The organism is Prauserella sp. PE36 (genome assembly GCF_003311655.1).
In the GTDB taxonomy this organism is placed as follows: Bacteria; Actinomycetota; Actinomycetes; order Mycobacteriales; family Pseudonocardiaceae; genus Prauserella_A; species Prauserella_A endophytica.
Map to the genome: position 1 here is coordinate 1 of NZ_QEQT01000105.1, position 174,704 is coordinate 174,704.

The window sequence follows — 174,704 nt, forward strand, 5'->3', positions numbered from 1 at the left end:
ACTACAACTTCATCGCCCACTACGGCCTGCCGATCAAGAAGCGCGAGTTCGCGCTCGTGTGCACCGTGCCGATGGGTGCACCGGGCATGAAGCTCATCTGCCGGCACTCCTACGCCAACACCGCCGACGTGATGTCGAGTCCTTTCGACTACCCGCTCTCGTCACGGTTCGACGAGAACGACACGATCTTCATCCTGGACAAGGTGAAGATCCCGTGGGAGGACGTCTTCATCTACGGCGATCCCGAGAAGGCGAGCACGTTCTTCCCCGGCTCCGGCTTCCTGCACCGCTTCACCTTCCACGGCGTCACCCGCCTGGCCGTCAAGCTCGACTTCATCGCCGGACTGCTGATAAAGGGCGTGGAAGCCACCGGCACCAAGGACTTCCGCGGCATCCAGACCCGCGTCGGCGAGGTCATCGGCTGGCGCAACATGTTCTGGGCCATCTCCGACGCGATGGCCGCCAACCCGGACCAGTGGGTCGACGGCGCGGTGCTGCCGCATCTGGACTACGGCCTGGCCTACCGCTGGTTCATGACCGTCGGCTACCCGCGCGTGCGCGAGATCATCATGCAGGACCTCGGCAGCGGGCTGATCTACCTGCCCTCGCACGCGGACGACTTCAAGTCACCCGAGACGCGGCCGTATCTCGACAAATACGTGCGCGGCTCCAACGGCATCGACGCGATCGAGCGCGTGAAGCTGATGAAGCTGATCTGGGACTCGATCGGCAGTGAGTTCGGCGGCCGCCACGAGCTCTACGAGCGCAACTACTCCGGCAACCACGAGGGCGTGCGCGCCGAACTGCTCTTCGCCGCCCAGCAGTCCGGCGCGGCCGACGCCATGAAGGGCTTCGCCGAGCGGTGCATGGCCGAGTACGACCTCGACGGCTGGACCGTCCCCGATCTCATGAGCACCAAACGCTGAGCCAGGAGCAGACCATGACCAGCACCGACCAGTCCCCCACCGCGCGCGGCTCGGGCACGTCAGCGACGCAGGCGTTCCGGGCGAGCAGACAAGAGCACACCACCGGCGCGGTGTCCGCCGAGCGCGTCAGCTCGGTGGTCGGCCGCATCCTCTCCGGCGTGCACGACGCGATCCGCGCCGAGAAGGTGACCTACGACGAGTTCCAGGCCGCCAAGCAGTGGCTGATCGACCTCGGCGAGGGCGGCGAGTGGCCGCTGTTCCTGGACGTGTTCGTCGAGCACGTCGTGGAGGACGTCGCAGCGGAGACCCAGCAGGGCACCAAGGGCAGCATCCTGGGCCCGTACTACCTGCCGGGTCAGCAGCAGCTCCCGTCCGTCGCGAGCCTGCCCGCCCGGCCCGACGAGAAGGGCACGCCGCTGGTGTTCGCGGGCCAGGTCCGCGACACCGACGGCAACCCGGTCGCGGGAGCCGAGCTCGACATCTGGCACGCCGACTCGGAGGGCTACTACTCGGGCTTCGCGCCGCACCTGCCCGACGGGAACCTGCGCGGCGTCGTCGTGACCGATGGGCAGGGCCGGTTCGAGATCAGCACGGTGCAGCCCGCGCCGTACCAGATCCCGACCGACGGCCCCACCGGCCAGCTGATCGAGGCCGCGGGCTGGCACCCGTGGCGGCCCGCGCACCTGCACCTCATCGTGCGCGCGCCCGGCCACCGGCCGATCACCACCCAGCTGTACTTCGAGGGTGGCGAGTGGCTCGACAGCGACATCGCTCAGGCGACCAAGCCCGAGCTGGTCCTGACTCCGGTGGAGCAGGGCGACGGCAGGTTGCGTTCCGAGTACGACTTCGTGCTCGAACGCGGGTGACCTCCACCGTCCTATCCGGACGGCCCTGGTCCCGGTGGCGAGGACGGTCCCGCCGGGACCAGGGCGACCACGAGGAGCTGGCCATGACGGCACCGGCCACGGGCAGGCGGTCCCGGCTGTGGCGGGGGCTCACGGAGCTGCCGCCGGACCTGGGCCCGCAGGTGGTGACGATCGGCGTCTTCGACGGCGTGCACCGGGGTCACACGCGTCTCATCGGCCGCACGCTGGAGGTCGGGCGCGAGCATCGCCTGCCGACGATGCTCGTGACGTTCGATCCGCATCCGGCGCGGGTGGTCGGGGCGCCGAGGGACACCACCGCGCTCAGCACGGTGGACCGGAGGGCCGAGCTGGCCTGGCGGCACGGCGTCGACGGCGTGTGCGTGCTGTCGTTCACGGAGGAGCTGGCACGGCTGAGCCCCGAGGCGTTCGTGGAGCGGATCGTGGTCGGCGACCTGCGGGCGGCGGCCGTCGTGGTCGGCGCCAACTTCACGTTCGGCCACCAGGCCCGCGGTGACCTCGCGATGCTGCGGCGGCTCGGCGCCCGGCACGACGTCGCCGTGCACGGCGTCGACCTGCTGCCCGCCACCGACGGCCACACGCCGTGCTCGTCGACGTTCATCCGGAGGTGCCTCGCGCGCGGCGACGTCGAAGGCGCCGCGCGCGCACTCGGCAGGCCGCACCGCGTCGACGGCCTCGCGCGGATGGCGGGCTGGCGTACCGGGGCGCTGACCGTCGAGGACGGGACGGCGCTGCCCGCGCCCGGCTCCTACCGAGCGCGGCTGTCGAAAGGCGGCATCACGTTCGTCCAGGTCACCGCGCGCGGGCAGCTGCTGATCCGCACCGCGGCTTTGCCGCCGGGCCCGGCTGGACTCGATTTCCTTTCTCGCGCTTGACCTCCAGCGCGCTGGAGGTGTGAAGCTGGTCGGCATGAACACGACGACGAAGCCGGCCACCACCCCCGACGTCTGGAACATCGCCGAGCTCGACCTGGACGCCTACCTGGCGCGTGTCGGGCAGCGGCGCGAGGCACCCTCGGCCGCGGCGCTGACCGCGCTGCACGAGGCCCACGTGCGCACGATCCCGTTCGAGAACATCGATCCGCTGCTGGGCCGATCGCCGTCACTGGAGCTGGCCGACATCACCGCCAAGCTCGTGCACCGGCGCCGGGGCGGCTACTGCTACGAGCACAACCTGTTGTTCGCGGCCGTGCTGGAGCGCCTCGGGTACGACGTGAACCGACAGGCGGCGCGCGTGCAGCCGGACCACCCCGGCCCCAACACCCACATGAACCTGCGGGTACGGGTGGACGGCGCCGACTACCTCGCCGACGTCGGCTTCGGCGCCAGCATCATGCGGCCGATGCCGTTGCTCGACGGCAGCGAGCTCGACCAGGCGGGCTGGCCGCACAGGCTCACTGCCGACGAGCGGGGCTGGCGCCTGCACATGCTGCGCGACGGCGAGTGGCAGACGCAGTACTCGTTCGACGAGGTGCCGCAGCACCCGATCGACTACGAGGTCTTCAACCACTACGTCGCCACGCATCCGCGCTCACCGTTCACCGGCAGGCTCGTGGTGATGCGCCTGTCCGACGGCGTGTGCCGCAAGCTCATCGGCGAGCAACTCGTCACCGAGTACGCGGACGGCACCGAGGAGAAGAGCACGGTCGCGCCCGCCGACCTCGGCGCGACGCTGCGCTCGCTGGACCTGGACCTCGACCCCGCCGACCTCGAGCTGGCGCGCGAGCGCTACGCCGGGGAGAAGTGACCGCTCACCTCTTCGTGTAGGTCAGGTACAGCACGCCGCTGTCGAAGCGGCGCACGTCGGCGAGGTCGAACCGCTGGGGGCCGAACTCGCCGGAGAACAGGGGGATCCCTGCGCCCGCGACCACGGGGTGGAGCTTCACCACCAGCTCGTCGATCTCCGGGCGCAGGGCGCCGGCGAGCGTGGCGCCGCCGACGAGCCAGATGCCGAGGCCGTCGCGCCGCTTCAGCTCGCGCACCTTCTCCACCGGGTCGCCGGACACGAGACGCACGGCCGGGTCCGGCGCCTCGGTCATGGTGCGGGAGAAGACGTAATGCTCCAGGTGCGGGTAGGCGTCGGTGATCCCGGCGTCGAGCCCGACCTGGTAGGAGGCGCGGCCTTCCAGCACGGTGTCGAAGTGCTTGGGGGGCACGTCGATGCCGAGCGCGGCGCGGGCGGGACCGGGCAGGATGTCCGGCCAGTCGGTGAACAGGTCCTGGAGGTGATCGCCCTCCATGACGAAGAAGCCGTCCGGGCCGGAGGGGTCGCCGCCCCCTGGGCCCGCGATGACGCCGTCGATGGTCGAGGCGACGAAGTAGGTCAGCTTGCGCATGCGGCGCTCCTCGGGGACTCGCGATGCCGGAACATCCGGCAACCACTCTATTTGTAGTACTATGCCCGAAGTGGTTGCAAGTGGTTTCCGCACGGAGGTCCGGGTGGCATGGTCCGTAACGAGGCGAGAAGGACGGCTCTGGCCGACGCGGCCATCGAGGTGCTGGCCCGCGACGGCGCGCGCGGGCTGACGTTCCGGGCCGTCGACACCGAGGCGGGGGTGCCCGCCGGCACCGCGTCCAACTACTTCGCCAACCGCGACGACCTGCTGCGCCAGGCGGGCCTGCACATCCACGTGCGGCTCGCCCCTGACCCGGCCGCGCTCGAGAGGGTCATGGCGGCGCCGCGCACGCGCGAGCTGGTCTTCCGGCTCATGCACGACCTGCGCGCGCGCATGCTCGCCGACCGTGCCGGGTACCTGGCGTTGCTGGAGTTGCGGCTGGAGGCGACGCGACGGCCCGCGCTGCGAACGGCGCTCACCGAGACGCTGCGGCAGAACCTCGCCTTCAACATCGATTTCCACACCGACGCTGGACTGCCGGGCGGGGCGGACACCGTGCTGCTGCTGTACTTCGCGATGACCGGGCTGCTCGTGGAGCACCTGACGACCCCGGACGTGCTGACCGGCCACGACATCCACCGCCTCGTGGACATGGTCGTCGCGAGCGCTCTGCCGGACTGAGCTCAACGGCCGACGTCGCGGGTGAGCAGGTCCTCCTCGGTTCCGGGCGCACGAGCACCAGCGCCCGCCCGTCCCGGCGCGGGCGACGGCGAACTCACCGGCCGGACGGCCAGAGCGCGAGCCCCTCCCCGCGCGCCCAGCGGACGACCGCGCGTCGGCAGCGCCTTGCCCGCGCAGCAGATGTGGACGTCCGGCTGTGCCGCGCGGTGGCGACCGCCTCGAGCACGTGGCGCCCTCGGACCAGAGGCGATCGCACACAGCCGCTTACCGCACCAGCCCGCCGACGCTGGGCACCAGCTCCGGCAACGTCGCCAAGGCGAGGCCGGGCCACGGCGGGTGGGCCGAGACGCCTTCCACCCGGCACGGCCGAGATCTCTCGCGTTTCGCTGGCGGGCCGTGTCGAGAACCGCGCGGCGGTTCCGTCCACCTGTCGAGAGCGCCGTCATGGGCGCTACCCGCACGGGAGGAGACGGTCATGAGGCGGGACGAGGTCTTCGAGGTGATGGACAAGCCGATCTCGCGGGAGCTGCTGGGGTCGTCGATCCCCGCGCGGTTCTCCTACGTGGGGCTCGACGGCGGCCCGCGCGTGGTCCCGATCGGGTTCCACTGGACCGGCGCGGAGCTGGTGATGTCCACAGTGCCCACATCGGCGAAGGTGAAGGCGCTGCGGGCCAATCCCAGGGTGGCGATCACGATCGACACCGACAGCTTCCCGCCGCGGGTGCTGCTGGTCCGCGGCAGCGCGCACGTCGAGGACGTCGAAGGCGTTCCCGACGAGTACATCACGGCGGCGCGCAAGGTGGTGCCCGACGACGAGTTCGCGGGCTGGGAGGCCGGCGTGCGCGCGCTGTACCAGCGGATGACCCGCATCATCGTGACGCCCGGCTGGGCGAAGCTGCTGGACTTCGAGACCACCCTCCCCAAGTCGGTCGAGGACCTGATGCGTGCGCGGCAGGGTTGAGGGCGGGGCTGCTCAGGAGGTGCAAAAGATCCCGGGGATGCCCTTGAGCTCGCCGAGCAGCACCGAACTGACCCGCACGGGATAGTCGTCGAAGTGCGCTGGTCGAATCGGGTACGCGACCCCGGCTGGGTCGGCTGGTGGAACCACCGCCGACCGCGCAGCTCGATCGGCCAGATCCTGTCCGGCCGAACACGAGCAGGCCCACCACGCTGCCTCACCCGAGAGCCGCACCCGTATGGAAGCGGCAGGAACCCGTGACGGCTCACTACGACGTCGACACCCACACCGGCATCCTCAGCGTCACCACACCCGAGGGCCTGCACTACCGCAGCACGCCGGTTCCTGTGTCAGGGTGAACGGTATGGCGGTCAACCATCCGATTTTCGCGCGGTTCTACTCCCGGCTGAGCCGCGCCATGGAACGCGGCGGCATGGCCGAACACCGGGAGGCGTTGCTGGCGGGGCTGAGCGGCACCGTACTCGAGGTCGGCGCGGGCAACGGGCTGAACTTCGCGCACTATCCCGGCACGGTCGACAGGGTCATCGCGGTGGAGCCGGAGCCGCACCTGAGGCAGCTGGCGGAGGGCGAGGCGCGGAAGACCGCGGTGCCCGTGGAGGTGGTCGACGGGACGGCCGAGCAGCTGCCGGCCGGGGAAGGCAGCGTCGACGCCGTGGTGGTGTCGCTCGTGCTGTGCTCGGTGCCCGACCAGGCGTCGGCGCTGCGGGAGATGCGCAGGGTGCTGGTGCCGGGCGGGAAGCTTCGCTTCCTCGAACACGTGCGGGCCGACTCGCCGGGGATGGTGCGGGTGCAGCGGCTGCTCGACGCCACGTTCTGGCCGCGACTGGCGGGCGGTTGTCACGCGGGGCGGGACACGGCGGCCGCGATCGAGCACGCCGGGTTCCAGATCGAAAGACTGGACCGCTACCGCTTTCCGGACGCTCGGACGCCGTTCTCGTCGCACATCAGTGGGATCGCGGCGCGCTCCTGACGTCGGTCGTTTACCGAGCGCAGCGACGGGGCACCCCGGGCGGGACATCGCGTGTCGCGTGTCAAGGAGGTGCACGATGCCCCAGCAGGCTTGGAGCAACAAGCGCGAGCGTCAGTACGAGCACATCAAGTCCTCGCAGAAGAAGCGCGGCGCCGGTGAGGACAGGGCCGAAGAGATCGCCGCGCGCACGGTGAACAAGAACCGCGCGCAGTCCGGCGAGTCGAAGCGGGCGAGCAAGACGTCCACGAAGGACATGTCTCCGCAGCGGCGCGGCGGCAAGCGGTCCGGCAACCGGCAGGGCCCTGGTGGACCGACGCGCGACCAGCTCTACAACGAGGCGAAGCAGCGCAACATCCAGGGCCGCTCCAAGATGACGAAGAAGGAGCTGGAGAAGGCCCTCGGCCGTTAGGTTGTGCCTGACGCGGCGGACCGGGCCCGTCGTAGCCGTTCCCCGGCCACGTCACCGGCCCGCCGCAGAGTGCTTCCGCGCGCGGCGCCGAGACCGAACGACGGCATGTTGCCGTAGACGGTCTAGTACTCGCCCGCCTTCACGAGATAGGTCTCGTGCCAGATGCCGGCACCGTGGCCGTGGCGGCTCACCCGCTGCCAGTAGGTCCTGGCTGCGGCGGGGTGAGCCGCGGCGGTGTCGGCGGCGAACGCCTCAAGCTGGTCGAAGCTGCGCCAGTACTGCACGATCACCGGCATCCCCATGACGTAGCCGAGCAGGCCACTGTCGGGATCCGCCATGAGCTGGTCGAGCATGTGCCGCATCCCCCGGCGGCCGCCGAGGTCGCGGAACCACGCGAGGGGATGGCGCGGGCTCACGCGGGCGCCGATGAGGAACACCACGAAGTCCCCTTCGATCTCGGCGGCCCACTTGCCCCGGTGTATCGCAGCCATGACCACTCCCGGACGAACCCGACTCCGCCCATAGTCGCGCGCAGGGGCGAAGCCGTTACGAGCCGGTCGAGCCGGGTTTCTCAGTCACCGCGCAGCACGGCGCGCAGGCGCGTGTCGAAAGCGCCGGGGTCCTCGGCGAAGCCGACGTGGTCGCCGGGGAACCGGGTCGGCGCGATGCCGAGACCGTCGGCGAGCGCGAGGGAGGTGCGCTCGCAGAGCTGGCCGCCGGACTCCTCGCCGATGCCCACGACGATCCTCGGCGAGCCCGAGCGCAGGCGATCGAAGTCCGGCACCCAGCGGGTGGTGGGGCGAAGCATGTGCGCGTACTGGAAGTGGGCGTCGGCAGCGTCCTGCGGGCCCTGCTCGCCGCCGAACATGTGCTCGACGACCTCGTCGGGAAGGTGGATGTTGGCGACGGCGAGGAACTTCCGTCCCGCGCCGAGCGCGTCACCGGCGAGGTAGGTGGCGATGATGTCCTCGGTGCGCTCTCGCAGCTCCTCGCGGTCCGCGAGCAGCTCGTCCAGTGGCGGCTCGTGGGCGATGACGGTGTGCACCTGCTCGGGGTGGGCCTGTGCGAGGGCCAGCACGCTGACGGCTCCGCCGCTGGAACCGAGCACAGCGGCCGGCCCGGCGCCGAGGTGGGTGAGCAGGCGGGACAGGTCGTCGGCGCGCTGCTCGGGGGTGGAATCGCGGCCGGGATCATCGACCTTGCTGCGGTTGATGCCCCTCGGGTCTGTGGTGAGCACGGTGTGGTCGGCGGCGAGCAGGTCGGCCAGCGGCTCGAACGAGCGCGCGTCCATCGGCGCGCCGACGAGCACGACGACGGGACCGCTGCCCCGCACCTCGTAGTACAGCGTGGCGTCGGGAACCCGCAGCGTGCCGGTGGTGACTGAAGCGGTGGTCTGGTTCATCAGTGGTCCTCCCCGTGGAGCGGGAAAATGCGTTGTCGACGTACGTGACTGCCGCGATGGGGCAGAATCATCGCTCGTGACCCAGATTTCCGAGTCGGATCTCGCCAGCGCGCGCGAGGGGGACGACGCGGCCTTCACGCGGCTGGTGGAGCCGTTGCGTCCCGAGCTGCACGCGCACTGCTACCGCATGCTCGGCTCGGTGCACGACGCCGACGACGCGTTGCAGGACGCGCTGCTGCGGGCGTGGAAGGGCCTCGCCCGGTTCGAGGGACGCAGCTCGCTGCGGTCGTGGCTCTACACGGTGGCCACCCGCACCTGCCTGGACACGGTGGCGAGCCGCGGCAGGCGCGCGCTGCCGGTGGACCTCGGCCCGGCCAGCGAACAGGCCGTGACCGGCGACGCTCCCCGCACCGACGTCGCATGGCTCGGCCCCTACCCCGACACGGCACTCGCCGAGGGCACGCTCGGCCCGCAGTCGGCCTACGAGCAGCGGGAGGCCGTGGAGCTCGCGTTCGTGGCCGCGTGCCAGCACCTGCCCGGCAACCAGCGGGCCGCGCTGCTGCTGTTCGAGGTGCTCGGCTTCTCGGCCGCGGAGATCGCCGAGGTGATGCGGACGAGCACCGCGTCGGTCAACAGCGCGCTGCAGCGGGCGAGGAAGATCGTCGCCGAGAAGGTGCCGGACGTGACGCAGCAGCGGACGCTGCGCTCGCTCGGCGACGCCAGGGTGCGGGAGATCGTCACCGGCTACACGACCGCGCTCGAACGGGGCGACGCCGACGCGCTGCTCGCGCTGCTCACCGAGGACGTCACGTGGTCGATGCCGCCGCTGCCGCACTGGTACCGCGGCCTGGGCCCGGTGACGGACTTCGCGACGCGGGTGCCGCTGGGCAGCTGCGGCAGCTGGCGGCACCTGCCCACGAGCGCGAACGGCCAGCCCGCCGTTGGGGCCTACCTCTGGGACGACGCGCTGGGCAGGCACGCGGGCTGGTCGATCACGGTGCTGGCCCTGCGCGGTGAGCGGATCACCGAGCTGACGACGTTCATCGGCGCGGAGCACCTCGCCGCCTTCGGGCTGCCCGCGTCGCTGGACTGACCGGTCAGAGGATCCCGACCGCCCACATCAGGCCGATGAGGATGAGCCAGATCGTCAGCCCCACGAGCACGCGCAGCCACAGTTGTTTCAGCACCGGTCACAGCCCGAGGTTGTCGATGACGAGCAGCACGGACAGGAAGCCGAAGAACACGAAGGACACCGCCAGGACGGCCATCCGCACCCATCCCGTGCGGATCGGCTTCGGCAGCGCCTTGCGGTTCAACAGCATCAGCAGGCCCGAGTAGATGAACATCTGCACGCCCGCGATCGACGACGAGATCACGACGAGCAGGAACGGCTGGTCCACCCCCGACATCAGGATCACGGAGCCGACCACGATCATCAGCCACACGAACGCGGCGTAGATCTTGCTCTCCGACCAGAACGTGCTGTCCTTCAAAGCGTTGATCTTGAGCTGGTCGGCGATCAGCCGGCAGGTGTAGTCGATGATGCCGAGGTTCGTGGAGAACAGGGCGAACACCGCGGCGCACCAGAACGCGGTGCCGAACCACGGCGCGACGGTGTCCTGCAGGGTCTCGCCCTCGAGGAGCAGGAAGGCCAGGTCCTCCTCGTCGACCGTGCCGACCGGCAGGGTCGAGTAGGCCAGCACCGAGAGCACCACGAGGCTCACGACTCCGATGAGGAAGAACGTGATGAACTGCTCCCAGTTGGCGACCTTCCACCAGCCGCGCCAGCGGCGCATGTTCTCGGTGTCGGTCGGGAAGACGTAGCCCAGCGAGGGGCGGGCCTCCTCGTGGCCGGTGAGCGGCGAGACGATCCGCGGCATGTGCTGGCCCATGCCCATACCCTTGTCGCGGATGTAGTTGCTCTGCACGAGGTTGTTGGCACCGCCCGCGCCGGCGAAGGCGAGAGCGCCGAGCAGCAACGCGACGCTGAGGCCCTCGTGCCCGATCGGGAAACCGATGTCGCCGATGCCCTCGGTGACGAGCGATCCCCACGCGTCGGTCGTCGTGGCGGCCGGAACCGCGACGATCACGAACAGCATGATCAGGCCCACCAGGACGCCCTGGATCTTCTCCACCCACTGGTAGACGACCGGTGACAGGGTGAGCGTGATGCCGATGGCGGCCAGTGCCGCGATCGTGATCGGCACAATCGGCGCGTCCTCGCCGAGGTCGAACACGAACGACGCCGCCGTGGCGGCGCCGGTCGCCCAGCCCGGCCAGAAGTTCTGGAACAGCGCGAACAGGATGAACAGCCACCACCACGGTTTCCAGAGCCGCGCGAAGCCGGTGATGGCCGACTCCCCTGTGGCCAGGGTGTAGCGCTCGATCTCCATGTTCAGGAAGAACTGGATGCCGAAGCCCACCACCGCGGCCCACATGAACGTGAAGCCGACCTGGGAGGTGATGTAGGGCCAGAGGATCATTTCCCCCGACCCGATGGCCGTGGCGAGGATGATCACGCTGGCACCGGTGATCTTGCGCAGGCGTACCGGTTCCGGCAGGTCCCTGAGCTCGACCGGCGGCAGGTACTTGCTCGGCAGGGTCGGCTGATCTCGCTTCGGGCCACCGGTTTGCGTCATACGGCCGCCTCATCTCACCGCAGGTGGTAAATCCCAACCAGTCCGCTCAGCGCCCAGACAGAGTGACGCAGCTCACCCGATCGTGTCAATAGCGTGATCGTCGCGGTCCCCGCCGTTACCGACTCCACAGTGGACCGCGCCGACACCGGCAACGGGTCGTGGGAGGCTGACGGCATGACCGCACCGGACGCGAAAGCACACCTCCACCGCTACCTCCAGATCGCCCGCGACGCGCTGCTCTGGAAGCTCGACGGGCTCACCGAGTACGACGTCCGCCGTCCGCTCACCCCCACCGGAACGAACCTGCTCGGACTGGTCAAGCACCTGTCCGGCTGCGAGCTGGGGTACTTCGCGGACACCTTCGGGCGGCCGTTCGGTGAGACGCTGCCCTGGCTCACCGACGACGCGGAGCCCAACGTGGACATGTGGGCGACGGCCGACGAGTCGCGAGCCGACCTCGTCGCGCTCTACCGGCGGGTGTGCGCACACGCGGACACCACGATCGAGACGCTGGAACTGGACTCGCCCGGCCGGGTGCCGCACTGGCCCGGGGACCGCGGCGACGTGACGCTGCACCAGGTCCTGGTGCACATGATCGCCGAGACCCACCGCCACGCGGGGCACGCCGACATCGTCCGCGAGCTCATCGACGGCGCCGCGGGGCTGCGGGCCGACGTGGACAACCTGGCCCCCGGCGACCAGAGCTGGTGGGCGGAGTACCGGCAGCGCGTGGAGCGCGCGGCCCGGGAGGCGGCGAACCGCTGAGCGGTGCAACCCTTCGCGCACCCGGCGCCGTCTGCAGCGGTGTGGGCGCCGAGGCCGGAGGGAGCCCTCGATGATCCGCCGTACGGGACGTACCGTCCTGCTCGTCCTCGCCGTGCTGGCGCTGGTGCCCGTCGCCCTGGTGCTGCCGGCACCGCCGGCGCACGCCTGCTCCTGCGCCGAAAGCACCGACGCCGAACGGTTCGCCCGCGCTGACGCGGTGTTCACGGGCACGGTGACCGGCCGGGAGCAGGGCACGCCGGAGAACATCCACGTCGACACGGCGATCTTCGAGGTCACGCGGGTCTACAAGGGACGGGTCCGGGCCCGGCAGGAGGTCGAGAGCCCCGGAAGCACCAGCAGTTGTCACCTGTCGCCGGGCGGCACGCTGCTGGTGTTCGCCCATCGGACTCGGGAGCCCGGGGCCCGGCTGTCCACGGCCCTGTGCGACGGCACGCGCCCGATCGGGCCGGCGGAGAGCCTTCCCTTCGGGGAGGGCCGCACGCCCCTGCCCGGAGTGGACGTGCGGCTCGGCGAGCCGGGCGCCGCGGCTCCCCTGCTGTGGGGCGGGGTGGCGCTGGCCGCCGCGGTGCTGGGCGGCGCGGGCTGGTTCGTGGCGCGCCGCCGTCACTCCTCCTGAGGCCGCGCCACTCCGGGCTCCGCTCACTCCGGTTCCGGCGGCCCCGTCTCGGTCAGCTCGCCCCCGGTGAGCCGCAGCCGGCGACTCACCCCGAGCTCGGAGAGGAACCGGTGGTCGTGGCTGACGACCACGAACGCGCCGCGGTAGGACTTCAGTGCCCCGGTCAGCTGCCGCACGCTGGGCAGGTCGAGGTTGTTGGTGGGCTCGTCGAGCAGCAGCAGTTGCGGCGCCGGCTCGGCGCACAGCACGCACAGCAGGGTCGCGCGCAGCCGCTCTCCACCGGAGAGCGCGCCCACCGGCAGGTCCGCCCGCTCCGCACGGAACAGGAAGCGGGCCAGCAGGTGCATGGTCTCCGTGGCGGCCTTGCCCGGCGCGAACGCGCGCAGGTTCTCCGCCGTGCTGCGTTCCAGGTCCAGCAGGTCGAGCCGCTGCGAAAGGTAGGCGACACGCCCGTGCGCCCGGCTCATCACCCCGCTGTCGGGCTCGGTCAGGCCCGCCACGACCCGCAGCAGCGTCGACTTGCCCGCCCCGTTGCCGCCGGTGAGCGCGATCCGCTCGGGGCCGCGGATCGCGAGGTCCAGACCGTCGCCCGCGAACAGCGCGCGGCCGTCGTGGCGGACCTGGATCCGCTCGCCGTGGAACACCGTCCGCCCAGCAGGGACGAGCGTGTCCGGGAGGGAAAGCGACATCGTCTCGTCCTCGCGCAGCGCGCGGTCGGCTTCGTCCACTTTGGCCTTTGCGCCCTCGACGCGCTGGGAGTGCACGCCGTCCGCCTTGGCCGCGGACTCCTGGGCGCGCCGCTGCAACATGCCCCGCACGATCCTCGGGATGTCGGCGTTGTTGCGCGCGCCCGCGCTCGCGCGGCGGGCGGCCCGCTCACGGGCCTGTTGCAGCTCGCGCTTCTCGCGCTTGAGCTCCTGCTCGGCGGCGCGCAGGTTCTTCTCCGCGACCTCGCGCTCGGCCTGCTTCGCCGCCTCGTACTCGGTGAAGTTCCCGCCGTGGACGCGAAGCCGGCCAGGCTCGAGCTCGGCGATCCGGTCCATCCGGTCGAGCAGCTCCCGGTCGTGGCTCACGAGCAGCAGGCAGCCCTTCCAGTCGCCGAGCACCGCGTGCAGGCGGGTCCGCGCCGCGCGGTCGAGGTTGTTGGTGGGCTCGTCGAGCACGAGAACGTCGGGCCGCTTCAGCAGCTGTGCGGCGAGGCCGAGGGAGACGACCTGGCCGCCGCTGAGCGTGCCGAGCCTCCGGTCCAGCTCGACATCGCCGAGCCCGAGCCGATCGAGCTCCGCGCGGGCCCGGTCCTCGATGTCCCAGTCGGAGCCGATCGTGGCGAAATGCTCCTCGCTCGCGTCACCCGCCTCGATGGCGGCCAGCGCACCGACGACCGGGGCGATCTCCAGCACCTCGACCACGGTCGGCTCGCCGTCGAGCGGAAGCGTCTGCGGCAGGTACCCGAGCACACCGTCGACGGTGACGGAACCCGCCGAGGGAACGTACTCCCCCGCGATCAGCTTGAGCAACGTGCTCTTGCCCGCTCCGTTGGGCGCGACGAGGCCGGTGCGGCCCGCCCCGACGGTGAAGCCGAGGTTCTCGAACACCGGGGTGCCGTCGGGCCAGGAGAACGACAGGCCGGAACACACGATGAAAGTCTTGGACACGAAGGAAAGTCCTCACGCGCGACGCGGGCGGCGGCGAGCCACCCGGATATGGAACAGGGAAAGGGAACGAGGACACGACCGGTCGCGGTGCCGCCTGCTGGCGAGCACCGCCGGCCGGGCCGGGTATCACCCGGAGATGTCGTCCTCGGCCACCATGGGCGCACTCCCTGAAATCTCGCGCGACGCGATCACCGGTCTCGACCGTAGCCGACGGACCGGGCGGACAGCCAACGGGATCGCGATCCAGCACGCGAAGGACCGGTACGTCACCACGGCCACCGGAGCCGGCGCCGGAAACGCCACGGCCGCGATGGCAGGCCCGCGATCAGGCTCAGTGCGGCGCGGTTGAACGCGCAGAAACCCGGACCACACCACCACGGCGCCGGCGAACTGCTGCCGCTGCGCCGCCGACACCGGCTCAGTCCGGCGAGCTTCCCACGGGGGTCTGCTCGTGGAACGTGAGGCGCCACCGTGCGTTCTCCTGTGCGTAGACGCTCACGCAGTCCGCGCGGTAGGGCTCGGCACGGCCCTGCTCCCGCGCGACGACGCGGTAGGACACCGCGGCGACCACGTCGGCGAGCGGCATGACCTTCGGCCGCAGCAGCCGGTACTCGGCCCATCTCGGCATCGTCAGCCAGTATTCGAGCGCGCGCGTGCGGTCCAGCCATTCGCCGGGCAGGAACAGCACCGCGTCGGCGGTGAGCAGCCGGTCGTAGAAGCCCTTGGCGTGCCTCGACCCCGCGAGCGCCCAGCCCTGACGCTCCAGCCCGAGTATCGCCGCCTCGTCCACGCGGTGCCCACGCCTCAGGTTCCGCCGGAGAGCATCGGCGAGCCACCACGACACTGCCGCATCGCGGAATTCTTGCACAGTGCGACATGAATCGGGCGGGGCACACGAGGGCGGGTGAGGACGCACAACCGTTCAAGACGCGCCGTCCCCGCGCTCGCTAGAACCACCTCACCAGCGGAACGTGAGGAGTGCGATGGGGAAAGACCGGAGTGACGAGGTGCGGCTGGGGTTCGCCGGGCTCGGGGTGATGGGCGCGCCGATGGCGCTCAACCTCGTGCGCGCGGGCACGCCGCTGGTGGTCTGGAATCGCACGGCCGCCGCCTGCGATGCCGTGGTGGCGGCTGGTGCCCGCCGGGCGACCAGCTCCGGTGAGCTGTTCGAGCTCGCCGACGTGGTACTGCTGATGCTCGCCGACGAGACCGCCGTGGACGCCGTGCTGGCCCGGGGCACCGCGGAGTTCGGCCCGCGTGTTCGTGGCCGCACCGTCGTGCACCTGGGCACGGTTCCCGCCGACTACTCGCGGCGGCTCGACGCGGAGATCGCGGCGGAGGGCGGCGCGTACGTCGAAGCCCCCGTGTCGGGCTCGCGCGGGCCGGCCGAGGCGGGCGAGCTCGTCGCGATGCTGGCCGGCGCGGAGGCCGACGTCACTCGCGTCCGCCCGCTGCTCGCACCGCTGTGCGCGGCGGCGTTCGAGTGCGGCCCCGTGCCCGGCGCGCTGCTGTTGAAGTTCGCGGTGAACCTGTTCCTGATCACCATGGTCACCGGGCTGGCCGAGGCGTTCCACTTCGCCGAGGGCCATGGGCTCGACGTCACCGCGCTGGCCCGCGTGCTCGACGCCGGGCCGATGGCCTCGGCCGTGTCGCGGACCAAGGCCGCTAAGCTCGTCGCCGGTGACTTCTCGGTCCAGGCCTCGATCGCGGACGTGCTGAAGAACAACCGGCTCATCGCGGGGGCCGCGCGCGAGGCGGGACTCGCGTCGCCGCTGCTCGACGTGTGCCACGGGCTCTACGCCGACACGGTGGGCCTCGGCCACGGTGGTGCCGACATGGCCGCCGTCGTCAGGGCGATCGAGGCTCGCACCGCGGGAAGGGAGCGCGCGTGAGTATCTCCGGGGTGGCCGTCGTGACCGGTGGCTCGCGGGGCATCGGCCGGTGTGTGGTCGAACGGCTCTGCCACGACGGGTTCGCCGTGGTCTTCACCCACACCAGCTCCCCGGCCGACGCGGGCGAGGTCGAGCGCGTCACGCACGGCCGGGCCGTGGGCATCCGGCTCGACGTCACCTCCGACGACGCCCCACGCCGCCTGTTCGACACGGCGTCGAGCCTCGGCGAGGTGGTCGCCGTGGTGAACAACGCCGGGATCACCGGCCGGATCGGGCCCTTCACCGCACTGTCCGACGAGGACCTGCGCGCGGTGGTGGACGTCAACCTCGTCGCACCGACGCGGCTCTGCCGGGAAGCCGCCCGGCGCTGGGACGGCACGGCGGACCGCGCGATCGTCAACGTGTCGTCGGTGGCCGCGCGCACGGGCTCGCCGGGCGAGTACGTCGCCTACGCGGCGGCGAAGGCGGGTGTGGAGACCCTGACCGTGGGCCTGGCCAAGGAGCTCGGCCCGCAGGGCGTGCGGGTCAACGCCGTCGCGCCGGGAACCACCGACACCACGATCCACGCCCGCGCCGGAGAGCCGGGCCGGGCGCTGCGCGTCGCCGCCGCCGTGCCGCTCGGCCGCCCCGGCAGGCCGGAGGAGATCGCGGAGGCGGTGGCGTGGCTGCTCTCCCCCGCCGCGTCCTATGTCAACGGCGCGGTGCTGGGGGTCGCGGGCGGGCTCTGAGCGACTCAGGCCGTGGCGGACTGCCACGCCGCTGGCGTCAGGCCGTAGGTCCGCTTGAACATGCGGGTCAGGTGGCTCTGGTCGGCGAAGCCGGCGAGCACCGCGACCTCGCTCAGCCGATGTCCCTCCCGCATGAGGCTCCGCGCCAGGTCCAGCCTGCGCATCGTGCGGAACCGGGTCGGGCTGGTGCCGAACGCCGCGCGGAACTGCCGTGCGACCGTCCACCGGTCCAGCCCGGCGACCCGCTCAAGGTCCTCGACCGGATGCCTCGTCGCCGGGTCGTCCAGCAGCAGCGCCCTCACCCGCTTCAGCGCGGCGAGGTCGAGCGCCGCCTTGCCCGTCCGCGAACGGGGCCCGCCCGCGTGACGGGCGAGCAGGTCGGCGATCGCGGAGGTGAGCTCGGCGGCCTCCAGCTCGTCGAGCGGTTCGTCGATGTGGCGCAGGAAGCCGCCGAGCGCTCGATCCGGGCCGTCAGGGCGGAGCACGGGATCGGGGACGAACGGCAGCGGCCGCCCGCCGAGCGCGTCCTGCACGAGCGCCGGGTCGAGGTAGACGATCCGGTAGCCGAAGCCGTCGTCGGTGCCGGGAGCGCCGTCGTGCGGCTCGTCGGGGTGCAGCACGTGCCACTCGCCGGGCAGGCAGTGCCGCTGCTCGCCTCGGTAGCGGAAAGTCTGCACACCGGCGAGCGTCACGCCGATCGCGTAGGTGTCGTGCCGGTGCGGTGCGAACGCCTCGCCCCGCAGCGCGGCCTCGAGCCGCTCGATCCCGGCCGCGCCGCCGCCGAACCGCAGCCGGTGCCCTCCGGACGACGTCGCGGGAAGGCGGTCGCACAACGATTCAAGACTGCCCGTGCCCGGCCGGCCTACGTTCGCTCGCATCCACCGACACTAGAGGACGGACCGGCGATGCGGGACATGCTCGGCGACGCGGCGGGAGCGGGGCCGTACCTGTCACTGGTGGCCACCGCGCTCGTGGTGATGGGCAGTCCCGGCCCGGCGACCGTCGGCGCGACCGCGACGGCCACCGCGTTCGGGCTGCGCCGCTCGATGCCGTACCTGCTCGGCAGCATCGCGGGCACCACGGCCGCGCTCGTCGTCGTGGCCGCCGGGGTCGCGTCGGTGCTGCTGACCCAGCCGCGGCTGGGTCCCGCGCTGCTCGGTCTCTCCGTCGCCTACCTGGCCTGGCTGGCGTACAAGATCGCGACCGCGCCGCCGCCTGCCGCCACGGGACCGCCGACGCGGGCGCCACCCACGTGGCTGCACGGCCTCGTGCTCGGGGTGGCCAACCCGAAGGCCTACGCCGCGCTCGGGACGTTGTTCACCACTCACCGGCTCGGCCTGCCGACGCCCGTGCTGGAGACCGTGGTGAAGACACTCGTGCTCACGGCGCTGATCGTGTTCATCCATCTCTGCTGGGCCGTGGCGGGGGCCTCGCTGGGGACGGCGCTGCGGCGGCCCCGCGTCTCGCGCGTGGTCAACGTCGCGCTCGCGATCGCGCTGCTGGCGTCGACCGCTCCGCTCGTGGCTGAGCTGCTGTCCTGAGCCCCCGGGGCCCGCCGATGGCACGGAACGGCTTGCGGTGCGCGGATCGGCCGCCACCGCGCCGAACCGAGGTGCCCTCCTGGGTGGCCACTGTCCGGTTCCGGGCACGTCGCGCATGCGAGGATCGGCGCATGAGCTACCTCGCCGCGTCTTCGCGCTACGACGGCATGACCTACCGGCGTTCGGGCCGCACCGGGCTGAAGCTGCCGCTGGTGTCGCTCGGGCTGTGGCACAACTTCGGTCACGACCGTCCGTTCGAGACGCAGCGAGCGATCCTTCGCCGCGCCTTCGATCTCGGCATCACGCACTTCGACCTTGCGAACAACTACGGCCCGCCCTACGGCTCCGCCGAGGAGAACTTCGGCCGCGTGCTCGCCACCGACTTCCGGCCGTACCGCGACGAGCTGGTGGTCTCCACCAAGGCCGGGTACGACATGTGGCCCGGTCCGTACGGCGAATGGGGCTCCCGCAAGTACGTGCTCGCAAGCCTCGACGCGAGCCTGCGCCGGATGGGCGTCGACTACGTGGACATCTTCTACTCGCACCGGTTCGACCCGGACACGCCCCTCGAGGAGACGATGGGCGCGCTGGACTCGGCGGTGCGGCAGGGCAAGGCGCTCTACGTCGGCATCTCCTCCTACTCCGCGGAGAAAACCGCCGAGGCGGCGGCGATCCTGCGTGACCTGGGGACGCCGCTGCGCATCCACCAGCCCTCCTACTCGATGCTGAACCGCTGGATCGAGCGCGGCCTGCTCGACGTGCTGGAGCGGGAGGGCGTCGGCTGCATCGGATTCTCCCCGCTCGCGCAGGGAATGCTGACCGACCGTTACCTCGACGGCGTGCCAGAGGGCTCCCGCGCCAGCCGGGACAGCTCGCTGCCGGCGGGCTTCCTCACCGAGGAGAACCTCGGCAAGGTGCGGGCGCTCGCCGGGATCGCCGCGGCGCGGGGACAGACGCTCGCGCAGCTGGCGATCGCGTGGACGCTGCGCGACGAGCGCATGACCTCGACCGTGCTCGGCGCCAGCAGCGTCGCCCAGCTCGAGGACAACGTGGCCGCGCTCGGCAACCTGAGCTTCACCGGCGAGGAACTGGCCGAGATCGACCGGTACGCGACCGAGTCCGGCATCAACCTCTGGGCCCGCTCCAGCGCACACTGAGGTTCCGCCGGGGCCGCACGGGGTAGTTCAGGAACATGGACGACGACTACCTGCGCATCTACCTCAACGACCAGCTCGCGCTGGGCCTGGCGTGGCGCGAGCTGGCCCGGCGGGCCGAAGGCAGCAACGCGGGCGGCGAGCTCGGTGCCGCGCTCTCGCGCGTCGCGCAGGGCATCGCCGAGGACGTCGACACCTTCCGCGCGATCATGAACCGCCTCGGTGTGCGGCCCAACCCGGTCAAGCAGGGCTTCGCACTCGTCGCCGAGCGGCTGGGCCGTCTCAAGCCCAACGGCAGGCTCAGGAGCTACTCGCCGCTGAGCCGGTTCGTGGAGCTGGAGTTCCTGGCGATGGGCATCGACGGCAAGAGGCAGCTCTGGACCACACTGCGCGACCTCGCCGGGCTCGGCTCCCGGCTGCCCGACGTCGACTTCGACGCGCTGATCGACCGCGCGGCACGGCAACGCGCCGAGCTGGAGCCCTTCCGCGTGCGCGCGGGCTCCGAGGCGTTCGCCACCGCGCTTCCCGGCCCGCGCCCGGCCGAGTAGGCGGCCCGGCCGGGGCAGGTCCGCGGGCCGCACGAGTCCGGTGCGAGGCTCACAGCTCGTTCCGCTTCGACACGAACAACTCCGCGACCCGGACGAGCTTCATGTTGAGGTCCTGCGACGCGCGGCGCAGCAGGTCGAACGCCTCCTGCGCGGTGAGGCCGCGCCGCTCCATGAGCATGCCCTTGGCCTGACCGATCACATCCCGGCTGCGCAGCGCCACCTTCAGGTGGGCCTGCTCGAACTCGGCGGCCGTCAGCGCCGTGGTCGCGGCCAGCGCGACCGTGGCGTGGCTCGCGAGCACCACGGCGAGGTCGCGGTCCACCTTGTCGAGGCCGTTGCGCTGGCGGGAGTAGAGGTTCAGCGCGCCGAGCCGGGGCGGGTCGTCGCCGGGGACGAGCCCCACCGCGAACACGCTCCGCACCCCGAGCGCGACCGCCCTGGGCGCCCAGTGGGGCCAGGGCGCCTCGGCGAGGTCGGGGACGTCGACCACGCCCTCGCCGGGCGTGCGGGTGGCCTCCACGCACGGGCCCTCGTCGAACGCGTACTGCTGTTCGTCGAGACGGTCGGCCAGGGGGTCGGTGCGCACGGGGGTGGTGTAGCGGCCCTCCTTCGTGCGCAGCGTGATGCTGACCAGGTCGGCCTCGTGGACCAGCGCCTTCACCGCGTTCACCACGCGCTCCAGCACGCCTGCGGCGGTGGGACTGTCCAGCAGCACCTTGGCCACCTGCGCGAACTCCCTGGCGAGCGGACCGCTCCACGGCTCGCCGGGAGCGTGGTCCTCGTCGCCCGCGGCGAAGAGCGTCCGCTCGGAGACCCAGTCCTGCTCACTGACCATGTCCGCATTCTGCCCGAGAATCGGCGCGGCGGAGCAGGTCCCGGAACATGAGCGAGGACCACACGACGTGCGTGAGCGCGGGCGCCAGCACGCCGCCCGTGGCGCGGCGCTGCGAGCCGAGGAGCAGGCCCATGACCGCGGAGGCGCCGACGAGCGCCGGGTTGCGCGTCGCGGTGGTCACCAGCACGTAGGCGAGCGTCGTGGTGACCACGGGGGCACGCCCGGCGACGGCGTGGAAGCCGCCCCGGAAGAACACCTCTTCGGCGACGCCGTTGACGAGCGTGGTCAGCAGCGTGGGGCCGGGTGCGCCGGCCGTGGCGTAGTCGCGCACCCGTGCGAGCGCGCCGCGCAGGACGGGCACGCGCTCCGCCACGGGCTGGACGGCGCGGAACACCCCGAACGCGGCGAACCCCGTCGCGAGCGGGACGGTCACCTCGGAGGGCCGGATCCGGCGGCGCCTCACCACCCGTCGCGGGCCGCACACCAGTCCACCGGCGAACCAGACGGCGGCCGTCGAAGCGGTGAGCGCGTAGAACCCACGGGACCCTGGCGCGGCCGTGAACGACGCGCCGAGCAGGCCGGCTCCCGCCGCGGCCACCGCCGCGGCCCGGCCTCGCCTGCTCACGAGGCCGTCCCGGACCGTGCCCGCTCCCCCAGCGCCGCAAGCACGGCGTCGTCGTAGCCCATCGGCTCGAACGGCACGACCCGGCGGATGGAGTCGTCCCGCACCACCACCTCGTTGGCCATCGAGTCCACCAGCGCCCGCCCTGTCGGCACGTCGATGTCGGTGACGAGCGACAGCCACAGCGAGGACAGCCGGGGCGTGAGCAGCGGCACCGGCACGATCACCGGGCTGCGGCCCTCGATGCGTGCGAGGCGGCGCAGCATCGCGAGGTAGCTGAGCACGTCCGCGCCGCCGACCTCGAAGATCCGCCCGCCCGCCTCCGGCACGGTCAGCACGCCTGCGAGGTAGCGGACCACGTCGGCGACCGCGATGGGCTGGGTGCGGGTCAGCGCCCAGCGTGGCGTGACCATCGCGGGCAGGCGCTCCACCAGCTGTCTCGTCAACTCCCACGAGATGCCCCCGTGCCCGACGACGATGCCGGCGCGCAGCACCGTCACCGGCACACCCGTCGCGGCGAGCAACCGCTCCACGTGCCGCCTGCTGCGCAGGTGCGGGGAGAGGTCGTCGTGGTCGTCACCGAGCCCGCCGAGGTAGACGATGCGGTGCAGCCCGGCACCGGCCGCCGCCCCGGCGAAGGCGCGGGCCGCCTCGGCGTCGCGCCGCTCGAAGTCGGCCTCGTGCAGGGCGTGCACCAGATAGCAGGCGGCCTCGGCGCCGTCGAGCGCGGCGGCGAGCGAGTCCCGGTCGGCGACGTCGCCGTACACCGGCGTGCCGGCTCCGGCGTACCGCCGCGGACGGCGGGTCATCGCCACCACGTCGTGCCCGTCGGCCACCAGGGCGGGACAGAGCCGCCTGCCGACGAACCCCGAGGACCCGGCGACGACAACCCGCATCGCACAGCCCCTCTCCACCACGGAACGACGCGCTAACGGTGCATCCCCCGACGGTAACCGCTGCCCCCGCGCCACGCTGGCGAAAGGACGCCGGGCACATGACCCTGTGGGATGGTTGCTGTTCATGGACCCCGAGGCAGGCGGCGGCACGGAGGCCGCGCGGCAGCCCGCGCTGTGGACGCCCGGCAGGGTCGCCCGGCTGCGCGGCGTCTCGCCGATCACGCTGAGAAGCTGGGACTCGCGGTACGGCATCGGCCCTTCCTTCCGTCCGGAGGGACGCCAGCGGCGCTACACCGACGCCGACGTCGCCCTGCTGCGGCGCATGCGACGCCTCATCGACGAGGGCGTCCGGACCCGCGACGCCGCCCACGCCGTCCTCGGGCTGCCCGCCGAGGGCCTGATGACCGGCACCGGCGAGGAGGAGCTGGAACAGGCCACCGCCCTGATGCGCCGGGCGACCATGGCGGCGCTGCTCGACGAGTCGCTCGCCGCGAAGGGCGTCGAGGGCACGTGGTGCGACGTGGCCGCGCCCGTGCTCCGCACGCTGGGCCGCCGCTGGGCGCGCGGGCTGGAGTGCTTCGCGGTGGAATGGGCACTGACCACGGAGTTCTCCGCCGCGCTCGACCGCTACGTCCAGCCGTGCGGCTCCATGCGCGGCGGCTCGTGCGTCCTGCTCGCCCCGTGCCCGCACGAGCAGCACACCCTGCCGCTGGAGGTGCTGAGGGCGGCGCTGTGCGAACGGGAGGTCCCGGTGGTGTTCCCCGGCCTGCCCTCGGGCGAGGCCCTGACCCTGGACCTGGTGTCCCGGCTGAACCCGACCGGCGTCGTGCTGTGGTCGATGGCCTCGGCGACCGCGGACACCGCGCTGCTGCGCGCCCTGCGCGGCCGGGACACGACCGCGGTGCCGCCCTCGCCCTGCTCGCCGGAGACGACCGAGGCGCCGGCGATCACTGAGATCACCGGCGCCCCTCTGTGCGAGTTGGTCGGGTAGGGCCCGTTCGGGCCGGAGATCAACTACCCGGCCGGACGGGTCCTACTCGCGGCAGTGGCGCGGATCACGATCCGGCGATGTGGGGCACGTCCCGCGAACCGGTGCCGCGCAGGGTCCGCCTGACGCCGCCGGGCGGGTCCGTATCAGCGGGCACCCGCCGCGCTCGCCGCCGTCTTGTCCGCGCGGATGAGCACGCTCAGCCCAGTCCGGGGAGGCGGAGGTCGAGCCGCAACACCCGGCCCCGTGCGCCTGCCCAGCGAGGAGCGGTCAGCTCGGCGGCGCCGTCGGGCGGCGTCATGCCGCTCCCGGCCAGTGCGAGCGCAGGAGCGCCGCGGCTCGCGGGTAGTCGCGCAGCAGCAGGCCGAGCTCGGTGGCGAGCGCGGTCACCCGCGGCTCCGGGACCCGGCGGGCGGACAGCAGTGCCCGCGCCCACGCCGCCGTGTCGCCGAGCAGCCGCCCGTCACCGGTCAGCAGCGCGCCCTGCACGGCGGACAGCGACTGGTCGGCGCAGTCCCCCACCGCCACGGCGATGCCGGAGTGCTCCGGTGTTCCCTCGGCGAAGGCGTCCTGCGGCCGCCACCGCCGCCGGAGCGTCTCGACGAGCGTGTGGTGGTTCAGCTCCAGCCCCTGCTGTTCGGCCAGCGGCTCGGCGGCCAGCGGCGTTGCCGGCTCCACAACGGCGGGCAGTGTCTTCACCGCGTCGACGGCCTCGCGCAGGCCCGGCGCCCACGCCGTGGCGCCCAGCGCGCGGGCCCTGGTGCCGTCGGGGCCGAGCGCGGTGCCGCCCGCGATGACCGGGATGCCCGCGCTCGCGCAGGCCTCGACGAACTGCCGGGTTCCGGGCAGCGCCCAGGCTGTCGAGCAGCTCACCGCCACGGCTTCCGGGCCAGAGTCGTGCAGGTACGCGGACAGCCTGCCCGCCGGGGTGCAGGCGCCGAGGTAGGCCACGTTCCAGCCCCGCTCACGCAGGCCGGTGGCGATCACCAGCGCGGGCAGGGAGTGCCATTCGCGTTCGGCGCAGCCGACCACGATCCGGCCCCTGGTCACGGGCAGGCGCCGCACCCACCGGGCGATGGCCTCCGTCGCGGCCACCGAGACACCGGTGGCGATGTGCTCCTGCGCGACCGACCACTCGCCCCGCTGCCAGCGCTGGCCGATGCGCCGCTGCGCCTCGCTGATCACGTCGAGCAGCAGGACGGTGGGCTCGACGCCGCGGTCGAGAAGCTCGTCGACGATGCCGACGCCCTGACCGGCGTCACCCGCGGTGAGCGCGCGTTCGAAACGGGGGAGAGCGAGCCCGGCTTCGGTCGTGGTGGACATCGCGGGCGTTCACTCCCCACAGCGGACGGCGAGCAGGGCGATGTCGTCGTGACCGCGGCCGTCGAGGTGTTCCAACACCCGCCGCTCGACGACCTCGCACAGCGTCTCCGGGCTCGCCCCGGCGTAGGGCGGCAGGAGCGCGCGGAGCCGCTCCTGTCCGAACAGGCCGTCGCGGCCCCGCGCCTCGTACACGCCGTCGGTGTAGAGCAGCATCGCGTCGCCCGGCCGCAGCAGCACCGCGGCCTCCTCGTAGCGCAGCTCCGGCAACACGCCGGCCAGCGTGCCGAACAGCACGGGTTCCTCGACGGAGCCGTCGCCACGGAGCACCAGCGGCGCCGGGTGCCCGGCCACGGCGATCGTCGCGAGAGTCCCGGCACCGTCCGGCGCGGGACGCAGCCGCGCGCACGCGACCGTGACGAACCGGTCGGGGCGGTCGGCATAGAGCACGTCGTTGAGCGCGGCCAGGATCGCGGCGGGCGAGCGGTCGAACCGGGCCGCGGTCTTGATGGTCTGCCTTGCCTTGCCGGTGAGCACCGCGGCCTCGACGCCCTTGCCGCAGACGTCACCGACGACGACGGACACGTCGCCGGGTACGCCGTGCACGTCGTAGAAGTCACCGCCGATGTCCAGCCGTTCCTGGGCCGTGCGGTAGCAGGCGGCCACCCGCAGACCGGGCACTGCGGGCAGCTCCGGCGGGCGCAGGCTCGCCTGCAACGTCGCCACCACGTGCCTGCGTTCCTCGTAGAGCCGGGCGGCGTCGAGCGTCACGGCCGCGTGCCGGGCGAACTCCTCGGCGAGCGCGACATCGGCCTGTGTGTACCCCTGTCCGGCGCCCCGCACCGCGATGAGCGCGCCGACCGCGCTGCCCCTGGCGGTGAGGCCGACGCCGAGGACCTCCGCCGGACCGAAGCCCGCCGCGATCGCCAGCAGGTCCGCGTCCGGGATGAGGCCGGCGAGTCCGGCCGCGGAACCCGCCCCTGGCGTGGAGTGCAAGAGCTCGGGCCTGCCGGCCCGGCGGATCCGCCCGAGCGCGGAGTCCTCCGCCAGCCGCGGCACGTGGACCGGGGCCAGCGGAGCGCCGTCGGTGTCGCACGCTGAGAGCGTGACGCCGCAGCCGTCGAAGAGCGCGAGCACGGCCCAGTCGCCGAGCACGGGAACGGCCAGACGCAGGGCCCGCAGCACGGTCCTGCGCACGTTGAGCGATCCCGCCAGCTGGCGCGACACGTCGAGGAGGAACGCGGATTCGCCCGAGGGCCTGGTCGGCCGCGGGACCGGACCCCCGGCGGGGCCGAGCGCCACGTCCATGGCGACTCCTCGGGACGGCTGCGTGCGATCTGCCGACTCTAACGCGCCGGGGCCCCGCCGTGGCGCAGGTCGCCCGCGGTGAAGGCCACCTTCGCTGCGTGGAATCAGACTCAGCGGCGCGGAGCGCCTCCGTCTGGGTGGTGGAGGGAGACGGGCGGGCGCAGGCATGGTGGCCTTCACTGCGGCTGGTCCGTGGCAGCTGAACGCCCCGGCCGCCTGAGCGCTCAGGCGCGAAGCTTCACCAGCTCCCCCAGCGCCTGCCTGGCCCGCGCCGTGCCGTCCGGGTCGGCGAACCGGCCGATGTCGTAGAGCACGACGTGCTCGCAGCCCGCCTCGTGGTAGCGCTCCAGCTCCTCGGCCACGTCCTCGGGCGAGCCGTGCAGCACGGCGCCCCGCACCACGGCGTCGGGGATGCTCTCCAGGAGCGCGTCCGCCCGCTCCGGCGCGATCTCGTGCGGCACGTAGCCGTGCGGCAACGGGTACTCCGCGCCGTGCTCGGCGAAGCCGCCCTTGCCGCGGTAGAGCGCCACCGCCCGCACCGAAGGGTGCTCCAGCAGCGCGAGGCTCTCCGCGCGCGTGGGCGCGAGCGCCGACCACAGGAACACGGTGGGCGTGATCTCCGCCGGGTCCCGCCCGAACGCCTCGGCGTGCTCCCGCAGCGTCGCGAGCTTGTCCGCGTAGGCCGACGGCGGCAGGCTCGTCGGGATCCAGCCGGTGCCGTGCCGGGCGGTCAGCTCCAGCATCTTCGGCCCGTGCGCCGCGACGTGGATGCCGAACGGCGCCGTCGCGGTGATCGCCAGGTCCGGCCCGCCGTCCTCCACCGGTCCACCGGTACGCAACGCGGCGAGCGTCCGCAGCGCGGGCCGCATGTAGTGCAACCGCCCGGTGCGCTCCCTGCCGTGGTCGAGCCCGAACGGCAGCAGCTGCCCCGGGTCGCCGACACCCAGCCCGAGCGCCAGCTCCCGCCCGGCGAGCCAGCCGATCGTGCTCGCCGTGTGGGCGAGGGCCACGGCGCTGCGCCGCACCGGGTCGGTGACGGCGACGCCGAGCCGCACCCGGCGCGTGGTCACGGCGGCCGCGGCGAGCAGGGAGAACGGGTCGAGCACCCGGTGCGGGTCGGCCAGCGCCGTGCGCCTGGTGCCGCGGGGGAACCAGCCCTGCAGGTGGTCGAGCAGCCACACCGCGTCGATCCCCTCCTCGGCGTCGGCCCAGCGCGCGTCGTCGAGCGGGTCGAGATCGGGGTGCACGGAGATGCCCGCGCCGATGGTCAGCACGTTCGAGATCCCTTCGTCGAGGTTGGTCACTTGGTCGATTCCAGGCCGGCCGGGCTCGCGCCGGCGAGAACGTCCTGACCTCGCTCGCGCAGGAACAGCGCGGCGACGAACGACACCACCGCGGTGCCGGTCATGTAGAGGGCGATGGCGGTCCAGCCGCCCGTGCGGTCGAGCAGGAACGTGGCGACGATCGGCGCGAGCCCGCTGCCGAGCACCGTGCCCAGCGTGTAGCCCACCGACATGCCGGTGTAGCGCACACCGACCGGGAAGACGTGGGCGAACAGGGTCGGCATCACGCCGTAGTTCGCCGCGTACGGCAGGAACATCAGCACGAAGCCCAGCAGCATCAGCGGCAGGTCCGCGGTACCCAGCAGCCCGAACCACGCGTACGGCACCACCGCCATGCCCACGATCCCGGCGAGGAAGACGCGCTTGCGGCCCACCCGATCGGAGAGCCAGCCGAAGAACGGGATCGCGATGATCGTGAGGACGTTGACCATGGTGACCAGCCCGAGCAGGACGTCCCGGCTCGCGCCGACGTGCTCCGTGCCGTAGGCGAGGGAGAACACGGTGCCGACGTAGAAGGTCACGCCCGCCGACAGGTACGCGAGGCACATCAGCACCACGCGCAGCGGGTGCCCGCGCAGCACCTCGACCACGGGCACCTTGCGCACGGCGCCCTTGCGCTGCACGGCCTTGAAGTCGGGGCTCTCGTCGAGGCGGAGCCGGATGAACAGGCCGAGTGCCACGAGCACGGCGCTGCACAGGAACGGGATGCGCCAGCCATATGCCGCGAAGTCGTCATCGGGCAGCTGCGAGACGAGCAGGAACATCAGGTTCGCGAGCAGCAGGCCCCACCCGGCGCCGGTGTTCACCACGGCGCCGAAGAAGCCGCGCCGGGCTGGCGCCGCGTGCTCGACACTCATGAGCACGGCCCCGCTGTACTCGCCGCCGAGCGAGAAACCCTGGACGAGCCGGACCAGCACCAGCAGGATCGGCGCGGCCACACCGATCTGGGCGTACGTCGGGAGCAGGCCGATGACGAACGTCGCGCCGCCCATCAGGGTCAGCGTGAGCACCAGCATGGCCTTGCGGCCGATCCGGTCGCCGAAGTGGCCGAACACCACCCCGCCCAGTGGCCGCGCGACGAACGCGATCGCGAACGTCGACAGCGCGAGCAGGGTGCCGACGAGCGGGTCGAACTGCGGGAAGAACTGCTCGTCGAACACCAGCGAGGCCGCGGTGCCGTAGATGAAGAACTCGTACCACTCGACGGTGCTGCCGATCAGGCTGGAGATCAGGACCTTGCGAGCGTGTGCGTCGTGCGTCATGAACCATCGACTCCAACCCGGTGAGGGCCGGGCCGGCCTTGCCTCGCGCAAGCCGGCGCGGACTACGATGTGTGGGCGTTCAACGGTGAGCAACGTGGAGGTTAAGCACTTGTCTGACAACAGTCAACTGACATCGGGCCTGCAGGAGTCGCTCTCGCGCCGCCCGCTGCCCGACGTGATCGCGGAGCGGATCACCGCGACCATCGCCAACGGCACCCTCACGCCGGGCGACCGGCTGCCCTCCGAGCCGGTGCTCGCCAAGCAGCTGCAGGTCGGGCGCACGTCACTGCGCGAGGCCCTGCGCAAGCTCGCCACGCTGGGCGTCATCGAGATCGTGCGGGGCAAGGGCACGTTCGTGTGCGAGCCGCCGCCGGAAGACCCGACGACCCAGTACGTCCAGTGGAGCCTCGACCAGGGCTTCGCGCTCTCCGAGCTCCTGGAGGTGCGGATCGGGCTGGAGACCACCGCGGCAGGGCTCGCCTGCACGCGCGCGACCGACGACGAACTCGGCGAGCTCGACCGGCTGCGCGCCGAGCACGACAAGGCCCACGACAGCGGCCTCGACGCGCTCGTGCGCACCGACGAGGCGCTGCACGAAGGCATCGTCCGCGCCGCGCACAACGTGGTGCTCGCCGGCATGTACCTGCCGCTCGTCCCCCAGATGACCGAGTTCCGCCGTCGCACGCTGAGCCTTCCCCGCGCGCAACAGCGCTCCGACGACCACCGCTACATCACCGACGCCATCGGCAGGCGCGACCCCGAGGCCGCCCGCAGGGCGGTGGCCGAGCACCTGTGGATCTTCTACCAGGAGGTGCGGGCCGTCGCGGCGCCCGGCGAGGTCACGGGCACGGAGGTGCGCAGCGTCGCCACCTTCGTCTGAGCGCCGCGCCCACCCCGCGTCATAAGTCCTCCTTATGGCGATCTTGGCGATTGCCGTCTACCAGGCCCCGGGCCCGTGTGTTTCGATCGCACGGCCCGTATCGCAGGAGCTTCGGGCCTGGCTGGGAAGGACTGGGCACAATGGTCGTGCTGCACACGACGATCGCGATCCTCGCTGTCGTCCTGCTCATTCTCGTGACGCGGGTGGATCCCGTGATCGCACTCGTCATCGGGTCGATCTACCTCGGCCTCACGGCCGGCCTCGGTTTCGACGGCACGATGACGGCCATCGCCGAGGGCTTCGGCGAGATCATGGCCGAGGTCGGGTTGCTCATCGGCTTCGGTGTCCTACTGGGATCACTGCTGTTCTCCGTTGGAGCACTGCAGAAACTCGTCGAGAAGCTGCTGAGGGCGCTCGGCCCTGGGCGGCTGCCCTACGCGCTGGCGGCCGCGCTGAGCGCGATCTTCCCTTCGATCTATGTGGACGTTCAGCTCGTGCTCGCCGCGCCGCTGGCGAGGTCCGCGGCCCCTCGCATGGGCCGCAACGGACTCGCGATGATGGGCGGCGCGCTGACGGCGGGCATCCTGGTGGGTTACGTCTTCGTGGTGCCCGGTCTCGGTACCCTCGCGATCGCCGGGCTGCTCGACGTTCCGCTCGGGACGATGCTCGTCTACGGCTTCGTCATCGGGCCGATCACCGCGCTGCTGACCGTGTTCCTGTGGGGCCGGCTGCTCAAGCGCGGCTTCTGGAACGCGGCGAAGGACGAGACCGGCGGCGCCGAGCTGGAGCCCACGGGCGGGGCCGCGCCGTCACCCCGCGAGCCGGACGGTGCGGGTGGCGTGGTGACCGAGCGCGAGACCGTCCGCACCGCTCCCCCGCTGACGATCTCCCTGCTGCCGATCGTCGTGCCGCTGTTGCTGATCGCGACCGGCGCGATCACCGAGGCCGCCGGTGTGGAGTCCAGCGTGCTGGCGTTCCTCGGCGACCCCGTCTTCGCACTGTTCGTCGGCCTGCTCGGGGCCTACGTGCTCGCCAAGCGGACCCTGGGCCGGGAACAGCTCGGCGAGGCGATGTCCAAGGGCTTCAACTCCACCGGGCAGATCCTCTTGATCACCGGCATCGGCGGGTCGCTGGGCGCCGTGATCGGCGAGACCGGTCTGGACAAGGTGCTTGGCGGGTTCTTCTCGGCCGACGCCGGGGTCCCCGCGCTGGTGACGATCCTGCTGGCGTGGCTGGTCGCGGCTGTGCTGCACCTGGCCATCGGGTCGATCTCCGTCGCCGCGATCGCCGCGGCCGGAATCCTCGCCCCGATCATGGGCAGCCTCGCCATCCCCGCGGAGGTGCTCGCGCTCGCGATCGGCTCAGGCGCCCTGTTCGCGTTGCAAGTGAACAGCAACTTCTTCTGGATGTTCCAGACCCTGCTGGGGGTGACCACCCGGGGCGCGCTCAAGGCGCTGACGTTCGTCACCGCGCTCGCCTCGGTGGTGTCGCTCGTCCTGGTCTCGGTCGTCAGTTTCGTCGTGTAGGGAAAGAGAAAGATGCAGCCCCTTCGTGGAGTCACGGTCGTGTCGCTTGAGCAGGCCATCGCCGCTCCGTACGCCAGCAGGCACCTCGCCGATCTCGGCGCCCGCGTGATCAAGGTGGAACGGCCAGGCGCCGGCGACTTCGCGCGCGCCTACGACTCGCGCGTGAAGGGCCTCAGCTCGCATTTCGTGTGGGTCAACCGGAACAAGGAGTCGCTGACCCTCGACTTCAAGGACCAGCGCGGCAACGAGGTGCTCCGCCGGCTGCTGGCGGAGGCCGACGTGTTCATCCAGAACCTCGCGCCGGGCGCGGCGGCCCGCGCCGGGCTCGGGGCCGACGAGCTGCGGGCCGCCAACCCACGGCTGATCGTGTGCGACATCTCCGGCTACGGCTCGCCGGGACCGTACGAGTCGATGAAGGCCTACGACCTCATGGTGCAGAGCGAGGCCGGCCTGCTGTCGGTGACCGGTTCCGGCGCGGACCTCGCGAAGGTGGGCATCTCCGTGTCCGACATCGCGGCGGGGATGTACGCCTACAGCTCGATCCTCGCGGCGTTGCTGGAGCGGGGCCGCACCGGCGAGGGGTCGCATGTGGACGTCTCGATGCTGGAGGCGACGGTGGAGTGGATGGGTTTCCCGCTCTACTACACCTACGACGGCGCGGAGCCGCCGCCGAGGGCGGGCGCCGCGCACGCGACGATCTACCCCTACGGCCCGTTTCCCGCGGGCGACGGCAAGGTCGTGATGATGGCCATCCAGAACGAGCGTGAGTGGCGCGCGTTCTGCGAGAAGTTCCTGAAGCGGCCCGAGCTGGCCACCGATCCCGCGTACGCCACCAACGCCGACCGCAACGCCAACCGCGAGGCGCTCGGAGCGATCATCACCCAGCGCTTCGGGGAGCTGACGAGCGAGCAGGCCATGGAGCTGCTCGCCGAGATCCCGGTCGCGCACGCCAGGGTCAACACGCTCGCCGAGGTGTGGCGGCACCCGCAGCTCGCCGCGCGCGGGCGCTGGCACGAGGTGGGCACCACCGCGGGCCCGGTGCCCGCGCTGGCCCTGCCGGGCCTGGCCACCGGCGAACCCCGGCTGGATCCCGTGCCCGGTCTCGGCGAGCACACCCGCGCGATCCTCGCCGAGCTGGGGCTGGCGGAGGGCGAGATCGACGCGCTGGTCGCCGAGGGCGTCGCCTGACCCGCCGGTCCGGGTGAGAGGATCGGCCTGCCAGGAGCACGGCAGGAAGGCGGCACGATGGACATCGCCCACCTGCGCGACTTCATCACCGTCCTCGACGCGGGCAGCCTCACCAGGGCGGCCACCGAGCTGCACGTGTCCCAGCCCGCGCTGAGCCAGCGGATGGCCCAGCTGGAGCACCAGCTCGGCGTGCGGCTGCTCGAACGCGGACCGCGCGGCGTGCGGCCCACCCCGGCGGGCCGGTCGCTCTACCGGGACGCCCAGCAGCTGGTGCGCCAGTTCGACCGGCTCTCCGAGGACATCGCCAGCGACCGGGACGGGGTGCACGGCCCGGTGGCGATCGGACTGCCGACCACCGTCGCCACGCACCTGGCGCCCGCGCTGTTCTCGTGGACGAAGGCGCACCACCCCGGCGTCCACCTGCAGCTGTTCGAGTCGATGAGCGGCTACATCCACGAGCTGCTGCTCGGCGGCAGGCTCGACCTGGCGGCCGTCTACCGCGAGGACGACGCGCGAAGGCCCGGCGAGGTGCCCCTGTACTCGGAGGACCTCTACCTGATCGGCACGCCGGATCCGGAGCCGGAGTCCGAGCACGAAGTGAGCGTCTTGGAGCTGCGGGAGGTGCCGCTGGTGGCGCCGGGCGGGCGCAGCAACCTGCGCGCGCTGATCGACCGCGCGTTCGGCGGGCACGGGCTCGTGCCCACGGTGGTCGCCGACGTCGAGTCGCTCGGCACCATGATCCGCATCGCGGAGAGCGGCGAGGCGTGCACGATCCTTCCGCTGTCGGTGTTCGCCGGGAACCGGCGGCCGCGCGACGTCGGCGCCCGCCGGATCACCGGTCCCCCGCTCGCCAGGCACGTCGCGATCCGCACCGCCACCGAGTTCTACGAGCCGCGCGACGCGGTGGTGGCCGTGCGCCGTGGCATCGTCGAGGTGACGCGGCGGCTCGCCGGGGACGGCCGCTGGGAGGGCATCCGCCTCGCCGCCGGAGGTCGGCAACAGCATTGAGCCCGTCGGTCAGGCCGGTTCCCTGCCGAGCGTCAGCTGCCGGTGGAAGTACTCGTAGAGGCCGTCGAAAACGGGTCCGGTGACGGCGAGCGTGTGCATGTCGTCGCCGATCATGGACAGGCCCCGCAGGACGACGTCGAGCCCTGGTGCCTCGGGTGCGTGGTACCGCTCATCGTCGAGGTCGGCCTCGTGGACGATCTCCGCGATCCGCCACAGCACCGGATCGACGAGCTCGTACCGGCGCAGGATGGTCTCGAAGCTGCAGTCGCCCCTGTGGTGGCCCAGCTCGACGCCCCGCATGTCGAACGGGGTGGCGTCGGCGGGAACCTCGGCCGGGTCGGCGACGAAGACGAACTCCGCTCCGGGGTCGACGGTCCGGCGGATCAGCCAGGCGCATGCGGCACGATCGATGTGAATGCCCGCCCGGGTCGCCCATTTCATGCGGTGCGCTCCTCGGTCCGTTCGGTGTCGTCCGCCACCCGCAGCCGAGCCACGGCGGCCTCGGCCGCGTGGCGCTGCGGTGGCGGGAAGTAGTCCCTGCGCTGGATCCGGCGCAGCTCACCGCGCAGGCGCCGCAGCAGCCGCCGCCGTTCGGCCCCCGTCAGTTCACCCGTTCCTTCCGCCTCGGCGACCACGGCCTCGTACTCGGTGGCGCGGGCGGCGGCCATGGTGCGGGCGAGGTCCCGTTCCTGGGCGAGCGTGGCCGGCCGGGCCAACCACATTCCGGCGGTGCCGCCGGCCTCGACGATCTCCTCGGCGATCCAGTCCAGGTGCTCGCGGGTGCGGGCGTCGGCGGGCAGGGCGACGAGGCCGTCGCCGAGCTGCGCGACCCCGAGGCGCTTGAGCTTGCGCCAGATCGCGATGCGCGGCGACGACGGCTCGCGGGGCAGGCGGTACGACAGGAGCACCCAGTGCCCCTGTCTCATATCGCGGGCACCTTTCTCATCCGGTGCAACCATGGTTACAGTCTAGCCGCACGCCGCTGAATGAAGGAGGATCCATGCCCGGCACCGCGACCCACGACGTCGTGCCCCTGCGCACGGCTGTCCGGGCGTGGTTCCTGATCTCGCTGCAGACTTTCGGCGGCCCCGCCGGGCAGATCGCCGTCATGCAGCGCACGCTCGTGGAGGAACGGCGCTGGATCGGCCAGCAACGGTTCCTGCATGCGCTGAACTACTGCATGCTGCTCCCCGGCCCGGAGGCCCAGCAACTGGCCATCTACGTTGGCTGGCTGCTGAACGGCAGGCGCGGCGGGCTGATCGCGGGAACGCTGTTCGTGCTGCCCGGCATGCTGGCACTGCTCGTGCTGTCCGCGATCTACGTAGCGTTCGGGGAAACCACCGCGGTCACCGCGGTGTTCGCCGGGCTCGCGCCCGCCGTGGTGGCGATCGTGGCGCAAGCCGTGGTCCGGGTCGGCCGCCGCGCGCTGCGGCATCCCGCGCTCGTCTCGCTCGCCGTGGCGGCGTTCCTCGCGCTCGCGCTGTTCGCGCTGCCGTTCCCCGTGGTGGTGGCCGCCGCCGCGGCCGCGGGCTGGCTGCTCGGCAGGTTCGTCCCGGACACCGTGCGGCCCCGCCGCGAGGAGGCCGCCGGGGGTCCGCCGCCGCTGATCTCCGACGACACACTGCATCACGAGCCGCCCGGCCTCGGCCGCGGCCTCCGCACCCTGGGGGTGGGCCTGCTGCTGTGGGCCGCGCCGGTGGTGGCCGTCGCGGTGTTCACCGGGACGGGCAGCGTTCTCACCACGCAGGGGCTGTTCTTCTCGGGGACGGCCGTAGTGACCTTCGGCGGCGCTTACGCCGTGCTCGCCTTCGTCGCCCAGCGCGCGGTGGAGGTCTACGGCTGGCTCTCCGCGGGCGACATGGTGCGGGGCCTCGCGCTCGCCGAGTCCACGCCGGGACCGCTCATCATGGTGGTGCAGTTCGTGGCGTTCCTCGGCGCCTACCACTTCCCGGGGCCGCTCGACCCCTGGGTCGCCGGCGTGCTCGCCTCGCTGCTCACCACGTGGGTCACCTTCGTGCCGTGCTTCCTGTTCATCCTCCTCGGTGCGCCGTACGTGGAGCGACTGCGCCACAACCGTCCGCTCTCGGCCGCATTGACCGGCATCACGTCGGCGGTGGTCGGCGTCATCGCGAACCTCGCGCTCTACTTCGCCGTCCACACGCTCTTCGCCACCACGCGGACGTGGGGCGCGGGTCCGTTCGCGGTGCTCGTGCCCGATCCCGGTAGCGTCAGACCGCTTTCCGTCGCGCTCACGGTGCTCGCGCTGGTGCTGGTATTCGTGCTGCGCTGGCCGATGCTGCGGCTGCTCGCCACGTGCGCCGCGCTCGGCTGTGCCGCCGCGCTGGCCGGGATTCCCCTGGTCTGACCGCCTCCCGGCCGTATGCTGGGAGGCTTCGCTGGCGACGTGTGACCCGGGGAGGTCGCCGTGGACTGGTATCAGCGCACGTTCGTCGACACGGGCCGCTCTGCCGCGCTGTGCGCGCTGCTGGGGTTCCTCGTCACCTTCGCCGTGGTCCGGACGATCACACGCCGCATCCACGCCAGGCGTGGGGAGCCGGAGCGGGGTGCGCTGCGCGACGTCCACGTCGGCGGCGTGCACGTCCACCACCAGGTGTGGGGAATCCTGCTGCTCCTGGTCACCGGGATGCTGACGTTCCGGTACGACCCGCAGGCGCCGTGGGCCGAGCTGCTCGCGGCGCTGTTCGGCGCCGGGGCCGCGCTCACCCTCGACGAGTTCGCCCTCTGGCTCTACCTCAACGACGTCTACTGGTCGGCCGAGGGCCGCCGCTCGCTCGACGCGATCCTGGTCGGCGGCGCGGTCGGCACGGCGCTGCTGTTGCAGTCCTCGCCCATCGGCGCCGACCCCGAGGACAGCGGCACCGCGTTGGCGTTCGCGGCGACCGTCGTGCTCCACTTCTCCATGGCGGGAGTCTGTGTGCTCAAGGGCAAGCTCCCGACGGGGATCATCGGCGTCGTCGTGCCCGTGGTCGCCACGGTGGGCGCGATCCGGCTGGCCAAACCGTCGTCGGTGTGGGCGCGCCGCCGCTACGGCGAGGCGAAGCTCGCCCGCGCCGACCACCGGTTCGGAGCCGCCTACCAGCGCAGGGTCAACCGGTTCCTCGACCTGCTGGGCGGTAAGCCCGACCGGCCGTGAGCGTCACCGCGGCGGCTGCCCGTATCCGTGCGGCGGGTAGCCGGGCTGCGGCGGATACGGCTGCCCGTACGGCGCGTGACCCTGCGGAGGGTAGGGCTGCGGCGGCTGGGGCGGGTACTGCTGGGCGGGCTGCTGCCAGCCCTGCTGTGGCTGTGGGACGGGGGACTGCGGCGCATGGCCCTGCCCCGCCGCCAGCTGCTCCGCGGTGACCCGCTTCTTGCGGGCGAAACCGTGGTACGCCCACGCCGAACCACCGACGAGCATCGCGGCCCCGCCGCCCAGCAGCAGCCAGCCGGTGGTCTTGTTGTCGCTCGCCTGCTCGTCCAGGCTCCGCTCGGCCGTCGTCTCGCCGTTGCGGGTCTCCTCGCAGACCTGCCCCTCGCTCATCTCCTGCGAGCCGCACATCACCCGGTCGTCGCCGAGAACCAGGATGCCGCCGACGATCAACCCGGCACCCACCACCGCGGCGCCGACGGCCTGCATCCGTTCCTTGATCAGCCGCGCGTTCGTCATCCTCGCCGCGCGCGCGTAGTTCACGTTCATGCGAAACGTTCCTTCCCCAGTGTCCGATCGCGCCACACCCTAGCCCTAGGATCACCGGGTGATCGTTCCACCCGGCCGCTGGAAGCCCGTGACAGGCGGAGAATCGGGCGCAACGGTCTTGTGCGACACAACGGGCTCCCGCTACGCCAAGCACGTTCCCGCGAGCGGGCGAGCGGAGCTGGCAGCGGAACGCGACCGTGTCTCCTGGCTCGCCGGCACCGGTGTCCCCGGCCCCCGCGTGCTGGACTGGACCGAGGACCACACCGGCGCGTGCCTCATCACCAGCGCGGTGCCCGGCGTTCCCGCCGACACGGTGCCGCCCGAGGCACTCGCCAAGGCGTGGCCCTCGATCACCGGCACCGTGCGGCAGCTGCATGAAATGTCCACAGACGACTGTCCGTTTCGGAGGGACCTGGCGCGAATGTTCGAACTGGCGAGGGACGTCGTCGCCAGGGACGCGGTGGAGCCGGACTTCCTCCCCGTCGAACAGCAGGGCACGCCCCCGGCGGAACTGCTCGCCCGGCTGGAGCCGCGACTCGAGGAGCGGCTCGCCGAGGAGCCTGCCGACACCGTGGTGTGCCACGGCGACCTGTGCCTGCCCAACATCGTCCTCGACCCGGACACCCTGGAAGTGTCGGGACTGATCGACCTGGGCAGGCTCGGCCTGGCCGACCGGCACGCCGACCTGGCCCTGCTGCTCGCCAGTTCGCGGGAGACGTGGCCGGACGAGACGGAGGCCCGCGCGGCGGACGAGGCGTTCGCCGGCCGCTACGGACACCCGCTGGACGCGGACCGGCTGCGGTTCTACCTGCACCTCGACCCGCTGACGTGGGGCTGAACCCCGCTCGACCGGTCGCGGTGTCCCCGATGCCGGTGACCTCGGCGAGCACGAGGTCCGTGCCGAGGCCGGTGCCGCTCAACCTCGCGCTCAACTCGGGCGACTTCGGCGAGATCGACATGTTCACCACGGCCTGGGACTCACTCGCCACCGCCTGAGGGACTCGGTGAGCACCGTGAGCACCGAGCTCGTCGCGGCCGCCGCACGCCTCGCGGAGCTGGGCCTCTCCCCCGGCTCGTCCGGCGACGTGAGCGTGCGCGAGCGCGACTCGATCGTCATGTCCCCCACCGGAGCCGACCTCGCGGCGCTCGACTCGGAGCGCCTCTCGGTGCTCGACGCAGGCCGAGGCCATCGAGCGGCTCGGGCTCCCGTTCCGGGCCGCGCTGCTCGCCAACCACGGCCTCGTGGTGGCGCTCGACGCCGCGATCGAGCTGGAGGAGGCGAGCAAACTGCTCCTGCTCCTCGGCGACCGTCCGATCAGGACACTCGAGGAGAGCAGCGGGGTGCGCCTCGGCGAGCGCTACGGCTCACCCTGGGGCGGCTGAGCCGCTCGCCTGGAGCCGGGTGGCACGGGGCTGTTCGTCGCGCTTGTGCATCAGCCGGTCCGGCCACCAGATCCATCTGCCGATGTCGAGCGTCAGCGCGCACACGAGCACGCCGCGAACGATCATCGTGTCGATCAGGACGCCGACCGCGACGGCGAAGCCGAGCTCGGCGAGGAAGGTCAGCGGCAACGTGCCCAGCACCGCGAACGTGCCCGCGAGCACCAGGCCCGCGGAGGTGATGACCCCGCCGGTGGTCGCGAGCCCGGTCAGCATCCCGCGCCTGGTGCCGTCCCGCGACGCCTCCTCGCGCACGCGCGTCATGAGGAAGATGTTGTAGTCGATCCCCAGCGCCACCAGGAAGACGAACACGAACAGCGGGAACGACGGATCGGCGTTCTCGAACCCGAACACGTTGTTGAAGAAGAACGCGCTGATGCCGAGCGTGGCGAGGAACGAGAGCACCACGGTCGCGATCAGCACCAGCGGGGCCAGCAGCGACCGCAGCAGCACCGCCAGTATGCAGAACACCACCACCAGCACCAGCGGGATGATCAGGTTGCGGTCGTGGGTGTTGGCCTGCGCCGTGTCGTACAGCAACGCAGCCTGCCCTCCGGCAAGCGCGCCCGCGTCGGGGACGGCATGCACGGCGTCGCGCACGTTCACCAGCGTCGCGAGCCCCTCCTGCGTGTCCGGCGCGGCCTCGGTGGTCCCCTCCAGGTAGGCGATCCCGTCCCGGACCTCCGGCTGCCCGACCGACACGACACCCGGCACGCCCGCGAACGCCTCGCGCACCTGCCCGGCCTGTCCCGCGTTGGAGACGACCTGGATGGGCTGCCCGGCCCCGGCCGGGAAGTGCTCGGCCAGCACCCGCTCCCCCACCACGGAGTCCGGGGTCTCGGTGAAGGAACCGGCATTGGTGAGCCCGTCGGCCTTGAGTGTCAGCGTGCCCAGCGCGAGCACTCCCAGCACCACCGCGGTCACCGCCCACGCCACGCGCGGGCCACGGGCGACCGTCCTGCCGATGCGCGCCCACAGGCCGCGTTCGGTCCGGTCGGCCGAGCCGAACGCGGGCCGCACGGGCCAGAACACCCAGCGGCCGGTGATCGTCAGCAGCGCGGGCAGCAGGGTCACCATGGCCAGCAGGGCGATGCCGATGCCGATCGCCGCGACGGGGCCCAGCCCTGCCGTGGAGTTGAGGTCCGCGAACAGCAGGCACAGCATGCTGATCGCGACGGTCGCGCCGCTGGCCCAGATCGCGGGCCCGGCGCGGTGCAGGGCGTAGGCCATCGCCTCGTGCCGGTCGGAGTGCCTGCGCAGCTCCTCCCGGTAGCGCGCCACGAGCAGCAGCGCGTAGTCGGTGCCCGCGCCGAACACGAGCACCAGCAGGATGCCCGCGCTCTGCCCGTTGACGGTCAGGTCGGCGTAGCGGGCGAGCAGGTACACCACGCCCTGTGCCACCGCGAGCGCCGACCCGACGACGAGCACCGGGAGCACCCAGAGCGACGGGCTGCGGTAGGTCAGCAGCAACATCGTGACCACCACGGCGAGCGCGGCGTAGAGCAGCGTGGAGTCGATCCCCTCGAACGCCTCCGCGCTGTCGCCCCCGAACCCGGCGGGGCCGGTGACGTGCACGGACACGCCGTCGGCTCCGTCGCCCGCCATGCGGCGCATCTCGTCGATGAGCCCGGGCAGCCGGTCCCAGCCGTCCTCGCCGATGTCGAGCGGCACAACCACCTGCGCCGCCTCCGGCAGGGGCCGCTCACCCGACGGGATGGGCCCGGCCACCCTGCGGTCGACGCCGTCGAGGCCGGCGAACGCGCGCGTGTCGTCCGCGATGCGCGCGAGGTCGGCCTGCCGCAGCCCCTCGGGCCGGTCGTAGACGACGATCGCCGGAACCTCGTCGCTGGACCGGAAACCCTCCAGCACGCGCAGCACCTCGGTCGACTCGGCGCTTTCCGGCAGCCACGACGACGCCTGGTTGTCCTGGACGTCGGTGAGTTTGCCCGAGAGCGGGCCGAGCGCGGCCAGCGCACCCAGCCACAGCACGAGCACGACCCACTTGCCCACCCGGCCGCAGGGAAGCCGCGCGGCCCGCCCCGCGCCGCTGGGGATCTCGTCCATGGGTCCCACCCCCATCCGGAAACCCCGAAGCTAACCCGGGGACGGGGTGCGGGACGCGGGCCGGAAGTCCCCAATCGGCTTGCGGTGGCGGGGCTTTCCGCACTCGCGGCGACCCCTGGGTGACGGTGCGGCCACGGACCGTCCCATCAACTCGATCTTGAACGAAGGCACTGGCGGGACGGCGCCGAGCGCCACGACCTGATCGCCGGCGCGGTACGGCAGAGCTACCGACGCCGCGGCGTGTCAGGCGAGGAAGCCGTCCAGCTCGGCGAGGAACACGGGCCAGGCGGGCTCGTCCTCGGTGAGGATGTGGTTGCGGCTGTCGAGGAAGCACAGCCTGCTGTCCGGGATGAGCGCGGCGAGCTCCTGCGCTTGCGCCTTCGGCACGCGCAGGTCCCCGCGCGAGTGCAGGATCAGCGTGGGGCAGCCGACCCGGGGCGCCAGGGCGGACACGTCGATGTGCGCGAACACGTCGAGGAACCGCACGACGTTGTCGATCGACGTCGTCGCCCGCTGCAGGTCGTTGAACGCGTCCCACAGCTCCCGGGTGCCGCCCGGCAGGAACTGGCTGGCGAACACCTGCCGGAACGTCGGGTCGTCGTGCCGCCAGCCGATCCGGCCCAGGGTCAGGTCGAGCGCCGCCTCCTCCTTCTCCTCCGGCGTGGCGGCGCGCGCGAACCGGCCCCGGCTGTACGCGCCCGCGAGTACCAGCCGGGACACGCGCTCGGGATGGCGCACGGCGTAGGCGATCGCGACCGCGCCGCCCTGTGAGACGCCCAGCAACGGGAAACGCTCCAGCGCAGCCGCGTCGGCGACCAGCTCCAGATCGTCGACCCAGTCCTCGAAGCGGAACTCGCCGACGTCCCAGTCGGACAGCCCGCAGCCTCGCTCGTCGTAGCGCACGAGCGTGTGCCTTCTGGCGAGCCCGTCCAGCCAGTGCGCCCAGATCGGGCTCGTCCACTCCAGGTCGAGGTGGGTCAGCCAGTTCGCTGCCTTCACCAGCGGCGGCCCCGATCCGGACACCGCGTACGCCACCCGCACGCCGTCGGCCGAGCGGCAGTAGCGGATCCGCTGCGGGATGCGGCCGTCCGCGGCGGGCGGGCCGCCGTCGGTCTCCCGCACGTCGGCGACGAACCGGTACCCCACCCCGTGCACCGTGGCGACCATGCGCTGGGCTCCGCCGCTGTCCCCGATCGCCCGGCGCAGCGCCTTGACCCTGCTGGTGAGCGCCGACTCGGTGACGTGGCGGTAGCCCCACACCGCGTCGAGCAGCTCGGTCTTGCCGACCACGCGGTCACGGTGCCGGATGAGGTGGGTCAGCAGCGAGAACACCTGCGGCTCGACGTGCACCGGCTCGCCGCGGCGGCGCAGCTCCAACCTCCGCGGGTCGACCTCACAGTCCTCGAACACGTACACGCCGCCACCCCGCTTCGAGGCCGCCGCCACGGAATCTCCACATCATCCCCACGTTTCCTCCAAGCCACCAGCCCCCCGGGGCGCCCAACCTGGACGGACGACTCGGGAGAGAGGGACACCATGACCACGACGGAAACCCCGTACCTGCTGCGCAACGAACCGGACGAGCTGCGCCGTCTGGAAGAACAGGCCGCGGCACTGGCCCCGGCGACGCGCACGATCCTGCGGCTCGCGGGAATCCGGCCCGGCATGCGCGTACTCGACCTGGGCACCGGCGCCGGTGACGTCGCGTTCGAGGTCGCCGACCTCGTGGGCCCGGAAGGCTCGGTCGTCGGCATCGACTCCTCGGCACGGGCACTGGCGTGGGCGGCCGGCCGCACCGAGGCGCGCGGGGTCACGAACGTGTCGTTCGTGCACGCCGACCTCCACGACGTCCGCCTCACCGGCCCGTTCGACGCGGTGGTGGGCCGCCTCGTGCTGCTGTACACGCCCGAGCCCGCGCGCGTGCTGCGCCGGTTCGCCGGCCTCGTGCGCACCGGCGGGGTGGTGGTCGCGATGGAGTACGAGATGAGTGCCGCCGGCATGCTGCCCTCCACGCGCTTCGGCGAGCAGGTCGCCCACTGGATCACTGAGGCGTTCGAGCGGTCCGGGCTCGACCCGCTCCTCGGCGCCCGGCTGGAAGCGGTGTTCGGCACGGCCGGGCTGGCGCCCGCCGTCGTGCTCGGGCTGCAGAGCTACCGGCAGCCCGGGGATCCGACGGGCGCCAGGATGGCGACGGGAATCCTCCGCACGCTCGAGCCGGTGCTCGTGCGGACCGGCACCGCGACCCCGGAGGAGCTCGGACTCGACACCCTGGAGCAGCGCTTCCACCGGCACCAGACGGACCTGGAGCTGGTCTTCCGGCTACCCACGCTCGTCGGCGCGTGGACGACGATCGGACAGAGCCGCGATCACTGAGTGCGGGCACGGCCATCGTCCTGGGAGCGGGCATGGGGCGGGCTGCTCGCGACCCGCGTGCCCGCCCCACGCCTGCGACCGCGTGACGGTGGTCGATCGCTCGTGGCCAGGGCCGGTGAGCACAGACCCGTCGCGGATTGGTGCGGCTACGCCGACGCGGCCGACCGGATGGTGCTCGACGCCACCGGGATCTTCGCCGCCCTGCGCGCCGGTTCCCCGGAGGACGCGGCGGCGCGCTGGCGGGCGAAGGTGGAGTACGCGGTGCGCTACATGGTCGCCGAGCTCCCGTTGGAGGGCTTCGACGCCGATCTCTGGAGGACGCTGACCGGCGGTTACGGCCGGGCCTGACGCGACACGGCACGGGGCACCGCTGAATACCCAACGCAAGCACATAACCTGATCGGGTGATACAGAGACGCGGTGGCCGGTGAGCGAGGTCGGCAAGCTCGTCGCGGGCCGTTACCGGGTGCGGCGGCGTCTGGGCGGCGGAACGACGGGCGCCGTGTGGAAGGCCGTCGACGAGCGGCTCAAGCGGCCGGTCGCGATCAAACAGCTGCTCCCGGACACCGTGCAGGCGGACCGGGCCGTGCGCGAGGGGCGCGAGGCCATGCGGCTGCGCCATCCGCACGTCGTGTCGGTGCACGACGTCGACCACCACGACGGATCGCCACTGCTGATCATGGAGTACTTCCCGAGCCGCAGCCTCGCCGAGGTCGTGGCCGAGGACGGGCCGCTGCCGCCGATGGAGGCCGCCCGCGTCGGCGCGCAACTGGCGTCGGCGCTCGCGGAGGCGCACGAGGCCGGGATCGTGCACGGCGACGTCTCGCCGGGCACGGTACTCGTCGCCGACGACGGCACCGTGAAGCTCGGCGGCTTCGTCTCGCCCGCAGACCGGGGCGGGCGGGCCACACCGGGCGCCGACGTCCACGCCCTCGGTGCCACGCTGTCGGAGGTCCTGCCCGGAGGAACCGGCGCGCAGGCGGGGCCGCTCGCACCCTTGTTGGACGCGATGCTGGCGGAGGACCCCGCGAGGCGCAGCACCGCCGCCGAGGCTGCGGAGGACCTACTCGCGGTGGCCGAGGCCCGCTCGCTCACCGTCGCCGCGAAGCGGCCCGCGCTCGTCGGGGCCGGCGACGCGACCGTTCCCCTCGCCGGAACACCGGCGTTCACGAGGACCCTGCCCACGGTGGCGGCGGAGCGGGGGTCCCGCGCGCGGCCCACGACGCGGCGGCGCCGGTGGTGGCCTGCCGCGCTCGCGCTGCTCGTCGCGGTGCTGGCGACCGTGGTGCTCCTCGTCGCGATCCGCTCGTCCGAGGACAGCACCGCCGAGGCCACCGCGCCCGGCACCTCGAGGCCGGGCGACCCGCTCACCGCGAGTCAGCTGCGGCAGGCCGTGGCTGCGTTCTACGCACCCCTTCCCGGCGGAACCGACCAGGCGTGGGAGCGGCTCGGCCCCGGCCTGCGCGCGCAGGGCCGGGACGCGTTCGACGCGTACTGGTCGGGCGTCACGGCGGTCATCGTGGTGTCCGCGCCGAAGGTGACCGCCGCGGACAGCGTCCACGTCGGCATCGAGTTGACACTCCCCGACGGATCGACGGTCACCGAGTTCCACCAGTTCGGGGTGGTCGACCGCCACGGGACCGCCGTCCTCGAGTCCGACACCGTCCTGCACACCGCGACCAGCGCACCGGCACCGCCGACCCCCGCGCGACCGGAGCCGGGTACGCCCGCTGAGGACGACGACGGCGACCGCGGCGGCACCGGGGACGGCGGCGGCAGGGACACCGAGGAGGACCCGGACCCGGCGGGGCCCCGCGAGGAGCCGCGCAAGGACGACGGTCCCGGCCGGGGCGACGAGCACGGCAACCCACGGCGAGGCGACGGCTAGCCACCCCCGTTCCAGAGGGGCCAGGCGGGCAGCCGCAGGCCGCGCTGGACTTTCGTCACGGCCCGAGCACGCTGCCGGCTCGATCGGCACGCCGGACAGGGCGGGGTGAACAGGCGGCGGGGTCGCCCGGCTTTCCGCGTACTGTCGGTGGGGTCAGCCCCCGCCACGAACCAGGGACGGAGCAGACCATGAGCAACACCCCGGACGAACCCGACTACACGCCGCCGGCCGTGCCGGAAGGCGACTACACCGAGGGCGGGGTTCCGAACTTCGACTACGTGCGCGACCGCATCGAGAACCGGTTCGCGACCTCGATTGGCTCCACGGAGCTGGCGGAGAGCACGCCGGAGGGACGCACGCTCGACGAGCAGCTGGCCGAGCGCGAGCGGGCGGGCAAGGAACGGCTGGAGCAGATCCGCAGGTCCATGCGCAAGGAGTGAGCGGAACGCCGTGACGCCCGGCGCGCGACTTCACTCGTGCGCAGCATTCACCGGGGAGGCCGCGATGCTCACGACGACGTTCACCGCACTGGCGGGGCGGGTCCCGATCCAGCAGGCTCTCCCCTGGGCCCGATCGCCTCGCCCGAGCTCGTGACCGCGGTCGCCGACGCGGGCGGGGTGGGCACCGTCGCGGCGCTGGGTATGACGCCGGGAACCTCGAAGCCCACTCCGCCGCGCTGCGCACCGACGGCGTCCTCGCCGCGAACCTCGCCTCCGCCGGCATCGACCCGGCGGCCGTGGAGGTCGCGGCGGCGCGGTTGCGGACCGTCGGCTTCTGCTGGCACGGCCCCGGCCCCGGGCTGGCGGCCCTCGCGCACACCGGCGGCGTGCTCGTGCGCTGGCAGGTGGGCTTCGCGCGCGGGTCGCGCCAGCCCCCGGACGGCGACCACGCCGGGGCCGACCTCGTCGGTCCACGGCGCCGAGGCGGGCGGGCACGTGCGCGGGCACACGGCCCTGCCGCCGCCGCTGGAGTCGGTGCTCGACGAGGTGGACGTGCCGGTGCTCGCCGCGGGCGGCGTCGGCACCGCCCCGCGGCGTGGCCGCGGCGCTCACCGCCGGAGCCGCCTGAGCCGGAGGATCCGCGTGGGCACGCGGATCGAGGCGATGGCGCTCTACACGCATGAGGCCGTCGCGGCCGTGACCGAGGTGCGAGGCGCGGCCGTCGTGGTCCGGGAACTCGCCGAGGGCGCCGAACGGCTCCTGGCTCGCTGAGTCAATGCTCGTTGAGTCACTCCGGCCAGGCGTGCACGGGTTCGTTGGTGTGCATGTGTTCCCGGTACACGGCCACCATGCGGCGCAGCGCCTCGAACCGGCTCAGCGACGTCGCGTCGAACAGCCGGTGGAACGCGCGCGCCTGCCACGCTGCGCCGGTCGTGCCGGTGAGGCAGCGCTGCTCGATGACGCCGAGCAGCCGGTCGCGTTCGGCGGCGTCGACGTCCCAGCGCCGCAGGCCCTCGTGGGCAAGCGGCAGCAGGCGCCGCAGCACGAGCTCCGTGGCGGGCACCGTGCCGAGGCCGGGCCAGTAGAGCCGGGCGTCGGCGCCGGACCTCGCGGCGGCGTGGAAGTTCTCCTCGGCCGCGCTGAACGACATCTGGGTCCAGATCGGACGTTCCTGCTCGGCGAGCGCGCGGACGAGTCCGAAGTAGAACGCCCCGTTCGCCAGCGTGTCCACCACGGTGGGGCCCGCGGGCAGCACCCGGTTCTCCACCCGCAGATGGGGGCGCTCACGCACGACCGCGTACACCGGCCGGTTCCACCGGTAGATGGTCCCATTCTGCAGGCGCAGCTCCGCCAGCTCCGGGGTGTCGCCGCGGTCGAGCACCTCCATCGGGTCCTCGTCGGAGCAGATCGGCAGCAGCGCGGAGAAGTACCGCACGTTCTCCTCGAAGAGGTCGAAGATCGAGGTGATCCACCGCTCGCCGAACCACACCCTCGGCCGCACGCCCTGCGCCTTGAGCTCCTCGCTGCGCGTGTCGGTGGCCTGCTCGAACAGCGCGATCCGGGTTTCCGCCCACAGCTGCCTGCCGAGCAGGAACGGCGAGTTCGCCCCGGTCGCCACCTGCACGCCCGCGACGGCCTGCGCCGCGTTCCAGTACGCGGGGAACTGCTCGGGGCTTACCTGGAGGTGGAACTGGGTGCTGGTGCACGCGGCCTCCGGCACGATCGTGTCGCACGTGGCCTGCAACCGCTCCGCGCCGTCGATGACGATGTGCAGGTCCTCGCCCCGAGCCGCCAGGATCTGCTGGTTCAGCAGCGCGTAGCGGGGGTTGACCGACAGTGCCGTCCCGGTCAGGTGCTCTTGGCGCAGCGTCGGCAGGATCCCGATCATGATCAGGTGCGAGCCGATCTCCCTCGCCTTCGCCTCGGCGGCGTTGAGACTGGCCCGCACGGCCCGCTCGAACTCGGCGCCACCGCCGCCGCGCAGCGGGCGGGGCGGCACGTTGATCTCCAGGTTCCATTGCCCCAGCTCGGTCTGGAACGCGGGATCGGCGATGGCCTCCAGCGTCTCGGCGTTGCGCATGGCGGGCTCGTGCCGGTCGTCCACCAGGTTCAGCTCGATCTCGAGCCCGGTGAGCGGCCGGTCGAACTCGAAGTGCGGTTCGGAGAGCATCCGCGCGAACGCGTCGAGGCAGCGGCGGACGCGGACCCGGTACCGTGTCCGGTCCGCGCGGCTGAAGGTGTGCTGACCGACTTCCTCACCCATCCCCCCATTCTGAACCCGCCGGGGGCCGCAGGTCAGGTTCCGCCGAGCAGCCTCGCGAGGCTGCGGGCGTAGCGCTCGGCGTTCACCCCGCCGGGAACGTCGCCGAAGAACTCCGTGGTGAGGAAGTAGCCCACCGTGGCGCACAGCAGCACGGTCGCGGCGGCCTCCGGGTCCTCCCAGCCCGGCTCGCCGTCGGCGGCGAGGTCGCCGGCGATCCCGGCGAGTCCCCGTTCCACGAGCACGTCGCGGACGCGCTCGGCGACGTGTGGCATGCCGTCGCGCTCACGGATCAGGATCTCGACGAGCGGGCGGACCTCGCGCAGGAACCGCAGGTCGTCGGCGAGACGCTCGCTGAGCGGGCGCGTGCCGCCCTCGGCGGTGCGGGGTTCCCGCTCGGGGCGGATCGCGCGCAGCCGGGCGAGCTCGTGCTCGACGACCGCGTCGAACACCGCTCGCTTGGACGGGAAGTGCCGGTAGAACGAGCCCGTTCCCTCGGCCAGCCCTACGCCGCGCTCGATGGAGCTGATCGTGGCGCCGTCGAATCCGCGCGCGGCGAACTGACGCAGCGCCTCGGCCAGAATGCGCGCACGCGTATCACCGGACATGGGTGCAAGGATAGCCTTGCGCCGCGCAAGGGAACCCTTGCATACTGGCCGGCATGTCGATCAAGCGGAGACTGGCCGTCACGAGCGTCGTGGCCGCACTGACGCTGCCCACCGCGCTGTCCGGACCGGCGCACGCGAGCGCCCCCGTGCCGGTTCCCCCGGTGCCGCCAGGGTTCCACTGGGGCGTCGCGACGGCGGGGTTCCAGTCGGAGGGCGCCGCACCCGACAGCAACTGGCGGCGGTACGTCGACGCCCAAGCCGAGACGGTGCGTGACCCGTACGCGAACGCGGTGGACTTCCGCAACCGCTACGCCGAGGACATCGCGCTGGCGAAGGAGATGGGCGTCAACACGTTCCGCGTCAGCCTCGAGTGGCCGAGGATCGAGCCGAGGCCGGGCGAGATCGACCAGGAGGCCCTCGCGCTCTACGACGGCATGGTGCGTGAGATCAAGGCCGCCGGGATGACCCCGATGCTCACGCTCACCCACTTCACGCACCCCGGGTGGATCGTCGACCGCGGCGGCTGGACCAACCCGTCGACCGTCTCCAGCTGGCTCTCCTTCGCCCGGCTGGTGGTGCAGCGCTACGCGGGGCAGGGCGCGCTGTGGATCACCTTCAACGAGCCGACGGTGTACCGGTCGTTCGAGGAGCGCAACGGCGGGCTCAACGCCTTCCAGTCCGGCGCGATGATGCGCAACCTGGTGAGCGCCCACCGCCAGGGCTACGACCTCATCCACGAGCTCGACCCCGGCGCGCGGGTGAGCAGCAACCTGGCGGTGAAACCGCCGCCGCTGCAGTGGTTCGACGACGCGGCGTTCATCGACAAGGTCAAGGACAAGCTCGACTTCGTCGGCGTCGACTACTACTACGGCGCGAGTCTCGACAACCTCACGGCGATCCACGGCCTGACCGACGAGTTCTGGCGCATCGACCCGCAGCCGGACGGGCTCTACTACGCGCTGAAGACCTACCAGCGAAAGTTCCCCGGGCTGCCGCTGTACGTCGTGGAGAACGGGATGCCGACGGACAACGGGCAGCCGAGGCCCGACGGCTACACCCGCGCCGACCACCTGCGTGACCACCTGTACTGGCTGCAACGCGCGATGGCCGAGGGCGTGAACGTCATGGGCTACAACTACTGGAGCATCACGGACAACTACGAGTGGGGCAGCTACCGGCCCCGGTTCGGGCTGTACACGGTGGACGCGCTGACGGATCCTTCGCTCACGCGGAAGCCGACCGACGCGGTGCCCGCCTACCGCGAGACGATCGCGGGAAACGGCGTGCCCGAGGGCTACCTGCCGAAGCGCAGGCCCGCGTGGTGCGCCCTGGCCGATCTGCGCACGTGCTTCGCGCCGCTCCCGGTGGCGGCGGGCGCCAAGGCGTGGGCGCAGCCGGGCTGAGCGCGCTCACGAGTCGGGCGGGCGGTCAACGGCGAGCTTGCGCGCGGCGAACCCCGTCCACGCGAGGCCCGCGGCGGTCACCCACAGCACCCCTGCCGCGCCGAGCCCGGCGGCGACCAGCCCGATCGTGCCGGGCACGATGACCTGCCCGGCACGGTTGCCGGTGAGCCGCAGCGACATCGCCCGGCCGCGCATCCCCGGCGGGGCCGACTCGGCGAGCCAGGACATCGTCAGCGGCTGCCCGACACCGAGCCCCAGCCCGGCCACCACGACGGCCACGGCCAGTACCCACACCGGCACCGGGGCCGCCGCGAGCGCGAGTCCGGCCGCCGACGCCGCGATGCTCACGAGCAGCACGCGCTTGCGGCCGAGCAGGCGCGTGAGCCTGCCGAGGAACAGGCGGGAGGTCATCGACGACACGGCGCGCAGCCCGAGCAGTGCACCGACCACTCCGGACGCGATGCCGCGCTCGGCGCCGAGCGCGGGAAGGTAGACCAGCGAGATGTCCACCGCCGCCAGCACCACGCAGCTCGTGAGCAGCGCCCGCGCCAGTCCGGGCAGGCGGAGCAGCCCGCCGACCCCGCTGGGCGCGGCGGCATCGCGCTCGGCGGCGCGTGCGCCGTCGCGAATCGCGAAGGAGCACGCGAGCACGACCACCGCGATCTGCGCGGCGCCCTGGAACACCGGCGTGGTGTCGGGAATGGCCTTCGAGCCTCCGAAGAGGACGATGAGCAGCGGTCCCGCGGCCTGCCCCGCCGACGCCGCGAAGGTGTAGTAGCCGAAGGCGGCGTCGAGCCTGCCGGAGGAGGTCGTGTTCGCAACGAGCGCCTGCTGCCCCACCACGGCACACAGGTGCGCCGTGCCGAGCACGATGCTCGCGACCACGAGCCCCGGGATGGAGCCGCCGAAGACCAGGAAGGCGCCGCCCGCCGCCGTGAGCAGCACCCCGCCCGCGATCAGCACGCGGCGCTCACCCAGCCGGTCGACGACGTGCCCGGCAGGCAGCGCCAGCACCAACGGCACCAGCGCGAACGTCCCCGAGAGCACCCCGAGCCACGCGGGCGACATGTCGAGCTCCAGCGCGCGGTACGACGTCGCCGGACGCAGCACGAACGTCACGGCCTGGGTCAGCGCCGCGTGGGTGAGCAGCGCCCAGGCGCGACCACGCGTGCCCTCAGTCATGGGCCGTCATGAGCCGCCGCCACATCGCCTTCGCGCCGAGGCTTGGTCCCGATGTGCTCCCGCGGCACCGTCTCGGCGGTGCCGCTGTCCCGCACGATCACGTTCTCCATCAGCAGCCGGTGTTCCTCGTCCTCCTTCGTCCGCTCCCCCGGCTCGCGCCCGCCCCCTGCGCGAGCCTGCGGCAGCTCCCATTCGCCGAGCCCAGAGGTTATAGCCTGCTGGGCGCACTGGACGAAAGGAACCCACGACGTGACCGACACCTTCGCCACCGCCGACCTCGTGGACGAGCACGGCGACCGCCTCCGCGTATGCGACACGCAGTTCCGCCAGTTCGGCGCGCACCGGTCGTTCTGCGGCCGCGTGCGGACCGTGTCGTGCTACCAGGACAACGGCCTGGTGCGCGAGCTGCTGCGCACGCCGGGAGAGGGCTGTGTGCTGGTGATCGACGGCCGGGGCTCGCTGCACACCGCGCTGACGGGCGATCTCATCGCTCGCTCCGCCGCCGACAACGGCTGGGCCGGCCTGATCGTCAACGGAGCCGTACGCGACAGCGCCGTGCTCGCGGAGCTTCCGCTCGGCATCAAGGCGCTCGGCACGAACCCGCGCAAGAGCTCGAAGGCCGGCCACGGCGCGCTCGACGTGCCGGTCGGGTTCGGCGGGGTGACCTTCCTGCCGGGAGATCGGCTCTACGCCGACGACGACGGGGTGGTGCTGCTGGCGGCGGGCTGACCCCGCTCCGAGGTCGCGGCGGGCGGCACGAGACGCCGTACGGGAGCGGACAGCAGGATCAGCGGCCGGGCGAGGGCGGTGGCCGTGAAGGCGGCCGGCAGCGGAACTCCGGGCAGTTGCGAGACGGCGGAGATGGCGTGCGCGAGGAGCCACATCGCGTCCAGCGCGACGAGGGCGACCCAGAAGTCCCGCTGTCGCCGGAGCACGACGGCCGCGACGAGGACGACCTCCAGGACCAGCCCCGCCCACGCCGTGGCGCTGACGGTCGCGAGCGGATGGAACGCCGTCCACAGGATGGGCCCGCGAGCAGGGCGGCATGGCCCAGCAGCAAGGCGAGGGCGGCTCGGTCCCGGCGCGGTAAGTCCACGAGTCCCCCTCGGCCGACGGTTCCCCAACGCTAGCGCGAAACTCCGGCCGCCCCCGCCGCCGAACGGAGTCAACCGCGCCGGTCTCGTCCACAGTGGAGCCCCGGCGCCGCGGCACCGGGGCTCCGGTTCACTCCGTGGCGGACGGCGGACTGGCCGTCTCGGGGATGAGCCCCGCCTGCTGGAGTGCCCCGAGCAGGTCGTAGTTGACCCATTCCTCGACGATCCGGTCGCCCTCCCACTTGTCGAACGTCATGCCGGTCATCACGTAGCTCCTGCCCGTGGCGGGCAGGCCGCGGAACTCGTTGCGGGCGGTGCCGCCCATGGTCCAGCGGGCACAGGTGAGGTCTCCGTCCACGAGGACGTCGTGCACGTCCATGTGCAGGTCGGGTTGGGCCTGCCTGAGCTCGGCGACCTGCTGTTTCATTCCCGCGACTCCGTCGATGGGAAAGCTCGGGTCGTGAAAGGAACAGTGCGCCGCGAACAACTCGTCGCAGACGTCGAGGTTGCCCCGGTTCCACAGCTCGTCCGCCAGCCGGCGCATCGCGTCCCTGCGCTCCTCCGGTGTCATCATCAGGACCTCCTTCGCGACTACCCCTCCGCACACTGGACACCCGGCGGAGCGGACGTGTCCAGCCCGGGTTTTGTGGGCGAACGATATGGACAGCTCGTTCATTAGCTGCTTATATGGACGCATAGTTCATATAGGAGGCACAACATGAGCAGTCCCACCACCAACCGAGTTGCCCTGGTCACCGGCGGCTCCGGGGGCATCGGCCGGGCCGTCGCCGAACGGCTCGCGCGGGACGGCATCGCGGTCGCCGTCCACTACGCGGGCCGCAAGGAGAAGGCCGACGAAACCGTGCAGGCCATCACCGCCGAGGGCGGCCGGGCGATCGCGGTCGGCGGTGACGTCGCGGACGAGGCCGCCATGGCCACGGCGTTCGACGCCGTCGAGTCCGCCTTCGGGGGCCTCGACGTCGTCGTGCACACGGCCGGGATCATGGTCCTCTCTCCGATCGCGACGCTCGACCTGAACGACCTCGACCGCGTGCACCGCACCAACATCCGCGGCACCTTCGTGGTCGACCAGCAGGCGGCCCGCCGCGTCCGCGAAGGCGGCGCTATCGTCAACTTCTCGACGTCGGTGACCCGCACACAGCTGCCCACCTACGGCGCCTACGTCGCCAGCAAGGCCGCCGTGGAGAGCCTGACTTTGATCCTCGCCCGCGAACTGCGCGGCCGGGACGTCACCGTCAACGCCGTCGCCCCGGGGCCGACCGCCACCCCGCTGTTCCTCGACGGCAAGGACGAGAACACCGTCGACCGTTTCGCCAAGGCCACCCCGCTGGAGCGGCTCGGGCAGCCAGGGGACATCGCCGAGACCGTCGCCTTCCTCGCCGGCCCGGCGCGCTGGGTCAACGGCCAGGTCCTCTTCGCCAACGGCGGCCTCGCCTGACCATCACCGGCGGGAGGGAGCCGACCATGACCACCATCGAGCCGCCCGCGGCGATCCGGACGTTCATCGACGGGACCGACCGCGGCGACGTCGAGGCGCTCGCCGCCACGTTCCCCGAGGACGCCCAGCTCCACGACTGCGGCCGCGAGCACAACGGCCGGGACGGCGTGCGCGACCGGGACCGCACCGACGACATCGGCGTGCGGTCCCGGTTCAAGCTCGTCGGCACCGAGGCCGGCCCCTCCCCCGACAGCCACGTCGTCGCGCTCACCGTGACCGGCGACGGCTACAACGGCACGCGCGACGGACTGATCGCCGTACTGCGCATCGGCTGAGCGACCGGGGAGGATCGACACATGACGCACGAGGCGAAGACCCCCGCCGCCGTCAGGGAAGGCCGGGGCCGAGGGCGCAGGCCCGCGGACGAGGTGCGGGCGGACGTGCTGCGCGCTGTCGGCGACCTGCTGCTCGCCGAGGGGATCGCGGAGCTGACCTTCGAACGCGTGGCACGTGTGGCAGGCGTCAGCAAGACGACGCTGTACAAATGGTGGCCGTCCAAGGGCGCGCTGGCCCTGGACGGCTACTTCCACGCCGTCGAGCAGACGCTCGCGTTCCCGGACACCGGTGACATCCGCGCCGACCTCCTCAGCCAGCTGCGCGCCTTCGCCCGCGTGCTGACCGAGACCCCGGGCGGACGCATCCTCGCCGAGCTGATCGGTCAGTCCCAGACCGACCCGGAGCTGGCCGCGGCCTACCGGGCGCTGTACTCCTCGCAACGGCGGCGGCTCGCCGGCGAACGGCTGGAACGGGCAAGGGAAGCGGGCCAGCTCCGCGCCGACCTCGACGTGCAGGTGCTCGTCGACCAGCTCTGGGGCGCGGTCTACCACCGGCTGCTCATCCCCGACGAGCCGGTGACCGACGACTTCGTGACCGCGCTCGTCGGCAACCTCCTGGACGGCGTCACGGGTCGCGGCCCTGCCACGTGCTGACACACGCCTCGTTGCCCTCGGCGTCGGCCAGCACCCAGAACGCGGGGGCGAACCGGTCCGACCGCAGCACGCCGCCCGCGGCGAGCGCACGCTCGACGCGCCCGGGCGCCTCGTCGTGCGGCACGGAGATGTCCAGGTGCACGCGGTTGCGTTGCGGGCGCGGGGCCGTCATCCGCTGGAACCACACCGCAGGGCCCTGCTCGGCCGGGTCGACGAGGGCGTCCCCGGCGCCGTCGGTGTAGCCAAGGACCTCCCGCCAGAACGGGCGGATGGCGGCGGTATCGAGCGCGTCGATGGCGATCTCCAGCGCCTGCACGGACCTCGACGGGCCGGCGTCGGCGGTGATCCGCAGGCCGAGACCGGTCACCAGCTCGGAGATCCGCCGGGCGAGGTCGAGGTCGCCGGGCTCGACCGACCCGGTGCGCCGCGACCGCACGGTGAAGATCACGCCGCCGGGGCGGCAGTCCACCACGACGTGCTCGTCGGTCTCGGCGCCGAGTCCGGCCACGATCCGCGCCGCGACGTCGGTGGCGGCGCGCAGGGACTCCACCGGCACCCCGGCACGGAGACCGTCCAGGACGTAGCGCCAGCCGAGGTCGGTGACCGCCGCGGAAACGGCGTGGTGGCTCACGGTTTCGCTCACGGCCGCATCGTCGCACCGGGCACCGACGAAACCCGTGCCGATCAGCGAACCAGCAGGCCGTTCGCCACGACGTCGGTCGCCGTCCGCAGGAGTGTGCGCAGCTCGCTCTCGGTGCGGCGCAGGCCGTCCTGGCGCCAGCCGAGGCTGATCACCCCGTTCCACGAGGCCCAGAGGACTGTGGCCACCTGCCCGGCGTCGACCTCCCGCAGCACGCCGGCAGCGATCCCGGCGCGCAGCGCGTCGACCATCCGCTGGTTCTGCGCCTCGACCGAGCGGGCCAGCCGCGCGGCGAGGTCCTGCCCCGCCGCGTACTGCCCTGGCGCGCTGGGGAACGCCAGCATCCGGAAGTACTCCGGGTGCTCCAGGTAGAACTCCAGGTACTCGTCGGCGGCGGCGTAGAGCTGTTCGACGGGCGTGCGGTCGGCGGTGTACGCGCGGTCCATGTGGTCGCGGTCGGCGCCCAGCGCGCGTTCGACGACGGCGGCCAGCAGCCCGGCCTTCGAGCCGAAGTGGTTGTAGATGGAGCCGACCGCGACGCCTGCCTTCGTCGCGATCTCCTCGACGGTGGTGTCGTCAACCCCGCGCGCCGCGAAGATCTGTTCGGCCGCGTGCAGCAGCGCCTCGATCGTGCGCTGTTTCCGCGGATCCATGGCGACCATTCCTGCAATCGTTGCAAAAAATCGGGGTGGCCGCTACGGTACCCGGCAGAGTTCTTGAAATGTTTGCAAAAAGTTCCGGAGGTCGTGCCGTGGCCGCTGATCCGACGAACACCTGGCGGGACCCCGCCCTCGGTGAGCCGCACGAGGTGCGCCTGCCGTCCGGCCCCGTGCGCTACCACGACCGCGGCACCGGCCCGGTGCTCGTGTTCGCGCACGGGTACCTCGTCAACGCGAACCTGTGGCGCAAGGTGGTGCCGTTGCTGGCGGAGGACTTCCGGTGCGTCACACCCGATCTGCCGCTGGGCGCGCATGTCGTGCCGGTGAACCGCGCCGCGGACCTCTCCCCGCCCGGGATCGCCCGGTTGCTCGCGGACCTGGTCCGGGAACTCGGGCTGGACGACGTGACCCTGATCGGCAACGACTCCGGTGGCGCGTACGGGCAGCTCGTCGCGGCGAACCATCCGGAGGTCCTCGGCCGTCTCGTCCTCAGCTCGTGCGAGACGCCCGAGGACACGTGGCCGCCGAGCCCCGGCGGGTTCGGTCTGCTCAAGGCGACGGCGGCGAGCGCGGTGACCTACCGCGCGCTCTACCAGCCACTGCGGCTGCGGCGGACCTGGCGGTGGCGCAACACCTACGGCCGGCTGGCGAAGTACCCGGTCGACGACCGGGTGATGAACAGCTACGTGCGACCCGTGCTGACCCGGCCGGAGATCCGGTTCGACGGACGCAAGGCCATCGGCGCGGTGTCGGCCCGCTACACCCGCGACGCCGCGGAGCGGCTCATCCGGCGCCGCCCCGTCCCGGTCCGGCTGGTCTGGGCGGCAGAGGACCACGTGTTCCCGCTGGAGCACGCGAAGCGGTACGCCGCGAAGCTGGGAGCGCCGCTGCACACCGTGGCGGATTCCTACACCTACGTCACCGAGGACCAGCCGGCGCAGGCCGCGAAGCTCATCGCGGCCTGCGCCCTGGACCGCGAAACGGGTCCATAATGGACTTACGGGCCGGCCGCCGGTGGCGGCCGGCCCGTAGCCGGTTGATCAGCCTCGGACCAGGTCGTACCGGTCCAGCATCATGACCTTGTCCCACGCGGCCACGAAGTCACGCGCGAACTTCTCCTTGGCGTCGTCGCTCGCGTAGACCTCCGCGACGGCCCGCAGCTCGGAGTTCGAGCCGAAGACCAGGTCGGCGCGGGTGCCGGTCCACTTGACCTCGCCGGTCGCGCGGTCGCGAGCCTCGAAGGTCTCCTGGTCCTCCGACGTGGACTTCCACTCGATGCCCATGTCGAGCAGGTTGGCGAAGAAGTCGTTGGTCAGGGACTCCGGCTTGTCGGTGAGCACGCCGGCCTTCGAACCCTGGTAGTTCGCGCCGAGGACGCGGAGGCCGCCCACCAGGACGGTCATCTCGGGCGCGCTCAGGTTCAGCAGGTTGGCGCGGTCCACGAGCAGGTACTCGCTGGGCAGCCGGTTGCCCTTGCCGCGGTAGTTGCGGAACCCGTCCGACTTCGGCTCCAGCGGGGCGAACGACTCGGCGTCGGTCTGCTCCTCCGTCGCGTCCGTGCGGCCCGGGGTGAAGGGCACCGTGAGGTCGAGGCCCGCGTTCTTCGCGGCCCGCTCGACACCGGCGGCCCCGGCGAGCACGATGAGGTCGGCCAGGGAGATCTTCTTGCCCCCGGTCTGGGAGCTGTTGAAGGACTCCTGGATGCCCTCCAGCGTGCGCAGCACCAGGTTCAGCTTCTCGGGCTCGTTGACCTCCCAGTCGCGCTGCGGCTGGAGGCGGATGCGAGCACCGTTGGCGCCACCGCGCTTGTCACCGATGCGGAACGTCGAGGCCGACGCCCACGCCGTGGAGACGAGCTGCGAGACCGACAGGCCCGCCTCGAGGATCTTCGCCTTGAGGGCGGCGACGTCCGCGTCGTCGACCAGCTCGTGGTCGACAGCCGGGACCGGGTCCTGCCAGATCAGCGTCTCCTGCGGCACCAGCGGACCCAGGTAACGCTGGATCGGGCCCATGTCGCGGTGGGTCAGCTTGAACCAGGCGCGGGCGAACGCGTCCGCGAACTGGTCCGGATTCTCGTAGAACCGGCGCGAAATCTGCTCGTAGACCGGGTCGAAGCGGAGCGCGAGGTCCGTCGTCAGCATCGACGGAGCGCGGTTCAGCTCACCGGTCTCCGGGTCCGGCACGGTGTTCGCGGCGGCGTTGTTCTTCGGCTTCCACTGGTTGGCGCCCGCGGGGCTCTTGGTCAGCTCCCACTCGTAGGTGAACAGGTTGTGGAAGAACCAGTTGCTCCACTTGGTCGGCGTCGGCGTCCACGTGACCTCGAGGCCGCTCGTGATGGCGTCGCGGCCCTTGCCGGTGCCGAAGCTGTTCTTCCAGCCGAAGCCCTGCTCCTCGATCGGCGCGCCCTCGGGCTCGGGCCCGACGTGGACGTCGGCGTCGGCCGCGCCGTGGGTCTTGCCGAAGGTGTGCCCGCCCGCGATCAGCGCGACGGTCTCCTCGTCGTTCATCGCCATGCGGCCGAAGGTCTCGCGGATGTCGCGAGCCGCGGCCAGCGGGTCCGGGTTGCCGTTCGGGCCCTCGGGGTTGACGTAGATCAGGCCCATCTGGACAGCCGCGAGCGGCTGCTCCAGCTGACGGTCACCGCTGTAGCGCTCGTCGCCGAGCCAGGTGCGCTCGGGACCCCAGTACACGTCCTGGTCCGGCTCCCAGACGTCCGCGCGGCCACCGGCGAAGCCGAAGGTCTTGAAGCCCATCGTCTCCAGCGCGCGGTTGCCCGCGAAGATCATCAGGTCGGCCCACGAGATCTTGCGGCCGTACTTCTTCTTGACCGGCCACAGCAGCCGGCGCGCCTTGTCCAGGTTGCCGTTGTCCGGCCAGCTGTTCAGCGGCGCGAAGCGCTGCATGCCGGCGCCCGCGCCCCCGCGACCGTCGTCGACGCGGTAGGTGCCCGCGCTGTGCCACGCCATGCGGATGATCAGCGGGCCGTAGTGGCCGAAGTCGGCGGGCCACCAGTCCTGCGAGGTCGTCAGCACCTCGTCGACGTCCTTGGCCAGCTCGTCGAGGTCGACGGTCAGGAACTCCTTCGCGTAGTCGAAGTCCTCCTCCATCGGGTTCGACGCGGCGGCGTGCTTCCGGAGGATCGAGAGGTTGAGCTGGTTGGGCCACCAGTCACGGTTGCTGCCACCCTCGGTCGGGTGCGCGAAGCGCCCCGTGTGGACCGGGCAGCCGCCGGCGCTCTCCACGTTCAGTTCGCCGACCTCGGCGTTCGGGCTGTCAGACACGGGAATCCTTCCGGGAGTCAGATGGAATTGCGGTGGAGCATTCGGGGCACAGACCCCAGTAGATGACCTCGGCCTCCTCGATCGTGAAGCCGTGGTCGTCGGAAGCCGTCAAACAGGGCGCCGCGCCGACGGCGCAGTCGACGTCGGCGATGGCGCCGCACGACCGGCACACGACGTGGTGGTGGTTGTCCCCGACCCTCGCCTCGTAGCGCGCCACCGAGCCCTTCGGCTCGATGCGGCGCACCAGCCCGGCGGTGGTCAGCGCGCTCAGCACGTCGTAGACGGCCTGGTGGGACACCTCGCCGAGGTCCGCACGCACCGCACCGATGATCGAGGTGGTGTCGGCGTGCGGATGGTCGTGCACCGCGGACAGCACCGCCACCCGGGGACGCGTGACCCGCAGCGAAGCCCCGCGCAGCATGCGCTCGAAGTCCGTGTTCGTTGGCACGCCCGCAGTCTGCCCTATTTTCTGGAATCAATCAAGATTGGGTCCCCGGCGCGTCGAGCACCGGATCACGCACGGAGAGTAGCGGGTGGCGCGGAAGGCGGGTCCGCCTGCATGCCGCCGCGACGTGGTGAGCGTCATCCTTTGTGGACGGACACCGCGGCGGCGTAGCGGCGGGCCAGGCGCGCGAAGGCGGCTTCGAGCTCGGGTGGCCCGACGACCTCGAGGTCCGCGTCGAACCTGCCGATCGCGGCGGCGAGACCGGTCCACGACCACGAGCCCAGCACGAGGCGGCAACGGCCGGGACCCAGCTCCTCGACCACGCCGTCGCGGGTGCAGCGCGACACCTCGGCGGCGGGCAGGCTCAGGATCACCTCGCCCGCACAGGGCCAGCCGAAAGACGTGCCGTCGGAGCCGGAGAACCTGGCGGCGACGAACGCCGCCACGTCCCCTCCGGGCACGTCGCGCGGCGGGAAGCGCGGTCCCGTGGGGATGCGCGGGGCGATCCGGTCGGCGCGGAAGGTGCGCCAGTCACCGCGGTCGAGATCCCAGGCGAGGAGGTACCAGCGACCGCCACGGGTCACGAGGTGGTGGGGCTCCACCCGGCGCGGCGCGTCCGCCGGGCCGTAGCCGAAACGCAGGACCTCGCGGGCGTGGACGGCGGCGCTGAGCGCCACGAGCACGCCGCTGTCCACCGGCGAATCCGGGGCCCGCTCGGCGACGGTCACCCGGAGGGTGTCGATGCGGCGGCGCAGCCGTGCGGGCATGATCTGCCGGACGGTGGTCAGCGCCCGCGTCGAGGCCTCCCCGATGCCGCCGCCCGCGCTCGCGGCGTGCTGGAGCGCGACGGCCAGGGCGACGGCCTGGTCGTCGTCGAACAGCAGCGGGGGCAGCTGCGTGCCCGCGTCGAGCCGGTAGCCCCCGTCGGGTCCCTTGGTGGCCCGGATGGGATAGCCGAGCTCGCGCAGGCGGTCGACGTCGCGGCGCACGGTGCGCGGGCTGATGTCGAGCCGCTCGGCCAGCAGCGCCGCGGGCCAGTCCCGCCGCGCCTGCAGCAATGAGAGCAGCGCCAGCAACCGGGCTGAGGTCTTCGGCATGCCTCCATCCTGCTCGAAGAAGAGGACACAACCTGACCTCTTCCCTTGCGATCGTGGGTCCGTACCCGAAACGGAAACCAGCCAAGGAGTCGACCTTGTCCCTCACGACCACGACACACCTGAACTTCCGTGGCGACGCCCGCGCGGCGCTGGAGTTCTACCGGTCCGTCTTCGGCGGCGACCTGGCCGTCGTCACGTACAAGGACGCCGGCGCCGTCCGGGACGGGTCCGAGGCCGACCAGGTGATGTGGGGCCAGGTGCTCGCAGGCAACGGCTTCCACGTCATGGCCTACGACGTGCCGTCGCACCTGCGCCACGACCGGGGCGAGAACTCGTTCTTCGTCTCCGTGCGCGGCGAGACCGTCGAGGAGGTAACCGCCCACTGGGACGAGCTCGCCGACGGGGCGGACATCGTCGTCCCCATGGGCCCGGCGAGCTGGGCGCCCGCCTACGGGATGTTGAAGGATCGCTTCGGTGTCGTGTGGGTCCTCGACGTCGTCAGCGAGCACAGCGCGTGACACCGCGGGCGGCGGGCGGGAGCCGCTCCCACCCGGCCGCCCGGCCCCGACCACGGAGGAACCCACCACCATGAAGCCACCCCGCTGGGCCGCACGGGCTCCCAGGTCAGCCCCCGGCATCGAACGGGAGGTCCTGTCCACCTGCCGGCGCTACGGTATGGGTGTGCGCGTCTGGAGTCCGCTGGCGTCGTGCCTGCTCCCCTGCCGCAACCGCAAGGGGCGGCCCACGACGCCAAGCGCCCGCATGCGCTGCGTGCCCCGGCACCTGCCGGTGACCCACCTGGCGACCGTCACCCTGGACGACCTCCTCGAGGAGGATCGACGAGACCTTGGCGCAGGGCACCGACCTCGGCCCCGTCGACTGGGCCTGCACCCCGCCCTCACCGAGGCCTCGCTGCGCAGGCGCCCGGCCGGCAAGCGGGCGGCGGCGTGATCCGATGACCGTTCTGGACAGGCGAGCCCTCAATCGCGCGACACTGGCCCGGCAGCTGCTGCTGGAGCGCAGCGAGCTGCCCGTGCTCGACGCCGTCGCGCACCTGTGCGGGCTGCAGGCGCAGGAACCCCAGGAACCGTTCACCGGGCTCTGGTCACGGTTGCGCGCGTTCGACCCCTCGGCGCTCGATGAGCTGCTGACCGGGCGGCGCGTGGTGCGGACCCACCTCATGCGCCGCACCGTGCACCTGCTCGCGACCGAGGACGTCCTCGCGTGGCGGTCCCGGCACGACGCCATGCTGCGGCAACGGGTGCTCGGCGTCTACCGCCGCGAGCTCGACGAGGTGGACCTCTCCGAGCTCGCGGCGGCGGGGCGGGCGGTGCTGGCGGACGGCGAGCCACGCTCGATGCCCGAGCTGGCGCGGGCGCTCGCCGACCGCTGGCCGGAGCCCGGGCACAGGGCGCTGGGCGAGATGCTGGTCGGCGCCCTGATCCCGGTGGCGCAGCTGCCGCCGCGCGGGCTGTGGCGCACCACGGCCGGAGTGCGCTACCTACCGCTGTCGGCGTGGCTCGGCCGGGAGGTCGCCCCGCCCGCCCCGGACGGCACCGACCCGGTCGGCGTGGCGCTGGTGCGGCGGTACCTGGCCGCGTTCGGCCCCGCGGCCTCGGCCGACCTGCGGGGCTGGTGCGGTCTCGCCGGGCTGCCTGCCGCGGTCGCCGCGGTCCGCGACGAGCTGGTGTCCTTCCGGGACGAACGCGGCCGCGAGCTGCTCGACCTTCCCGGCGCTCCGCGCCCGGATCCCGATACCCCCGCCCCGGTGCGGTTCCTGCCCGCGTTCGACAACGCGATTCTCGGCTACCACGACCGCGGACGGATCATCGACGACGCCCACCGCGGACTGTCGGTCGCGGGTGCGCGCGTGGTGCTCGTGGACGGCCGGGTCGCCGCGACGTGGGACGCCGAGGATCTCACCGTGGTCGTCACGCCACTGCGCCGGTTCTCGCGCGCCGAACGCACCGAGGTCGCCGAAGAGGGAAGGGAGCTGGCGGCGTTCCTCTCCGACGGCGAATCCCGGCGCGTCCGGGTCGGCGGGTGACGCAGGCCGGTCAGCGGAGGACGTCGTAGACCAGCTTCTGGATGCCGTTGCCGTAGGACTCGCTCTCGAGGAGCTTCAGGTTCTGCTTGTCCTTGTCGGTGTCGCTGAACAGCCGCTTGCCGGCGCCGAGCAGCACCGGGAAGACGAGCAGGTGGTAGCGGTCGATGAGGCCGGCGTCGGACAGGTTGCGGTTCAGGTTGGCGCTGCCGTGGATGCTGATCGGCCCACCCTCGGTCTCCTTGAGCGCGGCGACGTCGTCGAGCGAGCGGAGGATGGTGATCTCACCCCAGTTGGTCACCAGGTCCTCCTCCTTCAGCGCCCTCGACACCACGTACTTCGGCATCGCGTTGTAGCCGGGGAACTCCTCGGTCATCGTCGGCCACACCGGCGCGAACGCCTCGTAGCTGACCCGGCCCAGCAGCATGGCCGTGGCCTCGCCCTGCTCGCGGCCCTTCAGCTCGTAGGCCGCCGGGTCGAACTCGATGTCCTGGAAGGTCCAGCCCGAGTTCCGGTAGCCCGGCTCCCCGCCGGGTGCCTCGACCACGCCGTCGAGCGAGACGAACGCGGTGGAGATCAGGGTGCGCATGGATTGCTCCTTGGTCCGGTTGACGTGCTTTCGTCAGTGCATCGAACACCAGTCGCCGAATTCGACACCTTCCGCCCGGAAAGTTCACTCCGGGGCGGGCTCGAGGATGACCACCGCTGTTTCTCCTGGTCGCCGCGCCGCGAAGGCGTCCAGTTTCTCGTCCAGCTCGCGCCAGCGGGCCCAGAGCCGCTCGCGTTCCTCGCCCGCGGCCGCCCGCCCCCGCACGCGGCGCGGCCCGTCGACCAGCCTGACGGTGGCCTCGGGCCTGGCCTGCAGGTTCAGCCACCACGCGGGCTCGGCCGCGCCCCAGCCGTTCATCGCGAGCGTGTAGACGTTCGGACCGTCGGGCAGGTAGGCGAGGATCACGCTGCGCTCCTCGCCGGTCCGGCGACCGATGGTGGTGAGCCGCATGGTGCCCCACCGGCCGGGCTTGGGCGGCCAGAGTCCCTTCCGGCCGCGGGTGACGCGGTAGACCGCGCGGTGGACCTTCCAGGCCAGCCGGATGAACCACCTCGGTGGCAGGCGTGGCGATCGCTCGCGTTCGTCGGACATGGCACCCCCGGCGCTTGTGGTCGGGCCGACCGTAGCCAGCCTCGACCAGCGCGCAATAGGGTCTCAGGTCCCCACCTCGGGCGGGTGGCCGTAGTCGCCGGTCTGGTCGTCGTTCCCGGTGCAAGGGGACGCCCGCCCGCAAGGAGGCGAATGCGGCACGGCCGGCGATCGAGGCCGAGCAGCGCGGGTGCCGGGTGTCACGCCGGTCCCCCATCGTGTCCCCTCGGCGATCGACATCGGCGAACGCCTGGAAGTGCTCAAGGACTACCCGATCCCGCCGAACTGCACCCCCGTTCGCGCCAACCTGGATCAACGAGATCGTCCGCCGACAGCAGGACAAGCTGGCAGGTTCAGCGAGGCCGAGCGCAACGCTTCTCCCGATGAGCCCTCACCTCGGCAAGATCCCGCCAGGTCGGCCCACTGCTTGGCTGGGGATCGCTGGCCACCCACGCGCCGACCTCGCGGCCGAGGAACTGGCGCATACCCTCGTCGACCAGACCGTCCACAGTGTCCGCACTGCTCACGACGGGCACGCACCACGCGTGGGTGCGGGGCTCGGCGTTCATTCCCTTGCCGAGCACGACGGGACCGACAAGATCAGGTTCGGCATCCGGCTCTACGTCACCGTGCGGGCGACCGAGCAGGAGGCGTAGGTCGTCTCGAGCACGCGCTCCAGCCAGCCACGTCGGTGAGTTGCCCGCCCTTGTCCTGCCGGTCCAGGATCGCCTCGTCGCGGCGCGGTCCCGGTGGGATGTGCCAGCGGTTGTGGCCGCCCGAGGCGGTCGCCCCCCGCCTCGGCGCCAGGGTCACGGGAACACCACGGCCCGTTCACGGGGAACCAGAACCGAGCCCGTCACCTCGGATCGCGCCCCGCCGCGTTGGTCAGGCATTCACCAAAGCAGCCGATTCCCGGGTCACTACTTCAAATGTGCCGGGCGGTGGGTGGCGGCCAGCGCGCTTCCCCGCGCTCACACTGGACTGGCACTCAGCACAGGGAGCAAGACATGAACATTCACCGCATCGGCTCAGCCGTCACCGTGCTCGGGGACCAGCTCGAAGTGCCCGGCATCGGCTTCCTCGACGTCAACTCGTTCGTCCTGCACGCCCGCGAACCGGTTGTCGTCGACACCGGCCTCGGACTGCCCGACCGGGACTTCCTGAACGACCTCGGCACGGTGATCGACCCCGCCGACGTCAAGTGGATCTGGCTGACCCACCCCGACCGCGACCACACCGGAGGGCTGTTCAGCCTGCTCGAGGCCGCGCCGAACGCACGTCTGGTGACCACCTACCTCGGCGTCGGCATCATGTCCACGGAACACCCTGTTCCACTGGATCGCGTCTACCTGCTCAACCCCGGCCAGTCACTGGACGTGGGCGACCGGACGCTCACCGGGTTCCGGCCACCGCTTTTCGACAGCCCGGCCACGGTCGGTTTCTACGACGACAGCTCGGGGATCTGCTTCAGCTCCGACTGCTTCGGCGCACCCCTCCCCACGGCCGACCTCGCGGCCTGCCCCGACGTCCGCGACATCTCGGCGGACGCGCTGCGGGCGGGCCAGCTGCTATGGGCGACCGTCGACAGCCCGTGGGTACACAACGTCGACCGCGACCGCTTCCTCGCCACCCTGCGCCCGCTGCACGACCTGAATCCGCACGCGATCCTCAGCACCCACCTGCCTCCCGCCATCGGACGTTCCGCCGAGTTGCTCGACACGATCGCGCGAGCCCCAGAGGCAGACCCCTTCGTCGGGCCGGACCAGCTCGCGCTCCAGGAGATGCTGGCCGGCTTCGAACCCGCCGCCCAGCAACCGGCCGCGCACTGAAACGTGGAGTCCTCAGAGGACCCGGCGCAACCGTCACACCGTCATCGGCGGCCAGCGCGATCATCCGGGTGATGTCGACCCGTGGGGGGTATCCCTGCCGAGCACCGAACGGTTCCCGAGCTGGCGCCGGGTGTCCTCCGTGAGCACTCCCGCGGTCGCTTCGGTGTCAGTCGCGCCGGCGGCCACGGTGTTGACCGTGACCGCGATGCGCGCGACCTCTCCGGCGATCTGCCGGCCCGAGCGTGTTCAGCGCGGCCATCGCGGCGGAGATGGAGTGAACTGTCAGCTGGGAGCATCCTCGCCCGCGGCCCCCAGGACTCTGGCGAACAGCCGTGACAGGTGTGCCGATGGCACCGACACCTCGGCCGCGACCCGCGGCGATCGTCCACGACTCGGCCATCCGCCCGCCGCAGCCCGGCAGCTCGCCGGACCTGATCACGGACGGGTGGGCGAGTCATCCGGCCGGCGCAGAGCCGACCGCATGCCATCGTCGGACCCGACAGCGATCCCATGCCTCGGGCCGTAGGTGAGGGGCGGCGCATCAGACGGCCGAGCGCGGTGGTGGCATGAGGGTACTCATTATCGGGACGGCCTGCCTGCGTGACCGTTCCAGAAGCCGCAGTCATGCGGCCCCGAGCCAGCGCGGCGATGGCCGGGCGTCTCGACGACAGCCACGCGGCCCTGTGCCGCGCCGGGTGAATGGCCGACGACTGTGTCACTCATCCACCTGTCTCGGGCCATGACAGGGTTCGTCATTGATGGGACGAGCGGGCGGTGGGCTGGAGCCGACGACACTCTCGGCCGGTGAGGGCGCCTTCGAGACGGGGCTCGACCTCGGTTCGCCAGGCGGGGTCCGCTTCCAGCCGGGCGTGCGCTTCGAGGTACGCCTGCTCGCTAGCGAAGCTGGCGGTCCACACGAAGGCACGGACGGGCCGGACCGGCAGCCGAAGGAACGTGTTCTCCGCGGGTTCGGAGCGCCAGGTGCTGACCGTGGTCCCCAGCGTGGTCTCGCGCAGTGTGTGCACGCGGGTCGTCAGCCACTCCTGGAGGCCCCTGTCGTCATCGTGCAGATAGGTCGTCACAACGGTCCACGCTGGCGACGACGGAGCAGCGTGGTGGGCCGGGCGTGGATGGGCAGGGGCGAGTGGCGGATGCTCGGGCCAGGTGGGCCGCAACAGCAGTACGTCGTCGCTGTCGGTCATCGTGGCGTTCGCGGCGTCACGGTGTTCGGCCCACACCGGTCCGTCGTAGAAGGCGTGGAGCGCCTCGTGTCGGGACTTCATGTCCGCGAACCCCCGGAACCACACGAAGGCGTCCGGGTCGTCACGGTCGGCAAAGAGGCCGGCTATCACCATGCCAGCGCGTTCCTGCGGTTCGATCAGGTGCTGCTCAAAGACGCCAAGTAGCCGGTCGCGCATACCACGCTTCAGCGTGTAGTGCCGCAGCTCAACCACGCCGCACTGGGCCAAAGTCCTTGGCGTCGCTTTCTCGGCATGCAATCGCATGTTTGACCCTCATCTGTGTTCCCGCCCTCGGGGACGGGCAAAAACGTCCAGTGCGTTGTCTCTGCGGTCGTGACGGTGCCGATCGAGTGCGATGGACGGCTGCCGGTCAGGATCGGCCCAGGCGGGCAACGGCTTCGCGGGCTTCCCTGGCCTTCTCGTCTGCGTCGGCGCCGCCAGTGGCCACGACACAACGGCTCAGGTGGTCCTCGAGTAGCCCCGGTGATACCGACTGCGGAGCGTGAGTCATGGCCGTGACCTGCGTGAGAATTTCGATGCGGTACTTCTTGTTCCTCGACCATCCGCCGCAGGCCGCGGGCTTGGCCCGGATGCGACGCAAGCCTCGAGCAATCCTCCCGCTCGATGCATGCAGCCGCGTTCGGTGGCGTGCTCGTGGGTTCCATGCGCCTTCCTTCCCTGTGCCCTGGCTCTGTCTGGATACTCGAGCACCATACCCCCCTGAGGTATTTACAACCACGCATTGATGGACTATACCCCTACAGGGTAACTACATTACCCCCGTAGGGTATCAGCCCCCGGCTCTCCCGAGCATCGGAAGAGCCGCGCGACGAAGGAGGATGTCATGCAAGATCGCGCTGACCCCGATCGGGCTCACAGACGGCTTCACGTCGCGGGGTGTCCATGCCGTTCGCTCATTGGACGATGTCGCGCCGGTGCGAGGAAGCGCTCTGTCGGCACCACATCTCGACCGAGTGGGGTCGGTGCGAGCTGGACATCGAGGACGCAGCCACTGCTCGGGCACCCGGGATCGCCCTACTGTTGATCGACTTTCAGAGCAGCACCAGCATCGCCAGGCGCGCTTACAGCCACATACACGAGAACCATTCATGAAGAGTGAACCGAATCAAGCCCTTCTGCGACGGCACGAACGCGAAGGCGAGCTTCATCGCAGGCGACCGCTCCCCCGATAGCGACGCGAACTAAAGCCACAGACAGCACCCGGAAACATCTCACGAAGTTGCGCCAAATGGAGTATGTCATGTTTTCGTCACCCGACGTGCAGGCCAGCACCCGCCGATGGTGGGCCTTGGGTCTGATCGCCACAGCTCAGTTCATGGTCATCATGGACACGTCCATCATCGGTGTCGCCCTGCCACGGATGCAGGCTGATCTAGGATTCACCCAGCACAATCTCTCGTGGGTCTTCAATGCCTACGTCATCGCATTCGGCGGCCTGCTTTTGCTCGGCGGCCGGCTGTCCGATCTGTTCGGCGCACGGCGCCTGTTCGGAGCAGGATGGTTCGTACTGTTGGCCGGCTCCCTCGTCGCCGGTTTCGCGGGCAATGTCAGCGTCGAACTGACGGGCCGGGCACTTCAAGGCGTTGGTGCCGCGCTCATCGCCCCGTCGGCGTTGACCCTCCTGATGATGCTCTTCGGGTCAAATCCCAGGGAGCTCACCAAAGCCCTGGCGCTCTATGGTGCTGCGGCACCGGCCGGAGGTACCGCCGGCGTATTCCTCGGTGGTGTGATCACGCAGTACATCTCGTGGCCATGGGTATTCTTCATCAACGTCCCGATCGCCGTGATCGCACTCTTCGGTACCCGAACGCTGATGCCGACCGGCGCGATGAGTGGTCGGGGCTCGGTGGACATTTTCGGTGCCCTCAGCGTCACGCTCGGTCTTGCCGCCGCCGTCTACGGAGTCGTCCGCGCACCCGAGGCAGGCTGGGGCTCGGGCGAGATCTGGATCGCCTTGGGCGTCGCCGCTGTGCTGCTCGTGACCTTCGTGATCTCCCAGGCCGTTCGGCGTGAGCCGCTGATGCGGCTGTCCATCTTCCGTACCCCCAACCTCGGTGCCGCCAACCTCGCGCAAATGCTGTTGGGCGGAGCGTGGATCCCGATGTGGTTCTTCCTCAACCTCTACCTCCAACAGGTGCTCGGCTACACCGCGTTCCCGTCCGGTGCGGCCCTGCTGCCCATGACAGGGTTGATCATGCTCGGGATGATCGTGCTCGCGCCGCGGGTGATCAGCCGTCTCGGTCCGAAGCCGCCGATCGTCCTTGGTCTGGTGATTCTCGCCCTCGGGTTGGGCTGGTTGTCGCTGATCCGCCCGGACGGGAACTTCTGGGCCGACGTCCTGCCGGCGTCCTTGGTCGCCGCACTCGGCATGTCACTCGCGTTCATCCCGTCCTTGGGCACCGCAATCTCCTCCGCGCGACCCGAGGAAGGTGGGTTGGCCGCGGGCATCGTCAACACCAGTTACCAGGTCGGGTCCGCCCTCGGCTTGGCGGCGATGACGGCAGTCGCCGCAGCCTACGGTGCCGGCCAGTTCGGTAACGCACCTGCGCTGACCGACGGATTCTCTGCCGCATTCCTCGGCGCCGGCGGCATCGCCATAGCAGGAGCCATTCTCACGCTCCTCACGCTGAGGACCCCACCAGCCACCGGAGAGGCAACCCCTGCTGAATCCGGTGCGGACACAACCATCGGCTGAGCCCGACCACTTCCGGAGCGAGCCCGGCGGGCCGCAACCGTCCGCCGGGCCCCACTTCCACGGAGCACAACATGACCAGTCGCCCTTTCCGCTTCAACAAGATCGTCGCGAAAACCAGCACGCTAACGGCGCGCACCGTCGTACGATGCCTAATCGGTTGCGCTGTCACGGCCTTGATGACCCGGCCCGACTCTCCGACCAGCACCCAGTCGCACGAGTGCAGGGTTCGGACATGACCCGGGAACGGCGCCTGCAATTCGCCCTCGTAGTGATCGGCCTCGGCTTTGCCGTCGGGCTGTACCCCATGATCAACTTCTGGCCTGCCGGCTTCCGCTGGATGCCTCAGCAGCCTCAGTACGAGCAAATGATCACGGCGATGTACGCAGTGCTCGGAATCTTCCTGATCCTAGCTTCGCGCGCACCACATAAGAACCTCTCGCTGATCTGGTTCACCGTGTGGTCCAGCCTCGGGCATGCCCTCGTCATGACCGTGCACGCCGTGACGGATCTCAGCCACTGGGCCCATCTGGTCGGCGACGTTCCCGCGCTGGTGACCGCGGCCGCGCTGCTCGGGGTGCTCGCGCCGCGCCGTCTGACATCACCGCCTTCCTGAACGCATCCCTGCGGCAGCGCGTCGGGTGGTCCGAACATCAGCTCGGGCCCAAGTTGCGCGAGGCTCGCGGCGGGACTTGAGCGGCGGGATGCCGCACGCACGAACCGCGCGAAGCGCGCGAGCGCCGGTTTGGAGGCAGCGTATGCGTCGACTTCCTGGTCGTCGAAGTTGATCTGGTGGTTCCGTCAGGCGGGCAGGAGCACCGCGTGCATCGACTGGATGCGGCCACCAGATATGTCCAGACGGAGCAACGCCACTGGTTCTCCGCCTTTGGTTGCCAACACCGCCATGCCATCATCCAACGAAAGCGGCAGAAGGAGCCAGCCGGAGCGAGGGCCGAGGAAGAACAGCAGCCGCTCCGCGACGTTCTCGATGCCCGCCGCGAACCCGACCCGCCGGTCGTCGGCTGTGGCCCAACCTGAAACATCGGTGTGCAGAGTCCGGGTAAGTGCCTCGAGATCGCCACCCGAGCACGCCGCGATGAAGCTCTCCACCACCGGCTGCAGGGAGGGGATCGACGCTGTACGAGGGGTTGACGGCTCGTTGTCCCGGATCGAGCGACGGGCCCGACTGGCCAGCTGACGGCATGCCGAGGGCGTCCGGCCGACGAACTCGGCGATCCGCTCGTAGGAGATCCCGAACACGTCATGGAGCAGAAAAGCGGCCCGTTCAGCGGGCGAGAGGCAGTCGAGAACGACGGCCAGCGCCCGTCGCACCTCGTCGTCGAGAGTGACTCGGTCGGCGGGATCCGGGCCCTCCGGCTCGGATCCCGCCGTAGCCAGCGTGTGCGGGTCACTCGGCCGGGACAGCCGACGGTGCGCGCACCCGAGTCGGTCCAACGCGAGACGCCTCACCACTACGACGAGCCAGCCCCGCAGGTCCTCGAGCTCCTCGACGCACTGCACGGCGAGCCGGGCGAATGCGTCCTGGACGATGTCCTCCGCTTCGGTCGGATCCGCGAGAATCCGGGACGCGATCGCGATCAGATAGGCGCGGTCGTCTACCCAAGCGGCAGCGATCCGGTCGGTGGTGCTCATGCTAGAGAGGACGATGCATCCCTCGGTGGTGTGACATCACGTCGGTGTCCAGTTCGGTATCCACCTGACGAGATCAGTCTCATGCGCCGGTATCGCCACGAGCGGCCAGTAGCTCATCCGACTCGGCGCTCAGCTTGTCGCATCCGTCCCACGTGATTCGTCCCTTGAGCACATGCAAGCGACGACCGTCGGCACGGCGACCGTCGTGGCCTGCCGCAACCCGCCAACAGGAGCGAACCACCATGCTTGACACCACGCTCTGTATCGCGCAGAGCTTCCTCGCGATCTTCTTCTTCGTCGCTGGCGCACCCAAGGTGATTGCTCGAGGGATCGACCGCTGGGTGGGTTTCGACGACCTTCCCCGGGCCCTTGTCGTCGCAATCGGGGTCAGCGAGGTGGCAGCGGCGCTCGCCCTGGTCCTCCCCATGATCGCTGGACGAGCCGAGTGGACGACGCCGCTGTCTGCGATCGGGCTCAGCGTCGTTTCGCTGATGGCGAGCGGCTTCCACATCCGCAAGAGTGAATGGCTGTCGGCAGTCGAAACCGCACTGTGGGCCTCGCTCAGCGCCTCTATCGCGATCGGTCGCTGGGATCAACTGGCGACCGGACCGTCAGTCCCGGTCGACGTGCTTGTTCCGGTGGTAGCCGTTCTCATACCAGCGATCCTCGTCAACCTCGTCCTCCTCTTCCGGCGGCCCATTCAGCCGGACGCCGAGAACCAGCAGCCGTCTACCCCGTTCGCTGACCCCAGGCCTGGCGGCTGCCAATCGCTTTCGAAGCCCGATCAGGGGTTGCAGTAGGGAGACAGGACGGCGCTCGTGGTGGATGGACCCACCCCGGGTTATCCCGGCTTCACCGCCGTTCCGCCCCTACCTCGCCGCGGCGACGTCGGGTCAAGCAAGGTGCTCGAGCTGCCGGATGACCTTCCCCGTCAGCGGTCGAGGTCCCGGCGGCACTTCCGTAACCCGGGACGCAAGCGGCTGGACGAACGGGGTCGCGATACACCTCCCTGCGCGCGCACCTCGCACTCGAGGGCATCGCCACCGACGTCTTCCACACCGGCCCGCTGAGAACCCTCGTTGACATCGAGCACACCGGCTCTCACTCGGTCGACTGGTGCAACCACCGACGCCTACACAGCTCGATCGGACGGATCCCGCCTGCCAAGCACCAGCAGCACTACTACGCTGCCCTCAACCGCGAGAGCCGCTTCTCCGTCAGCTCGCGGTAGAACGGGAGGTGCACGTGTACCGCAATGTCCCAGCTGGAGGACGCGGTCAGGGCAAGGCCCGGCTCACGCCGGCTGTCCTGGTCGGACAGGGCGACACGTAGCTGCCCGATCAGCCCCGCCGGGGCGCCGCGCGCCAGGTCCACCAGCCGGAGGCCATCACCAGGGCTGTGGCGCCGGTGCTCCGCCGGGCGCCCGAGGAAGACCTGGCGTGGTACGAATCCGCGTTGGCGGGCTCCACCGACCCGCGAGCCAGGCTCCCGGCGGCGCATGGGCATGCCCTCGGCGTGCACAGGTCCATTGGCCGATGTCGGCGGACTCAGAGGCGAGATGGATCTCGGTAGCCTCTTGAACGGCCCGAACGGGATAGCGCGCTGCTTGTCGCCCTTGCCGATGACGCGGAACAGGTCCACCTTGAGGTCGCGTGTCACGTCGGTCCACGAAGGACTTTCCGGAGCACGTGGCGAGCAACGCGCAGACGGCGTCGTCGGGCACGACGGGGACGAGTCGTTTCGGCACCTTGGGTTGCGACTTCTGTGACAACGCCGTGGCCGAAGTTTTTCTGGCCCGGCATGCAGATTGAGCTAGTCGACCGGCAGCGCACACCCCGCGCTGGACTGGATGATTCCCGTAGAGTTCGAAACCACCACCCGCCAGTCAGGTCTGGTCTCCTCCCGGCAAGAGCGTGAACCGGGGCAACATCCAAGGTGTCCGGGCAGGAGAGCCAAGCTCAATTTCGGTGAACGAGGTACTCACTCAGCTGTCCGCGCCGGTCGCCGTACGGCCGGCGGTGCTGTGTCGCGACGCAGTCGGCGGCGATCGTCGGCGCGAAGCAGGAACGCGGCGGCGATACCGACGGCGACCGGTGCTCCCATCGCGAGAAAGATCATGTCGATGGTCCAGCCGGCGGTCAGCATGAGCCCGCCGAGAAGACCGCTCGCCAGGGTCCCCAGTCGGCCCGCTCCGTTCGCCCAACCCATGCCGGTTGCCCGAGCGGCGGGCGGATAGGCGAGCGCTCCGATGGCGTTCAGTGCGGCGCTGACGCTCGCGAGAGACAGACCGAGCCCGAAGACGACCAGCAACAGGCCGGCGAACCCGAACGTGAAGGCGGCGACCACGAAAATGCCGGCCAGGCCGAGCGCCCACAGCGACGCGACGACCAGAAAGCGGTCGAACCGTTTGAGCGCGAAGGAGACCAGCGCCTGGCCGATGAAAGCACCCCAGCCGAACGTGCCGATGATGACTCCGGTCTGCGCGGCGCTGAAGTTCTGCTGCCGGACCATGAGCGGTAGGTAGTTGAGGATCAGGAAGGCAACGCCCAACCCGATGAAGAAGGCGAGCCAGAGCAGCACGGTGGTGAGCGCGAAACGCCGCGACAACACGGTGGCAACGCCGGAGACGCGGCGGCGTGATCCTGTTCCGGCCGGTGCCGCGAAAGACACTGTGGACAGGTCACGACCGGGTACGAGGGTTGCCAGTGCACTCCTGACCTCCGCGATCGGACGCCCTCGGGCGATGAGTACGCCGGGTGAATCCGGCACCAGTAACACGATCGGCGGCAGCAGGAAGAGCGGAGCGAGACCACAGGAAACCAGCAGGGCGGGCCAGCCCCACACCGGGATGATCGCCGAGGCCAGGAATCCGCCCACGATGGTGCCGACGGCGACGCCGCAGAAGGCCAAGGACACCATTTGCGCGCGGCGCCCGCTGGGAACGGCGTCGGCGACGACGGCCAGCAGGACCGGGACCGTGCCACCGAGACCGACACACGCGGCGACGCGAAGGATCATCAACGGCTCGATCGACGTCGTGAGCCCCATCGCCGCTGTGGTCGTCCCGAACAAGACCATACCGACGACGACGGTACTTCTGCGGCCGTAGCGGTCCGCGAACGGCCCGGCGAGCACGCTGCCGATCGCCATGGCCAGCACGCCGGAGGTGACGGTGGCGGTGATCGCACCTAGCGAGGTACCCCAATCGCGGACGATCTCGGGATAGACGAAGCTGGCGATGCTGATGTCGAGCCCTTCTGTGACCATCGCGAGGAAGGTGAGCAGCACGACGACGCGTTGCCGGCGACTCATGCCTCCCGCGGAATCAAGGAACTCCTGCCAGGTTTGTCTGGGTTTCGGAGCAGTGCTCATATCGGTTCCCTTCGTTGGGCCCGGACTACCTGTCGGTCAGGAGAGTGCGAACACCCGCTCCGCGGTGCGGTGACTGATGTTCGCGCGCTGGGTTCCGGTGAGCGGGGCGTCCCTGAGGAAGGCGACCGCGTGCCCTGGGTCCTCGTACGGGGTGTCGATGGCGAACATGATGTTGTCGTCGCCGACCGCGCGAAGTCCGAGGCCGAGGACGTCCGCGTCGTCGATCCCGCTCGTGGTGAGGACGAAGTTGCGCCGGAAGTACTCACTGGGCGTGAGGTCCAGTTTCGGCATGGGAGTGGCAGCGCCCGAGACCTGTTGCGCGAACGCGTGCCGGTTGTCGATACGCCGGAGCCAGAACGGGATGCCTTCGCCGAGATGCCCGAGCACGATGGTCAGGTCCGGGTTGCGGTCCAGGGTGCCGCTGAGGATGAGCCGCATGGCGTGCAGCCCGGCTTCGGCCTGGTAGCCCCAGATCGCTCCCGACATGCCGTGGTCCAGGTATGGACCGCCCATGCTGGGTATCCGCGGGTGGAGGTAGATGGGTGCCCGGTTGGCTTCGGCGGCGTCGAGCAACGGGGCGAAGAACGGTTCGTCGAGGTACCGCCCCTCCGTATGCGAGTTGATCATGATGCCGCTCAGGCCGAGCGGTCCCGTGATCCGCTCGATCTCCTCGGCGGCGGCTTTCGGATCCTGCGGGGCGACCGTGCCCAGACCGGCGAATCGCGCCGGTCGCTGTCGCACGATGGTGGCGAGGGAGTCGTTGAACTCGCGGGCGAGCTCCGCGGCGACCGCGGCCGGGTACGGCTGGACCCCGGGCGGGTTGAGGCTGAGCACCGCCATGTCCTGGCCAAGAGCGTCCATTTCCTTCACGCGCGCGTCGAGGTCGACAAGCCGGGACCGCATGGGTTCGGCCCGCTCGACACCACGCATGAGCACCATCTCGGTGCGGTCGCCCGGTAGCACCTCGGTTTCGTGCGCGGCCCGCAGGAAGGTCGCGGTGGTGAAGTGCTCCTCGACAGCGATGACACGGTTTCCGGCGATCACGGTCCCACTCCTTCGGATCAGGACACGCGGCGGTACACGGTCACGACGGCAGCTCCACCGAGCCCGAGGTTGTGCTGGAGAGCCGCGTCGGCGCCCTCGACCTGACGCCTGCCGGCATCCCCGCGCAGCTGCCAGGTCAGCTCGGCGCACTGGGCGAGACCGGTGGCGCCCAGGGGATGCCCTTTCGCGATAAGGCCGCCCGATGGGTTGACGACCGGCCCGTCGCCGCCGTAGGTGGTGGCCGCACGCTCGACGAGCAGGTGCCCCTTCCCCTCCTCCGCGAACCCGAGCGCCTCGTAGGTGATCACCTCGTTCGTGCTGAAGCAGTCGTGCAACTCGCACACATCGACGTCCTCAGGCCCGATGCCGGCCTCGCGGTAGGCGCGATTCGCCGCCTCCCGCGACATGTGGGAGCCCACGATGCGCATGCAGTCGGTATCGTCGCTGAAGCTCGACTCGAGGTCGGTGACCATGGACTGGCCGGTGATCTCGACCGCCCGGTCCCAGCAGTGCGCGCGTTCGACGAAGCGTTCGGAGACGATCACCGCGGCGGCCGCGCCATCGGAGGTGGGCGAGCACTGGAGCTTGGTCAGTGGATCGTAGATCGTCCGCGAGTCGGCGATCTCGTCCATTGTGTACTCTTTTTGGAACTGAGCGTACGGGTTGTCGACCGAGTGTTTGTGGTTCTTCCAGGCCACCCAGAGGAAATGATCGGGTGTCGAGCCGTATCGGGCCATGTGGTCGCGGCCCGCGTTCCCGAACATCTCGGGGCCGAACGGCACGGCCTCGCGAGGATGGATCTCCGCCATCCGGTCGAGGTGACGCCCGAGCGGGTTCGTCCGGTCCGTGTACATGGCGGCGAGCGAGCCGGGCTTCATCTTTTCGAACCCGACCGCCAGCGCGCAGTCGGCAACGCCGTGCGCGACGGCTTGGCGAGCCAGGAAGAGCGCTGTGGACCCGGTCGCGCAGTTGTTGTTGACGTTGACGACCGGGATACCCGATACGCCGAGTTCGTAGACGGCTCGCTGGCCGGCTGTGGAGTCACCATAGACGTAGCCGGCGTAGGCCTGCTCGACCTGTTCGTAGCTCACCCCGGCGTCCCCCAGCGCGGCCGTCGCCGCCTCGCGTACCCAGTCCGGGTAGTCGCCCGGCTTGGTCCCGGGCTTCTCGAACTTCGTCAGGCCGACCCCGATCACGAAAGTGCGCATCATCCCATCTCCTGCCGGTCCCATGCGTCCTGAATTCCGATCTCTCTGAGGGAGTACTTCTGGAGCCGTTGTGTCGCGGTCTTCGGCAGCCGCTCGACGAGCCGGACGTAACGGGGCACCATGAACGCGGCCATCCGTTCCTCGCAGAACTCGATGAGCTCAGCGCAGTCGAGGTCGTCTCCGTTCTGGACGACGACAACCATGACGTCCTCCTCCCCCAGTTCGGAGGGAACTCCGATGACCGCACTCTCCCGCACCGACGGGTGCGCGTTGACGATCCGCTCGATCTCGAAGGAAGAGATGTTCTCGCCGCGCCGGCGAATGGAGTCTTTGAGCCGGTCGAGGAAGACGACGTACCCGTCCGCGTCGCGGCGGCCGCGGTCCCCGGTGTGGAACCAACCGCCGTTCATCGCCGTGCGCGTCGCCTCCTCGTTCTTGTAGTAGCCCAGGAAGATCGTGGCCGGTCGTTTGCTGCGGATCGCGATCTCTCCCGGTTCTCCGTCTGGCTGTGTCATGCCGTCCGGTCCGACGATCTTGACCTCTGACCAGCTCGTCTCCTTTCCGATCGTGCCGACTCTGATGTCCTCGGGAGGGTTGGCCAGGCAGAATGTCGCGCTCTCGGTGAGCCCGTAGATCTCGAGGATCGTGAGGTCGAACCGCTTCTCGAAGCGACGCCAGAGCTCCGCGGGCGCGGCCCCGCCGATCGCGAGCCGGAGCGGGTTCCGTGCGTCGTCGGGGCGCTCAGGCTGTTTGTAGAGCATGGTCAGCATGGCCCCGATGTAGTTGAACACCGTCGCGTTGTGCTCTCGAATGTCGTCGAAGAACCCCGATACCGAGAAGCGCGGAGCCACCACCATGGGCCGTCCCGAGACCAGCGAGCCGACTACGGTCAGCGACTGCGCGTTCGCGTGAAAGAGCGGAAGGCTCGTGTACAGGACGTCGTCCTGCCGGATCCGCACGTACCGCCGGGTGAACTCGTGCGCCGCGACGGCGAAGGAGTTGTGGCAGTTCATCACGCCCTTGGGCAGTCCCGTGGTGCCCGAGGTGTACAAAATGGACGCGAGGTCGGCCGGTTCCACCGCGCCGGGCTTGGCAGCAGGATGGGCGCCGGTCAGCAGTGCGGTCAGAGATCCGTACCCGGACGGTCGATCGTCCTCACCGCGGACATATCGGTGCCGTGGCCCGCGGCCGACGGGGACCGCGGCGCTCAGCTTCTGCACCAACGGTTCGTCCACCGCGATGAACTCGGCCTCGCTGTGCTCGACGATGTAGCGCAAGCCGTCGCCCCGCAGCCCGGTGTTGATCGGAACGAACACGGCACCGAGAAGGGATGCCCCGAACCAGATGTCGAGGAGCTCGGTGGAGTTGGGAAGCAGCGTGGCGACCTTGGCTCCCCGCTCGATCCCCAGGGACGCCAGCGCGGCCGCCGCTTGTTCGGCCGCGGCGAGCATCGCCGCGAAGGTCCGGGTCTCCCGGTCGAACGTCAGGCACCGGGATCCGGGGCTCAGCTCCGCCCGGGCGCGAAGGATGTCCGGGAGGGTTGTCGCCTCGCCCGGGTCACCGACGTACCTCACGGCTGTGCCCGCTCCGTCAGCTCGGTGTCGAGGCGGGCGACCAGCGCATCGAGCTGCGCCGCGGTCGCCGCGGTGCCGAAGAGGTAGCGGTCCGGCCGGATGACGATCGCGACCGTGTCGAGGCTCTTCAACCAGCTCTTCGACTCGTCGGAGTCCGCCACGATGACTTCGGCGTTCAGCGACCGCAACGTCGCCTGTGTCGCCTCGCCAAGCTGAGCGACGCAGTCCTCGGCGGCCACCACCGCGAACCGGTAGCCGGCCACATCGTCGATGCGCTGACCGCTCGCCAGTCTCGGTTGCGCGCTCAGCCGTCCGGCGAACTCGTCGTCGCCGGCCCAGATGCCGGCCCCGAGCTGCGGGCGCAGAGTCTCGCGCTCCGTGACAGGCACGTCGGCGCCCTCCTCCGGCGCCTGCGGTTGCATCGCCTCGATCTCGTTCGCCATCTGCGCCGCGAGCTTGACGAACTCGGTCATGTGCGGCTTGCGTTCCGTCTCGTAGGTGTCCAGGATTTCTCGCGGCGACTCACCTCGGACGACCCGCCCGAGCTTCCACGCGATGTTCATGGCGTCCCGGATGCCGGAGGCCATGCCCTGGCCGAGATGCGGCGGCATCTCGTGCGCGGCGTCTCCCGCCAGGAAAACGGCCCCGGACCGCCACGGCTCGGCGACCACGGCGTCCCACTCGTAGACGTCCGCGCGGAGAACCCGGTACTCGTCCGCGCTCAGCCACGGCGACAACAGCTCGTACACATGATCGAGCCGCTCGAACGCCGCCGTGTCATCGTCGTGGCGAAGTAGCTGCTCGAAACGCAGCAGCGGTTCCGCGGTGGCGAGGAAAGTCAACGGGTTTCGAATTCCGCCCTGGATGAACGCGTCGCGCCCGGCGAGGCTCTCCTTCTGCACGAAAGGCAGGATGTCTACGATCAGCGAGCGATGCGTTGCCCCGTAGTCGGTCTGCGTGCAACCCAGCTGCTCGCGCACGAACGAATTCGCGCCGTCACAACCGACGAGGAACGACGCCGTGAGTTCATGTTCCTCGCCTGTCGCCCTCTCGCGCAGCCGAACCCGTACGCCGTCGGCGGAGCTGGTCAGCTCGATCGCGTCCCAGCCGAAGAAGCTGGTGGTTTCCGGATGGTTGTGCGCGTGCCCGCGCAGCACCGCCTCGAAGTCGGGCTGGTGGAACATGTAGTCCGAGTGCCAGCCTTGTTCCGTTATCCCTTTGTTGAAGGGGAATTCCATCACCGGCCGCCACTGCGGGTCATAGAACCGGTACACGCCCGAGAGCGAGAACCGCTCTTCGAGGTGCCCGAGGCCGAGCGTCTGGAAGGCACGCATCGTTTCGTCGTCAAGGTGTGTCGCGCGGGGAAACGCTCTGGGGACCCGAGCGGGGTCGATCGCGGCGATCCGCAGCCCTTCCATGGCCAGCAGCCGGGTCAGCGCCAGACCCGTGGTTCCGCATCCGATGACCGCTACATCAACGTCGTCGGTGGTGTGTCTGGTCATTTCCTCACCTCAGGTTTGCTCGTTCTTGGTGATGACGACGACCGAGGTCGTCACCGTCCGGGATTTCACGGCGTCGAGGAGCGGTGCTCCGTGGGTGTCGGCCACAGTCGCGATCAGTGCGCCGTCGTCGCGCAGGCAGCAGGCGATGGGCAGCAGTGGCGCGGTGGACACCGTCTCGTGGATCTCGCCTTCACCGGCTCGCACGATCGCCTGTGCGCTGGTCGTCGCCACCCACACGCCGTGCTCGGCGGGCCAGAGCCCGTCCGGGTGAGCTCCGGGGCCGACCAGCGCGGCCAGGTCGGCATAGGTTCGCCGGCCACCGAGCGTTCCGTCGGCGAGCACGTCGAACGCGGTCAGACATCGGGCCGCCGTCTGGGCCACGACCAGGGTCCGGCCGCCGTCGATGAGCGCGAGCCCATTCGGGAACTCAACGTCCTCGGCCGCGACCGCGGCGCTGTGATCGGACCGGACCAGGATGATGCGACCCGGTACCGGCGCCTCGCCCGCGGCGGCGTTGAAGGCGACGTCGTCGACGTAGAGATTGCCCTGGGCGTCACCGATCATGTCGCCCAGCGGACCGGCCGCGATACCGCCGAGGTCCACATAGGACCGCCACTGGCCGTCTGCCCACTCCCCGACCCTGCGTTCGTGCGTCATCGCACCCACGAGCCGGCCGTCGGGCAGGAACCACAGCCCGTTGGACGGCGAGTCGAGACCGGCCGAACGCCATTCGCCGGAGGCGTCCGTCCACAGCCGCGCGCCCAGGGTGTCCGACAGCCACAACGCTCCGTCATGCCAGCGGGGGCCTTCGCCCCAGGCCATGCCCGTCGCGTACTGCCGCATGGTCATGGTGCGTCGTGTGCGCCGATCATCAGCGCCGCGAGGTCCTCCGGTTCGATGAAGGACGGCGGGAGCGGCGGCCCCCAGCTCAGGAAGCTGTGCGCGCGGGTCCCGTCCCAGACGCTGGGCTTCCACAGCGCGTCGTCGACGACGCAGTCGAGGTCCGAGTAGTACTCGCAGAAGTTGCCTGCCGGATCCCGGAGATACCAGAAGAAGTTGGATCCGACGGTGTGCCTGCCGAGTCCCCACACGTGCCGCTCGGGATCGTTTTCCAGCATCTGCATGGCGCCCCGCCCGACCTCGTCCACGTCGTCGACCTCCCACGAGGTGTGGTGGACGAAGTTCACCGGCGCGCTCTGGATGAGAATGTTGTGATGATCGGTGGAACACCGCATGAAGGTGGCGACACCGGTGATCTCGTCGCTGACCTTGAGCCCGATACCGTCGGTGAAGAACCGCTGGCTCGCTGCCTGGTCGGTGGAGCCGATCACCACGTGACCGAGCTTGCGAGGACGAACGCGGCCTTCGCGGAGCACGCTCGGCGCCCGGGCCGCGCCGCGGTCGTCCCTGCCGGGTCCGTTGTACGGAGTCGCGGGCGCCGCCGGTTGTATCATCCGCGCCGTCACGGCGACCTCGACCCGGACACCGGTCGTCGGCTCAGCGGCCACCAGCCGATGGTCGTCGACGACCGCCTCGATGCCCAGGCGCGCCAGCCTGGAGGCGATGCCGCGTAGATCGTCGGGACTGTCGGCGCCGATCGACAGTTCGAGCAGCCGCCGCGTCGGCGCGTGCACGAGCCGCAGCTGGCGGCCACCGTCGCTCGTCGCGAACCAACCGCCGCCTTCCCTGGCCAGTCCGAATTCCTCGTAGTAGGCGCCGGTCTGTTCGAGCGCCGGTACCCCGATCGTGACCGAGTTGAGCCGGTGCAAGCTCATGACGCGCTCCTTTCCGCGGCGGCGACGAAGCTCTGCCGGATGCTTCCGATTCCCTCGATGTAGGAGACGAGCTCATCCCCTGGGGCCAGGAACTGTGGTGGTGTGCGGACGGCACCCACGCCCGCGGGCGTGCCGGTGAAGATCACGTCCCCGGGAAACAGCGTGGTGACCCGGGAGAGTTTCTCGATCAGGACATCGATGGGAAAAACCATGCCGGACGACCGCGCTTTCTGGACCGGCTCGCCGTTGAGCAGGCAGCCCATCTCCAGGTCGGCCGGGTCGGCGAGCTCGTCTGGAGTGACCAGATACGGCCCGGTCGGGCTGAACCCTGGAAACGACTTGCCGAGGCTGTACTGCGCCGGTGACCCCACCAGCTGCAGGCCGCGTTCGGACAGGTCCTGACCGACCGTCAAACCAGCCACATGTCCCCAGGCGTCACGGGCCGCGACGTGTCGGGCCGTCCGGCCGATCACGACGACGACCTCGACCTCCCAGTCCACCGTTCCCGGTGGTAGCTCGACCGCGGAGTCGGCCCCCGCGAACGAGGACACGTACTTCGTGAATACCGCCGGCTCCTCCGACACCGCCAGCCCGGCTTCCTCGATGTGATCGAGATAGTTCAGCCCGACGGCGAAGACTTGCCGCGGATGCGGCGAGGGTGCCCCCAGCTCCTCAGGCGCGAAGCCTGCCCGGTCCCCGGCCGCGGAAGCAGCCCAGTCCACAAGGTCGTCCCACTGCTCATACAACCCGGGAAAGTCACACCCGATGCGGTGCCCGCTCGCCTCGTGGATATCGATGCCTTCAGCATCACCCGTGATCAACCACGGCCGTCCCCGAACGTTTCCGATGCGCAACGTCGCTCCTTTGCTGTCGCTGCTTCGTTGGGTGACAGCCACTCTGCGTGGCGCAGATTCTCATGTCAAGCAAAGTTTCAAAAGTTTTGCCGATCGTCGCAGACCGGGTAAGGTTTCACGCATGGTGAAGCGGGGCGGGTCCGGCACCCGGGCGACCGAGGCATACGAGCGGCTGCGGCAGGACATCTTCATGGGGCGGTTGGAGCCGGGACAGCGGCTCAAGTTCCCCGCGTTGTGCGCCGAATACGAGACGAGTGCGGGGGTCCTCCGTGAAGCACTCACCAGACTGGCGGCCGAACGGCTGGTCACACCGCAGCCCCATCAGGGGTACGCGGTCGCATCGTTGTCCGTGGGCGAACTGACCGATCTCACGGCGGCACGCGTGGAGCTCGAAGCGCTCACGTTCCGGCAGTCGATGATCTCCGGCGACGACCGGTGGGAGGCCGAGGTGGTGGCCGCCCACCACCTGCTGTGCCTCCGCGAGCGCGAAGCCGAGGGCGGCGTACGCGGGGACGCCTGGTATCTCGCGCACGAGGCGTTCCACGCCGCGCTCGTGTCGGGCTGCGGCAACAGGCGCCTCATCGCGATCGCCCAGGGCTTGCGCGCCGAGACGGAGCTGTACCGGCGCTGGGCGGCTCCCTTGAATGCCGAGCACGATCGTGACCCGGCCGCCGAACATCAGGCTCTCGCCGATGCCGCCCTCGCCCGTGACGTCGACCGGGGCGTGACACTGCTGCGCGATCACATCGCGTTCACCACGCAGATGCTGCTGAGCCGGCTGGGCGCCGATGATGCGCCCGAGTTCTCCGCAAACTAGAGCGCCGGGCGGCGCTCGCCCTTCGCGGTGAGCGCCGCCGCCACGAACGAGGCGACGAGGGGACGGCGGTCCAGCTCTGCCCAGGCCAGGACGACCTGGCTGGCGGGGGCGTCGGCGACCGGGACGCAGACGATTCCCGGCGGCACGGGTTCGACCAGAGAGCGCGGCAGCATCGCGATCGTGCGGCCGAGCGCGATCAGCTGAATCAGCTGGGGCACGTCCACCAGCTCCGGCCCGGTTCCGCCGCCGGGCACGCCTTTCCAGCGCGGCATCGTCTCGTGCTCTAGGTCGGCCAGCCGCACCTCGTCGCGCGAGGCCAGCCGGTGATCGGCTGGGAGAATCGCCACGCGGTCCTCGACATGGAGCGCCTCATACGCCAGCCCCGTGAGGTCGTCGAACGGCGCGTACAGGAGTGCCAAGTCGGCCCGGCCGTCGCGCAGATAGTCAGCGCGGTCGGTGGCACCACCGAAGAGGATGTCGACCCGGCGGGCATCAGGCTGCTGGGCGTATGCGGTGAGTATCCCCGACAGCAGGTTCGCGTCGCCGCCGGGCTTGATCACCAGCCGCAGCTGCGCGTCGGCGTCACCAGCCTGCCGCGCCTGCTGTACCGCGACGCTGACGGCGTTCAGCGCGTGGCGGCCGTGATACAGCAGGGCTTCTCCCGCCGCCGTGAGCGAGACTCGTCTGCTCGAACGCAGGAGTAGCTGCACCCCCAGCCGCTCCTCGACGCGCCGGATCGCTTTGGACAGCGCCGGCTGAGCGATCGACAAGCGGACCGCGGCACGACCGAAATGCAGCTCCTCCGCGACGGCGACGAAGTAGACCAGCTCGCGCGTTTCGACCTCAATCATGCCTCCAGGTTATCGCTGGATGGCGAACCGGTCTTGGACTCCGCACGGCCGTCACTGCTTGAATCGGTTCGTGCTCAACCACACGATGATTGTCTCCTTCGACCAGCCCATCCCCGATATCGAGCTGGATCAGTACCTGAAAGACATCGAAAATCTGATGCTGGGCTCCGGCCACGTCCAGACTTTCTCGGCCCGGCGCCACATCCGCGTGCCCACGGACGACCACAGTCCCGTCTTCGTCGCCAGCGCGATTGTTCAACTCGGAGTCGCCGACCTCGACGCGCTCAACGCGGTCTTCACGGTGCCCGGCGCCGAGGACCTCATCCAGCGCTGGCAGTCGCGGTATTCCTACAAGGTCGTCTGGATCAATCACGAGGCCCTGTCGTGAGGGACTTCGCGGGAAAAGTCGGGCTGGTCACTGGCGCCGGCAGCGGAATCGGCCGCGCGAGCGCGCTCGAGTTCGCCCGGCGCGGGGCCGCGGTCGGCGTGCTCGACCTGAACGAGCACGCCGCCGCCGAGACGGCACGACTCATCACCGAAGCCGGCGGCACGGCCCAAGCGATCACCGTCGACATCGGCGACGAACCATCCGTGCGGGCGGCCGTCGACCGGATCTCGGCGGCCTACGGTGGGCTGGACTTCGCCTTCAACAACGCGGGTGTTCCGTCCACCAACCGGCAGCTCACCGCCATGCCAAGCGACGAGTGGGAGCACGTCATCCGCGTCAACCTCACGGGCACGTTCCTGTGCATGAAGTACGAGCTACCCGCCCTCCGGCGCCGTGGCGGTGGTGCCATCGTCAATACCGCCTCCAACGGCGGGCTGTACGCGATCCCGCGCGCCCCGGCCTACGTCGCCAGCAAGCACGGCATCGTCGGACTCTCCAAGGCCGCCGCGGTCGACTACGCACCGGACAACATCCGCGTCAACGCCCTCTGCCCCGCCCTCACCCGCACGGAGATGTACGAGAGTGTCGCGGCAGGCACCGACATGACCGCCCAACAGGAAGCACTCACCCCACTCGGACGCCTCGCCATCCCGGACGAAGTCGCCGCCGCCGCGGTCTGGCTCTGCTCCACACAGGCTTCCTACGTCACCGGCATCGCCCTGTCGGTCGACGGCGGCCGGCGGGCATAAGCGTCGACAAGGTGTACGGCTGGCTCATCCTGCGGCGCTGCCTCGCCGGCCCCGGTCGGCCTCGTCACGTGGCCAGTCGGCCAGCCCCAGTTCGGCGGCCACGGGCTCGCCGACGCGGGCGATGTCCCAGTGCTCCAGCCGCAGGCGCCGCGGCACCCTGGTCAGTTCGTCCACAGTGGGCGGATCCTCCAGATAGTACCGCACCGTGTAGCCGGCGCTTCCGGCGTCGAGCAACGACAGCGCGGCACGGCACTTGGACCAGACCGGGTTGATCCAGACCTCCATGAACGAGGGTCCTCCGGTTCGGTGCGGGTCACGGGATCGTAGCCGTCGCGGGCAGCGACGTCGCCCGTCGTTGCGCCGCACGGTGTTCCACCGGCCGGATGCCTCGCACGCGCTTGAACGCCACGCTGAGCGCGTCGGCGTCGGTGTAGCCGACCCGGCGGGCGATCGCGTTCACCGTGTCGTCGGTGTGCTCGAGCAGGTCGGCGGCGAGGCAGATCCGCCAGCACGTGAGGTACGCCATGGGAGGCTCGCCGACCAGGTCGGCGAAGCGCCGGGCGAAGGTGGCGCGGGAGACCGCGGCCCTGCGGGCGAGTTCGCCGACGGACCAGGGATGTGCTGGATCGGCGTGCATCAGGCGGAGCGCCACGCCCGTCACGGGGTCGTGCTGCGCGTGGTACCACGGCGGTGCGTCCGACTCCGGGCGCGCGAGCCAGTCCCGCAAGGCCGTCACGAGCAGCAGCCCGAGGAGGTGGTCGAGGATGGCCTGCCTGCCGGGCCGCTCCTCGGCCAGTTCGGCGGTGACCAGCTCCAGCAGGTGGGTCACCGCGTCCGTGCGCACCACCAGCAGCGGCGGCAGTCCGCCGAGAATGCGGTCGCACAGGCTGCCCTCGGCGGTGAAGGTGCCCGTGAGCACTTCGGCGGAACCGTCGCCGCCCGCGTCGCCGAGGGCGTAGCGCTGGGTGCCGAGGGCGAGCACCACGGTGCCCGCCCGAAGGTCGGCGGGCGCGCCGTCGGCCGGGCTGAGCCGGGCCGCGCCCTGCGCGATCGCTAGCAGGGTCAGCGGCGCACCGGTCTCGAACTGCCGCGACCACGGCGGCGACACGGTCGTGCGCCGGAACGACGCCCCGCGGGGGCAGACGTCCCGCAGGAGCTGGGAGAGCGTGTCCATGGGAACCAGCTTAGACATGGAAACGCCTTATCGAGCTTTCCAGCGGTTGTTCGTCCAACTCGACGGCTGTTGGCTGGAGGGCGATGACAACGACACCGAAAACCACCCGCGAGGGCGTGGCCTTCGCGGAGCTCCGCCAGGACGTCGCCGCGATCATCGGCGACATCGGCTACTGCACGATGACCACGGTCGACCGGCACGGGCGCCCCCGCTCCCGCGTGCTGATCGCCGTGTGGGAGCTCGACCACGAGGTGCCGGTCGGCTGGCTCGGCACGTTCCCGACCCCGGTGAAGGTGGAGCACCTCGCGCACAACCCGCACGTGACCACCTCGTACTGGAGCCCCTCCCAGGACGTGGTCGCAGTCGACAGCGTGGCCGCGTGGACCGACGATCCGGACGTCTCCCGGCACGTCTGGGAGCTCTACCGGCGCGGCAGCCCGGCGGGCTGCGGCTACGACCCCGCCCGGTTCTGGCGTGGACCCGACGATCCGGGGTTCCGGGTGCTGCGGCTGGATCCGTGGCGGATCCAGGTGCTGCGCGGCCGCGACCTCGCGCGCGGCGTGCCCGCCCGGATCTGGCGCGGCGAGGAGCGGCCGTGAGCAGGCAGCACTGGGCCGAGGTCTTCGCCGCGGAGGCCACCGACAGCCCCGACGGCTCGGTCACCGAACATGTCCGGCGGTACCTGGCCACCGACGGGGCCGACGGCTACCTGGAGGGCGGGGCCACCAACCTCGTGCTCACCACCGTCGGCCGCACGAGCGGCACGCTGCGCCGGACGGGCCTGTTCTTCGGCAGCGACGGCGATCGCTACGTGCTGGTGGCCTCCGGCTCCCGGCCCACCGAGACGCACCCGCAGTGGTACCGCAACCTGCTGGTCCACCCCGAGGTGCACATCCAGGTGCGCGGCGAGCGGCTCGTCGCCCGCGCGCACACCGCCGAGGGAGCCGAGCGCGAACGGCTCTGGCGGCTCATGTGCGAGCTCGCCCCCGTCTACCGCACCTACTACCAACCGCGCACCAGACGGGTCATTCCCGTGGTGGTGCTCGATCCACTGTGGAGGCTGACATGAGAACTCTGACCGGACGATCGGCGGTCGTCACCGGCGGCACCCACGGCATGGGGCTGGCGATCGCGCGAGCGTTGCTCGACGACGGCGCCGAGGTGGTGGCCACCGGCCGCAACCGGGACAACGTCGGCAAGGCGCGCGCCGAGCTCGACTCGCCGCTCGCCCACGTCCTGCGCTCCGATGCCGCCGAGCTGACCGACATCGACGCACTCGCCGCCTACGTGCAGGAGAACCTCGGCGGGCTCGACTACCTGTTCGTCAACCACGGCATCGCCGAGATCCGGCCGTTCGACCAGGTCACCGAGGAGTCGTGGGACCGGCACTTCGCGGTGAACACCAAGGGGTCCTTCTTCACCGTGCAGCGGCTCGCGCCGCTCCTGCGCGACGGTGGTGCCATCGTGCTCACCACCGTGGCCAACGACTCGATCTTCCCGGGGCTGAGCGCCTACTCCGCCTCGAAGGAGGCGATCACGGCGTTCGCGCAGGTGCTCGCGGCCGAGCTGGCGCCACGGCGCATCCGGGTCAACACGCTCGCTCCCGGCTTCATCGTCACCCCGACGATGGGCGTCACCGGCCTGACCGAGGACGAACGAGCGGCGTTCATCGCACAGGGCAGCGAAACCACGCCACTCGGCCGCAACGGCACTCCCGAGGAGATCGCCACGGCGGCGTTGTTCCTGGCCACCGGAGCCACGTTCACCACCGGCGTCGAGCTGGCCGTCGACGGCGGCTACGCGCAGGGGCTCTGACCGGCGGGCTCGCCTCACGGCGACGGCCGGTCGACCTCCTCGATGCCGAGGTCCCGGCCGTCGCCGAAGGCGATCCGCAGCACCCGATCCCGGGTGGGCAGCACCTCGAAGAACCACAGCTCGACGTCGGCGTCACGGCCGCCCAGCGAGCGCACCGAGCGCTGCGCGGCCAGCAACTCCCCCACGTTCGTCTTCGCCATCGGCTCCCCGAGCAGGCCGACCACCTCGGCCCGCAACTTCAACCCGCTCTGCGCCATGGCGGGCCGCACGACCATCGCCGAGGTCGAGCAGCTCGTCGACGAGGGCGAGCTGGATCCCGACGAGATCCATCTTCCCGGCGTCTTCGTCGACCGGGTCGTCCCGCTCACCCCGGAGGACGCGGTGGACAAGAAGATCGAACGCTGACGGTGCGTGAGGGAGCCGGGCAGGTATGAGCCGCACCCGCGACGAGATCGCCGCACGGGCTGCCCGGGAACTCACCGAGGGCGCCTACGTCAACCTCGGTATCGGGCTGCCCACCCGCATACCCGGCCACGTTCCCCCAGGCCTGGACGTGTACTTCCACTCGGAGAACGGACTACTCGGCGTCGGCCCCTATCCGCACGCCGGGGAGGCCGACCCGGATCTGATCAACGCGGGCAAGGAGACGGTCACCCTCCGGGCCGGCGCCGCGGTGTTCGACTCGGCCCTGGGCTTCGGGATGATCCGCAGCGGCCGCATCGACCTGGCCATCCTGGGCGCCCTGCAGGTCTCCCGGCACGGCGACCTCGCGAACTGGGCCGTGCCGAAAGCCATGGTCACCGGGATCGGCGGAGCGATGGACCTCGTCCACGGCGCACGCAGGGTCGTGGTTGTCATGGAGCACGTGACCCGCGACGGCAAGCCGAAGATTGTCGAGGACTGCTACCTGCCGCTGACCGGTGCCCGCGTCGTGCACCGCATCATCACCGACCTCGCCACCATCGACGTCGAACCGGAAGGGCTGATCCTCCGCGAGCTCGCTCCGGTACCGACGTGGAGGAGGTGCTGGCCAGTACTGGCACGCACCTCGACATCGACCGTGCCGTGGAGCGCTGACACCATCTGAAACTGGAAAGGACACCGATGCGCACGCTTGTCGACATCTCCTCATCCCTGCGGAGCGGAATCGCCTCCGACCCTCCGGGGCTCACCCCCGACATCGAGTACCACTCGCACGCGCAGACGGCCGGGGACATGCTGGCGTTCTTCCCCGGCGCCACCGTCGACGATCTGCCGGACGGTGAGGGCTGGGCGTACGAGTGGGTGCGCATCACCACCCACAACGGCACCCACCTCGACGCGCCCGACCACTACTCCACAACCATGGACGGTGGCCAGCGCGCGGCGACCATCGACGAGATTCCGCTGGAATGGTGCCTGCAACCGGGGGTCAAACTCGACTTCCGGCACTTCCCCGACGGCTACGTCGCGACCGCGGCGGATGTCGAGGCCGAACTCAAGCGCATCGGGCACGAGCTCTCACCCCTGGAGATCGTCGTGGTCAACACCAGCGCCGGTGCCCGCTACGGCCACGACGACTACGTGTCCTCGGGCTGCGGCATGGGCCGTGACGCCACCCTCTACCTGCTCCAACGCGGCGTGCGCGTCACCGGAACCGACGCCTGGAGCTGGGACGCCCCCTTCGTGCACACCGCCGCCAGGTACGCCGCCGAGGGCGATCCGTCGATCATCTGGGAAGGACACCGGGCCGGCCGCGACATCGGCTACTGCCACCTCGAGAAGTTGCACGACCTGGACAAGCTTCCCGACAAGGGGTTCGAGATCTCCTGCTTCCCGGTCAAGGTGCACGCCGCGTCCGCCGGCTGGACCCGCGCAGTCGCCATCTTCGACTCCTGAGATCCGTGAGCTCCGGAGAAGCCGGGGGTTCCGTTTCTGCGGCAAGCCAAAAAACAGCGTGCCCTGTTGGTCATACGACCATAGATGCGGAGCTGTCGAACGGCGACCATGGTGGGGCCGAGCAGGCAGCATCGAGGCCGCCTGCGCTGAAGGCGGGCTGGAAGGTTCACATCGCCGTGAAATCAGATCTGCTGCACGTGCTGGTTCAGGCCCGTCCGCATCTGTCGTGCGCGATCGACCGTCCCATAGGCGGTGCCGATGACTCCGGTGCCGGTTCAGAGGAAGAGGTCGGTCCGCAGTTCGGTGTCGTCGGAGGCACTCCCCCGGTAGCGGGCGAGGTCGGTGACTCCAGAGGCGAGCAGCACCTCGTCGTCGATGAAGCAGTTGCCCGTGGCCTCGAGGGAGGACCGGCCCAGGATGATCACGGCCGCGTCCGCCATGATCTCGGGGCGGCGGGCTGCTTTCATGGCCTCTTCGCCGCCGACCAGGTTCTGCACCGCGGCGGTGGTGATGAGGGTGCGCGGCCACAGGCAGTTCGCGGCGACGCCGTCCGCTCGGTACTGCTCGGCAACACCCAGCGTCAGCATCGTCATCGCGTATTTGCTGACCGTGTAGGGGGCGTGCTCGGCGAGCCAGCGCCGGTCGGGGTTGAGTGGGGGCGACAACGTGAGGACGTGCGGGTTGGCCGATTCCTTCAAATGCGGCAGAGCCGCGGAGGTCAGGACGAAGGTGCCGCGAGCGTTGATGTCCTGCATCAGGTCGTAGCCCTTCGGGGACAGCTGCCCGATACCAGTCAGGTTGATGGCAGAAGCGTTGTTGACAACGATGTCGATGCCACCGAAGTGCGCGACGGTCTGTTCTACCGCGCGCGCAACGCCGTCGTCGTCGCGAATGTCGCCGACGATGGGCAGTGCCTCGCCGCCCGCCGTTTCGATGTCCGCGGCGGCCGTGTGGATCGTGCCCGGCAGGCGAGGGTCCGGCTCGTCGGTCTTGGCGATAAAGGCGATGTTGGCGCCCTCACGGGCGGCGCGGACGGCGATGGCCAGTCCGATTCCCCGGCTACCGCCGGACATCAGGATGGTGCGGCCGGCCAGCGGATACTGCTCGGACACGGGAAGTCCTTTCGAAGGTCAGGCTGGTGCGAGCGTGACGCCCGCGGACTCCAGCACTTCGCGCGACGCGCGTCGAGTGATCAGCGCAGGACTGCCGCCTTTCGACGCAAACGACCCAGGCTAGGCACGTGACGCGGGAACCTGGTTGGGTTCGCCGGGTGGTCGTGGTGGTCGAGCGGGCATCCCGAAGGCCAGCCCTGCTCCCGCGCCTGCTTGGTCGTCTCGGAGGCCAACCACTGCCGCGCGCCTGCCGCCTTGGCCCTATCGCGCAACATCTTCTTCGATGCCCCAGTCATTCGGCATCGAAAGTCACCACACTTGACACCGATACGCGGGACCTCAGCCCCGCGTATCGGGTCGAACCCACGATCTTAGGAGACCCCGAAACCGTAACAGTTCATCATGATCAGGGTTTGAGAATGAGCTTGCCCGTCGACGAACCGCTTTCGAGGAGACGATGTGCGTCGGCAGCGTCGGCCAGGGGCATGGTATGGATCGTGGGACCGGCGACGCTGCCCTCGGCGACCCAGCCGATCAGCCGTCCCAGACCGCCGGCCACAGCCTCGGCGCGCAGCGCGAACCATACGCCCAGGTTGAACCCGGTCAGTGACTGACCGGGTGCGGGGTCGTAGATCAGGGAAGTCAGGGCCTCACCATCGAGATGCTCTCCCAAACCAGCGACCGCTCCGTAGGTGATCAGTCGACCGAAGGGCGCGAGCGCCGCCAGCGTTGTCGGGAGGTGTTTCGGACCGACCATCTCCAGGCCCACGTCGACGCCCTTGCCAGCGGTCAACTCACGAACCTGATCCGGCCAGTTCGGCTCCTGGTAGTCGATAGCGTGGTGAGCGCCGTGCTTCAGGGCGATCTCACGTTTCGCCGGGGTCGACGCACCGGCGATGATCGTGCCGGCGCCAAGCACCTTCGCGACCTGGACAGCGTAGCTACCCACCCCGCCCGCGGCAGCCGGGACGAAAACGGTCTCGCCCTCGGCTAGCTTGGCTGCTTCAGTCAGGATCAGTGTCGCGGTCAACCCGACAGCCAACAGGCTGGCCGCCAGATCGGGATCGACCCCAGGGGGAAGTGGAATCACGTTGGTCTGGTGTGCCACCGCGCACTCCGCATAACCACCGTTGGAGTAGGGGCCTACTGATCCGAACACCGGTGTCCCGGGCTCGAATGCCGTGACACCCTCGCCGACGCTGGCGACGGTACCTGCGACCTCGGCGCCCGGAGTGAATGGCAGCGGCGTCGGATCAGGGTACCGATCGCCACGCCGACGTGCGACGTCCGCGAAGTTCACCGCGGCCGACTGGACGCGGATCACCACCTCGCCGGGCCCGGGAACCGGGTCTGGGAGCTCGACGTACTTCAGCACGTCGGCCGTACCGGTCTCAACCATCTGGATTGCCTTCATGGGCATACTCCTCTTCGCGTTCATGTCGACTACGTGGCCAAGCCGGGACAATATGTGGCTAGCCACATAGTATGTCAACGTCCCTCGCGCCCATTCATTCCAGGAGGTACCAGTGCGATCGAATCCGTCACCGTTCGAGGCCATCCGGCGCACCGACACCGTGAACCGAGCACCGATCGCCTTCGGCCTGTTCGCCTTGTCCCGCGTGTTTCACGGATATGGTGCCGAGATGCTTCTCGACCTGGGCCTACATCCCGGACAAGAGCTTATTCTGATGCAGCTCTACGACCGGGATGGTCAGACTCAGACCGAGCTGCAGCAGGCCCTCGGACTGGATCACTCGACGATCTCGCGGGCCATCAAACGCATGCAGCATAGCAATCTGGTCGCTCGAGCGGCCTCCGACCGCGATCGCCGCGCCAAGGAGGTGTGGCTAACCGACAAGGGAGCCGCCTTGCGAACACCTCTCGAACGGCTGTGGATGTCGCTCGAGCGCGGCATCGAAGAAGCCATCCCTCCTAGTAGGCGAGCGGAATTCATCCGGACCATCACCAAACTCGAGCAGGTCTACACCGCCGCACGCCTCGCCCGGGACCGATAGCTGTGCGGTGCCGCAGCCGCGGACTCATCACGCAGCGCCACCAGAGATGACGCCGACCTACGGTTGTTCTCGCCGTGCGGACATGGCGGTCGCTCGGTGGCGAAAGTCTGGCTCTATCCAGCAGAGCAGTCCCGTCATGTTTGCGACCTGGCCCGGCACGCCCAGACGGCGACGGCCTTCCACGGGCGGCGGGCATCACGGGATACAAGCCCGGGTCCTCCGGACGACAGATGAATTACTTGGCAGTTCTCACCCTGCCGCCGCAGACCCATCCACTTCGCGAGGCTCCGCACGCCGGCATCAACGTCAGGCCCCGCAACACGCAGTGGTGGAGCTCAGATTCGCATCAGCTGCTCTGCGTTCCGGTGAGCGATCGCATGGCGCTGGTCGTCGTTGAGGTCGGCTTGGACCAGGAAGTCCGACACATCGTCACGCACGAGGTAAGGGAAATCTTCGGAGTGGACGATCCGATCGGCCCCTACTTCAGCGAGCATGTACCTCATCTGATTCTGGGAGTACATGCCTGATGGCGTAATCCATACGTGGTCGCGGTAGTAGTCACTCACTTTACGTTCGAGGTGCTTGGTCAGCTCGAACGTGACGTCGAGGCGGTCGAGCCAGCCCCCGGCGAACTCGCCCCAGTGACCGCTCAGCAATTTCAAGTTGGGATGGCGGTCTAGTGCTCCCGACAGAACGAGTCGAAGTACGTGGATCCCTGCTTCCATATGCCAGCCGAAGGCATGGGCGGCAAACGTGAACTGAACCGAAGCCGGCCAGTTTCCAGCGTAGTAGGTAGACAACGTGGGGTCGTTCGGCATGCCAGGGTGGATGTAGATCGGGAGGTCAACGTCTTCTGACGCGGCCAGGATCGGGTCGAAGCGCTCGTCGTCCAGGAAGCGTCCGCCGCACGTTCCCGTGATCAGGGTTCCCACGAAGCCGAGTTCGTTCACGCATCGCTTCAGCTCGTCAGCTGCCGCGGCCGGATCGTGCAAGGGGACGGTGGCGAACCCCCGGAATCTCGTGGGGTGCTCTGAGATCTGCTGTGCAAGACGGTCATTGACCCGCCGGCAGAGTTCTACGGCCTCTGGTCGATCAAGGTTGTTAGGACTGAAAGCTCCATGTGACACGACCTGGATGTCGATTCCAGCCTTGTCCATGTGGGCGAGCCGACTGCCGCCAAGCTGCTCGGCCGAATCCCGTTCGGGCATAAACTCTTCCTGCATGAAGCTGGCGAACCCTTCATCGGGCTCCACGGGTATAGGTCCCGATAGCCTCCGCACTTGGGCGCTGACCTCGGGATGATGGAAGTGTTCCTCGACGGTGATGACACGCAACGATTCCATGGTTGATAGAATACTCCATAAAGTTGATAGTGTAAACAAACTTGGGGCCGCCGAAGCGACACAGACCAAGCTGTCGCCGACATCGGCTATGTCATTCTCGAGAACGCCGGAACGTAGGAGGAAAGATTCATGTCAGCTGCATCGTCACGCCGCGGCGGCAAACTGGCAAAGTCAACAGAAACGTCGCAGCGAGGCGCCGCCACCCGAGACGCGATCTTGGAGACTGCCATCGATTGTTTCGCGCGCTCTGGCTACGAAGGTACATCCATGGCCGCCGTTGCGCGCAGCGCCGGCGTCGCGCAGCCACTGATGCATTACTACTTCACTTCAAAGGACGATCTCTGGCGAGCCGCGATCGGCAAGGCATTCAGCGAGATGCTGGTGCAGCAAGAAATGAATCATGAACTCAAAGAGCTAGATCCCGTATCGGCATTGCAGGTCCTGATCCGACGACACATCTCCTTTCTCGCCAGACACCCCAATGTCGCGCCATTGCTTGCGAGCGAAACCCAATTCGCCACGGACAGGGTCCACTGGCTGACCGACACCTTCATCGCCCCCTTGGAAAACCACCTCGCGAAGCTCATCAAGCTCGGTCAGCAGGAAGGTAGAATTCGCGACGATCTTCCGCTCCCCTTCGTTACGCGCTTCATCGTCGGCAGCGCTTCAATGTTCTTCACGACAGGTGCATTGATGGAGCGCATGTACGATATCGATACCGCGGACCCAGATGCCGTGGAGAACTACACGAAGGTCGCAATTGACCTGACGTTGCGGGGGTTGTTGACTGCCGAGCAGCGTTGATCACGATAGCGGCGCAGGCGGCTCAGTGATCGACTGGTACGTGGCCACACGGTTACTCAGCGTGCCGACGCCCTCCACCATGACCTCGACGACATCGCCGGGCTTGAGGAAGCGGCCCGCCGCCGCCCCAATCCCAGAGGGCGTGCCCGTGCAGATCAAATCTCCCGGTTGCAGTGTGACCATCCGCGAGACCGCCGACACGAGGTTCGGGATCCCGAAGATCAAATCGGTGGTTCTGCCATGTTGTTGAGTCTCTCCGTTCACGGTGGTTGTCAGGCCGATGTCCAAAGGCAACGAGAATGACTCCATCGTCACGACTGCCGGACCGATCGGCTTGAACGTGTCCATCGCCTTCGAAAAGCCAAGACCCGGTGACCCTGCCTCCGCGAGAGCGGCCGCCTGCAGATCTCGAGCCGAGACGTCGTTGACGCACGTGAGTCCTCCGATGAAACTCCAGGCGTCTTCGACTGGCACATTGTACGCAGCGCGTGCAATCACTACCCCGACCTCACCTTCGTAGTCGACGAAGTCCGGCGCCGCCGGCGGAAGCACGATCTGGTCACCGGGCCCGACCACCGGGCCACCGTCAACACAGAAGAACGCCGGCTCTGCAGGAATCTCGGCACCGGTCTCCGCCGCATGGGCGCGATAGTTCAGGCCTACCACGACGATGCGGCACGGCCTGACGACTGGCGCAAGCAGATCGACTTCATCGAACGCGACGCGCGCCCGAACAGGCGCTGTCAAGGCTCGTTCCGTACCGGCTTCGAACAGAGCCGCTACGTCCGGATACGGCACGTCCAGTAACAGCAACCCATCTCCGTCGCCGCGAGCGAGCCCCTGAGACGTTCTGTAGAGGTGCATCTCTTCCCTGCCTTCCAAGCGGTTGGCAACCGCCGGTCTCCTGTATCGCCCGCCGTCCTCGGGCTTGACACCGGTATCGACCACATCTTAGTTTGATAGCTCTATCAAAATCAATGATAGTATAAACAAGTGTTGCCGAGAGAAGAGGAGGCCGCAGTGCCACAGGACACGTCACCACAAGCCGTGGAGGCCGGGGCGTCCATCAGCCCGGCACGGCTCGCGCACGTCGTTTTGCGCACGACGCAGTACGACGCAATGCTCACCTGGTACAAGACGGTGCTGGGCGCCTGGACGACGTTCGAGGCTCCGGGGGTTCTCTGCTTCATGACCTACGACGAGGAGCACCATCGCGTCGCAATCGCCAACGTGCCGACGTTGACCGAACGCCCTGCCAAGGCGGTGGGCCTTGAGCACGTCGCCTTTACCTACGGCACGCTGGGAGACCTCGTGGCGACCTACGAGCGGTTGAAAACACTAGGAATCGAACCGTACTGGACGATCAATCACGGGCCGACGATCTCCTTCTACTACCGTGACCCGGACAGCAACCAGATCGAGTTGCAGGTAGACAACTTCGCCACCATCGAAGAGACGAACGCCTTCCTCGCCAAAGAGTTCCCAAAGAACCCCATTGGTGTGGAGATCGACGCAGACGATTTTGTGCGCCGGTTCCACGACGGGGTGCCCGAATCCGAGTTGCGCACGCGTCCGGATACTGGATCGGGCGGGTTCGACGCCGTCCGCACGAGTTAAGGGCCGAGGCATGCTCACGGAACCCGAACACGCTGTCGACGGCGAAACGCGCCGTGCGCTCGAAGCTTTGTCTACCGAGTACTCCTGGCTCGTCGACCACGGATACGCCGACCGAGCAGCGGACCTGTTCACCGATGATGCGGTCCTGTCAACGGGAGGAAACGTGGTCAGTGGGATAGCGGACATACGTCAACATCTGGAGAAACGGGCGCGGAGTAGCGAGATCCGGTCTCGCCATGTCTTGTCCAACATTCGGTTGCTCCGCGAAGGGACCGGCCTGGTACGAGGCACGACCATCATGACCATCTACCGCACCGTTGGCGAGTCCGGCCGGCCTCAGCTGGCGGTCGGCGACGTCGAGGATCTGTACCGGCTCGGGGACGACGGATGCTGGCGGATCGCTCAACGCAAGCTGGTACCGACCTTCCTCGTCGAAGAAATCTGACGCCGGCAATCGGCCATCAATTCACACGCGCAATGCTGCTTCGGCATTCGTAAAGGAGAGTTCAGTGGCGCACCTTGACGTACCGGTACTAGTCGTCGGCGGCGGCGGTACGGGGATGACGATGTCAATTATCTTGTCGGCATATGGAGTTGACCATCTGCTCGTAGAGCGCCACGATTCTACCTCCCAACTTCCCAAGGCTCACTACCTGAACCCGCGCACCATGGAGATCTTTCGGCAGTTCGGCATCGCCGATGCGATCTACGCACAGGGCATCCCCCTGCACGACATGTCGAAAGTGGAGTGGCGCACGACACTCACTGGCGAGGGCCCATTCGACGGCCGACAACTCTTCGAGATGGAGTGTTTCGGCGCCGGTGATTCCACCGTAGAGTACCGACGCAATTCTGTATGCCGTCCGACGAATCTTCCGCAACTCCGACTCGAACCGCTGTTGCGCGCTGAGGCGCAGGCCCGCAACGCCGAGGGCGTCAAGTTCGGGCATGAATTACTGAACTTGACCCACGATGATCTGGGGGTCAACGCGTCGGTGCGCGAGCTCGCCAGCGGCGAGGTCCACTCGATACGCGCCGAATACGTCGTCGGTGCCGACGGAGGCAAGACTCTTAATCGGCTTCTCGGCATCGACATGGTCGGCGCCTCAAGGGTCTTCGAGACAATCACCGCGCACATATCCGCCGACCTCTCCAAATGGTGGAACGAGGGTGTCATCATCTCCCATTTCCTGCCCAGTGGTGGGCGTCTGGTGCCGATGGGGCCCACCTGGGGCACGAGATCGCAGGAATGGGTAGCGCACTTCGCGGTACTTCCCGGCGAACCCGTACCCGACGATGCGGCGATCGTGAAGAAGATCGGCGAGCTGATCGGTGCTGACATCGACATCACGGTGAAGAAGATCAGCCACTGGTGGGCCGAGTCGGTAATCGCGGAGCGCTATCAAGATGGTCGCGTCTTCTTGGTCGGCGATTCGGCTCACCGGCTTCCACCGACGACTGGCCTCGGCCTCAACAGCGGCATCCAGGACGTGCACAATCTCGCCTGGAAGCTCGCGGCCGTCCTTCGTGGGTACGCGTCGGCACACCTCTTGGACAGCTACGGGACAGAACGTCAACCGGTCGGCCTTCGCAATGTCGAATGGGGCATGTTCGCTGCCCAGAACCACCTCGCCATTGATGCCGGATTCGGGCTCATCCCATTTCCGCTGCCTCCCGACGTGAACGAGCTGATCTTCAAGGGCTTCTTCGCAGAGGGGTTGGTGGGTGAGGCACGGCGAACTCGCTTCCGCACTGTCGCCGAAACGCAATGCATCGAGTTCTGCGCGCAGGAGCTCGAGATGGGCTTCGCATATGCGAGCGGGGCGCTGCTGCCGGACGGGTCCGCGCCAACGGTCGGTGACCCCCTCGGTCAGGTCTATCGTCCCACGACTCGCCCAGGTCACCGGCTACCCCACGCCTGGTTAGAGCGCAACGGTGAACGGTTGTCAACCCATGACCTCGTCGGCGCTGGCGACGCCGTCGCACTGGTCACGGGCAGCCGAGGCAGTTCGTGGGTCACCGCGGCCGCGGAGGTCGCTGAGAAGCTGGGCGTCAACATCGCGACGGCCCAGGTAGGCACAACCCACCACGATGTGGAGGGCCAATGGAGCGCCGTGCGTGAAATCGACGAGGACGGTGCCGTACTCGTCCGACCTGACAACCACGTTGCGTGGCGCAGCTTGTCAAGGGACGACCAACCTGTCCCCGCACTCGCCGCAGCCGTTGAAGCGGCTATCGCACGGTGACCGGTGGGAGGCAACTGGTGCCGGCCACGGGAGAATCGCGTTGGCGGGTCGACCCAGCAGGATCGCGAATCTCGTTCAAAGCCCGTTGGATGTTCGGGACGCTCACGGCCGAGGGTGTTTTTGAGCGCTTCGGGGGGTGGGCACTACTGCGCGAGGACGGTTCACTGGCCGGAGAGCTGAGCATAGACCCTTCGAGCGTGAACACGGGAATCCGGCTACGGGATCACCATCTGCAGAACAGGTTCTTTCTCGACTCGGCCAACTATCCGATCATCACACTCGCATCGAGTCACGTCGTCATCACGAGTCGACCATTCAGGGGAGTTGGAAGCCTTTCGGTCCGCGATCGGAGCGTCGACGTTCCGATCCACGGAACAGCTGGCGTCGATGTCGATCAGGTGATCCTATCAGGCAGTGCGACCCTTGACATTCGGCAGTTCGGATGGCCGACGGCCTTCGGGTACATCGGACGTTCGCTCACCGTAGAAGGCGCGATAGCACTGGAGCCCCATGGATAATACAGTCTCGAAACTCCTAGTGCCGAACCCGGCGGCCTCGCGCGCGAAAGATCTAGACGATCGCTACCTGCTTTCCGATGGCATCGTATATCTCACCGGTATTCAGGCATTGGTACGCATGGTCCGTGACCGCGCGCTGGTTGATGCACGTCGCGGGCTTCGATCAGCAAGCTTCGTGGCCGGCTATGAAGGGTCCCCGCTTGCCGGTTACGACATGGAGTTGGCGCGGCGGCTCCAGCTCATGTCCGATGTCGAGATCGTTCACCGCCCAGCGGTCAACGAAGAGCTGGCCGCGACCGCCGTCGGTGGAACGCAGCTTGCCCGTCAGTCAGGATTCATGCGAGCTGACGGCGTGACCGGATACTGGTACGGCAAATCGCCGGGCCTGGATCGCGCCTCCGACGCCATACGGCATGCCAACCTGATCGGCACTGATCCCGCCGGTGGCGCAGTCGCCCTCATCGGAGACGACCCAGCTGGAAAATCCTCGACCTATCCCTGCTCGTCAGAGGCGGCCGTGGCCGATCTGTATCTGCCAACGCTGTATCCGGCTGATTCGCAGGACATTCTGGATTTCGGGATCCACGCGGCGTTTCTCTCCCGGTTCGCCGGGACGTGGTCGGCACTCAAGATCACCACTGCGGTCGCCGACGGAGGAAGTACCGCCGTCGTGCATCCCGACCGTGTGAAGCCGACGACCGCGGATCTCGAGCCAAGCAAGCACCAGCCTTCCGCCATGTTGATCGGCGCGAATCTCGCAGCACTCGAACACAGTCTCCTCACTCAGCGATTCCCGAGAGCGCTTGACTACGCACGACTCAATGGGCTCGACGTCATTACCGAGAAGACCGGTGACGACCGCATCGGCATCATCGCGGCGGGCAAGACCTACCTCGACGTCCGCGAGGCGCTCGCGCGGCTGGGACTAGGAGATTCACCAAGCTTGGCTCGTCATGGGATCAGGCTGGTCAAGCTCGGGATGGTGAATCCGGTCGATCCGCACATCGTCCGGCGCTTCGCGATGGGCCTTGAAGAAGTCATCGTGGTCGAAGAGAAGCGCCCGTTTATCGAGACCGCGGTCAAGGAGATCCTGTACGCCGGCACGCACCGTCCCGTCGTCGTCGGAAAGAGCGACCACGTCGGCCGGCCTCTCTTCTCCCTGTCCGGTGAGCTCGACGTGGACCGGGTGATCGCCGGTCTGGCACGCCGCCTTGGCGAGGCTCACCACATCGAACCGGCGATGCGATGGATCGAACGACCGCGGCCCCCCGCGCGTATCGAGCTACCCGTGATGGCGCGCACACCCTACTTCTGTCCCGGCTGTCCCCACAACGGCTCCACTCGCACCGACAAGAAGACCCTGGTCGGCGCCGGTATCGGATGTCACGGCCTCGTCATGGTGATGGACGAGAAGCAGGCCGGAAACGTCCTCGGCGTCACCCAGATGGGAGGTGAGGGCGTGCAGTGGATCGGCATGGCACCGTTCATCGACCGAGACCACCTGGTGCAGAACATCGGGGACGGCACCTTCATGCACTCGGGCAGTCTCGCGGTGCGTGCTGCGGTCGCTTCCGGTACCAATGTCACTTACCGTCTGCTGTACAACTCCGCCGTCGCGATGACCGGGGGCCAGGACCCTGCCGGCGGAATGGGGTTAGGTCGCCTGATTGATTCCCTACGAGCGGAGGGCGTTGCCGACATCGTCGTCACCACTGATGATGTCCGGCGAACTCGCAAGGAGGCCCGACTCGGCCGCGATGTCACCGTCAAGCATCGTGACGAGCTCGAGAGGGAGCAAGCCCGCCTGGCCTCCATCAAAGGGGTCACCATCCTGATTCATGATCAGGAGTGCGCAGCGGAGAAGCGGCGAAAGCGTAAGCGCGGCCTCGCATCGACGCCCACAGAGCGCGTCCTTATCAACCAGCGCATCTGCGAGGGGTGTGGGGACTGCGGTGTCCAATCGAACTGTCTGTCCGTCAGACCCGTCGAGACGGAATTCGGCCGCAAGACCCAAATCCATCAGCCTTCGTGCAATCTCGACTTTTCGTGCTTGCACGGGGATTGCCCCTCCTTTGTCACCGTGATCCCAGATCGGCACGGGAAACCGGAAACAGGATCGATAGTCGAGGCCATAGAAGCCGGCTCTATTCCTCTACCGCTCGACGCGCCGCCAGCCGAAGCTCAGATACGCATCGCGGGAATCGGCGGAACCGGGATCGTCACCATCGCGCAAATTCTGGCGACGGCCGCTTCCCTGGATGACAAGTATGTGCGCAGTCTCGATCAGACCGGGCTGGCGCAAAAAGGGGGCGCCGTCACTTCCGACCTCAAGATCTCGGCGGAACCTGTCTTACGACCGGGCAAGCTCAGCGCACAGTCGTGTGACCTGTACCTGGTGTGTGATCCGCTGACAGGAACAGATCCCGCTAATCTGAAGGTGCTGTCTCGCCAGCGGACTGTGGCGGTCGTATCGTCAGCGGAGGTCCCGACCGGTCAGATGGTCCTCGACACGTCGTTGGAGCTTCCAGACGTCGCCGACATGCAGACGGCGATCTCACAAGAAAGTAGCCGTTGCGTCTCGCTGAACGCCGTCCAGCTGGCGCACGAAGCACTAGGCGATGAGCAGTACAGCAACGTCCTGATGCTTGGTGCAGCGTTCCAGACCGGCCACCTGCCTGTGTCGAGCGAAGCCATCGAACGCGCCATCGAACTCAACGGCATTGACATCGACCGCAACCGTCAGGCGTTTCGCCTGGGCCAGTGGCAGGTGGCGAAAGCGGCGTCGGCCCGTGAATCCGATGGCGGCGCGGGGCCCGACATCTCCAGCAAGACCGACGACAGCACATCCGAGGGTGACCTCCAACGCCTTATCGACCTCCGGGTTGCCGATCTGACTGAGTATCAGACTGTCGGCTACGCGGGGATCTATCGGCAGGAGATCGAACGGGTGCGAGAGGCGGAGCGCCGCGTCGCGCCAGAATCGAGGGCTTTGACCGAGGCGGCCGCACGTTACCTCTACAAGCTGATGGCCTACAAGGACGAGTACGAAGTCGCCAGACTCGCGCTGGATCCCGAGTTCAGATCGCATGTCAAAGAGCAGTTCGGCGCTACCAGCAAGACCTACGTCCACCTGCACCCACCGATGATTCGCGCCCTGGGCATGCGGAACAAGCTTCGGCTGGGTAGCTGGTTCACTCCTGCGTTTCGCGCACTCAAGGCGATGCGGCGACTACGCGGTACGCCGTTCGACCTTTTTGGCTACACCGCGGTTCGCCGGCTGGAACGCGAGCTTATCCGTGAGTACACCACGACCCTGCGGACGCTGACCGCCGCGTTGACGACGCGCAATCACGCGATCGCGATCGCCATCGCGAAGCTTCCGGACGAAATTCGTGGCTACGAACAAATCAAGGTTGACAGCATTGACCGCTATCGCACGCAGGCCGCCGCGCTTCTGGAGGAGTTCGAATCGTCATGAAAGCAAACACCCTTCGTCAGCCCAACCACAATGGACACCTCATCGTCGAGGCCCTGCGACGGCACGCGGATACGCCAATGCTTTCGTCTCAACATACCACGCTGACCGGTGGCCAGTTGGGTGCTGAGATCAGCAAGTACCAACAAGCATGCGAATCATTGGGCGCCGGCGTCAAGTCATCCGTGGCGGTGCTTTCGCGCAACTGTCCCGAGGTACTGATCGACATCGCCGCTATGCACATTGCCGGTTATCGACGTGTAGCCTTGCATCCGCTCGGCTCGCTGGACGACCACACCTACATTCTCGAAGACTCCGGCGCCACATCACTGATCATCGAGCCCAGGCCAGAATACGTGCAGCGTGCCCTCGCGCTCGTCGACCGTGTCGAATCACTGCGCCAGATCCTCACGTTCGGTCCACCACCAGCAGAGCTGTCGCACATCGCAACAGACATCGTCGCCCACGCGGCTACGTTCCAACCGAAACCGGTGGTTGCCGCGTCGTTGCCACCTCACCACATCACCAGTCTTGTGTATACCGGCGGCACCACAGGAAGACCGAAAGGCGTACAGCTCACAGCGGGAAGCTATTTCACCATGACCACGATACAGCTGGCTGAGTGGGAATGGCCGAACCGTCCCCAGTTCCTCAGCTGTACCCCGTTGTCACACGCCGGCGCGGCCTTCGTAACCCCCGTGCTGGCCAAGGGCGGAACGCTGTTCCTGCTACCGAAGTTCGATGCCGCGGCCGTGCTGGAGACGATCGAGAAGAAGCGGATCACAACACTGATGCTCGTACCGTCGATGATCTATGCGCTGCTGGACCACCCCGACCTCCATACTCGGGACGTGTCGTCGCTCGAGACCATCTACTATGGCGCGTCAGCGATCAACCCCACACGGCTCGACGAGGCGATCGAGCACTTCGGTCCGAAATTCGCACAGTACTACGGCCAATCCGAAGCACCGATGGCCATCACGTACTTGCCCACGGACGAGCATCAGGGACAGCGCCGTACTTCTTGCGGAAGGCCAACACAGTTCTCTCGATGCGTGATCATGGGCGACAACGGTGAGCCGGTGCGCCAGGGTGAGGTCGGCGAAATCTGCGTCAGCGGACCGCTGCTCAGCCACGGCTACTTGAATCAACGTCAGATAACCGAGGACACGTTCCGTGACGGCTGGCTGCACACGGGAGACCTGGCTCGTGAAGACCAGGACGGTTACTGGTACATCGTGGACCGGATCAAAGACATGATCGTCACCGGTGGGTTCAACGTCTTCCCGCGGGAGGTCGAAGACGTCGTCTCCGAGCATCCCGACGTGGAGCAGGTCTGCGTCGTGGGGACGGCGGACGACAAGTGGGGGGAAGCCGTGACAGCGGTGGTGGTGCTGCGTTCGGCCGCTCGCCGTGACGACGGGTTCGTCGAAACCCTCACTTCCGAGATCCAGGAGGCGGTCCGGGATCGGAAGGGCCCAGTGCACTCACCGAAGCGCGTGGTGGTAATGGACTCGATTCCTTTGACTGGGTTGGGAAAACCGGACAAGAAGGCCGTCCGCACCATCCTCGAGAATCCAGGGGCTGCAGTTCAGTTAGCTGACCCCCGTAGCACGTCAACGATGACAGGAGTACGCGAATGAGCACATTCGACGTTGCGACAAGCCCGGCCGTTCCCGCCCGACATTGGATCAATGCGCAGTGGGCGCAATCCGAAGTAACAGGCCAATCGATCAATCCATCGAACGGCGAGGTGGTCGGCTATTACCACGACGGAGGCGCCGTCGAGGCAGTAGCTGCGATCGCCGCGGCTAGTGCGGCTTTCGTGGCCGGAGAGTGGGCCCGCGAGGTGGACCTGCGGGCGCGTGCCATATCTCAGATTGCCGACGGCATAGAAGCGAGAACCCACGAGCTGGCGTCGATGATCAGTCAGGAGAATGGCAAACTGCTGTGGCAGTCGACATTCGAGGTCACCACTGCAGTTCAGTGGCTGCGCTACAACGCTGCAGCATGCCTGATCAGCTCTGATGTGGGACGCCATGCCGACATCGGTCCAGACGTGCACTTCCGTTCCAGTCCTGAACCACTCGGAGTCGCCGGGATTATCACGCCCTGGAACGCTCCGATCACCCTGACTGCCCGGGCGTTGGGTCCGGCATTAGCCGCGGGATGCACCGCGGTCGTCAAGATGCCCGCTCAGACCGCGCTGACCAACGCCCTCTTCTCGGAGATCATTGCGCAGTGCTCAGCGCTTCCAGCTGGTGTGGTGAACGTCTTCACCGAGTCGGGCAGTGGTGGCGCTGAGCTGATGGTGAGCTCCTCGGATGTGGCGGTGATCAGCTACACGGGCAGTACTGCGGTTGGACGGAAGATCGTTGAATCGAGCGCGGCCACTCTCAAGAGGCTCAATCTCGAGCTAGGCGGAAAAACGCCTCTGATTCTACTCGACGACGCCGACCTCGACGCGGCGATTCCAACCGTGGTATCTGCCGCCACGATGTTGAACGGTCAGTTCTGCGTCACGGGATCACGGGTACTCGCACACCGCGCCATCGCCGGTGAAGTCCGTACTCGGCTGAGCGAGGCACTGGCCGCGGTGCAGCCCGGTCCAAGCGACGACCCAGCCAGCCAGATCGGCCCGCTGATTGACAGGGCAAGCGCTGAGCGGGTCAACCGACTGGTGGAAGCCGCGCTCGCACATGCCGTGCCACTGGTCCGGGGCGGGCTCATCGCCGAGGGCCCGTTGGCCGGCGGCGCGTTCTACCGACCCACCCTGCTCGAGGTCGAGCGGCTCGATATCCCGGTGGTCCAAGAGGAGATTTTTGGTCCGGTGCAGACATTTGAGGTCTTCGATTCTGACGCTGAAGCCATTCACCGGGCTAATGCGACCGAGTATGGTTTGGGCGCAGCAGTGTTCACGCGGAGCCCGGATCGTGCGCGCGCGATGGGTCGCGAATTGCAGGCCGCCGGGGTGTGGATCAATACCTGGGGATTGCTGAACGAGAAGTTCGAGCAGGGCGGATACAAGGCGAGCAGCAATGGAGGCTTCCTCTGTGGCCCGCGCGCGCTCGAGCAGTTCCAACAGATCAAGGTGTATGGGGAACTGGCGACTCTCGGGTCCGCCCATGGTTCGTTAGATACCTGATGTGCGATGCTTCGGCCTCGCGCAGAAGATGTCGTCGTGCCAGACCTGGGCGGCTTTCTCCGACATCAGCAGCCCTTGGCCGTGCAGGTTCCGTTGCTGGCCCCGTCCCGCCCGCTTGACATGACAGAGCGCGGGTTTTGAGATCGCGCCCGTCCACCTATCACGCGGCCCGTGCCAGGCAACCGTCGAAGCGGGTCCGTGCGCGACGCCGAGATAGTCGCGCTGACCGGAAGCCGAGTGGCAACGGCAAGGTTCGTCCGCCGCTTCGGGACCCGTCAGATGTGGCTGCACCTGCGCGGCCTGGGCCACGACATCGCACGGTGCACGGTCGAGCGGATCTACCGCGTGCAGGGCTGGCCCGGCGCTGCGGCAGCCGCCGGGTGCGGCCGGTCGTTGACATCGACGTCGGACCGCGGCCAGTCGACCTGGTCAACCGACAGTCCTGGACCGGGCTGATCCACCGTGCCGATGTAGGCAGTCCGTCTCGTTAGTCTTCACCGGCCGCCTCGTCGAAGCCGGCGTCGACCCGCTCTTCCGGTCGGTCGGCGACGCCTACGGCTACGCCCTGGCCGAGTCCCGGTGCGGGCTCTGCAAGACCGGACCCCGCCAAAGAACCTTACGACGCTCCAAGAACGAGCTCATGCCGACCGGCAGAGCCGGCAAACCCAGACCTCCAGACACTCCGGGGCGGGTTCATGCCGACAGCTACCCTATTGTTTGGCCGATCGTTCCCACTGGGCCATCAGCGTCTGTAGCTCGGCTTCGTATCGTGTTGCGTTTGCGGCCTTGACTCCTTCGTAGCCGCGGATCTGGTCGGGCAGGCAGGCGATCTGATGCGCGAGGTCGTAGTTCGCGGTCGACAGTCCCGCGATCAGCGACTTCAGGTGTCGCGAATAGTCCCGCGCGAGGCGGCGTTCCAGGCGGCGAGCGACGGTATATCCGAAAGGGTCGAGCCAGGTGCCGCGGACGAACTTGAACTTGGCGAGCAGGCGCATCGCCGGGCGGAACCACGGGCCCAGCTGGATTTTGCTCCCCATACCCATCGCGCGGAGGATGGGCGGATGGAGGTTGTAGTACACCCGGCCCGGGCCGGCCTCGGCCTGCACTGACTCGAGGAACTCCGGTGCGGTGAGGAGCCGCGCCACTTCGTACTCGTCCTTGTAGGCGAGGAGCTTGTACAGATTGCGCGCGACTGCCTCGCTGAAGTCACGGCGGTGCCCTAATGCCTGTTCTGCGTGCCAGGCATTGGCCACTGCGTCGATGTAGCCGAGCGCCAGCTTGGAGTTCTGGAAAGCCTCGAGCTGGGGCGCGCGCACGGCGACCAAGCGTTTGACCTCGTCCTGGATCCCAGCCGTCTCGATCCGTCGTTCGATGGTGGCCGACCCGGCAGAGCGTGGCGCCGATGGCGTGGTCGGAACGAGCTCTGGATCGGCCGCGATAGCGCGGCCCCAGCGGAAGGCCGCGATGTTGGCCTCGACCGCCACCCCGTTGAGCGTGATCGCCCCCTCTATCGCAGCCGCCGGCACGGGAAGCTGACCGAGCTGGTAGGCAGCGCCGACCAGCAGGAGGTTGGCCGACTCGATAGAGCCGAACAGCTGTCGCGCGACGGCGAGAACGTCCAGGCCGAGCACGCTCTTCGCGTTGCCACGAAGGCGTTGGAGAAGAAAGTCGGCCTCGGGGTAGGCCACTTGGGGGTCGGCGACCATGTCCCCGGTGGGCGTCTTGCTGGTCGACGCCACGACAGCCGTGACGCCGGTGTCTGCGTGCAGCGCGTTCTTCGCGTCGGCGGCGACCAGAAGGTCGAAGGCCAGGATGAGGTCAGCCTTTCCTGGACTTACGCGATTGGTCGGAGCGTCTTCGCCGGTGGACAGGCGCAAGTGGGAGACGACCGGTCCGGCCTTCTGGCTGAGGCCGGTCTGGTCGAGCCCGACGACTTGATAGCCGGATTTCAGCGCCGCGGTGGCAAGGATCTGGTTGACCGTCACGATCCCGGTCCCGCCGACGCCAGCCAGAAAGATGTTCGTGTCCCTGTGCACGTTCTCGGGGTCGAGCACCTCCGGTGCTTCGGGTGCCGTCGAAGGCTTGCGCGCCTTTGCCGTGGCCGCGCGGTCGGCGCGTTTGACGGTGACGAAGCTGGGGCAGTCGCCTTGGAGGCAACTGTAGTCGGTGTTGCAGGTTGTCTGGTCGATGGTCGTCTTGCGGCCGAACTCGGTCTCCACGGGCTGGACCGAGAGGCAGTTGCTCTTGACGCCACAGTCGCCACAGCCTTCGCAGACATCGGAGTTGATGACGACCTTCGTCCGCCGCGGAGTCAGCTTGCCTCGCTTGCGGAGGCGGCGCGCGTTCGCCGCGCATTGCTGGTCGTAGATCAGTGCGGTCACGCCCTCTACCTCCCGCAGCGTGCGCTGAGCTTCGTCGAGTCGCTCGCGCGGCCACACGACGCAGCCGCGCGGCATTCGCACACGTCGGTAACGCTCGGGCTCGTCTGCGCAGACGATGATCTTCCTGACCCCTTCGGCCAGTAGCTTGTCGGCCAAGGCAGGCACCGGCAGTCCGGCCTGCGGGTCCTGCGCCCCTGTCATCGCGACCGCCGAGTTGTAGAGCACCTTGTAGGTGATGTTCACGCCGGCGGCGACGGCCGCCTGCACAGCCAGCTGCCCCGAGTGGAAGAACGTCCCGTCGCCCACGTTCTGGAAGATGTGGCGGTGCGAGCTCCATCTGGCTTGGCCGATCCATTGGGCGCCTTCGCCGCCCATCTGGGTCCAGCCGGTGATAGCAGAGTCCTCACGGGCTGAGATCGAGGCGAGCGTGTGACAGCCGATTCCACCGGCGGCGATCGAGCCATCTGGCACAACAGTCGAGGTGTTGTGCGGGCAGCCCGAGCAGAAGTAGGGTACTCGTTGGACTGGCAGCAGCGGCAGGGGCCGTCGTGCGGTTGATCGTTGCAGCTGAACATCGTTGCCGAGGAATCGCGCTACCGGGCCGTAGAGGCGGTCGGCGACCAGTTCCCCGTGGGCGGGCACGAGCACTGCTCCTCGCACGTCCTTCTTGCCCACGACGATCGGGCGTTCGGCGCGGGCGTAGAGGATGTCCTTGACTTGGTGTTCGATGAGTGGCCCTTTTTCCTCGACCACCAGAATCCTCTCCAGGCCGGTCGAGAACTCCTCGATACGTGCGCGGTTGAGGGGATGCGGCGCCGCCACGCGCAGAACTCGGATACCCTGCGCGGCGGCCGCCCGCGCGTCGAGCCCGAGATCCTGCAGTGCCTGCATCGCCGCATCGATCGCGACGCCACTGCCGACGATCCCGAACCTCGCAGCCGCCGACGCCGGCTGGAGCCCGTCGAAGTCGTTGGCCGCGAGGAAGGACTCGACCGCCGACCAGCGGGGCCCATGCAGGTCCGCCTCGACTAGAAGACTCTGCGCAGGAGTGGTTACAGGCCGCTGGGCATATGTCCACGACCGGCCTTCCCAGGTGACCGAAGGGGGCTGGAACCGCAGGGCCTGGAAGTCCCGAGCGACAGTCCATACTCCGTCGGCCACATCGGTGAGGATCTTCACGCCGACCCAGCAGCCGGTCTGGCGTGACAGCTCCACCGCGGCGAGCGTGTGCAGGACGACCTCCTCTCCGTTCCTGGGGCTGAAGAACGGCATGTTCAGGGCGGCCAGGGTGGCGTCGCTGGCGAAGGGAAGCGTCGAGGACTTCGACGAAGGGTCGTCGCCGACGAACGCGACGAGGCCTCCGTGTGGGTCGCTGCCATACATGTTGGCGTGGCGGATCGCATCCGACGCGCGATCCAGTCCGGGGCCCTTGCCGTACCAGATACCCACGACTCCGTCGACCGACCTGGTCTCCCCGGGCAAGGAGAGCTGAGTACCCCAGACCGCAGTAGCCGCTAGTTCCTCGTTCACTGCCGGCGTCAGGTGAATCTCGTGGTCCTGCGCCAGGTTCGGGATCGACGCCAGTAGGCTGTCGAGTCCACCAAGCGGCGAACCCTGATATCCGGAGACGAACATGGCGGCGTTGTGTCCCCGAGCGACGTCACGGGCGCGCTGCTCGACCAGGGCGCGGGCGATCGCCTGGACACCGGTGAGGAGCACCGGCGTGTCTCCCACCGTGTAGCGGTCTTCGAGGCGATACCACTGGCCATCGGATCTCCGCTCTGGGGTCGCCGCCACACTCATCACTTCGCTCCTCAGCAGTGCTTGCCCCTGCGCCGCAGGGTGTTCTCTGGATCTCAGGCGAGAATCTCGACTCGTGCGTCCACCGCTACCATCGCCCCGTCCAATCCCACCAGGATCGGATTGACGTCGAAGCTGTGGACGGTGGGGTTCTCCGCGAACCACCGCGACGCCGTGGCGACGGTGTCCACCAATGTGCAGTAGGCCCGCGAGCCGCGGCCCAGCGCGCGTCCGAACCTCGTCCGAGCGAGGGCGGCTTCGATTTGTTCGGTACTGGCGGGGCATTGCAGGTGACTGACGTCGCGGTAGGCCTCGGCGTACCCGCCGCCAAGGCCGAACACGATGACGGGGCCGAACTCCGGATCGGATTGGCCTCCGACGAGCGCCATGGACACTCCGGGCGTGAACCGCTCGACGATCAGCCGTCCCGCCGGGAACGCCTCGAGCATTCCGGTCGCTTCGTGCCGGAGGGAATCCACGTCGGGCACGTACAGCCGTACCCCACCGGCGGAGACCTTGTGGACCGCAGCGTCCGCGGACACCTTGAGTGTCACCGGGAAACCGATCTGCTCGGCGGCCTTGACTGTGGTTTCTAGGTCGTCGGCAGCGCAGGCAGGGTTGAAGGCGATGCCGGACTGCGCCAGGAACTCCCGCGATTCCCAGTAGGTCAGCACGCGGAGCTCTCCCGCGCGCCGCGGGTTCGGCGCAGGCAGCTGTGCTTGCTTGGCGAGGAGTCGGCGCCGCGTACGGAGAAAGTCGACGTACCTCCCGATCGCGGCGACGGCGCGGTGCGATCCGTCGAACAGGGGCAGCCCGCTCTCCCTCACCACCTCCTGTGCCTGCGTGGTGAGCTCGCCGGCGGACCAGAGGGAGATCGCCGTTGGGCGCCGGCTGGCCGTTGCCGCATCGACCGCGGGACCGAGGATCCACTTAGCGAAATGGCCCGACCAGACCGGCGCGGCGATCAGCGCGACGTCGAAGGCCTCGTCGTTCAGGAAGGCCTCCGTCGCTGGTGCGATCAACTCGGGCTTGGCAACCACCTCACCGGTGTAGTCGAACGGATTGCCGGGCGTCGCCAGGTGGAAGAGGCCATCGAGGGCTTTGACCGTTGCTGGACCCGGCTCTGGACAGGACAATCCGGCGCCCTCGGCGGCGTCCACCGCCAGGGCGCCGTCGCCACCCGAGTAGGTCAGGACACCGAGCCGGCCGTCGGCGTCGGCAGGCATGGAGTCGACAGGCCAGCTGCCGAACAGCTGCCCCGTCTCCCAGAGCTCGTCGAGGTCGTCGACGACGATCACGCCATGGTCGCGCAGGATCGAGATCTGCACGTCTGCCGCACCGGCCAGGGCACCGGAGTGGGTCTGAACCGCCTTCGACCCGACCTCGGATCGTCCCGGTTTCAGCAGGATGACCGGTTTTCCTGCCTCGACCGCGCGGCGCGCAGCAGCGGCGAACTTGGCAGGGTCGTGAATGCCCTCGGGGATCGTCAGGATCGCCTTCGTCCGGTCGTCGCCGACGAAGTAGTCGACGAAGTCCCAAATGTCGAGATTCCACTGGCTGCCGGTCGCGACGGCCATTGAGATGCCTTGCCCGTAGGCGACGACGCGGTTGAGTAGCGTGTTGCACAGGGCACCGCTCTGCGTGGCGATCGCCACCGTCCCGGACGCCAGCTGTTCGGGATGGTTGAGGCCGGCCCGTGGCACATAGCCGTCCGCCACGTTCATCAGACCCGCCGTGTTCGGACCGACCAGATGCAGACCGGCTTCAGCGCAGATCGTGCGGATCTCCTCCTCCAGGGCAAGCCCGCGGGAACCCAGCTCAGCGAAGCCTCCCGCGATGACCGTGGCGCTCTTGACACCACTGCGGGCGCAGTCCGCTAGTGCGGCTGGGACGCGTTCCGCGCCCACCACGATGACAGCCGTGTCCGGTGCGGTGGGAATCTCGGCCACCGACCCGAAGCACGGGACGCCGTCGATCTCGCTGTACTTCGGGTTCACGGCATAGACGTCGCCGGCGAACCCGTGCCGGGCCAGGTTCTTGAGCGGTGCCGAGGTGAAGCCACGGCCATGCGGTGACGCTCCTATCACGACGACGGAGCGGGGCCGGAGCACGGAATCGACAGCGGCCAAACGCGTGGCGAGCGAGCTGGTGTTGATCACAGCAACTGCTCCTTCAGTCGAGGCGGGGAAGCTCGACCAGGACGACCTCCACGCCGTCCTGTGTGGCGCCGATGGCGCCGTCCTCGCCGCGGGGGCAGTAGCCGAAGGTCAGCTCGGGATAGTCGGTGGTGTCGATGCGCAGTCCGACGCGGGTGGACCAGAAGAGCTGGGCGCGCTCGACCGGCAGGGTGTACGACGCCCCGGAGGAAAGTCGCAGCATCGACAGGCGCACGTCGGCGTTCGGACCTGGATGGTCGAAGAAGTTGCCGAGACGCTTGCACTCGACACCCTCGGCAATCTGAAAGTACGCGAAGGCGTCGGGATGCATCAGGATCGGCGCTTCGTATCCCTCGTCCGGCGTCTTCCACGGAGTACCGAAGCGAAGCTCGTACTGCTTCTCGAAGAGGGCCTGCACAGAGTCGGTCCTGGTTTCCTCGCCGGTCTCGGGGTCGACCTGGACGTAGACGCCGTCCTTGATCGTGCCGCTCCGCTTGAGTGCCTCGAGTGCTCGGGGACGCACCTCGTCCCACGCGGGCCCTGACTGCTGCTCTCCGTGGAAACCCAGCTGTATCGCAACACTGATGCCCGCGGCCTTGTGCTGGGGCCCATACCACGTCGCTTTGGGGAAGTAGGCGATGCCGCCCTCCGGGATGTCCTGCCCCGGCGCATAATTCAGGTTGCCGGACTGGGCCCACCGAATCTGCTGAAAGGCGTGGCGGTGGCGTGGCGTATCGTAAGCTCCCTCTTCACCGTTGAAGTGACTGCGCAGCATGCGGAAGTTGAGGCCGTCCGGGGTGTCGTCGCTGAACAGTCGCTGGACGACGGTCCCTCCGAGCGGGCGGACCGAACCGATCTCGTTCTTGCCGGCAGTCGGGTTGTAGGCGGGCACGTCGGCGCCCACGAGGATCTTCATGTGCCGCACTCCTAGTCTGGTTCGCGGATGATGCAGGCGAGTAGCGTCGCCGTGCTGGTCGGATCAGGTGATCTGGGAGGCGTCGAGTACCACTTCGATGACGACGGGCGTCTTCCGCGCCTCGAGAAAGGTCGTCAGGGCACCGAGGTCGGCGCGCGAAGTGACACGGATCCCGGCGCCTCCGAGCGAAGCGGCGACATCGGCGAACGACGGCCACACGAATGTGCTGAGCGCCGTGTCGAAGCCTTCCGCCTGGAGCTTGCGGTACTCGGCGCCATACGAGCTGTCGTTCACGATCACCACGACGAGATCGAGGCCGCACCGCACCGCCGTGTTGAACTCGGAAAGCCCACCGAGCATGAAACCGCCGTCGCCGACGACCGCCACGCTGGGCAGCTCGGGTGCCGCACAACCCATCCCGATGGCCGTGGAGACCGCGTTGCCGACGGCTCCGAACCCTGCGAACGAGCAGGCCCACGAACGTGCGTCCGGGACCCGCATCCGGGTGATCGCCTCCGCGGAGAAACGTCCCCCGTCGACGGTCACCATCCGCGCAGAAGGCAATGCCTCGTCGATCGCAGCAAGGACGGTCGCCAGTTCGAGGTTTGTGGATCCACGGCCGGGTCGATCGTTCACGGGCCCAGTGCGGCACTGCTCGCGGAAAGCCGAGGGACGGTGCCCGATTTCCTCGAGCATCGCGAGGATGGCGCTGGCGAAGTCCGCGGCATCGGCAACCACACCGATGTCGCCCGCGTGTCGGCTGAGGATGGCTGCCGGATCAGTGTCGCAGTGAACGAGCACCTTGCCCTCGAAGTAGGGCCACCCTTCGCCGCCTCCGGTCAGCCGGTTCAGACTCGTGCCGACCGCGACGATGCAATCGGCCCGCTGGAGCGCCTCGACGGCCGGAGGTGCGGAGAACGTACCGCACACACCGAGGTCGTACTCGTTCGCAGCGAACAGGCCTTTGGCCGGCAGGGTCGTCATCAGCGGCGCACCGAGCGCCTCGGCGAGGCGTGCTGTGGGGCCCGCCGCGTCGGAGCTCACACAGCCGTGTCCGGCCAGAACGAGCGGTCGACTCGCCGTGGCCAGCACGCCGGCGGCTCGGTCCAGCGCATCGAGATCAGCCACCGGCCGGGTAGCCGTCGGTGTCCTGACGGCCACACCGGGCCCGCACTCGCGGAAAGTGAAGTCACTCGGACACGCGAAGACGTAAGGTCGGCGTTCGCTGGCGGCTCGTTCGAGGGTGCGCCCGAGGTCCCTCGCGGCGACGTTCGCCTCGTCGACGCGAACATAGCCGGCCCCGGCAGCTACCGCGAAGGCGCTCTGGTCGATGCGCTGGCTGTGGCGCGGCCGTGCGCTCGGCGTCTCGCCCGTGATGAGGACGAGTGGTGTGCGTTGACGGACGACCGAGACGAGCGTACCGACGGCATTGAGCAGCCCGGGTCCATAGGTGACAGTGGCGAAGCCGACGGCGCCCGAGCGAGCCGCATAGCCGGCTCCCATCAGAACGGCTCCTGCCTCGTTAGCGGCAGGAACGTAGCGCACCTGTCGTTCGTGGACCAGCGAATCGATGAGGAACATGTTGGCATCGCCCATCACCCCGAAGACGGCGTGGCCTCCGTGGTCGGCAATGGTGGCAGCAAGGGCTGAGTGGACCTTCATCCTCAGTCCAGGCGGGGGAACGTGATCAAATGCGCTTCGACCGGAGAGGTACTCGTGAGATCCACCGACTCGCCTCGTGGGCTGTAGACGTAGGTGTGCTCGCGGTACTCCGTGCCGTCGATGACGAGGCCCGGCTCCAACGACCATAGGACGTGGGCCCGGTCCTCGGGACAGGTGAACGTGCCGCCGCTCAACCGGACCATGCCGAGTCGGATGTCACCGTCCGGACCGGGGTGGTCGTAGAAGCAGCCGAAGTGCTTCATCTCCACCCCATCGCAGGTCTTGTAGTAGTCGAAGGCCGGAGGGTGGAGGGCGATGGGGGCGTCGTACCCGGCCGACGGGATGGCGAACTCCCGGCCGGTGTGCATCATGTACTGCTCCGCGTACAGGGCATCCACACTGTCTCGCTCACGGCGCTCCCCCGTGGCCGGATCAGTGTCGATGTAGAGCCCGCGTTCGAAGCTGCCCCGCGCCTTCAGGTTCGCTAGCGCAGCCTCCTGGTACTGGTCCCAGAACTTGCTGCCGTGCTGTTTCTCCCCATTGAAACCGAACTGGAAGGTGATGCTGATGCCCTCGTCCCGAACTTGGGGCCCGTACCAGGCTCCCTTGGGGAAGTAGGCGATGTCGCCGGCCTCGATGTACTTGTCCGGTTCGTAGTTGATCCGGCCGGTCTCCGCCCAGCGGATCTGCTGGAAGGCATGGCGATGCCGGGGCGTACTCGTCGCATCTTCGCCTGACTGCCACTGCGTGCGGTTGACCGTCAGAGTCAGGCCGTCAGCAGCGTCGTCCGCGAGCAGCGACTGCCTGATCGTCTTCGCTTGGCGGAGGTCACTGCCGGCCCGGTTCCGTACGTCCGGCGCAACCTCGGACACCGTTGCGATCTGCACTTCGCCTCCTTGGATACCATAGATAACTACGTCTAGATACTTATCTTTCATAGTTACCTGCGGCCTTGTCAAGGGAGACGCACGAGATCGGTACGACCGACGGCGCCTGCAGCCGTGCCGGCGGAGGCCGTCGGCGTCGCCCCGGCGAGGAACTGGTTATGATTAATAGGTGTCGGACGACGAGATCGATCTGTTTCGCAATCAGCTGCGAGCGCTGCACCGACGCATGCGTCGGGAGCAGCCGTCGATGGACGGGCTGTCCACGACCGCGTACGAGGTCCTCATCGCCATCGATGTCGCCGAGGAGCCGAGACAACCGAGCCAACTGGGCGAAGAGCTCCAGATGACCAGCCCGAACGTCGCAGCCGCCCTGCGCTCGCTCGAGGGTCTCGGCCTGATCATCCGTCGCAAAGACGCGCACGACCGCCGCAAGGCCTACATAGAGATCAGCGACAAGGGACGCGGCGTCATCGGCGACGCGCGCCAGGGCTGGCGCGCCTGGTTGCGCGATGCCATCGAGCATCACCTGACAGACGCGGAACGGGAGCTGCTCTTCAAGTCCGGGCATCTGATGCAGCGGTTGGCCGACGACCCCACCACCGCGCGGACGACGAACGACGCTTACGCCCGCAGCGCCTCGGGGAGCAACGTGTCCGGGAAGTCCTGATACACGATCGGGCGCATGAACCTCTTGATCGCATCGTCGCCCACCGACGTATACAGGCTCCAACTGCTCGCGGGATAGGGGCCGCCGTGGTGCATGGCGCGGTCGACGGCGACACCGGTCGGCACGCCTCCGTAGACGATGCGGCCCACCCGCCGCACCAGGCGTTCGATCGCCAGCGCAAGCCACCGGTCGCCAGCGTCGCCGTGCACGGTCGCCGTCAAGTTGCCTTCGACGGCATCCAGCGCACGCACGAGGTCTGCGCTGTCCCGAACCCGGATCACGACCGTCGCAGGCCCGAAGATCTCCGCGCGCAAGTCCGGAACCGCGAGGTAGGTGTCGACATCGGCGACGGCGACCACGCCCGGCGCCGACAGTCCGGCGCCTGATGTTTCGCCGGCCCACACCTCGACGTCCGGATGCCGACCGAGCGCGGCGACAGCCTTCCGGAACTGCTCGTGGATCTTCGTCGTGAGCAGGTGCATGTCGACGGCCTGCGCCATCTCGCCACGCAGCAAGGCCACGAACTCATCCGCCGCATCGTCGGGAACGAACACGACACCGGGCTTCGTACAGAACTGCCCGTGCCCGCTCAGCACGGACTCGGCGAGCTGTCGCGCCTCCCCAGGAGCGCACGCGGTGATCGCGCTCGGCGCGATCACCATCGGGTTGACGCTGCCCTGCTCGGCATAGACGGGGATCGGAATCTTTCGCGAGGCCGCGACATCGGTCAGAGCACGCCCACCAGCGGTCGACCCAGTAAAGCCGACAGCCGCGACGTCCGGATGGCGCACCAGCTCCAGGCCGACGCGCTCTCCCCCATGCACGACCTGCAGGGAGTCGGCAGGCAGGCCCGCTGCCACCAACGCCTCGGTGACGAGTTCGGCCACCCGCTGCGATGTCTGCGGGTGGCCGTAGTGGGCCTTGACGATCACCGGGTTGCCCGCCGCTAACGCGGAGGCCGTGTCGCCCCCGGCGACACTGAAGGCGAACGGGAAGTTGGAGGCGGCGAAGACGACCACGACCCCAAGCGGGATGTTCACTTTTCGCAAGCTGCCGCCCGGTGCACCGGCGGGCAGATCGCTGGTCGTGACGCCGAGGTGCTCACCGCGGGCGACCAGTCCCGCGAACAGACGCAACTGTCCCGTGGTCCTCGCGATCTCGCCGAGCAGCCTCGGCACGCCCAGCGCGACCTCGTCGTCGGCAAGCTCAGCCAGCGTCGCCGACTCGGCGTCCAAGGCGTCCGCCGCTCTCCGCAGGCCGTCGGCAACGACAACGGGACCCAGCCGGCCGATCAGGTCTCCGGCGACTCTCGACCTGGCAACGACATCGCCCACCTCCACGGTCGAGATCTCGGAAAGCTCTGGGCCGAACTCCTCTGCCCGCCTCGGGTCCACCGATCGCACCACTTCGAGCCTCTTCTCTCGGCGCCCGCTCACGCGAGGCGCGATATGCCTATGGTAGATAGCTATGTTATCAAGATATAATCGCTCTTGCACGACCTCCCGGAAGGGGAAGAATGAGCCAGCAAACCGGTCCGGCCCAAGAAGGGCCGACGCGCACGGGCGGCCGACTGCTAGTCGAGAGTCTCCTCGCGCACAATCCACCCCTTTGGACGTGCGTCCCTGGCGAGAGCTTCCTACCGATCCTGGATGCACTCATCGACCCCTCGAACGATGGCACAGCAAAGCTCGTCACCACTCGACACGAATCCGCCGCAGGAAACATGGCCGAGGCCGCGGGTAAGTTGACCGGCCGCCCCGCCGTCTGCCTGGTGACCCGTGGTCCCGGAGCCACCCACGCGAGCATCGCGGTCCACACGGCGCACCAGGACGGCACCCCACTGATCCTGATCGTCGGTCAGGTCCCGCGCGCGCACCTGCGCCGAGAGGCGTTCCAGGAGATGGACTACCGCGCGGTCTTCGGCAGCTTCGCCAAGGACGTCGTCGAGATCATGGAAGCCGACCGTATCCCGGAGCATGTCGCCCACGCAGTTCACACCTCAATGTCCGGACGTCCAGGGCCCGTAGTGCTCGTCGTGCCGGAGGACGTGCTGGACGCCCCCACACCGGCACGACCGACACGCGCTGCCGTGGCCACCTCGCCACCGATCTGTGCATCGGACTGGAACACGCTGCGGACCGAGCTCGCCGCCGCTCGGCGTCCGTGCCTCGTGGTCGGCGGGCCGGGATGGTCGACACCGGCCGCAGCGCAGGTCGCCGCCTTCGCCGAACGGAACCAGGTCCCGGTCGTGACGCCGTTTCGCTGGCAGGATGCCATCGACAACACGAGCCCCAGCTTCGCCGGCTACCTCGGCTTGGGCTGCAGCCCCCGGTTACGCCAACTGCTGACCTCGGCCGACCTCGTGGTCGCGCTCGGACCCCGGCTTGACGATCCGACCACGGGAGGCTATGCGTTTCCGTCTCCCGAGTCCCGACTCGTGACAGTGTCCCGGTCCAGGGACGAGCTGGGCCGCTTTCCGTTACCCGATGTCGCGATCCACGCCGACCCCGCGTCCGCCTGTGAGCGCCTCGAAGGCGCCGTGCTCGACGACCTACCTGAGCGGGTCGCGTGGTACAACGAACTCCGCGCCCAGCAGGTCGAGTTCTCAACGCCACCGCGTGGTGCGGAAACCTCACGCCAGGGCGTCGACCTCACGCTCGTCGTGCGGCATGTCCGGGATTCGGTTCCGGACGATTCGGTGATCACCAACGGCGCGGGCAACTATACGGTCTGGGTTCAGCGCTTCTTCGGCTACCGCGACTTCGGCACACAACTCGCACCGCGGAACGGTGCGATGGGCTATGCCTTGCCCGCTGGTCTGGCGGCCGCGCAGCTCCACCCCGAGCGTGTCGTCGTCACCTTCGCCGGCGACGGCTGCTTCCTGATGAGCGGCAGCGAGCTGGCCACCGCCGTTCGGCACGGCCTGCGGCTTATCGTCATCGTGGTCAACAACTCGATGTTCGGCACCATCCGCATGCACCAGGAACGGCGCTTCCCTGGTCGCGCGATCGCCACGGACCTCACCAACCCGGACTTCGTCGCCTACGCCGAGTCATTCGGCGCGCTGGGCGTCAGAGTGACCGACACCGTCGACTTCCCGGACGTATTCAAGCGCGCACTGGATTACAACGGCCCTGCGCTCATTGAAATCGTCACGGACCCCGAGCAGATCACTCCGGACCAAAGGATCACGACCGTCGGCTAGCCGCCCGTCGTGTCCCAGTTCCCGAGACCGAGCAACACCCCCTCAACGAACCCAACAGAAACGTAGGTTGCATCGTGTACCGTTCCCTGCTCGTCGTACCGCCGCTCGTCCCCGGGCTGCTCGAGAAGTCACTCACCACACCCGCGGACGCGATTCTCATCGAGCTCGAGGACGGCGTGCACAAGGAGCGCAAGGACGAAGCCCGCTCCGTGACCCGCGAATTCCTCACCCACCTGGACGCACAGTCGAAGACCGTCGTGATCCGGGTCAACGACGTACTCACCCCGGTCGGCCAGGAGGATCTGCGCGCGCTCAGCTCGGTCGGTGCCCCGGTGGCACTGCTCCTTCCGAAGGTACGAGCTCGCGACGAAGTGGAGGCCGCGGCCCGCCTCATGACCCGAGCGGAGACCGATGCATCGATCCCCGTGGGCACCACCCAGATCTGGGTAATGGTCGAGACCACCGACGGCGTCCTCGACCTCCCCGACATCAGCCAGGCACCTCGCGTCAGTGGACTGGTCATGGGCTCGGCCGACCTCTCGTCCGAGCTCAGGGTCCGCAAAGTCGGAGTCGGAGCCAACCGCCCGATCTGGGACTTCCCCCTCGAGCTGCTCTACGCGAAGCAGCGAGCCGTGCTCGTGGCCCGGAGCCGGGGCCTGACGATCATCGACACCGGTTACACCACGATCAACGATCTCGCCGGGATGCGGAACTCCGCGCTCGTCTCAGCCCAGCTGGGCTTCGACGGAACGGCAGCGTTCAGCCCGCGCCAACTGCCGATCATCCACGAAGAGTTCACCCCCAGCGACGAGGAGTACGACTGGGCCTGCCAGGCCGTCGCTGCGGTCGAGGCCGCGGAAAAGCGCGGCGAGACCGTCGTCGTCATGAACGGAGAGATGGTAGAAGGTCCCCTCATTCGCGGCGCGCACCTGACCGTCCGCCGCTACGAGGAGTACACCAAGCGGCACGCAGGCTAACTCGACGCGCAGCGCGCAACATCAACGAAGCCGGCGCCGAAGAATCCTTCGGCGCCGGCTTCGTTGACCGCTCGGCCTACCGGCGGACGACGACGCGGCCTACCGAGACTTCGTGAACCAGTGGAGGTACCGGGCCGAGAACGCACTGCCCATCATCGTCAGGGACACACCCAGGACCGCGATCACCGTCACGGTGGCGAAGACCAGATCCGAGTTGATCGACAGAATCGCCTGCATGACCAGGCGCCCCAGTCCGGGCGACCCGCTGAACAGTTCGGCCGCGAACGCCGAGGCGAGCGCATGACCGATTGCACCGGGCAGGATCTGGATCGTCCATGCCAGGACGTAACGAACCCGGAGCTTCCACATCAACTCGGCCCGCGAGGCGCCGAGCATAGCCGCGTTGTTCGCCAGGTCCTTCGGCATGCTGGCCCCGCCTGCGTACGCGTTGAAGACGGTGAAGAAGAACACCGACAGCGCCGCGATCACCACCGACGTTTCCAAGGTCGAGCCGAACATGAGCACGATGACCGGGATAAGCGCGACCGTCGGGATGGCGTTGACGAGGTCCATGATCGGTGTCAGCGCCGATCGGAGCAGTCGGCTGCTCGTCAGGATCAGCGCCATCGTCACCGAGCAGGCCAGCCCGACCACCAGCCCGAGGGATGCGCCTTTGACGGTGAACCAGAAGTTGACCCAGAAGTCCAACTCATTGCCGATGAGCAGTCTCTGGAACTCCTCTACGACCGCCCCCGGAGAGCTGAGGAAGAACTCGTCGAAGACGGGCCATCTCGCGCGCAGGGCCTCATTGACCGGCAAAAGGCTCCAGCCCACGAGAAACACGGCGAGGATTCCCACCCGACCGAGCCAGACGATCCATTGGTTCGAGCCCTTCGCCCGCCGGCTCGAAACCAGCGTCCGTCGCCCGCGGACGCCCGCGCTCGATCGCTGAGGGTTGGAGTCGAGCAAGTCGGTCATAGCAGCCCCTCACCACCGAACCAGTGCAGATACCGTCTGGCAACGACTCGGCCGGTCCGGACCAGGGCCAGACCGATGATGCTCAGCAGGACTACGAGCGCCATCGTGCCGGTCGCGTCCAACCGCTGGAGCGCCAATCGGATCAGGCGTCCGAGACCAGGACCGGTACTCAACACCTCGGAGAGCAGACCAGCGACAAAGGCGGTCGCCACGATGTTGGGCAGGTTCGCCAGCGTCCACACACTGACGTAGCGCATGCGGATCCTCATCAGTTCGATCCCGCGGCCGCCCAAAAGTTCCGCGTTGAGCAGTTGCTCAGCCGGCACGTTCCGCCCCCCGGCGACAGCGGCGAAGAGCGTCACCAGGAACACGACGAACGCAGTGACCGTGACCGCTGTCGTCACCGTGGGACCGAATACGACGACGAAAATCGGCACCAGGGCCAGCTTGGGAGTGGCGTTCAGTGCGACAAGGTACGGCAGTGCGATGGCATGGGCGGTAGGCCAGTGGCTGAGTACGAGTCCGCCGACCATGCCACATGCGATGCCGATAACACCTCCCAGGAGTATCCCCTGGGCACTGTTCAGTGCCAGCGGCCAGATGTTCGGCTCTCTCGCTCCGGTGACCATCTCGACCAGCCGGCCGGCCACCATCGTCGGACTGCTGATGAAGAACTCGTCCAGGAAGGGGAAGGTCTGCCGAAGTGCCTCCAACTTCGGCCCGAACTGCCAGAGTGTGAAGAACCCGCCGACGACGAGGCCCTGCAGAGCGATTACCCGCACACGGAACGATCCTCGCCACGGCGTGTCGCGGGTGTTCGCTGGCGCCGACACTGCGGCGGAACTAGAGCTGTTCACTGAGATCGCTCCAGACCGCGCCGTAGAGCTTCATGAACTCTGGCTGATCACGCAAGTGGACGAGCTGCCGGTCCGGCCCGAAATCGATGTGGTGCTCCGCCACGACGCTCGCGGGCCGATTCGACAGGATCAGGATCCGGTCGCAGAGGCTGAGTGCCTCGGCCAAGTCGTGAGTCACCAGGATCGTCGTCAGATTGAGCTCCTTGACGATGTTGTACACGTCCTGGTGGATCTTGATGCGCGTCGGCTCGTCCACCGACGAGAACGGCTCGTCCAGCAACAGCAACTGGGGCTGTGGCGCTACCGCGGTCGCGAACGCAAGCCGCCGTTTCATCCCGCCGGACAGCTGATACGGGTAGCGCTTGGCCGCGTCCTCGAGGTGCACCATCGCAAGCAGGTCGCGTGCGTGCTGCTTGAGGTCGAGGGTCCGGCGACTCCTGCGCCACTTGCGGAACCGCGAGAAGAGAAGCACGTTCTGCTCGGCACGCAGCCACGGTAACGTCGTGTCGGTCTGGAACATCATCGAGATAGGACAGTTCGCGGAGTCGTCCGTGTTGCACGTGACCCGTCCGGATCGCGGCTCGTCGAAGCCGGCAATGAGCCTCAGCAACGTGGACTTGCCGCTTCCGCTGGGACCGATGATCCCCACCGTCTCCCCCGGAGCGATGCCGAAGTCGACGCCCTCGAGCACGTTGGTCCGGTCGTAACCGAAACTGACGTCCTCGAACGTGATTACCTCCGTCGCACCGCCGGCGGCGGCGACACGGGTGGTGTCGCCTGCCGTCGAGCGTGCGCTTCGTTGCGCGTCAGGCATGGGTCGATTACTCCGCAGCGTTGTAGAACGACATGTCGACGATGTTCGCGTAGCTTCTCTTCGGGTCGGCGGCGTCGAAGCCGTCGATCTCCCAGTCTGCTGCAGCGCTCAGCAGGTTGTTCCAGTCCTTCTCAGCGATGTGGCCGTCAGTCCAGTTCACGAATGGCTTGCTTTCCTTGATACTCGCGATCAGACCGGTGCGGTCCTCATCCGTGGGAAACTCCGTAGCCAGCACCTCAATCGACAGAATCGCGTCCGCAATCTCCTCTGCATCCATCGAGGCGTAGAGGTTGGCGGCCTCCTTCATACCGGAAGCGAACGCCACCATGGCGTCACGCTTGCCGTCGAGATTGCGTTTCAGACCGAAGAAGATCCGATCGGGGAACTGCGGAATGCCGAGCTCGGTGATCCGCTCCCGCTTCGCCATGTCCAACACGATGTTCACCTCGCCTGCCTGGACGGCGGCCGCCAGAGCGGGATCGTCCGACGTCGAAAGCATGGTGTCCACGCGACCGGAGATCATCGCACCCAAGATCTGGGCAGTGTCGCCGAGTTCCACAAGCTCACAGTCGAGTCCGAGCTCCTCCTTCAACAACAACATGTAGCCGTACCCGGACGAGCCGGGCGCAGTCACTCCTGCCGAGCAACCGTCAGCCAGCTCCGTCTCGAACTCCTCCACCGTCTTCGGACCATCCGCGGCCGTGAACAGCTTCAGGCCGAGCCCTCCACCTGCGCTCGCCCACACCGCCGAGATGTCCTTGCCGCCGACTTCCAGCGAGCTAGCGCTCGTCGCACTCGACTCCGTCAGATCGGCACGGCCGGCCACCATTGTGTTGACCGCTTGGGAACCCTCGCCGAGCTCGAGGTTCACTTCGACCCCGGCCTCGTCAAAAGTGCCCTTGGCGATACCGAGCGCCACGGTTCCCGAGATCGTCGGATTCGAAGATGCCGTAACGACGGTGATCCCGTCACCCGGGCCTTGCCCACTGCTGGTCCCGCACCCAACGAGCGCAACAGCAGCCGAAGCGGCCACCAACCCTCGAGCGAACTGCTTCATCCGGCCACCCTCTCGACTCACTAACATAACTATGCCTCATAGCTATGGTCGGATGACATTAGGTTCACAACGGCTCATGCGTCAAGCGATCGCCCTCAACTGCAACCCAGCGGGACCGTCCAGCAGCGGCATGGCGAACCAGATCCGGTCGCCGGGCCGTACATGCATCCGCTCCCCCATGGCGCGGCCGTTGCGCAGCAGCTTCCCGTGCTCGAGCGGCTACCGCCGGTGTGGAGGATCACCGCGAGATCGTGTCGGCCCGGCATTCTCGAGGACGACGTTCGCCCGTCCGACTGGATTAGGCTCGTAGGCTGCGTGGGAGACGGTCTGCGTCATGCTCGGCGAGGCGGACTTGGTTCTTGTGTCCGGCGCGATGCGGAGTGACGGATGAGTGCCACAGTGACAGGGCAGGCGGAGCCGCTGGCCGCGGGGCGGGCGGCACTGGCACGCGCGGCCTGGTCCGAGGCGCGGGCACTGTTCGAAGAGGCGGCTGCCGCAGGAGGCGCGGCGGAAGCATGGGAGGGCTTCAGCCAGGCAGTCTGGTGGCTGGGCGACCAGGAAGCCACGTTGTCCGCGCGCGAACGCGCCTACCGCGCCTACCGGGCGGCAGGCGACGCGTGCGGGGCGGCGCGGATGGCGACGTGGCTGGCCTCGGATCACCTCGATTTCCGCGGCGACGACGCGGTCGCCTCCGCGTGGCTGCGGCGCGGCAGAGCGCTCCTGCGCGATCACGGACCGTGCGCCGAATGGGGCTTTCTCACCGTGCTCGAGGCGGACATCGCGTACCTTGCGCAGGGCGACCTGGCGACCGCCCAGCGGCTCGCGAGTGAGGCGCTCGATCTTGCACGGGGCATCGCGGATGCCGGTGTCGAGGTGGTCGCGCTCGCGGTCCTCGGCAGCGCTCTGATCGCTTCCGGGTCGGTCGAAGAGGGCTTGGGCCTGCTCGACGAGTCGGCGGCACTGGCCGTCGGCGAGGATTTCTCCGAGACCGCAGCCCCGGGCTGGGCGTTGTGCCACACGGTTTCCGCGTGCGCCGGGGTCGGCGATTTCAGGCGCGCCGCGCAGTGGTGCCGAGCCCTGCACACGTGGTCGGCGACCTGGCGGGCCCGGCACTTCTTCGGTGTCTGCCGCACCGCCTACGGCGAGGTGCTCGCGACCGGCGGCGATTGGCACTCGGCCGAGCAGGAGCTACTCGACGCGATGGAGGATCTGCGCACGACCCGGCCCGCGCTGGCGGCGCCGACCGCGGTCCGGCTCGGCAGGCTGCGTGTGCGGCAGGGCCATCTCACCGAGGCGCGGGCTTTGTTCGAAGCGGCGCTTCCGCTGCCGCAGGCCATCGTCGCGTTTGGTGAGCTGGAGCTGGCCGGTGGCGATGCGACGGCGGCCGCGGACGCGGCCGATCGCGTCCTGCGGCGGCTGGGCGATGCGAGCGTCCTCGACCGCCTGCCCGCGCTCGAACTCCTCGCGCGGGCGCGCGCCGCGGCGGGCGACGGTGACGGCGCGGCCGCCGCGGCCGACCAGGTGGAGCAAGAGGCCGCTCGGCTCGCGACGCCGTACATGCGTGGCCGCGGTCGGCTGGTCCGGGCGCACGTCCTGCTGTCGGCCGGCGACCACGACGGCGCTCGGCGGGCCGCCGAGGACGCCGCCGACCTGTTCACCGCCTGCTCGGCGCCCTACGAAGCGGCGCAGGCCCGAGTTGTCCTGGCGGAGGCGCTGGCTGCCCTCGGCCGTCCCGCGCGGGCCGAGGCGGAGGCCGCTGCCGCGCGCGAGACGTTCGCGCTGCTCGGGGCAACCGGGCTGCGGCGCTCGGCGAAGACCGGTGAGCTGAGCCCGCGTGAGGTCGACATCCTGCGGCTCGTGGCGAAGGGACACAACGATGCCCAGATCGCGCAGCGGCTGTTCCTTAGCACGCACACCGTGCACCGCCACATCGCGAACATCCGGACGAAGCTGGGGGTGCCCTCCCGGGCGGCGGCGGTGGCATCGGCCACGCGCGAGGGCTTGCTCTGATCCGCGGCTGGCCCTATCCGGCCATCTCGCGGGGTGGCCGGTTCGGGTGAAGTCGCGGGCCCGCATCCCCGGCGATGCTGGCCCCATGACGAAAACGACCAGCTTCACAGCCGACGTCGACGAACTCCGTTTCCGCCTCAATGGTGGCGTGCACGAGCCCGGCGACCCCTGCTACGAGGACACCTGCACTCTGTTCAACACCATGATCGAACGGCGGCCGCGACTCGTGGCGGAGTGCGTCGTCGTGGAGGACGTGGTGGCCGCGCTGGCCTTCGGTCGCCACCATGAGCTGCCGATCGCAGTGCGCGCGGGCGGGCACTCCGTCGCCGGCCTGTCGTTGTGCGACGACGGCCTGGTGCTCGATGTGCGCGGCATCGCCGACATCGAGGTCGACCCGGACCGGCGTCTCGCGCGAGTCGGCGGCGGCGCCATCTGGGCCGACGTGGACCGCGCCACGCAGACCCACGGTCTCGCGACAACCGGCGGGCGCGTGTCGACGACCGGGGTGGCCGGCCTGACGCTCGGCGGCGGCTCCGGCTGGCTCGAGCGCAAGCACGGCTTGGCGTGCGACAACCTGGTCGCCGCCGAGTTGGTCAGCACCGACGGCCGGATCGTCCGCGCGTCCACCGACGAGAACTCCGAGCTGCTGTGGGCGTTGCGCGGGGGAGGCGGGAGCTTCGGCGTCGTCACGGCATTGGAGTTCGCGCTGCATCCGGTCGGGCCCGAGGTCTGGGGTGGGGTGGCCCTGTTCGACGCGGCCCGGGGGCCCGAAGTGCTGCGCACCTTCCGGGACGTGATGAACGGCGCCCCCGACGAGCTTTCACTCGCGTGCGCCTTCATCACCGCACCCGAGGACGACGAGGTACCGGCACGGCTACGCGGTCGCCCGGCGGTCGCGATCCTCGGCATGTGGGCCGGTACCGTCGGCGCTGGCGCGCGTGCGCTGACTCCCATCCGGGCGCTCGGCCCCGACGCCGACTTCTTCGGCCCCACCGGTTACGCCGATCTCCAGTGCTCGGTCGACGACCCGCCGGGCTACCGCAACTACTGGACGGCCGAGAACGTGGTCGATCTGCCCGACGAGGCGATCGATACGCTCGTCCGGCGTGCGACGCAGCTGCCCGCCGGCCCGTCGCAACTCTTCATCGTGGCCTGGGGTGGCGCGGTCAGCCGCGTCGGCGCGGAACACTCGCCGCTCGTCGGCCGCGACGCGCGCTTCATCGTCCACCCGTTGCTGCTGTGGGAAAATCCCTCCGACGACGAGCGTTACCGCACGCTCGCCCGCGCGTGCCGCGCCGACATGCGGCCCTGGTCGACCGGCGCCGCCTACCCGAACTTCCTCGGCGATGAAGGACGTGACCGCATGCGCACGGCGTTCGGCACGTGCGCCGGCCGCCTGGCTGCCGTGAAAGCCCGGTGGGACCCGCACCACGTCTTCCGTACCCACCAGACCATCGACGCGAACGGGGCGCGCTGAGCCATTGCGGGTCCCGCTCAGCTCATGCGGCCGCCGACCGCGACCGGCAGGAGCGAAAGAAAGGATCGATTGATGAATGCAGATGACCACGCGGCTCTCGTTCTCGAGGTCGCAGGAAGAAAGGGAGTGTAGCCATGGGTAAGCATGTTCGCACCGGTGAACTCGAGATCTGGACCGAGGAGGTGGGCCGGGGACCTGACGTCCTCCTCATTGGCGGCCTGGGCGACACGGTCGAGTCGTGGCAGTTCCAGCTCGATGGGCTGGCGGACCGCTACCACCTGATCGCCTTCGACAACCGGGGAGCGGGCCGGACGGCCATGCCCGACGGACCTGTGTCGGTGGAGGTGATGGCGGATGACGCAGCCGATGTCCTGCGGGCCACCGGGGTCGCCTCCGCGCACGTAGCGGGTTTCTCGGGCGGCAGCATTATCGCCCAGGAGCTGGCGCTTCGCCACGGTGAGCTCGTTCGGAGCCTTGTCCTGCAGAGCACGTGGCCGGTGATGGACCCGTACCTGCGTTCGTGGGCACGGTTCGTGCGCTGGCTCGTGGAAGTCGCCCCGAGCGAGCGCGCGTTTCTCGAGGGCTTCTATCTCGACATCTACACAGCGCGCGCTCACAACAACGGAACCGTCGACAAGTTCATCGAGGAGGTACTCGCCTTTCCCCACAAGCAGTCGGCGGAGGACGTGCAGCTGTTCCTCGATGCCTTCATCGACCACGACACGACGGACCGCCTGCCGCAGATTGCCGCACCGACGCTCGTCCTGGCCGGTGGCCGCGACACGACCGCACGTCCGCAGCTCTGCCGGGCGGTGGCCGACTTGATTCCCGGCGCGGTGTTCGAGGTCATGGAGGAGGAGTCCCACCAGCCCTTCCAAGAAGTACCTGAGGAATGGAACTCCCGCGTCGACGCCTTCTGGCAGGACGTCGAATCAGGAAACTGAGCCGGGTGTGGCCGGGGTCGTGGTCGCCAGCGCGCAGGCATCCTTTGGGCGCCGGCGGATCGCAGCTGAGGTCGACCCCGGTCAAGGTCAGAGCCCCACTCGCAGCCACGGCGGAGAAGTGGCCGAGCACGGGGTGTTCGCGGGTGATCGTCATCGCTGGATCGCTCCTGCGCCAGGCCGGACAAGACGGCGACGGCGGCCGGTCCGCACGTTCAGGCCGATCTTGAACCGGGTGTCGGATGTCCTGATCGGGGGTTCGAGCTCAGCCGCGATGGCCTCCCGGAAAGTGTCCGATGTGGGTGGCGCGCCGGTCAGAATCCGTTCGGCGCGGGCACGCCACGGAATGGTGGCGATGCGGCCCGACGCGAGGCGCGCATCCCTGAGCCTGCCGTCCTCCACGATCAGCGCCGCGGCCACCGACACCAGCGCGAACGTGTACGACGCGCGGTCACGCACCTTCCGGTACGTCGACCGCGCGCCCTCCGGGAGCGCAGGCACCTCGACGGCGGTGATGACTTCCTTACCGCGAACGACATTCTCGACGTGCGGGGTGTCGCCGGGTTCCCGGTAGAACTCGGTGACCGAGACGACGCGACCGCGGTCAGGACCGGTGAGCTCCACCGACGCGCCGGTCGCGGCGAGCGCGACGCAGAGGTCGGAAGTGTGCACAGCGAGACAGTGCTCGCCGGCGCCGAGGACCGCCCCATCCGAGGGAATCCGGGTACGCGCGTCGCAGCCGGAGCCGGGATCTCTTCTGTTGCAGGCGTTTCGAAGTCGTAGAAGTACGAACACCGGGTGCGTTGCATGAGGTTGGCACCGACGGTGGCCATGTTGCGAAGCTGCCCCGAGGCTCCGACCGCGGCCTTGCTGATCAGCGGGAACCCGCGGCGCACCAGGTCATCGGACGCGAGGTCGGTGTTGCAGACGGCTCCGCCGACCGGAGCAAGGCCGTCCCGGAGCTCGATCTCGGTCAAGCCCGCACGAGTGAGATCGACTAGCATCGGCGGATTCCCGATGCCCACCCGCGGCAGGTCGACGAGATTGGTTCCGCCGCCGAGCAGTCTCGCGCCCCCGCTGCGGCGTCGAGCCCGTCCGCGCGACGACCCGCGCTCGCGCGTACAACACGGACCTGCCGACTGAGCCGATCTCCCGTGCGGCGTCACCTGGATCGAGCGTCAGCACGGGCCCCGGTCTCAGTCATGCCGAATCTTTGCCCGAGCAGGCGCCGCCGTCTGGGTTCATGCCGCCTTCCGCTACGAGCCGTCGTCCGGCGCGTCGCCCGTGGCTTCCCGCGGGGGTGTCGGCGGGAATGCGACACTGCACGGCGGGAGGATGCCGTGAGTGCCACAGAACCGACCGTGCGGTGGCTGGAGAATGCGCTGTCCGGCGCGCTCGAGGCACAGCGCTCGCTGATCGGCGCCGCGCTCTCCTCGGGCGGGCCCCGCGCCGTGGTCACGGAGCTCGCGTCCGCGCTCGAGTGCTGGGTGCTGCTTCTCGACGAGACCGGCACCGCCCTGCACAGCGCACCGTCGCAGGCCCGCAGACACGCCGCGAGCCTGCGACTCGACATCGACCGGCTCGCCGGTGGCTCCCCGCTGCACGCCGCGTCCCTCGCTTTCGGCACCGACCAGGTGGCGGTGCTGCCCATCGGCACTGACGGCGACGTCGCCGGGTATCTCGCCGCGGGCAGACGAGCGCCACTGAGCCCCGCCGACCACTCGGTGCTCGCCAGCGCCGTCGGCCTGCTCGCACTGGACATGGCCCGTCAGCTCCAGGCCGTCGAACGGCAACGCGCTGCGAACCTCGCGGTGCTGAGGCTGGCCACCGCGGGATACCCTGAGCTCACGGAGTCCGCCGCCGACATCCTCGGCGTGCCCCTGCCCGGCGCGCCACTGCGCGTGGCCTGGCTCAGCTGTGCCGCGGGCGAGCTGCCCGGCCTGCTCCGCGCCGCCGAACGGCACCAGGGGCTCGGCCAGACCGGCGCGCTCGTCGCCCGCTATGATCGGCACAGCGTCGTCGTGCTCCTGCCAGTGGCCGAGGGCGACCTGCAGGCCCTGGAGGAGGTGCTGCACCGCGTGCCGCACTCGCGTGGCGTGGTCAGCGAGGGTGGCACACTCGCCGAGGTGCCCGACGCGTTCCGGCGCACCCGCTCGGTCTTCTTCGGCACTACGCGCGGCACCGACCGGCTCGTGCTCGCCAAGGACGTCGCCACCGCGGGCCTGCTGGCGCAGCTCGACCACCCCGGTGCGCAGGGGTGGGCCGCGGCGCTGCTCGACCCGCTCGACCAGCACGCCAACCGGTCCAAACTGGACCTCATCTCGACGCTACGGGTGTTTCTCGGCAACAACGGCCTTGTCGACGCGTCCGCCACCGCGCTCGGGATCCACCGGCACACCCTGCGCTACCGGCTGCGGCGCATCACCGAGCTGCTCGATGCCGACCTCGACGACCCGACCGTGCGCGCCGAGCTGTGGCTGGCGCTGCGCCTACGAGAGGCGACCTGATCATGAGCGCCGTCATCGCCGCCGTGCGCCAGCAGAGCGGACGGCCCGCCGTCACCTACCGGCAAGCTGGTGACCGCTATGTGCTGGCCGAGTACGGCGACGCCGAGCTCGATCTGCGGCTCAACTTCTTCGCCGTCGGCGTGCTGACCGGGCTGGCCGACGATCCTCCGCCCGGGTTCGTCGAGGCGGCGCCAGGGTTGCGATCCATTCTGATCCGGTTCGATCCCGCCGTAGCGGACCGGGACGCGGTGGTCGAGCACCTGCAGGTCGTGCACGACCGCCAGCCCGAGGTCTCCGCGCTCACCCTGCCCGGCAGGCGCGTCGAGCTGCCGATCGCGTTCGACGACTCGGCGACCAGGCAAGCCGTGCACCGCTACGCCACGACGATTCGCGCCGACGCTCCGTACACCGAGGGCGGCAGCAACATCGCCTACGTGGTGGAGCAGAACGGCCTCGGCGGACCCGGGGAGCTGTACGAGGCGATCCTCGGCACCGAATGGTGGGCCGCGTTCACCGGCTTCGCGCCCGGCCTGCCGTTCCTGTTCCCGCTCAGCGGATCAACCCTGAGCGTGCCGAAGTACAACCCGACCAGGGCCTGGACACCGGAGGGCGCCGTCGGCATCGGCGGCCCGTGCGTGGCCGTCTACCCCGTCGACTCGCCGGGCAGCTACCAGCTGTTCGGCCGCACGCTGCCCATCTACGACCTGCTCGGCCGAAACCGGGCCTTCCGCGACGACCCGTTCCTGATTCGCGCCGGCGACCGCGTGCGGTTCACCCGCGTCGACGAGGACGACCTGCTCCGGGCCCGCAGGCAGGTGCTCGACGACTCCTACAGCTACCGCGTGGAGGACGCCCCGTTCTCCGTCGCCGACTACGTGGCGTGGCGGGGAAACCGATGACGCTGGAGATACTCGACCCCGGCGTGTGCACGACGGTGCAGGACTACCCCGGTCGCGTGGGCCTGCAGGCGAAGGGCATTTTTCCCTCAGGGCCCGCCGACGACCTCGCGTTCCGCCTCGCCAACGTGCTCGTGGGCAACGACCCCGGCCACGCCGCGCTGGAGATCCCGGCCGGGCGGTTCTCCGCGCGCGCCCACTTCCACGGCCTCGTCGCGCTGTGCGGGGCGGATGGCTGCGGCCCCACGGTCAACAACGTGCCCGTGCCCCGGTGGGAGACCGTCGAGGTGCGGCCGGGCGACGTGCTCACCTGCACCGCCGCGAAGGGTCCCGGCTTCCGGCTCTACCTCGCCGTGTCCGGCGGTATCGGCGTGCCCGACGTGCTCGGGTCGCGGGCGCTGCACACGGCCGGCGCACTCGGCGGTCTCGACGGGCGCGCCCTGATCCGCGGCGACCTGCTGCCCACCGGCGACGCCACACCCGGCAAGCGGCTGCGCGTGCCGCAGGCGCTGCGCCCGGCCTACCACCGGCACTGGGAGCTGGAGGTGCTGCGCGGCCCGCACGCCGACCCGGACTTCCTCACGGCCGAGGACTGGCGGGACCTGGTGACGCGGACGTGGCGGGTGAACCTCAACTCCGACCGGCTCGCCGTGCTGCTGAACTCCCACCGTTTCCGCTGGGCCAGGCCGGACGGCGGGGTCGCGGGCGATCATCCGTCCAACGTGCTCGACGGCAGCTACCCGGTGGGCGGCGTGATCGTCAACGGCGACGTGCCGACGATCCTCGGCCCGGACGGCGCGACATCCGGCGGCTTCACCGTGGTCGCCACGATCGTACAGGCCGCGCTGTGGAAGGTCGGGCAGCTGCGGCCGGGGCAGGACACCGTGCGCTTCCGCGAAGTCGGTCCGGACGAGGCGCGGTCGCTCGCCGCGCACGTGGAGTACCCGCTGGACCCCCGGCACCTGGAAACACTGTGACGGGGTCAGACTGTCGAGCGGACCGGACCCGGTTCTTCACTCAGGACTGGTGAGCTGACAGAACGTCGTGCATCGGGGCGATGGTGACGCCCTCGTCCGCGAAGCGCTCCCTGATGGCGGTAGCGATCTCGACCGCGTTCGGCCGGTCGCCGTGCACGCAGATGGTGTCGGCATCCACGCCGATCCGGGTGCCCGCGGTCGTGCGCACCATCCCACCGAGGATCGCCACCGCTTGCTCCGCACACGCCCTCGGGTCCTTCGGCCGCGGGTCCGGTTCGATGATGATGTCGCCGTTCTCGTCGTACTCGAGGTCGGCGAACGCCTCCCTGGCCACCCGCAGGCCGCGCGCGGCGATCCGGTCGGCGGTCGGCCCAGCCAGCAGCACTACGACGAGATCCTTCGACACGGAGGCGACCGCGTCGGCGACGGCGTCGGCGACGGCCGGGTCGCGCATGGTGAGCCCGTAGAACGCGCCATGCGGCTTGACGTGCGTGATGCCGACGCCGAGCGCGTCCGCGAAGCCGCGCAGCGCGCCGTACTGGTAAAGGCACGCGTCGGCGGCCTCACGCGGCGACAGCGCGAGCGCCCTGCGCCCGAACCCCGCGAGATCAGGCAAGCCGGGGTGCGCGCCGAGCGCCGTGCCGCTCGTCTTCGCCAGCTCGACCGAACGGCGCATCGTCGCCGGGTCGCCCGCGTGCCAGCCGCACGCGACGTTCACGGAGCTGACCAGCGGCAGAAGTGCCTCGTCGTGGCCCAGCCGCCAGCGTCCGAAACTCTCGCCGGCGTCGGCGTTCAGGTCGATCAGGGTCTTCATGCCTCCACACTGCTGGGCGGGCCGCCGCGGCGGCAATTCATCGGTTTGGACAACGAGCGGCGCCCGAGCTGTCCCGTCGGGCCAATAGCTGACGCGCCGCGACCCGGAGAAAGTGGTCGCAACCGTGACAGCCGAGACGAGGAGGGTGGCGTGGCCGCGACAACCTTGGCGCTCCCGCCCGCGAGGTACGAATACGGCGGCGACGAGTTCGTCTTCGTCGAGATCGACCAGGCGATGAGCCTCGAGGCGAACTTCAAGGCGATGACGATCACCGGGGCGCTGCGCGAACGGCGGCTCGACGGCGTGCTCGACATCTGCCCTTCCAACGCTTCGTACCTGATCCGCGTCGATCCGGAGCGCCTGCACCCGGCCGAGCTGGTCGACGAGCTCCGCTCACTGGAGGCTTCGGCGGCCGTGCTGACCGCCGACCAGGTGCTGTCCACCCGCGTGGTGGACGTGCCAGTGCTCTACGACGACCCGTGGACGCGCGAGGCACTGTTGCGCTTCCGCGACCGGCATCAGGACCCCGGGGCCACCGACCTCGAGTACGCGGCACGGATCAACGGCTTCGACGGCGTGCCCCAGCTCGTCGAGGCGCTCTCCGGCGCGCCGTACCTCGTGACCATGCTCGGTTTCGTGCCGGGCCTGCCGTTCTGCTACCAGATCGTGCCGAGAGACCGGCAGATCGAGGTACCCAAGTACATCCGGCCCCGCACCGATACCCCCGAGCGCGCGTTCGGCTACGGCGGTGCCTTCGCCGTCGTGTACCCGGTGCGCGGCGCGGGCGGCTACCAGCTGTTTGGCATGGCGCCCGCACCCGTGTTCGATCTGTCGCAGAGCCTGCCCGACTTCGCCGAGAGCATCGTCTTCCCGAAGGCGGGCGACATCGTCCGATACCGCGCGATCGACCATGCCGAGTTCGACCAGGTCCGGCGCGAGGTCGAGGCGAAGACGTTCCGGTACCGCATCCGCGAGTTCGAGTTCCGGCCCGGCGACTTCCTCGCCGACCCCGACGCCGTCAACAACGAGCTGCTGGAGGTGCTCTACCGATGAGCGGTCTGATCGTCCGCACGGGAGGGCTCTACACGACCGTCCAGGACACCGGCCGCGACGGTTACTACGAGATCGGCATGCCGCCCTCGGGCGCTATGGACCAGTTCTCCTACCGCGCGGCAAACCTGCTCGTAGGCAACCCGGAGGGCGCCGCCGCGCTCGAGGCCACCTACATCGGGCCGGAGTTGGAGTTCACCGACGACCGGCTCGTCGCCGTCACCGGCGCCGACGTGCCGGTGACGCTCGGCGGCGAGCCGGTGAAGCCGTGGGAGACCATCCCCGTGAAAGCCGGTGACGTCCTGTCGTTCGCGATGATCACCGGCGGTGCGCGGCTCTACGTCGCCGTGTCCGGCGGCATCGGCGTTCCCGACTACCTGGGCTCCCGCTCGACCTACATGCTCACCGGACTGGGTGGCTTCGAGGGCCGCAAGCTCGCCGACGGCGACCGGCTGCCGCTCGGGGAGCGGCCCGTGGGCGCCGCGCCGAAACCCGGCTCGGGCGTCTCCGAATCCTTGCGCCCCTCGTTCCCCGAGGTCGCCGAGCTGCGCACAGTGGTGGGGCTGTGCTCGTACCGACTCACCGACGCCGCGCTGCGGTCGTTCCTGGAGACCACGTGGAAGGTCACCAAGGACGCCGACCGCGTCGGTTACCGCCTGCGCGGCGGCACGCTCGACTTCGTGGAGCGCGAGCAGCCGTTCGGCGCCGGCAGCGATCCGGCGAACGTGGTGGACCTCGGCTACCCGGTGGGTTCCATCCAGGTGCCGGGAGGGGACGAGCCGATCGTCCTGCTCAACGACGCGGTCACCGGCGGCGGCTACGCCACGATCGGCACGGTGATCTCCGCCGACCGGGATCGGATCGCGCAGACCAAGACCGGCGATCAGGTGTCGTTCGTATCGGTGGACATCGACCAGGCGCTGGCGGCGCGCCGCGAACGACGGGAACGTCTTGACCGGATCAGCAACGAACTGAAGGAGTGACGACATGGCGACGATCAAGGCCACCATGCCCGGCGTGTTCTACCGCTGTCCCAGCCCCGGGGCCGAGCCGTACGTGGCCGAGGGCGGTGACGTCAGCGAGGGCCAGACCATCGCGCTGATCGAGGTCATGAAGACGTTCAACGAAGTCAAGGCCGAAGTCTCCGGCACGGTGACCAAATTCCTCATCGCCGACGGCGACGAGGTGTCGATCGGCCAGGACATCATGGAGGTCGACGGCGCGTGAAGGTGCTGATCGCCAACCGGGGTGAAATCGCGCTGCGGATCGTCCGCGCGTGCCACGAGGCCGGGGCCGAGGCGGTCGCCGTGTACTCGGACGCCGACGCGGGCGCTCGCTGGGTGGCACTGGCCGACGCCGCCGAGCACATCGGCTCCTCGCCCGCCGCCAAGTCGTATCTCAACGTCGACGCCGTGCTGGCCGCCGCCAAGGCGAGTGGCGCGGACGCCGTGCACCCCGGCTACGGCTTCCTCGCCGAGAACGCCGAGTTCGCCAGGCGCGTCGCCGCCGCGGGCCTGACGTTCATCGGGCCGCCGCCCGAGGTGATCGAGAAGATGGGCGACAAGGCGGTCGCGCGACGGACCGCGCAGGAAGCCGGGGTGCCCATCGTGCCGGGCAGCGACCCGGTCTCCGATGCCGCCGACGCCGAGCGGGCCGCGGAGGAGATCGGCTTTCCGTTGCTGGTCAAGGCTTCCGCTGGCGGTGGTGGCCGCGGCATCCGTCCCGTGGCCAGCGCCGCCGAGCTGACCGGCGTCCTCGCGACCGCGCAGGCGGAGGCGGCCGCGGCGTTCGGCGACGGCACCGTCTACCTGGAGCGGACGGTGCCGGAGGCCCGGCACATCGAGGTGCAGGTGCTCGCCGACGGCCACGGCAACGTGGTGCACGTCTTCGAACGCGACTGCTCGGTGCAGCGGCGCAGGCAGAAGCTCATCGAGGAGGCGCCCGCGCCCGGCCTGGACCCGGCGCTGCGCACGGAGATCGCCGACGCCGCCGTGCGGCTCGCCCGTCACGTTGGGTACCGCGGTGCGGGCACGGTCGAGTTCCTGCTCGCGCCTGACGAGGCGTACTACTTCATGGAGATGAACACGCGCATCCAGGTGGAGCACCCGGTCACCGAGGTCGTCACCGGCGTGGATCTGGTCGCGGAGCAGTTGCGGATCGCCGAGGGCAAGCCGCTGTCGGTGTCGCAGTCCGGCATCGTGCTCGACGGCGCCGCGGTGGAACTCCGGCTCAACGCCGAGGACCCCGGCAACGGCTTCGCGCCGACGCCGGGGCAGCTGGAGCGATTCGACCTGCCCGGCGGGCCGGGCGTGCGCGTGGACAGCGGGTTCGCTGCGGGCGAGAGGATCAGCCCGTTCTACGACTCGATGCTCGCGAAGCTCATCTGCTGGGGCGCCGACCGCGAGCAGGCGTTCGCCCGAGCCCGCCAGGCGCTGGCCGAACTGCGCATCGAGGGTGTGAGCAGCACGGCAGGGTTGCACGCGCGGCTGCTGGCCGACCCGGAGTTGCGCGAGGGGCCGGTGCACACGCGCTGGCTGGAGGAACGGGGAGTGTGAGTGAAGAGCCGGGTTCCAAGCTCCTGAACACTCAAAACCGGTCAGCGGCGCAGCGCGCGGTCGATGAGGTCGGCGCCGCGGTCAAGGCAGTCGACACAGATCACCGCTCCGGCCGCGACGGCACTTCCGCGGCCGAAACGGTGTCGCTGGGATAACGCCCCATCGCGGGCGGTCATGTTGTCGAACGGGTCGGACCACGCTGCCGCGCGGTCGTCCCCCATGCCCATCTCGCGGTTCTGCTCCGCGTCCGGGTCTTCCACGCCATCACGGTCGTGGTCGAACAAGAGCAGGATGTCGAGGTCCTAGAACAGGACGTCTTAGAGCAGTGTCCCGGCGCTGCCACGTGATGCGCGGATAGTCCACGAACACGGCCCATTCATCCTCACGGCTCACCGGTTCATCCACCGTGTTCGCCGACATCGTCGCGGGCCTGATCTGCCATCAAGTTGCCGGTCGACCACAGAACCGCGGCCGTCCTCGAAATCCGGGTCCGGCGCAAGCGGGACACCGTCCTCGTCGCACTCCACCGCATCAGGACGACCGGATCAGATCACCAATAGCCCGCGAAAAAGCCCGCTGACCTGGGCTTCCACCCAGAGCCAGCGGGCTCCTGACGACCGTCGGGCTGACAGGATTTGAACCTGCGACCCCTTGACCCCCAGTCAAGTGCGCTACCAAACTGCGCCACAGCCCGGCCATCACCTTCTCTCGAAGGCGATGGCAGTACTTTACCTTGCCCCCTCCACCCGCCTCACAGCGGGTGCGGCCTCCTTGAGCGGCAGAGGACCACCTGGTAGCCGAGCGAGCCCGCCGGCTCAGCATGGTTGAAGTCCTCGTCGACCGCACACCACCCGTCCCCGGTAGTGACGAGCGGCGCCGACAGCCCCGCGAGCAGGCCTGCACGGGCCCGCGCTCGGGTCATCCGAGCAGGCGAGCCGACAGCTCCGGGCTGCCGGCGAGGCCCTCCTCCAGCGCCGCGCGGCGCAGGGGCGCCCAGAACTCGTGCGGCGCGGCCGCCCAGTCGAGCGGGCCGAACGGCGGCTCCGGGTCGTACTCGATGCCGAACTGCACCTGCCTCGCCACATCCTCGCCCGCCAGCGTGCGCACGAGGTGCAGCGCCAGGTCGATCCCCGCCGAGACGCCCGCCGCCGTGAACACGCGGCCGTCCTCCACCCACCGGCGCCGCACCGGTTTGGCGTCCAGCGCGGCGAGCTGCTCCAGGAACGCCCAGTGCGTGGTCGCCTCGCGGCCTTCCAGCAGGCCCGCGGCACCCAGAATCAGCGAGCCCGTGCACACCGAGCCCACCACGTCCGCGTTCACCGCCGCCCGCCGGAGGTACGACAGCAGCGTCTCGTCCGTCATCGCCTTCATCGTCGGCGCCAACCCACCTGGCACGAGGACCACCGCCGGGTCGGGGACCTCGGCGAACGTGTGGCTCGGGGCGAGCCGCACCGGCGTGTCCGTGGCCACCGGCTCGCGGGTCTCCCCGACCACCGCCACCTCGTAGCCGGGCAGCACCACCGGCAACACGGAGAGCACCTGCAGCGGCCCCACCAGGTCCAGCGGCGTCAAACCCGGGTACAGCACGAACGCGATCGTCTTCGTCTCCATGACCGACACAGTGGCGACCGCACCGCACCCGGCGGGCGGCGATGTCCGGATCTCTGCGAACCCTGTCCGCCGGCCAGGTGCTGCTAGCCTCCAGCGCATGAGGCGTGTCGTGATCATCGGCTACGAGGACGCGGCCCTGCTCGACATCGCCTGCCCCTCGGACGTCTTCGACGCGGTGAACCGGCTCGGGGTCACCCCCGGCTACGACATCCGCCTCGCCAGCATCGACGGCAGACCCGTCCGCAGCACCTCCGGCCTGACGCTGGCGGTGCACGAGCGGCTCGACCGGCTCTCCGGTCCCCTCGACACACTCGTCGTCGCGGGAGGCCTCGGGCACGAGGCGGCCGCGGCCGACGTGCGCCTGACCACGCACCTGCGCAGGCTGGCCGCAGCGACCCGCAGGGTCACGTCCGTCTGCACCGGCTCCACGGTGCTCGCGGCCGCGGGACTGCTGACCGGGCGGCGCGCGACCACCCACTGGTTCTGGGCGTCCCGCTTCGCCGGCAGCTACCCCGGTGTGACCGTCGATCCCGCTCCGTTGTTCATCCGGGACGGCAACGTCTACACCTCGGCCGGCGTCACGAGCGCGCTCGATCTCGCGCTCGCCCTGGTCGAAGAGGACCACGGGCCGGACATCGCCCGCGAGGTCGCCCGCCACCTCGTGACGTACCTCCAGCGACCCGGCAACCAGGCGCAGGTCAGCATGTTCCTCACGGCCGCGCCGTCGTCGGCACACCGGGTGGTGCACCAGGTGACCACGCACATCGCCGCCGGGCTGGCCGGGGACCTGAGCACGCCGGCGCTGGCCGCGGCGGCCGGCGTGAGCGAACGCCAGCTCACCCGCCTGTTCGCCGAGCACCTCGGGACCTCGCCGAGCCGCTACGTCCGCGCCGCGCGCGCCGAGGCCGCCGCGCAACTGCTGACCACCACTGAGCTACCGCTCTCGGCCGTCACCCGCCGGTGCGGGTTCGGCTCCACCGAGACGCTCCGGCAGGCGTTCCTCGACCACTACGACGCGGCACCGTCGGCCTACCGGCGCGCGCATCGCCGTCAGGACCGCGCCAGCAGCGGAATCCGCCCGCCCGCGAGCACCGCCTCCACCTGACGCTCCGAGAGCCGGTGGCGCAGCGCGTAGTTCTCGCCCTTCGTCTCGTTGCGCACGGACAGCTCGGGGCCGCCGGGCAGCTGCTCGCGCAGGTCGGCAAGCACGAGCGTGTCGCCCTGCTCGACGCGGTCGTAGTCGGCCGGGTCGCGGAACTCGAGCGCGAGGATCCCGAAGTTCGCCAGGTTCTGCCAGTGGATCCGGGCGAAGGACTTCGCGATCACGGCCTTGAGCCCGAGGTGCCGGGGCGTGATCGCCGCGTGTTCCCGCGACGAGCCCTGCCCGTAGTTGTCGCCGCCGACCACCACGTGCCCGTCGGTCCGGCGGGCCCGCTCCGGGTAGGTCTCGTCGATCTGCGTGAACGTGAACTCAGCCAGCTTGGGCACATTGGACCGGAACGGCAGCGCTCTCGCGCCCGCGGGCGAGATCTCGTCGGTCGACACGTTGTCGCCCACCTTCAGCAGCACGGGCGCCTCGATGCTGTCCGGCAGCGGCGGGAAGTCCGGCAGCGCCGAGATGTTGGGCCCCTTGACGAGCTCCTCGCGCGCGGCCTGCTCGGGCGGCAGCGGCGGCACCAGCATGTCCGTGTTCACCGAGGCGTGCTCCGGCAGCCGCAGGTCCGGCCACTCCAGGCCCAGCTCGCCGGCCAGGTCACGCGGATCGGTGATCACCCCGGTGAGGGCCGAGGCGGCCGCGGTCTCCGGCGAGCACAGCCACACGGCGTCCTCGCGCGTACCCGAGCGGCCGGGGAAGTTGCGGGGGAACGTACGCAGCGAGTTGTGGCCGACGGCCGGTGCCTGGCCCATGCCGATGCAGCCGAGGCAGCCTGCCTGGTGGATGCGCGCGCCCGCGGAGATCAGGTCGAACGTGTCACCCCGTTTGGTGAGGTCGGCGAAGATCTCCCGCGACGACGGGTTGACGTCGAAGCTCACGGCGTCGTCGGTCTGCCTGCCCCGCACCAGGTGCGCGGCGATCGCGAAGTCGCGCAGACCCGGGTTCGCCGACGAGCCGATCACGACCTGGCCCACCTCCGTGCCCGCCACCTGGGACACCGGCACCACGTTGTCCGGTGAGGACGGTCGCGCGATCAGCGGCTCCAGAGTGGACAGCTCGATCTCGTCGGTGATGTCGTAGTCGGCGTCCGGATCGGCGACGAGCTCGGTGAAGTCGCCCTCCCGGCCCTCGGCGCGCAGGAACGCGCGCACGGCGTCGTCGGAAGGGAACACCGTCGTCGTCGCGCCGAGCTCGGCGCCCATGTTGGCGATCACGTGCCGGTCCATCGCCGACAGCGTCGCCACCCCGGGGCCGTGGTACTCGATGATCCGGTTCAGCCCGCCCTTGACCCCGTGGCGGCGCAGCATCTCCAGCACCACGTCCTTCGCCGACACCCACGGCGGCAGTTCACCGGTCAGGCGGACACCCCAGATCTCGGGCATCCGCAGGTACACGGGCTCGCCGGCGATGGCCATGGCCGCCTCGAGCCCGCCGACGCCCATCGCGAGCATCCCGAGTGAGCCCGCGGCGCACGTGTGCGAGTCGGAACCGACCATGCTCTTACCGGGCGCGCCGAAGCGCTGCATGTGCGTGGGGTGGGAGACACCGTTGCCCGGCTTGGAGAACCACAGCCCGTACTTCCGGCACGCCGAGCGCAGGAACGCGTGATCCTCGGCGTTCTTCTCGTCGGCCTGCAGCAGGTTGTGGTCGACGTACTGCACGCTCACCTCGGTGCGCACGCGATCGAGGCCGAGCGCCTCCAGCTCCTGCATCACGAGCGTGCCGGTGGCGTCCTGGGTCAGGGTCTGGTCGATCCGGAGCCCGATCTCCTCCCCCGGCACCATATCGCCACTCACGAGATGATCGGCGATGAGCTGCTGCGCGACGGTCTTCCCCATGGGCCGGGGCTACCCGCGGGAACGCGTCGGCAATCATGGTGGGATGGCAGCCACGCACCGGGCCGACGTGCTGCTCGCGATCGCCGCGGGCGGCGCGCTCGGCAGCCTCGCCCGGTACGGGCTCGGCGTCGCGCTGCCCCACCCACCGGGCGGGTTCGCCGTGTCCACCCTGCTGGTCAACGTGCTGGGCTGCCTGCTCATCGGCGTGCTCATGGTCGTGCTCACACGGACCGCACAACCGCACCGCCTGCTGCGGCCCTTCGTCGGCGTGGGACTGCTTGGCGGCTTCACCACGTTCTCGACGTACGTCCTCGACGCCATGGAGTCGGTACGACACGGCAAGCCCGGGATCGCCCTGCTCTACGCGGCGGGCTCGGTGGTGTGCTCGCTCGCCGCGGTGGTCGCGGGCATGCTGGTGACCCGGCGGCTCCTGCGGCGCGCGGGCCGGCGCGGGCCCGTCCGGCAGAAACAGGCGGGAGGGGTCTGATGCGACCGTCCGGCCGCGCACTGCGGCTCACCGGGTACCTGGGCGAGGGGGACACGCGGCACCTCCGGCCCCTCTACCGCGAGATCGTGCGCTGGGCGCGCGAGGCCGGCCTCGCCGGGGCGCCGGTGAGGGGCTCGTGACACTCGATGAGCCCGGGGTGCTGTGCTACACGGGCAGGCGGGCGCCATGACCGTCCTGTGGGTGATGCTGGGCGGCGCGGCCGGGGCCGTGCTGCGCTACCTCACCGACCGGCGGGTGCAGCGCGCCAACGACTCCGTGTTCCCGTGGGGCACGCTCACCGTCAACGTCGCCGGCTCTGGTCTGCTCGGCGTGCTCGCGGGCTGGGCCCTCTCCGGCGGGGAACCCGGCGCCGTGCAGGCGCTCGTGGGCACCGGGCTCTGCGGGGCGCTCACCACCTTCTCCACCTTCGGCTACGAGACCGTGCGGCTGGTCACCGAGGGGGCCCGGCTCTACGCCGTCGCGAACGTGGTGGTCACCGTGCTCGCCGGGTTCGGCGCGGCCGGGGCCGGGCTCGTGCTCGGCACCGCGCTGTGGGGTTAGCGGGGCGCCAGCGCCTCCACCTGCTCCAGCGGATCACCACCGGTGGGCAGCAGCGAGATCACCGGCGTGGTGAGCCCGTTGTCCACATAGGACTTGAGGGTCTCGCGGCACCGCTCGGGGCTGCCGTGCACGATCAGCTCGTCCACCACCTCGTCGGGGATCACCGCGTTGGCCTTCTTGCGGTCCCCGGCCGCCCAAGCCTCGTGCATGGGCGCCAGCACCTCACCCCGGCCAAGCCAGTCGTGGAAGGCCCGGTACACCGGCACCGTGAGGTAGCTGCTGATGAGCAGGCGGCCGAGCTTGCGCGCGGCGTCGGCGTCCTCGGTGGGGCACACGAAGATCCGCGCCACCAGCTCCAGGTCCGGACCGACCTCCGCGCGCACCTTCGGCACGTCCGTGGGCGCGAGCCAGTTGGTGATGGCGCCGTCGGCCTCCCGCGCCGCCAGCCGCAGCATGCCGGGGCGCAGCGCGGCGAGCATGATCGGCGGCGCCGGGTCGGCCGGGCGCTCGAGGCGGAAGCGGCTGACCGAGAACGTCGGGTACTCCTCGGTCACCTTCTCCCCCGCCAGCGCCGCGCGCAGGAACCGCAGGGTGTCGCGCGTGCGGGCGTAGGGCTCGGTGAACGCGCCCGCGTTCCAGTTCTCCACGATCACCGGTGACGACGCGCCGATACCGAGCACGAACTTGCCCGGCGCGCACTCGGCGAGCGTTGCCGCGCTCATCGCGAGCACGCCGGGACCGCGCGTATAGACGGGCACGATCGCCGTGCCCAGCCGCAGCCGCGGCGCCCATTGCGAGGCCAGCAGCAGCGGCGAGAACGCGTCCGTGCCCGCCGTCTCGGCCGACCACGCGTCGGTGTAGCCGAGGCCGGGCAGCCGCTCGATCAGCTCGCGGTGCTGCGGCAGCGGCACCCCGGTGAGCGGAATGGTCAGTCCCCAGCGGTTCATCGTGCGGCCTCCAGTGCCTTCTTCAGCCATTCGACCTGCGTGAGCATCAGGTTCTCCGCGACCTCCTCGGCCTGCGGCGTCATGTGCGTGGCGCCCGCCAGCGGCAGGAACGTGTGCGCCCTGCCCGCGGCCAGCAGCTCCGCGGACAGCCGCAGAGCGTGCGCGACGAACACGTTGTCGTCGGCCAGGCCGTGCACGATGAGCAGCTCCCGGCGAAGGTTCGGCGCGTCGGCGAGCAGCGAGTTGCGTTCGTAGCTATCGGGCTCGTCCTGCGGACGGCCGAGGTAACGCTCGGTGTAGTGCGTGTCGTACAGCGACCAGTCGGTCACCGGGGCGCCCGCCACCGCGGCGTGGAACACGTCCGGCCTGCGCAGCACCGCGAGCGCGGAGAGGTAGCCGCCGTAGGACCAGCCCCGGATGGCGACCCGGCCGAGGTCGAGGTCGGGGTGGTCGGCCGCGACGGCGCGCAGCGCGTCGACCTGGTCGGTGAGGGTGACCTCGGCGAGCCTGCCCGCGATCTCCTTCTCCCACCCGGGCCCGCGTCCCGGCGTGCCCCGACCGTCGGCGACGAGGACGGCGAAGCCCTGGTCGGCCAGCCACTGCGAGGTGAGGAACGCGTTGCGGCTCTGCAGCACACGCTGGGCGTGCGGGCCGCCGTACGGATCGAGCAGCACCGGCAGCTTGGCGCTCCCCTGCTGGTAACCCGTGGGCAGCAACAGCGCCGCGCGCAGGCCCCGCTCCCCCACGGTGAGCCAGGTGAGGTTGGGCTCGATGCCGGGATCGACGGTGTACGAGGCGACCTTCGCGATCGGCTCGCCGTCCCGCAACACCGAGACCTCCGGACCGCTGTGCGTGAGGCTCCACGACGAGAGCACCGTGATCTCGGTGTTGCCCGCGCCGATGTGCACACCGTCCACCGTGGACAACCGGCGGACCGAGCCGTTCTCCGTGCGGTAGACGTGGATCTGCGTCGGGTCGTCCTCGGAGGCGCTGAACAGCACCTCGTCGCCGACGTCGAGCACCGAACGCACCTGCAGGCCCGGACCGGTCACGGGCTTGCCGTCGAGCAGCAGCCGGTAGGCGCCGTCGGCGGCACTCACGTGCGCGAGCCTGCCGTCGGTGGTCCAGGCCGGCACGCCCGCGACGATCTCCACCCAGTCCGGGTCGCTCTCGGCGTGCACGAGGCTCGTCGAGCCGTCGCCAGGATCGACGGCGTAGACCTCGAGGCGTTTCTGGTCCCTCGGCTGCACGGTGATCAGCGGCGCGCCGCCTGCCGACCAGTGCACGGCGACGAGGTACTCCCAGTCACCGCGCTCGACGTCGACGCGGCTGCCGTCGAGACCCAAAAACGACAGGGAGACGTCGACGTTGGTGGTGCCCGCGGCCGGGTAGGCGACGGTGTTGACCGGGACGTCCGGGTGGACCGGGTCGGCGATGTGCCAACGGGGCACGGCCGAGCGGTCGGTCCGCTGGACGAGGAGAGAGCGCCCGTCAGGGGACCACCAGTAGCCGCGGACCCGGCCCATCTCCTCGGCGGCGATGAACTCCGCGAGACCCCACGCGATGTCCTCGCCCGGCTCGTCGACCATGAGCCGGTCGTCACCCGTGACAAGGTCGACGACGCGCAGGCGCCGGTCGGCGACGTAGGCGACGTGCGTGCCGGCGGGGTTGGGGCGGGGGTCGACGACGGCGCCGTCGACGAGCACCCTGGTCTCGCCCGTGCGCAGGTCGGCGGTGTAGAGCTTGCCGGAGAGCGAGAAGGCGACGACGGTGAACGCCGCGTCGGTCGCATAGCCGACGACGCCACCGGAGGTCTCGCGCGCCCGCTCCCGCCGCGCGCGCTCCTCGGGCGGCAGATCCTCCTCGCCGGGCAGCAGTTCGGCCGCGTCGACGATCTTGGTCTCGGCGGCCGAGCGCAGATCGAGCTGCCAGAGGCTGTTGCGCCGGTCGACGCCGGACTCGGCGCGCAGGTACAGCAGCCGGGAGCCGTCCGGGGAGACCCGGAACTCCTTCGGCGCGCCAAGGGTGAACCGCTGCGTCCGCGCCTGCGTGCGCAGGAAGGAGAGATCGTCCGTCACGAGACCCCACTCTTGCAGAAGGGGTCGCGGTCGCGCCAACACCGGCACGCGGTGCAACGATTCGCGTGTCTCAGCGCCGATATGCGCAACGAACCGAACATCGTGAGACGAGTTCGCGGCTGATGTCACCGGCGAGTTCGACCTAATCTGAACGTATGACGACCTTCGCCGACGGCACCACCAGCACCACGACCGCCGACCTGATCGCGCTCGACGAGCGGTGGAGCACGCACAACTACCACCCGCTGCCGGTCGTGATCGCCGAGGCGGAGGGCCCGTGGGTCACCGACGTCGACGGCAGGCGCTACCTCGACTTCCTCTCCGGCTACTCGGCGCTCAACTTCGGCCACCGCCACCCCGCGCTCGTGGCCGCCGCGGTCGGGCAGCTCGGCCGGGTCACGCTCACCTCGCGCGCGTTCCACCACGACCAGCTGGGCCGCTTCTGCCAGGAGCTCGCCGCGCTCACCGGCACCGAGAAGGTGCTGCCGATGAACTCGGGCGCCGAGGCGGTGGAGTCGGCGCTCAAGGTCGCGCGCAAGTGGGCATACCGCGTCAAGGGCATCCCGGACGGCACCGCGGAGATCGTGGTCGCCGCGTCGAACTTCCACGGCCGCACCACCACGATCGTGTCGTTCTCCACCGACGAGACGGCCCGTGCGGACTTCGGCCCGTTCACGCCCGGCTTCGTCGTCGTGCCCTACGGCGACGAGGCGGCGCTGACTGCGGCGATCACCGAACGCACCGCGGCGGTGTTGCTGGAGCCCGTCCAGGGCGAGGCGGGTGTGATCGTGCCGCCGCCCGGCTACCTCGCGCGGGCACGTGAGCTGTGCGACGAGGCGGGCGCGCTGCTGATCGCCGACGAGATCCAGTCGGGGCTCGCGCGCACCGGCCCGGTGCTCGCGCTCGACCACGAGGGCGTGCGCGCCGACCTCTACACGCTCGGCAAGGCGCTCGGCGGCGGGATCGTGCCCGTGTCGGCGGTGGCCGGGCGCGCCGACGTGCTCGGCGTGCTGCGACCCGGTGAGCACGGCTCCACCTTCGGCGGCAACCCGCTCGCGTGCGCGGTGGGCCGGGCCGTGGTGCGGCTGCTGGAGACGGGCGAGTTCCAGGAGCGGGCCACCACGCTCGGGGCGCACCTGCACGCGCGGCTGGGCGAGCTGATCGGTCACGGCGTGAGCGAGGTGCGCGGCCGCGGCCTGTGGGCGGGGATCGACATCGCGCCGGGCGGGCTCGCCGGACGCGAAGCCTCGGAGGCGCTCATGGCCCGCGGCGTGCTGTGCAAGGAGACGCACGGCGCGACCCTGCGCGTCGCGCCCCCGCTCGTGATCGGCCGTGACGAGCTCGACCAGGGAATCGACGCGATCGAGAAGGTCGTGCGGGCGCGCTGACGGGCAAGATGGGGGCATGACCCGAGACGGGATCGACCTTCGCACCCCCGTGAGCTCCGAGGACGTGCTGGCCCGGGGCAAGGCGCTGCGCGACGCCGTGCCGGCCGGTTCCCACGATCACGACCCCGTGAGCCCGCGCAGGCCCGGCGTGCTCGCCTACGTCGAGGCGAGCAACGCCGGGCGGCTGCCGCGGCTGCTGCCCCTGCGGATCGGCCGGATGATCGCCTCACCGTTCTCCTTCTTCCGCGGGGCGGCCGGGCTGATGGCCGCGGATCTGGCCGGCACACCGGCGAGCGGGTTGACCGCGCAGCTGTGCGGGGACGCCCACGCCGCGAACTTCGGCCTGTACGGCACGCCGGACGGCGAGATCGTGATGGACATCAACGACTTCGACGAGACGGTGCCGGGGCCGTGGGAGTGGGATCTCAAGCGCCTCGCGGCGAGCCTCGTGCTGGCGGGGCGAGAGGGTGGCGTGTCGGAGAAGCAGTGCCTCGAGTCGGCCGAGGACGTGGTGAAGTCCTACCGTCGCGTCGTGCGCGGGCTCGCCGAGCTGCCGTTCCTGCGCTCGTGGAACGCGCTGCCCGACGCGTCCGTGGTGGCCAAGGCGAAGGCCGACGAGCTGATCGACGACTTCGAGCGGGCAGCCGCCAAGGCCCGCAAGAACACGAGCGCGAAGGTCGCCGCGAAGGGAACCCGGGAGTACGAGCACGAGAGTGGGCTGCGGCGGCTGCGCTTCGTGGAGGACCCGCCCGTGCGGACGAGGGTCGACGAACGGACCGCCGAGGCCGTGATCGACGGGCTTGAATCCTATGTGGACACCTTGCGCGAGTCGCGGCGTGACCTGATCGCCCGCTACACGGTGTCCGATGTGGCCTTCCGCGTGGTCGGCACGGGAAGCGTCGGCTGGCGCTGCTACATCGCGCTGTTGCACGGCAACGGCGACGAGGTGCTCGTGCTGCAGCTCAAGGAGGCCCGTCCGTCCGCTTTGGAGGAATACCTTAACGTCGAGCCCGCCGGGCACGAGGGGCGCCGCATCGTGCACGGAGCCCGGCTCGTGCAGGCGGAGACCGACATCCTGCTCGGCTGGACGACCATCGAGGGCAGGCCGTTCATCGTGCGGCAGTTCCGGAACCTGAAGGGCGACATCGACCCCACCGGGCTCAAGGGCGACCACCTCGACGACTACGGCAGGCTGGCGGGCGCGCTGCTCGCGCGGGCACACGCGCGCTCGATCGACCCGAGGCTGCTGGCGGGCTACTTCTCCGACGACGAGGACATGGACGAGGCCGTCGGCCGCTACGCCGTGCGCTACGCGGACCAGACCGAGGCCGACCACGCCGAGCTCGTCGCCGCCGTCCGCGACGGCAAACTCGAGGCGGAGGAAGACGAGGACTGACCGACCGCAGTGAAGGCCACCTTCACTGCGCCCGCCCGTCTCCCACCACCACCCAGACGGAGACGCTGGCGCGCCGCTGTGTTGATTCAACGCAGGCAAGGTGGCCTTCACTGCGGCTGGGCTAGCCCACGGCGGCGCTCGCGACCTCCGAGACTGTGCCGTCCTCCTCGAAGCGCAGGAACCGGTCGAAGGAGTCGGCGAACCAGCGGTCGTGGGTCACCGCCACCACCGTGCCCGTGTACTCCTCCAGCGCCTGCTGCAACGCCTCCGCCGACACGAGGTCCAGGTTGTCGGTGGGCTCGTCGAGCAGCAGCAGCGTCGCCCCCGACAGTTCGAGCAGGAGCACCTGGAACCGCGCCTGCTGACCGCCGGAGAGCGTCTCGAACCGCTGCTCGGCCGACGCGGCGAGGCCGTAGCGGCTCAGCGCCGCGGTGGCCGTCCCGCGATCCATGCCCTGCCGCCTGCCCTCGCCGCGGTGCAGCACGTCGAGCAATGTCCGGCCCTCCCATTCGGGGTGCTGGTGGGTCTGTGCGAAGAGGCCGGGCACCACGCGGGCGCCGAGCCGGTACGCGCCCGCGTGCCGCACGGGCTCCCCCGCCAGCAGGCGCAGGAAATGGCTCTTGCCGGAGCCGTTCGCGCCCAGCACGCACACCCGGTCGCCGAAGAACACCTCCAGGTCGAACGGCGCCATGAGCCCGGTCAGCTCCAGCGACTCGCACGTGATGGCCCGGATGCCGGTGCGCCCGCCGCGCAGCCGCGGCCTGACGCGCTGTTCCTTCGGCGGCAGCGGCGGCGCGCCCTCCTCCTCGAACCTGCGCAGCCGCGTCTGTGCCGCCTTGTAGCGGTTGGCCATCACGTCGCTGATGGTCGCGGCGCGCTGCAGCGAGCGCACCAGCTCCTTGAGCTGCTCGTGCTTCTCGTCCCAGCGCCTGCGCAGCTCCGCCATCCGGTCGGCCCGCGCGACCCGCGCCGCGTGCCAGTCGCCGAACCCGCCGCCGTGCACCCACGCCGTGCCACCCTCGACGGTGACGATGTGGGTCGCGGCGCGGGCCAGCAGCTCCCGGTCGTGGCTGACCAGGAGCACGGCCTTGCCGGTGTCGATGAGCCGCTCCTCGAGCCAGCGCTTGCCGGGCACGTCGAGATAGTTGTCCGGCTCGTCGAACAGCAGCACCTGCTCCGGCCCGCGCAGCAGCGCCTCCAGCACCAGCCGCTTCTGCTCGCCCCCGGAGAGCGTGCGGACCTCCCGGAACCGGGCGGTGTCGAACGGCACCCCGAGCGCGGCGACCGTCACCGTGTCCCACAGCACCTCGGCCTGGTAGCCGCCCGCCTCGCCCCACGCCGTGAGCGCGTCCGCGTAGCGCAGCTGGGTCTTCTCGTCATCGGCGTCCATGAGCGCGAGCTCGGCGGCGTCCAGGCTCGCGGCCGCGTCACGCACCGGGCGCGGGGCCACGGCCAGCAGCAGGTCGCGAACCGTGCGGTCGTCGCGGACCGAGCCGATGAACTGCGGCATGACGGCGAGTCCGCCCTGCGCCGTCGAACCGCCCGCGCGCGGCGGCACCTCCCCGGCGAGGATCCGCAGCAGGGTGGTCTTGCCCGCTCCGTTGTCGCCGACGAGGGCCACGACGTCCCCCGCTCCCACCCGGAACGACACGTCGCGGAACAGTTCCCTGCCGTTGTCAAGGCGGTACGCGAGCCCGCTCGCCTCCAGAAATCCCACGGGTCGCATGGTCGCCGATCGGCCAGCACGCCCGCGACCGAATTCCGCCGCAGAGTCGGGCAGCATGAACACCGTGCCGCCCCGTCATGCGCCGCTGCTCGCCGCCGCCTGCGCGGTGGTCACGCTCGTGCTCGGCCTGCCGTTCGCGGGCGAGCGCTCCGCGGGGGCGTTCGACGCCGCGATCGAGAAAGGCGTGGAGTCCGCGTTCGGCGACGGCCTGCTCACCGCGTTCGTGCTCCCCACCGAGTTCCCCGTGGTGCTCGGAGCGCTCGCCGTTCTCGTCGCCGTCGCAGGAGGGCGCAGGCGCTGGGACCTGGTGGCGCTCGTGGTCGCCGCGCCCACGGTGGCGATCCCGGTCAACACGTGGGTGCTCAAGCCCGCGTTCGGCCGCCACTACGACGACCATCTCGCCTACCCGAGCGGGCACACGGTGAGCCTGGTGACGGTGCTGACCCTGCTGGCACTGTTCACGGCGCCGGGTGCGCGACGTCTCGCGACGGTCGTCGTGGGCGCGATGCTCACCGCGCTCGCCGGGATCGGCATGGTCGGGCTGAACTACCACTACCTCACCGACGTGGTGGGCGGCGCGGCGTTCGCGGCCGCGGTGACGCTCGGACTCGCCTCGGCCGGAGCCGCCTCAGCCGGACACCGGCGAAGCCGCGGCGTCCCGGGCGAGCGCCGTGAGCCTGCTGACGGCGCGTAGGTACTTCTTGCGGTAGCCGCCCGCGAGCATCTCCTCGGTGAACAGCCCGCCCAGGGACCCGCCGGACACGAGCACCGGGATCGCACGGTCGTAGAGCCGGTCGGCGAACGCCACGAGCCGCAGTGCGATGGCCTGGTCGTCGGCGGGGCGCACGCCGCGCAGGTGCACGGCGGAGACGCCGTCGACGAGCCTGCCGTAGCGGGAGGGGTGCAGGCGCGCGAGGTGGTCGCACAGCGCGTCGAAGTCGTCGAGCGTCGAGCCGGGCCGCGCCTCGGCCGACGCGGTCAGCTCCTCGTCGGCGAGCGGCTCCGGCGGGTCGGGCAGGCCGCGGTGCCGGTAGTCGGGCCCGTCGACCCGCACCACGTCGAACTTCGCCGACAGCGCCTGGATCTCGCGCAGGAAGTCCTCCGCGGCGAAGCGCCCCTCTCCGAGCTTGTCGGGCAGCGTGTTGGACGTCGCAGCCACGTACACGCCCGCCTCGGTCAGCTCGCGCAGGAGCCGGTTGACCAGCATGGTGTCGCCGGGGTCGTCGAGCTCGAACTCGTCGATCGCGAGCAACCGGTGCTCCGAGAGCCGCCGCACGGCCTCGGCGAACCCGAGCGCGCCCACCACGTGCGTGAGCTCCACGAACGTGCCGTAGGACTTGGGGCCCGGCACCGCGTGCCAGATCGAGGCGAGCAGGTGGGTCTTGCCGACGCCGAAGCCGCCGTCGAGATAGAGGCCCGGCTTGCCCTGCTCGGCCTTCTTGCCGAACAGCGACCGCCAGCCGGATCTGGGCTTCGCCTCACCGACGCGCTCCGCGAACGCCGAGCACGACTCCACCGCGGCGGCCTGGCTCGGCTCGCCGGGGTTGGGCACGTAGGTCGAGAAGCGGACACCGTCGAAGCGAGGCGGCGGCACGAGCGTGGTGATCAGCTCGTCGGCGCCGATCTCGGGCTGGCGTTCGGTGAGCTTCCCGGCAGGCATGAAAGCCAGGTTAACCGCCCCGGATGGCCTGGCCCCGCTCGCCGTGCTGGGATGTGATCCGTGCACCAGTTGTGGCCCGTACCAGCCGACCCGACCTCGTCCGGCCCCCTGACCGACGCGGACCTGGAACGCATCTACGCCTATCCCGCCGGGCTGACCCGGCCGTGGGTGCAGGCCAACTTCGTGTCCTCGGCCGACGGCGCCGTGACCGTGTCCGACCGCTCCGAGGGCCTGTCCCACCCCGCCGACAAGCGGATCTTCGCGCTCGGCCGGGACCTCGCCGACGTGGTGCTGGTGGGAGCGGGCACCGTCAAGGCGGAGAACTACCGCGGCGCGCGGGCCGGCGAGCGCCGCGTCGAGCGCAGGCGGCGGCTCGGTCTCGCCGACGTGCCGCCGATCGCCGTGGTAACCGGGCGCTGCACGATCGAGCCGGACGACCTGATCGTCACCGACACGACCGTGCCGCCGATCATCCTCACCACCGAGGCCGCGTCCGCCGGCCGCAGGGCCGCGCTCGCCGACGCCGGCGCGGAGGTGGTGGTCGCCGGGGAGCACGGCGTGGACGTCAAGGCCGCGCTGGACGTGCTGGCCGCGCGCGGGCTCTACCGCGTCAACTGCGAGGGCGGGCCGCACCTGTTCGCGACACTCGTCGCCGAGGACCTGGTCGATCAGCTGTGCCTCACGCTCGCGCCGCTGCTGGCCGGTGCCGGCGCGGACCGCATCGTGACCGGGCGGGCGACCGACGTGCCGCGCCGGATGGAGCTGGCCTCGCTGCTCCACGAGGACGGCTTCACGATGCTGCGCTACCGCAGGGCCGTACGCGAGGACTGACCCGTTCGGGCGAATCCGGGCGCGCCGGGGCTCGCGCGAGGGCGGTCGCGGGGGTTCCATCTCAGAACGCCCCCGGAGAAGGAAGAGGCGCCCATGACGACGATCGCGGAGCTCGCGGACCGGATCGCGCACGCGGTGAGCGCCGATCCGGCCGTGGTCCGGCTCGACGCGGGATCACTCGGCCTCGTCGCCACGTACGTGCCCGGCGGGCGGGTGGCGGGTGTGCGCGTGGCCAGTCCGACCGGGCCGGTGGTGCTCGGTGTGGTGCTGTACCTGGACCGGCCACTGCCCGAGGTGACGGCCCGGCTGCGCGAGCTGGTGCGGTCCGTGGCCGGGGACATGGCGGTGAACGTCGAGGTCGCCGGTGTGGTCTCCACTGTGGACGATGCGGGCGGGTTGCCGCCGCGCTGACCGCGCAGGCGCGTACGGTGAGCACATGCCCCTGCCGGTGACACCGCCCGTCAAGCCCATGCTCGCCAAGGCGGCCAAGCGGATCCCGGACTCCGCGGACCTGTTGTTCGAGCCGAAGTGGGACGGCTTCCGCTGCCTCGTCTTCCGCGACGGCGACGAGCTGACCCTCCAGTCACGCTCGCTCAAGCCCCTCGACCGGTACTTTCCCGAGGTCCTCGCCGAGCTGGCCGAGACGCTGCCCGAGCGCGTGGTTCTCGATGGCGAACTGGTGGTCGGCCGCGGCGGCAGGCTCGACTTCGACGCGCTCACCGAGCGGATCCACCCCGCGGCGAGCCGCATCAACCTGCTCGCCGAGCAGACTCCCGCGAGTTTCATCGCCTTCGACGTGCTGGCGATCGGCGACCGCGCGCTGCTGGAGGAGCCGACGAGCGCGCGCAGGGAGGCTCTGACGGAGCTGGCGGGCGAGGACATCCGCCTGACGCCCGCGACCACCGACCCCGCCACCGCGCGGCACTGGTTCGAGCTGTTCGAGGGCGCCGGGCTGGACGGCGTCATCGGCAAGCCGCTCGCCGAGCCGTACGTCCCCGGCAAGCGCTCGATGGTCAAGTACAAGCACTCCCGCACGGCCGACTGCGTCGTCGCGGGCCTGCGCTGGCACGTGGACACCGAACCCGGCGAGTCCGTGGGCTCACTGCTGCTCGGACTGCACGACGACGCCGGTGTGCTGCACCACGTCGGTGTGGTCGGCGCGTTCCCCGCGCAGCGGCGGAAGGAGCTGGCCACCGAGCTGGCGCCACTGATCACCGAGGGCCCGCACCCGTGGCTCGGCGACGCGGTGGTGGAGCACCAGCGCCTGCCCGGCGGGGTCAACCGCTGGCGGCCGAACGAGCAGCCGTGGGTGCCGTTGCGGCCAGAGCGCGTGGTCGAGGTCGGCTACGAGCACACCGAGGGCGGGCATCCCGCGCGGTTCCGGCACACCGCCCAGTTCGCGCGCTGGCGGCCCGATCGCGACCCCGCGTCGTGCGACTACGCCCAGCTCGACGAACCGGCGCGCTACGACCTCGACGCCGTCTTCCACGGCGAGGTCAGGCGAACCCGCTAACGTCCCCCTCACCGCCCGCATGCGAGGGTTGACCGCGTCGCAGGGCTCCAGCCAGGGGAAGTGAGGACCGAACCAGTGCCGCGCCGTGGTCGTGCCCGTCGTCTGACCGTCGCCGCGCTGGCCGGGGGGCTGATCCTCGCAGGGTGCACGGCGGGGCCGTCCACGCGGCCCGCCGTGGTCGAGAACGACGGCCCGGCCCCGTCCGGGCAGCCGACCACGCCCCGGCAGGTGCCGCTGCCCGGCCTTGAGGAGCCCGGCGCGAGCGACATCGCGTGGGCCGACTGCGGCCCGGAGACCCGCGCCCGGCTCGGCGACCGGCAGGTGCCCGGCACGCTGGACTTCTCGTGCGCGCGCATCACCACGACCCTCGACGCGCCAGACCTGCCCCGCCGCGGCATCACGCGCATGGCCCTGCTGAAGGTCGGCACGGGCCCCATCCCGCTCGCGGTGGTCAACGACGTCGACGGCGAGCCCGGCACCCTCTACGCCGCCCGGCTCGCCGCGCGGCTGCCCGAGGCGCTGCTGCGGAAGTTCCACCTGATCGGCATCGACCGCAGGGGCACCGGCGACTCCGACGCGGTGCGCTGCATTCCCAGCGAGGTGCGTGCCACCCTGCTCGGCCACGACCCGGAGCGCGGGGTCGAGCCCGCGCTGGACGCGGCCCGCACGGCGGGCCAGCAGTGTGCCATCAACCTGGAGGAGGAGCAGGGCGCGCTCGACAGCTGGCGCGCGGCGGGCGATCTCGACGAGCTGCGCCAGCAGCTGGGGCTCGACCGCCTCAGCGCGCTCGGCCACGGCGAGGGCTCGAAGGTCGTCGCGATCTACGGCGCCCGCTACCCGGACCGGGTCGGCCGGGTGGTGCTCGACGGCGTTCCCGACCCCTCGGCCGACCTCGCCGCTGTGCTCGACGGCGTCGCGGGCGGCGCCGAGGCGACGCTCGACGCCTTCGCCGAGGACTGCGCGAGCCGGGGCTGCCCGCTCGGCGCCGACGCGCGCGCCGCCGTGACCTCGCTCGCCGATCAGCTCGCCGGGGCTCCGCTGGTGACCGACAGCGGGGTGACGCTCGGGCGGGCGCTGTCCCTGCGAGCCGTCCTCACGGGGCTCGCCGAACGGGAGCGCTGGCCGGAGCTCGCCGACGCCATCGCCGCGGCCAGGGGTGGCAACGGGGGCCCGCTGACGGCGTTCGTCGAGCCGTACCTGCTGGACAGCGACGTGGCCGCGGCCCGGCTCGACGGCGCGCTCGCCACACGCTGCAACGACACCTCGACGCGGCTGCCCGCCGATCAGCTGACCCGGGTCACCGGGGAGCTCGGCACCAAGCACCCGGTGTTCGGCGCACTGGTGGCGCAGGAGCTCACGTGGTGCAGCCCGTGGCCGAGCCGCAGGGAGGCGCTGCCCGAGATCGGGGGCGACGGCGCCCCGCCGATGGTCGTGGTGAGCACCGCGACCGACCCGGTGACGCCCGAGCAGGGCACGATCCGCGCGGCGGAGCAGATCCCGAGCGCGGTGCGGATCGCGTGGCAGGGCGCGGGCCACGGCGCCCTCGGCTCGCCCTGCGTGGCTGAGGCCGTGCGCGCGTTCCTGGCCGACGGCAAGGTCCCGAGGGACGGCACCCTCTGCCCCGCCTAGCTCCCGCGGTAAGGGCCAGCCGCAGTGAAGGCCACCATGCCTGCGTTGATCGAACACAGCGGCGCGCAGCGCCTCCGTTTGGGTGGTGGCGGGAGACGGGTGGGCGCAGGCATGGTGGCCTTCACTGCGGCTCGGTCAGCTCCGCCAGCACGGGGCGGTGGTCGGACGCCGTTGTCGCGGGCACGGAGGCGTGCGTGGCGCGCAGCGGGCCGGAGAAGGTGACGTAGTCGATGCGGGACGCCGGCGCGGATGCCGGGTAGGTGCGGCCCTCCCCCGCCCCCGGCGCGGCCCGCCAGGCGTCGGTGACGCGGGCGAACAGCGGCGCCAGCTCGGGCGCGTCCGGCTCCGCGTTGAGGTCGCCCGTCAGCACCTGCCGCGCCCCCGGCGGCGCCCGGTCGAGGACGGCGACCATCTCGCGCACCTGGGTCGCCCGCACCGCGGGGTCCGGCCGGTGGTCGAGGTGAGTGACGTAGACGTGAACCGGCTCGCCGCGCACCGACACGACCACCTCGGCGAAGCCGGGCGCGAGCTCGGGCACCGGATCCGGATTCACCGTGGGCAGGCGGGTGAGCTGGTGGTTCACCGCGGCCACGATCGGGTGCCTGCTGAGCACCGCCACGCCGTACCGGCGCCGCTGCCCGTGTCCCGGCTCCGGGTCCAGGTCGTAGATCGGCGCGAAGAACACCCGCATGCCGGTGAGCCGAGCCAGCTCGGCCGCCTGGTCCGTGTAGCGGCTGCGCTCCGACCAGTGCACGTCCACCTCTTGAAGGCCCACCACGTCGGCCCCGGTCGCCCGGATGGCCTCCGCGGTCCTCACCAGGTCGAAGGTGCCGTCCACTCCGGTGCCCGCGTGCACGTTGAAGCTCAGCACCCGCAGCGTCGTCTCCTCGCGCGCGCCCGCCCCGGGGGTCGCGAGCAATACCACGGCCAGTGCGATGACGATCATGCGGCGGCCTCGCATGGCGATCAACTTACTGCCACTTGACGCGGACCGTGGGGGATGTTTCGCTGACGCGCGGTGAATCTTCTGTCGTTGCTCGCTGGCCTGACCAAGCGCGACCCGCACGCACTCATCGCGATCGATGCCGATCCCGGACAGCCCGTTCACGTGAGCCGCTCCGAGCTTTGGCGGCGCACGCTTCAGCTGCGCGCGGATCTCGCGACGGCGGGCGTCGGCCGTGGTGACGGCGTGGTCGTGTGGCTGCCCAACTGGTCCGACGTCCTGGACTGGCACATCGCGGCCGCGTCGCTCGGCGCCCACGTCGTGGGTCTCGACCCGCGCACCGCGCGGGAGGCCGTGGTTCCGGTGCTCGGCAGGACGAGGCCGAGGGTCGTCGCGCTCCCGGCAGGCGAGAACGGCAACGGGCTGGTCGCGGCGCTGCGGGAGGCCGTCGCCGCCGCGGACGCGCCCGTGCCCGCGGTGGCCGTGATCGCGGGCCCGAACGGCAGCGCGCCCATCGACCCCTCGCCGTGGGACATCGGCGGCGGGGCGTGGCTGCCCAGCGCGACGACGGCGGGCATGCCGATGCCGAAGACCCGCGGCGACGAGCTGGCCGTGGCGTTCGCGCCGGGGCTGGCCGCCCACCGCGAGTCGGCGATCGTGCGGCACTCCCTCGCCGTGGCCGAGGCACTCGGCATCCGCGACAACGACCTCATGGCGTGCACGGGGCCCCTGACCGGCGTGCCCGGCTTCTGCGTCGCCTTCGCCGCACTCGCGGGCGGTGCCGGCTGTCTGCTGGAGCCCGACTGCGACGAGGACACACTGCTCGACGACATGGCCCGCTTCGGCGCCACCCAGCTCGTCGCCGACGAGGGCACCGCGCGACGACTCGCCGGGGCGTGGCACCGAGGGCATCGCCCTCTGCCCACGTGGCGCTGGCTGGGCGTGCTCGGGACGACGGGTGGCGATCCGGAGGCTCCGGGCTGGGCCGAGAAGGAACTCGGGGTCGTCAGCACCGGCGTCTACGGCTCCGCGGAGGTGCTCGTTCCCTCGGCGCTCTGGCCGGGCGACTCGCCAACGCCGGCCCGGTGGCACGCGGGCGGCAGGACGGTGTCGTCGGAACTCGAGGTCCGAGTGACGGACCCGGTGTCGGGGCGGGCGCTGCCCGCGGGTGAGCAGGGAGAGCTGCAGTTCCGCGGCTACGCGGTCGTGGACGCCTACCTCGGCCACCCGGAGCCCGAGCCACCGCCGCTCACCGACGACGGCTGGTTCGCGACCGGCGACCTCGGCGTGCTCACCGCCGACGGCGGTTTCCGCTGTCTTGGCCGGGTGAACGGTCACCCGGGCACCTGAGGACCTTGTGCCCTATGGGCACCGACCGGACCAGCCGAATACTGCCCTGATGAGCGACGCCGACATCCGGCGCATCGACGAGCTGAGCACCACCGCCGCCCTGCGGCTCCTCGGCACCGTGGCGTTCGGGCGGGTCGCCTTCACCCTCCACGCGCTGCCCGCGATCCGGCCCGCCACGCACGTGCTCCACGAGGGCGACGTGATCATCCGCAGCCACTCCGGCTCCGAGCTCAACTCGGCGGTGGGACAGATCGTGGCCTACGAGGCCGGCGTCATCGACCCGGAGCACCAGCTCGGCTGGAGCGTGAGCATCACGGGCAAGGCCGAACTCGTGAGCGGGACCGCCGCCGAGAGGTGCGAGCTGCTGCTGCGGCCGTGGACAGGCCTGCGGCCGGGCGCGCTCATCCGGATCCCGCCCGAGTTCGTCAGCGGCTACGCCCTGCGCAACGGCACCGCGTGAACGACCCCCAAGGCCACCTTTGTTGCGTTGAGCGCAACAAAGGTGGCCTTGGGGGGCAGTCGGCACCGCGGCGAACGGGGCCGTCACCGCGTCAGTCCGGGCGGGCCCTGCTGGGCTGCACGCGCTTCGGCTCCCCCGCCATCTTGGGGTGGTCCGGCGGGTAGGGCAGGTCGCCGAGTCCGTGGTCCCGCTGATCGCGGGCGTACCACTCGAGCAGCTGCTCGATCCCGAACGCCTCGCCGTCGATGCCCGCGTGCGGGTTGCCGCGCTCGGCGAGCAGGCCCGGCACCGTCAGCACGTCGAAGTCGTCCGGATCGGCCTCGGCCAGCTCGGCCCAGGTCAGCGGCATCGAGACGGTCGCGCGTGGCGTGCCCCGCACCGACCACGCCGAGGCGACCGTGCGGTCGCGCGCCGCCTGGTTGTAGTCGAGGAACACCCGGCCACCACGCTCCTCCTTCCACCACGCGATCGTCGCCCGGTCCGGCGTGCGCCGCTCCACCTCCCGGCCCAGCGCGATCACCGCATGCCGCACGTCGACGAAATCCCAGTCCGGCCGGATACGGACGAGCACGTGCACGCCGCGACCACCCGACGTCTTCGGATAGCCGGTGAGGCCCGCGTCGGCAAGCACCTCGCGCACCACGCCGGCGACGTGCACGGCGTCGGCGTACCCGGCGGTGTCCGGCGGGTCGACGTCGATGCGCAGCTCGTCGGGGTGATCGGTGTCGGCGCTGCGCACCGGCCACGGGTGGAAGTCCAGGGTGCCGAGGTTCGCCGCCCACGCGAGCACGGCGGGCTCGGTGGGGCACACCTGGTCGGCCGTCCGGCCCGACGGGAACGTGACCCGCGCCGTGGCCACCCACCCGGGAGCGCCCTTCGGCAGGCGCTTGGCGTAGAAGGGCTCGCCCGCGACGCCGTCGACGAAGCGTTTCAGCGTGGTCGGCCGGTCGCCGATCGCCAGCAGCAACGGATCCGCCACCGCGAGGTAGTACTCCACGACCTGGCGCTTGGTAATGCCGCGCTCGGGGAAGTACACCTTGTCCGGATTGGACACCCGCACCGTGCGCGCGCCGACCTGGTACTCCACCGCTTCGCCGTGTCTGGCCACCACGTGAGCTTAGCCGTGAACGCGCGTGCACTACCGTGAAGAGGTGGCAGGCAGAACCAAGATGATCATCGGACTCGTCCTGGTCGTGGCGTTCGTGGTGGCGGCGCTCACCCTGCCGGTCCCCAGCCCGGCCGAGCTGCGCGCGACGGCCGAGGACGCGGGCGCCGCCGCGGTGGTGCTGTTTCTCGTGGCGTACGCGGTGTTCACCGTGATTCCCATACCCCGCACGGTGTTCAACCTGGCCGCCGGCCTGTTGCTCGGCGACGTGGTGGGCATCGTGGTCGCGCTCACGGCCACCGTGGTGTCGGGCCTGCTCGGATTCCTGCTGGCCAGGGGCCTCGGCCGGGACGCCGTCTTCCGGCAACTGCACCGCACTCCGGTCCGCGCGGTCAACGACCGGCTCGCGGACGGCGGTGCGCTGGCCGTCGCGTCGCTGCGGCTGATTCCCGTGATTCCCTTTGCACCGTTCAGTTATTGCTGCGGCGTGTCGTCGATCCGGTTGCGCCCCTACCTGCTGGGAACCGCGCTGGGCAGTTTTCCCGGCACCGTCGCGGTGGTCGTGCTCGGTGACGCGCTCACCGGGACCACGCCGCCGCTTTTGCTTGCCTGCTATGTGGTCTTCGCCGGACTGGGCGCGCTAGGGTTGCTCCGCGTCATCCGCACGACAGGACCGGCACAGCCGCATCCCCCGGAACCTGAACGCGCGCTGAACTGATCCGGCGCACACCGGCGGTTCACGTGGGTCATCGAGTGGACACCGCTACACTCGGTCGGGGCGCGAACCGGATCATCGCGCTGGGTCCATTCACGATCGCGAGAAGCAGCCGAGGAGTAGGCGTCATCGACACCGGTCAGTTGATCGCAGGCCACTATCGCCTCGTCGAGCACATCGGCAGCGGTGCCATGGGCATCGTCTGGCGGGCGATCGATGAGCGTTTGGAGCGTTCGGTCGCCGTCAAGCAGATCCTGACGCAGCCGGGGCTGAGCGAGTCCGAGCGGGCCATCGTCCGCCAGCGCGCCATGCGCGAGGCGAAGAACGCCGCGCGCTTCCAGCATCCCAACGCGATCGTGGTGTTCGACATCGCCGAGCACGAGGGTGACCCGTGTCTCGTCATGGAATACCTGCCCTCGCAGAGCCTCTCCGCGATCCTGGCCGAGCGTGGCACTCTGCCCGTCGCCGAGGTGGCGAGGATCGGAGAGCAGGTGGCCGCGGCGCTGGTGGCGGCGCACCGCGCGGGGATCGTGCACCGGGACATCAAACCGGGCAACATCCTCATCGACGACAACGGCGTCGCCAAGATCATGGACTTCGGCATCTCGCGGGCCAGCGGCGACCTCACCCTCACCCAGACCGGCCTGATCGGCGGCACGCCCGCCTACCTGGCTCCGGAACTCGCTCGGGGCGCCGATCCGAAGCCCGCCTCCGACGTCTTCTCGCTGGGCGCGACGCTGTACCACTCCATCGAGGGGCTCCCTCCCTACGGCGACAGCACCAACCAGCTCGCCCTGCTGTACGCCGCGGCCAGCGGCAAGCTGAACCCGCCCACCCGTTCCGGCCCGGCGACGGCCCTGCTCATGAGCCTGCTTCGTTCCGAGCCGGAGGAGCGGCCCAGCATGGCCGAGGCGCGTGACCGGCTCGCCGCGCTCGCCGCGGGCGAGAGCAACGGCAAGGCCCTCGGCGCGACCCTGGTCTCTCCCCCGCTGGGCCTGGCGCAGCAGGGCGGCCCGAAGCCGGTGACACCGGCTTCGGCGTCCGTCACGCCGCCGTGGCAGCGCAACCAGGCTCCCAGCGGCCCGCCGCGCAATCCGACCACGGCGGGCACGCCGGTGCCCCCGCCTCAAGAGCCCGCCGGCAGCGGCGGCTCGAGACGCAAGCCGCTCGTGTTCGGGGCGATCGGTGCGGCGGTGGTCGTCATCGCGGTAGTGCTGGCCATCGTGCTCACGTCGAGCGGCAACGACGAGAACCCCAACGCCGGCGGCAACTCCCAGACCCAGGCCCCTCAGACGTCCACCCAGACCTCGCCCACCTCCCCGACCTCTCCCTCGCAGGCGGCGCACAGCGGCAGCCAGGTCGACTGGAAACTGGCAGGCGGGGTCGTCGAAGCCTTCTACACGAACCCCGCCGGGTCCTGGAGCCGGCTCTCCCCCGCGGGCAAGGCCGCCTACGACAACGACCCCGAAGAGTTCGCCGAGTACTGGGAAGACCACACGGTCCGGTCGTTCCGGGGCATCAGCGCCTACAAGCGAGAGAACAACCCCGACGGCTCGGTAGACATGCAGCTCACCGTCGACATCGGCGACGGTCCGCAGGTCATGACCATGCGCGTGATCGACTCCGGCGGCACCCTGTTGATCGACGGCAACACCCGGCCGGACAACAGCTCCTCGGGCTGATGGGCATCCCGCCCCGCGTGCCCTACCGTGGAGGTATGCGCGACGACCAGGCATCCCGGCGCAGCTCGCGTTTCGACGACGAGCTCATCGGCCTGGATCCGGACGACCCCGAGGCTCAGGCCTTCGCCGCCCACCTCGACCGCATGGAGCACTGCGAGCCCGCGTTCACGATCGAGGGCTCGCTGCGCGGCGTCTCCGAGTTCGCCGAGGGCAGCAACCGCGCGGGCGGCCTGCGCTGGCTCGTCGCCGTGCTGGTGGTGTGCCTGATCCTCGTCGGCGTGCTCGTCACCGCGTGGGACACGCTCGGCAACCTCCTGGACTGGCTCGCCAGGTAGCCTGGAAGGCATGGAACACGCCGCCGGAACGTCCCCTCGCGTCCAGAAGACCGACCACGAATGGCGCGCCCAACTGAGCCCCGAGGAGTACGCCGTGCTCCGCCAGGCGGCCACGGAGCGGCCCTTCACCGGCGAGTACACCGACACCAAGACCACCGGCGTCTACGAGTGCCGCGCGTGCGGCACCGAACTGTTCCGCAGCGACACGAAGTTCGACAGCCACTGCGGCTGGCCGTCGTTCTACGACCCGGCCGACACCGACGCCGTGATCCTGCGCGAGGACCGCTCACTGGGCATGGTGCGCGTGGAGGTGCTGTGCGCGACGTGCCACAGCCACCTCGGCCACGTCTTCGAGGGCGAGGGCTACGGCACGCCCACCGACCAGCGCTACTGCATCAACTCGATCGCCCTGCGCCTGGTGCCCGCCGAAGCGTAGCCCGGCTCAGACCACCTCGACCGCGCACGGCAGGCCGTGGGCGCGCGCGAGCCGGGGGTCGGCCGTGAGCAGCGGCAGTTCGAGCCGCGCGGCCAGCGCCACGTAGAGCGCGTCGTAAAAGCGGATCCGGTCCCGTAGCTCCCAGGCACCGCGGGCGAGTGGGCCCGCATGCGGGTAGCGGGCGTCGAGCAGGGCGTCCAGCGACCAGAGCGCCGCGGACGCGACCTCCTCGCCGAGTGCCCCCTGCAGCGCCCTTCGCCGCACGACGTCACCCACCTCCGCGTCGAGCAGATGCGGTGCGTGCAGTTCCGCGACGCTCAATCTCTCGGCCAGCGCCTGTGCCGTCGCGTCGGCTCCGGTCAGCGCCTTCACCATCGCCGACGCGTCGACCACCAGCTCATCGGCCACGGGCGGCGGATTCCTCGCCCGGCCAGGGACCGCGGATCGCATCGAGGTCGGCAAGGATGCTCTCGGTGGTCACCCCGGTCCCCGTGTCGGCGGCCAGCGCGGAGCGGGCCGCGTCGAACGCGGCCTTCTTCTTCGCGCGCCGGGCGAGCACCGAGGCCTGCTCCTGCATGTAGGCCTGCAGCGACTTGCCCTCGGCCTCCGCGGCCTCCCGCAACGCCTGGTAGTCCTCGTCCCGGACGTTGCGGATCTGGATCGTCGCCATAGCGCTAGTTTAGCGCTACGGCAGGTTGCGGACGAGCTCACCCGGCTCGACGCGCGTGCCCGTGTAGAACGGGATCTCCTCCCGCACGTGGCGGCGCGCCTCGGTGCCGCGCAGATGCCGCATGAGGTCGACGATGCGGTGCAGCTCGTCGGCTTCGAACGCCAGGATCCACTCGTAGTCACCGAGCGCGAACGAAGCGACCGTGTTGGCCCGCACGTCCGGGTAGCCGCGCGCCTCCTTGCCGTGGTCGGCGAGCATCTTGCGCCGCTCCTCGTCGGGCAGCAGATACCACTCGTAGGAGCGGACGAACGGGTACACGCACACGTACTTGCGCGCTTCCTCGCCCGCCAGGAACGCCGGGATGTGGCTCTTGTTGAACTCGGCGGGCCGGTGCAGCGCCACCTGGCTCCACACCGGCGAGGAGACCCGGCCGAGCGGGGTGCGGCGGAAGCCGGTGTAGGCGGCCTGGACCTGCTCGACCTCCTCGGCGTGCCACCAGATCATGTAGTCGGCGTCGGCCCGCAGGCCCGCGACGTCGTACACGCCGCGCACGACCACGCCCTTGCCCTCGAGCGCGTCGAGGTACGCGGTGGTCTCCTGCGCGGAGGGGCCGCGGTCCTCGGGCAGTTTGCCCGCATCGACCTTGAAGACCGACCAGGCGGTGTAGCGGATGGTGTCGTTGAGTTCTTGGTAGTTCAGGCGCGCCATGGCCCTAGTTTCCCACCACGCGCCGGACGGCGGCGTCGGCGGTCGCGATACAGGCGGGCACGCCCACACCGTGCAGCGCGGCGCCCGCCACGGCGAGGCCCGGCACCTCCGCCACCGCGCGTTCGACGCGGGCGACCCGGTCGAGGTGGCCGACCCCGTACTGCGGCAGCCCGCCGCCCCAGCGTTGCACGACGGCGTCGACGGGCTCGGCGGTGACCCCGGTCAGCTCGGCGAGGTCCTCGCGCACCAGCCGCAGCAGCTCCTCGTCGGTCGCGCGCAGGCGCTGGGCCTCGCCGAAGCGGCCCACCGAGCCCCGGATGAGCACCGGCGCGCCGTCGGCCGCGTGGTGCGGCCACTTCCGGGCGGAGAAGGTGAACGCCTTGGCCGCGAACGGGGTTCCGTCCGCGCGGCGCTCGCGCTCGCCGATGAGCAGGCCGGACGCGCGTGGCAGCTCCGTGCCCGGCGGCAGCGCAAGCCCGACCACCGCCATCGAGGCCAGCTCGACCCCGGCCAGCGCTTCCGCGGCGGCGGGCGCGACGTCCGCGAGGAGCCGGCTCGCGGCGGGCGCGGGCACGGCGAGCACGACGGCGTCGGCGTCCAGCTCAGCGTCCTGGGGCGCGTGGGCCGGTGCGGCGGCGCCGAGCGTGAGCCGCCAGCCGCCCTCCGGCAGCATCCGCAGCGCCCGCACGGGAACGCCGAGCCGGACGTCGGCCGCGGCCTCCTTCGCGAGGCGCTCGGCGAGCGTGCCGAGCCCGCCGGTGAGCGTGGCGAACACCGGTGCCGTGCTCGGGCTGGCCGGCAGCTGCGCCGCGGCGGCCTCGGTGAGCGACGAGGCGCCCGCGTCGACCGCGGCCGCGAGCCCCGGCATGGTCGCGCGCAGGCCCAGTCCGTCGGCTCCCCCGGCGTAGACGCCGCCGAGCAGCGGATCCACGAGCCGGTCCACCAGCTCGTCACCGAAGCGCTCCCGCAGCAGCCCGCCCAGCGACACGTCCCGTTCCGGCAGCGCGAGACCTGGCAGCCGCGACTCCGCCTCGACCCGTCCGCGGCCCTCCTCGGAAAGCACACCGGCCACGGCGTCGCCGGTCGCGGGCACACCCATGAGCGTGCCGCGTGGCAGCGGCAGGGTCCTGCCGCCTGCCCGCACGGTGGCCGAGGCGGCCGCCGGATGGGTCAGCTCGTCCGCCAGCCCCACCTCGCGGGCCAGCGCGAGCCCTTCGGGCCTGCGCGCGAGGAACGCCTCGGCGCCGATGTCGAACGGGCGGCCCGCAAGCTCGACCGTGCGGAGCTTGCCGCCGAGCAAGGGCGCCGCCTCGCACACGGTGATCCTGGCGGTGTCGCCGAGCCGCTTGCGCAGCCGGTAGGCGGCGGTGAGCCCGGAGATCCCTCCCCCGACGACGGCGACCCTCACGATCTCCTCACAGACTGTGCACCAGCTCCACGACGCGGGTGAGCACCTCGGGGTCGGTTTCGGGCAGCACGCCGTGACCAAGGTTGAAGATGTGCCCGCCCGCCGCGCGCCCCTCGGCGACGATCCGCCGGACCTCGGCCTCGATCACCGGCCACGACGCCATCAGCAGCGCGGGGTCGAGGTTGCCCTGCACCACCGGCGCGGGCCGGTCGGGTAGCGCGAGCCTGCGGGCGGCCTCGTCGAGCGGCACCCGCCAGTCGACGCCGATCACGTCGGCGCCCGCGTCGCGCATCGCCGTGAGCAGCTCGCCGGTGCCGACGCCGAAGTGGATGCGCGGCACGCCGTACTCCCCGACGCCCGCGAGCACCTTCGCCGAGTGCGGCAGCACGAACTCGCGGTAGTCCTTCGGCGAGAGCGCGCCCGCCCACGAGTCGAACAGCTGCACCGCGTCGACCCCGGCGTCGAGCTGGGCCCTCAGGAAGGCAAGCGTGATGTCGGCGAGCCTGCCCGCCAGCTCGTGCCACAGGCGCGGTTCGGCGTGCATGAGCGCCTTGGTGTGCTCGTGGTTACGGCTGGGGCCGCCCTCGATGAGGTAGGACGCGAGCGTGAACGGCGCACCGGCGAACCCGATCAGCGGTGTGTCGCCGAGCCGCTCCAGCAGCAGCCCGATCCCGTCGGTGACCGGGGAGACCTGGGCGGGGTCGAGCGAAGGCAGCGCGGCGACGGCCTCCGCGGTCCGCACCGGCGCGGCCACCACGGGACCGGTGCCGGGCACGATGTCGATGTCCACCCCGGCGGCGTGCAGTGGCACCACGATGTCGCTGAAGAGGATCGCGGCGTCGACGCCGTGCCTGCGCACCGGCTGGAGGGTGATCTCGGCGAGCATCTCCGGGTCGGCGCAGGCCCGCAGCATCGACACACCCTCGCGCAGCGCGCGGTACTCGGGCAGCGACCGGCCCGCCTGGCGCATGAACCACACGGGCACCCGCGAGGGGCGGCCGCCCCGCGCCGCGACGAGCAGCGGGGCGTCGGTGAGGTCGCGGCGCGCCGTGGGTGGGTTCGCGCGCGAGACCGGAGGCGAAGGAGGCAAGGGAGGCACTGTCATCATCGTTATCGTGCCATGACCTGATAGAGAGCCGATTCTCGGCGCGTCCTGGCCCGGCCCCGACGGGGCGCGCTCTACAGTCGGGCGGTGACCGCCATGACGCAGGCGCCGGAGGAGTTCCGAGACGCCGTCGCAGCGCTGCAATCGGTGCGTCCCCGGCCGGAGGTGAGCCTCGAGCCGATCAGGGCGCCGCAGCGGCTCGCGCCATGGTCCTACGCGCTGGGCTGCGAGACCACGGGTCCCGGCGACGTGCCGGCGTCCGGGCGGCTCGTCCTGCTGCACGACCCCGAGGGCCAGGAGGCCTGGAACGGCGTCTTCCGGCTCGTCGTGTACGTGCGGGCGGAGCTGGACCGGGAACTGGCCACCGACCCGTTCCTGCCGGCGGTCGGCTGGTCGTGGCTCACCGACGCGCTGGAGTCCTCGGGAGCGTCGTGGACGGCGCTGGGCGGCACGGTCACCGAGACGTCCTCGGCCCGCTTCGGCGACATCGCGGGGCCCTCGCGGACCGACGATCTGGAGCTGCGGGCGTCGTGGACGCCGACGAGCGCGGAGCTGCGCCCGCACGGCGAGGCGTTCTGTCAGCTCGTCGCGAGCTACGCCGGCCTTCCGCCAGTCGGAGTAACGCTGTTCGAACAGCGCCAAACCTCGTAGCGCGACCCCCGGCCGGGCTCGTTCCGGCCTCCCGCGATACTTCCTGTCGCACCACCGGCCGCGCGAGCCGCGTGCACGCGGCGTCTGCACGAGCCGTTTGACCTCCGCAAACTTAGTACATCGCCAACAGTGCGCGCTTCGTTAACCACTCGCCGTGTATTGACCCGAACGTGCTACACGAGCGGCAGCGAGTAACTACCCGATCGGGATAGATACCCGTTCGAACGCCCCACTGACCCACTCGGGCGGCTAGAGTGCATCCGACGACACCACTTTCGGTCTAAAGCTGGCGCGGCTGATTGGCCGAAAGTCCCGGTGCCGGTCGGGGGGCACGACCGACTCCAGGGAGGTAGTGACGTGGCTGCCGTCGGCTTTTCGCAGGCCGTTCGTTCCACGCCAGCCGGTGCCTTGCCGGCGAGCATGGTTCCGCATCCGCGGGAAGAGTTGTTTTCCGTGCTGGTGGTCGATGACCACCCACTGTTGAGGGAGGCGATTGCCGCACGACTGGCGCAGATGGGCGCCGGGACGGTGCACGAGGCCGCGACGGTGGCCGAGGCGAGGGCGAGAGCGGCGGCCACGGGGCCGTGCGACCTCGCGATCCTCGATCTCGGACTGCCGGACGGCAGTGGCATCGAACTGGTCACCGAGCTCCGCAGCAATGGCTGGCCCAGGGTTGTGGTGCTCGCCTCGTCGGACGACCCCTACGCGGTCCGTTCGGCGTTCCAGGCGGGGGCACAGGCCTACCTGCTGAAGTCCGCGTCGCCCGTGGTGGTCACCGACGGCGTGCGCAGGGTTCTCGAGGGCGGCGTCTACGCCGACCCGAGCGTGGCCCCTGTGCTGGCCACCGGCACCAGGGTCGCGGGCACCGACAACACCCCGCGCGAGCTCTCGGCGCGCGAGGTCGAGGTGCTGCAGCTGGTCGCGGACGGTCAGTCGAACAAGGAGATCGGTGAGGAGCTGAGCCTCTCCGCGCTCACGGTGAAGTCGCACCTGTCGCGGATCGGGCGCAAGCTCGGCACCGGCGACCGGGCGCAGATGGTGGCGCTGGCCATGCGGGCCGGCGTCATCCGTTAGTCGCAGGGCGTCCCTACGGGACGGGCGAGCCAGGCGCGGTGAGCTCGTCCCGTAGGGTTCATTCTTGTGGAAAACGCAGATCACGCCTCCGAGATGCCGGAGGAGTCTGCGCCCATACCGCTGACGGAACCGGCCGGGGGCACTCCCCCGGTCATCTCCGACGTCGCCGCGCTTCGTGAGGCGTGCGACCTGCTGGCTGCCGGCAGCGGCTCGATCGCCGTCGACACCGAGCGGGCCTCCGGGTACCGGTACTGGCCCAAGGCCTACCTGGTGCAGGTGCGACGCGAGGGCGCCGGCACCTTTCTCATCGATCCCATCCCGCTGCGGGACGAGCTCAAACCACTGGCCGAGGTGCTGAGCGGCTCCGAATGGGTGCTGCACGCCGCCTCACAGGACCTGCCGTGCCTCGCCGAGCTGGACCTGCGCCCGCCGTCGCTGTTCGACACCGAGCTGGCGGGCAGGCTCGCCGGCTACGAGCGCGTCGCCCTGGGCACGCTGGTCGAGATGCTGCTCGGCTACCAGCTGGAGAAGGGCCACAGCGCCGCCGACTGGTCGAGGCGGCCGCTGCCCACCGACTGGCTCAACTACGCCGCACTCGACGTCGAGCTCCTCGTGCCGCTGCGGGACAAGCTCGAGGCCGACCTGTCCGCGCAGGGCAAGCTCGAGTGGGCGCGCCAGGAGTTCGAGGCCGTCCGCACCGCCCCTCCGCCCGCGCCGAGGGCCGAGCCGTGGCGCCGGACCTCCGGCATCCACAAGATCCGCACGGCCAAGGGCCTCGCCGCCGTGCGCGCGCTGTGGGAGGCGCGCGACGAGCAGGCCCGCAAGCGCGACCGCGCGCCGAGCCGGGTGCTGCCCGACAGCGCGATCATCAACGCCGTGCTCGCCGACCCGCGCACCAGCGCGGACCTGCAGGCGCTGCCCGTGTTCGGCGGGCGGGTGCAGCGGCGTTACACCAGCAACTGGCTGCGGCACCTGCAGGCGGCGCGGATGCTGCCGGCCTCGGAGCTGCCGAGCACGTCGGTGCCCAACGACGGCCCTCCCCCGCCCAACCGGTGGGCCGACAAGGACCCGGACGCGGCCGCCCGGCTGGCGGCGGCGCGCGCGGCGCTGACGAGCCTCGCCGAGCACCACCGGCTACCGGTTGAGAACCTGCTGCTGCCCGATCTGCTGCGACGGACGTGCTGGCGGCCGCCTGAGGACCGCTCGCCGGACGGCGTCGCGCAGGTCCTGCGCGAGAACGGTGCCCGCCCGTGGCAGGTGGAGCTCACCGCCACCGAGCTCAGCAAGGCGTTGCACGCCACCGCCTGACCCGTGGCTGTGAGCCACTCGACAGGGGCGCCACCCTGGTTACCGGGCGGTAACTAAGGCTATGGTGCGGCTATCCGAGTTACCTCGACCTTCCGCACCAAGGAGCATCCGTGGCCGCATCCGTGCGCACCGTGGCCTTCGTCGAAGGGGTCCGAACCCCCTTCGGCAAGGCAGGCGACAAGGGCGTCTACGCCCACACGCGGGCCGACGACCTCGTCGTCAAGGTCATCCGCGAACTGCTGCGGCGGCACCCCGAGCTGCCGCCCGAGCGCGTCGACGAGGTCGCGATCGCCGCGACCACGCAGATCGGCGACCAGGGCCTGACCATCGGCCGCACCGCCGCGCTGCTGGCCGGGCTGCCCAAGTCCGTGCCCGGCTTCGCGATCGACCGCATGTGTGCCGGCGCCATGACCGCCGTGACCACCACCGCGAGCGGTATCGGCTTCGGCGCCTACGACGTCGCGATCGCCGGCGGCGTCGAGCACATGGGCAGGCACCCGATGGGCGAGGGTGTGGACCCGAACCCGCGGTTCCTCGCCGACAGGCTCGTCGACCCCTCCGCGCTCGTGATGGGCCAGACCGCGGAGAACGTGCACGACCGCTTCCCCGCGATCACCAAGCAGCGCTGCGACGCCTACGCCGTGCGCAGCCAGGAGCGCTTCGCCGACGCCGTGAAGACCGGCAAGATAGGCCCCGACCTGGTGTCTGTCGCGACGCGGCACCCCGAGCTGGGCTGGGGCCTGGTGACCGAGGACGAGCCACCCCGGCCCGGCACCACGATGGAGGGCCTCGCCGGGCTGAAGACGCCGTTCCGTCCGCACGGCAGGGTCACCGCGGGCAACGCGGCCGGCCTCAACGACGGCGCAACCGGCGCGCTGCTCGCCGAGGAGTCGACCGCCCGCGAGCTGGGCCTGCCCGTCGGCATGCGGCTGGTCGGCTACGCCTTCGCCGGGGTCGAGCCCGAGGTGATGGGTGTCGGGCCGGTGCCCGCGACCGAGAAGGCGCTCGCCAGGGCGGGCCTCTCGATCGGCGACATCGGGCTGTTCGAGATCAACGAGGCGTTCGCGGTGCAGGTGCTCGCGTTCCTCGACCACTTCGGCATCTCCGAGGAGGACCCACGCGTCAACCAGTGGGGCGGCGCGATCGCGTGCGGTCACCCGCTGGCTTCGTCGGGCGTGCGGCTCATGACGCAGCTCTCGCGCCAGTTCGCCGAGCGGCCCGACGTCCGCTACGGCCTCACCACGATGTGCATCGGCATCGGCATGGGCGGCACCGTCATCTGGGAGAACCCGAACTGGGAGGGGACCAAGTGATTACCCAGGAGCAGGCCGAGCTGGCCTTTCCCGACGAGGTGGTCACGCGCGCGGTGACCCGGCTGGTGCCCGTTCCGGGGCTGGCCGCGCCGGTCGCGCTGATCACGATCGACAACGGGCACGACCACACCCGGCCCTCAACCTTCGGGCCCCAGGGCCTGGTGAGCCTGAACGCGGCGCTGGACGAGGCGATCGCCGCCGAGCCCGCAGCGATCGCGGTCACCGGCAAGCCGTTCGTCTTCGCCGTCGGCGCCGACCTCTCGGGCATCGAGCGGGTCGCAGACCCGGAGGTGGCGCGGCTGATCGCCCAGGCAGGGCACGACGTGTTCCGCCGGTTCACCGAGTCGAAGATCCCCACGTTCGCGTTCGTCAACGGCGCGGCGATGGGCGGCGGGCTCGAGCTCGCGCTGTCGTGCCACTACCGCACGCTCTCCGACAACGCGGCGGCGCTGTCGCTACCCGAGGTGTTCCTCGGCCTGTTCCCCGGCTGGGGCGGCACGCAGTTGTTGCCGAACCTGATCGGCGCCGACCCCGCCGTGACGGTACTCGTCGAGAACGCGCTCAACCAGAACCGGATGCTCAAGCCGGCGCAGGCGGCGAAACTCGGCATCGCCGACGAGCTGCTCGGCTCCGCCGACTTCCTCGAGCAGTCGCTGCTGTGGCTGGCGAAGGTGGTGCGCGGTGAGATCACGCCGGACCGGCCGGAGATCGACCGCGGCGAGGCGTGGGACGCCGCGCTGGCGCGCGCGAAGTCCCTTGTGGACAGTAAGACGAAGGGCGCCTCGCCGGGTGCGGCCAAGGCCGTGGAGCTGCTGGAGCTTGCCCGCACGGCCGATCTCGACACCGGGTTCGCCGCCGAGACCGACGCGCTTGCCGAGCTGCTGCTCACCGACACGCTGCGGGCTGGGCTGTACTCGTTCAACCTCGTGAACAAGCGGGCGAAGCGGCCCGCGGGCGCACCGGAGAAGTCGCTGGCACGGCCGGTGAACAAGGTCGGCATCGTCGGCGCGGGGCTGATGGCGAGCCAGCTGGCGCTGCTGTTCGTGCGCAGGCTCAAGGTTCCCGTGGTGCTCACCGACATCGACCAGGAGCGGGTCGACAAGGGAGTGTCCTATGTGCACGACGAGATCGGCAAGCTGCTGGCGAAGCAGCGGATCTCGCCGGACGAGGCCAACCGGCTGACGACGTTGGTGTCCGGCTCGCTGGACAAGGCCGCGTTCGCCGACGCGGACTTCGTGATCGAGGCCGTGTTCGAGGAGCTGGGCGTCAAGCGGACCGTGTTCGCCGAGGTCGAAGCGCACGTCGGCCCGGAGGCGATCCTCGCGACCAACACCTCGTCGCTGTCGGTCACCGCCATGGCGGCGGAGTTGAAGCACCCCGAGCGCGTGGTCGGGTTCCATTTCTTCAACCCGGTGGCCGTGCTGCCGCTGCTGGAGATCGTGCGCGGCGAGCGCACCGACGACGCCGCGCTGGCGACCGCGTTCGCCGTGGCCAAGCAGCTGAAGAAATCGAGCGTGCTGGTGAAGGACGCGCCCGCGTTCGTGGTGAACCGGCTGCTCACGCGGTTTCTCGGCGAGGTGCTGGCCGCGGTGGACGAGGGCACGCCGTTCGAGGTGGCCGACTCCGCCCTCGACCCGCTGGGCCTGCCGATGTCGCCGCTGACGCTGCTGCAGCTTGTCGGGCCGCCGGTGGCGCTGCACGTCGCGGAGACCATGCACGGCGCGTTCCCGGACCGGTTCGGGGTGAGCGAGAACCTCAGGCGGTTCGTCGAGGCGGGCAAGTCGTCCGTGTGGCAGTGGGACTCCTCGGGCAACCGGACCGTCGACCCCGAGGTGGCGGCGCTGTGGCGGCAGGGCGAAGCGCCGTCCACCGCGGAGCAGGTGCGCGAACGGGCGCTCGGCGCACTGGCCGGGGAGGTGCGGATCATGCTCGACGAAGGCGTGGTCGCGGAGGCGCAGGACATCGACCTGTGCCTGATCCTCGGCGCGGGCTGGCCGTTCTGGCTGGGCGGCATCACGCCGTACCTGGACCGCACCGGCGTCTCGGAGCGAGTGAACGGCAAGCCGTTCCTGGCCCCCGGCGTCGCCTCGGTCCCCTCCTCCTGAGCCCGTGCCCCAGCCGCAGTGAAGGCCACCTTCACTGCGTTGAACGCAGTGTTGTGTCTCGGTTGATCTGTCGCAGGGTTGTCTCGGTTGTTGTGTCACAGGTTAGGCGGCTGGGGTGAGTTTGCCCTGGTAGGTCTTGGTGTGGTCGAGGTGGATGTAGCCGATCGGGTCGCCGTTGCTGGTGTAGGCGGTGGCCCGGTCGTGGTCGGCGATGATGGTGATGGTCTGTGTGGCGTGGGCGGTGCCGATGCGGATGCGGTGGCCGCGGCCGAGGTTGATGGTGCCTTTGTCGCTGACTTTGAGCTGGTGGATGGTGGCGTCGTCTTGGACGGGCGGGTGCTGGGGCCCGCCGAGGTGGGTGGCGGTGTGCCAGGTGTCGTGCGGGGTGCGGCGGCCCAGCGCGCTGTGTCGGCGGGTGTTGTAGTGCTTGCGGTAGGTGGTGAGCAGGGTCTGCAGCTCGGCCAGGGTCCTGGGCTGGACGGGTTGGTGGGCGAGCCAGCGTTTGAGGGTCTGGTGGTGGCGTTCGACTTTGCCGCAGGTTTGCGGGTGATACGGGCTGGAGTGGATGAGCCTGCTGCCCCAGCCGGTGACGGTGGTGGTGAACGCGGAGGGCTTGGCGTTGGCGCGGTGCCGTGAGGTGAAGGCGGATCCGTTGTCGGACAACACGATTGCCGGTGCCCCGAACTCGGCGACGGCC

The 174,704-nt window shown here is 70.1% G+C and carries 179 protein-coding genes, 1 tRNA gene and 3 pseudogenes; 99 read left to right on the plus strand and 84 right to left on the minus strand.

Features of this window, described 5'->3' with window-relative positions:
• The 4 genes from DI005_RS33260 to DI005_RS33275 form a co-directional block, all read left to right on the plus strand.
• The coding region (locus tag DI005_RS33260; protein WP_304481743.1) for a 4-hydroxyphenylacetate 3-hydroxylase C-terminal domain-containing protein at nucleotides 1-926 on the plus strand (926 nt) is incomplete at its 5' end.
• A gap of 14 nt (nucleotides 927-940) precedes the next feature.
• Complete coding sequence (catA, locus tag DI005_RS33265) at nucleotides 941-1,792, plus strand: catechol 1,2-dioxygenase (RefSeq protein WP_112268595.1); 852 nt, start codon at nucleotides 941-943, stop codon at nucleotides 1,790-1,792.
• A gap of 83 nt (nucleotides 1,793-1,875) precedes the next feature.
• Entirely contained in the window at nucleotides 1,876-2,685 is an 810-nt protein-coding gene (locus DI005_RS33270; RefSeq protein ID WP_113644729.1) for a cytidyltransferase, read from the plus strand.
• 34 nt (nucleotides 2,686-2,719) lie between these two features.
• Nucleotides 2,720-3,556 carry an arylamine N-acetyltransferase gene (locus tag DI005_RS33275; protein WP_113644829.1) on the plus strand — a complete coding sequence of 279 codons (837 nt, stop codon included), beginning with the start codon at nucleotides 2,720-2,722 and terminating at the stop codon, nucleotides 3,554-3,556.
• A 4-nt stretch (nucleotides 3,557-3,560) separates the two neighbouring features.
• On the opposite strand, the gene DI005_RS33280 is transcribed toward DI005_RS33275, so the two are convergent.
• A complete protein-coding gene (locus DI005_RS33280; protein WP_112268592.1) occupies nucleotides 3,561-4,145 on the minus strand; it encodes a dihydrofolate reductase family protein in 585 nt (194 codons plus the stop codon).
• 108 nt (nucleotides 4,146-4,253) lie between these two features.
• Here DI005_RS33280 and DI005_RS33285 point away from each other — a divergent pair, with 108 nt between their 5' ends.
• The 4 genes from DI005_RS33285 (at nucleotide 4,254) to DI005_RS33300 (ending at nucleotide 7,184) form a co-directional block, all read left to right on the plus strand.
• The gene (locus DI005_RS33285; RefSeq protein ID WP_112268590.1) at nucleotides 4,254-4,826 is read left to right on the plus strand and encodes a TetR/AcrR family transcriptional regulator; all 573 of its coding nucleotides are present in this window, start codon (nucleotides 4,254-4,256) and stop codon (nucleotides 4,824-4,826) included.
• 475 nt (nucleotides 4,827-5,301) lie between these two features.
• Nucleotides 5,302-5,787: a pyridoxamine 5'-phosphate oxidase family protein gene (locus tag DI005_RS33290; RefSeq protein ID WP_112268588.1), complete on the plus strand. Its 486-nt coding sequence runs from the start codon at nucleotides 5,302-5,304 to the stop codon at nucleotides 5,785-5,787.
• A 361-nt stretch (nucleotides 5,788-6,148) separates the two neighbouring features.
• A complete protein-coding gene (locus DI005_RS33295; protein WP_112268586.1) occupies nucleotides 6,149-6,775 on the plus strand; it encodes a class I SAM-dependent methyltransferase in 627 nt (208 codons plus the stop codon).
• A gap of 76 nt (nucleotides 6,776-6,851) precedes the next feature.
• Complete coding sequence (locus DI005_RS33300) at nucleotides 6,852-7,184, plus strand: plasmid stabilization protein (RefSeq protein ID WP_112268584.1); 333 nt, start codon at nucleotides 6,852-6,854, stop codon at nucleotides 7,182-7,184.
• A gap of 122 nt (nucleotides 7,185-7,306) precedes the next feature.
• Here the strand turns inward: DI005_RS33300 and DI005_RS33305 are convergent, their stop codons facing one another.
• Complete coding sequence (locus tag DI005_RS33305; protein ID WP_113644730.1) at nucleotides 7,307-7,675, minus strand: monooxygenase family protein; 369 nt, start codon at nucleotides 7,673-7,675, stop codon at nucleotides 7,307-7,309.
• Between the two features lie 80 nt (nucleotides 7,676-7,755).
• Nucleotides 7,756-8,586 (minus strand): alpha/beta fold hydrolase, encoded by an 831-nt coding sequence (locus tag DI005_RS33310; protein ID WP_113644731.1) that lies wholly within the window; start codon nucleotides 8,584-8,586, stop codon nucleotides 7,756-7,758.
• A 76-nt stretch (nucleotides 8,587-8,662) separates the two neighbouring features.
• Between DI005_RS33310 and DI005_RS33315 the strand changes: the two genes are divergently transcribed.
• Nucleotides 8,663-9,679, plus strand: a complete 1,017-nt coding sequence (locus DI005_RS33315; protein WP_199543433.1) for a sigma-70 family RNA polymerase sigma factor — start codon at nucleotides 8,663-8,665, stop codon at nucleotides 9,677-9,679.
• A 97-nt stretch (nucleotides 9,680-9,776) separates the two neighbouring features.
• Here the strand turns inward: DI005_RS33315 and DI005_RS33320 are convergent, their stop codons facing one another.
• On the minus strand, nucleotides 9,777-11,225 hold the full coding sequence (locus DI005_RS33320) for an Nramp family divalent metal transporter (RefSeq protein ID WP_113644732.1): 1,449 nt from the start codon (nucleotides 11,223-11,225) through the stop codon (nucleotides 9,777-9,779).
• A 174-nt stretch (nucleotides 11,226-11,399) separates the two neighbouring features.
• Between DI005_RS33320 and DI005_RS33325 the strand changes: the two genes are divergently transcribed.
• Both DI005_RS33325 and DI005_RS33330 read left to right on the plus strand, forming a co-directional pair.
• On the plus strand, nucleotides 11,400-11,990 hold the full coding sequence (locus DI005_RS33325) for a DinB family protein (protein ID WP_113644830.1): 591 nt from the start codon (nucleotides 11,400-11,402) through the stop codon (nucleotides 11,988-11,990).
• Between the two features lie 70 nt (nucleotides 11,991-12,060).
• Complete coding sequence (locus tag DI005_RS33330) at nucleotides 12,061-12,627, plus strand: hypothetical protein (RefSeq protein WP_113644733.1); 567 nt, start codon at nucleotides 12,061-12,063, stop codon at nucleotides 12,625-12,627.
• A gap of 23 nt (nucleotides 12,628-12,650) precedes the next feature.
• Here DI005_RS33330 and DI005_RS33335 read toward each other — a convergent pair whose 3' ends face one another.
• The 3 genes from DI005_RS33335 to DI005_RS33345 form a co-directional block, all read right to left on the minus strand.
• A complete protein-coding gene (locus DI005_RS33335) occupies nucleotides 12,651-14,282 on the minus strand; it encodes an ABC-F family ATP-binding cassette domain-containing protein (protein WP_113644734.1) in 1,632 nt (543 codons plus the stop codon).
• A gap of 126 nt (nucleotides 14,283-14,408) precedes the next feature.
• Complete coding sequence (locus tag DI005_RS33340; RefSeq protein WP_112268572.1) at nucleotides 14,409-14,696, minus strand: hypothetical protein; 288 nt, start codon at nucleotides 14,694-14,696, stop codon at nucleotides 14,409-14,411.
• Nucleotides 14,697-14,700: 4 nt separating this feature from the next.
• On the minus strand, nucleotides 14,701-15,072 hold the full coding sequence (locus DI005_RS33345; RefSeq protein ID WP_158559936.1) for a nuclear transport factor 2 family protein: 372 nt from the start codon (nucleotides 15,070-15,072) through the stop codon (nucleotides 14,701-14,703).
• Nucleotides 15,073-15,265: 193 nt separating this feature from the next.
• Between DI005_RS33345 and DI005_RS33350 the strand changes: the two genes are divergently transcribed.
• Both DI005_RS33350 and DI005_RS33355 read left to right on the plus strand, forming a co-directional pair.
• A complete protein-coding gene (locus DI005_RS33350) occupies nucleotides 15,266-16,174 on the plus strand; it encodes an NAD(P)-dependent oxidoreductase (RefSeq protein ID WP_199543434.1) in 909 nt (302 codons plus the stop codon).
• A complete protein-coding gene (locus DI005_RS33355; RefSeq protein ID WP_112268568.1) occupies nucleotides 16,171-16,902 on the plus strand; it encodes an SDR family NAD(P)-dependent oxidoreductase in 732 nt (243 codons plus the stop codon). Before DI005_RS33350 ends, DI005_RS33355 begins: the two co-directional genes overlap by 4 nt.
• Before the next feature lie 5 nt (nucleotides 16,903-16,907).
• Here the strand turns inward: DI005_RS33355 and DI005_RS33360 are convergent, their stop codons facing one another.
• Nucleotides 16,908-17,780 (minus strand): AraC family transcriptional regulator, encoded by an 873-nt coding sequence (locus DI005_RS33360; protein ID WP_112268566.1) that lies wholly within the window; start codon nucleotides 17,778-17,780, stop codon nucleotides 16,908-16,910.
• A gap of 27 nt (nucleotides 17,781-17,807) precedes the next feature.
• Between DI005_RS33360 and DI005_RS33365 the strand changes: the two genes are divergently transcribed.
• From DI005_RS33365 to DI005_RS33375, 3 genes are all read left to right on the plus strand, one after another.
• Nucleotides 17,808-18,443 (plus strand): LysE family translocator, encoded by a 636-nt coding sequence (locus tag DI005_RS33365; protein WP_112268564.1) that lies wholly within the window; start codon nucleotides 17,808-17,810, stop codon nucleotides 18,441-18,443.
• A 131-nt stretch (nucleotides 18,444-18,574) separates the two neighbouring features.
• A complete protein-coding gene (gene mgrA / locus DI005_RS33370) occupies nucleotides 18,575-19,600 on the plus strand; it encodes an L-glyceraldehyde 3-phosphate reductase (protein ID WP_113644735.1) in 1,026 nt (341 codons plus the stop codon).
• A gap of 35 nt (nucleotides 19,601-19,635) precedes the next feature.
• Nucleotides 19,636-20,145 (plus strand): hypothetical protein, encoded by a 510-nt coding sequence (locus tag DI005_RS33375; protein WP_113644736.1) that lies wholly within the window; start codon nucleotides 19,636-19,638, stop codon nucleotides 20,143-20,145.
• 49 nt (nucleotides 20,146-20,194) lie between these two features.
• Here the strand turns inward: DI005_RS33375 and DI005_RS33380 are convergent, their stop codons facing one another.
• Genes DI005_RS33380 through DI005_RS33390 form a run of 3 tightly spaced genes read right to left on the minus strand, consistent with a single transcriptional unit; the run spans nucleotide 20,195 to nucleotide 22,498 of the window.
• Nucleotides 20,195-20,980 carry a GAF and ANTAR domain-containing protein gene (locus DI005_RS33380; RefSeq protein WP_113644737.1) on the minus strand — a complete coding sequence of 262 codons (786 nt, stop codon included), beginning with the start codon at nucleotides 20,978-20,980 and terminating at the stop codon, nucleotides 20,195-20,197.
• Nucleotides 20,970-21,605, minus strand: coding sequence for a CPBP family intramembrane glutamic endopeptidase (locus tag DI005_RS33385; RefSeq protein WP_113644738.1), 636 nt, complete (start codon nucleotides 21,603-21,605; stop codon nucleotides 20,970-20,972). Before DI005_RS33385 ends, DI005_RS33380 begins: the two co-directional genes overlap by 11 nt.
• A complete protein-coding gene (locus DI005_RS33390; protein WP_112268555.1) occupies nucleotides 21,602-22,498 on the minus strand; it encodes an NAD(P)H-binding protein in 897 nt (298 codons plus the stop codon). The genes DI005_RS33385 and DI005_RS33390 overlap by 4 nt, the downstream gene beginning before the upstream one ends.
• A 124-nt stretch (nucleotides 22,499-22,622) precedes the next feature.
• Between DI005_RS33390 and DI005_RS33395 the strand changes: the two genes are divergently transcribed.
• Complete coding sequence (locus DI005_RS33395; protein ID WP_113644831.1) at nucleotides 22,623-23,489, plus strand: MerR family transcriptional regulator; 867 nt, start codon at nucleotides 22,623-22,625, stop codon at nucleotides 23,487-23,489.
• 294 nt (nucleotides 23,490-23,783) lie between these two features.
• On the opposite strand, the gene DI005_RS33400 is transcribed toward DI005_RS33395, so the two are convergent.
• The 4 genes from DI005_RS33400 to DI005_RS33415 form a co-directional block, all read right to left on the minus strand.
• On the minus strand, nucleotides 23,784-24,809 hold the full coding sequence (locus tag DI005_RS33400; RefSeq protein ID WP_113644739.1) for a B12-binding domain-containing protein: 1,026 nt from the start codon (nucleotides 24,807-24,809) through the stop codon (nucleotides 23,784-23,786).
• A gap of 9 nt (nucleotides 24,810-24,818) precedes the next feature.
• On the minus strand, nucleotides 24,819-26,114 hold the full coding sequence (locus DI005_RS33405) for a PP2C family protein-serine/threonine phosphatase (RefSeq protein WP_158559937.1): 1,296 nt from the start codon (nucleotides 26,112-26,114) through the stop codon (nucleotides 24,819-24,821).
• Between the two features lie 224 nt (nucleotides 26,115-26,338).
• Nucleotides 26,339-27,418, minus strand: a complete 1,080-nt coding sequence (locus tag DI005_RS33410) for an LLM class flavin-dependent oxidoreductase (RefSeq protein ID WP_158303141.1) — start codon at nucleotides 27,416-27,418, stop codon at nucleotides 26,339-26,341.
• Nucleotides 27,415-28,719, minus strand: coding sequence for an MFS transporter (locus DI005_RS33415; RefSeq protein ID WP_112268551.1), 1,305 nt, complete (start codon nucleotides 28,717-28,719; stop codon nucleotides 27,415-27,417). The genes DI005_RS33410 and DI005_RS33415 overlap by 4 nt, the downstream gene beginning before the upstream one ends.
• A 109-nt stretch (nucleotides 28,720-28,828) precedes the next feature.
• Between DI005_RS33415 and DI005_RS33420 the strand changes: the two genes are divergently transcribed.
• The 4 genes from DI005_RS33420 to DI005_RS33435 all read left to right on the plus strand — a co-directional run bounded on the left by DI005_RS33420 (nucleotide 28,829) and on the right by DI005_RS33435 (nucleotide 33,321).
• Entirely contained in the window at nucleotides 28,829-29,599 is a 771-nt protein-coding gene (locus DI005_RS33420) for a FadR/GntR family transcriptional regulator (RefSeq protein ID WP_137095816.1), read from the plus strand.
• Between the two features lie 140 nt (nucleotides 29,600-29,739).
• Nucleotides 29,740-31,125, plus strand: a complete 1,386-nt coding sequence (locus DI005_RS33425) for a GntP family permease (RefSeq protein WP_112268549.1) — start codon at nucleotides 29,740-29,742, stop codon at nucleotides 31,123-31,125.
• A gap of 12 nt (nucleotides 31,126-31,137) precedes the next feature.
• Nucleotides 31,138-32,313 carry a CaiB/BaiF CoA-transferase family protein gene (locus DI005_RS33430; protein WP_112268548.1) on the plus strand — a complete coding sequence of 392 codons (1,176 nt, stop codon included), beginning with the start codon at nucleotides 31,138-31,140 and terminating at the stop codon, nucleotides 32,311-32,313.
• A gap of 57 nt (nucleotides 32,314-32,370) precedes the next feature.
• Nucleotides 32,371-33,321, plus strand: a complete 951-nt coding sequence (locus tag DI005_RS33435; protein WP_112268547.1) for a LysR substrate-binding domain-containing protein — start codon at nucleotides 32,371-32,373, stop codon at nucleotides 33,319-33,321.
• 9 nt (nucleotides 33,322-33,330) lie between these two features.
• Here DI005_RS33435 and DI005_RS33440 read toward each other — a convergent pair whose 3' ends face one another.
• The gene (locus tag DI005_RS33440; RefSeq protein WP_113644742.1) at nucleotides 33,331-33,762 is read right to left on the minus strand and encodes a chromate resistance protein ChrB domain-containing protein; all 432 of its coding nucleotides are present in this window, start codon (nucleotides 33,760-33,762) and stop codon (nucleotides 33,331-33,333) included.
• Complete coding sequence (locus tag DI005_RS33445; protein ID WP_113644743.1) at nucleotides 33,759-34,247, minus strand: Chromate resistance protein ChrB; 489 nt, start codon at nucleotides 34,245-34,247, stop codon at nucleotides 33,759-33,761. The genes DI005_RS33440 and DI005_RS33445 overlap by 4 nt, the downstream gene beginning before the upstream one ends.
• A gap of 74 nt (nucleotides 34,248-34,321) precedes the next feature.
• On the opposite strand from DI005_RS33445, the gene chrA reads away from it, so the two are divergent.
• Together chrA and DI005_RS33455 are read left to right on the plus strand one after the other, a co-directional pair.
• A complete protein-coding gene (gene chrA, locus DI005_RS33450; RefSeq protein ID WP_113644744.1) occupies nucleotides 34,322-35,686 on the plus strand; it encodes a chromate efflux transporter in 1,365 nt (454 codons plus the stop codon).
• A 60-nt stretch (nucleotides 35,687-35,746) separates the two neighbouring features.
• Complete coding sequence (locus DI005_RS33455) at nucleotides 35,747-36,475, plus strand: hypothetical protein (protein ID WP_228714048.1); 729 nt, start codon at nucleotides 35,747-35,749, stop codon at nucleotides 36,473-36,475.
• A gap of 3 nt (nucleotides 36,476-36,478) precedes the next feature.
• On the opposite strand, the gene DI005_RS33460 is transcribed toward DI005_RS33455, so the two are convergent.
• On the minus strand, nucleotides 36,479-37,018 hold the full coding sequence (locus DI005_RS33460) for a hypothetical protein (RefSeq protein WP_113644745.1): 540 nt from the start codon (nucleotides 37,016-37,018) through the stop codon (nucleotides 36,479-36,481).
• A gap of 58 nt (nucleotides 37,019-37,076) precedes the next feature.
• Here DI005_RS33460 and DI005_RS33465 point away from each other — a divergent pair, with 58 nt between their 5' ends.
• The 4 genes and pseudogenes from DI005_RS33465 (at nucleotide 37,077) to DI005_RS39310 (ending at nucleotide 38,401) form a co-directional block, all read left to right on the plus strand.
• Nucleotides 37,077-37,856, plus strand: a complete 780-nt coding sequence (locus DI005_RS33465; RefSeq protein WP_113644746.1) for an APH(3'') family aminoglycoside O-phosphotransferase — start codon at nucleotides 37,077-37,079, stop codon at nucleotides 37,854-37,856.
• A 29-nt stretch (nucleotides 37,857-37,885) separates the two neighbouring features.
• Entirely contained in the window at nucleotides 37,886-38,014 is a 129-nt protein-coding gene (locus tag DI005_RS39560) for a hypothetical protein (RefSeq protein WP_255565786.1), read from the plus strand.
• Nucleotides 38,015-38,031: 17 nt separating this feature from the next.
• Nucleotides 38,032-38,199, plus strand: a pseudogene (locus DI005_RS39815) (class II aldolase/adducin family protein); the annotation flags it as partial.
• Between the two features lie 61 nt (nucleotides 38,200-38,260).
• Nucleotides 38,261-38,401, plus strand: a complete 141-nt coding sequence (locus DI005_RS39310) for a hypothetical protein (RefSeq protein ID WP_233520411.1) — start codon at nucleotides 38,261-38,263, stop codon at nucleotides 38,399-38,401.
• On the opposite strand, the gene DI005_RS33475 is transcribed toward DI005_RS39310, so the two are convergent.
• Together DI005_RS33475 and DI005_RS33480 are read right to left on the minus strand one after the other, a co-directional pair.
• The gene (locus tag DI005_RS33475; RefSeq protein WP_113644747.1) at nucleotides 38,384-40,522 is read right to left on the minus strand and encodes an MMPL family transporter; all 2,139 of its coding nucleotides are present in this window, start codon (nucleotides 40,520-40,522) and stop codon (nucleotides 38,384-38,386) included. The genes DI005_RS39310 and DI005_RS33475 overlap by 18 nt on opposite strands.
• Before the next feature lie 243 nt (nucleotides 40,523-40,765).
• Nucleotides 40,766-41,968 (minus strand): alpha/beta fold hydrolase, encoded by a 1,203-nt coding sequence (locus DI005_RS33480; protein ID WP_233520412.1) that lies wholly within the window; start codon nucleotides 41,966-41,968, stop codon nucleotides 40,766-40,768.
• Between the two features lie 90 nt (nucleotides 41,969-42,058).
• Here DI005_RS33480 and DI005_RS33485 point away from each other — a divergent pair, with 90 nt between their 5' ends.
• From DI005_RS33485 to DI005_RS33500, 4 genes are all read left to right on the plus strand, one after another.
• A complete protein-coding gene (locus DI005_RS33485) occupies nucleotides 42,059-42,895 on the plus strand; it encodes a methyltransferase domain-containing protein (protein WP_113644748.1) in 837 nt (278 codons plus the stop codon).
• Nucleotides 42,896-43,243: a hypothetical protein gene (locus DI005_RS33490; RefSeq protein WP_147263927.1), complete on the plus strand. Its 348-nt coding sequence runs from the start codon at nucleotides 42,896-42,898 to the stop codon at nucleotides 43,241-43,243.
• A 79-nt stretch (nucleotides 43,244-43,322) separates the two neighbouring features.
• Entirely contained in the window at nucleotides 43,323-44,783 is a 1,461-nt protein-coding gene (locus DI005_RS33495; RefSeq protein ID WP_113644750.1) for a serine/threonine-protein kinase, read from the plus strand.
• A gap of 188 nt (nucleotides 44,784-44,971) precedes the next feature.
• Entirely contained in the window at nucleotides 44,972-45,223 is a 252-nt protein-coding gene (locus tag DI005_RS33500; protein ID WP_112268525.1) for a hypothetical protein, read from the plus strand.
• 80 nt (nucleotides 45,224-45,303) lie between these two features.
• Here DI005_RS33500 and DI005_RS33505 read toward each other — a convergent pair whose 3' ends face one another.
• On the minus strand, nucleotides 45,304-45,732 hold the full coding sequence (locus DI005_RS33505) for a hypothetical protein (protein ID WP_147263928.1): 429 nt from the start codon (nucleotides 45,730-45,732) through the stop codon (nucleotides 45,304-45,306).
• On the opposite strand from DI005_RS33505, the gene DI005_RS33510 reads away from it, so the two are divergent.
• A complete protein-coding gene (locus DI005_RS33510; RefSeq protein WP_113644752.1) occupies nucleotides 45,719-45,994 on the plus strand; it encodes a hypothetical protein in 276 nt (91 codons plus the stop codon). The two genes, DI005_RS33505 and DI005_RS33510, sit on opposite strands and share 14 nt — an antisense overlap.
• Nucleotides 45,995-46,010: 16 nt before the next feature.
• Here DI005_RS33510 and DI005_RS33515 read toward each other — a convergent pair whose 3' ends face one another.
• Together DI005_RS33515 and DI005_RS33520 are read right to left on the minus strand one after the other, a co-directional pair.
• Nucleotides 46,011-47,486, minus strand: coding sequence for a glutamate--cysteine ligase (locus DI005_RS33515; protein ID WP_113644753.1), 1,476 nt, complete (start codon nucleotides 47,484-47,486; stop codon nucleotides 46,011-46,013).
• Nucleotides 47,487-47,518: 32 nt separating this feature from the next.
• Complete coding sequence (locus DI005_RS33520; protein ID WP_113644754.1) at nucleotides 47,519-48,091, minus strand: TetR/AcrR family transcriptional regulator; 573 nt, start codon at nucleotides 48,089-48,091, stop codon at nucleotides 47,519-47,521.
• A gap of 53 nt (nucleotides 48,092-48,144) precedes the next feature.
• Here DI005_RS33520 and DI005_RS33525 point away from each other — a divergent pair, with 53 nt between their 5' ends.
• On the plus strand, nucleotides 48,145-49,494 hold the full coding sequence (locus DI005_RS33525) for a glycoside hydrolase family 1 protein (protein WP_113644755.1): 1,350 nt from the start codon (nucleotides 48,145-48,147) through the stop codon (nucleotides 49,492-49,494).
• Nucleotides 49,495-49,500: 6 nt separating this feature from the next.
• On the opposite strand, the gene DI005_RS33530 is transcribed toward DI005_RS33525, so the two are convergent.
• Complete coding sequence (locus DI005_RS33530; protein WP_113644756.1) at nucleotides 49,501-50,676, minus strand: MFS transporter; 1,176 nt, start codon at nucleotides 50,674-50,676, stop codon at nucleotides 49,501-49,503.
• Nucleotides 50,673-50,945, minus strand: a complete 273-nt coding sequence (locus tag DI005_RS33535) for a hypothetical protein (RefSeq protein ID WP_147263929.1) — start codon at nucleotides 50,943-50,945, stop codon at nucleotides 50,673-50,675. The genes DI005_RS33530 and DI005_RS33535 overlap by 4 nt, the downstream gene beginning before the upstream one ends.
• Between DI005_RS33535 and rraA the strand changes: the two genes are divergently transcribed.
• Nucleotides 50,926-51,405 carry a ribonuclease E activity regulator RraA gene (rraA, locus tag DI005_RS33540; protein WP_113644758.1) on the plus strand — a complete coding sequence of 160 codons (480 nt, stop codon included), beginning with the start codon at nucleotides 50,926-50,928 and terminating at the stop codon, nucleotides 51,403-51,405. The two genes, DI005_RS33535 and rraA, sit on opposite strands and share 20 nt — an antisense overlap.
• On the opposite strand, the gene DI005_RS33545 is transcribed toward rraA, so the two are convergent.
• Nucleotides 51,363-51,611 carry a hypothetical protein gene (locus tag DI005_RS33545; RefSeq protein ID WP_113644759.1) on the minus strand — a complete coding sequence of 83 codons (249 nt, stop codon included), beginning with the start codon at nucleotides 51,609-51,611 and terminating at the stop codon, nucleotides 51,363-51,365. The genes rraA and DI005_RS33545 overlap by 43 nt on opposite strands.
• A 289-nt stretch (nucleotides 51,612-51,900) precedes the next feature.
• Entirely contained in the window at nucleotides 51,901-52,344 is a 444-nt protein-coding gene (locus DI005_RS33550; RefSeq protein ID WP_228714047.1) for an ester cyclase, read from the minus strand.
• A gap of 144 nt (nucleotides 52,345-52,488) precedes the next feature.
• Between DI005_RS33550 and DI005_RS33555 the strand changes: the two genes are divergently transcribed.
• The 3 genes from DI005_RS33555 to DI005_RS33565 are packed head-to-tail and all read left to right on the plus strand — an operon-like array spanning nucleotide 52,489 to nucleotide 54,218.
• Complete coding sequence (locus DI005_RS33555; protein WP_112268494.1) at nucleotides 52,489-53,229, plus strand: SDR family oxidoreductase; 741 nt, start codon at nucleotides 52,489-52,491, stop codon at nucleotides 53,227-53,229.
• Nucleotides 53,230-53,255: 26 nt separating this feature from the next.
• Nucleotides 53,256-53,564, plus strand: a complete 309-nt coding sequence (locus DI005_RS33560; RefSeq protein ID WP_112268492.1) for a nuclear transport factor 2 family protein — start codon at nucleotides 53,256-53,258, stop codon at nucleotides 53,562-53,564.
• A 21-nt stretch (nucleotides 53,565-53,585) separates the two neighbouring features.
• Nucleotides 53,586-54,218 carry a TetR/AcrR family transcriptional regulator gene (locus DI005_RS33565; protein WP_113644760.1) on the plus strand — a complete coding sequence of 211 codons (633 nt, stop codon included), beginning with the start codon at nucleotides 53,586-53,588 and terminating at the stop codon, nucleotides 54,216-54,218.
• On the opposite strand, the gene DI005_RS33570 is transcribed toward DI005_RS33565, so the two are convergent.
• Both DI005_RS33570 and DI005_RS33575 read right to left on the minus strand, forming a co-directional pair.
• On the minus strand, nucleotides 54,190-54,861 hold the full coding sequence (locus DI005_RS33570) for a VOC family protein (protein WP_113644761.1): 672 nt from the start codon (nucleotides 54,859-54,861) through the stop codon (nucleotides 54,190-54,192). The two genes, DI005_RS33565 and DI005_RS33570, sit on opposite strands and share 29 nt — an antisense overlap.
• A 41-nt stretch (nucleotides 54,862-54,902) precedes the next feature.
• Nucleotides 54,903-55,511, minus strand: a complete 609-nt coding sequence (locus DI005_RS33575) for a TetR/AcrR family transcriptional regulator (protein ID WP_113644834.1) — start codon at nucleotides 55,509-55,511, stop codon at nucleotides 54,903-54,905.
• 98 nt (nucleotides 55,512-55,609) lie between these two features.
• On the opposite strand from DI005_RS33575, the gene DI005_RS33580 reads away from it, so the two are divergent.
• Nucleotides 55,610-56,509, plus strand: coding sequence for an alpha/beta fold hydrolase (locus DI005_RS33580; protein ID WP_233520413.1), 900 nt, complete (start codon nucleotides 55,610-55,612; stop codon nucleotides 56,507-56,509).
• A 48-nt stretch (nucleotides 56,510-56,557) separates the two neighbouring features.
• On the opposite strand, the gene katG is transcribed toward DI005_RS33580, so the two are convergent.
• The 3 genes from katG to DI005_RS33595 form a co-directional block, all read right to left on the minus strand.
• Nucleotides 56,558-58,798, minus strand: coding sequence for a catalase/peroxidase HPI (gene katG, locus DI005_RS33585; RefSeq protein ID WP_113644763.1), 2,241 nt, complete (start codon nucleotides 58,796-58,798; stop codon nucleotides 56,558-56,560).
• Complete coding sequence (locus DI005_RS33590) at nucleotides 58,791-59,246, minus strand: Fur family transcriptional regulator (protein ID WP_112268481.1); 456 nt, start codon at nucleotides 59,244-59,246, stop codon at nucleotides 58,791-58,793. Before DI005_RS33590 ends, katG begins: the two co-directional genes overlap by 8 nt.
• Nucleotides 59,247-59,380: 134 nt before the next feature.
• Nucleotides 59,381-60,340 carry a YafY family protein gene (locus DI005_RS33595; protein ID WP_113644764.1) on the minus strand — a complete coding sequence of 320 codons (960 nt, stop codon included), beginning with the start codon at nucleotides 60,338-60,340 and terminating at the stop codon, nucleotides 59,381-59,383.
• 95 nt (nucleotides 60,341-60,435) lie between these two features.
• On the opposite strand from DI005_RS33595, the gene DI005_RS33600 reads away from it, so the two are divergent.
• The 3 genes from DI005_RS33600 to DI005_RS33610 all read left to right on the plus strand — a co-directional run bounded on the left by DI005_RS33600 (nucleotide 60,436) and on the right by DI005_RS33610 (nucleotide 62,387).
• Nucleotides 60,436-60,858, plus strand: coding sequence for a VOC family protein (locus DI005_RS33600; RefSeq protein WP_113644765.1), 423 nt, complete (start codon nucleotides 60,436-60,438; stop codon nucleotides 60,856-60,858).
• Between the two features lie 163 nt (nucleotides 60,859-61,021).
• Nucleotides 61,022-61,291, plus strand: a complete 270-nt coding sequence (locus DI005_RS38770; RefSeq protein ID WP_199543436.1) for a hypothetical protein — start codon at nucleotides 61,022-61,024, stop codon at nucleotides 61,289-61,291.
• 4 nt (nucleotides 61,292-61,295) lie between these two features.
• Complete coding sequence (locus DI005_RS33610) at nucleotides 61,296-62,387, plus strand: winged helix DNA-binding domain-containing protein (protein WP_113644766.1); 1,092 nt, start codon at nucleotides 61,296-61,298, stop codon at nucleotides 62,385-62,387.
• 10 nt (nucleotides 62,388-62,397) lie between these two features.
• Here DI005_RS33610 and DI005_RS33615 read toward each other — a convergent pair whose 3' ends face one another.
• A complete protein-coding gene (locus tag DI005_RS33615; protein WP_113644767.1) occupies nucleotides 62,398-62,973 on the minus strand; it encodes a dihydrofolate reductase family protein in 576 nt (191 codons plus the stop codon).
• 84 nt (nucleotides 62,974-63,057) lie between these two features.
• Nucleotides 63,058-63,525 carry a nitroreductase family deazaflavin-dependent oxidoreductase gene (locus DI005_RS33620; RefSeq protein WP_113644768.1) on the minus strand — a complete coding sequence of 156 codons (468 nt, stop codon included), beginning with the start codon at nucleotides 63,523-63,525 and terminating at the stop codon, nucleotides 63,058-63,060.
• A gap of 380 nt (nucleotides 63,526-63,905) precedes the next feature.
• On the opposite strand from DI005_RS33620, the gene DI005_RS33625 reads away from it, so the two are divergent.
• Complete coding sequence (locus DI005_RS33625) at nucleotides 63,906-64,178, plus strand: hypothetical protein (RefSeq protein WP_113644769.1); 273 nt, start codon at nucleotides 63,906-63,908, stop codon at nucleotides 64,176-64,178.
• 351 nt (nucleotides 64,179-64,529) lie between these two features.
• Nucleotides 64,530-65,351 carry an MBL fold metallo-hydrolase gene (locus tag DI005_RS33630; RefSeq protein WP_112268468.1) on the plus strand — a complete coding sequence of 274 codons (822 nt, stop codon included), beginning with the start codon at nucleotides 64,530-64,532 and terminating at the stop codon, nucleotides 65,349-65,351.
• Nucleotides 65,352-66,103: 752 nt separating this feature from the next.
• On the opposite strand, the gene DI005_RS33635 is transcribed toward DI005_RS33630, so the two are convergent.
• Nucleotides 66,104-66,856 (minus strand): NIPSNAP family protein, encoded by a 753-nt coding sequence (locus DI005_RS33635; RefSeq protein ID WP_113644770.1) that lies wholly within the window; start codon nucleotides 66,854-66,856, stop codon nucleotides 66,104-66,106.
• A gap of 106 nt (nucleotides 66,857-66,962) precedes the next feature.
• On the minus strand, nucleotides 66,963-67,331 hold the full coding sequence (locus DI005_RS39320; protein ID WP_369973648.1) for a metal-sensing transcriptional repressor: 369 nt from the start codon (nucleotides 67,329-67,331) through the stop codon (nucleotides 66,963-66,965).
• 522 nt (nucleotides 67,332-67,853) lie between these two features.
• Between DI005_RS39320 and DI005_RS33650 the strand changes: the two genes are divergently transcribed.
• Nucleotides 67,854-69,308 carry an MFS transporter gene (locus tag DI005_RS33650; RefSeq protein ID WP_113644836.1) on the plus strand — a complete coding sequence of 485 codons (1,455 nt, stop codon included), beginning with the start codon at nucleotides 67,854-67,856 and terminating at the stop codon, nucleotides 69,306-69,308.
• Nucleotides 69,309-69,540: 232 nt separating this feature from the next.
• On the plus strand, nucleotides 69,541-69,921 hold the full coding sequence (locus tag DI005_RS33655; protein WP_112268460.1) for a DUF6632 domain-containing protein: 381 nt from the start codon (nucleotides 69,541-69,543) through the stop codon (nucleotides 69,919-69,921).
• A 185-nt stretch (nucleotides 69,922-70,106) separates the two neighbouring features.
• Here DI005_RS33655 and DI005_RS33660 read toward each other — a convergent pair whose 3' ends face one another.
• A complete protein-coding gene (locus DI005_RS33660) occupies nucleotides 70,107-70,958 on the minus strand; it encodes a sigma-70 family RNA polymerase sigma factor (protein ID WP_112268459.1) in 852 nt (283 codons plus the stop codon).
• A 242-nt stretch (nucleotides 70,959-71,200) separates the two neighbouring features.
• On the opposite strand from DI005_RS33660, the gene DI005_RS33665 reads away from it, so the two are divergent.
• Complete coding sequence (locus tag DI005_RS33665; protein WP_113644771.1) at nucleotides 71,201-71,758, plus strand: DoxX family protein; 558 nt, start codon at nucleotides 71,201-71,203, stop codon at nucleotides 71,756-71,758.
• A gap of 382 nt (nucleotides 71,759-72,140) precedes the next feature.
• On the opposite strand, the gene DI005_RS33670 is transcribed toward DI005_RS33665, so the two are convergent.
• The 9 genes from DI005_RS33670 to DI005_RS33710 all read right to left on the minus strand — a co-directional run bounded on the left by DI005_RS33670 (nucleotide 72,141) and on the right by DI005_RS33710 (nucleotide 82,287).
• Nucleotides 72,141-72,617: a hypothetical protein gene (locus DI005_RS33670; RefSeq protein ID WP_113644772.1), complete on the minus strand. Its 477-nt coding sequence runs from the start codon at nucleotides 72,615-72,617 to the stop codon at nucleotides 72,141-72,143.
• Between the two features lie 321 nt (nucleotides 72,618-72,938).
• Nucleotides 72,939-74,330, minus strand: a complete 1,392-nt coding sequence (locus DI005_RS33675) for an MFS transporter (RefSeq protein ID WP_113644773.1) — start codon at nucleotides 74,328-74,330, stop codon at nucleotides 72,939-72,941.
• A gap of 36 nt (nucleotides 74,331-74,366) precedes the next feature.
• Nucleotides 74,367-75,374, minus strand: coding sequence for an amidohydrolase family protein (locus DI005_RS33680; protein WP_228714045.1), 1,008 nt, complete (start codon nucleotides 75,372-75,374; stop codon nucleotides 74,367-74,369).
• A 17-nt stretch (nucleotides 75,375-75,391) separates the two neighbouring features.
• Nucleotides 75,392-76,585 carry a lipid-transfer protein gene (locus tag DI005_RS33685; protein WP_112268455.1) on the minus strand — a complete coding sequence of 398 codons (1,194 nt, stop codon included), beginning with the start codon at nucleotides 76,583-76,585 and terminating at the stop codon, nucleotides 75,392-75,394.
• The gene (locus DI005_RS33690; protein WP_113644774.1) at nucleotides 76,582-78,156 is read right to left on the minus strand and encodes an AMP-binding protein; all 1,575 of its coding nucleotides are present in this window, start codon (nucleotides 78,154-78,156) and stop codon (nucleotides 76,582-76,584) included. Before DI005_RS33690 ends, DI005_RS33685 begins: the two co-directional genes overlap by 4 nt.
• Entirely contained in the window at nucleotides 78,153-79,658 is a 1,506-nt protein-coding gene (locus DI005_RS33695; RefSeq protein WP_113644775.1) for a bifunctional 3-(3-hydroxy-phenyl)propionate/3-hydroxycinnamic acid hydroxylase, read from the minus strand. The genes DI005_RS33690 and DI005_RS33695 overlap by 4 nt, the downstream gene beginning before the upstream one ends.
• Nucleotides 79,659-79,667: 9 nt before the next feature.
• Complete coding sequence (locus DI005_RS33700; protein ID WP_113644776.1) at nucleotides 79,668-80,507, minus strand: SMP-30/gluconolactonase/LRE family protein; 840 nt, start codon at nucleotides 80,505-80,507, stop codon at nucleotides 79,668-79,670.
• Nucleotides 80,504-81,433 carry a VOC family protein gene (locus DI005_RS33705; RefSeq protein ID WP_113644777.1) on the minus strand — a complete coding sequence of 310 codons (930 nt, stop codon included), beginning with the start codon at nucleotides 81,431-81,433 and terminating at the stop codon, nucleotides 80,504-80,506. Before DI005_RS33705 ends, DI005_RS33700 begins: the two co-directional genes overlap by 4 nt.
• Nucleotides 81,430-82,287: a fumarylacetoacetate hydrolase family protein gene (locus tag DI005_RS33710; protein ID WP_113644778.1), complete on the minus strand. Its 858-nt coding sequence runs from the start codon at nucleotides 82,285-82,287 to the stop codon at nucleotides 81,430-81,432. The genes DI005_RS33705 and DI005_RS33710 overlap by 4 nt, the downstream gene beginning before the upstream one ends.
• On the opposite strand from DI005_RS33710, the gene DI005_RS33715 reads away from it, so the two are divergent.
• On the plus strand, nucleotides 82,280-83,104 hold the full coding sequence (locus DI005_RS33715) for a GntR family transcriptional regulator (RefSeq protein WP_233520414.1): 825 nt from the start codon (nucleotides 82,280-82,282) through the stop codon (nucleotides 83,102-83,104). The genes DI005_RS33710 and DI005_RS33715 overlap by 8 nt on opposite strands.
• Here the strand turns inward: DI005_RS33715 and DI005_RS33720 are convergent.
• Nucleotides 83,101-83,955 carry a LysR family transcriptional regulator gene (locus DI005_RS33720; RefSeq protein WP_113644780.1) on the minus strand — a complete coding sequence of 285 codons (855 nt, stop codon included), beginning with the start codon at nucleotides 83,953-83,955 and terminating at the stop codon, nucleotides 83,101-83,103. The two genes, DI005_RS33715 and DI005_RS33720, sit on opposite strands and share 4 nt — an antisense overlap.
• A 70-nt stretch (nucleotides 83,956-84,025) precedes the next feature.
• On the opposite strand from DI005_RS33720, the gene DI005_RS38775 reads away from it, so the two are divergent.
• Both DI005_RS38775 and DI005_RS38780 read left to right on the plus strand, forming a co-directional pair.
• On the plus strand, nucleotides 84,026-84,343 hold the full coding sequence (locus tag DI005_RS38775; RefSeq protein WP_199543438.1) for a hypothetical protein: 318 nt from the start codon (nucleotides 84,026-84,028) through the stop codon (nucleotides 84,341-84,343).
• Entirely contained in the window at nucleotides 84,340-85,092 is a 753-nt protein-coding gene (locus DI005_RS38780; RefSeq protein WP_199543440.1) for an SDR family NAD(P)-dependent oxidoreductase, read from the plus strand. Before DI005_RS38775 ends, DI005_RS38780 begins: the two co-directional genes overlap by 4 nt.
• 24 nt (nucleotides 85,093-85,116) lie before the next feature.
• Here DI005_RS38780 and DI005_RS33730 read toward each other — a convergent pair whose 3' ends face one another.
• Both DI005_RS33730 and DI005_RS33735 read right to left on the minus strand, forming a co-directional pair.
• Nucleotides 85,117-85,377, minus strand: a complete 261-nt coding sequence (locus DI005_RS33730) for an arsenate reductase (protein ID WP_199543443.1) — start codon at nucleotides 85,375-85,377, stop codon at nucleotides 85,117-85,119.
• Nucleotides 85,378-85,405: 28 nt separating this feature from the next.
• Nucleotides 85,406-86,284: an AraC family transcriptional regulator gene (locus DI005_RS33735; RefSeq protein WP_233520415.1), complete on the minus strand. Its 879-nt coding sequence runs from the start codon at nucleotides 86,282-86,284 to the stop codon at nucleotides 85,406-85,408.
• A gap of 65 nt (nucleotides 86,285-86,349) precedes the next feature.
• Between DI005_RS33735 and DI005_RS33740 the strand changes: the two genes are divergently transcribed.
• From DI005_RS33740 to DI005_RS33750, 3 genes are read left to right on the plus strand one after another with little or no spacing between them, the layout of a single operon-like run.
• Complete coding sequence (locus tag DI005_RS33740; RefSeq protein WP_113644782.1) at nucleotides 86,350-86,865, plus strand: pyridoxamine 5'-phosphate oxidase family protein; 516 nt, start codon at nucleotides 86,350-86,352, stop codon at nucleotides 86,863-86,865.
• Nucleotides 86,862-87,335 carry a nitroreductase/quinone reductase family protein gene (locus tag DI005_RS33745; protein ID WP_112268414.1) on the plus strand — a complete coding sequence of 158 codons (474 nt, stop codon included), beginning with the start codon at nucleotides 86,862-86,864 and terminating at the stop codon, nucleotides 87,333-87,335. The genes DI005_RS33740 and DI005_RS33745 overlap by 4 nt, the downstream gene beginning before the upstream one ends.
• A complete protein-coding gene (locus DI005_RS33750) occupies nucleotides 87,332-88,081 on the plus strand; it encodes an SDR family oxidoreductase (RefSeq protein ID WP_112268412.1) in 750 nt (249 codons plus the stop codon). The genes DI005_RS33745 and DI005_RS33750 overlap by 4 nt, the downstream gene beginning before the upstream one ends.
• Before the next feature lie 14 nt (nucleotides 88,082-88,095).
• Here DI005_RS33750 and DI005_RS39325 read toward each other — a convergent pair whose 3' ends face one another.
• Nucleotides 88,096-88,338 (minus strand): hypothetical protein, encoded by a 243-nt coding sequence (locus DI005_RS39325; RefSeq protein ID WP_233520422.1) that lies wholly within the window; start codon nucleotides 88,336-88,338, stop codon nucleotides 88,096-88,098.
• On the opposite strand from DI005_RS39325, the pseudogene DI005_RS39330 reads away from it, so the two are divergent.
• The 3 genes and pseudogenes from DI005_RS39330 to DI005_RS33765 form a co-directional block, all read left to right on the plus strand.
• Nucleotides 88,307-88,486 (plus strand): annotated as a pseudogene (locus DI005_RS39330) (CoA-transferase); the annotation flags it as partial. The gene DI005_RS39325 and the pseudogene DI005_RS39330 overlap by 32 nt on opposite strands.
• A 25-nt stretch (nucleotides 88,487-88,511) precedes the next feature.
• Nucleotides 88,512-89,168 carry a 3-oxoacid CoA-transferase subunit B gene (locus DI005_RS33760; RefSeq protein WP_113644784.1) on the plus strand — a complete coding sequence of 219 codons (657 nt, stop codon included), beginning with the start codon at nucleotides 88,512-88,514 and terminating at the stop codon, nucleotides 89,166-89,168.
• 17 nt (nucleotides 89,169-89,185) lie between these two features.
• Complete coding sequence (locus DI005_RS33765) at nucleotides 89,186-89,959, plus strand: cyclase family protein (protein ID WP_112268408.1); 774 nt, start codon at nucleotides 89,186-89,188, stop codon at nucleotides 89,957-89,959.
• 275 nt (nucleotides 89,960-90,234) lie between these two features.
• On the opposite strand, the gene DI005_RS33770 is transcribed toward DI005_RS33765, so the two are convergent.
• On the minus strand, nucleotides 90,235-91,071 hold the full coding sequence (locus DI005_RS33770; protein WP_113644785.1) for an NAD(P)-dependent oxidoreductase: 837 nt from the start codon (nucleotides 91,069-91,071) through the stop codon (nucleotides 90,235-90,237).
• Between the two features lie 406 nt (nucleotides 91,072-91,477).
• Nucleotides 91,478-92,485: a zinc-binding dehydrogenase gene (locus tag DI005_RS33775; RefSeq protein WP_112268404.1), complete on the minus strand. Its 1,008-nt coding sequence runs from the start codon at nucleotides 92,483-92,485 to the stop codon at nucleotides 91,478-91,480.
• 112 nt (nucleotides 92,486-92,597) lie between these two features.
• On the opposite strand from DI005_RS33775, the gene DI005_RS33780 reads away from it, so the two are divergent.
• Nucleotides 92,598-93,086, plus strand: a complete 489-nt coding sequence (locus DI005_RS33780; protein ID WP_113644786.1) for a MarR family winged helix-turn-helix transcriptional regulator — start codon at nucleotides 92,598-92,600, stop codon at nucleotides 93,084-93,086.
• 335 nt (nucleotides 93,087-93,421) lie between these two features.
• Here DI005_RS33780 and DI005_RS33785 read toward each other — a convergent pair whose 3' ends face one another.
• Nucleotides 93,422-94,429 carry an amidohydrolase family protein gene (locus tag DI005_RS33785; protein ID WP_112268400.1) on the minus strand — a complete coding sequence of 336 codons (1,008 nt, stop codon included), beginning with the start codon at nucleotides 94,427-94,429 and terminating at the stop codon, nucleotides 93,422-93,424.
• 129 nt (nucleotides 94,430-94,558) lie between these two features.
• Here DI005_RS33785 and DI005_RS33790 point away from each other — a divergent pair, with 129 nt between their 5' ends.
• On the plus strand, nucleotides 94,559-95,233 hold the full coding sequence (locus tag DI005_RS33790) for a TetR/AcrR family transcriptional regulator (protein ID WP_113644787.1): 675 nt from the start codon (nucleotides 94,559-94,561) through the stop codon (nucleotides 95,231-95,233).
• On the opposite strand, the gene DI005_RS33795 is transcribed toward DI005_RS33790, so the two are convergent.
• A complete protein-coding gene (locus DI005_RS33795; RefSeq protein ID WP_158559938.1) occupies nucleotides 95,234-96,046 on the minus strand; it encodes a fumarylacetoacetate hydrolase family protein in 813 nt (270 codons plus the stop codon).
• A 207-nt stretch (nucleotides 96,047-96,253) separates the two neighbouring features.
• Between DI005_RS33795 and DI005_RS33800 the strand changes: the two genes are divergently transcribed.
• From DI005_RS33800 to DI005_RS33830, 7 genes are all read left to right on the plus strand, one after another.
• A complete protein-coding gene (locus DI005_RS33800) occupies nucleotides 96,254-96,850 on the plus strand; it encodes a VOC family protein (protein WP_199543450.1) in 597 nt (198 codons plus the stop codon).
• A gap of 10 nt (nucleotides 96,851-96,860) precedes the next feature.
• Complete coding sequence (locus DI005_RS33805; protein WP_112268394.1) at nucleotides 96,861-97,295, plus strand: nuclear transport factor 2 family protein; 435 nt, start codon at nucleotides 96,861-96,863, stop codon at nucleotides 97,293-97,295.
• A 64-nt stretch (nucleotides 97,296-97,359) separates the two neighbouring features.
• The gene (locus DI005_RS33810) at nucleotides 97,360-99,096 is read left to right on the plus strand and encodes an FAD-dependent monooxygenase (RefSeq protein WP_113644788.1); all 1,737 of its coding nucleotides are present in this window, start codon (nucleotides 97,360-97,362) and stop codon (nucleotides 99,094-99,096) included.
• Nucleotides 99,097-99,113: 17 nt separating this feature from the next.
• Nucleotides 99,114-99,614: a YceI family protein gene (locus DI005_RS39820; protein WP_158559939.1), complete on the plus strand. Its 501-nt coding sequence runs from the start codon at nucleotides 99,114-99,116 to the stop codon at nucleotides 99,612-99,614.
• 19 nt (nucleotides 99,615-99,633) lie between these two features.
• Complete coding sequence (locus DI005_RS33820; RefSeq protein ID WP_233520416.1) at nucleotides 99,634-103,092, plus strand: indolepyruvate ferredoxin oxidoreductase family protein; 3,459 nt, start codon at nucleotides 99,634-99,636, stop codon at nucleotides 103,090-103,092.
• Nucleotides 103,089-104,732 (plus strand): AMP-binding protein, encoded by a 1,644-nt coding sequence (locus DI005_RS33825; protein ID WP_113644791.1) that lies wholly within the window; start codon nucleotides 103,089-103,091, stop codon nucleotides 104,730-104,732. The genes DI005_RS33820 and DI005_RS33825 overlap by 4 nt, the downstream gene beginning before the upstream one ends.
• On the plus strand, nucleotides 104,729-106,234 hold the full coding sequence (locus DI005_RS33830; RefSeq protein WP_113644792.1) for an aldehyde dehydrogenase family protein: 1,506 nt from the start codon (nucleotides 104,729-104,731) through the stop codon (nucleotides 106,232-106,234). The genes DI005_RS33825 and DI005_RS33830 overlap by 4 nt, the downstream gene beginning before the upstream one ends.
• Nucleotides 106,235-106,944: 710 nt before the next feature.
• On the opposite strand, the gene DI005_RS33835 is transcribed toward DI005_RS33830, so the two are convergent.
• From DI005_RS33835 to DI005_RS38390, 5 genes are all read right to left on the minus strand, one after another.
• Entirely contained in the window at nucleotides 106,945-110,418 is a 3,474-nt protein-coding gene (locus DI005_RS33835; protein ID WP_113644793.1) for an indolepyruvate ferredoxin oxidoreductase family protein, read from the minus strand.
• A 53-nt stretch (nucleotides 110,419-110,471) separates the two neighbouring features.
• Nucleotides 110,472-112,574: an acetate--CoA ligase family protein gene (locus tag DI005_RS33840; protein WP_113644794.1), complete on the minus strand. Its 2,103-nt coding sequence runs from the start codon at nucleotides 112,572-112,574 to the stop codon at nucleotides 110,472-110,474.
• 13 nt (nucleotides 112,575-112,587) lie between these two features.
• Nucleotides 112,588-113,487 (minus strand): hypothetical protein, encoded by a 900-nt coding sequence (locus DI005_RS33845; protein WP_113644795.1) that lies wholly within the window; start codon nucleotides 113,485-113,487, stop codon nucleotides 112,588-112,590.
• Nucleotides 113,488-113,550: 63 nt separating this feature from the next.
• Entirely contained in the window at nucleotides 113,551-115,149 is a 1,599-nt protein-coding gene (locus DI005_RS33850) for a thiamine pyrophosphate-binding protein (protein ID WP_158559940.1), read from the minus strand.
• A 2-nt stretch (nucleotides 115,150-115,151) separates the two neighbouring features.
• Nucleotides 115,152-116,036 carry a hypothetical protein gene (locus DI005_RS38390; protein WP_158559941.1) on the minus strand — a complete coding sequence of 295 codons (885 nt, stop codon included), beginning with the start codon at nucleotides 116,034-116,036 and terminating at the stop codon, nucleotides 115,152-115,154.
• A gap of 169 nt (nucleotides 116,037-116,205) precedes the next feature.
• Here DI005_RS38390 and DI005_RS33855 point away from each other — a divergent pair, with 169 nt between their 5' ends.
• A complete protein-coding gene (locus DI005_RS33855; RefSeq protein WP_112268373.1) occupies nucleotides 116,206-116,703 on the plus strand; it encodes a MarR family winged helix-turn-helix transcriptional regulator in 498 nt (165 codons plus the stop codon).
• Here DI005_RS33855 and DI005_RS33860 read toward each other — a convergent pair.
• Nucleotides 116,658-118,106 carry an aldehyde dehydrogenase family protein gene (locus tag DI005_RS33860; protein WP_233520417.1) on the minus strand — a complete coding sequence of 483 codons (1,449 nt, stop codon included), beginning with the start codon at nucleotides 118,104-118,106 and terminating at the stop codon, nucleotides 116,658-116,660. The two genes, DI005_RS33855 and DI005_RS33860, sit on opposite strands and share 46 nt — an antisense overlap.
• A 113-nt stretch (nucleotides 118,107-118,219) precedes the next feature.
• Here DI005_RS33860 and DI005_RS33865 point away from each other — a divergent pair, with 113 nt between their 5' ends.
• Nucleotides 118,220-119,908 carry a thiamine pyrophosphate-dependent enzyme gene (locus DI005_RS33865; protein ID WP_113644797.1) on the plus strand — a complete coding sequence of 563 codons (1,689 nt, stop codon included), beginning with the start codon at nucleotides 118,220-118,222 and terminating at the stop codon, nucleotides 119,906-119,908.
• A gap of 74 nt (nucleotides 119,909-119,982) precedes the next feature.
• Entirely contained in the window at nucleotides 119,983-120,885 is a 903-nt protein-coding gene (locus DI005_RS33870) for a CoA ester lyase (RefSeq protein WP_158559943.1), read from the plus strand.
• Between the two features lie 99 nt (nucleotides 120,886-120,984).
• On the opposite strand, the gene DI005_RS33875 is transcribed toward DI005_RS33870, so the two are convergent.
• The 4 genes from DI005_RS33875 to DI005_RS33890 all read right to left on the minus strand — a co-directional run bounded on the left by DI005_RS33875 (nucleotide 120,985) and on the right by DI005_RS33890 (nucleotide 124,591).
• Nucleotides 120,985-121,863, minus strand: a complete 879-nt coding sequence (locus tag DI005_RS33875; protein ID WP_113644798.1) for an ABC transporter permease — start codon at nucleotides 121,861-121,863, stop codon at nucleotides 120,985-120,987.
• On the minus strand, nucleotides 121,860-122,645 hold the full coding sequence (locus tag DI005_RS33880) for an ABC transporter permease (protein WP_113644799.1): 786 nt from the start codon (nucleotides 122,643-122,645) through the stop codon (nucleotides 121,860-121,862). The genes DI005_RS33875 and DI005_RS33880 overlap by 4 nt, the downstream gene beginning before the upstream one ends.
• A 61-nt stretch (nucleotides 122,646-122,706) precedes the next feature.
• Nucleotides 122,707-123,453, minus strand: coding sequence for an ABC transporter ATP-binding protein (locus DI005_RS33885; RefSeq protein ID WP_369973649.1), 747 nt, complete (start codon nucleotides 123,451-123,453; stop codon nucleotides 122,707-122,709).
• Between the two features lie 88 nt (nucleotides 123,454-123,541).
• A complete protein-coding gene (locus DI005_RS33890) occupies nucleotides 123,542-124,591 on the minus strand; it encodes an ABC transporter substrate-binding protein (protein ID WP_158559944.1) in 1,050 nt (349 codons plus the stop codon).
• A 387-nt stretch (nucleotides 124,592-124,978) separates the two neighbouring features.
• Here DI005_RS33890 and DI005_RS33895 point away from each other — a divergent pair, with 387 nt between their 5' ends.
• The 3 genes from DI005_RS33895 (at nucleotide 124,979) to DI005_RS33905 (ending at nucleotide 129,022) form a co-directional block, all read left to right on the plus strand.
• The gene (locus DI005_RS33895; protein WP_113644801.1) at nucleotides 124,979-126,601 is read left to right on the plus strand and encodes a helix-turn-helix transcriptional regulator; all 1,623 of its coding nucleotides are present in this window, start codon (nucleotides 124,979-124,981) and stop codon (nucleotides 126,599-126,601) included.
• An 85-nt stretch (nucleotides 126,602-126,686) separates the two neighbouring features.
• The gene (locus tag DI005_RS33900) at nucleotides 126,687-128,078 is read left to right on the plus strand and encodes an FAD-binding oxidoreductase (protein ID WP_112268358.1); all 1,392 of its coding nucleotides are present in this window, start codon (nucleotides 126,687-126,689) and stop codon (nucleotides 128,076-128,078) included.
• Between the two features lie 134 nt (nucleotides 128,079-128,212).
• Entirely contained in the window at nucleotides 128,213-129,022 is an 810-nt protein-coding gene (locus DI005_RS33905; protein ID WP_113644802.1) for an alpha/beta fold hydrolase, read from the plus strand.
• Between the two features lie 150 nt (nucleotides 129,023-129,172).
• On the opposite strand, the gene DI005_RS38785 is transcribed toward DI005_RS33905, so the two are convergent.
• Nucleotides 129,173-129,691, minus strand: coding sequence for an FAD binding domain-containing protein (locus tag DI005_RS38785; RefSeq protein ID WP_199543452.1), 519 nt, complete (start codon nucleotides 129,689-129,691; stop codon nucleotides 129,173-129,175).
• A gap of 179 nt (nucleotides 129,692-129,870) precedes the next feature.
• Nucleotides 129,871-130,185, minus strand: a pseudogene (locus tag DI005_RS39825) (FAD binding domain-containing protein); the annotation flags it as partial.
• A 174-nt stretch (nucleotides 130,186-130,359) separates the two neighbouring features.
• On the opposite strand from DI005_RS39825, the gene DI005_RS33915 reads away from it, so the two are divergent.
• The 3 genes from DI005_RS33915 to DI005_RS33925 are packed head-to-tail and all read left to right on the plus strand — an operon-like array spanning nucleotide 130,360 to nucleotide 133,399.
• Nucleotides 130,360-131,526, plus strand: a complete 1,167-nt coding sequence (locus DI005_RS33915) for a CdaR family transcriptional regulator (protein WP_158559945.1) — start codon at nucleotides 130,360-130,362, stop codon at nucleotides 131,524-131,526.
• Nucleotides 131,527-131,528: 2 nt separating this feature from the next.
• Nucleotides 131,529-132,425, plus strand: a complete 897-nt coding sequence (locus DI005_RS33920) for an allophanate hydrolase subunit 1 (RefSeq protein WP_113644804.1) — start codon at nucleotides 131,529-131,531, stop codon at nucleotides 132,423-132,425.
• Nucleotides 132,422-133,399, plus strand: a complete 978-nt coding sequence (locus DI005_RS33925) for a biotin-dependent carboxyltransferase family protein (RefSeq protein ID WP_113644805.1) — start codon at nucleotides 132,422-132,424, stop codon at nucleotides 133,397-133,399. The genes DI005_RS33920 and DI005_RS33925 overlap by 4 nt, the downstream gene beginning before the upstream one ends.
• A 40-nt stretch (nucleotides 133,400-133,439) precedes the next feature.
• Here the strand turns inward: DI005_RS33925 and DI005_RS33930 are convergent, their stop codons facing one another.
• Entirely contained in the window at nucleotides 133,440-134,213 is a 774-nt protein-coding gene (locus DI005_RS33930) for a LamB/YcsF family protein (protein WP_113644806.1), read from the minus strand.
• A gap of 150 nt (nucleotides 134,214-134,363) precedes the next feature.
• On the opposite strand from DI005_RS33930, the gene DI005_RS33935 reads away from it, so the two are divergent.
• Genes DI005_RS33935 through DI005_RS33950 form a run of 4 tightly spaced genes read left to right on the plus strand, consistent with a single transcriptional unit; the run spans nucleotide 134,364 to nucleotide 137,818 of the window.
• Nucleotides 134,364-135,266 carry an allophanate hydrolase subunit 1 gene (locus DI005_RS33935; protein ID WP_113644807.1) on the plus strand — a complete coding sequence of 301 codons (903 nt, stop codon included), beginning with the start codon at nucleotides 134,364-134,366 and terminating at the stop codon, nucleotides 135,264-135,266.
• Nucleotides 135,263-136,246, plus strand: a complete 984-nt coding sequence (locus DI005_RS33940) for a biotin-dependent carboxyltransferase family protein (protein ID WP_113644808.1) — start codon at nucleotides 135,263-135,265, stop codon at nucleotides 136,244-136,246. The genes DI005_RS33935 and DI005_RS33940 overlap by 4 nt, the downstream gene beginning before the upstream one ends.
• Nucleotides 136,247-136,250: 4 nt before the next feature.
• Nucleotides 136,251-136,490 carry an acetyl-CoA carboxylase gene (locus tag DI005_RS33945; RefSeq protein WP_113644809.1) on the plus strand — a complete coding sequence of 80 codons (240 nt, stop codon included), beginning with the start codon at nucleotides 136,251-136,253 and terminating at the stop codon, nucleotides 136,488-136,490.
• The gene (locus tag DI005_RS33950; protein ID WP_199543454.1) at nucleotides 136,487-137,818 is read left to right on the plus strand and encodes an acetyl/propionyl/methylcrotonyl-CoA carboxylase subunit alpha; all 1,332 of its coding nucleotides are present in this window, start codon (nucleotides 136,487-136,489) and stop codon (nucleotides 137,816-137,818) included. The genes DI005_RS33945 and DI005_RS33950 overlap by 4 nt, the downstream gene beginning before the upstream one ends.
• Nucleotides 137,819-137,859: 41 nt before the next feature.
• Here DI005_RS33950 and DI005_RS33955 read toward each other — a convergent pair whose 3' ends face one another.
• The 4 genes from DI005_RS33955 to DI005_RS33965 all read right to left on the minus strand — a co-directional run bounded on the left by DI005_RS33955 (nucleotide 137,860) and on the right by DI005_RS33965 (nucleotide 139,429).
• The gene (locus DI005_RS33955; RefSeq protein WP_147263930.1) at nucleotides 137,860-138,078 is read right to left on the minus strand and encodes a hypothetical protein; all 219 of its coding nucleotides are present in this window, start codon (nucleotides 138,076-138,078) and stop codon (nucleotides 137,860-137,862) included.
• 360 nt (nucleotides 138,079-138,438) lie between these two features.
• Nucleotides 138,439-138,512 (minus strand) — tRNA-Pro (locus DI005_RS33960).
• 57 nt (nucleotides 138,513-138,569) lie between these two features.
• The gene (locus tag DI005_RS38395; RefSeq protein ID WP_158559946.1) at nucleotides 138,570-138,740 is read right to left on the minus strand and encodes a hypothetical protein; all 171 of its coding nucleotides are present in this window, start codon (nucleotides 138,738-138,740) and stop codon (nucleotides 138,570-138,572) included.
• On the minus strand, nucleotides 138,737-139,429 hold the full coding sequence (locus DI005_RS33965) for a DJ-1/PfpI family protein (protein ID WP_113644811.1): 693 nt from the start codon (nucleotides 139,427-139,429) through the stop codon (nucleotides 138,737-138,739). Before DI005_RS33965 ends, DI005_RS38395 begins: the two co-directional genes overlap by 4 nt.
• A gap of 97 nt (nucleotides 139,430-139,526) precedes the next feature.
• On the opposite strand from DI005_RS33965, the gene DI005_RS33970 reads away from it, so the two are divergent.
• Nucleotides 139,527-140,534 (plus strand): GlxA family transcriptional regulator, encoded by a 1,008-nt coding sequence (locus DI005_RS33970; RefSeq protein WP_113644812.1) that lies wholly within the window; start codon nucleotides 139,527-139,529, stop codon nucleotides 140,532-140,534.
• On the opposite strand, the gene DI005_RS33975 is transcribed toward DI005_RS33970, so the two are convergent.
• Nucleotides 140,480-142,423, minus strand: coding sequence for an aconitate hydratase (locus DI005_RS33975; protein WP_113644813.1), 1,944 nt, complete (start codon nucleotides 142,421-142,423; stop codon nucleotides 140,480-140,482). The two genes, DI005_RS33970 and DI005_RS33975, sit on opposite strands and share 55 nt — an antisense overlap.
• A 43-nt stretch (nucleotides 142,424-142,466) precedes the next feature.
• Between DI005_RS33975 and DI005_RS33980 the strand changes: the two genes are divergently transcribed.
• The 3 genes from DI005_RS33980 to crcB are packed head-to-tail and all read left to right on the plus strand — an operon-like array spanning nucleotide 142,467 to nucleotide 143,471.
• Nucleotides 142,467-142,910 (plus strand): CrcB family protein, encoded by a 444-nt coding sequence (locus DI005_RS33980; RefSeq protein WP_112266889.1) that lies wholly within the window; start codon nucleotides 142,467-142,469, stop codon nucleotides 142,908-142,910.
• A complete protein-coding gene (locus DI005_RS33985; RefSeq protein ID WP_112266891.1) occupies nucleotides 142,910-143,050 on the plus strand; it encodes a DUF190 domain-containing protein in 141 nt (46 codons plus the stop codon). The genes DI005_RS33980 and DI005_RS33985 overlap by 1 nt, the downstream gene beginning before the upstream one ends.
• Nucleotides 143,051-143,096: 46 nt before the next feature.
• Nucleotides 143,097-143,471, plus strand: a complete 375-nt coding sequence (crcB, locus tag DI005_RS33990) for a fluoride efflux transporter CrcB (protein ID WP_112268222.1) — start codon at nucleotides 143,097-143,099, stop codon at nucleotides 143,469-143,471.
• On the opposite strand, the gene DI005_RS33995 is transcribed toward crcB, so the two are convergent.
• On the minus strand, nucleotides 143,468-144,418 hold the full coding sequence (locus DI005_RS33995; protein WP_112266893.1) for an LLM class F420-dependent oxidoreductase: 951 nt from the start codon (nucleotides 144,416-144,418) through the stop codon (nucleotides 143,468-143,470). The two genes, crcB and DI005_RS33995, sit on opposite strands and share 4 nt — an antisense overlap.
• Entirely contained in the window at nucleotides 144,415-146,496 is a 2,082-nt protein-coding gene (locus DI005_RS34000; protein ID WP_113644814.1) for a prolyl oligopeptidase family serine peptidase, read from the minus strand. The genes DI005_RS33995 and DI005_RS34000 overlap by 4 nt, the downstream gene beginning before the upstream one ends.
• 155 nt (nucleotides 146,497-146,651) lie before the next feature.
• On the opposite strand from DI005_RS34000, the gene rocD reads away from it, so the two are divergent.
• Together rocD and DI005_RS34010 are read left to right on the plus strand one after the other, a co-directional pair.
• Entirely contained in the window at nucleotides 146,652-147,884 is a 1,233-nt protein-coding gene (gene rocD / locus DI005_RS34005; RefSeq protein WP_113644815.1) for an ornithine--oxo-acid transaminase, read from the plus strand.
• 16 nt (nucleotides 147,885-147,900) lie between these two features.
• Nucleotides 147,901-149,280, plus strand: a complete 1,380-nt coding sequence (locus DI005_RS34010; protein ID WP_113644816.1) for a DUF2252 domain-containing protein — start codon at nucleotides 147,901-147,903, stop codon at nucleotides 149,278-149,280.
• Between the two features lie 121 nt (nucleotides 149,281-149,401).
• Here DI005_RS34010 and DI005_RS34015 read toward each other — a convergent pair whose 3' ends face one another.
• A complete protein-coding gene (locus DI005_RS34015; protein ID WP_199543457.1) occupies nucleotides 149,402-151,006 on the minus strand; it encodes an ABC-F family ATP-binding cassette domain-containing protein in 1,605 nt (534 codons plus the stop codon).
• A gap of 55 nt (nucleotides 151,007-151,061) precedes the next feature.
• Here DI005_RS34015 and DI005_RS34020 point away from each other — a divergent pair, with 55 nt between their 5' ends.
• Nucleotides 151,062-151,700: a phosphatase PAP2 family protein gene (locus tag DI005_RS34020; RefSeq protein WP_112266901.1), complete on the plus strand. Its 639-nt coding sequence runs from the start codon at nucleotides 151,062-151,064 to the stop codon at nucleotides 151,698-151,700.
• Here DI005_RS34020 and zapE read toward each other — a convergent pair.
• Complete coding sequence (gene zapE / locus DI005_RS34025) at nucleotides 151,635-152,666, minus strand: cell division protein ZapE (RefSeq protein ID WP_113644817.1); 1,032 nt, start codon at nucleotides 152,664-152,666, stop codon at nucleotides 151,635-151,637. The two genes, DI005_RS34020 and zapE, sit on opposite strands and share 66 nt — an antisense overlap.
• A 60-nt stretch (nucleotides 152,667-152,726) precedes the next feature.
• Here zapE and DI005_RS34030 point away from each other — a divergent pair, with 60 nt between their 5' ends.
• From DI005_RS34030 to DI005_RS34045, 4 genes are all read left to right on the plus strand, one after another.
• Complete coding sequence (locus tag DI005_RS34030) at nucleotides 152,727-153,497, plus strand: pyrimidine reductase family protein (protein WP_113644818.1); 771 nt, start codon at nucleotides 152,727-152,729, stop codon at nucleotides 153,495-153,497.
• A 93-nt stretch (nucleotides 153,498-153,590) separates the two neighbouring features.
• Nucleotides 153,591-153,908 (plus strand): hypothetical protein, encoded by a 318-nt coding sequence (locus DI005_RS34035; protein WP_112266907.1) that lies wholly within the window; start codon nucleotides 153,591-153,593, stop codon nucleotides 153,906-153,908.
• Nucleotides 153,909-153,933: 25 nt separating this feature from the next.
• Nucleotides 153,934-155,010, plus strand: coding sequence for an ATP-dependent DNA ligase (locus DI005_RS34040; RefSeq protein WP_113644819.1), 1,077 nt, complete (start codon nucleotides 153,934-153,936; stop codon nucleotides 155,008-155,010).
• Nucleotides 155,011-155,085: 75 nt separating this feature from the next.
• Nucleotides 155,086-156,639, plus strand: coding sequence for an alpha/beta hydrolase (locus tag DI005_RS34045; RefSeq protein WP_113644820.1), 1,554 nt, complete (start codon nucleotides 155,086-155,088; stop codon nucleotides 156,637-156,639).
• A 121-nt stretch (nucleotides 156,640-156,760) separates the two neighbouring features.
• On the opposite strand, the gene DI005_RS34050 is transcribed toward DI005_RS34045, so the two are convergent.
• Nucleotides 156,761-157,600, minus strand: a complete 840-nt coding sequence (locus DI005_RS34050) for an endonuclease/exonuclease/phosphatase family protein (protein ID WP_113644821.1) — start codon at nucleotides 157,598-157,600, stop codon at nucleotides 156,761-156,763.
• Nucleotides 157,601-157,657: 57 nt separating this feature from the next.
• On the opposite strand from DI005_RS34050, the gene DI005_RS34055 reads away from it, so the two are divergent.
• Complete coding sequence (locus tag DI005_RS34055) at nucleotides 157,658-158,932, plus strand: AMP-binding protein (RefSeq protein WP_113644822.1); 1,275 nt, start codon at nucleotides 157,658-157,660, stop codon at nucleotides 158,930-158,932.
• Nucleotides 158,933-158,981: 49 nt separating this feature from the next.
• Nucleotides 158,982-159,392, plus strand: a complete 411-nt coding sequence (locus DI005_RS34060; protein WP_112266915.1) for a pyridoxamine 5'-phosphate oxidase family protein — start codon at nucleotides 158,982-158,984, stop codon at nucleotides 159,390-159,392.
• Between the two features lie 91 nt (nucleotides 159,393-159,483).
• Here the strand turns inward: DI005_RS34060 and ligD are convergent, their stop codons facing one another.
• Nucleotides 159,484-160,500 (minus strand): non-homologous end-joining DNA ligase, encoded by a 1,017-nt coding sequence (ligD, locus tag DI005_RS34065; protein ID WP_112268228.1) that lies wholly within the window; start codon nucleotides 160,498-160,500, stop codon nucleotides 159,484-159,486.
• 61 nt (nucleotides 160,501-160,561) lie between these two features.
• Here ligD and DI005_RS34070 point away from each other — a divergent pair, with 61 nt between their 5' ends.
• From DI005_RS34070 to msrB, 4 genes are all read left to right on the plus strand, one after another.
• The gene (locus DI005_RS34070; protein WP_113644823.1) at nucleotides 160,562-161,215 is read left to right on the plus strand and encodes a TVP38/TMEM64 family protein; all 654 of its coding nucleotides are present in this window, start codon (nucleotides 160,562-160,564) and stop codon (nucleotides 161,213-161,215) included.
• 140 nt (nucleotides 161,216-161,355) lie between these two features.
• Nucleotides 161,356-162,894, plus strand: coding sequence for a serine/threonine-protein kinase (locus DI005_RS34075; protein ID WP_112268229.1), 1,539 nt, complete (start codon nucleotides 161,356-161,358; stop codon nucleotides 162,892-162,894).
• A 35-nt stretch (nucleotides 162,895-162,929) separates the two neighbouring features.
• Nucleotides 162,930-163,229, plus strand: coding sequence for a hypothetical protein (locus tag DI005_RS34080; protein ID WP_112266919.1), 300 nt, complete (start codon nucleotides 162,930-162,932; stop codon nucleotides 163,227-163,229).
• A 10-nt stretch (nucleotides 163,230-163,239) separates the two neighbouring features.
• A complete protein-coding gene (gene msrB, locus DI005_RS34085; protein ID WP_113644824.1) occupies nucleotides 163,240-163,665 on the plus strand; it encodes a peptide-methionine (R)-S-oxide reductase MsrB in 426 nt (141 codons plus the stop codon).
• A gap of 6 nt (nucleotides 163,666-163,671) precedes the next feature.
• Here msrB and DI005_RS34090 read toward each other — a convergent pair whose 3' ends face one another.
• The 5 genes from DI005_RS34090 to hemE are packed head-to-tail and all read right to left on the minus strand — an operon-like array spanning nucleotide 163,672 to nucleotide 167,556.
• Nucleotides 163,672-164,073 (minus strand): type II toxin-antitoxin system VapC family toxin, encoded by a 402-nt coding sequence (locus DI005_RS34090; protein WP_228714042.1) that lies wholly within the window; start codon nucleotides 164,071-164,073, stop codon nucleotides 163,672-163,674.
• Nucleotides 164,063-164,335 (minus strand): antitoxin, encoded by a 273-nt coding sequence (locus DI005_RS34095; RefSeq protein ID WP_228714041.1) that lies wholly within the window; start codon nucleotides 164,333-164,335, stop codon nucleotides 164,063-164,065. Before DI005_RS34095 ends, DI005_RS34090 begins: the two co-directional genes overlap by 11 nt.
• 15 nt (nucleotides 164,336-164,350) lie before the next feature.
• Entirely contained in the window at nucleotides 164,351-165,043 is a 693-nt protein-coding gene (gene hemQ / locus DI005_RS34100) for a hydrogen peroxide-dependent heme synthase (protein ID WP_113644826.1), read from the minus strand.
• A 4-nt stretch (nucleotides 165,044-165,047) separates the two neighbouring features.
• On the minus strand, nucleotides 165,048-166,454 hold the full coding sequence (gene hemG, locus DI005_RS34105; protein WP_113644841.1) for a protoporphyrinogen oxidase: 1,407 nt from the start codon (nucleotides 166,452-166,454) through the stop codon (nucleotides 165,048-165,050).
• Between the two features lie 4 nt (nucleotides 166,455-166,458).
• Complete coding sequence (gene hemE / locus DI005_RS34110) at nucleotides 166,459-167,556, minus strand: uroporphyrinogen decarboxylase (protein WP_113644842.1); 1,098 nt, start codon at nucleotides 167,554-167,556, stop codon at nucleotides 166,459-166,461.
• A gap of 96 nt (nucleotides 167,557-167,652) precedes the next feature.
• On the opposite strand from hemE, the gene DI005_RS34115 reads away from it, so the two are divergent.
• From DI005_RS34115 to DI005_RS34135, 5 genes are all read left to right on the plus strand, one after another.
• On the plus strand, nucleotides 167,653-168,207 hold the full coding sequence (locus DI005_RS34115; RefSeq protein ID WP_112266929.1) for a DUF3000 domain-containing protein: 555 nt from the start codon (nucleotides 167,653-167,655) through the stop codon (nucleotides 168,205-168,207).
• Nucleotides 168,208-168,564: 357 nt separating this feature from the next.
• Nucleotides 168,565-169,281, plus strand: coding sequence for a response regulator transcription factor (locus tag DI005_RS34120; protein WP_110338478.1), 717 nt, complete (start codon nucleotides 168,565-168,567; stop codon nucleotides 169,279-169,281).
• Nucleotides 169,282-169,374: 93 nt separating this feature from the next.
• Nucleotides 169,375-170,589: a ribonuclease D gene (locus tag DI005_RS34125; protein ID WP_199543460.1), complete on the plus strand. Its 1,215-nt coding sequence runs from the start codon at nucleotides 169,375-169,377 to the stop codon at nucleotides 170,587-170,589.
• 122 nt (nucleotides 170,590-170,711) lie between these two features.
• Nucleotides 170,712-171,902, plus strand: coding sequence for a thiolase family protein (locus tag DI005_RS34130; RefSeq protein ID WP_112268235.1), 1,191 nt, complete (start codon nucleotides 170,712-170,714; stop codon nucleotides 171,900-171,902).
• Nucleotides 171,899-174,007, plus strand: coding sequence for a 3-hydroxyacyl-CoA dehydrogenase NAD-binding domain-containing protein (locus tag DI005_RS34135; protein WP_113644828.1), 2,109 nt, complete (start codon nucleotides 171,899-171,901; stop codon nucleotides 174,005-174,007). The genes DI005_RS34130 and DI005_RS34135 overlap by 4 nt, the downstream gene beginning before the upstream one ends.
• A 102-nt stretch (nucleotides 174,008-174,109) precedes the next feature.
• On the opposite strand, the gene DI005_RS34140 is transcribed toward DI005_RS34135, so the two are convergent.
• Nucleotides 174,110-174,704: integrase core domain-containing protein (locus DI005_RS34140; protein ID WP_147263864.1), on the minus strand; the 595-nt coding region annotated here is incomplete at its 5' end.

Coding starts and splice junctions, on each gene's coding strand:
- DI005_RS33875 (WP_113644798.1), bottom strand. CDS start 121,863: ATGACCGACTTGCTCGACTCCAACCCTCAGCGATCGAGCGCGGGCGTC.
- DI005_RS33945 (WP_113644809.1), top strand. CDS start 136,251: ATGGCGACGATCAAGGCCACCATGCCCGGCGTGTTCTACCGCTGTCCC.
- DI005_RS33665 (WP_113644771.1), top strand. CDS start 71,201: ATGCTTGACACCACGCTCTGTATCGCGCAGAGCTTCCTCGCGATCTTC.
- DI005_RS33330 (WP_113644733.1), top strand. CDS start 12,061: ATGATCCGCCGTACGGGACGTACCGTCCTGCTCGTCCTCGCCGTGCTG.
- DI005_RS33525 (WP_113644755.1), top strand. CDS start 48,145: ATGTCGATCAAGCGGAGACTGGCCGTCACGAGCGTCGTGGCCGCACTG.
- DI005_RS33300 (WP_112268584.1), top strand. CDS start 6,852: ATGCCCCAGCAGGCTTGGAGCAACAAGCGCGAGCGTCAGTACGAGCAC.
- DI005_RS33905 (WP_113644802.1), top strand. CDS start 128,213: ATGGGTAAGCATGTTCGCACCGGTGAACTCGAGATCTGGACCGAGGAG.
- DI005_RS33890 (WP_158559944.1), bottom strand. CDS start 124,591: ATGAAGCAGTTCGCTCGAGGGTTGGTGGCCGCTTCGGCTGCTGTTGCG.
- DI005_RS39560 (WP_255565786.1), top strand. CDS start 37,886: ATGCCGGTGACCTCGGCGAGCACGAGGTCCGTGCCGAGGCCGGTGCCG.
- catA (WP_112268595.1), top strand. CDS start 941: ATGACCAGCACCGACCAGTCCCCCACCGCGCGCGGCTCGGGCACGTCA.
- DI005_RS33435 (WP_112268547.1), top strand. CDS start 32,371: ATGGACATCGCCCACCTGCGCGACTTCATCACCGTCCTCGACGCGGGC.
- DI005_RS33655 (WP_112268460.1), top strand. CDS start 69,541: ATGACCCGGGAACGGCGCCTGCAATTCGCCCTCGTAGTGATCGGCCTC.
- DI005_RS33765 (WP_112268408.1), top strand. CDS start 89,186: ATGCGCACGCTTGTCGACATCTCCTCATCCCTGCGGAGCGGAATCGCC.
- DI005_RS34115 (WP_112266929.1), top strand. CDS start 167,653: ATGACGCAGGCGCCGGAGGAGTTCCGAGACGCCGTCGCAGCGCTGCAA.
- DI005_RS33700 (WP_113644776.1), bottom strand. CDS start 80,507: ATGACCATGCGGCAGTACGCGACGGGCATGGCCTGGGGCGAAGGCCCC.
- DI005_RS33530 (WP_113644756.1), bottom strand. CDS start 50,676: ATGACTGAGGGCACGCGTGGTCGCGCCTGGGCGCTGCTCACCCACGCG.
- DI005_RS33740 (WP_113644782.1), top strand. CDS start 86,350: ATGACAACGACACCGAAAACCACCCGCGAGGGCGTGGCCTTCGCGGAG.
- DI005_RS33850 (WP_158559940.1), bottom strand. CDS start 115,149: ATGAAGGTCCACTCAGCCCTTGCTGCCACCATTGCCGACCACGGAGGC.
- DI005_RS33325 (WP_113644830.1), top strand. CDS start 11,400: ATGACCGCACCGGACGCGAAAGCACACCTCCACCGCTACCTCCAGATC.
- DI005_RS34095 (WP_228714041.1), bottom strand. CDS start 164,335: ATGGCGACGATCCAGATCCGCAACGTCCGGGACGAGGACTACCAGGCG.
- DI005_RS33940 (WP_113644808.1), top strand. CDS start 135,263: ATGAGCGGTCTGATCGTCCGCACGGGAGGGCTCTACACGACCGTCCAG.
- DI005_RS33560 (WP_112268492.1), top strand. CDS start 53,256: ATGACCACCATCGAGCCGCCCGCGGCGATCCGGACGTTCATCGACGGG.
- hemQ (WP_113644826.1), bottom strand. CDS start 165,043: ATGGCGCGCCTGAACTACCAAGAACTCAACGACACCATCCGCTACACC.
- DI005_RS34035 (WP_112266907.1), top strand. CDS start 153,591: ATGACGACGATCGCGGAGCTCGCGGACCGGATCGCGCACGCGGTGAGC.
- DI005_RS33775 (WP_112268404.1), bottom strand. CDS start 92,485: ATGAAGGCAATCCAGATGGTTGAGACCGGTACGGCCGACGTGCTGAAG.
- DI005_RS33380 (WP_113644737.1), bottom strand. CDS start 20,980: ATGGTCAGTGAGCAGGACTGGGTCTCCGAGCGGACGCTCTTCGCCGCG.
- DI005_RS34050 (WP_113644821.1), bottom strand. CDS start 157,600: ATGCGAGGCCGCCGCATGATCGTCATCGCACTGGCCGTGGTATTGCTC.
- DI005_RS33515 (WP_113644753.1), bottom strand. CDS start 47,486: ATGGGTGAGGAAGTCGGTCAGCACACCTTCAGCCGCGCGGACCGGACA.
- DI005_RS33365 (WP_112268564.1), top strand. CDS start 17,808: ATGCGGGACATGCTCGGCGACGCGGCGGGAGCGGGGCCGTACCTGTCA.
- DI005_RS33500 (WP_112268525.1), top strand. CDS start 44,972: ATGAGCAACACCCCGGACGAACCCGACTACACGCCGCCGGCCGTGCCG.
- DI005_RS33785 (WP_112268400.1), bottom strand. CDS start 94,429: ATGGAATCGTTGCGTGTCATCACCGTCGAGGAACACTTCCATCATCCC.
- DI005_RS33705 (WP_113644777.1), bottom strand. CDS start 81,433: ATGAGCTTGCACCGGCTCAACTCGGTCACGATCGGGGTACCGGCGCTC.
- DI005_RS33975 (WP_113644813.1), bottom strand. CDS start 142,423: ATGGGGAAGACCGTCGCGCAGCAGCTCATCGCCGATCATCTCGTGAGT.
- DI005_RS33650 (WP_113644836.1), top strand. CDS start 67,854: ATGTTTTCGTCACCCGACGTGCAGGCCAGCACCCGCCGATGGTGGGCC.
- DI005_RS34040 (WP_113644819.1), top strand. CDS start 153,934: ATGCCCCTGCCGGTGACACCGCCCGTCAAGCCCATGCTCGCCAAGGCG.
- DI005_RS33550 (WP_228714047.1), bottom strand. CDS start 52,344: ATGATGACACCGGAGGAGCGCAGGGACGCGATGCGCCGGCTGGCGGAC.
- DI005_RS33295 (WP_112268586.1), top strand. CDS start 6,149: ATGGCGGTCAACCATCCGATTTTCGCGCGGTTCTACTCCCGGCTGAGC.
- DI005_RS34060 (WP_112266915.1), top strand. CDS start 158,982: ATGAGCGACGCCGACATCCGGCGCATCGACGAGCTGAGCACCACCGCC.
- DI005_RS33405 (WP_158559937.1), bottom strand. CDS start 26,114: ATGGACGTGGCGCTCGGCCCCGCCGGGGGTCCGGTCCCGCGGCCGACC.
- DI005_RS33925 (WP_113644805.1), top strand. CDS start 132,422: ATGACGCTGGAGATACTCGACCCCGGCGTGTGCACGACGGTGCAGGAC.
- DI005_RS33360 (WP_112268566.1), bottom strand. CDS start 17,780: ATGCGAGCGAACGTAGGCCGGCCGGGCACGGGCAGTCTTGAATCGTTG.
- DI005_RS33985 (WP_112266891.1), top strand. CDS start 142,910: ATGCGACCGTCCGGCCGCGCACTGCGGCTCACCGGGTACCTGGGCGAG.
- DI005_RS33965 (WP_113644811.1), bottom strand. CDS start 139,429: ATGGAGACGAAGACGATCGCGTTCGTGCTGTACCCGGGTTTGACGCCG.
- DI005_RS33805 (WP_112268394.1), top strand. CDS start 96,861: ATGCTCACGGAACCCGAACACGCTGTCGACGGCGAAACGCGCCGTGCG.
- DI005_RS34015 (WP_199543457.1), bottom strand. CDS start 151,006: ATGCGACCCGTGGGATTTCTGGAGGCGAGCGGGCTCGCGTACCGCCTT.
- DI005_RS34125 (WP_199543460.1), top strand. CDS start 169,375: ATGCCGGAGGAGTCTGCGCCCATACCGCTGACGGAACCGGCCGGGGGC.
- DI005_RS33595 (WP_113644764.1), bottom strand. CDS start 60,340: ATGCCGAAGACCTCAGCCCGGTTGCTGGCGCTGCTCTCATTGCTGCAG.
- DI005_RS33865 (WP_113644797.1), top strand. CDS start 118,220: ATGAGCCAGCAAACCGGTCCGGCCCAAGAAGGGCCGACGCGCACGGGC.
- DI005_RS33615 (WP_113644767.1), bottom strand. CDS start 62,973: ATGCGCACCCTGATCTCCACCGCGTTCGTCTCGCTCGACGGCGTGGTC.
- DI005_RS33715 (WP_233520414.1), top strand. CDS start 82,280: ATGCGCAACGTCGCTCCTTTGCTGTCGCTGCTTCGTTGGGTGACAGCC.
- crcB (WP_112268222.1), top strand. CDS start 143,097: ATGACCGTCCTGTGGGTGATGCTGGGCGGCGCGGCCGGGGCCGTGCTG.
- DI005_RS33280 (WP_112268592.1), bottom strand. CDS start 4,145: ATGCGCAAGCTGACCTACTTCGTCGCCTCGACCATCGACGGCGTCATC.
- chrA (WP_113644744.1), top strand. CDS start 34,322: ATGCCCGGCACCGCGACCCACGACGTCGTGCCCCTGCGCACGGCTGTC.
- DI005_RS34080 (WP_112266919.1), top strand. CDS start 162,930: ATGCGCGACGACCAGGCATCCCGGCGCAGCTCGCGTTTCGACGACGAG.
- mgrA (WP_113644735.1), top strand. CDS start 18,575: ATGAGCTACCTCGCCGCGTCTTCGCGCTACGACGGCATGACCTACCGG.
- DI005_RS33835 (WP_113644793.1), bottom strand. CDS start 110,418: ATGAGTGTGGCGGCGACCCCAGAGCGGAGATCCGATGGCCAGTGGTAT.
- DI005_RS33790 (WP_113644787.1), top strand. CDS start 94,559: ATGTCAGCTGCATCGTCACGCCGCGGCGGCAAACTGGCAAAGTCAACA.
- DI005_RS33395 (WP_113644831.1), top strand. CDS start 22,623: ATGGACCCCGAGGCAGGCGGCGGCACGGAGGCCGCGCGGCAGCCCGCG.
- DI005_RS33575 (WP_113644834.1), bottom strand. CDS start 55,511: ATGGATCCGCGGAAACAGCGCACGATCGAGGCGCTGCTGCACGCGGCC.
- DI005_RS33660 (WP_112268459.1), bottom strand. CDS start 70,958: ATGAGCACCACCGACCGGATCGCTGCCGCTTGGGTAGACGACCGCGCC.
- DI005_RS33845 (WP_113644795.1), bottom strand. CDS start 113,487: ATGAAGATCCTCGTGGGCGCCGACGTGCCCGCCTACAACCCGACTGCC.
- DI005_RS34020 (WP_112266901.1), top strand. CDS start 151,062: ATGAACACCGTGCCGCCCCGTCATGCGCCGCTGCTCGCCGCCGCCTGC.
- rocD (WP_113644815.1), top strand. CDS start 146,652: ATGACGACCTTCGCCGACGGCACCACCAGCACCACGACCGCCGACCTG.
- DI005_RS33430 (WP_112268548.1), top strand. CDS start 31,138: ATGCAGCCCCTTCGTGGAGTCACGGTCGTGTCGCTTGAGCAGGCCATC.
- DI005_RS33310 (WP_113644731.1), bottom strand. CDS start 8,586: ATGAACCAGACCACCGCTTCAGTCACCACCGGCACGCTGCGGGTTCCC.
- DI005_RS33920 (WP_113644804.1), top strand. CDS start 131,529: ATGAGCGCCGTCATCGCCGCCGTGCGCCAGCAGAGCGGACGGCCCGCC.
- DI005_RS33720 (WP_113644780.1), bottom strand. CDS start 83,955: ATGATTGAGGTCGAAACGCGCGAGCTGGTCTACTTCGTCGCCGTCGCG.
- DI005_RS33350 (WP_199543434.1), top strand. CDS start 15,266: ATGGGGAAAGACCGGAGTGACGAGGTGCGGCTGGGGTTCGCCGGGCTC.
- DI005_RS33620 (WP_113644768.1), bottom strand. CDS start 63,525: ATGTCCGACGAACGCGAGCGATCGCCACGCCTGCCACCGAGGTGGTTC.
- DI005_RS33275 (WP_113644829.1), top strand. CDS start 2,720: ATGAACACGACGACGAAGCCGGCCACCACCCCCGACGTCTGGAACATC.
- DI005_RS33635 (WP_113644770.1), bottom strand. CDS start 66,856: ATGCGATTGCATGCCGAGAAAGCGACGCCAAGGACTTTGGCCCAGTGC.
- DI005_RS33695 (WP_113644775.1), bottom strand. CDS start 79,658: ATGACCAGACACACCACCGACGACGTTGATGTAGCGGTCATCGGATGC.
- DI005_RS33630 (WP_112268468.1), top strand. CDS start 64,530: ATGAACATTCACCGCATCGGCTCAGCCGTCACCGTGCTCGGGGACCAG.
- DI005_RS39325 (WP_233520422.1), bottom strand. CDS start 88,338: ATGGCGCAGAGCGGGTTGAAGTTGCGGGCCGAGGTGGTCGGCCTGCTC.
- DI005_RS33270 (WP_113644729.1), top strand. CDS start 1,876: ATGACGGCACCGGCCACGGGCAGGCGGTCCCGGCTGTGGCGGGGGCTC.
- DI005_RS33685 (WP_112268455.1), bottom strand. CDS start 76,585: ATGATGCGCACTTTCGTGATCGGGGTCGGCCTGACGAAGTTCGAGAAG.
- DI005_RS33290 (WP_112268588.1), top strand. CDS start 5,302: ATGAGGCGGGACGAGGTCTTCGAGGTGATGGACAAGCCGATCTCGCGG.
- DI005_RS33485 (WP_113644748.1), top strand. CDS start 42,059: ATGACCACGACGGAAACCCCGTACCTGCTGCGCAACGAACCGGACGAG.
- zapE (WP_113644817.1), bottom strand. CDS start 152,666: ATGCCTGCCGGGAAGCTCACCGAACGCCAGCCCGAGATCGGCGCCGAC.
- DI005_RS33735 (WP_233520415.1), bottom strand. CDS start 86,284: ATGTCTAAGCTGGTTCCCATGGACACGCTCTCCCAGCTCCTGCGGGAC.
- DI005_RS33460 (WP_113644745.1), bottom strand. CDS start 37,018: ATGAACGTGAACTACGCGCGCGCGGCGAGGATGACGAACGCGCGGCTG.
- DI005_RS33565 (WP_113644760.1), top strand. CDS start 53,586: ATGACGCACGAGGCGAAGACCCCCGCCGCCGTCAGGGAAGGCCGGGGC.
- DI005_RS33675 (WP_113644773.1), bottom strand. CDS start 74,330: ATGAGCACTGCTCCGAAACCCAGACAAACCTGGCAGGAGTTCCTTGAT.
- DI005_RS33555 (WP_112268494.1), top strand. CDS start 52,489: ATGAGCAGTCCCACCACCAACCGAGTTGCCCTGGTCACCGGCGGCTCC.
- DI005_RS33320 (WP_113644732.1), bottom strand. CDS start 11,225: ATGACGCAAACCGGTGGCCCGAAGCGAGATCAGCCGACCCTGCCGAGC.
- DI005_RS33830 (WP_113644792.1), top strand. CDS start 104,729: ATGAGCACATTCGACGTTGCGACAAGCCCGGCCGTTCCCGCCCGACAT.
- DI005_RS33425 (WP_112268549.1), top strand. CDS start 29,740: ATGGTCGTGCTGCACACGACGATCGCGATCCTCGCTGTCGTCCTGCTC.
- DI005_RS33760 (WP_113644784.1), top strand. CDS start 88,512: ATGAGCCGCACCCGCGACGAGATCGCCGCACGGGCTGCCCGGGAACTC.
- DI005_RS33610 (WP_113644766.1), top strand. CDS start 61,296: ATGACCGTTCTGGACAGGCGAGCCCTCAATCGCGCGACACTGGCCCGG.
- DI005_RS33375 (WP_113644736.1), top strand. CDS start 19,636: ATGGACGACGACTACCTGCGCATCTACCTCAACGACCAGCTCGCGCTG.
- DI005_RS33995 (WP_112266893.1), bottom strand. CDS start 144,418: ATGAACCGCTGGGGACTGACCATTCCGCTCACCGGGGTGCCGCTGCCG.
- DI005_RS33475 (WP_113644747.1), bottom strand. CDS start 40,522: ATGGACGAGATCCCCAGCGGCGCGGGGCGGGCCGCGCGGCTTCCCTGC.
- DI005_RS33400 (WP_113644739.1), bottom strand. CDS start 24,809: ATGTCCACCACGACCGAAGCCGGGCTCGCTCTCCCCCGTTTCGAACGC.
- DI005_RS33520 (WP_113644754.1), bottom strand. CDS start 48,091: ATGTCCGGTGATACGCGTGCGCGCATTCTGGCCGAGGCGCTGCGTCAG.
- DI005_RS33980 (WP_112266889.1), top strand. CDS start 142,467: ATGGCAGCCACGCACCGGGCCGACGTGCTGCTCGCGATCGCCGCGGGC.
- DI005_RS38395 (WP_158559946.1), bottom strand. CDS start 138,740: ATGACCCGAGCGCGGGCCCGTGCAGGCCTGCTCGCGGGGCTGTCGGCG.
- DI005_RS33305 (WP_113644730.1), bottom strand. CDS start 7,675: ATGGCTGCGATACACCGGGGCAAGTGGGCCGCCGAGATCGAAGGGGAC.
- DI005_RS33445 (WP_113644743.1), bottom strand. CDS start 34,247: ATGAGACAGGGGCACTGGGTGCTCCTGTCGTACCGCCTGCCCCGCGAG.
- DI005_RS33730 (WP_199543443.1), bottom strand. CDS start 85,377: ATGGAGGTCTGGATCAACCCGGTCTGGTCCAAGTGCCGTGCCGCGCTG.
- DI005_RS34010 (WP_113644816.1), top strand. CDS start 147,901: ATGACCCGAGACGGGATCGACCTTCGCACCCCCGTGAGCTCCGAGGAC.
- DI005_RS33970 (WP_113644812.1), top strand. CDS start 139,527: ATGAGGCGTGTCGTGATCATCGGCTACGAGGACGCGGCCCTGCTCGAC.
- DI005_RS33625 (WP_113644769.1), top strand. CDS start 63,906: ATGAGCCCTCACCTCGGCAAGATCCCGCCAGGTCGGCCCACTGCTTGG.
- DI005_RS33900 (WP_112268358.1), top strand. CDS start 126,687: ATGACGAAAACGACCAGCTTCACAGCCGACGTCGACGAACTCCGTTTC.
- DI005_RS33390 (WP_112268555.1), bottom strand. CDS start 22,498: ATGCGGGTTGTCGTCGCCGGGTCCTCGGGGTTCGTCGGCAGGCGGCTC.
- DI005_RS33895 (WP_113644801.1), top strand. CDS start 124,979: ATGAGTGCCACAGTGACAGGGCAGGCGGAGCCGCTGGCCGCGGGGCGG.
- DI005_RS33285 (WP_112268590.1), top strand. CDS start 4,254: ATGGTCCGTAACGAGGCGAGAAGGACGGCTCTGGCCGACGCGGCCATC.
- DI005_RS33415 (WP_112268551.1), bottom strand. CDS start 28,719: ATGACGCACGACGCACACGCTCGCAAGGTCCTGATCTCCAGCCTGATC.
- DI005_RS33825 (WP_113644791.1), top strand. CDS start 103,089: ATGAAAGCAAACACCCTTCGTCAGCCCAACCACAATGGACACCTCATC.
- DI005_RS33750 (WP_112268412.1), top strand. CDS start 87,332: ATGAGAACTCTGACCGGACGATCGGCGGTCGTCACCGGCGGCACCCAC.
- hemE (WP_113644842.1), bottom strand. CDS start 167,556: ATGACAGTGCCTCCCTTGCCTCCTTCGCCTCCGGTCTCGCGCGCGAAC.
- DI005_RS33930 (WP_113644806.1), bottom strand. CDS start 134,213: ATGAAGACCCTGATCGACCTGAACGCCGACGCCGGCGAGAGTTTCGGA.
- DI005_RS33440 (WP_113644742.1), bottom strand. CDS start 33,762: ATGAAATGGGCGACCCGGGCGGGCATTCACATCGATCGTGCCGCATGC.
- msrB (WP_113644824.1), top strand. CDS start 163,240: ATGGAACACGCCGCCGGAACGTCCCCTCGCGTCCAGAAGACCGACCAC.
- DI005_RS34070 (WP_113644823.1), top strand. CDS start 160,562: ATGATCATCGGACTCGTCCTGGTCGTGGCGTTCGTGGTGGCGGCGCTC.